Source organism: Streptomyces gottesmaniae, from assembly GCF_031845845.1.
In the GTDB taxonomy this organism is placed as follows: Bacteria; Actinomycetota; Actinomycetes; order Streptomycetales; family Streptomycetaceae; genus Streptomyces; species Streptomyces akebiae.
Map to the genome: position 1 here is coordinate 1 of NZ_JAVRFJ010000012.1, position 227,207 is coordinate 227,207.

At 71.4% G+C, this 227,207-nt stretch carries 212 protein-coding genes, 2 tRNA genes and 2 pseudogenes; 103 read left to right on the forward strand and 113 right to left on the reverse strand.

Features of this window, described 5'->3' with window-relative positions; translation table 11 throughout:
• The first annotated feature begins 56 nt into the window (after positions 1–56).
• Positions 57–1,232, forward strand: a complete 1,176-nt coding sequence (locus RM704_RS15280; protein WP_033524774.1) for a cytochrome P450 family protein — start codon at positions 57–59, stop codon at positions 1,230–1,232.
• Positions 1,233–1,310: 78 nt separating this feature from the next.
• Positions 1,311–1,721, forward strand: coding sequence for a hypothetical protein (locus RM704_RS15285; protein WP_311590653.1), 411 nt, complete (start codon positions 1,311–1,313; stop codon positions 1,719–1,721).
• Between the two features lie 153 nt (positions 1,722–1,874).
• Here the strand turns inward: RM704_RS15285 and RM704_RS15290 are convergent, their stop codons facing one another.
• Positions 1,875–2,435: a hypothetical protein gene (locus RM704_RS15290; protein ID WP_033524581.1), complete on the reverse strand. Its 561-nt coding sequence runs from the start codon at positions 2,433–2,435 to the stop codon at positions 1,875–1,877.
• A 212-nt stretch (positions 2,436–2,647) separates the two neighbouring features.
• On the opposite strand from RM704_RS15290, the gene RM704_RS15295 reads away from it, so the two are divergent.
• Positions 2,648–3,070, forward strand: a complete 423-nt coding sequence (locus RM704_RS15295) for a DUF6924 domain-containing protein (RefSeq protein WP_052145759.1) — start codon at positions 2,648–2,650, stop codon at positions 3,068–3,070.
• A 573-nt stretch (positions 3,071–3,643) separates the two neighbouring features.
• Here RM704_RS15295 and RM704_RS15305 read toward each other — a convergent pair.
• From RM704_RS15305 to RM704_RS15315, 3 genes are all read right to left on the reverse strand, one after another.
• Positions 3,644–3,717: transfer RNA gene (locus tag RM704_RS15305), tRNA-Pro, on the reverse strand.
• 29 nt (positions 3,718–3,746) lie between these two features.
• Positions 3,747–4,580 carry a Pr6Pr family membrane protein gene (locus RM704_RS15310; RefSeq protein WP_033524583.1) on the reverse strand — a complete coding sequence of 278 codons (834 nt, stop codon included), beginning with the start codon at positions 4,578–4,580 and terminating at the stop codon, positions 3,747–3,749.
• Positions 4,581–4,733: 153 nt separating this feature from the next.
• Positions 4,734–5,663, reverse strand: a complete 930-nt coding sequence (locus tag RM704_RS15315) for a metallophosphoesterase (RefSeq protein WP_033524584.1) — start codon at positions 5,661–5,663, stop codon at positions 4,734–4,736.
• A 187-nt stretch (positions 5,664–5,850) separates the two neighbouring features.
• Between RM704_RS15315 and RM704_RS15320 the strand changes: the two genes are divergently transcribed.
• A complete protein-coding gene (locus RM704_RS15320; protein ID WP_033524585.1) occupies positions 5,851–6,318 on the forward strand; it encodes a GatB/YqeY domain-containing protein in 468 nt (155 codons plus the stop codon).
• Positions 6,319–6,721: 403 nt separating this feature from the next.
• Here the strand turns inward: RM704_RS15320 and RM704_RS15325 are convergent, their stop codons facing one another.
• Positions 6,722–9,010 carry a transglycosylase domain-containing protein gene (locus RM704_RS15325; RefSeq protein WP_192829520.1) on the reverse strand — a complete coding sequence of 763 codons (2,289 nt, stop codon included), beginning with the start codon at positions 9,008–9,010 and terminating at the stop codon, positions 6,722–6,724.
• A 556-nt stretch (positions 9,011–9,566) separates the two neighbouring features.
• Here RM704_RS15325 and wblA point away from each other — a divergent pair.
• On the forward strand, positions 9,567–9,905 hold the full coding sequence (gene wblA, locus RM704_RS15330; protein ID WP_033524587.1) for a transcriptional regulator WblA: 339 nt from the start codon (positions 9,567–9,569) through the stop codon (positions 9,903–9,905).
• Positions 9,906–10,111: 206 nt separating this feature from the next.
• On the opposite strand, the gene bagB is transcribed toward wblA, so the two are convergent.
• Complete coding sequence (bagB, locus tag RM704_RS15335; protein ID WP_033524588.1) at positions 10,112–11,485, reverse strand: ATPase BagB; 1,374 nt, start codon at positions 11,483–11,485, stop codon at positions 10,112–10,114.
• On the reverse strand, positions 11,482–12,459 hold the full coding sequence (gene bagA / locus RM704_RS15340) for an ATPase BagA (protein ID WP_033524589.1): 978 nt from the start codon (positions 12,457–12,459) through the stop codon (positions 11,482–11,484). The genes bagB and bagA overlap by 4 nt, the downstream gene beginning before the upstream one ends.
• A gap of 230 nt (positions 12,460–12,689) precedes the next feature.
• Between bagA and sp36 the strand changes: the two genes are divergently transcribed.
• The 4 genes from sp36 to RM704_RS15360 all read left to right on the forward strand — a co-directional run bounded on the left by sp36 (position 12,690) and on the right by RM704_RS15360 (position 15,216).
• A complete protein-coding gene (gene sp36, locus RM704_RS15345; RefSeq protein WP_086785308.1) occupies positions 12,690–12,848 on the forward strand; it encodes a Sp36 family protein in 159 nt (52 codons plus the stop codon).
• The gene (locus RM704_RS15350; protein WP_033524591.1) at positions 12,845–13,312 is read left to right on the forward strand and encodes a RidA family protein; all 468 of its coding nucleotides are present in this window, start codon (positions 12,845–12,847) and stop codon (positions 13,310–13,312) included. Before sp36 ends, RM704_RS15350 begins: the two co-directional genes overlap by 4 nt.
• 61 nt (positions 13,313–13,373) lie before the next feature.
• Positions 13,374–14,243: an NUDIX hydrolase gene (locus tag RM704_RS15355; protein WP_033524592.1), complete on the forward strand. Its 870-nt coding sequence runs from the start codon at positions 13,374–13,376 to the stop codon at positions 14,241–14,243.
• 142 nt (positions 14,244–14,385) lie between these two features.
• On the forward strand, positions 14,386–15,216 hold the full coding sequence (locus RM704_RS15360) for an MBL fold metallo-hydrolase (RefSeq protein ID WP_033524593.1): 831 nt from the start codon (positions 14,386–14,388) through the stop codon (positions 15,214–15,216).
• A gap of 284 nt (positions 15,217–15,500) precedes the next feature.
• Here RM704_RS15360 and RM704_RS15365 read toward each other — a convergent pair whose 3' ends face one another.
• Positions 15,501–16,175 (reverse strand): Crp/Fnr family transcriptional regulator, encoded by a 675-nt coding sequence (locus tag RM704_RS15365; RefSeq protein WP_033524594.1) that lies wholly within the window; start codon positions 16,173–16,175, stop codon positions 15,501–15,503.
• 293 nt (positions 16,176–16,468) lie between these two features.
• Here RM704_RS15365 and nth point away from each other — a divergent pair, with 293 nt between their 5' ends.
• The 3 genes from nth (at position 16,469) to RM704_RS15380 (ending at position 19,747) form a co-directional block, all read left to right on the forward strand.
• A complete protein-coding gene (gene nth, locus RM704_RS15370) occupies positions 16,469–17,476 on the forward strand; it encodes an endonuclease III (RefSeq protein WP_033524595.1) in 1,008 nt (335 codons plus the stop codon).
• 205 nt (positions 17,477–17,681) lie between these two features.
• A complete protein-coding gene (locus RM704_RS15375; protein ID WP_033524596.1) occupies positions 17,682–18,428 on the forward strand; it encodes an NUDIX hydrolase in 747 nt (248 codons plus the stop codon).
• 119 nt (positions 18,429–18,547) lie between these two features.
• Positions 18,548–19,747, forward strand: a complete 1,200-nt coding sequence (locus tag RM704_RS15380; RefSeq protein WP_033524597.1) for a MarP family serine protease — start codon at positions 18,548–18,550, stop codon at positions 19,745–19,747.
• 51 nt (positions 19,748–19,798) lie between these two features.
• Here the strand turns inward: RM704_RS15380 and RM704_RS15385 are convergent, their stop codons facing one another.
• The 6 genes from RM704_RS15385 to RM704_RS15410 all read right to left on the reverse strand — a co-directional run bounded on the left by RM704_RS15385 (position 19,799) and on the right by RM704_RS15410 (position 27,638).
• Positions 19,799–19,978, reverse strand: coding sequence for a hypothetical protein (locus tag RM704_RS15385; protein WP_078853953.1), 180 nt, complete (start codon positions 19,976–19,978; stop codon positions 19,799–19,801).
• A gap of 127 nt (positions 19,979–20,105) precedes the next feature.
• Positions 20,106–21,068, reverse strand: a complete 963-nt coding sequence (locus RM704_RS15390; protein ID WP_033524598.1) for an alpha/beta fold hydrolase — start codon at positions 21,066–21,068, stop codon at positions 20,106–20,108.
• Entirely contained in the window at positions 21,065–21,544 is a 480-nt protein-coding gene (locus tag RM704_RS15395) for a phage holin family protein (protein ID WP_033524599.1), read from the reverse strand. The genes RM704_RS15390 and RM704_RS15395 overlap by 4 nt, the downstream gene beginning before the upstream one ends.
• 51 nt (positions 21,545–21,595) lie before the next feature.
• Positions 21,596–22,999: a Na+/H+ antiporter NhaA gene (gene nhaA / locus RM704_RS15400; RefSeq protein WP_033524600.1), complete on the reverse strand. Its 1,404-nt coding sequence runs from the start codon at positions 22,997–22,999 to the stop codon at positions 21,596–21,598.
• Between the two features lie 134 nt (positions 23,000–23,133).
• Entirely contained in the window at positions 23,134–25,092 is a 1,959-nt protein-coding gene (gene acs, locus RM704_RS15405) for an acetate--CoA ligase (protein WP_033524601.1), read from the reverse strand.
• A gap of 170 nt (positions 25,093–25,262) precedes the next feature.
• The gene (locus RM704_RS15410; RefSeq protein WP_033524602.1) at positions 25,263–27,638 is read right to left on the reverse strand and encodes a SulP family inorganic anion transporter; all 2,376 of its coding nucleotides are present in this window, start codon (positions 27,636–27,638) and stop codon (positions 25,263–25,265) included.
• Positions 27,639–27,899: 261 nt separating this feature from the next.
• On the opposite strand from RM704_RS15410, the gene RM704_RS15415 reads away from it, so the two are divergent.
• Positions 27,900–29,204 (forward strand): polysaccharide deacetylase family protein, encoded by a 1,305-nt coding sequence (locus tag RM704_RS15415; RefSeq protein ID WP_033524603.1) that lies wholly within the window; start codon positions 27,900–27,902, stop codon positions 29,202–29,204.
• A gap of 6 nt (positions 29,205–29,210) precedes the next feature.
• On the opposite strand, the gene RM704_RS15420 is transcribed toward RM704_RS15415, so the two are convergent.
• Entirely contained in the window at positions 29,211–30,191 is a 981-nt protein-coding gene (locus RM704_RS15420) for an ATP-binding protein (RefSeq protein WP_033524604.1), read from the reverse strand.
• A gap of 99 nt (positions 30,192–30,290) precedes the next feature.
• Here RM704_RS15420 and RM704_RS15425 point away from each other — a divergent pair, with 99 nt between their 5' ends.
• A complete protein-coding gene (locus tag RM704_RS15425) occupies positions 30,291–31,124 on the forward strand; it encodes a Fic family protein (protein WP_033524605.1) in 834 nt (277 codons plus the stop codon).
• Between the two features lie 369 nt (positions 31,125–31,493).
• On the opposite strand, the gene RM704_RS15430 is transcribed toward RM704_RS15425, so the two are convergent.
• Complete coding sequence (locus tag RM704_RS15430) at positions 31,494–32,330, reverse strand: HAD family hydrolase (RefSeq protein ID WP_078936882.1); 837 nt, start codon at positions 32,328–32,330, stop codon at positions 31,494–31,496.
• Between the two features lie 563 nt (positions 32,331–32,893).
• Between RM704_RS15430 and ssd the strand changes: the two genes are divergently transcribed.
• Complete coding sequence (ssd, locus tag RM704_RS15435) at positions 32,894–33,988, forward strand: septum site-determining protein Ssd (RefSeq protein ID WP_033524607.1); 1,095 nt, start codon at positions 32,894–32,896, stop codon at positions 33,986–33,988.
• A 73-nt stretch (positions 33,989–34,061) separates the two neighbouring features.
• A pseudogene (locus RM704_RS15440) lies at positions 34,062–34,664 on the forward strand (ATPase, T2SS/T4P/T4SS family); the annotation flags it as partial.
• A 556-nt stretch (positions 34,665–35,220) separates the two neighbouring features.
• Here RM704_RS15440 and RM704_RS15445 read toward each other — a convergent pair.
• The 4 genes from RM704_RS15445 to RM704_RS15460 all read right to left on the reverse strand — a co-directional run bounded on the left by RM704_RS15445 (position 35,221) and on the right by RM704_RS15460 (position 36,647).
• Positions 35,221–35,568, reverse strand: coding sequence for a hypothetical protein (locus tag RM704_RS15445; RefSeq protein ID WP_311590668.1), 348 nt, complete (start codon positions 35,566–35,568; stop codon positions 35,221–35,223).
• A gap of 206 nt (positions 35,569–35,774) precedes the next feature.
• A complete protein-coding gene (locus RM704_RS15450; RefSeq protein WP_192829521.1) occupies positions 35,775–35,924 on the reverse strand; it encodes a hypothetical protein in 150 nt (49 codons plus the stop codon).
• A 223-nt stretch (positions 35,925–36,147) separates the two neighbouring features.
• Positions 36,148–36,312, reverse strand: coding sequence for a hypothetical protein (locus RM704_RS15455; RefSeq protein ID WP_192829522.1), 165 nt, complete (start codon positions 36,310–36,312; stop codon positions 36,148–36,150).
• Positions 36,309–36,647 (reverse strand): hypothetical protein, encoded by a 339-nt coding sequence (locus RM704_RS15460; protein ID WP_033524609.1) that lies wholly within the window; start codon positions 36,645–36,647, stop codon positions 36,309–36,311. Before RM704_RS15460 ends, RM704_RS15455 begins: the two co-directional genes overlap by 4 nt.
• 143 nt (positions 36,648–36,790) lie before the next feature.
• On the opposite strand from RM704_RS15460, the gene RM704_RS15465 reads away from it, so the two are divergent.
• Positions 36,791–37,528, forward strand: a complete 738-nt coding sequence (locus RM704_RS15465; RefSeq protein ID WP_033524610.1) for a GntR family transcriptional regulator — start codon at positions 36,791–36,793, stop codon at positions 37,526–37,528.
• 66 nt (positions 37,529–37,594) lie between these two features.
• On the opposite strand, the gene RM704_RS15470 is transcribed toward RM704_RS15465, so the two are convergent.
• The 50 genes from RM704_RS15470 to RM704_RS15715 form a co-directional block, all read right to left on the reverse strand.
• Positions 37,595–38,218 carry a collagen-like domain-containing protein gene (locus tag RM704_RS15470; protein WP_052145761.1) on the reverse strand — a complete coding sequence of 208 codons (624 nt, stop codon included), beginning with the start codon at positions 38,216–38,218 and terminating at the stop codon, positions 37,595–37,597.
• 1 nt (position 38,219) lies between these two features.
• The gene (locus RM704_RS15475; protein WP_033524611.1) at positions 38,220–38,525 is read right to left on the reverse strand and encodes a hypothetical protein; all 306 of its coding nucleotides are present in this window, start codon (positions 38,523–38,525) and stop codon (positions 38,220–38,222) included.
• 16 nt (positions 38,526–38,541) lie between these two features.
• Positions 38,542–38,769: a hypothetical protein gene (locus RM704_RS15480; protein ID WP_033524612.1), complete on the reverse strand. Its 228-nt coding sequence runs from the start codon at positions 38,767–38,769 to the stop codon at positions 38,542–38,544.
• 2 nt (positions 38,770–38,771) lie between these two features.
• Entirely contained in the window at positions 38,772–39,602 is an 831-nt protein-coding gene (locus tag RM704_RS15485) for an N-acetylmuramoyl-L-alanine amidase (RefSeq protein WP_033524613.1), read from the reverse strand.
• Positions 39,603–39,670: 68 nt separating this feature from the next.
• Complete coding sequence (locus RM704_RS15490; protein ID WP_033524614.1) at positions 39,671–39,922, reverse strand: hypothetical protein; 252 nt, start codon at positions 39,920–39,922, stop codon at positions 39,671–39,673.
• A 10-nt stretch (positions 39,923–39,932) separates the two neighbouring features.
• Positions 39,933–41,549: a right-handed parallel beta-helix repeat-containing protein gene (locus tag RM704_RS15495; RefSeq protein ID WP_033524615.1), complete on the reverse strand. Its 1,617-nt coding sequence runs from the start codon at positions 41,547–41,549 to the stop codon at positions 39,933–39,935.
• Positions 41,550–41,562: 13 nt separating this feature from the next.
• Positions 41,563–44,700, reverse strand: a complete 3,138-nt coding sequence (locus RM704_RS15500; protein WP_052145763.1) for a hypothetical protein — start codon at positions 44,698–44,700, stop codon at positions 41,563–41,565.
• A gap of 16 nt (positions 44,701–44,716) precedes the next feature.
• A complete protein-coding gene (locus tag RM704_RS15505; RefSeq protein WP_052145764.1) occupies positions 44,717–46,837 on the reverse strand; it encodes a phage tail protein in 2,121 nt (706 codons plus the stop codon).
• 41 nt (positions 46,838–46,878) lie between these two features.
• Positions 46,879–47,154, reverse strand: a complete 276-nt coding sequence (locus RM704_RS15510) for a phage tail assembly protein T (RefSeq protein ID WP_052145765.1) — start codon at positions 47,152–47,154, stop codon at positions 46,879–46,881.
• 68 nt (positions 47,155–47,222) lie between these two features.
• Positions 47,223–47,591, reverse strand: coding sequence for a hypothetical protein (locus RM704_RS15515; protein ID WP_033524616.1), 369 nt, complete (start codon positions 47,589–47,591; stop codon positions 47,223–47,225).
• A 15-nt stretch (positions 47,592–47,606) separates the two neighbouring features.
• Complete coding sequence (locus RM704_RS15520; RefSeq protein ID WP_033524617.1) at positions 47,607–47,804, reverse strand: hypothetical protein; 198 nt, start codon at positions 47,802–47,804, stop codon at positions 47,607–47,609.
• On the reverse strand, positions 47,804–48,223 hold the full coding sequence (locus RM704_RS15525; protein ID WP_033524618.1) for a phage tail tube protein: 420 nt from the start codon (positions 48,221–48,223) through the stop codon (positions 47,804–47,806). Before RM704_RS15525 ends, RM704_RS15520 begins: the two co-directional genes overlap by 1 nt.
• Before the next feature lie 12 nt (positions 48,224–48,235).
• Complete coding sequence (locus RM704_RS15530) at positions 48,236–48,637, reverse strand: DUF3168 domain-containing protein (RefSeq protein ID WP_033524619.1); 402 nt, start codon at positions 48,635–48,637, stop codon at positions 48,236–48,238.
• On the reverse strand, positions 48,634–48,783 hold the full coding sequence (locus RM704_RS15535; protein WP_157856633.1) for a hypothetical protein: 150 nt from the start codon (positions 48,781–48,783) through the stop codon (positions 48,634–48,636). The genes RM704_RS15530 and RM704_RS15535 overlap by 4 nt, the downstream gene beginning before the upstream one ends.
• A 14-nt stretch (positions 48,784–48,797) precedes the next feature.
• A complete protein-coding gene (locus tag RM704_RS15540; RefSeq protein ID WP_033524620.1) occupies positions 48,798–49,160 on the reverse strand; it encodes an HK97-gp10 family putative phage morphogenesis protein in 363 nt (120 codons plus the stop codon).
• 3 nt (positions 49,161–49,163) lie between these two features.
• Entirely contained in the window at positions 49,164–49,490 is a 327-nt protein-coding gene (locus tag RM704_RS15545) for a hypothetical protein (RefSeq protein WP_033524621.1), read from the reverse strand.
• A 12-nt stretch (positions 49,491–49,502) separates the two neighbouring features.
• Positions 49,503–49,844, reverse strand: coding sequence for a head-tail adaptor protein (locus RM704_RS15550; RefSeq protein ID WP_033524622.1), 342 nt, complete (start codon positions 49,842–49,844; stop codon positions 49,503–49,505).
• Complete coding sequence (locus RM704_RS15555; RefSeq protein WP_033524623.1) at positions 49,841–50,437, reverse strand: head-tail connector protein; 597 nt, start codon at positions 50,435–50,437, stop codon at positions 49,841–49,843. Before RM704_RS15555 ends, RM704_RS15550 begins: the two co-directional genes overlap by 4 nt.
• 12 nt (positions 50,438–50,449) lie before the next feature.
• The gene (locus RM704_RS15560; RefSeq protein ID WP_052145766.1) at positions 50,450–51,049 is read right to left on the reverse strand and encodes a hypothetical protein; all 600 of its coding nucleotides are present in this window, start codon (positions 51,047–51,049) and stop codon (positions 50,450–50,452) included.
• On the reverse strand, positions 51,049–51,429 hold the full coding sequence (locus tag RM704_RS15565; protein WP_033524624.1) for a hypothetical protein: 381 nt from the start codon (positions 51,427–51,429) through the stop codon (positions 51,049–51,051). Before RM704_RS15565 ends, RM704_RS15560 begins: the two co-directional genes overlap by 1 nt.
• Positions 51,430–51,448: 19 nt before the next feature.
• Positions 51,449–52,300 carry a phage major capsid protein gene (locus RM704_RS15570; RefSeq protein ID WP_033524625.1) on the reverse strand — a complete coding sequence of 284 codons (852 nt, stop codon included), beginning with the start codon at positions 52,298–52,300 and terminating at the stop codon, positions 51,449–51,451.
• A 16-nt stretch (positions 52,301–52,316) separates the two neighbouring features.
• Positions 52,317–53,072: a hypothetical protein gene (locus tag RM704_RS15575; protein WP_033524626.1), complete on the reverse strand. Its 756-nt coding sequence runs from the start codon at positions 53,070–53,072 to the stop codon at positions 52,317–52,319.
• A gap of 46 nt (positions 53,073–53,118) precedes the next feature.
• Entirely contained in the window at positions 53,119–54,084 is a 966-nt protein-coding gene (locus RM704_RS15580; RefSeq protein ID WP_052145767.1) for a hypothetical protein, read from the reverse strand.
• Positions 54,081–55,601: a phage portal protein gene (locus tag RM704_RS15585; RefSeq protein WP_033524627.1), complete on the reverse strand. Its 1,521-nt coding sequence runs from the start codon at positions 55,599–55,601 to the stop codon at positions 54,081–54,083. The genes RM704_RS15580 and RM704_RS15585 overlap by 4 nt, the downstream gene beginning before the upstream one ends.
• A 12-nt stretch (positions 55,602–55,613) precedes the next feature.
• A complete protein-coding gene (locus RM704_RS15590; protein WP_033524628.1) occupies positions 55,614–57,254 on the reverse strand; it encodes a terminase large subunit domain-containing protein in 1,641 nt (546 codons plus the stop codon).
• Entirely contained in the window at positions 57,238–57,711 is a 474-nt protein-coding gene (locus RM704_RS15595; protein WP_311590672.1) for a phage terminase small subunit, read from the reverse strand. The genes RM704_RS15590 and RM704_RS15595 overlap by 17 nt, the downstream gene beginning before the upstream one ends.
• A 747-nt stretch (positions 57,712–58,458) precedes the next feature.
• Positions 58,459–58,884, reverse strand: a complete 426-nt coding sequence (locus tag RM704_RS15600; protein WP_052145768.1) for a PASTA domain-containing protein — start codon at positions 58,882–58,884, stop codon at positions 58,459–58,461.
• A gap of 192 nt (positions 58,885–59,076) precedes the next feature.
• Positions 59,077–59,277 carry a hypothetical protein gene (locus RM704_RS15605; protein WP_033524629.1) on the reverse strand — a complete coding sequence of 67 codons (201 nt, stop codon included), beginning with the start codon at positions 59,275–59,277 and terminating at the stop codon, positions 59,077–59,079.
• Between the two features lie 14 nt (positions 59,278–59,291).
• Positions 59,292–59,516, reverse strand: coding sequence for a hypothetical protein (locus RM704_RS15610; protein ID WP_033524630.1), 225 nt, complete (start codon positions 59,514–59,516; stop codon positions 59,292–59,294).
• A 151-nt stretch (positions 59,517–59,667) separates the two neighbouring features.
• Complete coding sequence (locus tag RM704_RS15615) at positions 59,668–61,758, reverse strand: FtsK/SpoIIIE domain-containing protein (protein WP_033524631.1); 2,091 nt, start codon at positions 61,756–61,758, stop codon at positions 59,668–59,670.
• An 87-nt stretch (positions 61,759–61,845) separates the two neighbouring features.
• Positions 61,846–62,025, reverse strand: a complete 180-nt coding sequence (locus RM704_RS15620; protein WP_033524632.1) for a DUF6257 family protein — start codon at positions 62,023–62,025, stop codon at positions 61,846–61,848.
• A 2-nt stretch (positions 62,026–62,027) separates the two neighbouring features.
• The gene (locus RM704_RS15625; protein ID WP_033524633.1) at positions 62,028–62,348 is read right to left on the reverse strand and encodes a hypothetical protein; all 321 of its coding nucleotides are present in this window, start codon (positions 62,346–62,348) and stop codon (positions 62,028–62,030) included.
• Positions 62,345–62,518, reverse strand: a complete 174-nt coding sequence (locus RM704_RS15630) for a hypothetical protein (protein WP_192829523.1) — start codon at positions 62,516–62,518, stop codon at positions 62,345–62,347. Before RM704_RS15630 ends, RM704_RS15625 begins: the two co-directional genes overlap by 4 nt.
• Positions 62,515–63,453 carry a DUF2637 domain-containing protein gene (locus tag RM704_RS15635; protein WP_078936886.1) on the reverse strand — a complete coding sequence of 313 codons (939 nt, stop codon included), beginning with the start codon at positions 63,451–63,453 and terminating at the stop codon, positions 62,515–62,517. Before RM704_RS15635 ends, RM704_RS15630 begins: the two co-directional genes overlap by 4 nt.
• Complete coding sequence (locus RM704_RS15640; protein WP_033524635.1) at positions 63,450–63,809, reverse strand: DUF6907 domain-containing protein; 360 nt, start codon at positions 63,807–63,809, stop codon at positions 63,450–63,452. The genes RM704_RS15635 and RM704_RS15640 overlap by 4 nt, the downstream gene beginning before the upstream one ends.
• Positions 63,806–64,198: a hypothetical protein gene (locus RM704_RS15645; RefSeq protein WP_033524636.1), complete on the reverse strand. Its 393-nt coding sequence runs from the start codon at positions 64,196–64,198 to the stop codon at positions 63,806–63,808. The genes RM704_RS15640 and RM704_RS15645 overlap by 4 nt, the downstream gene beginning before the upstream one ends.
• Entirely contained in the window at positions 64,195–64,668 is a 474-nt protein-coding gene (locus tag RM704_RS15650) for a sigma factor (protein WP_033524637.1), read from the reverse strand. Before RM704_RS15650 ends, RM704_RS15645 begins: the two co-directional genes overlap by 4 nt.
• 95 nt (positions 64,669–64,763) lie before the next feature.
• Complete coding sequence (locus RM704_RS15655; protein ID WP_033524638.1) at positions 64,764–64,979, reverse strand: hypothetical protein; 216 nt, start codon at positions 64,977–64,979, stop codon at positions 64,764–64,766.
• A gap of 80 nt (positions 64,980–65,059) precedes the next feature.
• Entirely contained in the window at positions 65,060–65,230 is a 171-nt protein-coding gene (locus RM704_RS15660) for a hypothetical protein (protein WP_157856634.1), read from the reverse strand.
• Positions 65,212–65,865, reverse strand: coding sequence for a hypothetical protein (locus tag RM704_RS15665; protein WP_033524639.1), 654 nt, complete (start codon positions 65,863–65,865; stop codon positions 65,212–65,214). Before RM704_RS15665 ends, RM704_RS15660 begins: the two co-directional genes overlap by 19 nt.
• Entirely contained in the window at positions 65,862–66,029 is a 168-nt protein-coding gene (locus RM704_RS15670; protein WP_192829524.1) for a hypothetical protein, read from the reverse strand. The genes RM704_RS15665 and RM704_RS15670 overlap by 4 nt, the downstream gene beginning before the upstream one ends.
• A 9-nt stretch (positions 66,030–66,038) precedes the next feature.
• Entirely contained in the window at positions 66,039–66,563 is a 525-nt protein-coding gene (locus tag RM704_RS15675) for a single-stranded DNA-binding protein (RefSeq protein ID WP_033524640.1), read from the reverse strand.
• 74 nt (positions 66,564–66,637) lie between these two features.
• Complete coding sequence (locus RM704_RS15680) at positions 66,638–66,883, reverse strand: hypothetical protein (RefSeq protein WP_033524641.1); 246 nt, start codon at positions 66,881–66,883, stop codon at positions 66,638–66,640.
• Between the two features lie 3 nt (positions 66,884–66,886).
• Positions 66,887–67,105 carry a hypothetical protein gene (locus tag RM704_RS15685; RefSeq protein WP_033524642.1) on the reverse strand — a complete coding sequence of 73 codons (219 nt, stop codon included), beginning with the start codon at positions 67,103–67,105 and terminating at the stop codon, positions 66,887–66,889.
• Positions 67,106–67,114: 9 nt separating this feature from the next.
• Positions 67,115–69,787, reverse strand: coding sequence for a helix-turn-helix domain-containing protein (locus tag RM704_RS15690; RefSeq protein WP_033524643.1), 2,673 nt, complete (start codon positions 69,785–69,787; stop codon positions 67,115–67,117).
• 79 nt (positions 69,788–69,866) lie between these two features.
• Positions 69,867–70,292: a hypothetical protein gene (locus tag RM704_RS15695; protein WP_033524644.1), complete on the reverse strand. Its 426-nt coding sequence runs from the start codon at positions 70,290–70,292 to the stop codon at positions 69,867–69,869.
• Complete coding sequence (locus RM704_RS15700; protein ID WP_033524645.1) at positions 70,289–70,495, reverse strand: hypothetical protein; 207 nt, start codon at positions 70,493–70,495, stop codon at positions 70,289–70,291. The genes RM704_RS15695 and RM704_RS15700 overlap by 4 nt, the downstream gene beginning before the upstream one ends.
• Positions 70,496–70,641: 146 nt before the next feature.
• A complete protein-coding gene (locus tag RM704_RS15705; protein ID WP_033524646.1) occupies positions 70,642–71,037 on the reverse strand; it encodes a hypothetical protein in 396 nt (131 codons plus the stop codon).
• The gene (locus RM704_RS15710; RefSeq protein ID WP_157856635.1) at positions 71,034–71,600 is read right to left on the reverse strand and encodes a hypothetical protein; all 567 of its coding nucleotides are present in this window, start codon (positions 71,598–71,600) and stop codon (positions 71,034–71,036) included. Before RM704_RS15710 ends, RM704_RS15705 begins: the two co-directional genes overlap by 4 nt.
• A gap of 147 nt (positions 71,601–71,747) precedes the next feature.
• Positions 71,748–72,002, reverse strand: a complete 255-nt coding sequence (locus RM704_RS15715; RefSeq protein ID WP_157856636.1) for a helix-turn-helix domain-containing protein — start codon at positions 72,000–72,002, stop codon at positions 71,748–71,750.
• Positions 72,003–72,117: 115 nt separating this feature from the next.
• On the opposite strand from RM704_RS15715, the gene RM704_RS15720 reads away from it, so the two are divergent.
• A complete protein-coding gene (locus RM704_RS15720; RefSeq protein ID WP_033524648.1) occupies positions 72,118–73,029 on the forward strand; it encodes a hypothetical protein in 912 nt (303 codons plus the stop codon).
• A gap of 1 nt (position 73,030) precedes the next feature.
• Here the strand turns inward: RM704_RS15720 and RM704_RS15725 are convergent, their stop codons facing one another.
• Positions 73,031–74,521, reverse strand: a complete 1,491-nt coding sequence (locus RM704_RS15725) for a recombinase family protein (protein ID WP_033524649.1) — start codon at positions 74,519–74,521, stop codon at positions 73,031–73,033.
• 42 nt (positions 74,522–74,563) lie between these two features.
• On the opposite strand from RM704_RS15725, the pseudogene RM704_RS15730 reads away from it, so the two are divergent.
• The 6 genes and pseudogenes from RM704_RS15730 to RM704_RS15755 form a co-directional block, all read left to right on the forward strand.
• Positions 74,564–75,349 (forward strand): annotated as a pseudogene (locus RM704_RS15730) (ATPase, T2SS/T4P/T4SS family); the annotation flags it as partial.
• A gap of 35 nt (positions 75,350–75,384) precedes the next feature.
• Positions 75,385–76,200, forward strand: a complete 816-nt coding sequence (locus tag RM704_RS15735; RefSeq protein WP_052145780.1) for a type II secretion system F family protein — start codon at positions 75,385–75,387, stop codon at positions 76,198–76,200.
• Positions 76,197–76,988 carry a type II secretion system F family protein gene (locus RM704_RS15740; protein WP_033524651.1) on the forward strand — a complete coding sequence of 264 codons (792 nt, stop codon included), beginning with the start codon at positions 76,197–76,199 and terminating at the stop codon, positions 76,986–76,988. The genes RM704_RS15735 and RM704_RS15740 overlap by 4 nt, the downstream gene beginning before the upstream one ends.
• 120 nt (positions 76,989–77,108) lie before the next feature.
• Positions 77,109–77,348, forward strand: a complete 240-nt coding sequence (locus RM704_RS15745; RefSeq protein WP_033524788.1) for a DUF4244 domain-containing protein — start codon at positions 77,109–77,111, stop codon at positions 77,346–77,348.
• Positions 77,335–77,724, forward strand: a complete 390-nt coding sequence (locus tag RM704_RS15750) for a TadE family type IV pilus minor pilin (protein ID WP_033524652.1) — start codon at positions 77,335–77,337, stop codon at positions 77,722–77,724. The genes RM704_RS15745 and RM704_RS15750 overlap by 14 nt, the downstream gene beginning before the upstream one ends.
• On the forward strand, positions 77,721–78,290 hold the full coding sequence (locus RM704_RS15755) for an Rv3654c family TadE-like protein (RefSeq protein WP_107072183.1): 570 nt from the start codon (positions 77,721–77,723) through the stop codon (positions 78,288–78,290). The genes RM704_RS15750 and RM704_RS15755 overlap by 4 nt, the downstream gene beginning before the upstream one ends.
• Here the strand turns inward: RM704_RS15755 and RM704_RS15760 are convergent.
• Positions 78,287–80,761, reverse strand: a complete 2,475-nt coding sequence (locus tag RM704_RS15760) for a DEAD/DEAH box helicase (protein ID WP_078936888.1) — start codon at positions 80,759–80,761, stop codon at positions 78,287–78,289. The two genes, RM704_RS15755 and RM704_RS15760, sit on opposite strands and share 4 nt — an antisense overlap.
• Positions 80,762–80,844: 83 nt before the next feature.
• On the opposite strand from RM704_RS15760, the gene bldG reads away from it, so the two are divergent.
• From bldG to RM704_RS15820, 12 genes are all read left to right on the forward strand, one after another.
• Complete coding sequence (gene bldG / locus RM704_RS15765) at positions 80,845–81,186, forward strand: anti-sigma factor antagonist BldG (protein WP_005475923.1); 342 nt, start codon at positions 80,845–80,847, stop codon at positions 81,184–81,186.
• 107 nt (positions 81,187–81,293) lie between these two features.
• Entirely contained in the window at positions 81,294–81,728 is a 435-nt protein-coding gene (locus RM704_RS15770; RefSeq protein ID WP_033524655.1) for an ATP-binding protein, read from the forward strand.
• 319 nt (positions 81,729–82,047) lie between these two features.
• The gene (locus RM704_RS15775; RefSeq protein ID WP_033524656.1) at positions 82,048–84,453 is read left to right on the forward strand and encodes a sodium-translocating pyrophosphatase; all 2,406 of its coding nucleotides are present in this window, start codon (positions 82,048–82,050) and stop codon (positions 84,451–84,453) included.
• A 207-nt stretch (positions 84,454–84,660) separates the two neighbouring features.
• Entirely contained in the window at positions 84,661–85,272 is a 612-nt protein-coding gene (locus RM704_RS15780; protein ID WP_033524657.1) for a small secreted protein, read from the forward strand.
• A gap of 290 nt (positions 85,273–85,562) precedes the next feature.
• Positions 85,563–87,095, forward strand: a complete 1,533-nt coding sequence (locus RM704_RS15785; RefSeq protein ID WP_033524658.1) for a DUF7059 domain-containing protein — start codon at positions 85,563–85,565, stop codon at positions 87,093–87,095.
• A gap of 324 nt (positions 87,096–87,419) precedes the next feature.
• Complete coding sequence (locus RM704_RS15790) at positions 87,420–89,690, forward strand: serine/threonine-protein kinase (protein ID WP_033524659.1); 2,271 nt, start codon at positions 87,420–87,422, stop codon at positions 89,688–89,690.
• A gap of 98 nt (positions 89,691–89,788) precedes the next feature.
• Positions 89,789–89,986, forward strand: coding sequence for a hypothetical protein (locus RM704_RS15795; RefSeq protein ID WP_033524660.1), 198 nt, complete (start codon positions 89,789–89,791; stop codon positions 89,984–89,986).
• Between the two features lie 309 nt (positions 89,987–90,295).
• A complete protein-coding gene (gene topA, locus RM704_RS15800) occupies positions 90,296–93,145 on the forward strand; it encodes a type I DNA topoisomerase (RefSeq protein WP_033524661.1) in 2,850 nt (949 codons plus the stop codon).
• 210 nt (positions 93,146–93,355) lie between these two features.
• Positions 93,356–96,664: a dTMP kinase gene (gene tmk / locus RM704_RS15805; protein WP_311590683.1), complete on the forward strand. Its 3,309-nt coding sequence runs from the start codon at positions 93,356–93,358 to the stop codon at positions 96,662–96,664.
• 412 nt (positions 96,665–97,076) lie between these two features.
• Entirely contained in the window at positions 97,077–98,282 is a 1,206-nt protein-coding gene (locus tag RM704_RS15810; protein ID WP_033524663.1) for a DNA polymerase III subunit delta', read from the forward strand.
• 251 nt (positions 98,283–98,533) lie between these two features.
• A complete protein-coding gene (locus RM704_RS15815; protein ID WP_052145769.1) occupies positions 98,534–100,123 on the forward strand; it encodes an alpha/beta hydrolase in 1,590 nt (529 codons plus the stop codon).
• Between the two features lie 123 nt (positions 100,124–100,246).
• Positions 100,247–100,320, forward strand: a tRNA-Thr gene (locus RM704_RS15820).
• A gap of 272 nt (positions 100,321–100,592) precedes the next feature.
• Here RM704_RS15820 and RM704_RS15825 read toward each other — a convergent pair.
• A complete protein-coding gene (locus tag RM704_RS15825; protein ID WP_052145770.1) occupies positions 100,593–101,801 on the reverse strand; it encodes an MFS transporter in 1,209 nt (402 codons plus the stop codon).
• Positions 101,802–101,864: 63 nt separating this feature from the next.
• Between RM704_RS15825 and RM704_RS15830 the strand changes: the two genes are divergently transcribed.
• The gene (locus RM704_RS15830) at positions 101,865–102,239 is read left to right on the forward strand and encodes a MerR family transcriptional regulator (protein WP_033524664.1); all 375 of its coding nucleotides are present in this window, start codon (positions 101,865–101,867) and stop codon (positions 102,237–102,239) included.
• A gap of 36 nt (positions 102,240–102,275) precedes the next feature.
• On the opposite strand, the gene RM704_RS15835 is transcribed toward RM704_RS15830, so the two are convergent.
• Positions 102,276–102,569 carry a trypco2 family protein gene (locus RM704_RS15835; protein ID WP_033524665.1) on the reverse strand — a complete coding sequence of 98 codons (294 nt, stop codon included), beginning with the start codon at positions 102,567–102,569 and terminating at the stop codon, positions 102,276–102,278.
• 105 nt (positions 102,570–102,674) lie between these two features.
• Here RM704_RS15835 and RM704_RS15840 point away from each other — a divergent pair, with 105 nt between their 5' ends.
• The 5 genes from RM704_RS15840 (at position 102,675) to RM704_RS15860 (ending at position 111,344) form a co-directional block, all read left to right on the forward strand.
• Complete coding sequence (locus tag RM704_RS15840; protein ID WP_052145771.1) at positions 102,675–104,216, forward strand: S1 family peptidase; 1,542 nt, start codon at positions 102,675–102,677, stop codon at positions 104,214–104,216.
• A gap of 488 nt (positions 104,217–104,704) precedes the next feature.
• A complete protein-coding gene (locus tag RM704_RS15845) occupies positions 104,705–106,786 on the forward strand; it encodes a serine/threonine-protein kinase (protein WP_033524794.1) in 2,082 nt (693 codons plus the stop codon).
• Between the two features lie 486 nt (positions 106,787–107,272).
• The gene (locus RM704_RS15850) at positions 107,273–108,628 is read left to right on the forward strand and encodes a vWA domain-containing protein (protein WP_033524666.1); all 1,356 of its coding nucleotides are present in this window, start codon (positions 107,273–107,275) and stop codon (positions 108,626–108,628) included.
• A gap of 296 nt (positions 108,629–108,924) precedes the next feature.
• Positions 108,925–110,097: a hypothetical protein gene (locus tag RM704_RS15855; RefSeq protein WP_311590685.1), complete on the forward strand. Its 1,173-nt coding sequence runs from the start codon at positions 108,925–108,927 to the stop codon at positions 110,095–110,097.
• A complete protein-coding gene (locus tag RM704_RS15860; protein ID WP_033524667.1) occupies positions 110,094–111,344 on the forward strand; it encodes an extracellular solute-binding protein in 1,251 nt (416 codons plus the stop codon). The genes RM704_RS15855 and RM704_RS15860 overlap by 4 nt, the downstream gene beginning before the upstream one ends.
• Here the strand turns inward: RM704_RS15860 and RM704_RS15865 are convergent, their stop codons facing one another.
• Entirely contained in the window at positions 111,345–112,313 is a 969-nt protein-coding gene (locus tag RM704_RS15865) for a helix-turn-helix domain-containing protein (protein ID WP_033524668.1), read from the reverse strand. It lies immediately after the preceding gene.
• Positions 112,314–112,499: 186 nt separating this feature from the next.
• Here RM704_RS15865 and RM704_RS15870 point away from each other — a divergent pair, with 186 nt between their 5' ends.
• The gene (locus RM704_RS15870) at positions 112,500–113,570 is read left to right on the forward strand and encodes a saccharopine dehydrogenase NADP-binding domain-containing protein (RefSeq protein ID WP_033524796.1); all 1,071 of its coding nucleotides are present in this window, start codon (positions 112,500–112,502) and stop codon (positions 113,568–113,570) included.
• 60 nt (positions 113,571–113,630) lie between these two features.
• On the opposite strand, the gene RM704_RS15875 is transcribed toward RM704_RS15870, so the two are convergent.
• On the reverse strand, positions 113,631–114,362 hold the full coding sequence (locus RM704_RS15875) for a response regulator (RefSeq protein ID WP_311590687.1): 732 nt from the start codon (positions 114,360–114,362) through the stop codon (positions 113,631–113,633).
• Positions 114,359–115,981, reverse strand: a complete 1,623-nt coding sequence (locus tag RM704_RS15880) for a sensor histidine kinase (protein ID WP_311590688.1) — start codon at positions 115,979–115,981, stop codon at positions 114,359–114,361. Before RM704_RS15880 ends, RM704_RS15875 begins: the two co-directional genes overlap by 4 nt.
• Positions 115,982–116,325: 344 nt before the next feature.
• Between RM704_RS15880 and RM704_RS15885 the strand changes: the two genes are divergently transcribed.
• The 3 genes from RM704_RS15885 (at position 116,326) to RM704_RS15895 (ending at position 121,487) form a co-directional block, all read left to right on the forward strand.
• The gene (locus tag RM704_RS15885; RefSeq protein ID WP_078936890.1) at positions 116,326–117,168 is read left to right on the forward strand and encodes an ABC transporter ATP-binding protein; all 843 of its coding nucleotides are present in this window, start codon (positions 116,326–116,328) and stop codon (positions 117,166–117,168) included.
• Positions 117,165–119,666: an ABC transporter permease gene (locus RM704_RS15890; protein WP_311590689.1), complete on the forward strand. Its 2,502-nt coding sequence runs from the start codon at positions 117,165–117,167 to the stop codon at positions 119,664–119,666. Before RM704_RS15885 ends, RM704_RS15890 begins: the two co-directional genes overlap by 4 nt.
• Before the next feature lie 327 nt (positions 119,667–119,993).
• Entirely contained in the window at positions 119,994–121,487 is a 1,494-nt protein-coding gene (locus RM704_RS15895) for a YyaL domain-containing protein (protein WP_033524670.1), read from the forward strand.
• 98 nt (positions 121,488–121,585) lie between these two features.
• On the opposite strand, the gene RM704_RS15900 is transcribed toward RM704_RS15895, so the two are convergent.
• Positions 121,586–122,203, reverse strand: coding sequence for a hypothetical protein (locus RM704_RS15900; protein ID WP_052145772.1), 618 nt, complete (start codon positions 122,201–122,203; stop codon positions 121,586–121,588).
• A 150-nt stretch (positions 122,204–122,353) separates the two neighbouring features.
• Complete coding sequence (locus tag RM704_RS15905; protein ID WP_311590692.1) at positions 122,354–123,046, reverse strand: DUF6000 family protein; 693 nt, start codon at positions 123,044–123,046, stop codon at positions 122,354–122,356.
• Positions 123,047–123,434: 388 nt separating this feature from the next.
• Here RM704_RS15905 and RM704_RS15910 point away from each other — a divergent pair, with 388 nt between their 5' ends.
• Both RM704_RS15910 and RM704_RS15915 read left to right on the forward strand, forming a co-directional pair.
• A complete protein-coding gene (locus tag RM704_RS15910) occupies positions 123,435–124,334 on the forward strand; it encodes a glycosyltransferase family 2 protein (protein ID WP_033524671.1) in 900 nt (299 codons plus the stop codon).
• 366 nt (positions 124,335–124,700) lie between these two features.
• A complete protein-coding gene (locus RM704_RS15915; RefSeq protein ID WP_033524672.1) occupies positions 124,701–127,919 on the forward strand; it encodes an AfsR/SARP family transcriptional regulator in 3,219 nt (1,072 codons plus the stop codon).
• A gap of 145 nt (positions 127,920–128,064) precedes the next feature.
• On the opposite strand, the gene RM704_RS15920 is transcribed toward RM704_RS15915, so the two are convergent.
• The 5 genes from RM704_RS15920 to RM704_RS15940 form a co-directional block, all read right to left on the reverse strand.
• Positions 128,065–129,771 (reverse strand): bifunctional 3'-5' exonuclease/DNA polymerase, encoded by a 1,707-nt coding sequence (locus RM704_RS15920; RefSeq protein WP_033524673.1) that lies wholly within the window; start codon positions 129,769–129,771, stop codon positions 128,065–128,067.
• Between the two features lie 109 nt (positions 129,772–129,880).
• Positions 129,881–130,624: a Clp protease N-terminal domain-containing protein gene (locus RM704_RS15925; RefSeq protein WP_033524674.1), complete on the reverse strand. Its 744-nt coding sequence runs from the start codon at positions 130,622–130,624 to the stop codon at positions 129,881–129,883.
• A gap of 56 nt (positions 130,625–130,680) precedes the next feature.
• Entirely contained in the window at positions 130,681–131,334 is a 654-nt protein-coding gene (locus RM704_RS15930) for a LysE family translocator (protein WP_033524675.1), read from the reverse strand.
• Between the two features lie 163 nt (positions 131,335–131,497).
• On the reverse strand, positions 131,498–133,684 hold the full coding sequence (locus RM704_RS15935; protein WP_033524676.1) for an ABC transporter permease: 2,187 nt from the start codon (positions 133,682–133,684) through the stop codon (positions 131,498–131,500).
• Positions 133,678–134,514, reverse strand: coding sequence for an ABC transporter ATP-binding protein (locus tag RM704_RS15940; protein WP_311590694.1), 837 nt, complete (start codon positions 134,512–134,514; stop codon positions 133,678–133,680). Before RM704_RS15940 ends, RM704_RS15935 begins: the two co-directional genes overlap by 7 nt.
• 130 nt (positions 134,515–134,644) lie before the next feature.
• Here RM704_RS15940 and RM704_RS15945 point away from each other — a divergent pair, with 130 nt between their 5' ends.
• Complete coding sequence (locus RM704_RS15945; RefSeq protein WP_033524677.1) at positions 134,645–135,853, forward strand: DUF2786 domain-containing protein; 1,209 nt, start codon at positions 134,645–134,647, stop codon at positions 135,851–135,853.
• Between the two features lie 46 nt (positions 135,854–135,899).
• On the opposite strand, the gene RM704_RS15950 is transcribed toward RM704_RS15945, so the two are convergent.
• From RM704_RS15950 to rpmB, 4 genes are all read right to left on the reverse strand, one after another.
• Positions 135,900–136,469 (reverse strand): DUF4232 domain-containing protein, encoded by a 570-nt coding sequence (locus RM704_RS15950; protein WP_033524678.1) that lies wholly within the window; start codon positions 136,467–136,469, stop codon positions 135,900–135,902.
• A gap of 169 nt (positions 136,470–136,638) precedes the next feature.
• On the reverse strand, positions 136,639–137,181 hold the full coding sequence (locus RM704_RS15955; protein ID WP_078936891.1) for a hypothetical protein: 543 nt from the start codon (positions 137,179–137,181) through the stop codon (positions 136,639–136,641).
• Positions 137,182–137,345: 164 nt separating this feature from the next.
• On the reverse strand, positions 137,346–137,651 hold the full coding sequence (gene rpsN / locus RM704_RS15960) for a 30S ribosomal protein S14 (RefSeq protein ID WP_033524679.1): 306 nt from the start codon (positions 137,649–137,651) through the stop codon (positions 137,346–137,348).
• The gene (gene rpmB, locus RM704_RS15965; RefSeq protein ID WP_033524680.1) at positions 137,651–137,887 is read right to left on the reverse strand and encodes a 50S ribosomal protein L28; all 237 of its coding nucleotides are present in this window, start codon (positions 137,885–137,887) and stop codon (positions 137,651–137,653) included. Before rpmB ends, rpsN begins: the two co-directional genes overlap by 1 nt.
• A 61-nt stretch (positions 137,888–137,948) precedes the next feature.
• On the opposite strand from rpmB, the gene rpmG reads away from it, so the two are divergent.
• The 5 genes from rpmG (at position 137,949) to RM704_RS15990 (ending at position 140,485) form a co-directional block, all read left to right on the forward strand.
• Positions 137,949–138,113, forward strand: coding sequence for a 50S ribosomal protein L33 (rpmG, locus tag RM704_RS15970; RefSeq protein WP_033524681.1), 165 nt, complete (start codon positions 137,949–137,951; stop codon positions 138,111–138,113).
• Between the two features lie 7 nt (positions 138,114–138,120).
• Positions 138,121–138,378, forward strand: coding sequence for a type B 50S ribosomal protein L31 (locus RM704_RS15975; RefSeq protein ID WP_033524682.1), 258 nt, complete (start codon positions 138,121–138,123; stop codon positions 138,376–138,378).
• 5 nt (positions 138,379–138,383) lie between these two features.
• Positions 138,384–139,622, forward strand: coding sequence for a CobW family GTP-binding protein (locus tag RM704_RS15980; RefSeq protein WP_033524683.1), 1,239 nt, complete (start codon positions 138,384–138,386; stop codon positions 139,620–139,622).
• A gap of 6 nt (positions 139,623–139,628) precedes the next feature.
• Positions 139,629–139,862, forward strand: a complete 234-nt coding sequence (gene rpsR / locus RM704_RS15985; protein WP_033524684.1) for a 30S ribosomal protein S18 — start codon at positions 139,629–139,631, stop codon at positions 139,860–139,862.
• A gap of 356 nt (positions 139,863–140,218) precedes the next feature.
• Positions 140,219–140,485 (forward strand): DUF397 domain-containing protein, encoded by a 267-nt coding sequence (locus RM704_RS15990; protein ID WP_033524685.1) that lies wholly within the window; start codon positions 140,219–140,221, stop codon positions 140,483–140,485.
• 79 nt (positions 140,486–140,564) lie between these two features.
• Here RM704_RS15990 and RM704_RS15995 read toward each other — a convergent pair whose 3' ends face one another.
• Positions 140,565–141,083 carry an ATP-binding protein gene (locus tag RM704_RS15995; protein WP_078936892.1) on the reverse strand — a complete coding sequence of 173 codons (519 nt, stop codon included), beginning with the start codon at positions 141,081–141,083 and terminating at the stop codon, positions 140,565–140,567.
• Positions 141,084–141,517: 434 nt separating this feature from the next.
• Here RM704_RS15995 and RM704_RS16000 point away from each other — a divergent pair, with 434 nt between their 5' ends.
• The 5 genes from RM704_RS16000 (at position 141,518) to RM704_RS16020 (ending at position 146,762) form a co-directional block, all read left to right on the forward strand.
• Positions 141,518–142,354, forward strand: coding sequence for a Sco1979 family transcriptional regulator (locus tag RM704_RS16000; RefSeq protein WP_033524687.1), 837 nt, complete (start codon positions 141,518–141,520; stop codon positions 142,352–142,354).
• A gap of 144 nt (positions 142,355–142,498) precedes the next feature.
• A complete protein-coding gene (locus tag RM704_RS16005) occupies positions 142,499–143,959 on the forward strand; it encodes an aldehyde dehydrogenase family protein (RefSeq protein WP_033524688.1) in 1,461 nt (486 codons plus the stop codon).
• 249 nt (positions 143,960–144,208) lie between these two features.
• Entirely contained in the window at positions 144,209–144,850 is a 642-nt protein-coding gene (locus tag RM704_RS16010) for a PadR family transcriptional regulator (protein WP_033524689.1), read from the forward strand.
• 98 nt (positions 144,851–144,948) lie between these two features.
• Positions 144,949–145,965, forward strand: coding sequence for a daunorubicin resistance protein DrrA family ABC transporter ATP-binding protein (locus RM704_RS16015; protein WP_033524690.1), 1,017 nt, complete (start codon positions 144,949–144,951; stop codon positions 145,963–145,965).
• Positions 145,962–146,762, forward strand: a complete 801-nt coding sequence (locus RM704_RS16020; protein WP_052145774.1) for an ABC transporter permease — start codon at positions 145,962–145,964, stop codon at positions 146,760–146,762. Before RM704_RS16015 ends, RM704_RS16020 begins: the two co-directional genes overlap by 4 nt.
• 155 nt (positions 146,763–146,917) lie before the next feature.
• Here RM704_RS16020 and gad read toward each other — a convergent pair whose 3' ends face one another.
• Positions 146,918–148,357, reverse strand: coding sequence for a glutamate decarboxylase (gene gad, locus RM704_RS16025; protein WP_033524691.1), 1,440 nt, complete (start codon positions 148,355–148,357; stop codon positions 146,918–146,920).
• Positions 148,358–148,561: 204 nt separating this feature from the next.
• On the opposite strand from gad, the gene RM704_RS16030 reads away from it, so the two are divergent.
• The 3 genes from RM704_RS16030 (at position 148,562) to RM704_RS16040 (ending at position 152,943) form a co-directional block, all read left to right on the forward strand.
• Positions 148,562–150,568 carry a helix-turn-helix domain-containing protein gene (locus RM704_RS16030; protein WP_033524804.1) on the forward strand — a complete coding sequence of 669 codons (2,007 nt, stop codon included), beginning with the start codon at positions 148,562–148,564 and terminating at the stop codon, positions 150,566–150,568.
• A 413-nt stretch (positions 150,569–150,981) separates the two neighbouring features.
• Positions 150,982–151,743, forward strand: a complete 762-nt coding sequence (locus RM704_RS16035) for a MerR family transcriptional regulator (RefSeq protein ID WP_033524692.1) — start codon at positions 150,982–150,984, stop codon at positions 151,741–151,743.
• Between the two features lie 216 nt (positions 151,744–151,959).
• Positions 151,960–152,943, forward strand: a complete 984-nt coding sequence (locus RM704_RS16040) for a DedA family protein (protein ID WP_033524693.1) — start codon at positions 151,960–151,962, stop codon at positions 152,941–152,943.
• A 138-nt stretch (positions 152,944–153,081) separates the two neighbouring features.
• Here the strand turns inward: RM704_RS16040 and RM704_RS16045 are convergent, their stop codons facing one another.
• Together RM704_RS16045 and RM704_RS16050 are read right to left on the reverse strand one after the other, a co-directional pair.
• On the reverse strand, positions 153,082–154,809 hold the full coding sequence (locus RM704_RS16045; protein WP_311590702.1) for a threonine/serine exporter family protein: 1,728 nt from the start codon (positions 154,807–154,809) through the stop codon (positions 153,082–153,084).
• A gap of 147 nt (positions 154,810–154,956) precedes the next feature.
• Positions 154,957–155,448, reverse strand: a complete 492-nt coding sequence (locus RM704_RS16050; RefSeq protein WP_033524694.1) for an inorganic diphosphatase — start codon at positions 155,446–155,448, stop codon at positions 154,957–154,959.
• 79 nt (positions 155,449–155,527) lie between these two features.
• Here RM704_RS16050 and dacB point away from each other — a divergent pair, with 79 nt between their 5' ends.
• The 11 genes from dacB to RM704_RS16105 all read left to right on the forward strand — a co-directional run bounded on the left by dacB (position 155,528) and on the right by RM704_RS16105 (position 166,771).
• On the forward strand, positions 155,528–157,216 hold the full coding sequence (gene dacB / locus RM704_RS16055) for a D-alanyl-D-alanine carboxypeptidase/D-alanyl-D-alanine endopeptidase (RefSeq protein WP_033524695.1): 1,689 nt from the start codon (positions 155,528–155,530) through the stop codon (positions 157,214–157,216).
• Positions 157,217–157,377: 161 nt separating this feature from the next.
• Positions 157,378–158,502: a zinc-dependent metalloprotease gene (locus RM704_RS16060; protein WP_033524696.1), complete on the forward strand. Its 1,125-nt coding sequence runs from the start codon at positions 157,378–157,380 to the stop codon at positions 158,500–158,502.
• A gap of 191 nt (positions 158,503–158,693) precedes the next feature.
• Positions 158,694–159,860, forward strand: coding sequence for a tRNA lysidine(34) synthetase TilS (tilS, locus tag RM704_RS16065; protein WP_033524697.1), 1,167 nt, complete (start codon positions 158,694–158,696; stop codon positions 159,858–159,860).
• A 90-nt stretch (positions 159,861–159,950) separates the two neighbouring features.
• Positions 159,951–160,511 carry a hypoxanthine phosphoribosyltransferase gene (hpt, locus tag RM704_RS16070; protein ID WP_033524698.1) on the forward strand — a complete coding sequence of 187 codons (561 nt, stop codon included), beginning with the start codon at positions 159,951–159,953 and terminating at the stop codon, positions 160,509–160,511.
• Positions 160,512–160,690: 179 nt separating this feature from the next.
• On the forward strand, positions 160,691–162,706 hold the full coding sequence (gene ftsH, locus RM704_RS16075) for an ATP-dependent zinc metalloprotease FtsH (RefSeq protein WP_033524699.1): 2,016 nt from the start codon (positions 160,691–160,693) through the stop codon (positions 162,704–162,706).
• A gap of 202 nt (positions 162,707–162,908) precedes the next feature.
• Entirely contained in the window at positions 162,909–163,514 is a 606-nt protein-coding gene (folE, locus tag RM704_RS16080; RefSeq protein WP_033524700.1) for a GTP cyclohydrolase I FolE, read from the forward strand.
• A 59-nt stretch (positions 163,515–163,573) separates the two neighbouring features.
• The gene (gene folP / locus RM704_RS16085; RefSeq protein WP_033524701.1) at positions 163,574–164,440 is read left to right on the forward strand and encodes a dihydropteroate synthase; all 867 of its coding nucleotides are present in this window, start codon (positions 163,574–163,576) and stop codon (positions 164,438–164,440) included.
• Complete coding sequence (locus RM704_RS16090) at positions 164,437–164,940, forward strand: nuclear transport factor 2 family protein (RefSeq protein ID WP_033524702.1); 504 nt, start codon at positions 164,437–164,439, stop codon at positions 164,938–164,940. The genes folP and RM704_RS16090 overlap by 4 nt, the downstream gene beginning before the upstream one ends.
• Before the next feature lie 257 nt (positions 164,941–165,197).
• Positions 165,198–165,557, forward strand: coding sequence for a dihydroneopterin aldolase (folB, locus tag RM704_RS16095; protein ID WP_033524703.1), 360 nt, complete (start codon positions 165,198–165,200; stop codon positions 165,555–165,557).
• Positions 165,554–166,165, forward strand: coding sequence for a 2-amino-4-hydroxy-6-hydroxymethyldihydropteridine diphosphokinase (gene folK / locus RM704_RS16100; RefSeq protein WP_033524704.1), 612 nt, complete (start codon positions 165,554–165,556; stop codon positions 166,163–166,165). The genes folB and folK overlap by 4 nt, the downstream gene beginning before the upstream one ends.
• Before the next feature lie 120 nt (positions 166,166–166,285).
• Positions 166,286–166,771, forward strand: a complete 486-nt coding sequence (locus RM704_RS16105; RefSeq protein WP_033524705.1) for a DUF3180 domain-containing protein — start codon at positions 166,286–166,288, stop codon at positions 166,769–166,771.
• 49 nt (positions 166,772–166,820) lie between these two features.
• On the opposite strand, the gene RM704_RS16110 is transcribed toward RM704_RS16105, so the two are convergent.
• Positions 166,821–168,695 carry a phosphatidylglycerol lysyltransferase domain-containing protein gene (locus RM704_RS16110; protein WP_078936893.1) on the reverse strand — a complete coding sequence of 625 codons (1,875 nt, stop codon included), beginning with the start codon at positions 168,693–168,695 and terminating at the stop codon, positions 166,821–166,823.
• Between the two features lie 193 nt (positions 168,696–168,888).
• On the opposite strand from RM704_RS16110, the gene RM704_RS16115 reads away from it, so the two are divergent.
• Positions 168,889–170,013, forward strand: coding sequence for an alpha/beta hydrolase (locus RM704_RS16115; RefSeq protein WP_033524706.1), 1,125 nt, complete (start codon positions 168,889–168,891; stop codon positions 170,011–170,013).
• 521 nt (positions 170,014–170,534) lie between these two features.
• The gene (locus RM704_RS16120) at positions 170,535–172,250 is read left to right on the forward strand and encodes an ICP22 family protein (RefSeq protein ID WP_033524707.1); all 1,716 of its coding nucleotides are present in this window, start codon (positions 170,535–170,537) and stop codon (positions 172,248–172,250) included.
• Positions 172,251–172,389: 139 nt separating this feature from the next.
• Here RM704_RS16120 and RM704_RS16125 read toward each other — a convergent pair whose 3' ends face one another.
• Positions 172,390–173,862 (reverse strand): PH domain-containing protein, encoded by a 1,473-nt coding sequence (locus RM704_RS16125; RefSeq protein WP_438828919.1) that lies wholly within the window; start codon positions 173,860–173,862, stop codon positions 172,390–172,392.
• On the reverse strand, positions 173,859–174,365 hold the full coding sequence (locus RM704_RS16130; RefSeq protein WP_033524708.1) for a PH domain-containing protein: 507 nt from the start codon (positions 174,363–174,365) through the stop codon (positions 173,859–173,861). Before RM704_RS16130 ends, RM704_RS16125 begins: the two co-directional genes overlap by 4 nt.
• A gap of 31 nt (positions 174,366–174,396) precedes the next feature.
• On the opposite strand from RM704_RS16130, the gene RM704_RS16135 reads away from it, so the two are divergent.
• Positions 174,397–175,557, forward strand: a complete 1,161-nt coding sequence (locus RM704_RS16135) for an NADH-quinone oxidoreductase subunit D (protein WP_033524709.1) — start codon at positions 174,397–174,399, stop codon at positions 175,555–175,557.
• Between the two features lie 20 nt (positions 175,558–175,577).
• Here the strand turns inward: RM704_RS16135 and RM704_RS16140 are convergent, their stop codons facing one another.
• Positions 175,578–176,558: an SAM-dependent methyltransferase gene (locus RM704_RS16140; RefSeq protein ID WP_033524710.1), complete on the reverse strand. Its 981-nt coding sequence runs from the start codon at positions 176,556–176,558 to the stop codon at positions 175,578–175,580.
• 118 nt (positions 176,559–176,676) lie between these two features.
• Between RM704_RS16140 and RM704_RS16145 the strand changes: the two genes are divergently transcribed.
• Entirely contained in the window at positions 176,677–177,879 is a 1,203-nt protein-coding gene (locus RM704_RS16145) for a sensor histidine kinase (RefSeq protein ID WP_033524711.1), read from the forward strand.
• Positions 177,880–178,022: 143 nt separating this feature from the next.
• The gene (locus RM704_RS16150) at positions 178,023–178,694 is read left to right on the forward strand and encodes a response regulator transcription factor (protein ID WP_033524712.1); all 672 of its coding nucleotides are present in this window, start codon (positions 178,023–178,025) and stop codon (positions 178,692–178,694) included.
• 72 nt (positions 178,695–178,766) lie between these two features.
• On the opposite strand, the gene RM704_RS16155 is transcribed toward RM704_RS16150, so the two are convergent.
• Together RM704_RS16155 and RM704_RS16160 are read right to left on the reverse strand one after the other, a co-directional pair.
• The gene (locus tag RM704_RS16155; protein ID WP_033524713.1) at positions 178,767–179,888 is read right to left on the reverse strand and encodes a DUF5937 family protein; all 1,122 of its coding nucleotides are present in this window, start codon (positions 179,886–179,888) and stop codon (positions 178,767–178,769) included.
• A 97-nt stretch (positions 179,889–179,985) separates the two neighbouring features.
• Positions 179,986–181,134: a threonine aldolase family protein gene (locus tag RM704_RS16160; RefSeq protein WP_033524714.1), complete on the reverse strand. Its 1,149-nt coding sequence runs from the start codon at positions 181,132–181,134 to the stop codon at positions 179,986–179,988.
• Positions 181,135–181,342: 208 nt separating this feature from the next.
• On the opposite strand from RM704_RS16160, the gene RM704_RS16165 reads away from it, so the two are divergent.
• From RM704_RS16165 to RM704_RS16210, 10 genes are all read left to right on the forward strand, one after another.
• Positions 181,343–182,299 carry a Rossmann-like and DUF2520 domain-containing protein gene (locus RM704_RS16165; RefSeq protein ID WP_033524715.1) on the forward strand — a complete coding sequence of 319 codons (957 nt, stop codon included), beginning with the start codon at positions 181,343–181,345 and terminating at the stop codon, positions 182,297–182,299.
• Entirely contained in the window at positions 182,296–183,288 is a 993-nt protein-coding gene (gene panC, locus RM704_RS16170; protein WP_033524716.1) for a pantoate--beta-alanine ligase, read from the forward strand. The genes RM704_RS16165 and panC overlap by 4 nt, the downstream gene beginning before the upstream one ends.
• The gene (locus RM704_RS16175; RefSeq protein WP_033524717.1) at positions 183,285–185,000 is read left to right on the forward strand and encodes an L-aspartate oxidase; all 1,716 of its coding nucleotides are present in this window, start codon (positions 183,285–183,287) and stop codon (positions 184,998–185,000) included. The genes panC and RM704_RS16175 overlap by 4 nt, the downstream gene beginning before the upstream one ends.
• A gap of 5 nt (positions 185,001–185,005) precedes the next feature.
• Positions 185,006–185,989: a carboxylating nicotinate-nucleotide diphosphorylase gene (nadC, locus tag RM704_RS16180; RefSeq protein WP_033524718.1), complete on the forward strand. Its 984-nt coding sequence runs from the start codon at positions 185,006–185,008 to the stop codon at positions 185,987–185,989.
• A gap of 15 nt (positions 185,990–186,004) precedes the next feature.
• On the forward strand, positions 186,005–186,802 hold the full coding sequence (locus tag RM704_RS16185; RefSeq protein ID WP_033524719.1) for a type III pantothenate kinase: 798 nt from the start codon (positions 186,005–186,007) through the stop codon (positions 186,800–186,802).
• Between the two features lie 181 nt (positions 186,803–186,983).
• Positions 186,984–187,667 (forward strand): hypothetical protein, encoded by a 684-nt coding sequence (locus tag RM704_RS16190; RefSeq protein WP_033524720.1) that lies wholly within the window; start codon positions 186,984–186,986, stop codon positions 187,665–187,667.
• 19 nt (positions 187,668–187,686) lie between these two features.
• Positions 187,687–187,878 (forward strand): hypothetical protein, encoded by a 192-nt coding sequence (locus tag RM704_RS16195; RefSeq protein WP_033524721.1) that lies wholly within the window; start codon positions 187,687–187,689, stop codon positions 187,876–187,878.
• A 128-nt stretch (positions 187,879–188,006) separates the two neighbouring features.
• Positions 188,007–188,468 (forward strand): BlaI/MecI/CopY family transcriptional regulator, encoded by a 462-nt coding sequence (locus RM704_RS16200; RefSeq protein ID WP_438828920.1) that lies wholly within the window; start codon positions 188,007–188,009, stop codon positions 188,466–188,468.
• A gap of 9 nt (positions 188,469–188,477) precedes the next feature.
• Positions 188,478–189,011 carry an amino-acid N-acetyltransferase gene (locus RM704_RS16205; RefSeq protein ID WP_033524723.1) on the forward strand — a complete coding sequence of 178 codons (534 nt, stop codon included), beginning with the start codon at positions 188,478–188,480 and terminating at the stop codon, positions 189,009–189,011.
• 292 nt (positions 189,012–189,303) lie between these two features.
• Complete coding sequence (locus RM704_RS16210) at positions 189,304–189,639, forward strand: histone-like nucleoid-structuring protein Lsr2 (RefSeq protein WP_033524724.1); 336 nt, start codon at positions 189,304–189,306, stop codon at positions 189,637–189,639.
• On the opposite strand, the gene RM704_RS16215 is transcribed toward RM704_RS16210, so the two are convergent.
• On the reverse strand, positions 189,618–190,274 hold the full coding sequence (locus RM704_RS16215; protein WP_033524725.1) for an SCO3374 family protein: 657 nt from the start codon (positions 190,272–190,274) through the stop codon (positions 189,618–189,620). The genes RM704_RS16210 and RM704_RS16215 overlap by 22 nt on opposite strands.
• Before the next feature lie 430 nt (positions 190,275–190,704).
• Between RM704_RS16215 and RM704_RS16220 the strand changes: the two genes are divergently transcribed.
• Both RM704_RS16220 and RM704_RS16225 read left to right on the forward strand, forming a co-directional pair.
• On the forward strand, positions 190,705–193,230 hold the full coding sequence (locus tag RM704_RS16220) for an ATP-dependent Clp protease ATP-binding subunit (protein WP_033524726.1): 2,526 nt from the start codon (positions 190,705–190,707) through the stop codon (positions 193,228–193,230).
• Between the two features lie 456 nt (positions 193,231–193,686).
• Entirely contained in the window at positions 193,687–194,289 is a 603-nt protein-coding gene (locus RM704_RS16225; RefSeq protein WP_192829526.1) for a M23 family metallopeptidase, read from the forward strand.
• Between the two features lie 47 nt (positions 194,290–194,336).
• Here RM704_RS16225 and RM704_RS16230 read toward each other — a convergent pair whose 3' ends face one another.
• Positions 194,337–194,963 carry a TetR/AcrR family transcriptional regulator gene (locus tag RM704_RS16230; protein WP_033524728.1) on the reverse strand — a complete coding sequence of 209 codons (627 nt, stop codon included), beginning with the start codon at positions 194,961–194,963 and terminating at the stop codon, positions 194,337–194,339.
• A gap of 166 nt (positions 194,964–195,129) precedes the next feature.
• Between RM704_RS16230 and RM704_RS16235 the strand changes: the two genes are divergently transcribed.
• On the forward strand, positions 195,130–196,761 hold the full coding sequence (locus RM704_RS16235; protein WP_033524729.1) for an MDR family MFS transporter: 1,632 nt from the start codon (positions 195,130–195,132) through the stop codon (positions 196,759–196,761).
• Between the two features lie 195 nt (positions 196,762–196,956).
• Here RM704_RS16235 and cseC read toward each other — a convergent pair whose 3' ends face one another.
• From cseC to RM704_RS16265, 6 genes are all read right to left on the reverse strand, one after another.
• Entirely contained in the window at positions 196,957–198,417 is a 1,461-nt protein-coding gene (cseC, locus tag RM704_RS16240) for a two-component system sensor histidine kinase CseC (protein WP_033524730.1), read from the reverse strand.
• 17 nt (positions 198,418–198,434) lie between these two features.
• Entirely contained in the window at positions 198,435–199,142 is a 708-nt protein-coding gene (cseB, locus tag RM704_RS16245; protein ID WP_033524731.1) for a two-component system response regulator CseB, read from the reverse strand.
• A gap of 140 nt (positions 199,143–199,282) precedes the next feature.
• Entirely contained in the window at positions 199,283–199,969 is a 687-nt protein-coding gene (locus RM704_RS16250; RefSeq protein ID WP_033524732.1) for a hypothetical protein, read from the reverse strand.
• Positions 199,957–200,508, reverse strand: coding sequence for a SigE family RNA polymerase sigma factor (locus RM704_RS16255; RefSeq protein WP_033524733.1), 552 nt, complete (start codon positions 200,506–200,508; stop codon positions 199,957–199,959). The genes RM704_RS16250 and RM704_RS16255 overlap by 13 nt, the downstream gene beginning before the upstream one ends.
• 316 nt (positions 200,509–200,824) lie before the next feature.
• Entirely contained in the window at positions 200,825–201,766 is a 942-nt protein-coding gene (locus RM704_RS16260) for an HhH-GPD family protein (RefSeq protein WP_033524734.1), read from the reverse strand.
• Positions 201,767–201,823: 57 nt separating this feature from the next.
• Positions 201,824–202,954 carry an LLM class flavin-dependent oxidoreductase gene (locus tag RM704_RS16265; RefSeq protein ID WP_033524735.1) on the reverse strand — a complete coding sequence of 377 codons (1,131 nt, stop codon included), beginning with the start codon at positions 202,952–202,954 and terminating at the stop codon, positions 201,824–201,826.
• Positions 202,955–203,275: 321 nt separating this feature from the next.
• On the opposite strand from RM704_RS16265, the gene RM704_RS16270 reads away from it, so the two are divergent.
• Entirely contained in the window at positions 203,276–204,115 is an 840-nt protein-coding gene (locus RM704_RS16270) for a hypothetical protein (RefSeq protein WP_033524736.1), read from the forward strand.
• A gap of 115 nt (positions 204,116–204,230) precedes the next feature.
• Here the strand turns inward: RM704_RS16270 and disA are convergent, their stop codons facing one another.
• The 3 genes from disA to RM704_RS16285 form a co-directional block, all read right to left on the reverse strand.
• Positions 204,231–205,355 carry a DNA integrity scanning diadenylate cyclase DisA gene (gene disA / locus RM704_RS16275; RefSeq protein WP_033524737.1) on the reverse strand — a complete coding sequence of 375 codons (1,125 nt, stop codon included), beginning with the start codon at positions 205,353–205,355 and terminating at the stop codon, positions 204,231–204,233.
• 81 nt (positions 205,356–205,436) lie between these two features.
• Positions 205,437–206,846, reverse strand: coding sequence for a DNA repair protein RadA (gene radA / locus RM704_RS16280; RefSeq protein ID WP_033524738.1), 1,410 nt, complete (start codon positions 206,844–206,846; stop codon positions 205,437–205,439).
• Between the two features lie 223 nt (positions 206,847–207,069).
• A complete protein-coding gene (locus RM704_RS16285; RefSeq protein WP_033524739.1) occupies positions 207,070–208,464 on the reverse strand; it encodes a hypothetical protein in 1,395 nt (464 codons plus the stop codon).
• A gap of 251 nt (positions 208,465–208,715) precedes the next feature.
• Here RM704_RS16285 and RM704_RS16290 point away from each other — a divergent pair, with 251 nt between their 5' ends.
• A complete protein-coding gene (locus RM704_RS16290; RefSeq protein ID WP_037657392.1) occupies positions 208,716–210,542 on the forward strand; it encodes a BACON domain-containing protein in 1,827 nt (608 codons plus the stop codon).
• 139 nt (positions 210,543–210,681) lie between these two features.
• On the opposite strand, the gene RM704_RS16295 is transcribed toward RM704_RS16290, so the two are convergent.
• Complete coding sequence (locus RM704_RS16295; RefSeq protein ID WP_052145775.1) at positions 210,682–211,611, reverse strand: DUF3109 family protein; 930 nt, start codon at positions 211,609–211,611, stop codon at positions 210,682–210,684.
• Positions 211,612–211,682: 71 nt separating this feature from the next.
• On the opposite strand from RM704_RS16295, the gene RM704_RS16300 reads away from it, so the two are divergent.
• From RM704_RS16300 to ilvD, 4 genes are all read left to right on the forward strand, one after another.
• Positions 211,683–212,615 carry a Ppx/GppA family phosphatase gene (locus tag RM704_RS16300; RefSeq protein WP_033524741.1) on the forward strand — a complete coding sequence of 311 codons (933 nt, stop codon included), beginning with the start codon at positions 211,683–211,685 and terminating at the stop codon, positions 212,613–212,615.
• Between the two features lie 236 nt (positions 212,616–212,851).
• Positions 212,852–213,673 (forward strand): sugar phosphate isomerase/epimerase family protein, encoded by an 822-nt coding sequence (locus RM704_RS16305; RefSeq protein ID WP_033524742.1) that lies wholly within the window; start codon positions 212,852–212,854, stop codon positions 213,671–213,673.
• On the forward strand, positions 213,670–214,287 hold the full coding sequence (locus RM704_RS16310) for a TetR/AcrR family transcriptional regulator (RefSeq protein ID WP_033524743.1): 618 nt from the start codon (positions 213,670–213,672) through the stop codon (positions 214,285–214,287). The genes RM704_RS16305 and RM704_RS16310 overlap by 4 nt, the downstream gene beginning before the upstream one ends.
• 154 nt (positions 214,288–214,441) lie before the next feature.
• A complete protein-coding gene (ilvD, locus tag RM704_RS16315; RefSeq protein ID WP_033524744.1) occupies positions 214,442–216,295 on the forward strand; it encodes a dihydroxy-acid dehydratase in 1,854 nt (617 codons plus the stop codon).
• Between the two features lie 181 nt (positions 216,296–216,476).
• Here the strand turns inward: ilvD and RM704_RS16320 are convergent, their stop codons facing one another.
• Complete coding sequence (locus RM704_RS16320) at positions 216,477–218,882, reverse strand: serine/threonine-protein kinase (protein ID WP_033524745.1); 2,406 nt, start codon at positions 218,880–218,882, stop codon at positions 216,477–216,479.
• Positions 218,883–219,088: 206 nt separating this feature from the next.
• Between RM704_RS16320 and RM704_RS16325 the strand changes: the two genes are divergently transcribed.
• From RM704_RS16325 to RM704_RS16335, 3 genes are all read left to right on the forward strand, one after another.
• Positions 219,089–219,424, forward strand: coding sequence for an SH3 domain-containing protein (locus RM704_RS16325; RefSeq protein ID WP_033524746.1), 336 nt, complete (start codon positions 219,089–219,091; stop codon positions 219,422–219,424).
• A gap of 140 nt (positions 219,425–219,564) precedes the next feature.
• The gene (locus RM704_RS16330; protein WP_033524747.1) at positions 219,565–220,137 is read left to right on the forward strand and encodes a hypothetical protein; all 573 of its coding nucleotides are present in this window, start codon (positions 219,565–219,567) and stop codon (positions 220,135–220,137) included.
• 97 nt (positions 220,138–220,234) lie between these two features.
• A complete protein-coding gene (locus RM704_RS16335; protein ID WP_033524748.1) occupies positions 220,235–221,035 on the forward strand; it encodes a class I SAM-dependent methyltransferase in 801 nt (266 codons plus the stop codon).
• A gap of 102 nt (positions 221,036–221,137) precedes the next feature.
• Here RM704_RS16335 and RM704_RS16340 read toward each other — a convergent pair whose 3' ends face one another.
• Positions 221,138–222,568 (reverse strand): SulP family inorganic anion transporter, encoded by a 1,431-nt coding sequence (locus RM704_RS16340; RefSeq protein WP_311590714.1) that lies wholly within the window; start codon positions 222,566–222,568, stop codon positions 221,138–221,140.
• A gap of 496 nt (positions 222,569–223,064) precedes the next feature.
• On the opposite strand from RM704_RS16340, the gene RM704_RS16345 reads away from it, so the two are divergent.
• The 3 genes from RM704_RS16345 (at position 223,065) to proC (ending at position 225,657) form a co-directional block, all read left to right on the forward strand.
• Entirely contained in the window at positions 223,065–223,919 is an 855-nt protein-coding gene (locus RM704_RS16345; RefSeq protein WP_438828921.1) for an ABC transporter ATP-binding protein, read from the forward strand.
• Complete coding sequence (locus RM704_RS16350; protein ID WP_033524751.1) at positions 223,916–224,707, forward strand: ABC transporter permease; 792 nt, start codon at positions 223,916–223,918, stop codon at positions 224,705–224,707. Before RM704_RS16345 ends, RM704_RS16350 begins: the two co-directional genes overlap by 4 nt.
• Positions 224,708–224,844: 137 nt before the next feature.
• Complete coding sequence (gene proC / locus RM704_RS16355) at positions 224,845–225,657, forward strand: pyrroline-5-carboxylate reductase (RefSeq protein ID WP_033524752.1); 813 nt, start codon at positions 224,845–224,847, stop codon at positions 225,655–225,657.
• A 13-nt stretch (positions 225,658–225,670) separates the two neighbouring features.
• On the opposite strand, the gene trpS is transcribed toward proC, so the two are convergent.
• Complete coding sequence (gene trpS, locus RM704_RS16360; RefSeq protein ID WP_033524753.1) at positions 225,671–226,666, reverse strand: tryptophan--tRNA ligase; 996 nt, start codon at positions 226,664–226,666, stop codon at positions 225,671–225,673.
• Between the last annotated feature and the right edge of the window lie 541 nt (positions 226,667–227,207).

Below are 227,207 nucleotides of genomic sequence, written 5' to 3' on the forward strand. Positions count from 1 at the left end.
ACCCCCGCCCGACCGAAGACCCCCGCCCGACCGAAGACCCCCGCCCCACCGGCGCAATCGACCCGTTGCAGGACCCCGCGTTCTTCGCCGACCCCTACCCCACGTACGCCCGCCTGCGCGAAGCGGCACCGGTACGAAAGGTGCCCACCGGTTCAGGAGGCCGCCACAGCTACCTGGTCACGGGCTACGCCGAGGCCCGGGAGGCGTTCACCGACCCCCGGCTCTCGAAGGACACCACGCAATTCTTCGCCGGCCGGCCGTCGCAACGCGATCTCCACCCGGCCGTCTCCCGGAACATGCTCGCCACCGACCCCCCACAACACGCCCGGCTACGGGCTCTGGTGACGAAGGCGTTCACCACCGGGGCGGTCGCACGGCTGCGCCCCTACATCTCGGGCCTGGTCGACGAGTTGCTCGACGCCTGGCCGGACCACGGAACGGTGGACCTCGTCGCCGACCTCGCTGTCCCGCTGCCCGTCACGGTCATCTGCGAGCTGCTCGGGGTGCCCGAGTCCGACCGCGCATCCGTACGCACCTGGTCGAGCGACCTGTTCGCCGCCGGAGACCCGCAACGGATCGACGCCGCCTCCCACGCCGTCGGCGACTACATGACCGCCCTGGTCGCCACCAAGCGCACCGCACCCGGCAACAGTCTGCTCGACGACCTCATCGCCGTACGCGACGGCCAGGACCGCCTGTCCGAGGACGAACTCGTATCGCTCGCCGTACTCCTGCTGGTGGCCGGCCACGAGACCACCACCAACTTCATCGGCAACGCGGCCCTCGCCCTCCTCCGGCACCCGGAGTCGCTCGCGCGCCTGAGGGCCGAGCCGCAGCTCCTCGGCAGCGCGCTGGACGAGCTGCTGCGCTACGACTCGCCCGTCGGGATCGCCACGTTCCGCTACAGCACCGAAGCCCTCACACTCGGCGGTACGGAGATCCCCGCAGGCGCCCCGGTCCTCATCGCACCAGGCGCCGCCAACCGCGACCCGGACCGATTCCCCGATCCCGACCGCCTGGACCTCACCCGCCCCGCCGCCGGTCACCTCGCCTTCGGCCACGGCATCCACCGATGCCTGGGGGCCCCTTTGGCCAGAGCCGAGGCCGAACTCGCCCTGCAAGCCGTCCTCACCCGCCACCCCCACGCCAGCCTGGCGGTCCCCGTCGAAACCCTCCCCTGGCGCCACACCCGCCTGACCCGAGGCCTGCAAACCCTCCCCCTAACCCTCTGACCTCTCACACCCCACACCCCACACCCCACACGCCCCACCTCGGAACCGAGGACGGCGCGTTCGCTGTCGTGTCATGTCGTGCACACATCCGAGCCGAGTTCCATCTCATGTCTTCCCTGGGCGGGCTCCGCCTTGCTCGGCGTCGCCATGGGCTGCGCCGCCTGGTCACTGACCGTTTGGGCGCGCGCGTACTGCGACGCGGGTTACGACGCCGGCGGACGCCTCGAACTCAACTTGCTGCTCCCTCTCGTCGTGGGAGCCGAGGCACTCGTCGGACTCGTGGCGCTGGCCATCGGCCGACGCCTGACGCTTCGCGCACCGAGGGCGCTCCGCGCCACACTGCCGACGCTGCTGGTCGTCGTAGCGACGGTCGGGCTGGCCTGGTGGCTCTTCGCAACCCGAGGCACCCTGGACGGCTACCCCGCCGACTCCGGCCTCTGCCCCATAAGCAACGTCCCACCCCAGTGGCCCACCTGGCTCCCCGCCTGACCACCGACCCACGCTCCCGCTCCCCGATGCCCGAGCCCCGTGTCACCCCATCGGCACCGGGTCCACCCCGTCACACACGTCGCAACGCCAGAGGGCCCTTACCGACTCGGCAAAGGCCCTCTGAACTGCTGTTCATCTGTCGGGGTCGTGGGACTATTCGGCGACGTTCGCACAGATGACGAAGAAGCGGCCCTGAACCGAGCTATCGCCCTCGTTGGTCACCCCGACCACCCATTCTCTCGGATCGATCTGGTGTGGGTAGGAGTAGTTCAGGCGGAGGTTGTCGCCCACTCCGCCGTCAACTTGCGCGCCGCCACTGAGGGGGCGCTTCCCCTCGGGACAGAAGCCGGCAGCGGAATCACTCTCGCCCGCGGCCAGATCAAATGTGCCGGCGTTGATCACCTCGTAGCCGGTGATGCCTCCCCCGCCATTACCGCCGCCGCTGTCCGTCTGGGTGGCGCTTTGGCTGCAGTGGACGTTCTGCGTGCCGTTGAAGTGGTTGTTCGTTCCTGTCTGCCCACTGGGGAAACAGGCCAGGACGACTGACGGGCTGTTGAGGAGCGGGAGGGCAGAGTTACCCAAGAGCTTGGTCGATGCGCCGTCGAGAAGAGAGACGAGCGAGCCGTCATTCTGAGCGTGAGCACTCTCGACACCCAAGCTCCCCAGAGCAACTGCCGCTACCAGCGCGAACGACAGGCGAAACCGGCTCCGCATACGCATCTCCTGACCCACTGTGCACTTCGACCGGACTGGCGATGAATGTACGGTCAAGGGGCCGGCCAGAGGTGATCAGACACTGCGGGATCATCCGTTCAGCCCAGGAGCCGGCAGCGTGCGAAGCGAACCGCCCTGAAGGTCGTTTGAGCGGTTCCGCAGGCGCAGTGGGTGTGACGGTTGATGTCAGCGTCGGCTGAGAGGATCACGGGATGCCTCTGCCTCAGCCTGATGATCTGACCTCGCTGGTGCTGCGTACCGACTTCGGTGACGACGGAGCCTGGGACGCGGTTCGAACTGTGCTCGACGCGGCCGGCGAGTACCCGCATGCCACATATGTCAGCGAACTTCGCTTCGCCGACGTGGGGGTCCAGGCATTGATGGATGAAGAGGACGCCGCGGATGAGGATGCCCGGATCATCCACGTCTTTCTGGCGGACGCGACCACGATGAAGGAACCGGGGCATCCGCTTCTGGCCGTGGATCTCTCGGACGAGCCCGGGCGAACGTTCAGGCTCCCTGCGCAGTGGTTCCCTGACGTCTCGGCCAACCTCAGCATCGCCAACATGGACTTCGCCGAGTTCGCCGACGCCGCTGACGGATCAGGAACCTTCCGCGGCTTCGACAAAGGCTGACACCTGACCGCCGAGGCCTGTCCGGGCGAGCCATGTGCCGCGCCGGTACAGCGTGACTTCGCGGGTGAGGCGACGCTCATCAAGCCGATCATCGCAAGGCGGGTGATGGTTCCGGAGAGGTGTGGGTGGCCGTGGTAGTCGCGGGCCAGGCGCCGGTGGTGCACGAGCCGACCGCAGGTCCGCTCGACGAACCAGCGCCACGGGACGACCCTGCTGGAGCAAGCGAAGGCCCCGCACGGCAGAGGCGCGGCCCCTCACCTGGGAAAAGGCTGGCCTGAATCCGGAGTGGACCCCAAGAAACTCCGGCACAGCTTCCTGCCCCTGCTGTCCGACCACGGCATCCCCCTGGAGAGGATCGCTCTGCTGGTCGCACACGGCAGTCACCTCCGGCCCGTGATCATGCTGAGGGCCGAAGGGATGAACGCGATCTTCCGCCAAGATCAGGAAGAGGAGGAGACGGGGAGCAAGGAGAGGGTGACGCAATGGCCTGATCAAATTCGTCTGGCCCTCTGTTTGGCCCCCGAACACGACAGAGGCCACATACGGAAATCCGTATGTGGCCTCTGACCAGCGTCGGGGTGGCGGGATTTGAACCCACGACCTCTTCGTCCCGAACGAAGCGCGCTGCCAAGCTGCGCTACACCCCGATTGTCGCTGCTTGTCGCGGCGACGTCGTTTACTTTAGCCCACCGGTGGCCGGAGACGAAATCCGGTTTTCGGGGTGGCGGTCACGGCGGTCGGGGCGCCCCCGGCGGGGGTGCACCGGGTCGGGGCGGAGGTGGTCGGCGACGACGAGGAGGAGGGCGATGGCGCAGAAAGCCAGGCCCAGGAGGAGGGCGTTGCCGAGGACATCTCTGTAGCCGTGGCGGTCGACGTCCAGGAATGGATAGAGGTACGGGGCCGGCCAGTCGGCGGTCACCAGGGCGGCACGGCCGAGCGTGGACGCCAGGTACACCAGGGGGTAGATCAGCCAGGCCACCGCGTGGATCAGGCGGGGTGGGGTCGGGCGGGTCAGCAGCAGCCAGTCCACCACCACCGCGAGGGGGATCACGGTGTGGAAGGCGAGGTCGGTCAGGGCGAGCCAGCCGGTCGGGGTGACCGGGGCGCCCGTCGACGTCACCGTCATGGAGAAGGTCGCCGGGGCGTTCGTGAGGAGCAGGTGGTACACCGACGCCGTGATCACGGCGTAGAAAACCGTGCCCCCCGTCACCGCGGACGGGAGCGGGCGGCGGGCCGACCAGGCGCGGCGTGCCGAGGCGGCGAGGACCAGTGCCACCAGGGCGGTGCTCTGGACCGAGAAGTGGCTGAACGCGCGCAGCGGGCTGCCCAGCACCATCTCGGTCACCACGGCCGCTGCCGCCGCCAGCGCGACCAGGGCACGGTACGTCCCCGCAAGCGGGCGCCGTGCCGGTGCCACCACAGCCGTCGCGGGGACGACGGACGTCACCGGCGCGGGCATGCCCGAGATCGCGGGCAGGTCGGGGATGTCCCTGGGTATCGGTGCGGTCATGCGCTCACGCTAAGGCGACCGGACGAAACGGGCGATCCGGGGCGATCCGTACGGGTGGGCGTCCGTGTCGGAGGCACCCTGCACGCCAGGGCACCGAACCCGCACGCCAGGCACCGGAGAGGGCCTCGCCGCGGCCCAGGCGCAGGCGCAGCCCTACACCTCCCGCCCCACCAACGTCAGCAGCGAAGCCTCCGGCGGACACGCGAACCGCACCGGGGTGTAGCGGTTCGTGCCGCAGCCGGCGGAGACGTGCATGTAGGCGGTGCGGCCGTCGGCCGTATGGGTGGAGAGGCCCTTGACGCGGTCCGTGTCGAGGTCGCAGTTGGTGACGAGGGCGCCGTAGAAGGGGACGCAGAGCTGTCCGCCGTGGGTGTGGCCGGCGAGGATCAGGGGATATCCGTCGGCGGTGAAGGCGTCGAGGGTGCGGAGGTAGGGGGCGTGGACGACGCCCAGGGAGAGGTCGGCGGAGTCCGACGGACCCCCGGCCACCCGCGCGTACCGGTCCCGCTTGATGTGCGGGTCGTCCAGGCCGGTCAGCTCGACCGACATGCCCTCGACCTTCAGCGTGCCGCGGGTGTTGGTGAGGTTGAGCCAGCCCGCCCCGTCGAAGCCGTCCCGCAGGTCCTCCCACGGGTTGTGGATGGCGCCGACCACCGGCTTGTTGCCGTTCAGACCGTGTCGTCCCTGGACCTTCTCCAGGAGGTAGCGCGCGGGGTTCCGCAGCTTCGGGCCGTAGTAGTCGTTGGAGCCGAAGACATAGGCGCCGGGGAACTCCATCAGCGGGCCCAACGCGTCCAGCACCTCGGGGACGCCCCCGGGGTCGGAGAGGTTGTCCCCGGTGTTGATCACGAAGTCGGGGCGCAGCCCGGCCAGGGACCGCAGCCAGCGCTGCTTCTTGCGCTGCCCGCTCACCATGTGGATGTCGGACACCTGGAGTATGCGCAGCGGCCGCATGCCCGGTGGCAGCACCGGCACCGTCACCCGCCGCAGCCGGAAGGAGCGGGCCTCGAAACCCGCCGCGTACACCACACCGGCGGCACCGACCGCCGCGATCCCCAGAGGTACTCCGTATCGCGCTCGCATGTGTCCATCGTGTCAGACCCCGCCGAGCCCGAGCGCCCGCCTGTGGACAACCGTCGGCCACCACCGCCGATCGTCACCGATCGTCAACTCTCCCTGTGGACAACCCACTCCGGCTTCCGTACCCGATCCGCACACACCAGCGAAATCAAGGCGCGCTTCTCACGCCACACCTGCGACAATCGACGCCATGACCACGCTCAAGTCGAAGCTGCAGGAAGACCTCAACGCCGCCATCAAGGAGCGCGACGAGCTCCGCTCCTCGACGCTCCGGCTGACGCTCACCGCGATCACGAAGGAAGAGGTCGCGGGCAAGGAGAAGCGTGAGCTCTCCGACGACGAGGTGCTCAAGGTGATCACCAAGGAGGCGAAGAAGCGCCGCGAGGCCGCGGAAGCCTTCGCCCAGGGCGGTCGTACCGAGTCGGCCGAGCGGGAGAAGGCGGAGGGCGAGCTCCTCGCCGAGTACCTGCCCAAGCAGCTGTCCGACGAGGAGCTGCGGCAGATCGTCGTCCAGGCCGTCGAGGAGGTGCGGGCCGCCGGTGCCGAGGGTCCGCGCGCGATGGGCCAGGTCATGAAGATCGTCAACCCGAAGGTGGCCGGGCTCGCCGAGGGCGGCCGTGTCGCCGCCATCGTCAAGCAGCAGCTCGCGGGCGGCTGAGCACCCTCCGGCCAGCGTCGGCCCTCCGGCCGGCGGCGGCCCTCCTGCCTCCGCAGGGTCCTCCGGCTGGCGTCGCCCCTTCGGCTCCCGCCGGGCCCTCCGGCCCGCGGCGCCCCTCCGGCTTCCTCCAGCCCTCCCGCACGACGGCGGTGGGGGCGCCCCTTCTCCCGGGGCGCCCCCACCGCCGTTTCTCTTGGCCGTATCTCTTGGTCCACCGCCATGGCCGTCAGCGGACCGCCGACCTGACCACGACCGTCACCGAACCGCCGGCACGACCAGGGCTCTCACCCGAAGCGGGTCACAGCCACGGCTCTCATCCGAACCGCGGCCGTATCCCGATCGGTCACCCGAACCGCGGCCGTATCCCGGTCGGTCACCCGAACCGCGGCCGTATCCCGGTCCGTCACCCGAACCCGCCGTTGCCGTTCCCGTTGTTCCCGCCGTTCGTCTGGCCCTGGAACCAGTTCTCCGGGATGGTGAAATCCGGGGTCGGGAAGGTGGTGCCGCCGTCGGAGCCGTTGTTGCCGCCGTCGTCACCGTTGCCGTTGTCGTCGCCGTTCCCGTTTCCGTTGCCGTTGTCGTCGTCCCCACGGCCGCGGTCCGGCCGCTCGTCGGGGATGTAGACGCGGTTGAAGTCGGGGTTCGGTTTGCCCTCCAGGGCGCCTGACATCATGTCGCGCCAGATCGGGCCGGGGACCCTGCCGCCGAAGACCTTGTCGTACCGTTCGCCGCCGATGGTGATGTTCACCATGCGGCGCTTGTGTGCGGGGTCGCCGACCCAGACGGCACCGGCCATGTTCGGGGTGTAGCCCACGAACCAGGCCGCGTAACGGAAGTCCGTCGTACCGGTCTTGCCGGCGCTGGGACGGCTGCTGCCGAGGCCGGCCTCCCTGCCCGTACCGTCCTCGACCACGCCCTCGAGGAGGGTGCTGATCGTGTCGGCGGTCTTCTCGGACATGGCACGCGAACACGTCGACTTCGGGACCTCCAGCGACTTCGACTTCTCGCCGACCCGCTGGGTGATGGAATCGATGGCGACCGGCGTGCAGTACATGCCGCGCGCGGCGAAGGTGGCGTACGCGTTCGCCATGGTCAGCGGGGACATCTCCTGCGTGCCGAGCGCGATCGACGGAGCCTGGTCGATCTTGCGGCCGTCGGCCCGCTCGACGCCCATCTTGCCGGCCATCTTCGTCACCGGGCAGATGCCGATGTCCGCGATCATCTGCACGAAGTAGGTGTTGACCGACAGCGCGGTCGCCTTCTCCATCGAGTACGGGCCGACCTCGCTCGCGCTCTCGTTCTCGAGCTTCGCGGCGTTGGTGCCGGTGCCGTTGCGCCAGGTGCCGCCGTCACAGGTGGAGATCGGGCTCGGATACGCCATCTCGTACGGCGCGGAGTAGATCTTCCCCGGGGACATGCCGTCCTCGATGGCCGCCGCGGCGACGATCGGCTTGAACGTCGAACCGGGCTGGTAGCCCGCTCCGCCACCCATCGACTCGTCGACCGAGAGGTTGATCGACGTCTCGTTCTTCTTGGTGTCCAGGCCGTACGGCCTGGACTGCCCCATGGCGAGGATCTTGCCGGTGCCCGGCTCCACGATGGTGGCGGCGGTGGCCACCTCGTCCTTCTGCCGGACGTGTTCCTTGACGGAGGCCTGGACCGACTTCTGGGCCTGCGGGTCCATCGTCGTCCGGATGGTCAGACCGCCCTGGTTCCAGATCTTGGCCCGGTCTTCCTTGGTCTTGCCGAAGATCGGGTCGTTCAGGAAGACCTCGCGGACGTAGTCGCAGAAGAAGCCCGCGCCCTTCACCGCTGTGATGCAGCCGTTCTTCGGCTTGCTGATGTCGAGGCCGAGTGGCTTCTTCTTGGCCTTGTCGGCGTCCGTCTGCGAGATGTCGCCGACATCGGCCATGCGCTGCAGCACGGTGTTGCGCCGCTTGGTGGCCTCCTGCGGGTCGTTCACCGGGTCGTACCGGCTGGGCGACTGCACGATGCCGGCGAGGAGTGCGGCCTCCTCGACGTCCAGGTCCTTGGCGGACTTGGAGAAGTAGCGCTGGGAGGCGGCCTCGACGCCGTAGGCCTGCTGACCGAAGAACGTGATGTTCAGGTAGTTCTCGAGGATCTTCTTCTTGCTGAGTTCCTCCTCGAGCTGGATCGCCTTCTTCAGCTCGTTGATCTTCCGGCCGAGGGTCTGCTGGGTGGCCTGGGCGACCAGCGTCGGGTCGTCACCGGCCTCCTCCACCGCCACGTTCTTCACCAGCTGCTGCGTCAGCGTGGACGCGCCCTGGGCGACACCGCCCTCCCGCGCGTTCCGGTTCAGCGCGCGCAGGACGCCCTTCAGGTCGACCGCGCCGTGCTGGTAGAACCGGGCGTCCTCGATGGCGATGATCGCCTGCTGCATGTACGGCGAGATCTCCTTGAGATCGACCACCGTACGGTCGCGGCTGTACACCGTGGCGATCGAGTCGCCCTTGCTGTCGAGGATCGTGGTGCGCTGGCTCAGCGGTGGCTGCTTGAGGTTGGCGGGGAGTTCGTCGAACCCCTCGACGGAACCCTTGGCCGCCAGCCCGAGGGCGCCGACCGCGGGCAGGGCGATGCCCGCCATCACGGCACCGGCGAGCACGCTGACACCTAGGAACTTGGCGGCCTGCTGTGTGGGGGACAGACCACCACCCGAGCGCTTGTTTGGCATGGAGGCAGCCTAATCCGTACCGATGACCGTTCCGAAGGAGCGGGTGCGTCCAGAGGGGTACGGGTGCCGGATCGTGACATCCGTTGCCCACGGCGCGACGGCACTGAGGCATGACGGCACCGAGGCGTGACGAGAAGAAGAGAACATGAGTGGTTGTCTACGTTCTCATTCGCCGGACACGCGCGCAGGCCTTGGCCTAAGCTGCTCTCAACTGTCACAGCCGTAGGCCCTTGTATCAAGTACGTCCAGCGAGCCCGAATCGTTCTGACGTTCTTCCGATTTTTTTCCGGTGCCGTGTCCGAATCCACCTCGTGTGTCATTCGGTGTCCGTTGTGACGCATGTCAACTGCCCCGTTCTGACGGGATAGTCACGTATGTCCTCAGGTCACTCCCGCGGGTGATCTGCCGCTTACGCATAGTCCGTTCGGGCCATTCAAGATTGGGCCCGAAGGGGGTGTTGCGCTGTGCCCACCTTCCGTAACGTCCTCAACTGGCGGCGGTGAATATGCCGCTGCCGCCGTGGGGGAGCCTCGATTCGGGAGAGGACGGCGCCGGTATGGGCTGGGTAACCGACTGGAGTGCGCAGGCTGCCTGCCGCACTACCGATCCGGATGAACTGTTCGTTCAAGGAGCAGCGCAGAACAGGGCCAAGGCGGTGTGCACCGGATGCCCGGTGCGGACGGAGTGCCTGGCGGACGCGTTGGACAACCGCGTCGAGTTCGGCGTGTGGGGAGGAATGACGGAGCGCGAGCGCCGCGCACTGCTGCGCAGGCGACCGACCGTCACGTCGTGGCGCAGGCTGCTGGAGACCGCGCGCACGGAGTACGAGCGTGGCGCGGGCATTCTGCCGCTCGACGATGACGAGATGTACGAGAACTACGCGGCGGTGAGCTGAGAGCGAGGCCCCTTCCGGGCCACGTCGGTCGAGGGCGCCCTTGAGGTGTCGGCGCGTCGGGCAGGTGTGCCGGCTCTCGGGTGCCCCGAGGCGTGGATCGGATTTCTGGCCACGGACGGCTCCTCAGCCTTCCGCCAGCCAGCCAGCCAGACATGCATGCCCTGAGTCAGCCAGACATGCCGTGAGTCGGGCAGGCAGCCAGTCAGTCAGTTGTCGGAGGTGGGCAACTCCGGCCTTATGGCCGCGAGCCGGGCCCCGATGTCCCGCAGACCCGCCAGGTCATGGACATCACCGGGCAGCGCGGCCACTTCGGCCACGGCCACCTCGGGATGAAGCGCGGTGAAGCGGTCACGCGTGCGCTGTTCCCGGGAGAGCAGGCGCATCCGCTCGGCATGCAGTCGGAGCAGGCCGGCTGTGAGTTGTTCCACCGTCAGGTCCGCGGCGGGGGAACCGTCCTGCGGACCGGTCGTTGCGGGCGGTTCTGGACTGGCTGAACTGTCGTACGTGTCGGGAGAGTTACGAACTGCTTTCCCGTCCATCTGATCCACAATGCGGGGCTCGTCAAGATTTTCAGCGGCGGCGAGCGCGCGCTCGGCGGACAACTGGGCCGCGCCGCTGCCATGGACACGGTTGAGCACGAGCCCCGCCAGTGGCATGTCCTCGGCCGCCAGCCGCTCCACGAAGTACGCCGCCTCGCGCAACGCGTCCCGCTCCGGCGCCGCCACCACCAGGAAGGCCGTGCCGGGCGCCTGGAGCAGCTTGTACGTGGCGTCGGCGCGGGTACGGAAGCCGCCGAACATGGAGTCCATGGCGGCCACGAACGTCTGCACGTCCCTGAGGAGTTGACCGCCGAGCAGCTTGCCCAGGACGCCCGTCATCATCGACATGCCGACGTTCAGGAACTTCATCCCGGCCCGCCCGCCGACCTTCGCGGGCGCCAGCAGCACCCGGATCAGCTTGCCGTCGAGGAACGAACCCAGCCGCTTCGGCGCGTCCAGGAAGTCCAGCGCCGAACGCGACGGCGGGGTGTCGACGACGATCAGGTCCCACTCGTCACGGGCCCGCAGCTGGCCCAGCTTCTCCATCGCCATGTACTCCTGCGTGCCCGCGAAGCCCGCCGAGAGCGACTGGTAGAAGGGATTGCTCAGGATGGCGGAGGCCCGGTCGGGGTCCGCGTGCGCCTCGACGATCTCGTCGAAGGTGCGCTTCATGTCGAGCATCATGGCGTGCAGTTCGCCGTCCCCGTCGATGCCCTTCACCCGGCGCGGGGTGTTGTCCAGCGAGTCGATGCCCATGGACTGGGCGAGCCGCCGGGCCGGGTCGATGGTGAGCACGACCACCTTGCGGCCGCGCTCGGCGGCCCGCAGTCCGAGGGCGGCCGCCGTGGTCGTCTTGCCCACACCGCCGGCGCCGCAGCACACCACGATGCGGGTCCGCGGGTCGTCCAGCAGGGGGTCGACGGCCAGCGGCCGGGTCGAGCTGATCACGCGATGTCCGTCGGGCGCATGGGACGGGGCGTGGTCGGGGTCCGAGGCGTGGGCGTGCGCCGCGTCGCGCGAGGCGGCCGGGTCCGGAGTCATGAGATCCCTTGCTGACGCAGTTCCGTGGCGAGTTCGTACAGGCCCGCGAGGTCCATGCCCTCGGCGAGCAGCGGCAGTTCGTGCAGTGGCAGGCCCAGCTCGCCCAGTACCGCCCGCTGTTCGTGCTCCAGGGTGTACCGCTCGGCGTACTCCTCGGCCTGCGCGAGCAGCGGCTCCACCAGCCGTTCGGCGTTGCCGCCGCGCCGCGCGCCGCCCAGGCCCGCCGTGGACAGGGACTTGGCGACGGCCGTACGCGGCACCGCGCGCGCGAACTCCAGCTCGTCGGCGTCCAGTGTCTCCGGCCGCACCATGTTGACGATGATCCGCCCCACCGGCAGCTTCGCGGCCCGCAGCTCGGCGATGCCGTCCGCCGTCTCCTGGACGGGCATCTCCTCCAGCAGGGTCACCAGGTGCACGGCCGTCTCGGGGGACTTCAGGACCCGCATGACGGCCTGGGCCTGATTGTGTATCGGGCCGATCTTCGCCAGGCCCGCCACCTCGTCGTTGACGTTCAGGAAGCGGGTGATGCGCCCGGTGGGCGGCGCGTCCATCACCACGTAGTCGTACGTGAACCGCCCGCTCTTCTCCTTGCGGCGCACCGCCTCGCAGGCCTTGCCCGTCAGCAGTACGTCCCGGAGACCGGGCGCGACGGTGGTGGCGAAGTCGATGGCACCGAGTTTCTTCAGGGCCCGGCCCGCCCCGCCGAGTTTGTAGAACATCTGGAGGTAGTCCAACAGGGCCAGTTCGGGGTCGATGGCCAGCGCGTACACCTCCCCGCCCCCGGGGGCCACCGCGATCTTCCGCTCCTCGTACGGCAGTGCCTCCGCCTCGAAGAGCTGTGCGATGCCCTGTCTGCCCTCGACCTCGACCAGGAGGGTGCGCTTCCCCTCGGTCGCGAGGGCGAGCGCGAGTGCGGCGGCGACCGTGGTCTTTCCGGTCCCGCCCTTGCCGCTGACGACCTGGAGCCTGCTCACGTATTCGAGCCTAACCAGTCCGCGCGCGGCATACGCGGGAGGCTGTGGACAACTTGTGCCCTCCTCGCCTGTCGGCCCCCCACCTGTCGGCCCACGCGCGGCCCACGCTGCTGGGTGCTCCTGCCCGCCCGCCCAGGTCGTCACGCCCACCGGGACGGCGACGGAAACCCGTGCCGGACGGCGAGGAACCGGTGCCGGACGGCGGCCGGGCAGCGGATAAAGTCGGCCACATGACCAAGTGGGAATACGCAACCGTGCCGCTGCTCGTCCATGCCACGAAGCAGATTCTGGACACCTGGGGCGAGGACGGCTGGGAGCTCGTCCAGGTCGTGCCCGGGCCGAACAACCCCGAGCAGCTGGTGGCCTATCTGAAGCGGCCCAAGCCGTGAGCGCCGTCGAAGCGAAGCTCGTGGAACTCGGGCTGAGGCTGCCCGAGGTCGTCCCGCCGCTCGCCGCGTACCAGCCGGCCGTCCAGTCCGGCGTGTATGTGTACACCGCCGGGCAGCTGCCCATGGTGGACGGCAAGCTGCCCGTCACCGGCAAGGTCGGCGCCGAGGTCACCCCCGAGGAGGCCAAGGAGCTCGCCCGCACCTGTGCGCTGAACGCGCTCGCCGCGGTCAAGTCCGTGGCGGGCGACCTGGACCGGGTCGCACGTGTGGTGAAGGTGGTCGGCTTCGTGGCCTCGGCCTCCGACTTCACCGGCCAGCCCGCCGTACTGAACGGCGCGAGCGAACTCCTCGGTGCCGTCTTCGGCGACAGGGGCGTCCACGCGCGCAGCGCGGTCGGTGTGGCGGTCCTGCCGCTGGACGCGCCGGTCGAGGTGGAACTCCAGGTGGAGCTGACCGAAGCCTGACGGCCACCAAGATCGCGGAGGCTCACTCGAACATCAGCCCGTTACGAGTTAGCCTCCGCCCATGGCAAACGGGCAGTGGTACCCAGCCGAGTGGCCGGACCGCATCCGCGCACTCGCGGCCGGCACGCTGACACCGGTGACCCCCAGGCGGGCCGCCACCGTCATGCTGCTCAAGGACACGGCCGACACGCCGGTCGTGCACATGCTGCGCAGACGCGCCTCCATGGCCTTCGCCGGGGGCGCGTACGCGTATCCGGGCGGCGGGGTGGACCCCCGCGACGACGACCACCAGATCCGCTGGGCGGGCCCCACGCGCGCGTGGTGGGCGTCCCGCCTCGGCGTCGACGAGACCGACGCCCAGGCCATCGTCTGCGCGGCGGTCCGGGAGACGTACGAGGAGGCGGGCGTCCTGCTCGCCGGGCAGAGCCCCGACACCGTGATCGGCGACACCACGGGCGACGACTGGGAGGCCGACCGCGCCGCGGTGGCCGCCCGGGAGCTGTCCTTCGCCGAGTTCCTGGAGCGCCGGGGACTGGTCCTGCGCTCCGATCTCCTCGGCGCCTGGGCGCGCTGGATCACCCCGGAGTTCGAGGCCCGCCGCTACGACACCTGGTTCTTCGTGGCCGCCCTCCCGCAGGGCCAGCGCACCCGCAACGCCTCCACGGAGGCCGACCGGACGGTGTGGATCCGCCCCCGGGACGCGGCGGACGGCTACGACAAGGGCGAGCTGATGATGATGCCGCCCACCATCGCCACCCTGCGCAGGCTCGCGGAATACGACTCGGCCGCCGCCGCGCTCGCCGCCGCACCCGCCCGCGACCTGACCCCCGTCCTCGCTCGGGCCCGTCTGGAGGACGACGACGTGATCCTCTCCTGGCCGGGCCACGACGAGTTCACCAAGCGCGTTCCGGCCGCCGGTGACCCCACATGACCGCGGCGACAGCCCTCCCGGACCGGTCGGGCGGCCGGCCCGGGGCTCCGCCCGCGGTCCCCGCACCGCCGCGCGCCCGCCGGGACGCCGCGCCCGCCCGCCACCGTGGCACTCCTCCCATCCCGCTGGAAGGCTCCTCCGCATGACCGACGCAGCAGCCCTTCCCGGCCAGCCCAGGGGCGGTGTTCTGTCCGGCCCCGCCACGGCGCGCGCCGTCAACGTGCTCGCGCCGAACGCCTCGGTGATGACGCTGGACGGCACCAACACCTGGATCGTCTCCGAACCGGACTCCGAACTGGCCGTCGTGATCGACCCCGGTCCGCTGGACGACGCTCATCTGCGCAACGTCGTCGACACGGCGGAGAAGGCCGGCCGGCGCATCGCGCTGACCCTCCTCACGCACGGCCACCCCGACCACGCCGAGGGCGCCGCCCGCTTCGCCGAGCTGACCGGGACGAACGTACGGGCCCTGGACCCGGCGCTGCGGCTCGGCGACGAGGGACTGGGCGCGGGTGACGTCGTCGCGCTCGACGGCCTGGAACTCCGTGTCGTTCCGACCCCGGGCCACACCGCCGACTCGCTCTGCTTCCACATTCCGGCCGACCGGGCTGTCCTGACCGGTGACACCGTCCTGGGTCGCGGCACGACCGTCGTGGCCCACCCCGACGGCCGTCTCGGCGACTATCTCGACTCCCTGCGCCGCCTGAGGTCCCTCACGGTCGACGACGGCGTCCACACCGTCCTCCCCGGCCACGGCCCCGTCCTGGAGGACGCCCAGGGCGCCGTCGAGTTCTATCTCGCCCACCGCGCCCACCGGCTGGCGCAGGTCGAGACAGCGGTCGAGAACGGTCACCGCGCCCCGGGCGAGGTGGTCGCCCACGTCTACGCGGACGTCGACCGCTCCCTCTGGCCCGCCGCGGAGCTCTCGGTACGGGCACAGCTGGAGTACCTGACCGAACACGGCCTGATCTGACCGCTCGCGAGCCTGAGCGCCCGCCTCCGGGCTTCAGGGCACCCGGGGTGTCACACCGGACCTCAGCACCCTCACGGGCCCCAGAGACCCCTCCCAGGCGCTTCCAGGGGGTCGAGAGCGCGTTCGGGCGCCACTGGACACCCTGGGCACAAGCTCCTGGACACCCTGGACACAACAAGACGGGGCCCGCCCCGAGAAACGGGCCGAACCCCATCGGCGTACGGGCGGCCGCAGCGACCACGGCCTGACGTACCTGGCGGAACCGGTGTACCGCCGGCCCCGCGTCAGCGAGACCGCTTGGCCAGTCGCTCCACGTCCAGCAGGATCACCGCGCGGGCCTCCAGGCGCAGCCACCCGCGCTGAGCGAAGTCCGCCAGCGCCTTGTTCACGGTCTCCCGGGACGCGCCCACGAGCTGCGCCAGCTCCTCCTGGGTGAGGTCGTGCACCACATGGATGCCTTCCTCCGACTGCACCCCGAACCGGCGGGACAGATCCAGCAGCGCACGAGCGACCCGCCCGGGCACGTCCGAGAACACCAGGTCGGACATCTGGTCGTTGGTCCTGCGCAGCCGCCGCGCGACCGCGCGCAGCAGCGCCGCCGCCACCTCGGGCCGCGCGTTCAGCCAGGGCTGGAGGTCGCCGTGGCCGAGGCCCAGCAGCTTGACCTCGGTCAGCGCCGAGGCCGTCGCCGTCCGCGGTCCGGGGTCGAACAGCGACAGCTCGCCGATCAGCTCACCGGGGCCGAGCACGGCCAGCATGTTCTCGCGGCCGTCGGGCGAGGCGCGGTGCAGCTTCACCTTGCCCTCGGTGACCACATAGAGGCGGTCTCCCGGGTCGCCCTCGTGGAACAGAGCGTCACCGCGCGCGAGGGTCACCTCACTCATGGAGGCGCGGAGCTCCGCGGCCTGCTCGTCATCGAGCGCCGCGAAGAGCGGGGCGCGCCGCAGAACGTCGTCCACGAGTTCTCTCCTTGTCGACCTGCTCAGGGGATCTTGCTCCCCGTACTACCAGGGGACCGTGTTCCCCATCTTGCCGGACGGTCCAAACAGTGTGATCTGTCACAAGGATGCCGCACACATGTCCCGGGGTAAGCGTCAGGGGTCCAATTGGGGGCCGATCTTCTGGGCCCGGGGCGGATGTCGGTGCCGGGCTTTAGGCTGGCCGGGTGTCCAAATCGCCGGTGAGAGCACAGGCCGAGGGGGCTGGGCGGGTGGTTGTACGGCGCGATTCCGCTGTGGGCGAACAGGGCCCCATGGGAGCGAACAAAACGGCAAAGGCGACGAAGGTGTCCGATCCATCAGCGGCGGAGAATCCCGCCCGGAAGACCACGGCCCCGGCGAAAGCGGCTCCGGTGAGGAAAGCGGCCCCGGCGAAAGCGGCCCCGGTGAAGAAGGCCGCTACCGCCCGGAAGACGGCAGAGGTGGCGGAGGCGGCCGCGACGCGAGGGGCTCCCTCGGCCCGGAGAAAGGCCCCGGCGGTCAAGCCAGAGTCCCGGACGGCCCTCGTCCGCCGTGCGCGCCGCATCAACCGCGAACTCGCCGAGGTGTATCCGTACGCGCACCCGGAGCTGGACTTCGAGAACTCCTTCCAGCTGATCGTGGCGACGGTCCTGTCCGCGCAGACGACCGACCTGCGGGTCAACCAGACGACACCGGCGCTCTTCGCGAAGTACCCCACCCCCGAGGACCTGGCCGCGGCCGACCCGCAGGAGGTCGAGGAGATCCTGCGGCCCTGCGGGTTCTTCCGTGCCAAGACGAAGTCGGTGATGGGGCTGTCGAAGGCCCTGGTGGACAACCACGGCGGCGAGGTGCCCGGTCGTCTGGAAGATCTCGTCAAGCTGCCCGGCGTGGGCCGCAAGACCGCCTTCGTCGTGCTGGGCAACGCCTTCGGCCGCCCCGGCATCACCGTGGACACCCACTTCCAACGGCTCGTACGGCGCTGGCGATGGACCGAGGCGACCGACCCGGACAAGATCGAGGCCGCCGTCGGCGCGCTCTTCCCGAAGAGCGAGTGGACGATGCTGTCGCACCACGTGATCTTCCACGGCCGCCGCATCTGCCACGCCCGCAAACCGGCCTGCGGCGCCTGCCCCATCGCCCCGCTCTGCCCGGCGTTCGGCGAGGGTGAGACGGACCCGGAGAAGGCCAGGAAGCTCCTGAAGTACGAGAAGGGCGGCTTCCCCGGCCAGCGCCTCAAGCCTCCGCAGTCCTACCTGGACGCGGGCGGCATCCCGGCCCCGCCCCTCGGAGCCGCCGGATGACGGACCGTACCGAGCGCCCGGACGCGCACACCACCGCACCCGTCCGCTTCGGCACGCACGCCGGCGCGCACATCCCCCTCGCTCCGTACGCCGCCTCGCGCCCTCCCCGCCCCGGTCTCCGCCACCCACAAGGGGGACGTGGGCGTCATGTGGAACGATCAGCGGTCCTCCGGGCGTTGGGACCGGAAGAACGACGGGGGTGGCTATGACACGCATGAGCCGGACGGACGGCGGCACGGACACCGGCAACGGGCACCACGCGGGGCGGAACCACGAGTGGGCCGACCACGTCGTCCTGGACAAGGCGGGCCTGCCCACCTGGCTGGACCCGGTGGTGCGCGCCGCCGAGACGGTCGAGCCGCTACAGCTGAGCCGGTTCCTGCCACCGGAGAACGGCTCGGGTCGGCAGTCGGCGGTCCTGATCCTGTTCGGCGACGGCCCGGACGGACCCGAGCTGCTGCTCATGGAGCGCGCCGGTTCGCTGCGATCGCACGCGGGCCAGCCGTCCTTCCCGGGCGGCGCGCTCGACCCCGAGGACGGCGATCCGCAGACCGACGGCCCGCTGCGCGCCGCCCTGCGCGAGGCCGAGGAGGAGACCGGCCTCGACCCGGCAGGCGTCCAGCTCTTCGGTGTGCTGCCCAAGCTCTACATCCCGGTCAGCGGCTTCGTCGTGACCCCCGTCCTGGGCTGGTGGCGCCGCCCCACCCCGGTCCGGGTCGTCGATCCGAACGAGACGGCCCGCGTCTTCACCGTCCCCGTGGCGGATCTCACGGATCCCGCCAACAGAGCCACCGCCGTGCACCCCCGCGGGTACGCAGGTCCGGCATTTCTGGTCGAATCAGCCCTGGTGTGGGGTTTCACGGCCGGAGTGATCGACCGTCTGCTGCACTACTCGGGCTGGGAGCGCCCCTGGGACCGGGAGAAGCAGGTCCCGCTCGACTGGCGCTCATGACAGGGTGTCTGCCGTGCTGCGTCTTCTGGGGCCTGCTGCGTCCCCCTGTCGCCGCGCGGCGGACCGGTCCCCCGGTCGGCCTGTAGTGATCGCGTAGTGACGAGGCGAGGCTTGAAGCGGTGAACGTGCTCGACATCCTGTTGCTGGTCGCCGCCGTCTGGTTCGCGATCGTGGGCTACCGACAGGGCTTCGTCGTCGGCATCCTCTCGGTGATCGGCTTCCTCGGCGGCGGTCTCGTCGCGGTGTACGCCATGCCCGTGATCTGGGACTGGATGACCGACAACTCCGAGGTCAGCACGGCCGCCGCGGTCGTGGCGGTAGTCATCGTGATCGTCTGCGCCTCCGTCGGCCAGGCCCTGACCACCCACCTCGGCAACAAACTGCGCCGCTACATCACCTGGTCCCCGGCCCGCGCCCTGGACGCCACCGGCGGCGCCCTCGTCAACGTCGTCGCGATGCTCCTGGTCGCCTGGCTGATCGGTTCCGCACTCGCCGGAACGACCCTGCCGACGCTCGGCAAGGAGGTCCGCAACTCCAGGGTGCTCCAGGGCGTGGCCGGTGCCCTGCCCACCCAGGCGGACACCTGGTTCGCGGACTTCTCCTCGGTCCTCACGCAGAACGGTTTCCCGCAGGTCTTCAGCCCGTTCTCGAACGAGCCGATCACCGAGGTCCAGCCCCCCGACCCCGCACTCGCCGGCAGCCCGGTCGCCCAGCGCGCCAAGCGATCCATCGTCAAGGTCATGGGCACCGCCCAGAGTTGCGGCAAGGTCCTCGAAGGCACCGGCTTCGTCTTCGGCGAGCGCCGGGTGATGACCAACGCACACGTGGTCGGCGGAGTCGACGAACCCACCGTCCAGATCGGCGGCGAGGGCCGCAAGTACGACGCCAAGGTCGTCCTCTACGACTGGGAGCGCGACATCGCCGTACTGGACGTGCCCAGCCTCAAGGCGCCCGCGCTGAAGTTCACCACCAAGGACGCCGTCAGCAGCGACGACGCGATCGTCGCGGGCTTCCCGGAGAACGGCGCGTACGACATCCGGCCCGCGCGCGTGCGCGGTCGCATCACGGCCAACGGCGCCGACATCTACAAGCGCGGCACCGTCCACCGTGATGTGTACTCGCTCTACGCGACCGTCCGCCAGGGCAACTCCGGCGGCCCGCTGCTCACGCCCGACGGCAAGGTCTACGGCGTGGTCTTCGCGAAGTCCCTCGACGACCCGGAGACGGGCTACGCCCTCACCGCGGACGAGGTCGAGGAGGACATCGCCAAGGGCCGTACGGCCAACCAGCAGGTGGACAGCGACAGCTGCGCGCTCTGAGGCCGGGCGGGGCCGGGGGTGCGAGATCCTGTGCGGGTCGCCCCGTACGGGTCAGGGACGAGGATGGCGCAGCCGGGCCGAGACCCAGCGGGCCCGGCGGCGCAGGATGCGCGGAATGCCCAGCCGGGGATCGGTGCCCTGCAGTTGCGGACCGCCCCTCTGGTGGGAGCTCAGGCCCGAGGCCGAGCGGCGGTTGCGTGCTGCGTCACTGTAGTCGTGCGTCCAGCCCATACCCCGACGTGTGCCCCCGCCCCAAGGTCGATAACCGCCCCCACGCCCCCCAATTGGCCTATGCGCCGGGCAAGTGGCTCTCCGTGGAACAGGTGTTCACGTCCGGATAGCGGGCGACCTGGCCGACTCACCGGTCGGGCTCGGGATCCTTCAGCCAGTTGATGAGTTCGGTCGAGAACGCCACCGGGTCCTCCTCGTGCGGGAAGTGTCCCAGACCGTCGAACAGCCGCCAACGGTACGGCGCTTCGACGTACTCCCCGGACCCGGCCGCACTGCGGGTGCGCATCACCGGGTCGAGCGAACCGTGCAGGTGGAGGGTGGGCACCCGGACCGGCCGCTTCATCCGGCGGTTGAACTGGATGCCGTCCGGGCGGGCCATGGACCGCACCATCCACCGGTACGGCTCGATCGAGCAGTGCGCGGTCGAGGGGATGCACATCGCCCTCTGGTACGCCTCCACGGCCTCGTCGTCGGGCAGCCGCGGCCCCGACCAGTCCCGGATCAGCCGGCCGACGAGGGCGCCGTCGTCGGCGGTGAGCTGCCGCTCGGGGATCCAGGGCCGCTGGAATCCCCAGATGTAGGAGCCCGCGGAGGTCTGCTTGACGTCCGAGAGCATCGCCGAGCGCCACCGCCGCGGGTGCGGCATGGACGACACGGCGAGCCGCCGGACGAGCTTGGGGCGCATCACGGCCGCCGTCCACGCCAGATAGCCGCCCAGGTCGTGGCCGACCAACGCGGCGTCGGGCTCGCCGAGGGACCGTACGACCCCGGTGATGTCGAGGGCGAGGTTCGCGGGGTCGTAACCCCGAGGGGTGCGGTCGCTGCCGCCGACCCCGCGCAGGTCCATGGCCACGGCCCGGAAGCCGGCCTCGGCGAGGGCGACCAGCTGGTGCCGCCAGGTCCACCAGAACTGTGGGAAGCCGTGCAGCAGCAGCACCAGCGGTCCGTCGCCGACTTCCGCGATGTGGAAGCGTGCGCCGTTGGCGGCCACGTCCCGGTGGATCAGCTCCTTGGCGCCGGGCACGTCGAGCCGTACGGGAGACGCGGGCTGATTCCAGGGGGCGGCCGGGGTGGTCGCGGGGTCCGTCATGACGTCGAGCGTGCCACAGCCTCGACGGCGCCGTCGGCCGGGGCGGGCCGACGGGGGTGCGGCTTGGCGTTCTGCAGCACACCCGCCGACTCCTTCATGGACGCGGCGACCTTCTGCGGGCCCTGGCCCTTCTTGGCCTTCTTGGAGAAGACGACGCCGATGAGTGTCAACACGAGGGCGACCACGACGTTCGCCGCGAACGACAGCAGGAAGCAGATCGCCAGGTTCCATTCGCTCCAGGTGCGGATGCCGTACGCCAGCGCGAAACTCAGCATCGGCAGGGAGAAGATCAGTACCGCGCCGGCCGCGGTGAACGCCCCGCCGCCGATCACTCCTCGCTTGACGTCCTGCCTGAGCTGGGCCTTGGCCAGCGCGATCTCGTCGTGCACCAGCGCGGACATCTCGGCCGTCGCCGAGGCGACCAACTGGCCGACGCTGCGTTCGGCTCCGACCGGGCTGCCGTCGGGTGCGCTCATCGGGGTCTCCCTCATATGCGTTTGTACGGTCCTGTCTACGGTCCTGTCAGATCATGCCGGACCGTCGTCGCCGACGCCTGCCCCGCCCGCCACTTCGGCAAGCCTGCGATGTTCTGCGGCCTTGCGTTCGTGGATCTCCGCCATGCGCAGGTGGTACGCCGGGTCACCCTGTTCGTAGATGTCGGGGATGCCGTCGAGGTCGTCGTCGCGCTCCTCCGCGGCCCACAGGGCCTGGTACTTGGCGTTCCGCAGCTTCAACAGGACGGTCGCCAGGACCGCCGCGACGAGGGAACCGGTGAGGACGGCGGCCTTGACGCCGTCGGTGAGCACCTGGTCACCCTCGAAGGCCAGTTCACCGATGAGCAGCGACACGGTGAAGCCGATCCCGGCGAGGGAGGAGACCGCGAAGACGTCCGGCCAGGCCAGGTCGTCGGAGAGCGAGGCCCGGGTGAAGCGGGCGGTCAACCAGGTTCCGCCGAAGATCCCGACCGCCTTGCCGACCACGAGGCCGAGCACCACCCCGAGCGTCTCCGGTTGGGTGAACACCTTCGCCAGCGTGCTGCCCGACACCGCGACACCCGCGCTGAACAGGGCGAACAGCGGCACCGCCAGACCGGCCGACAGCGGGCGCACCAGATGCTCGATGTGCTCGCCGGGGGAGCGCTCCTCGCCTTCGCGCCGGGTGCAGCGCAGCATCAGCCCCATCGCGACCCCGGCGATGGTGGCGTGCACGCCGCTGTTGTACATCAGCGCCCAGACGACGAGCGCGAGCGGCACGTAGACGTACCACCCGCGTACGCCCTTCCTCAGCAGCAGCCAGAAGACGGCGAGACCGGCCAACGCGCCGCCGAGCGCCGCGAAGTTCAGGTCGTCGGTGAAGAACACCGCGATGATCAGGATCGCGCACAGGTCGTCGACGACGGCGAGGGTGAGCAGGAAGGCCCGCAGCGCGTTCGGCAGGGAGGTGCCGATGACGGCGAGCACGGCCAGTGCGAAGGCGATGTCGGTGGCCGTGGGCACCGCCCAGCCGGCCAGGGAGCCGCCCCCGGTGAGGTTGGTGAGCATGTAGACGAGCGCCGGTACGGCCATGCCGCACAATGCCGCGATCACGGGCAGCGCGGCCGTCCGGGGGTCCTTGAGGTCACCGGCGACCAGTTCGCGCTTGAGTTCGATGCCGGCGACGAAGAAGAAGATGGCGAGAAGGCCGTCGGCCGCCCAGTGAGCCACGGACAGGTCGAGGCCGAGTGCTGCGGGTCCGAAGCGGAAGTGGCTGACGCTCTCGTAGCTGTCGTGCAGCGCGGGGACGTTGACCCAGACCAGCGCGGTGACGGCGGCCAGGAGCAGCAGCACACCGCCGACGGTCTCCGTGCGCAGCGCGTCCGCCACGAAGGTCCGCTCCGACAGGGAGAGTCGGTCGAGAACCCTGCGGGTGGGGGTGGTGCGGGACGCGGCCACGGTGGGGACCTCCGGTGGGTGGACAGCACGGAACACTCGCCGACCAGACTTCCCGGCACACCTGTTCTTTAGCTTACCTAAGGGGCACCCGGCATGCCGCTCGCCGGGTGCCCCTGGAGGCCGTACGGGGCGCGTCAGTCCTCGCTGGGCGCCGCCGGCAGCTTGGCCTGGATGAGGTCCATGACCGTGGAGTCGGTCAGCGTCGTGACGTCGCCGAGCTGACGGTTCTCCGCCACGTCACGCAGCAGCCGCCGCATGATCTTCCCGGAGCGGGTCTTCGGCAGCTCCTGAACCGGCAGGATCCGCTTCGGCTTGGCGATCGGGCCGAGGGTGGCGCCGACGTGGTTGCGGAGGTCGGAGACGAGGCTCTCGTCCTCGGCGTTCGCCGTGCCGCGCAGGATGACGAACGCCACGATCGCCTGCCCGGTGGTCTCGTCCGCCGCGCCGACCACGGCCGCCTCGGCCACGGACGGGTGCGAGACGAGCGCGGACTCCACCTCCGTCGTCGAGATGTTGTGGCCGGACACGAGCATCACGTCGTCGACGCGGCCGAGGAGCCAGATGTCCCCGTCGTCGTCCTTCTTCGCCCCGTCACCGGCGAAGTACTTGCCCTCGAACCGCGACCAGTAGGTGTCGAGGAAGCGCTGGTCGTCGCCCCAGATGGTGCGCAGCATCGACGGCCACGGCTCCGTGAGGACGAGATAGCCACCGCCGCCGTTCGGCACCTCGTTCGCCTCGTCGTCGACGACCGTGGCGGAGATGCCCGGCAGCGGCGTCTGCGCGGACCCCGGCTTGGTCGACGTCACACCCGGCAGCGGGGAGATCATCATCGCGCCGGTCTCGGTCTGCCACCAGGTGTCCACGATCGGCGTCGTGTCGGCCCCGATGTGCTTGCGGTACCAGATCCACGCCTCGGGGTTGATGGGCTCACCGACGGAGCCGAGCACGCGGAGCGAGGACAGGTCGAACTTCGCGGGGATGTCGTCGCCCCACTTCATGAACGTACGGATGGCCGTGGGCGCCGTGTAGAGGATCGTCACCCCGTACTTCTGCACGATCTCCCAGAACCGCCCCTGGTGCGGGGTGTCGGGCGTGCCCTCGTACATGACCTGCGTCGCGCCGTTCGCCAGCGGCCCGTAGACGATGTACGAGTGGCCGGTGACCCAGCCGACGTCGGCCGTGCACCAGTACACGTCCGTCTCCGGCTTGAGGTCGAAGACGGCGTGATGGGTGTACGACGTCTGCGTCAGGTAGCCGCCGGAGGTGTGCAGGATGCCCTTGGGCTTACCGGTGGTGCCGGACGTGTACAGGATGAACAGCGGATGCTCGGCCCCGAACGGCTGCGGCGTGTGCTCGCTGCTCTGCCGGTCGACGATCTCGTGCCACCACACGTCACGGGAGTCGTTCCACGCGACGTCCTGGCCGGTGCGGCGGACGACGAGGACGTGCTCGACATTGCCGGCCCGGTCGGCCGCGTCGTCCACGGCGGGCTTGAGCGCGGAGGGCTTGCCGCGCCGGTAGCCGCCGTCGGAGGTGATGACCACCTTGGCGTCCGCGTCCTGGATACGGGTCGCGAGCGCGTCCGCGGAGAAGCCGCCGAAGACGACGGAGTGCGCGGCGCCGATCCGGGCGCAGGCGAGCATCGCCACGGCCGTCTCCGGGATCATCGGCATGTAGACCGCGACCCGGTCGCCCGCCTGGACACCCAGCTCCAGCAGGGCGTTGGCGGCCTTGCTCACCTCGTCCTTGAGCTCGGCGTAGGTGATGGCCCGGCTGTCCCCGGGTTCGCCCTCGAAGTGGATGGCGACCCGGTCGCCGTTGCCGGCCTCCACATGCCGGTCGACGCAGTTGTACGCGACGTTGAGTTCGCCGTCCTCGAACCACTTGGCGAACGGCGGGTTCGACCAATTCAGCGTCTCGGTCGGCTCCTTGGCCCAGGTCAGCCGCCGGGCCTGAGCCGCCCAGAAGCCGAGCCTGTCAGCCCTGGCCTGCTCGTACGCCTCGGCCGTGACGTTGGCGCTCTCCGCCAGGTCAGCGGGCGGCGCGAAGCGTCGCTCCTCCTTCAAGAGGTTGGCCAGGCTTTCGTTGCTCACGACATCTCCCTTGCGGTGCTTTGCCGGGGCGTCCGTTGTGTCCCAGGCCACAGCTCATCAGACCCGGACCCCCGATGACAAGGGCCTTCTTCGGATTGGTTTAGACCTGTGGGCGGGTGGCCCTGCGGCCAGGACGCCACCCCTTCCCACGGACCCGGAGGGAAATCGGTTCACGCGCGCGTGTCGTGCAGGACCGTCCCGGCGGGATCGGACGGGTCGGTCGTGCCGGTGACCCGATCGAAAACGCCGCTCTCGGGTGCTTCCTCCGTGAGCAGGTACGCCTGTGCCTCGCCCACGTGGAAGTACATGCCGTGCAGTTCGAGCGCCCCCTCGCGCAGTGCGCGGGCGACGGAGTCGTGGGCTCTCAGGTGTTCCAGCTGCTGGATGATGTTGGTCAGGCACAGCTGTTCGACGGCGTCGGCGGGTTCGCGACCCGCGAGACGGGCCCAGGGGCGGTTCTTGTCGGTCGCGCGCTCCAGGCTGGGCCGGCCATGGCGCAGCCAGCGCTTGAGGGGGGTCTGGGCGCCGTGCGGATCGGCCTTGAGCAGGGCCTGCATCGCGCCGCAGCCGGAGTGCCCGCAGACCGTGATGGACCGTACCTTCAGCACGTCCACCGCGTACTCGATCGCCGCGGCCACCGAGTCGTCGCCGCTCTCCTCGCCGGGCAGCGGCACGAGGTTGCCGACATTGCGGACGACGAAGAGGTCGCCGGGACCACTGGAGGTGATCATCGACGTGACGAGCCGAGAGTCGGCGCAGGTCAGGAAGAGCTGCGAGGGCTGCTGCCCCTCGCGCGCCAGCCGAGCCAGCTCCCTGCGGACCAGGGGAGCCGTGTTGCGCTGGAACGCGCTGATGCCGCGGGCCAGTTGATGACCGCTCGGGCCTTCGGCCGCCTCCTCCTGCGGCGTGCCCGCGGTCGGGGTGGCCGGGGCCTCGCACTGGTGGTTGCGCCAGGGAGTCCAGGGCCGGCAACGGCAGCCGGCCGCCGAGGTGCTCGCGGGCTCGGCGATCCGGGTGCCGGCGCGGCCGGTGATCTCCACGGTGCCGCCCCGCGCGTGGTGCGCGTGCTGCCAGTCCTGCAGCGACTCGTACGCCGCGTGGTCCATGAACGACCCGTCCAGCTCCACCACGGTGGCGGCCCCCACGGGGACCTGGTGCAGGGCACGGCTGAGGCGGGGCACCGCCAGGAACGTCAACTGGCCGCGCACATGGACGTGATGGACTCCGTCCCTCTCGTCGCGGGTGATGCGGGTGCGGGTGAGGCGGTGCAGGGCGACGGCGACGGCCACGGCGATACCGAGCGCGACGCCCTCCAGGACACCGAAGACGACGACGCCGAGGGTGGTGACGGCATAGACCAGCACCTCGCGGTGGCGGGTGACCGTGCGGATGTGGTGCAGGGACACCATCTGGACCCCGACGGCCATCACCAGGGCGGCCAGTGAGGCGAGGGGGATCTGCTCCAGGACGGGCACCATCAGCAGGGTGGCCGCGACCACCCAGACGCCGTGCAGCATCGTGGAGTTTCGGCTGGTGGCGCCGGCACGGACATTGGCCGTGCTGCGGACGGCGACGCCGGCGATCGGCAGGCCGCCGAGGGCACCGGAGACGACGTTGGCCGCGCCTTGGCCGCGCAGCTCCCGGTCGAGGTCGGAGCGCCGTACGTCGGTCCGCCCGGCCGCCAGTTTGTCCATGGCGACGGCCCCGAGCAGCGACTGCACGCTGCATACGAGCGTGGTGGTGAGGACGGCCGCGACGAGGCCGAGCACCGGCCCGTCGGGCACGCCGGCCAGGGCGTGGCTCCGCCAGGACGGCAGCTCGACCTTGGGCAGGCTCAACGCGGCGACCGCGGCAGCCGCCGTGGCGCCGGCGACCGCGACCAGGGCGGCCGGGATCGTGCGCAGTTGCCGACCGACGGGGCCGGGGAGCCGGGGCCAGGCGAGCAGCAGGGCGAGGGTGAGGACGCTCACGGAGACCGCGGCGGGGTGCAGGTGCGCCAACTGGGCGGGCAGCGCCCCGAGGTTGGCGCTGACGGAGCTCTGCGGGGTGCCGCCGAGCACGATGTGCAGCTGGGCGACGGCGATGGTGACGCCGATGCCGGCGAGCATGCCGTGCACGATCGCGGGGCTGACGGCGAGCGCCGAGCGGGCCACGCGCAGGTGGGCCAGGCCCAGTTGGGACAGACCCGCGAGGACGGTGATGGCACAGGTGGTGCGCCATCCGTACTGGTGGATGAGGTCGGCGGTGACGACGGTGAGACCGGCCGCGGGGCCGCTCACCTGGAGGGGGGATCCGCCGAGGCGTCCGGCCACGATTCCGCCGACGGCGGCTGCGACGAGGCCGGCCTGGAGCGGTGCGTCGGTGGCGAGGGCGATGCCCAGGGACAGGGGGAGGGCGATCAGGAAGACCGCGATGGATGCGGACAGGTCGGCGGCCGAGACATGGAACCGACGGCGCGGCCCCTCCGGCGGGCTGTGCGGTCGGTGATCACGCTCCGTTCGGCTCGAGTCCGGGTCGGTGGTGTGGGTGGGTACGCAGGCGGACATGTTCTCCCGTCTCCTCCGGGGCTGCGCGGACGCGTCGGTTCGCGGCCGTGGGGCACGGCGTTCAACGGTGGGAATCCTCAACGCTCAGTAAACGAATCGTAATGCAGAGTAAAGGACACGCCAGGACATTAGCGGCAAATAGGTCATTAGATCACTCGCGGGGGTGAATGAAGCCTTTCATCGGCTTGTCGTATTAATCATGATCGGAACTCTGTGTGACCTTGGCTGCTCTGCCCCTGAGCGAAGGAAGGTGGGCGGGACATGGCCGTCACCCAGAGGATCGCCGCTGGAGTCACGCTCGCCGCGACCTGCGCCGCGACGCTCGCCGGATGCGGGATCGGTGAGCCGACGACGACCGTCGGCTCACCCGGCGCGAACACCACGGAGCAGGAGGGCCGGCAGGGCGGGCCCACGAAGGGAGGTGCCCCGGCGCCGCCCAAGACCGCGGTCCGGCTGATCGGCGACGGCTCCACCGCCTACACCGGGGTGCAGCCGCACCTGACCAGGCCGGAACGGCTGAAGCCCGGTCAGCGCCCCCCGCAGTTCGTGGTCTTCTCCTGGGACGGCGCGGGGGAGGACGGCCAACGGCTCTTCTCGCACTTCCGTGAGGTCGCCCGGGCCAACGACGCGACCATGACGTACTTCCTGAGCGGCGTGTACATGCTGCCGGAGGAGAAGCGGGACCTGTACCGGCCGCCCCAGCACTCACCGGGTCGCTCCGACATCGGGTTCAACGACGTCCGCGGAATCAAGGACACCGTGGACCAGCTGCGCGGTGCGTGGCTGGAGGGCAACGAGATCGGCACCCACTTCAACGGCCACTTCTGCGGCCCCGGCGGTGGGGTCGGCGAGTGGTCGGTCGAGGAGTGGAAGAGCGAGATCGCCCAGGCCAAGTCGTTCGTGAAGTCCTGGAAGACCAACACCGGCACGGAGAAGGCCGAGCCCCTGCCCTTCGACTACGACAAGGAGCTGATCGGCGCCCGCACACCCTGCCTGGAAGGGCAGGCGAACTTCACGCGGGCCGCCCGCGAACTGGGCTTCCGCTACGACACCAGCGGCGTCGGGACCCAGGTCTGGCCCGAGAAGAAGGACGGGCTGTGGGACCTGTCGATGCAACTGGTCCCCGTCCCGGGGCGGGACTTCGAGACGCTGACCATGGACTACAACTTCTACGTGAACCAGTCCGGCGCCCGGGCGGGGGCGCCCGACCGACGGGAACAGTGGGGCGACCAGTTCCGTGACGGGCTGCTCGCGGGCTTCGAGCGCGCCTACGAGGGCAACCGCGCGCCCCTGATCATCGGCAACCACTTCGAGTCCTGGAACGGCGGCGTCTACATGCGCGCCGTCGAGGAGGCCATCGAGGCGGTCTGCGGCAAGGCCGAGGTGCGCTGCGTCTCCTTCCGGCAGCTCGCCGACTGGCTCGACGCCCAGGACCCGAAGGTCCTGGACAGACTGCGCGGTCTGGGTGTCGGACAGTCCCCGAAGGAGGGCTGGAAGACCTTCCTGTCCGCCGGACCGGCACCGGCCCCGAAGGGTGTCCCGGGGGCACCCGCCGCCAGGCCGTAGCCACGCTCACACGGCGGCGGCGACCTCTTCGCCGAGCACGAACTCGGGGTCGATCTGCGCGGCCAGATCGGCCCCGGTCCTCTCGTTGCCCCAACCGAAGGCGTTCTTCAGGTGGAAGTGCGCCATCTGCCGGGTGTAGCGCTCCCAGTCGCGCAGCTCGTACGTGGCATCGGCCGCTTCGTGCAGGAGGCGCAGGGAACGGCGGTTGGCCTCCTCCAGCTGCTCGAAGCGGGGAGGGCGGCCCTTCTCCAGGGCGCGCACCCAGTCCGAGTGCCCGAGGGCGACCAGCAGGTCGTCCCCGACCTCGGTGCGGAGGAAGTCGAGGTCGTCCTGGCCGTGCACCTTGTTCCCGACGACCTTCAGGGCGACGCCGTAGTCGGCGGCGTACTCCTTGTACTGGCGGTAGACGGAGACTCCCCTCCGGGTCGGTTCGGCCACGAGGAACGTCATGTCGAAACGGGTGAACATGCCGGACGCGAAGGAGTCGGAACCGGCCGTCATGTCGACCACCACGTACTCGTCGCGGCCGTCCACCAGGTGGTTCAGGAAGAGCTCCACCGCTCCCGTCTTGGAGTGATAGCAGGCGACCCCCAGATCGGCGTCGGTGAAGCGGCCGGTGACCATCAAACGGACGGCCCCGCCGTCGAGTTCCACCGGGCGGGCGCAGGCGTCGTAGATCGCGTTCGGCTCGCAGATCCGCACCAGACGTGAGCCGTCGCCCGGCGGGGTGGTCTTGATCATCGTCTCGGCGGAGGCGATCCGCGGGTTGGCGCCCCGCAGATGGTTCTTGATCAGCGTCAGCCGCTCGCCCATCGCGGGCAGTTCGGCGGCCTCCGACTCGTCGAGGCCGAGAGCGACGCCCAGGTGCTGGTTGATGTCCGCGTCGACGGCGACGACGGGGGCCCCGGAGGCGGCGAGGTGGCGGATGAACAGGGAGGACAGCGTGGTCTTGCCACTCCCGCCCTTCCCGACGAAAGCAATTTTCATGTTCACTAACGGTAGTGGGATGGGCGCCAAGGGTGTTCGCGCCGCCGGGAAGACCACTCCTTCGAGGGGTCGGCAGCCCATGCGCGTAGGGTCGTACTCATGAGTACGACAGGTGCGGCCGCCGATCCGCTCGCGGCCCTGGGAGAGCTTCCCGGTGTGGCCGAATCCGTGGAGTCCGTGCGCAAGTCGGTGGACCGGGTCTACGGCCACCGCGTCATGCGCCGTCGCAGCAACGCGGTCACCTCCGAGGCGGCCCTGCGAGGCGCGCGCGGCTCGGCGGCGCTGTCCGGCGCCGACTGGGCCCTCGAAGAGGTACGGCGCCGTACGGACTTCAGCGGCCAGGACGGTGACGACGAGGCCCGCGCCGTGGGTGCGGCACTGCGGCTCACCGCCGAGGCGGGCCAGTTGCTGTCCATCTGGCGGCAGTCGCCCCTGCGGGTGCTGGCCCGCCTGCACCTCGTCGCGGCCGGAAGCGACGACGCGCGCGTGGGACGTCCGCGACAGGACGGCGAGACCGTCGACGAGCCGCTCGTCGAACTGCCCCTGCCGGGCGCGGCGGAGGTCGCCGGCCGGCTCGACGGCCTCTCCGATCTGATCATCAAGGGCAGTTCGGCCCCGGCCCTGGTGACTGCCGCCGTCGTCCACGGCGAACTGCTCGCCCTGCGGCCCTTCGGTTTCCACAACGGCCTTGTCGCCCGCGCGGCCGAGCGGATCGTCCTGATCGGCAGCGGCCTCGACCCCAAGTCGGTCTGCCCGGCGGAGGTCGGCCACGCGGAACTCGGCCGCGCCGCCTATCTGGCCGCCCTCGACGGCTATGCCTCCGGCACCCCGGAGGGCATGTCCGCCTGGATCACCCACTGCGGCAGGGCGATCGAGCTGGGCGCACGTGAGTCGACGGCCGTGTGCGAGGCGCTGCAGCGCGGGGCGGCGTAGAGACACGGGGCGGGCGGCGGGAAACCCCCGGAAAAGGGTTGCGGCGGTACGAGAATTCGTACCGCCGCTGGCATGTCCACCCGGTTACCAAGCGTCCTCGATATATGCCCATCAGGCCGGGAACTGTGGCCCGTGACCTGGTGCGGCTGGCCCGTAATCGACGGGTCGACGTCGCGTGGGTGCCCGGTGTTCATGCTGGGTCCGTGGGGCCAAAATGAGTTGTTAAAGGTGATCCTCTCGGATGTCCTTTGGTCTCGCGGGCCTTGAATCCTTTCTACTCCAGGGACCGGTCAAGCGGAACCCCTCGCTGCGCTTCTTTACTTTTAGGTTCAAAGAGGGTGAATCGGCTGCCGTCGTGCGGACCGCCGTTCAGGCGGTCGCCACACGGCGCCGACTCGCGTACCAGACGAGGCCGGCGGTGGCCGCCGCGGCGCCTATGGCGGCCGCCGCGAGCAGGGCGGGCCGCGGCCGCACGGCCAGGCGCTGCTTGAGGCGGACCGGGCGGTGGAAGTCGAGAATGGGCCACCCGCGCGCGAGGGCCTCCTTGCGCAACGTGCGGTCCGGGTTCACCGCGTGCGGGTGGCCCACGGCCTCCAGCATCGGCAGGTCCGTCGCCGAGTCGCTGTACGCGTAGCAGTGCGCGAGGTCGTACTCCTCGGACTGGGCCAGGTCCCGGATCGCCTCCGCCTTCGTCGGCCCGTAGGCGTAGTACTCCACCTCACCGGTGAAACAGCCGTCGTCACCGACGACCATCCGGGTCGCCACGACCCGGTCCGCGCCGAGGAGCTCGCCGATCGGCTCGACGACCTCGGCGCCGGAGGTGGAGACGATGACGACGTCCCGCCCCGCTATGTGGTGCTCCTCGATGAGGGAGGCGGCCTCGTCGTAGATGATCGGGTCGATCAGGTCGTGCAGGGTCTCGGCGACGATGTCCTTCACCTGTTGGACGTTCCAGCCCCGGCACAGCGCGGACAGATACTTCCGCATCCGTTCCATCTGGTCGTGGTCGGCGCCGCCCGCGAGGAACACGAACTGGGTGTACGCCGTTCGCAGGGCGGCCCTGCGGTTGATCAGGCCGCCTTGGTAGAAGGACTTGCTGAAGGTGAGCGTGCTCGACTTCGCAATGACCGTCTTGTCCAGGTCAAAGAAGGCCGCTGTGCGGGGCAAGGAGTGGTTTTCCACGGCCCGAGCATAGGCGCCCGCCATTCGGGCTAGTGTGGGGCGCGTGGGTTTGCCTGAGAGGCCTCTCGGGTACACCATGGAAGTCACGGATCGTTCGCGACCGTGCTAACCCGGTCCGGCTCCTCCCCCCCCGAGTCGGCCGTGGAGACGACCCCCACTCTCCCCCCCGGTGGGGGTCGTCGCATGTCCGGACGCGTTTCCTCTCTCCCCTCCTGCCCGCGAGGTGCTCTCGTGCCCTCGTGGGCTTTCCTCTGCCTTGGCACAGGATCCGTCACCGTGCGTAGCCGTGAGGCTGCGCTGTGGAAGTCGCACAAGCGTCGCCTGTTCGGGTGACGGCGATATCCCCAAGGGCCCAGTTGTCCACAGTTATCGACCAAGATCCACTTCATTTCGCAGACCGCTGCACCGTGATTCCAGCGCGTCCCGACGACGGCGAGTTCATGGCCGGTTCCGTTTCGCGGATGCGTAGCGCCGGATTCCGCCGACCGCCTCCGCGGCGGCCGATCTCCGGTGCGTCCCACAGGAGTTGAACGGGACGTCGGGAACACCGGGCGACCGCGTTCACACAGCGAGAGGGGCTGGAGATTATGGCGGGAGCCATCACCGACGACCGGCCGTCCGCCGCCGAGGGGCGGCAGGGCAGGCCGTTGATCGTCACCGAGGACGTGGAACTGCTGGACGACCTGCTGCGCCTGTGCGCGGCCGCGGGCGCCCGGCCGGAGGTCCACCACGGGGTGCCGGACGGGCGGGGCCGGTGGGAGACGGCGCCGCTCGTGCTCGTCGGAACCGACGCGGCGCGGCGGCTGCGCGGGGCCGCGCGCAGACGAGGAGTGGTGCTCGTCGGCAAGGACCAGGACGACTCAGGGGTCTGGCAGCGGGCGGTGGAGATCGGCGCCGACCACGTCCTGATGCTGCCGGACGGCGAGCAGTGGCTCGTCGACCGTATCGCGGACGTGGCGGAGGGCGTCGGCAGGCCGGCTCTCACCGTCGGCGTCGTCGGCGGCCGGGGCGGTGCCGGCGCGTCCACGCTGGCCTGCGCCCTCGCCGTCACCTCCGCACGACAGGGCACCCGCACCCTCCTCGTGGACGCCGATCCGCTCGGCGGTGGCCTGGACGTGCTCCTCGGCGGAGAGAGCGCCGACGGACTGCGCTGGCCGGCCTTCGCCGCGTCACGCGGCCGGGTCGGCGGCGGCGCGCTGGAGGAGTCACTGCCCGAGATGCACGCCCTGCGCGTCCTCAGCTGGGACCGGGGCGACGCCGTGGCCATTCCGCCCCAGGCCGTCCGCGCGGTGCTCGCGGCGGGCCGGCGGCGCGGCGGCGCGGTCGTCGTCGACCTGCCGCGCCGCGTCGACGAAGGCGTCGCCGAAGCCCTCGCCCAATTGGACATCGGGCTCCTGGTGGTCCCCGCCGAACTGCGCGCCGTCGCGGCCGCCTCCCGGGTCGCCTCCGCCTTCGGCATGGTCCTCCGTGACCTGCGCGTCGCGGTCCGCGGACCGTACGCCCCTGGCCTCGACGACCACGAGGTGGCCCGTCTCCTCGGGCTGCCGCTCGTGGGTGAGGTGCCCACCGAGGCCGAGTTGCCCGACGGCGGCAAACCACCCGGAGGCGTCCCCCGCGGACCGCTCGCGCGGTTCTGCGAGGGCTTCTGGGCGCGTGTGGCGGCTCGGGGTGAGGCGGCGTGAACCGGGTGCCGGGCAGCGGAGAGCCATGCGCGGCGGGGCCTCGCGGGCGCCGTGCGAGCGAGGGCGGGGCCCTGTGAACGGGATGGCCGACGACGGTCTGCTGGACGGTGTACGGCAGTGGCTCGTCGAGAGCGGGGCCGAGCCGACGCCCGCACGTGTGGCGCAGGCGCTGCGCGAGCGGGGCCGGGTGCTCGGGGACGCCGAGGTCCTCGGGGCGGCGGAGCGGCTGCGGTCGGAGCTGGTGGGGAGCGGGCCGTTGGAGCCGCTGCTCGCCGATCCCTCGGTCACCGATGTGCTGGTGTCCGCGCCGGACCGGGTGTGGGTGGACCGGGGCGGCGGCCTAGAGCTCACCGGGATCTCCTTCCCGGACGCGGCGGCCGTACGACGGCTCGCGCAGCGCCTGGCGGCCGTCGCCGGACGCCGACTGGACGACGCCCGACCGTGGGTGGATGCCCGGCTCCCGGACGGCACCCGGCTCCACGCGGTGCTCCCGCCGGTGGCCGTCGGTTCCACCTGCCTGTCCCTGAGGGTCGTCCGGCCCCGCGCCTTCACCCTCGCCGAACTCGTGGAGGCGGGCACGGTGCCGCCCGGCGGCGACCGCGTCCTGCGGGCGCTGATCCGCTCCCGGTTGTCGTACGTCATCAGCGGCGGGACCGGGACCGGGAACCCCAATCTTTTCCTATGACGCCTTTCAGTTGATCTTGTGCGGGCGCTGTTGTCGTGGCGGCATTCCGGCCTTCTGACCTGCGGTTATGCGGTCAATTTCCACAGCCTGTGGACCGGCCTTCGAATCCAAGGTTGCAGCGGAAATCGGCGCGTGGACGCGGCAGGGCCCGGACCTGCACCAAGGTCCGGGCCCTGCACCGAGCAGCCGCGCGCAGCCAGCAACGCGGATAGATACGGCCAGCCTACGAGCCCCCACTGACATGGAGCGGCCCCGACCGGATGATTCCTGGCCGGGGCCGCGGCGGCACTTCAGGTGATCAGGTCAGACGGCGGGCTGTCCGCTTCCGGGGCACATCTCTCGGCTGCCGACCGGCTGGTGTGGTGCGGTGGGCTGGCCGGGCTCCGCGCTGCCGTAGGCGCCGCATACGGGGCACGCGGCCGAGCACTGGCCGGGGTCGAAGCGATGGCTGCTCTGGTGGTCACACATGATCAGTTCTCCCTTGCTTGTCGGGATGGTGCTGATGTGTGGTGCACTCCCCGCGTCGCAGCTGTGCGGCGGGGAGGTCTCAGATGCGGCGGACGAACGCGCGCGACCCGTTGTGGAAGCTGACCGTCACGCCGACGTGGTCGGGTCGGCTGCGGTCCCTGGTGGACCATCGCTCAATGGAGGCGATGGCCGGGGACTCGGCTCGGCCGAGGACTGCCGCGAGCCACTCCTCGCCGCCGTCCGTCACGGTGGTGTCCGTCCAGGCCGCTGGCGTCCCTTCGACCTCGGCGGTAGGGGTGTCGTGCTTTTCGCCGTCCGCGAGTTGGCCGGTGACCTGCCACTGCACCTCGTTGGAGCCGACGGTCACTGCGAAGCCGAACGGGTACTTGTTGACCCCCGCTTCCGCGAGCGTCTGAACGCGGGCCACGCCCGGCGTGTTCTTAACGCAATCAATGACAAACGGAACAAAGCTATCGGGGCGCATCGTGGTCCTCTCCGGGCGAAGCGGCCAGTCTAGGCACTGGCGTGGCGACGGTTTCAAGGTTCTGGCGGCCCCGGCCGGGACACGCGTACCGGCCGGGGCCTGGTCCCGCCCGCCCCCAGGAACTCGCGGGGTGCAGGGACGGGCGGGTGTCATCGCCGTTCAGCCGGCGCGCTCTGGCGGGGCTTCGGCTTGCACCAGACCGTGCACACCTGGACGGTGCCCCCGGAGCCGCTCTCTCCCGGGTTTTCGATGGTGTCGAAGTTGCCCTTCAGGGGCTTGTCGCAGCGTGCGCAGAACATCAGGCGTCTCCTTGGATGTTGGTATCCGGTGTGGGGTCGTCGGTGCGGACGCAGTCCGAGCAGGCCCAGACCTCGACGCTGAGGTCATGGGCACCCATGCGCCCCGGCGCCCGGCCGAGGCTCACGGCCCCGCGCCATATGGCCTTGCCGCACAGGCAGCACGCCCACCCGGAGGACTGAGCCCACGTCAGGCCTGTGACGGGCGGCGGCTCGGGGAGATGGCTCACGGCTGGTCCGCCAGCGGGACGAGGCTGTGCGCGATGCGGCAGCGCTCGCACGCGAACAGCTTCCCTGCCTCGCCGACCTGTATGAGGCGCACGGTGTCGGACAGTCCGTCGTGCCAGGCGCACCATGCGATCGTGCGCGGGATCTCGGGCTGTTCGGTCATCGCCGTTCCCCTAACTGCGCCCAGAGTCCGCACTCGTCGGTCGTCATGCCGGACTGGCGGGCCAGGCCGGAGACGATCAGCCAGCCGGGGCCGTGGCTGTAGAGCAGGGGGATCTGGTCGGGGCCGCGCGCGGTGATGCGGATGCGGGGGCCGGCGGTCGAGAGGGTCATCTCGATGACGTCGGCTCCCGAGCCGAGCACGGCGACGAACAGTTCGTGTGCGATCTGCGGGGCGTCGGGGTGCTTGACGCGGCCAGCGGTCCACAGCCGGACGTGGGTGGCTTCGATGGGCAGCCCCTTGAAGGGCTTTTGCCACGTCTGGCCGGACTCGGGCATAGCTGACCCCCGGGAACCCTGGTTATCTGAGTACAGGTACTGCTTATCTGTACTCAGATTGTCGCCGAGATTGGCGCTGGTCAAGCGGGATGGGGATTATGTGTACTCAGATTGACTCGATCATTCGAAGTGGGGGTGTCTCGGTGGCACAGCCTGAGTACCTGCGAATCGCCGCCGACCTGCGGCGACGCATCTCCTCCGGCGAGTACGGGCCCGGCGACCAGATCCCCACGCTCCCCGCCCTGTGCAGGGAGTACGGCGTCTCCGACACCACCATTCGCAACGCGCTCCGCCTGCTCGCAGGCGAGGGACTCATCGAGACCCGGGCCCGCGCCGGAACCCGCGTGCGGCCCCGGCCGCCCGTCCACCGCATGGCCGCCGACCGCTACCGGGCCAAGCCCGGCGCCAAGTCCACGCCGTTCACTCGCGATCAGGGCATCGGCTGGTCCGAGTACCGGCTCGACAAGCGGTTCGAGGAGCTCGCGGCCCTCTTCGAGTGCGAGGTCGGCGAGCGGCTCCTCGCCCGGCACTTCGTGTTCCACGACAACGACCAGCCCACCCAGATGAGCACGTCCTACGTGCGGTGGTCCGACGTCGAGGGCACACCGGTGGCCGACCCCATCAGCGAGCCGTGGCCGGGCGGCACCAGGGCGCAGATGGCGAGCCTCGGTATCCGCGTCACCAGGATCACGGAGTCGTTCACCGCGGGCATGCCCACCGAGCTGGAGGCGGCGACGCTGCGGGTCGGCGCCGGGGTGCCGGTGCTGCGGTACACGCGGCGGCATATCGCTGACACGGGCCGGATCGTCGAGGTGGCGCACCCGATCGTGCGGCGCGGCGACACCACCGTCGTGGACTTCGCGATCGATCTCGACGACTGAGCCCCGGGCATGACGAAGCGCCCCCTGCACGGCCGCGTGGACCGTGCAGGGGGCGCTGTCGTGGGGCTACGGGTACTGGCGGCGGGTGGGATCGAGGGCGGCGAGCGGGTTTCCGTTGCCAGGCTCATCAGGCGGTGGGGCGCCGTCGCGGCGGCAGATGAGCGCGTCAGGGTCGTCGGCCGGCGCCTGGAGGCTGTAGCCGTCCGGGCAGGTCTGTCCGTCTTCGCCGTCGACCCCGTCGGACCCCGGCTCACCCCGGGGCCCGGCCGGTCCCGGCTCGCCCTGGGGTCCTGGCGGTCCGGCTGGCCCCGTCACGGACTCGCCGTCCCGGCCCGGGTGCCCCGGCTGCCCGGAGGCTCCGGGGGTTCCTGGGGTGCCGTCCTCGCCGTCTTCCCCGGGCTTGCCCGTGGCGCTCACCCCCGAAGGGCCTGGCGGTCCAGGCGGCCCGGCCGGTCCAGGCGGCCCGGTCACGGACGCACCCGGCTCACCCCGGGACCCCGGCGGCCCGGCCACGGGCTTCTCCCCGAGCTGCTGCACCTGCGACGCGAGGGCGTCCCGCGCCTCGTTCGCCGTGCGCAGATCCTGGGCTAGCTGCGAGGTCTGCCACCAGATGTACGCCACCAGCAAGGCCAGCAACCCGCCCAGCAGCAGGGCGACCGGGTCACGGCGGGGCAGTCTGTGCGCGCTCACGTCACGCCCCCTTGTTGGCGTTGTACAGCTGGATGGCGAGCAGCAGTACCGGTACGACGAGGCTGAAGAAGATCAGGCGGCGGTCGTTCTGCCGCTGCTTGTCCTTCTCCTCGGCCTGCTGTTCCAGCTTCGCGACGCGGGCGACGACTGCGGTGTGCCGCTCGTCCTGCGCCTGCTGCCCGAGGCGGAAGATCTCCGCGTCGACTTTCTGGTTGACGAGCCCGACGACTCCGTGAATGTCCTCCTTCAAATCCTGGCGGACGTCGTCCATGCGGCGGACTACTTCACCGGTCGTCGGGTCGGCCACGTGCGGCTCCGATCAGTCAGGCGTCCGAGCGCGGGGTGTGCGGCGCGGCCCACCCTGCGACCGCGGCGGACGCGGCCGGGATCAGCGAGAGCACGAACGGTTCCAGCGCGTCCGGCATGCTGCTGATGAGCGACGGGTCATCGGTGACTGCGCCGAGGATGGCCAGCGCGGCGAGGCTGACGAGGTACGTGACCGCGCTGGCGGCCTTGACCTTCTTCTCGATGGGGGCGGATGCAGAGGCCATGCCTACTCCTTGACGTCGAAGCCGCGGCGCTTGCCGAGCTTGGTGAGTGATGCGATGCCGGGGAGGCCGTCGGCGTCGTCGCCGGACCAGCCGCACCGGCGCTGCCAGAGGGCGTACGCGTCGACGGTGGCTGAGCCGAAGTGGCCGTCGGCGAGCGACCGGGCGAGGAGGCCCTCGGCGACGAGCGCGGCCTCGACGACCTTCGTCCCCGGGTACGAGACGGGGGTGCCCTTCTTCGGCGGGTCGGCCTTCGCCGCGGCGATGAGCTTCGAGAGGTCGACGACCGGCCGCTCCGTGGCCGGCGTCTCTGGCTCCGACCCACCGTCGTCGGGTCGGGGCGCGCCCTTCTTCGCCCAGGCGTAGACCGCGTCACCGGGGCACGTGGTGGCGTAGCCGTCGCGGTGCCCGCCGAGCCAGTCGCCGGCCGGACCGTTTGTGCGGCAGTGCTCGATGGCATCCCGCGCGCCGTGCAGCTGCTCGTCGGTCGGCTGGGTGCGGCCGGAGGAGCCGACGAGCAGGCACACCGCGTAGTCCTGCTCGTTGAGCGTGGTGTTGCCGTTCGCGCTGTTGCGGCGCTTGAGGCCGCGGCCCTCGTACACGTAGCCGTGGGTGCAGACCAGGAAGCTGTAGCCGATGTCGGACCAGCCGCGACCGTCCATGTGCTGGTCCTGGAGCAGCCGTATGTAGGCGCCGCAGCGGTCGTGCGTCCGGTCGGCGAATTCGGTGCCGAGGTAGTGGAGTTTCACGCCGCGGCGCGCCCGGCTGTACGGGGTCGCGCCGTTCGGCGTGCGGTAGTCGCGGGCACCCCACTGGGCGCGCGTGACGAGCTTCATGGGGTGCCTCCTGGGCATGAGAAAAGCCCCGGCCAGACGGCACGGGGCGAACAGAGAAGGCGAAGCGGTCAGTCCTCGGGGGTGCCGATTCGCACTGGCCGGACCACGACGGTCACGTTCCGGCTCGTGTCGTCGAAGTGGCCAGCCGCCTCCACGAGCGCCCCGTTCGGCGCCCCCGGGCCGGTCGGCCATGCCTCCAGCTCGGCCAGGACGAGCGTGCGGACGGCCTCGAACTGGGTGGTGTCGCCGTGGTTGTCGGCCGCCTCGATCTTGGCTACGACGTCCGCGACCAGGCCCTCGATCCGCAGGCTGAAGCTCATGTGCGTCCCTTCAGGAGATGTCGGTGGCCGTGGTGTTCGGCGTCGTCGACAGGTCGGAGAGGGCGCCGCCGGTGAACTCCGTGCCGCGCCAGTCGTTGCCGTTGCGGTGGATCAGCGTGCACGTGTTGGTGATGGACAGGCCGTTGATGGCCTCGTTGCCTGTGCCGTTGGGCCGCGTCTTGTTCCCGGACAGGCTGATCGAGGAGGCGGCCGTCGAGATGCGGACGCCGTAGTAGGTCGCGTTCGTCGCCCGGCCGGGACTCTTCACGTAGTTGTTCCGCAGGTGGATGTTGTTGCCGTCCTGTACCAAGATGCCGTTCTCGTCCGGGAACTTGACCTCGTTGCCGGTGAACGTCATGTGCTGGCAGGTCACCGCTGTGATGCCGTGGGAGCCGGGCGTGTAGACCTCGTTGCCGGTGATGCTGCCGTGGAGGCAGGTCTCCAGGCTGATGCCGGTGCCGTCGACGTTGGCGATCGCGTTGCCGCTGATCGCGAACCGCTGTACCTCCTGGCAGCGGATCCCGGCCTGCCCCGACGTCGAGCCGTCGATGGAGTTGCTGCCGATGGTGAGGTTGAGGATCTGCCCGGAGGTCTCGCCGAGCGCCACGATCGGCTCGTCATAGGCCAGGCCGCCCCTGAACGTGTTGCCGACCACCGATAGGTTCCGCATGGACTGTGAGGCGGACGTCTGGGTGCCGTCGGGGAGCTTGGTGTCCTCGGTGTCGGACAGGATGACCGTCCGCAGCCGCACCCCGGAGCCACAGCTGACGAAGGTGTTCGCCGCGATGGCCGCGTCCTCCCAGTTGTAGCCGGACACGGCGTACTGCAGGAGGCCCTCGAAGCTGTTGCCGATCACACGGATGCGGCGGTGATACTTCGTGATCGTCGCGCTGTGGGAGCCGACCCCGCGCGGCCACGCGGTCGTACCTGCCGTACCGGACGCGCCGAAGTGGCAGCCGGTCACGAGGATGTCCTCGCACGCCGTGTGGTCGTAGGGCCCGAACCCCCCGAACACGCCCACGCTCTTGGCGAGGTCGATCTGTACGGCCTCGCTGAAGTCCCTTGATCCGGGGTCGATGTAGCCGCGGAACTTGCAGTTGCGGATCACGCCGTGGGTGGTGCTGTTCATCTCGATGGCGTGGTAGCCGGGCAGGTCCCTGACTTCGAGGTCCTGGATGGTGATGTCGGTGGCGTGCCCGATCGAGATGCACATCGCGCTCGCGGTGAGCCCGGCGGTCGTGCCCCTCATGTTCCATAGGCCGCCCTCGATCGTGATCCGGGAGTGCCCGGTGTAGCCGCCGAACGACTGGCCCGCGTCCCCGTTGATGATCATCGTGGCGGCGACATTGCGGCGGAACTCGGCGCCGGCCATCAGGGTGAGCTTTGTGTTGTTGTAGATCCGCAGGGTCGCGCCGATCAGGTACACCCCGGGCGGGACGACGACCTGGGCGCCGCCGACGTCTCTCGCGGCGTTGAGGGCCAGCTGAATGCCGGGGTCGGCGTTCACGGTGCCGCTGCTGTCCGCGCCGTAGTTCGTGACCTGGAACGCGGAGCGCTGGTTCATGGACTCCAGGCGGCCGGCGGTGATGTCCATTCCGGCGAACCACTGCTCGACAGGCGTAGCCAACGGGTCCTCCTCTCTACAGGGACGCGATCGCCGGGTACGCCAGCGTCACGGGGGCGCCGGCGAGGTGGGCTTTGGTGACGCCGTTGTAGGAGCGGGCGCCGATGGTGAAGGTCTGCGGGTTGGACGTGCCGGAGATGGCGGTGACGAGCATCTGCTCGCCGTCGACGTCGATCAGGATCGGCATCTCGTTGGTGTCGGTGGTCCACCTCGGTCCGGCGGTGACGTTGACGCTGAGGGTGCCGTCGTCGGCGTCGACGCCGGCGGCCAGTTCGCTGCCGTCGGTGTTGGCCTTGGTCGGGGCGTGGCTGCCGACGATGATCCTGAGGTCGTCGATGTAGACGGCGTCCTCGCCGGACGTCGCGCTGTTGTCCTTGGCGTAGCGGAAGACGACCGCGGACTTGCCGGTGACGTCGACGGTGAACTTCGTCCAGGCGGTGGCTCCTTGGGCGCGCAGGACCTGGACGCCGTCGACGAGGACCAGGAGCCGGTCTCCCTCGAACCCGGGCCCCGAGGCTTCGCTGCTGGTGCGGTACCAGAACGACAGCGACGTGGCGGCCGCCGGCAGGGTGAGGGCGGCGTCGGAGGTCTGGTTGTTGCTGATGGCGCCGGAACGCAGGGAGTTCGAGCCGCTGTGCGCCTGCGCGGTCGTTCGCGTCCACGGCAGGTTGCCGCCGCCTGTGATCGTGACGTCGTAGACGCCGTCCTCGAACCCCTCCGCGACCACGTTGGTAGTGGCCAGGCGCCACGGCCCTGCCGGCGAACAGTTGAACGTGATCGTCCACTGCTGCAGCTCGGCCCGCTCGTGCCAGCCTTGGACGATCAGGTCGAGGTGCCCGAACTCGACGTAGCTCGGCAGGTTGATGATGCGGATCAGGTCGCCCTCGCGCATCCGCAGGATGTCGGGGATGAGCGCCTGGGCGCCGGGCTTGTGGAGCATGACGGTGACCGAGGGGTAGCGGGCGCCGTCGTGGGTGAGCAGGTGCAGCAGCCAGTACGCGATCGGCTCGGTCTGGGTGTCGGCGTCCAGCGATAGTTCGGGGGCGTGGTCGTAGGAGCCGATCCGGTCGGTGCCGTACTTCCCGCCGACGAGGACGGCCCGGCCCTCGCTCCCGCCGGAGCGTTTGACGGTGATGTCGTTGCGGACGAAGTCGGCCTCTTCCTTGGGCTTGAGGTTCTCGTCGTCGAGGCCGGGCTCGTTGCAGTCCAGGATCAGGGCGGGTTCCTGGGCGTACATGCTGGAGCGCTCGCGGTAGACCAGGCCGAGGCGGTCGCGGTCCTCGATGAGGATGCCGCCGTCGGCCTCGGCCGCCTGGTGCAGCAGTTCGAGGATCTCCTCGGGGCGCTGCGGGCCGACCCGTTCGGGGGTGAGGCGTCCGGGGACGCGGGCGATGGGGAGGCTCTCCTCGGTGGCGAGGCGGCTCAGGCGCTGCCACGCGGTCTCGCCGCTGTATGCGGAGTCGGAGCCGTTGTAGATGGTGTTCGCGGCGTCCGGCATGACCGACAGGTGCCCGAACGACCAGTTCTCGGTCAGGGCGCCCCAGTTCGCGGTGACGGCGGTGACATGGCCTGGCGAGCCGGTGACCGTTTCGTCGAACTGGAGGGTGTTTTCGTTGACGTGGGCCCAGCCGACGACCCATTCCATCTGGCCGCCGCCGACGTCCTGGACGTAGAAGCGGAGCCGGTGCCAGCCGTGGAAATGATCGCGGGTGAAGCTGATGCCCTGGTTGATGATGTCGGTGCCGGAGGCGTTGTACCCGGCGACGTGCGCGGACCCTGCCTTCATGCTGATGACCCAGCGGCGCACGGTGCCGGTGGTGGAGATGCTGAGGATCTCTGCCCGGGGCCCTGCGTCGGGCGGGGCGTTGTCGTCCGCGTTGTAGACGCATTCGACCTGCCACTGCCCATCGGTGGCGGTGGGGACGATCGCCGACAAGGTGGCGGCCGAGGACAGTTTCGGCAGCGCCTTGGAGCTGGGCAGGGTGTCGACAGCGGCCCACTCGATGCCGGTGACGGCGGCCGGCTGGACGCCGGTGATCGGCGAGGAGGCGCGGGAGGCCTCGCGGTCCTCCTCGAAGTGCCAGTACGCGATCGGGTTCCCGGACGGGATACGGCGGCGCAGCGTGGAGTTGAGGGCCTTGGTGCCCTGGTCGTAGCGGCGCAGGACGCCTGCGGCCTCCACCGAGCACCACACGTCCGCGCCGCCGGGCACCCACGCTTTGGGCCAGGTGGAGATCTCCCCGTGGAAGCGGTAGGCGCGGTTGCTGATGCGGGCGGTGCCGTTGTAGGTCCAGGCGCGGCCTGCGGAGTCGGTGAACCCGGCCGAGCCGACGGCCTGGGTGGTGAAGTCGGGGCTGGCGACCAGGACGCCGGCGCCGTAGACCTGGGCGGCGTAGACCTTGCCCTCATACGGGCGGCGCGGCGGGCTCACGTTCAGGTGCGTGGGGGAGATCGTCAGCGGGGCGGTGCTGGTGTGCACGGTGATCGGGCCGACGAGGGTGGAGGAGAACGTGTCCCCGATCTGTGTCCAGGGCCCGGCGATCGTGGGCGCCCAGTAGTGGCTGATCGAGAACCCGCCGCCCCCGTTGTCGGCGTCGAGGACGGTCCGCAGCGCGGCCCGGTCGGGCAGCACCGGCAGCGGCTGCGCGGCGAACACGAACGTCGTCGAGCTGTACTGCACCTGCATGTACAGCCAGCCGTCCTGCAGCCGCATGTGGTACGACCGCTCGCCCACTCCGCCCCACTTCCCGAGCAGCATGACCGCGCCGGGCCCGTACCAGTTGGCCTCGCCGTCCCACCGCAGCTCGATGTCGCCGGTGATGTCGAGGGAGGCGTGGTCGGGGGTGGAGGCGTAGGACGTCTCGGCGCCGGTGAGTTCGAGGTAGGAGGTGTCGCCGGGCACGGACACGCGCACGGCCGTGTTGGGGCCGAGCAGCCCCCACAGCGGCGATTCGGGGTTGCGGGTGGAGTACTTCCCGTCCCGGTTGTTCAGTGTGATCGTCAGGTTTCCCGGGTCGGTGCGGGAGCCGAAGTCCCGGCGGCCGTGGTCGATCTCCATGGCGTCGCGCTCGTAGACGTCGCTGGTGATGTCGGTCCAGACGCCGTCGAGCCGCAGCTCGGTGCGCCGGTCCAGCGGGGTGTGCGGGAACACCATGCGTAAGGCCCCCTTTCTAGTTCTGGCCGAAGGCCTTCTGCACGTTGCCGCCGCCGTCCTTGACGACGATGTAGCGGATGATCGCCTTGATGGCCTCGGGCCCGGCGACCTCGATGCGGACCGTGGAGGCCGCAGCCCCGGCCGCGCCGCCGCCGCGGCCGGCGCGGTTGGCGAGGGTGAGGCCGGGCATGGTGGCCATGCCGTCGAGGGCGGACTGCACCCCGGGGACGCCGTCGGTGATGCCCTGCCCGAACGCGTCGGCGAGCGCCTGGCCGGAGTAGAGGGTGTAGCCCTTGCCCGCGAACGGGCCGGTCTTGGCGGGGCTGAAGGGGAAGTAGTCCCGGGCCGCGCTCACGATCGAGCCGGCGGCGTTCTTGACCGAGCCGAGCATGCCCTTGATGCCGTTGATGAAGCCCTGGATCAGCGCCCGGCCCGCGCCCGACAGGACGTTTCCGAGGTTGCCCAGTCCCGACTTGACCCGGCCCGGGATGCCCTTCACCCAGTTGATCAGCTCGGTCGCCTTGCGGACCGTCGCGTTCTTCATCGACGTCCAGTGCTTGATCAACAATCCCAAGGCGGTCCAGTTCAAAAATGCCTGGTAGATCCAGCCGGGGATCTTCTTCACCCACGCGACGATCGCGTTCCAGATCGCCACCGTCTTGGACTGGATCGTCGACCAGTGCTTGATGACGAGCCCGATGATCGACCAGTTCAGGAAGAGATCCCAGACCTTCTGGGCGATGCCCTTGATCCACGTCCAGACCGCGTTCCAGGCCGCGATGGTGAACGCTTTGATCTCGTCCCAGTAGGCGATGATCAGCGCGACGAGGGCGATCACGGCCAGGATGATCCAGCCGACCGGCCCCATGGCGATCAGCCACTGCGCGGCCATCGTCGCGGCCCAGATGATCGCGCGGGCGGCCATCAGCACGAACTGGCGGACCGCGATCAGCGCCGTGCGGATCATCTGCGCGGCGAATGTCGCCATCGACCGCAGCGCGGCCCCGGCCCAAGCGGCGGCGGTGCGGGCCGCCGAGGCGACGGCGGCCGCCGCGATCCTTGCGTAGGCGCCGATGCCGACGGCCATCATCCGCGTCCACCCGGCGATCGCCCGGTAGGTCGAGGACGCCATCACCGTGTTGGCGACGGCGACGACCTTCGCTCCGGCCGCCCAGAGCTTCATCCCGATGGCGACCGCGACAATGCTGGTGGCCATCGCGGACAGCACGTCCGGCGGCAGTGCGTTGATGATCCGCGCGAGGACCAGGGCGACCTGGGTGGTGACCCCGATCAGCGGGCCGAGCGCGGCGAGCAGGTTCAGGGCCGCCTTGGCGACCTGGCCGAGGGTGGTGGCGCCCTCGCGGGCGAGGGCGATGAACTCCGCGAACCCCTCGCTGTTGTGCAGGCTCTGGCCCCAGCGGGCGAACGCGGCCGTGCCCGCTTCGAAGCCGCCGGACATCGTGGTCGACAGCGGCAGGAAGGCCTTGATGACGCCGCCGATCCCGACGGCGATGTTCTTCAGCCCGAACAGGAAGCTCTGCAGGTTCTTACCCGCGACCTTCGCCATGGAGTCGGCGAAGGCCTGCAGGCCCTTGCCGGAGGTGGCGCGGTCGATCTCGTCGACGAACGCCCCGAAGGCCTCGGCGCCGGCCTTGGCGAACGGTGTGAGCGCGGGCAGCAGACGGCGCATGAGCTGCAGGCCCTTGGTGAAGACCGGCATCGTCGTCGACGACAGCGAGTCCGACCAGGCGCTGTAGTCCTTCTTCAGCCCGATGAACTCCTTGGCCGTCGCGCGGGTGGCCGGGGGCAGCTGGGCGAGGGCGTCGTTGTAGGCCTTCTGTTTCTCGGCCGCGTCCTCGGCGCCGGCGGCCGCCGCCTTCTCCGCCTCCTCGGCGAGGGTGGCGACGTCGGCCACGGCCTGCATCTGCGGCCCGACGGCGAGCTGGAATGCCTTCGCCGCGATACCGGCGGAGACGAACGAGGCCGCCATCGCGCCGACACCGGCGGCCACGGCGGCCGCGACCGGCAGGCCGACACCGAGGCCGCCGACGGCCTTGCCGACGCCGGTCAGGACCTTCTTGGCCTTGTCGGCGCCCGCCTGCAGCTGGTCGGTGTCGATGCCCAGGCGCACCGTCATTGAGGCGAGGGTGGTCATGGGCGATCACCCCCTCGCGCTGTTCAGTTGTTGGTGATCACCCGCCCCTGCAGGGAGGCGTTCGCGACCATGGCCGCCTTGAAGAGTTCTTCCGGCGACTTGCGTACGGGTGTGCGGTCCCAGCGGGGCATGAAGTCGGCCAGCTTGGGCGCCCGTTGCCCCTTGCCGCGGTTCACCGCGACGATGGCGGACGCGATCGTCGCCGCGTTCACGTCCCCGCGGACTGCGCCCAGGGGGCCCGCGATCTGCTCGTACGCCCGCCACTCGGCGAGCTCCGCCGAGCCGATGTCGGCGAGCATGTGGCGCACGGAGCGGGCCTTGAGGTGCGCGGCCAGCCGGAAGTAGAACTGCCTGGCTGGCCGCGCCCTCAGTTTCCCGTCAGTTCCTTGACGTCCTCATCGCTCAGCCTCGACAGACGGACCGCGACGTCGCACACGCGCGTGAGCGCGGCCGCGGACTTCTCCCCCAGCCGCTTGGTCTCGGCCACCGACCGGAACAGCACCTTGCCGTCCGCGTCGACGATCGCCGCGGCGGCGAGCCGGGAGCGGAACCCTTCCAGGCCCTCGGCGCGGATCGAGGCGCCGTCCTTGCCGACGAACTGCGACTCGAACTTGTCCCGCTCGGTGCCCGGCAGCTCCCGCACACGGACGGTGCCGCCCCACTCGGGAACCTCGACGTCCTCATACGTGAGGTCGTCCGCGCCGAGGATCTGATCGGCGGACAGGTACTGGGTCATGGGCCGTTCACCTTCTCATTCGTCGTGCAGGGCGTCGGTCACTGTGACCTGGTCGGCCGTGAGGGTGACCGTGACGGTCGGTCGTTCGTCGGGGTTGACGGCCACCACCACGTGACTGTCGCGGGGTATGGCGGCCGGTAGTTCCACGCCGTCGACCAGGACGTGGCAGCCGGTGCCGCGCCGGATCACCTCGATCCGCTTGGCGCGCGGCATCAGGAGCCGGTGGTGATGGTGGGCTTGCCGGACACCTTGTAGGTCACGCTCGCGGCGAGCTTGTCGTCGTGCGGGGCCTCGGGTTCGAAATTGGTGATGATCGCCTTGAAGGCCCAGTTGCCCAGCGTTCCGGGCCAGACGACCTTGTAGCTGCGGGGCACCGCGTCGGCGAAGTCGGCGAGCAGCGAGTCGTGTTCGCGGGGGTCGTAGTTGAGGTCGAGCTCGACCTCGCCACCGTCCTTGAGGCCGCCGATGAACTCGCGCCAGGCGTCCTCGCTGTCGTGCGCGGTGACGTCGTAGGTCTCGCGCTCGATACCGGGCGGGGTGATGTCGGTGACGTTCGCGATGGGGGTGAAAATCTCGGGGGTGGCTCCGTCGCCGCGCTGCAGCTGGGTGCCGAAAGCGTCCAGACCAGCCATCGGTCTGCCTCCTTACGCTTTGGTCAGCCACACGCGATAGCTGACGTTGATGTGCCGGATGTCGGGGTCGGGGTCGCGCAGCTCGGTGTGCTGCTGGTGCGCGACCGACACGTCACGGAAGCCGCTGACGGTCAGAGGCTGGCGGTCCAGGACGGTGTCGAGGGCGGTGAGAATGTCGGCCGCCTCCTTGTAGCCGGGGTAGGACGACCAGATGTGGAGCTCCGCCTGGGCTTCGAGGCCGCGTTGGTTGTGGGCGTCGTCGACGGTCTCGGTGATCGAGCCGACGGTGACGTAGGGGTGCGGCTGGTTCTCGGGGACCTCGTCGAAGACGCCGGTAACCAGGGCTGTCAGCGGGGCGTTGGCGCGCAGCTGCTGCACGATGGCGAGCTGCAGCGGCCACAGGGCCGTTGTCACCCGCCCCTCCCTCGCTGCTTGTCGTTGGCGATCTTCTTCTCCAGCCGGGCGATCTTCTGCAGCGCATCGGCCCGCGCTGCCTCCGCATCGGCCAGGCGCCTGCGCTCGCGCGTCAGTTGCCGGAGCCAGGAGTCGGTCAGGCTCACCTGCTCACCCCCCTTCAGATGTGCCGACGGAACGCCGCCCGGTAGGTGCGGGTGACCTGCCTGCGGTGGTCGTTGAAAGCGGGCACTAGGTACGGCTGGGCGGCCATCTTCGAGGTGCCCTTCTCGACGTACAGGGCGTACTCCAGCTGGTCTTCCTCCCACACCCCCACCTCGGCCCGCCCGAAGTGGGCGTTGACGCGCTTGTCGAGGGCCTGGAAGAGGCCGCCCTCGTCACGCGGCGCCTTCTCCGTGGCGGTGCCCTTGACGTTGTCGGCCCACTCCTCCAGCGTCTCGGCGCGGGCCTGCCGCATCGCCTCGGGCACGCGCGCGACGGCGCGCAGCGCGTTCTGCAGGCCCTCCAGCCGCACCCGGGCCATGGCTCAGGGCAGCTGCAGGACGGCGACCGTGACGGAGGTGGCCGCGCTGTAGGTGACCGCGGCCCTGCCGGTGGCCGGGTCCCGGTAGGTGGACTTCAGCGGGATGAACGCGTCGCCGCCGGCGGGGATGACTTGTGCGGCGTCGGCGATCGCGAGGCCGCCGACGGTGCCCGGGGTGGCGACGGTGACGGTCTTCGCCGAGGCGTCGTCGTTGCGGACGTGCAGGACGAGCTTCTCGCCGATCGGGGCTTGGTCGCCGCCTCCGGCAGCGGCGGCGTAGGTGGGCTGCAGCCCGCCCAGGGGCATCGCTTGTGCGATCAGGACAGCCATAGCGGGGGCTCCTCACGTGGTGCTGTTCAGGGGTTGGACGAGCGTGCAGTCCGCCCGGAGGTAGGTGCCGTCCTCGGACGGCTCGAAGACGGCGACGACCTTGAGCACGCGCCCGGGCGGGCGCAGTTGGTCACGCCGCTGTACGTCGGTGCCGGGCGCGAAGTACCAGGTCTCGTTCAGCTCGGCGCCGGCCTGGTCGGCGGCCGTCCGCTCGCGTGCGGACGGCTGAGACCTGCGGGCGCGCGGGGTGGACTGGTGCACCCAGGTCGTCGCCTGGCCCCCGCCGCCGTCGTCGACGGACGCCTCGCGCCAGACCTCGATCCTGCGGTTCAGTAGGCGGCCGACGCGGCTCACCTCGACCTCACCACCGTGACGCCTCCGCCGAAGCGTGCGGCGAGCTGCTCGCGCAGGTAGTCGGGCAGCTCGATGTCGGTGATGCGGCCGCTGTCGCCGTAGGTCACGGCGTAGTCCCCGATGCGTTCGGAGCGAATGTCCCGCGCGGCCAGGCCCTCGCCGTCGGGCTGGGCCCGGTGGGCGACGAGGACGGCGGCCGCGATCCGGCACACCAGGCCGACGAGGTCCGCCGGCACCGTGGCCAGGCCGTGGGTGTAGGTGACGGTGACCTCGGACGGCTCGGGGCCGGGTGACCAGCCTGCCGCCCGCCACAGCTGCCCGGACCGCAGCTTCCAGTCCGTGACCGTCTCGCCGTCGATGGCGACGGAGGCGACGGAGAGGACGGGGGGCCCGGGCAGGCTCAGCCACTGAGAGTTGTCCGGGCCCTCCAGGGCGACGGTGGAGGTGGTCTGGCTGATCGGTACGCCGGCCGCCTCGCGAACGGAGGCCGAGGCCTCCGCCAGGAACGTGCCGACGATGGTCGTCTCGGAGACCTCGACAGTCAGCCCGCGAGCCTCCAGGTCCGCCACCGACGCCAGGGCTGCCAGTGCCACGGTGGCCTCCCGTCAGGTCGCAAGGTCGATCAGGTCGGCCTTGGTGTAGTTGGAGGCGTCCTCGGCGGAGAGCAGGCCCTTGGAGACGACGTGGGCGATCCACTCCGACTTCGGGGCGTCCTCGTCCGGGCGGGCGCCCGCAGGCGTAGGCACGGGCTCGTTGCCGGGGGTGGGGCCGGGGTGCTGGGCGTGGTCGGCCGGGAGGTCGATCAGCTCCTGGCGGGTCATGCCCTCGGCCCGCTCGGCGTCGAGGCCGAGCGCGGTCACCGCGTACAGCACCCAGTCCTTCTTCGGTGCCGACTTGGCCGGCCTCGGTACCGGCTCCTGGCCGAGCGGGCCCCCGGGCGCGGGCGCGGGGGTGTTCTCGCGCAGGGGCGAGCCGTCGGCGTTGACCTGCCGCAGGTAGCCCAGCCGCAGCCGCCGCTTGAGGTCCGAGCTCATCTTCGAGGGCGTCATCTCGAAGACGGAGCCGCCCTCGCCCCGGATGAAGACGGTGCCCTCATCCTTGACCGGCGGCCGAGCCTTGGACTGGGCCTGCCGACTGCGGAGGAGCTGCAGGGCGGCGGCCAGCTCCTCCTCGGTGAAGCCCTCAGCTGATGCGGAGCCGGCCATCACACGCTCCGCGGGATACGCAGGACGTCGATCGTCCCGGCGTAGCCGGTCTCGAAGTCGATGAGCAGGGTGCCGTCGTTCTGGAGGAACCTGCCGGACTCGAAAGGCCCGAAGTAGCGGACCCCGGACGTGGCGGCGACCTCGACGGTGAGGTCTCCCTGCCCGGCGGCCATCGCGGGCGGGTTGTCGCCGGCGCGCACGATGAGGTCGTGTGCGGCGCCGTCGGTGTGGGTGGTGCGGATCAGGGTGTACTCGGGCACGGCGTCGTTGATGACGACGCCGTTGGTGACGAGCGTGGCGTCCACGGTCGTCGGCCCGGTGGCTCCGTTGAGGGAGCTGTTGGCGACCAGGTTGCGGTACGCCACTGCGGTGCGGGGCATGGCCGGGTGTCCTTCCTGCTCAGGTCTGGGAGGCGGTGACGATGGCGATGCCGTCGGGGCGCACGAGCTTCGCCCCGTACAGGGCCAGGCCCTTGACGGCGTCGGAGAAGGAGGACTCCGGCCGGTAGGCCTCGGTCTTGTTGATCTGCTCCGCGAAGCTGATCGCCGCGTTGACCCCGGCCTGGATGACGTTGTCGTCGCCGGTGGGGTTCGGGGTGTTGTTGGACTGCGCGATGTTGAAGCCGGCCGCGCGTCCGACGAAGCCGTTGCGCAGGGCGTCGGTGGTTCCGGCCTTGTCGGCGGAGATGAACCGGTCGTCGCGCAGCAGGCGGCCGGTGAACCAGGGCGGGACCACGCAGTAGCGGCCCTCGGTGGGCACGTCGGCGTTGTCCAGGGCGACCTTCAGCGGCACGAGGACATCGTCGTAGGCGTCCGTGGGGGTGGCCGCGACGACGGAGATGGTGCCGAGGTTGTTGGCCGCGGCGACGCCGGTGTAGAGGCCGGCGATGTACCGGTCGGCGACGTCGCGCAGCCGGTAGGCCGCGCGGCTCATCGCCTCGGGCATGACGTTGCCCTTGGCCTGCCGCTTGTCGACGTCGTCGACCTTGAACGCCCAGTACTTGGACTGGTCGATGACGAGGTTGCGCTGAGCGTCGGTCAGCTCCTCCGGCGTGATGACCGTCGAGTTCGGCACGTAGTCCGAGATCGTCGGGTCACTGATGGAGGTGATCTTGACGACGTCGCCGGACTCGGCGATCTCGCCCTCGTAGTCCCGGTTGACCACCATGGGCCCGCCGTAGACGAGAGACCTGCGCCACGCGACCAGGAGCCGGGCGCTCCAGATCTGCGGCTTGAAGTTGTTGATGGACATCGGTGCCCTCCAGGGGTCATCCGGCGCCGAGCAGGTCGTCGAGTCGGCCGTCTTCCTGGGCCTTGACGATCTGTTCGGCGGACATGTTCTTGAGGTCGCGCTCGGTGAGCTGCTTCGGACGGCCCGCCTTGCGCGCTGCCCCTCCGTCGCCGGTGCCCTGGAACCTCTTCGCCGTTGCGGCGCCCAGGTAGGGCTTGTCCTTGATCAGGTCCTCGATCGCCTCGGCGATCTCCTCCGCGTCGACTTCGCCGTCGTCGCCGACCTCGAACTGTTCGAGGTCGATGAACCTCAGCGCGTCGCGGGGATCCGCGAGCTTCTTCGCCGCGGCCGCCCTGATCTCGGCCTTGAGGATGCGGGTGTTGGCGGCGGCCGTTGCGGCCGCGGTCGCCTTGGCCACGGCGTCATCGCCGCCGCCTTTGTCCTTGTCCGCCAGTCGGCGCTCAAGGTCGCGGCGCTTGTCCCGCTCGCTGCGCCACTTGCCTTTCATGGAGGCCAGGGCTCGCTTGCCCTTGTCGCCGAGCTGGTCGGCGCCCTCGGGGTCCGCGTCGTCCTCGCCTTCGCCGTCCTGGTCGTCGTCGCCGGCCTCGGCGTCGTCGTCCTGGCCGTCGTCGTCACCCTCGTCACCGTCGCCGTCCTGGCCGTCGTCCTCGTCGGGGGCGCCGCCGAGGATGGGCCAGACCGGGTGCAGCTCGTCGTCCTCGCCGGGGCGGGCCTTGCGCCAGCCGACGGCAGTGAGACCGGTGAGCGGGTGTACGGGCAGGGGTGCGTGCATGGTGGTGTCTCCCGTTGCGGGTGAAGGGGCCGGGCGTTGCGCCCGGTCAGACGATGTAGGCGTTCTTCTTCAGCAGCCGGATCGCGTGATCGCGGTCGCCGTCGGCCAGCCGGTAGATCTCCTCCGGCATCAGCCGCACGGCCTTGGTCCGGGTGCGGGCCTGGGTGCTCTCGCCGAAGCGGACACCGGCGGCCTTCTCGAACTTCGCCCGCCGCGAGGCGTAGAAGCCGCGCCGGGTGGTGCCCTCGGATGTGGCCTGGACGGAGCGCCTGTAGAGGGTCGCGGTCTTCATGCCCCGCCGAGCGTTGACGACCTGGGCGATGTCCGCGCCCTCGGCGATCGCCTGCATGCCCGCCTCGCCGAACGCACGCCGCTGCTGTGTCGGGTCCATCTGCGCGAACAGTTCGTCGGGGCCGAGCAGTTCCCACGTGTCGCCGGGACGGCGCGGCGCGAGCGTGCAGTCGCAGCGCGGGTGGCGCAGGAACCCGTCGGACAGGCTGTACTCGCTGCCCGCGAGGATGATGCAGCGCGCGCACGCGGGCAGGTGCACGACGCGCACGTAGGAGACCACGCGCGGGCGGGCGATCATCCCGGCCATGTCGGCGATCCGTCCGGCGTCCGCGACCAGGGAGCGGGTGACCATCTCCAGGAAGTACGCCCCGGACAGGATCGACATCGTCATCGAGAACCCGCGGCGCAGCCGGTTGAGGGCGATCAGCAGCGGATACAGCAGCGCCGGCGTCAGGTCCCCGGCGGCCGCCGCTGCGGTCTCCGGGTCCACCGTGCCTTCGCCGGGCCCGGCCTCCCGGTTCAGCCACGCGTCCGTTGTGGCGGCGGCCGCGACCTGTCCGGCGTGGATCAGCTCGGCGGCGAACATCGCGCCGGCCAGCCACGAGCCCTCCAGGTCTTCAGGGTCGGTGGCCATCCATACCGAGCGCACGGCGGCCGCCGTCACCGCGGCCTGGGCGGCACGCTCGGCCTGGTGTGCTTGCGCCTCGGGCGGGACCGTCATACCGGCGCCCCCTCCTCGGCCTCCGCCTCGTCCTCGACGAGGCCCTCCTCGACGGGGGCGGGACGCTGGGCGAGCATCTGGGTGGCAGCGGCGAGCGGGTCCATCTCGGCCTCCCGCTCGCGCATCGCGACGACATCCGCGACCTCGGTCGGGGTGAGGCCGTAGCGCAGGGCCAGCCACTCGAAGGGAAAGCCGATCGTCTGCAGCTTCACCAGGGCGTCGGCGAGCTGGGCGTGCGAGCGGGACTCCGAGTCGGCCCACAGCACCGCGCCCGCGCGCATCGCCCTGGCCTTCGCGTCTTCCCCGCGCGCGAGGTAGATGAGCCGGGCGACCTCGCGCAGGGCCTGACCGAACCACAGCTTCTTCTCGTCGACGCGCTTCACGAGGCCGGTCTCGGCGGCGAGCAGCGCGTCCCCGCTCAAGTTGGCCATCTTGCCGATGAGGTAGTGCTGCGGGGTGCGGGTCTGCGCGGCGAGGTGGCCGACAGCCGTCTCGATGATCCCGGTGTAGGCGGCGAGGTTCGCGGCCTGCCACTCGGCGATCTTGGCGTCCTTGCCGGTGATCCACGCGACGCGGTCGACGGCGAACTTCGCCAGGTCCACCGGCTGCTTGCCGACGATCTCCCCGGCAGAGTTCAGCTTGGGGATCATCGGCCGCTCGGCGCCTAGGACGACGCGCTGAGGGAAGGACGCGTAGTCGGAGGCGGTAAACAGCTGCGCCCAGATCAGGTTGATCGCGTCCTGCATCCCGACGACACCGGTGATGTCCGAGATCGGGTCGCCCACCAGCATCGGCTTATTCGGCAGCTCCACCAGCGGCACCAGCCCCATGGGGTTGAGCTGAGGGTTCGGCTCGCCGAGCCGGGCCTCGTCGCGAAGCTGCCACGACCTGAGCCGCCCCTCGGCCCCCGGCGGCACCCACAGCCGCATCGCCTCGTCGACATCGGCCATCTGCGGGGACTTGCTCTGCTTGAGCAGCGGCCGCTCGAACCGCCACAGCTCATCGGGGAGGTACAGCGTTGCGTAGTCGCAGTTGCCGTCCTGCCACCGCTTCAGGCCCGCCCGCCGCTTCACCCGCGAGCCGGGCACGTAGGCGACGATGCACTGCGCGGCGTCCTCGAAGGTGACGACCGGGGTGTCCTCATCGTCCGGGTCACCCCACACCAGCACGAACGACCGCGCGGAGTTGACCGCGCCGAGGAACCCCAACTGCGAGTCACCATCGAGGCCGTTGACCTGCCACACCTCCCACAGGTCCTTGTCCGCCTTCATCTCGCCGGAGGCCTGGAAGCCGGTCACGGTCAGCCGCTCGACCGGGCTGTCCGCAACGACCTGCACCCAGTTGTCGCTGAAGTCCTTGTAGCGGCCGCCGTGGTACTTCGCGAAGTCGTCGGATGCGAACTTCAGCGGCTGCTTGCCCCGGTAGTAGTCGTTGTTCTCGTCGATCTCCGACTGCCGGCGGACCAGCTCCGACTCCAGCAGGGACACCAGCTGCAGCGCCTCCCCCAGGGTGGCCATAGAACGCCCCCTTCACGAGCCGTAGTAGTAGGACACGTCCTGCTCAGCCAGGCCCGCCGCGATCACGTCACCGAGCGCCTCGTGCGCAAGCACCGACGACACCGCGATGTCGATCTTCTGGACGGGACTCGCCTTGCGCAGCACGTACAGCCCGCTCGGCCGCTCGGCCTGGCGGGCGTTCTCGATGTGCGACTGCGTCAGCTCACAGCCGTCGTGCGTGAACGCGGCAGCCCGCTGCCCGTCGGCGGTGTTCCGCTTCAGGACGTCGGTCTTCAGCCGCTCGGCCGCCGCGTGCATCTGCACCATGCGGCGCGTGTACCAGCGGATCACCCGCTCCTCGCCGTACAGATCCACCCACTCGTCGACCTCGGTGTCCCAGTACGGAGGGTCGGCGTAGAGCCGCACCACGTCGTAGCGGTTCATCAGCTGGTCCATCGCCGCGCGCACCTCCGCGCGCGGGACCTGGCCCCCGTAGTCGGCGGGGTTCCAGACGGTCGGCTCGTCGTTCGACCCGTACAGCGGGGTGAACTGGTAGCCGTCCATCGTCTCTGCCCGGATCGCCGTCCAGTCGTCCATGTCCGAGCCGTCGAAGCCGAGGACGATCCGCGCCATCGGGCGGACCCTGCGCGGCTTGGCCTTCGCGGCCCACTTCGTGCCGTCCAGCCAGCCCGCCGAACCGGCCACGCACCGGTTGCCGAAGAACCGCTCGGCCTGGGCGGGGTCCTTCTCCATGATCTCGGCGGCCTCGGCCTCGATGGCGTCGAGGTCGACGTGCGTACTGCCCGCGTACACCACCGCATGGATCTTCCGGCGGTCCCGCTTGTTGTTGTACGACAGCACCTTCGGGGCCTGGGGGTGGTACTTGAAGATGTCCCGTGCCTTGGCCTGAGACGTCGTCTGCGCCACCGACTCCTCGGACGGATCCCACCCGTTCGTCGTCTCCATCGACCGGCCGCCCATGCCGGCCGCGCCGCGGCGCTGGGTCTCCGCCGCCTTCCGCAGCTTGTTCGCCGTGGTGTACAGGCCGGACTCGTCCTGCATCGCGAAAATAATCGGGTTACCCAGACGGGACAGCGCCGACGACGTGACCGTTTCGATCTTGCCGTCCTCGCCGACCCGGGTGAACTCTTCGCCGACCCGCATGAGTTCCTTCAGCGGGCCCTTCTTCACCATCGACTGCAGCGGCCGGTAGACGTTGTCGACCTGGGACTCCGAGGTCGCCATCAGCTGGATCAGCGGGGTGGGCCACGGAGTGCCCATGGGGTCGCCCGGCTCGTACTGGTACCACCAGCCGCACGAGCAGCCGTGGTCCGCGCACCGGTACCTCTCGCCGCCGCGGGCCCACCCGTTGAAGACGACCGGGCCCGCGGCCTCGGCCAGGACGATGGTCGCCGACCACGGGCCCTTGCCGGTCTTCTGCGGCGCCACCACCTGCGAGCGCCGGTTGTGGAACGCGGGCGCCAGCTGGCCGAAGGTCGCCGTCGGCCTGACGCGGTAGTGGTTGACCGTGCACCACAGCTGCCACGGGTACAGCTCGAGGTCCTCGCCGGCCCGGAAGCCGTCGGGCACCGGGCAGTGCGCTTCGATCCAGTCCGGAACGATCCACAGGGTGGGGAAGTCGACGGCGAAGTCGAGGTCAAGCGCCTTCGCCACGAGGCACGACCCTCAGCCGGTCACGCGCGCTCGGGCGCCGGGGGACCTCCACCTGCGGCACCGGCTGCTCTTCCTCGACTGCCGGGGCGATCTTCCACCGGTTGCGCAGCATGCCCTGCACAGACAGGCCCAGCGAATCCAGGTACTGGCGCACCACCTTCTGCAGCTCGACCGACGCCTTCGGCAGCTCCGCCTCGGCCAGCTTCCGCACGAACATGGCGACCTCGTAGCGCTGGTCGAGGTCCTCCCACGCCACAGCCTGCGGGCGCGACCACAGGTCCTCCCACAGCACGATCTCCCGCTCGGTCTGCGTGACCAGCGGCCACTCCGGGGCGGGAGCAGTACGGCCTTCCGCAGGGAGCGTCGTCCAGCCGGCCGCGTTCGTCGGCCTCGACTGCCGCAGCGAGCGAGGGTCCGGCGGCGGGCCGGAGACAACGCGGGCTCCACCCTTGGGCATTGGTGATCACTCCTCCACGCTGCCTTGCGCAGCACTGGGCGTCGTCACCTTGCGTGACGATCTTGACCTTCTGAACCCGACGGACCTCCCGGAGCCCTCCCCGGCGTTCTGGGCCCCCTACTCGGTGGGGGTCCACCCCCACCCCCCGATAGGCCTCTGACCTGCGCTTTTGCATTCCTTTAGGCTTCTGACCTGCAACGATGCGATTTGGTCACTCTTCGCGGTCGTTCCAGCCTCCGGGCTGATGCTTCGCTGTCTCGCGAGAGTGGTGAGCCTTCGTCATCGCTTGCAGGTTGGTCCAGTCGTGACCCCTTGGCCCCAAGGGTCCGAGGCCATCACGGTGGTTGACCTCTGTAGCCCTGGGACGTAGCAGTGCGGACATGGCCTCGCACTCGTCGCACTCGCAGTACGGATGGGCTCTCAGGTACTCAGCGCGTGTACGTGTCCAGCGTGCGTCATAGCCCTTGGATGCTGCTGTGGGACGTGCGCGCTGTGCCCTGCCCTGGCATGCCTCGCAGCGTCCCCCAGGGGTGAGCGTGGGGCATCCAGGGGTGGGACAGACCTGCATCGCCCTGCGTGCCATGTCTGCCTCCGTGAGGGCCCGCTGCCCGGTCGCTGCGCGCACACCGCGACCGCGTTAGCGGCCGCGGGAGGATCTCCCCGGTCCCGTCGCCGGGCAGCGGACGGCTTGCACGACAGAGCCCCCGGGTTTGGTCACCAGGGGCTCAGTCGTGTGTCTGTGGATGGTCAGCAGGACTCGTCGAGCTTGACGGAGTAGATGGCGACGCGGAGGGCGTCCGTGGCGCCGGGCGCCGGGTCCTGGCGACAGACCTTCCAGTTGCTGTTGTCGAGGACCCAGCGGCCCTCGGACGACGCGTCCTCTTCGTTGACCATGAAGCCTTTGCTGCGCAGCAGGCTCTGCGCCTCGCCGTGGTTCATGCCGACGACGTCGGGCACCTCGCTGGTCCCCGGCTCGGCCTCGTCGGCGCCGGCCTCGGTGGCGGGCGCGTCCGTTTCAGTCTCGGTGGGGCTGGTGTCCTGTTTCGTCTGGCCGCTGGTGTCCTCGGCGGTGGTGTCCGGCTTGCTGGAGCTGCTGCCGCTGGCGCCCTCGCAGGCGGTGAGCGTGAGCAGGGCTGCAGCGGCGAGTGCTGCTGCGATGGTTCGGGTGTGCATGGTCCCCCCTGAGCGGTTTGTTGCTGAGGGGTCATCATGCGGCATGTGAGGACGGCGTGAAGCTGATGTGACTGTGCTGTGACACGACGAAGCCCCGACCGGGGGGACCGAGTCGGGGCTTCGTCGTGGGTCTGTGGTGCCGTTTCAGGGCACAGTTGTACACCCGGATCGTGACACGCGGCTGACCTGCGGTCAAGCGGCGTTGCGGGTGGGGCGCTTTGCTTGGAGGGAGGCGACGTCGGCGACGGCGTACCAGGGTTGCCGGTCGGTGCCGCCAGACCGGGCGAGTCGGCCTCGGCGGACGAGCTGGCGGACGCCGCCAAGGGTGATGCCGAGCTGCTGCGCGGTCTGGTGGGCGGTGAGGTGGCCGGGCCGGATCATCTGCGACTCCATGCCTCCAGTGTCCGTCAGCGGGCGCCGGCCTGGTGGGTGCGGCGCCAGTGGTTGTGGGCGCGGCGGCCGACGCGGAGCCGGAGCTTCTTGCCGAGGCAGCGCGGGCACAGCTTCGTCTTCCCGAACCGTTCGATCGCGCCCAGGCCGTCGCACCTGCGGCAGGGGGCGAACGGCTTGACGGCGCACTGGACGGCGTAGAAGCCGAGCCAGAGCACGAGGGCGGCCATAGCGAGCCACATGGGGTGTCTTCCTCTCCAGATGGGGGTGTTTCCGGGGTTCCAGCGGCGCCCCTGCTAGACGCTAGGCGCCTGCTCAGGGGGCGTATCCGGTGCTAGCGGGCCTGCTAGACCTAGCGTGGCGGGGTGCTAGGTCTAGCGACTGTTTCGGGGCCTACGCGGCCAGCCTGTCGGCCTCTCGGCGGGCGATCGCGGCGGCCACGTCGGCCCGTTCGATGCCGCGCCGGTTCTTGCCCTCGCCCTCGTCGGTCTGACCCCACACCTGCCCGGTGCGGACGCTCCAGGGCTTGAGCGCGACGGTGACGTTCTCGCCCTTCCACTCCCCGTAGGTGTCGGGGCGGAGTTCGGCGAGGCGGGCCGCGATCCGCTCGCACCACAGGGCCTTCTCCGTGGCCTTCATGACCTTCAGGACGTCGCCGAGGACATCCATGCCGATGGTGGCGGAGGGGCCCTCGCCGAGGGCGTGGCCGGTGACGTTGCCGTAGTCCTCGCGCAGCTGGCGGGCGCGGGCCACGACCACCTCGGCACCGGGGCCGTCGACGAACGCGGAGGCCGCGATGACCGGGTCGTCGCCCTCGCCGGACATCCAGCAGATGCCGCGGTCGGAGCGGGTGAACATGGTGGCGCGGATGCCGGCCTTGTAGGCGCCGGTCCCGAGGACCATGTCGTTGGCGGTGTGCCCCATGACCTTCAGGCAGAAGCGGAGCACGGCGTTCGCGCTGATGCCGGGCGGCAGGGACTTCGCGTCGGGCCGCTGGGTGGCGAACATGCCGACGATGCCGAGGGCCGGGCCGCGCTTGGCGAGGTCGGTGGCGATGGACTCCAGCTCGGCGCCGTACTTCTCGTGCTCGAACGGGACCTGGCACTCGTCGAAGCCGACGACGATGGGGTGCAGGCCAAGGCTCTTGTCGCTGGCCAGGGCCGGGGTGACCTTCGACTCGGGGCAGCGGGACTTGGGCAGGTTGCGGATCACCTTGGCGCGGCGCCGCAGCTCCTCCTTCAACTCCCGCATGGCGTGCACGACGTATTCGAGATCCTCGTCGTCCTCACCGGACCGGTAGCGGTGACAGACCGGCTCCAGCGGGCCGAGGTCGCCGGTGCCCTTGAAGTCGAACGCATACAGGGCGGCGCGCGGATCGAGGGCGGCGATGAGCATCAGCAGCCTGAGCAGGAACGTCTTCCCCATCCTGGGGATGGAGCCGATCACGACCGACGCGAACATGAGGGTGACCATGATGTCCCGCATGCGCTGGTCGTTGCCGAACACGACGGGCTTGAACAGGTCGACCTGGCCGTCCTTCAGCAGCGGCCACGGCGGCTTGCTGGTCTCGTTCATCGGCTTGTCGCCGACCCAAAGGATCAGCCGGCCCTCGTGCTCTGTCGGGTCGCCGGACGGCCACACGCAGCCCAGCTTGCGGCGCAGGCCGGACGCGAGGGCCTGGCGCTGCTCCATGACGTCCTCGGGCACGACGCCGTAGGGAAGGTCGAGGTCGGCGCGGTAGCCGGGTCCGTCGCGGGTGATTTCGCTGGTGAAGCGCATGCCGTTCATGTCGCCGCCCTTCTTCACAGCGGCGGAGATCTTCGCGTTGCCGATGGAGTCCAGGGCGCGCAACACGATGGTGCCGGTGAGCTTCTGCAGGTCGGTGCGCATGACGGCCGGGCCGATGACGGGGGCGTCGGGCTGCTGGCCGAAGTACCCCATGGTGAGGACGGCGCCGGCCGCGAACGCCCACAGGTAGGCGGGCGCCATGACGTACAGCCACAGCGCGAAGCCCGTACCGAACACGGCTGCGGTCATGACGACCAGGCCGCGGAGCCGTACCCGGTTGCCGCGGAGACGGGCGAGGTGCAGGTACTCGTCGACATCCTCGGTGCGGACGGCGTGCCCGCGGAGCGGGGCGGCCTCGCGGTCCCACAGCCAGCGGTTCGTCTCGGCGGCGAAGCGGCAGGCGCCGCGCGGGGACATCGCGGCGAGCTGTACTCCGTACCAGGGCAGGCGTACCCCGTGGTAGAGGCTGGCGTACCCGAGGCGTCCGCTGGCGTGTCGGGCCGTGGCCGCGAACTCGGTGCGGTCCTTCAACCAGGCGGGCAGGATCGGCCGGCGCTTCTCCTCGGTGACCCCCGGGGCGGGCAGCTTCGGGTTGTCGACGGGTACGGGCGTACTCGGTGTACCCGGCTCCTCGGGTACGGCGGGTGCGGGTGTACTCGGCGGGGCGGCGGTCGGGGCGATGGTGGTGTCCGTCATCCTGGCTTCTCCGGTCGTTCTTGAGGACGGTCGGGTGCACGGGGCGGCCGGGTGTACCTGGCCGGGTACGGCCGCCCCGTGGCGTACCTACTTCTTCTTCCGGCGCAGGGCCGCGTTCTCGATCCGCTCGACGCGACGCTTCAGGTCGGACAGGTCGACGCCGTCACCGGCCAGGCCGCGCTTGCCCATGCGGACGACCAGGCCAGCCAGGCGGACCTTCTCGCCGGTGGTGAAGTCGCTGAACTTGAGGTCGTCAGACTTGGGCATGGTCAGTTCCCCTTCTGGAAGTCGCGCCACATCGAGCGCAGGATGAGCAGGCAGGCAGTCGCGCAGGTCGCACCGATGGCGATGGCCACGGCGAACATCGCGCCAACCAGGCCGGCCGACACCACCACGCCGCCGATGACCAGCCACTTCTTCGCGCTGAAGTCCTGCTGCGGCTGGTGGTGTTGGCATGTCGGCTGCTGCATGGACTGCAGGCCGCGCGTGACCGCCTGGGCGATCAGGTCGTTGCGGATGGCGTCCAGCTGCTCGGAGTTCTTCGCGGCCTCGACCGCCTCCCTCACGGCCTTCTCCAGGGCGTCGCTCATCGCGTCCACCCCCGAGGCCGGTGCAGGTGCGGACGGGCGGCCAGGCCGAGGGCGAACGCCAGGACCACCGGCTGTGAGGCGATGGCGGCCACGCCGCCGATGACCAGCGACATCAGCGCCGGGTACACCAGGAGTACGCCGAGGAGTACACCGAACAGGAGCCACTTCATGACCGGCCCGCCGATCCGGCCAGCTGCCATGCGACCTGGGCCTGCTTGAAGCCGTCCTGGATCTCCTTGGCCCGGTTCTGGCCGACGCGCAGCCGGTCCTTGATGCCGCGGATGGACGGCATCTCGCCCGCCAGCAGCTCGGCCTTGAACTGCTCGGCAGCCCAGCCGAGACCCATCTGCGTGAGCGGGTCAGCCTGCGCCGGGTTGCCCTCCTCGTCGGCCTGGTCGCCGCCCGTCATGTACTCGTGATCGTCCTTCCACACCTCTTCGGGTACGTACTCGGCGTGTACCTCGGGGCGGGTACGCGTCGCCTCGGAGGCGAGTACGGCCGCCGGGATTTCGTGACGGGTTTCGTGTCCCAGCGCGCGGCGTAGTTCCCCGGGGCAGTCGAACGTCGGGAGCAGGCGGGCGCCTGCGGGTACTGCCTCGGGTACGTCGGGTACGGCCTCCTCGATCTCCGGGTACGCCTCGGGTACGGGGGGTACACGCTCGACCTCGACGGTCGGGGTGACCGGGACGGGCGCCTTGGCGCGCTTGGCGAGCGCCTGGTGGATCTGCCGCATCAGTGCGCCGAAGGCGAGCAGCGCCGCCGTGGGCGGCACGGCGGCCACCACGTAGTCGAGCAGCTGCGCGTCCGTGCCGACCCCGGCCACGTTCAACGCGATGGACGAGCCGGAGCCGACCACCGTCAGCCCGATCGCCCATTTGTCGACGGCGCCCGCGAGGGCGGCCCGGAGCATCAGCAGCTCCCCGGCGACGATGAACAGGTCGAGGGTCGCGGGCCACGCCCACGCCCGGATCTCCTTGTCCTCCATGCCGTGGGCCAGGGCGACCTCGGCCAGGTGCGCGTAGGACAGCCAGAACGCGGCGGCCGTGAGCGCGATGATGACGAGGCCGGCCGTGATGGCGAGCGCTCGGGACGGGTTGCTGATCATTCGCCGACCTCCAGCGCGGACAGCCGCGTGGCCAGGCGTCGCAGGTAGAGCGCGTGCCGGTGCATAGCGTCCGCCAGGTCGTCCAGGCTGGCGGCGTCGAGGGTGCCGGTGTAGCCGGTCTGCTCGACGTACACGCCGACCTGCGGGGCGCTGGAGAACGGGGACTGCGTGAGCATCGCCTTCCACAGCGTCTGGTCACGGAAGTCGAGGTCGTGCTCGGTGCCGTAGTGGGTGACGTCGGTCAGGAACTCGGCGCGGTCGCCGGAGTGTCCAGCGCACCAGTCGGGCTCGGCGATGGTGCGGCTCTGGGTGACGAGGATGTTGACGCTCGTGGTGTTGGGCTCGGCGCTGCTCACTGGCCTTCACCGGCCTCGGTGGCGAGGAAGGCGGCGACGGCGGGGAACGCGCGGTCGACGGAGGCGCGGGCGGCCTCCTCGGCGTCCTCGATCAGGTGTGCGTCGTCCCTGTGGTCCTGGACGCGGCGGTCGACGCTGCTCGCGTAGTCGTCGCGGCACAGGCGGTGCAGCTCGGCGACGGCCGGCGGCAGCGGCTTGGCAGCCGGCTCGGCGCCGAGGGCGCGGAGCAGGATGCGGATCGACTCGGAGAGTGCGCCGTGGGCCTGGGCGTAGCCGAATTCGCCGAAGTTCTTGGTGTCGCTGTAGGCGGCGAGCATCTTCTGGGCGACGCGGATGGCGACGGCCAGATCGGTGTCGGTTTCCAGCGCGCTGGAAAGAGTGCGGTTCATCGGGCGCCGCCCGTCTGGCGGGCGCGGCGCAGGGCCTCGTCCATGTCCGGGTCGGAGTCGCCGGGGCGGGGCGTGATCGCGGCGGTGCGGAAGCCGGTGCTGGCGGGGATGTAGTAGCCGGCGCCGGTGCCGCCCATCTCGCGGTCGGCGTACTGCCAGCTGCCGACGTCGACGGGCCGCTCGTGGGTGTGCCGCATGACGCGGAAGTGGTGGCTGATCGACTGGCGGGCCATGACGCGGAGCAGGCCGCCGAAGTCGCGGGTCGCGTCGAGTCGGCTGAGGTAGCTGTAGAACGCGAGGAACGTGTTCTGCGCGAGGTCGTCGACGAGGTGGGCGTCGCTGGCGGTCAGTCGGCCACGGATGGTGGCGCGCACCATCGGCAGGTACTGGCTGTAGGCGGCGGTGAAGCGCTCGCTCAGCTGCTCTGCCGGGGTGCCGCGGCGTGCCGCGGGCATGGCAAGATCGGCCATAGCCGGATCTCCTCCTGGTTAGGTCAGGTAGGCGGTGCGGTCAGGCCCTTGGCTGGGATTGCAGTCCCGGCCTTGGGCCGTCTTCAGTTGTGGGGCTACGTCTTCGGCTGTTTGTTCTTCAGCGCGTTGATGGCCCGGTTGATGCCGGCCCGGGTGACCCCGAGCTCTCGGGCTACTGCTGCTTGGCTTCCGAGTTCGGCCTCGCCGTCGAGGAGGGCCTGGGCCCGTTCGTCGGTGGCCTCTTGGTAGGCCTTCTGTGCGGCTTCCTGCTTGCGGACAGCTGCGTCATGGCGCTCTTTCCACGTAGTCACGTCCCTCCTAGTACCGGGACCGGTGGGCGCTCCGCAACTGTAACCAGGGGTGGCGACGCTCGTCAACACCCCTGGCGACATCATGCCTGTCCCGTGCGCTGCGCCCGCTGGAACGCCGCGTGGATGAGTCGCTGAGCCTCGCCGAGATGGCGGGCGCATATCTTCAAATCGGCGTCGGGGTCGACGGCCTCACCGGTGCACTGGTTGCCGCGGCCGGACAAGACACGGCAGGTCACGATGCGCTCGGGCACGACTCCTCCTTCGGCTGGAACTGCTGGAGCTGATGCCAGTCCTGCAGCGTCGAGTAGGCGTAGCCGCACCACCGGCACTGCACCCGGGTCTGCCCCGGCAGCCGCTTGATGACGGCCCCGCACACCACGCCCTGGTCGTCGACCGCCACGCACAGGCCGAGACGCTGCGGGCGCGGCACGGGATCGCCGACGACCGACCGCATGCCGGTCTCCAGCCCGCGCACCTCGCTCGCCAGGTCGCCGGCCGCCGGATACTCGACGGCGATCCAGTCGAGTTCCATCTCCAGCCACCGGGCAGCGACCGCTACCCGCCGGGCCATCCCGGACTCGACGGGCGGCCCCCCATGGCTGGGCCAGCGCACCCGCTGCACGTCTGCCCGCCACGACTCCAGCACCTCGGCGACGTGGCCGCCGTCGACCAGGTCGAGGACGTCCTCGTCGAGGGGGGACCGCGGCCCGGCCGAGGCCGCCGAGACGAACTCGGCGGGCCCCGACCGGCGCGGCACCAGGCACTCGGTCAGTTCCTCGAACAGCGCCGGCATCTCCTGGAGGCGGCGTGCGAGGGCGACCGCGTCCTTCGTGCAGAGGTAGCCGGCCTGGATCGGCTCCTCGCACAGGCCGCACGCCGCGGTCACGCCTTGACCTTGGCGCGTGCGGCTTCCAGCTGGGCCATCGCGGCGCGGGCGGCCTTGCGGTCGCGCCGGTCGTCACGGATCCCGAAGCCGACCTGGACGAGCACCATGAAGTAGGCGCCCAGCGTGAAGCCGGCACACAGGATCTGCAGTTCGTTCTCGGTCATGGCCGTCTCCTAGAAGGGGGGCTCGTCGGAGTAGCCGGCGCCCTGCGCGGCGGGCTGCTGCTGTTGCGCGCCACCCCATCCGCCACCCTGCTGCTGGCCGTTCGCGGGCTTGGCGTTCGCCCACGGGTCAGGTGACCCATTTGGGTCAGTAGCCGCGCGGCCGCCGCCCGCCGGGTTCTTCTCGACCTTCGCCGTGGCGCGGGCGAGGGTCGGCCCGACCTCGTCGACGTCCAACTCGTACACGGTGCGCTTCACTCCCTCGCGGTCCTCGTAAGAGCGCTGCTTCAACCGGCCCTGGACGATGACGCGCACGCCCTTGGCGAGGGACTCGGCGACGTTCTCGGCGGCCTTGCGCCAGACAGAGCAGGTGAGGAACAGGGCGTCGCCGTCCTTCCACTCGTTGGTCTGCCTGTCGAAGATGCGCGGGGTGGACGCGATGCGGAACTTGGCGACGGCGACCCCGGACGGGGTGAAACGCAGCTCGGGGTCGTCGACCAGGTTGCCGACGATGGTGATGACGGTCTCGCCTGCCATGGCGGGCTCCTTCTGTGGTGTGCTGGAGGGGAGGCCGGGCCCGATTACCGCGGGCCCGGCTGTTGTCGTGCGGGTCAGGCGTGGCCCTCGTACATCGCGCCGGTGAGGATGTCCTCCGCCATGGACTTGATGACGTGCCGACGGGTGAGAGATCCATCCGTGGCGGGTGCGGGGTAGTCGGAAGGCAGGTCTCGTTCGACGGCGTCGACGACGTCGGCGACCTTGAAGGTGATGCCGGTGTGCGCCGAGAGACCGGCGATCTGTTCCACCGCCGCCTCGGTGCGGGAGATCAGATCCGCTGCAAGCATCTGAAGATCCATGAGTCAGTCCTCCTCGGTGTTGTCGGTCACAGGGGCCCCGGTGGGGCCTCTGTCGTCTCCGTCCGTTGTGCGGGCGGAAGCCTGGTTGCGGAGGCGGGCGGCGTGCCGGATGGCGAGGCCTCGCTTTCGGGCGGCAGCGAACGCTGCACGACGTTGCTTGGCGGCCTCGGCGCGGGCGCGGGCGGCGGCGATCTTCTCGGCCACGACGTCGTCGACGTTCACGTGCGCTCCTCAGCTCGCTTCGGCCCAGTAGTCGTCGGGCTCTTCGAGCGGCGCGTCCCACAGCCCTGCGTCTTCGGACGCTGGGGGCGGCGTGGGCTGGGGCGTTGCTTGGCCCGAAGTGTGGGTAGCGCGCGTACCGGAACTCTCTGACGAGCGCTTCCCAAGATCGTTAAGGTCTCTTTCTTGGGGGGTTGGGGTTGGGTAACCAACACTTCGTGCCAAGGGAGAGCCTTCGGAATCGCTCGCTTGTTCGGTAGCGGTCTGTGCGGCCAGCACACGCGTCACCAGAGCCCGCTCCTCGCCCAACTGCCACGGGTTCGACGACGGGAATCCGGACTCCTCGGTGTCCTCGTCCTTCTCGTGACGCGGGCACGTCGTCAGCTCCAGCACCTCCATGTCCTCCAGGGCGCGCCGGGCGACGTGCCGGTTGAGGCCCGTGCGGCGCCGGACTTCCGAGACCGTCATGGCCTCGCCACCCGCGAGCTGCCGGAGACAGGCGAGACGGGCCTGCGGCACCGTGTCGAGGGCGCACTTGCCAGCGAGCGCCAGGGCCTGGCCGCGGGGGACGCCTAGGGCGAGGAGCGACTTGGCGAGCGCGACGATCTGCCCGGTTACCCGGGCAGGCTCCTCGATGACGGGGATGCCGTCGATCTCTCGGCGCCCGTAGGCGTTGCGGGGGACGGCGGCGCGGCCGAGGCAGGTGAGCATGGCCGCGTCCTCCAGCTGGTCGTACATCTCGTCGTCCAGCTCGACGTCACCGACGACTCGGCGGGCGACGCGCACGAGTTCGGACGCGCGACGTCGGGCCTCGGCCTGCTTCTCGGCGAGACCTTCGATCTTCCGGCGCTTCCGGACGGTCGCCTTCTTGTGGGCGTTGTCGGTCTCGGGCAGTCGGCAGTACAGCCACCGAGGGCCGAGCGCGTCGGTGTGCGAGGAGAAGTTGTCGATGGCTGGAGTGACCGCGGCGAGCAGGGTGAGGCGCCCTGTCCAGGTCAGTGGGCGCGGGGAGTTGCCGACCTCGCGGACGACGTGGCCGTCGTAGGCGCGGCGGAGAAGCGCGAACAGGGTGTCGCGGCCGCCGCGGTCGGACGTGGCGAGGACGGTGGAGAAGTCGGAGATGGTGACGAATGCGCGGCTGGGGATGCGGGTGAGGATGCCTGCGGGCTTGGGGTTCTTGCCCGGCATCCATGAGAGGAGTGCTGGCCCGGTGATGTCGTCGACGTGCTCGTCGGCCGAGTCGTCGAGGGCCTTGACGGCTTCGCTCTTGCCGCCGGAGGGCGGGCCGACGAGCATGCCCCAGAGCGGTTCGCCGTCGAGGTCGGAGGATACGGCGACTGCGAGGGAGAAGATGATGTGCCCGTAGTCGTCGAGGTGGATGTAGGTCTGCATCTGCGTGAGGAAGTCGGCGAGCAGCGCGGCTGGGGAGCCGGCGGGCGGCGCTTCCGGCTCGTCCTCGGCGACCTGTTCGGCGTCGTCCTGGTCCTCCTGCTTGTCTTCGTCGCGGGACGTGGCCGCGCGGACGTCGTCGAGGACGGTGACGGGCAGGGCCTTGGCGGCAGCGCTCGCGCCGTCGCGGCCGTGGGCGGCGCGGATGATGTCGCGTGAGGCTTCGGACTCGTCGCCTCCGTGGTGCAGTGCGGCGAACAGCTGGCCGGGGGAGAGGACGTGGCCGATCGCGGCGGCTGTGATGCCGGGGAAGTTGTCGGTGCGGATGGTGACGGCGGCGCCGTCTTTGTGGACAGCGATGCCGTCCTTGGAACAGGTGTCGTCCCAGCCGGGTCGGTTCCAGCGCTGGCACCCCGAGCCGCAGTACGAGCAGTTGCCCGGGAGCTGCTCGGCGTAGGTCGCGCCGACGTGCATGAGGATCTCGCCGCAGCACGCGTGATCGCCGAGAACCTCCATCGGTCCCCGGCCGCCGCGAGCCGGGCCGGGGCGTGACGCGTTGCCGCGCGGCGCGGATGGCTTCGGGGCCGCGCGCTTCTTCGGCTTGGGCTTGAGGTCGGCGGCCATCTGCCGGATGTCGTCTGCGGGGAAGCGGACGCCAGTGTCCTCGATGACCTGGCACAGAGTCGGCGTCCGTCCGGGCTTGCGGTTGACGGTGCCGGGCAGGCGCAGCACCCGCGCCAGATCCTTGACGCCGGTGCCGTAGCCGAAGCCCATCGTCTTCGCGCCGGCGAGGAGAATGTTCTGCCAGTCCCCGCCAAGCTCGGCGGCCGCGTCGAAGTCGATGTCCTCGCCGATGACGAGCGGCTTCTCGAACTCCCACCAGACGTAGAGGCCTGCGCCTGAGTGCTCGACGCGCGTGGGCTCGGGGAGCTTCGCGAAGCGCGGGATGTCGCGGGCTTCGTCGGCGGTGCCGGGCAGATCGGTTGCCTTGTGGAGGTCGTTGCCGAAGTCGATGTCGGACCACATGCCGAGGAGGGCGCGTGAGTCGCGCGCGCTGCCTCGGGTTCCGGCGGGGAACCGCGACGTGACGGTGGTGACGCGGCAGTAGATGCCTTCCGCCCCGGCGCGGTCTTCCTCCATGGCCCAGGTGACGGCGCGGTCCAGGTCGTCGGTCTGGATGCCGGTCCAGTTGTTCTTGGAGCAGAGCGAGACGAGGCCCGGCGCCTCGAAACGGGGGGCGAGCCAGGCCCGGGTGATGTCCGGGTCTGCGGCCAGCGGCTCGGTGTTGGTGTTCACGAACGTGTCTCTCGTTTCCCGTGATGCCGATGGTGTTCGTGAGGGCGCGGCGCTACCCCCTGGCGGCGCCGCGCTCGCGTCACCGGGCGGGCTGGAGCTTGGCCTTGTCGCGGGCGGCGTTGAGCTGCTGCATGGAGACGGTGTCGCCGCCGCGGTCGGGGTGGAGGACGGGGACGAGCGCCTTGTACGCCTTGTCTCCGAGGTCCTTGCCGAGCGCCTTGTACATGGAGTCGGCCCACGTGTCCGTGTGGCGCTCGGCGCGGGGCGGCGGGGCGCTGTACTCGTAGCTCGACCCGGCAGGTCGTGTGGTGCGCACGGTGAAGCCGGCGGCGGACAAGGCGGAGACGAGGGTGTCGACCGCGTACAGCTCGACGACCCAGCACTTCTCTGTCTTGTCCCAGTGGCGCCAAGTGCGGGGCAGGTCCTTGATGTAGTCCTTGGCCTCGAACGGGCTGTGGACCTTGGCGTCGAACCGGCCGACCTGGATGTGGACGGTGCCCTTCACGCAGCCCCCTGTGCTCGGGCGCCGTGAAAGGCTGTTCTGATCACGGCCCGCTGCTCGTCGGTCAGCGGTGGGGCGGCGTCGACGATGGCGTCGATGCGCGCCCAGTAGGCGGCGTTCCGCTTGGGGTCGGGGTCGCGGATGGGCCGGTTGGCCCGGCGCTGTTCCTCGGCCGCGGAGAGGGCCGGGCGGCGCTGAGGGGGCACAGAGTCCTCCTTCGACTCTTCAGGCCCCGCGCCTGTGGTCAAGGACAGCACAGGTTCCGAGGAGTGTTGCCCCGGCTCGGGATCGGCGGCTTGGGCCGCGCGGCCGCAGGCTCCCCCTGCGGCCGCCACGGTGTTCGTCGGGGCGGTCACGCGGTCGCTCCCGCAGCCTCGGCGCGGTCGGAGCCGAACTCGTCGAGGATCCTCCGGAACAACTCGCTGATCGTCGCCTCCGGGTTCTCCGCCACGGAGCCGAGGAGGATCACCGCGTTGATGAACTCCTCGGCCCGCTCGTCGAGGAGTCCGGCCTCCAGGAGCCGGGTGCGGAACGGCTCCATGATCCGGGTGGCCATGTCGGTGCGGTCCTGCGAGTCGCGGCAGTCGGCGCACAGGCCGTACCGGTTGCCGAGCTGGCCGGTACGGACGGCAACAGCGGGGCCGCCCTCGTAGACGCACCGGTCGGTGGGCTTCAGGACGGGCCGCATGTGAGGGTGCTCGCGGGCGATCCGCTCGTTGATCTTGCGGTCCTGGGCGGTGGTTGTCATGCCTGCACCTCGGCCTTCTCGGCGCGGGCCTGGGCCATCAGTTCCAGGATTCGATCGCCGACCTCGACCGGGTCGGCGCCGTCGCGCACGATGGCGTCCTCCATGATCGTGAGGATCTTGGCGAACGGGCCGTCGGTGGTCTCCTGGACCGTGCGCAGGTTGTGTAGGGCGCGGGCCACGTGCACCTGGTCGGCGAGGTGGTCCAGGTCGTCGGCGAAGCGCCGCAGTTCGGTCGCCTTGTCGTGCGCCTGCTCGGGGGTGAGGTCGAAGCCCATGAATCCGATGTGCGGCGGGTTGCCGGCGGAGACGTGGGTGAACTGGGCCCAGATCTCGGGGTCGCCCTCGACCTCCAGACCGGGAACGCCGATGGCGTCGCTGCCGTGGTCGAAGTGGAGGCCGTTGGCGTCGACCTGGTCGCCGTCCTCGTCGTCGGCCACGGTGCAGAGACCGGGGTAGACGGTGCAGGTGGCCGGTGTGGCGGCGAGGACCTCGAAGGCCTCGGCCGCGCCGACCTGGTCGGTCGGGGTCGCCAGCATGCTGGCCGTCATGTCAAGCTGTGACATAGAGCTGTTTCCGATCTCTTGCTGGAGTGCGGATTTGCTCGACTGGAGAGGCCGCCTCGCACGCGGCCTCTTCGTCGTTTCCGGCCGCCGATCCCGCCTCGCACGCGGGACCGGTGCCGTTTTGGGCAGCCCATGGCCTTGCCATGGTTACGCCGTTTCCCTCTCGTCGGCTGACGAGGATCGCTGGCGGAGCGATTCGAGGAGTGCGCCGTAGGCAAGCGCCGCATCCCCGCGCGGCCTGCGTACTCCCCGTTCCCAGCGCCAGACGGTGGATTGATCCACGCCGCAGGCCTGGGCGACTTCGCCGATTGAGAGCTGGGCTGCGACCCGCAGGCGCTCGGCTTCCCCGGTGATCAGGGCCGAGCGCACGCTAGCTAGGCGCAGTGCCTGTGCTTCTGCCATGGCCCACACCCTAGCCATACCCTTGCCATTCAGGCAATGGAGTGACAGGAGTGGCGAACCACTAAGGGCCCCCTTAGTCTTGCCAATGCCTTGCCGATGAGTGCAGGATGAGGACGTGGACGATTACCTGAACCCCCCACCGGGATGGCACTACTCGGTGCACCCGTGGTTCGCCCTCGACGACATCCCGGAGCTGCCGGAGCTCATGCAGGTCGGAACAGTCCTGCTGCCGGAGTTTTTCCATCTGGCAGTTGGAACTAAGGGCATGTGGGCCGAGGGATGGCCCGACGAGGACGACTTCGCGCTGTTCCTGCACTTCCACGTCTTTGACGGCGAGCTGACGCTGAACGAGGCGCGCAGTGCTGGGATGGATCTCCCAGTCGCCTACGAGAAGTTTCGAAAGATCGTCCCTACCAGGCGCTGGAAACCTATGGCGGTAGCGTTGATGACGCGCTACCTCGCCGACTTTATGGAAGAGGGTGGCAGGCCAGACGCAGACATGGAGCCCGCTCATGGTCCTCGGTCGGTGGCCGCGTATGAAAACCGACCCAGCGCCGCGATGCGGTGGATAGATAAACTTCAGACGCAGGCAGCCGAGGCCTACGCGGTTGCCCGTGATCAGCCGCCACCTGCGCAGACCAAGCGCAAGCGGAACAGGATCACGGACGAGTTCTTGTATGAAGTGGCACAGGTCTATCTCTCAGCCGATAAGTTTGGGTTGCCCCCGACGAGGGAGGTTGCCAACCGCTTCGACGCCCCGCATTCCACGGCGGCGAAGTGGGTGGCCAGTGCCAGGCGGAAAGGTTTCCTGCCGCCGCCTGGCGTTAGGCCTCTTTCCGATAGTGAAATTGAGAGCGCGCTTAATGAAAGGCGCCTAGAGCTGGAACATTTCATTAAGGACAGCTACGTCCAGTACAGCATTATTCAGGAGAAGGACCCCGAAAAGAAGGCGCAGCTTGAAGCAGAGCTCAAGGCCGCTAAGGAAGAGCTTGCTCAGCTTGGCGAGTTGCCTGGACGTGATGATTGAGTCAGGCGCCGCCCCGCTTCCACCTGAACACCACAGCGGAGTAATCGAAGTACCCGCCATCTGGCATCCGCCCGGGCCGCGGCGTCTTCAGCGTCACCTCGACGAGCGCCCGCAGCACGTTCCGCTGCCGGTCCAGCTCCAGCGCCCGCCACGCCTTCCGCACATCCGGCGCCCCCACCAGACCCACCAGCGGATCCACCGTTGCCGCGCGCGCCAGCTGCAACGTCACACCCTCCAGCTGGCCGCGCGCCGTATCCATCCCCGCGGTGAACGGCTCCAGCTCCAGCTGCCCCGCGCCGAACAACCCGCCCAGGTTCTTCATCCGCGCGCGGATCTCCTCGGCCTCCGCCTGGAGGCCGGCCACGTCCACGTCGTCCGGGCCGGGCAGCAGCAGCTCGTGCGCGTCGTCCCGCTCCAGCCGCTCGACGATCGTGTCCTCCACGTGCCGGTCGACGATCTCAGCGCGCCGGCCGCCGCCGTGCCCGGTCGGGCACCGGTACGACGGATACGACCGGCCGCCTGACTGCGTCACCGTCATGCCCTTGCCGCACTCCCCGCGCCCGCACCGGTACAGCAGTGAGCCGACCCACTTCGGCTGAGCCCCCCGGTTCACCGTGCGGCCCGGGTCGGACAGGATCGCCACGACGGCCCTGAACTTCGTCTCCTCGACGATGGGCTCCCACTGCCCGCGCCCGACCTCCTCGCCCTTGTAGACGGCGATCCCGGCGTTCCTCGGGCGCATCAGCATCTCGCGCAGGTCGGTGTGGGTGACCGGGTTCCCGCGGCTGGTGGTGATGCCCTTGTCGGCGCACCACTTCACCAGCGAGCGGACCGACCCGCCGGACAGGATCGTGTCCGTCCAGTGGCGCAGCGCCTCGGCCTCCTCGGGCACGACCTGGTTCATGTCGAGGACGTCCGCCTCGACCTCCTCGCCGGTCTTCCGGTCGAGCCTGGCGCGCTTCTCCCCGGTGGGGACACCCCACCCGAACGGGCGGATCCCGCCGCTCCACTCTCCGGCGAGCGCCCGCTGCTGCCGGGCGCGGGCGACACGGTGGCCCTTGTGCTCGGACTCCTGGCGGGCGACGGCGCCGAGGATCCGCGCGGTCATCCGTCCGGACGGGGTGGCGAGGTCGATCGTCCCGGCCTGCACGGTGTGGGTGGCGATGCCGCGGCGGTCGGAGAGCTCGATGTACTCCTCCAGCTCGACGATCGAGCGGGTGAGCCGGTCGGTGTGCCACACGATGACGACGGTCGCCTTGCCCTGGTCGAGGTCGTCCAACATGCGCCGGTAGTCCTTGCGGAGCTTGCCGGAGAAGGCGCTCACGTCGTTGTCGACGTACACCTCGACGACCTGCCAGCCGTTACGTTCCGCGAGGGCCTCGCAGTCCTGCCGCTGCCGGTCGACGCCGAGGCCAGCGCCGGTGCGGTCCTGCGAAATCCTGCAGTAGATGACGGCGCGGGTGGCCCCGTTCGCCGATGACGTGGGCTTCATGCCCCGAGTGTGCCGCAGCAGTGGTGTCCCTGTCCCCGGTTCGGGAAGACCACGTTGCTGAGCGCGCTGCTCGGACTGGTCGACCCCGGCGAACGGATCGTGTTGGCCGAGGACTCGGCCGAGCTGCGGCCCGACCATCCGCATGTGGTGCGGCTGGAGGGCAGACCGGCGAACCAGGAGGGCGTGGGCCTCGTCGAGCTGCAGGACCTGGTGCGGCAGGCGCTGCGCATGCGCCCGGACCGGCTGGTGGTCGGCGAGGTGCGCGGTCCCGAGGTGGTGTCCCTGCTGGCTGCCCTGAACACAGGCCACGAGGGCGGCTGCGGCACGCTCCACGCCAATGCCGCGGGCCAGGTGCCGGCCCGTCTGGAGGCCCTCGGAACGGCCGCCGGGCTGGACCGGGCCGCACTGCACAGCCAGTTGGCGGCCGCGCTGTCGGTGGTCCTGCACCTCGTACGGGACCGGGACGGCCGACGGCGGATCGCCGAGGTGCACGTGCTGGAACGGGACGGCTCGGGGTTGGTGGTGACCGTACCGGCCCTCCGCTGGGGCGAGGCGGCGTTCGTGTACGGGCGGGGCTGGGAGCGCCTGCGGGGGTTGCTTCGGGACGGGGCGCACGGCCAGGCCGAGGGGCTCTTGGACGGGCGGCACGATCGGGCCGAGGGGCTCCTGGACGGGCGGCACGGTCGGGATCACGGGGTGTGGGACGGCACGCGCTGTCGGGATGACGCGGCCTCGGACGTGGTGCGGGTGCGGGAGCGGGACGGCGGATCGCCGGGCGGGGCGAACGGCCGGACCGGTGACCATCGGGAAGGGAGTGAGCGGCGGTGACGGGGGTCGGGGAGATCTCGGGGGTGGTGGCCGTGATGTGTGCCGGGGCCGCGGCCTGGATGTCGGACGAGGGACGGGGCGCCGGGCTGCGGCGGGCGCGGTCGTTGCTGCCGGGTGGCGGAGCGGTGGGGCCGCCGATCTGGAAGCGGGGCGTTGACCGGGTGCGGAGCCTGGGGGCCGAGTGGTGGGCGCCAGTGGCCGGGTTGGTGATCGGGGTGCTCGGGGCGTCGGTGCTGCCGGTCGTCGCGGGAGCGGCCGGGGTGCCGCTGCTGAGGCGAGTGCGGCGGGCGGCGCGGGAGCGTCGGGCCCGGGAGGGGCGGGGCGATGCCGTGGTCGCCCTGTGCGCGTCGCTCGCGGGGGAGGTGCGGGCCGGGCGGCAGCCGGGCGAGGCGTTGACGCGGGCCGCGCGGGACTCCGGAGGGCTGGGCGAGGCCCACGCCGTGGTGTTGGCGGCGGCTCGCTTCGGCGGGGACGTGCCAGGTGCCCTGGCGGACGCGGCGCGGCAGCCGGGCGCCGAGGGGTTGCTGGGGCTCGCGGCGTGCTGGCGGGTGGCCGTCGACCGGGGCGCGGGCCTCGCCGCCGGGCTGGACCGGCTGGAGGGCGCCCTGCGCGCCGAGCGGGACCAGCGGGCGGACCTGCGCGCCCAGTTGGCCGGCGCGCGATCGACGGCCGTCATGCTCGCCGGGCTGCCGGTCCTGGGCCTCCTGCTGGGCACCGCGCTCGGCGCCGACCCCCTGCACGTGGTGCTGCACAGCACGGCGGGCATGGGCTGCCTGCTCGTCGGTGCCGTGCTGGAGGGCGCGGGCCTGTGGTGGGCGCTGCGGATCGTCCGGGGAGCTGAGGCGGTGTGAGCGGGGAGGTTGTCCACAGGCTGGGGGTGGCCGTCGTCGTGATCGTGAGCCTGTGGTGGCTGGTCCGGTCGTTCGACACCGCGCGACGCCGGCGCAGGCTGCGCGGTCGGCTGACCACGGTGCTCGCCCTCGTGGCCGAGCCACCCCGGCGCAGCGTTCTGCCCCAGGGGCTCGTACGGCGATGGCTGCCGGTCGTCGGTGCGGCCTGCGCCGGGTGGGTGCTCGTCGGTGGATTCGTGGGACTGCTGCTGGGGCTGGCCGCCGGATTCGGGGCCTGGCAGTGGCTGAGAAGGGCCCGGCACGCGAACGGCGACCCGGGCGAGGCGTACGACGCCGCTGTGGCCGCTCGCCAACTGCCTCTCGCCGCCGACCTGCTGGCCGCCTGCATCACGGCCGGAGCGAGCCCGGTGGTGGCCGCGCAGGCCGTGGGCGAGGCCCTCGGCGGACCGGTGGGCGGACGGCTGGCCAGAGGGGCGGCGGAAGCTCGGCTCGGGGGAGAACCGGCCGAGGCGTGGCGTTCGTTGGCGGCGCTTCCCGGTGCCGAAGCCCTGGCGCGGCTCCTGGAGCGCGCCGACGAGTCCGGCGTGCCGGCCGGCTCACCGGTCGCACGCCTGGCCGCCGAGGCCCGCGCCGCATGGGGCCGTTCGGCGACGGAACGGGCGCGCCGGGCCGCCGTGATGGTCACCGCACCGGTGGGGCTGTGCTTTCTGCCCGCCTTCATCGCGGTGGGTGTCCTGCCGGTGGTCATCGGGTTGGCGGACGGGCTGTTGGGAGGAGGCGGGCGATGACGGGGCGGACGCCGGTGGGCGGTGCGCGAGGGCCACCCGAAGGACCGGAAGCGGCCAGCGAACAGCGGTGATCAGCGGACAGACCAGTGGTCGACGGAACAGAGCCTCACGGGGGTTGAGATGAACAAGGCGGTACAGGCGTTGCAGGTAGTGGGAGCGGTGCGGGTCCGGGTGGTGCGGGCCGTGCTGTGCCGGGTGCGGGCGGCCCGGAGGGATGCGGGGATGGTGACCTCCGAGTACGCGGTGGGGATCATCGCGGCCGTGGCCTTCGCCGCGGTTCTGTACAAGGTGGTGACCAGCGGGCAGGTCCAGGCGGAGCTGCAGCAGATCGTCGGGCGGGCCCTCAATGGCGGGGCGTGAGCCGCGACGGCTGCGCGGGACGCTGGGCGGTGACGACGGGTTCGTGACGGCGGAGGCGGCCATGGCCCTGCCGGTGATGCTGCTGTTCGCGACAGCGCTCGTGTGGGCCCTGCTCGCCGCCTGCGCGCAGATCCAGGTCGTGGACGCCGCTCGGGCCGGTGCCCGGGCGGCGGCCCGGCAGGACCCTCCGGGTGCGGTCGTGGCGGCGGCGCGTAAGGCGGCGCCGGACGGGGCGGAGGTCCTCGTGGGCCGGGAGGGCGACTTCGTACGTGTCGTGGTCTCGGCCCGTGCGCCGGGTCCGGACGGTCTGGGCCTCGACCTCAGCCATGCGGCCGTGGCGCTGGCGGAGGAGACGGTGGGGGAGGTGGGCGGGTGACCGCGAGCTGGTGGCGCGGCCGGTGGCTCAGGGGCGCCCGCTCGGTCCCGGGGCAGGCGGCCGGTGCGGACAGGGGTTCCGCGACCGTCTGGGCGGTCGGCGCGATCGCGGTGCTGTGCGCGGTGTTCGGTGCCGTACTCGCCTTCGGCCAAGCGGTCGTGATCCGGCATGAGGCGCAGGCGGCGGCCGATCTCGCGGCCCTTGCGGCCGCCGACCACTGGATGAGAGGAGCCGAGGGGGCCTGCGCGACGGCGGAACGGGTGGCGAAGGCCCAGGGCAGCCGACTGGTGCGCTGCGAGGTCGAGGGAGAGATCTCGGACGTCACAGCCGCCTCCGGGACGGGACCGCTCACCGCCGAGTCCAGGGCACGTGCGGGGCCGCCGGGCCCGAGTTCCGGCTGGGAGACCCACCGGAGAGCCCCGTGGGAGCGCGCCTCAAGGGTGCGGGGAGCGGAGCGACCAGCCCCGCACGACGGCGCCCGCCAGACCCCGCGGCTCCCTAGCCCAGAGGCGCTCAGAATCCCCGGGTGCCAAGGCTCTCCCGCTCCGAGGCGCGCCGATCCCTAGGGCACCCGCCCCTCCGTCGGAGCATCCGGTGCGGTGCGCAGCAGTTCGGTCAGGAGGCGTACGGCGCCCCGTTTGTGCAGTGGATCGTTGCCGTTGCCGCACTTGGGGGACTGGATGCAGGACGGGCAGCCGGCGTCGCACTCGCAGGAGGCGATGGCCTGGCGGGTGGCGGTGAGCCAGGCACGGGCCGTGTGGAAGGCGCGCTCGGCGAAGCCCGCGCCGCCCGGGTGGCCGTCGTAGACGAAGACCGTCGGGAGCAGGGTGTCCGGGTGGAGCGGGACCGAGACGCCGCCGATGTCCCAGCGGTCGCAGGTCGCGAAGAGGGGCAGCATGCCGATCGAGGCGTGTTCGGCGGCGTGCAGGGCGCCGCCGAGGATCTCGGGGCCGATCCGGGCCGCGTCGAGCTGATCCTCGGTGACGGTCCACCAGACGGCGCGGGTGCGCAGCGTACGAGGAGGGAGGTCGAGTTTGGACTCGCCGAGCACCTCGCCGGTGATGAGGCGACGACGGAGGAAGGAGACGACCTGGTTGGTGACTTCGACGGAGCCGTAGCACAAGCGGCCGTCGCCCCAGGGGACTTCGGTGTCGGTCTCCAGGACGGAGATGGAGGTGGTGTCGCGGGCGACCGTCGAGTAGGGCGGCTCGGCCTGTTGGACGAGCGCGACGGAGTCATCCAGGTCCAGTTCGCGCACCAGGTAGGTGCGGCCCTGGTGCAGATGGACCGCGCCCTCGTGGACGGTGGTGTGGGCGGCGCCCGCGTCGACCGTGCCGAGGAGCCGGCCGGTGCCGGTCTCGACGACCTGGACGGGGCGACCGCCCTGGCCCCGGATGTCGGCCAGGTCGGCGGCCCGTTCGCGACGGGTCCAGTGCCAGGCTTTGCCCCGGCGGCGGAGCAGTTTCGCGGCCTCCAGCTGCGGCAGCAGGTCTTCGCAGGCGGGTCCGAACAGGCCGAGGTCCTCGTCCGTGAGAGGTAGCTCCGCGGCCGCGGCGCAGAGGTGGGGGGCGAGGACGTACGGGTTGTCGGGGTCGAGGACGGTCGATTCCACCGGTCGGTCGAACAGGGCCTCGGGGTGGTGGACCAGGAAGGTGTCCAGCGGGTCGTCGCGGGCGACGAGGACGGCGAGCGCGCCCTGGCCGGAGCGTCCGGCGCGGCCTGCCTGCTGCCACAGGGAGGCGCGTGTGCCGGGGTAACCGGCGATGAGGACGGCGTCGAGGCCGGAGATGTCGACGCCGAGTTCGAGGGCGGTGGTGGCGGCGAGGCCGAGGAGCTCGCCGGAGTGGAGGGCGCGTTCGAGGGCGCGGCGTTCCTCGGGGAGGTAGCCGCCGCGGTAGGCGGCGACTCGGCGGGAGAGGGAGCGATCCACTTCGGCGAGGCGTTCCTGGGCGATCACGGAGATCAGCTCAGCGCCGCGCCGGGAGCGGACGAAGGCGACCGAGCGGACGCCCTGGACGATGAGATCGGTGAGCAGGTCGGCGGTCTCGGCGGTGGCGGTACGGCGCACCGGCGCACCCTTCTCGCCGTGCAGTTCGGTGAGTGGGGGCTCCCAGAGGGCGAACACCAGTTCGCCGCGGGGCGAGGCGTCGTCCGCGACCTCGGTGACCGGGACGCCGGTGAGGCGGCCGGCGGCGACCGAGGGCTCGGCGGAGGTGGCGGAGGCGAGGAGGAAGACGGGTTCGGCGCCGTAGCGGGCGCACAGGCGGCGCAGACGCCGCAGCACCTGGGCGACGTGCGAGCCGAAGACGCCGCGGTAGGTGTGGCACTCGTCGATGACGACGTACTTCAGGGCGCGCAGGAAGGAGGACCAGCGGGGGTGGGAGGGCAGGATCCCCCGGTGCAGCATGTCGGGGTTGGTGAGGACGTAGTTGGCGTACTGGCGGACCCACTCGCGTTCCTCGACGGGGGTGTCGCCGTCGTACACGGCCGGGCGGACGGCGTTTCCGAGAGGTTGTGAAAGTTCCTTCACGGCTCGGCACTGGTCCGCCGCGAGGGCCTTGGTGGGAGCCAGGTAGAGGGTGGTCGCGCCACGGCCGTTGGGGGCCTCGGAGCCGTCCAGGAGGCGGGAGAGGACCGGGACCAGGTAGGCCAGCGACTTGCCGGAGGCGGTGCCGGTGGCGACGACGACCGATGTGCCGTCCAGCGCGTGCTCGGCGACGCGTGCCTGGTGGGCCCAGGGATGTTCGATTCCCGCGGCCTGAACGGCGGCGACCACTTCAGGTCGGATCCGGTCGGGCCAGACGGCATGGCGGCCCGCACGTGGGGGCACATGCTCCGTATGAGTGATGCGCGAAGCCCGGCTCGGCCCCGAGGCGAGCCGGTCCAGGACCGTGCCCGGCGAGGGGCTGGAGGCGGTGTCCGTCGGGGTTCGATCGGATCGGTGATTCTTGGCCATCGGCATCGAGTGTGTCACCGGCGTGACGGACAATGGAGCCAAGGCGTCGTGCACGCCTGCCGGTAAGTGATTGAATGCCATCGCGGCTGGCGAACCGTCCCGGGGGCTTTCAAGCCGAGGTGTCCCGAGGGGCGAACGCTCGATAGCAAGGTGCTGGAGGATCCGTGGACCTGTCCCTGTCGACCCGTACCGTCGGCGATCGTACGGTCGTCGAGGTCGGTGGCGAAATCGACGTTTATACCGCGCCCAAGCTGCGTGAGCAGCTGGTCGAGCTGGTCAACGACGGGAGTTTCCACCTCGTCGTCGACATGGAGGGCGTCGACTTCCTCGACTCCACCGGGCTCGGCGTACTGGTGGGCGGCCTGAAGCGAGTACGGGCCCATGAGGGCTCGCTGCGCCTGGTGTGCAACCAGGAGCGGATTTTGAAGATCTTCCGCATCACCGGTCTGACCAAGGTGTTCCCGATTCACACCTCGGTCGACGAAGCGGTGGCGGCCACTGACTGATCACGTCCGTCCGGGCCCCGTGCCCGGACGGCCACAGACAAGTGAGGAGGACCGGGCCCGTGCGGCCCGGCCTTCCGAGAGCACGCCCGTAGTTCCGAGGGGGATGCATGGCCACCGTTGAACTCCGCTTCAGCGCGCTGCCCGAGCACGTCAGGACCGCCCGGCTGGTGGCGGCAGCGGTGGCGCGCAGGGCCGGAGTGGACGAGGCCGTCCTCGACGAGGTCAGGTTGGCCGTCGGCGAGGCGTGCACCCGTGCCGTCGGACTGCATCAGAGCAGCGGTATCTCGGCGCCGGTGCAGGTGTCGCTGATCGAGGAGGAGAAGCAGTTCTCCATCGAGGTGGGCGACGAGGCGCCGCATGCCGTTCCCGGTGACCGGTCATCGGGTGCCGGCGGCGATGCGGACGTCGAGGTCGAGGAGGACGACATGGGCCTAGCGGTCATCAGCGGCCTCGTCGACGACGTGGAGGTCACCGCCGACGAGAACGGCGGGCTGATCCGCATGACCTGGCCGACGACTCCGTCGGTCGCGGTCGTGCCCTGATCGTCCGTCTCACATCTTCAAGTAGTACCGCGAAGGGCCCTGCTGAGCAGGGCCCTTCGTGTTTTGTTCGGCATTTATTCCGATCACCGTCCATCGGAACACCGGAATTCGTGAAGGAATTCACGATCATTCACGTGATAATTGATCAAGTGTCAACGCCTTTGAGGCGTTACTTCTTTCGAGTAGCGTGGTCGGGTGTGGATCATTTGCTGAAGAGCATGTGAAGGCCAATTCCGTTTCCCGTGCACTGTTTTGATCAGGTTCCCCTCCCTACAATCCGTCCACATCTTGAGCTCAGCCCAAGCGTCAAGGAGGACGAATGGCGGGGCTTTCTACCCCTCAAAGGTTTGACCACACCGCGAACTTCGCAGCCGCGGTGCTCACCGACGACAACCGGATCATCGTCATGGTGATCGGCGTCGTGGCCCTGGCAGCACTCGTCGTCGCCGGGGTCCTGGTGCGCCAGGTGCTCGCGGCGGGTGAGGGCACCGACAGCATGAAGAAGATCGCGACGGCCATCCAGGAAGGCGCGAACGCCTATCTGGCACGGCAGTTGCGTACGCTCGGCGTATTCGCCGTCGTCGTGTTCTTCCTGCTCATGCTGCTGCCCGCGGACGACTGGAATCAGCGTGCCGGGCGATCGGTGTTCTTCTTGATCGGCGCGGCGTTCTCGGCGGCCACCGGCTATATCGGTATGTGGCTCGCCGTGCGCAGCAATGTGCGCGTCGCCGCGGCGGCCCGGGAAGCGACACCGGCGGAAGGTGAGCCGGAAAAGGATCTCACCGCCGTCTCGCACAAGGCGATGAAGATCGCATTTCGCACCGGCGGCGTCGTCGGCATGTTCACGGTGGGGCTCGGCCTCCTCGGCGCGTCCTGCGTGGTCCTCGTCTACGCGGCCGACGCACCGAAGGTGCTGGAGGGCTTCGGACTCGGAGCCGCGCTCATCGCCATGTTCATGAGGGTCGGCGGCGGCATCTTCACCAAGGCCGCCGACGTCGGCGCCGACCTGGTCGGCAAGGTCGAGCAGGGCATTCCGGAGGACGATCCGCGCAATGCCGCGACCATCGCCGACAACGTGGGCGACAACGTCGGCGACTGCGCGGGCATGGCGGCCGACCTCTTCGAGTCGTACGCCGTGACGCTCGTCGCCGCGCTGATCCTCGGCAAGGCGGCGTTCGGCGACTCCGGTCTCGCGTTCCCGCTGATCGTGCCCGCGATCGGCGTGATCACCGCGATGATCGGCATCTTCGCGGTGGCACCCCGCAGCACCGACCGCAGCGGCATGTCCGCCATCAACCGCGGGTTCTTCATCTCCGCGGTGATCTCGCTGGTGCTCGTCGCCATCGCCGTCTACGCCTATCTGCCCTCGTCGTACGCCGACCTCGAAGGGGTCACGGACACGGCGATCGCGGGTCACGAGGGCGATCCGCGGGTCCTCGCGGTCGTCGCCGTGGCCATCGGCATCCTGCTGGCCGCGCTGATCCAGCAACTGACCGGCTACTTCACCGAGACCAGCCGGCGTCCCGTCAGGGACATCGGCAAGAGCTCGCTCACCGGCGCGGCCACCGTCGTCCTCGCCGGTATCTCCATCGGTCTCGAGTCGGCCGTCTACACCGCCCTGTTGATCGGCCTCGGCGTCTACGGGGCGTTCCTGCTCGGCGGTACGTCGATCATGCTCGCGCTGTTCGCGGTGGCGCTGGCCGGCACCGGCCTGCTCACCACGGTCGGCGTCATCGTCGCCATGGACACCTTCGGGCCGGTCTCCGACAACGCGCAGGGCATCGCCGAGATGTCCGGCGACGTCGAGGGCGCGGGCGCGCAGGTGCTCACCGACCTGGACGCCGTCGGCAACACCACCAAGGCCATCACCAAGGGCATCGCCATCGCCACGGCCGTCCTCGCCGCCGCCGCGCTCTTCGGGTCGTACCGGGACGCGATCCTCACGGCGGCCAACGACGTCGGGGAGAAGGTCTCCGGCGAAGGCGCGCCCATGAACCTGATGATGGACATCTCGCAGCCCAACAACCTCGTCGGGCTCATCGCGGGTGCCGCGGTCGTCTTCCTCTTCTCGGGGCTGGCGATCAACGCGGTCTCACGGTCGGCGGGCGCGGTGGTCTACGAGGTGCGGCGGCAGTTCCGCGAGCACCCCGGGATCATGGACTACAGCGAGAAGCCGGAGTACGGCCGGGTCGTCGACATCTGTACCAAGGACGCCCTGCGGGAGCTGGCCACGCCCGGTCTGCTCGCCGTCATGGCGCCGATCGCGATCGGGTTCTCGCTCGGGGTCGGCGCGCTCGGCGCGTATCTCGCCGGTGCGATCGGGACCGGGACGCTGATGGCGGTGTTCCTCGCCAACTCCGGTGGTGCGTGGGACAACGCCAAGAAACTCGTCGAGGACGGCCATCACGGTGGCAAGGGCAGCGAGGCCCATGCCGCGACCGTCATCGGCGACACGGTCGGGGACCCGTTCAAGGACACGGCGGGCCCGGCCATCAACCCGCTGCTGAAGGTGATGAACCTGGTCGCACTGCTCATCGCGCCCGCCGTCGTCCAGTTCAGCTACGGAGAGGACAAGAGCGTCGCGTTGCGGGTCGCCATCGCCGCGGCCTCGATCGCCGTCATCGTCGGCGCGGTGTACGTGTCCAAGCGACGCGGGATCGCCGTGGGTGACGAAGGCAACTCCGAGCGGGTGGCCAAGTCGGCGGATCCGGCGGTGGTTTCGTAGGCGGTCTTACGACCGGCTCTGCCAGGGGCCAGCTCAAGGGGCGGGCGGACGGCGCGTGTTGACGCGCCGGCCGTCCGCCCCTTGGCCGTGGCGGTGGTGTCCGTGAGCCTTCTCTCTCTTGGTGCAAACGGTTACAAAAGGGTGCACCGGGGGTGCTCGGCACACAGGTGTCGCCCATCCGGCGTGTATGTTCCGGGGCCGAGAGCCATGGAAGGGACCAATCCGGTGAACAAGAAGCTCGCGGCCGCACTGTCCGGCGGTGCGGTACTGGTACTGGCGCTGTCCGGCTGCGGCGGCGACGACGAGACGAACGACAAGCTGAACTCCTGGGCCAAGGAGGTCTGCGACTCGGTGCAGCCGCAGATCAAGAAGATCGCGGCGGCCAACGCCTCGATCCAGAAGGAGACCTCGGACGACAGCGCGCCGGCGGACGTGCAGAAGGCCGACTCCCAGGGCTTCCAGGACATCTCCGACGCCTACAAGGCGATGGCGACGGCCATTCAGAAGGCCGGGGCGCCGGACGTCGAGGACGGCGAGAAGAAGCAGAAGGCCGCGGTCGCCGAGCTGAACCAGCTGTCCACGGCCTACGGGGAGCTGAAGAAGAAGTCGGACGCCCTGAACACCAAGGACCAGGCGAAGTTCGCGGACGGGCTCGAAGGGGTCGCGACGGAGCTGGAGAAGCTCAGCAAGACCGGGAGCGACTCGCTGAAGGAGCTGGAGCAGGGGGAGGTCGGGCAGGCGATGGCCGAGCAGCAGAGCTGCAAGTCCGCGACCACGTCCGGCGCTGCCTCGGCACCGGCTGTGCCCACGAAGAGCTGATCCGGTCGCCCTTCGGCCGTGACGTGAGCCGGGCCGGGGCTTGAGCGTGCGCCCGAGGTCGCTGGTGGGCGAGGGCGGGGCCGACGCCCGATCGCCCGCCCGGCGGTCGGGTCGGGCTGGGGTGGGTTCCGCGGCTCGGCGGTGACGAGGTGCCGCTGCGCCCGTCCGGGTCGCCCCTGGGGGCCCTTCTGTCCGCGGTCGGGGGGCGTCGGGCGCGCTGCCCGTGCCAAGGGAGGACGCGGGGTGCCCGCGACCGGGTCGGGTCACGTCGCGCGGCTACGCTGGGCGGTGTGAGTGACTCCAGACTGTCTTCGTTGCCCTCTGTCGATCGGTCCGATGTCGCCGCGCGGTTGCGGGAGGCGTTGCTCGGTGCCGAGTTCACCGCCGACGGGTTGCTCGAACTGCTCGGTGCCCCCGCCTACGCGGCCCTCGCGCGGAGTGAGGTCGTGCCGGCACTCAGGGCGACGCGGGGCGACACGGCGCTGGAGGCGCTGGTGCGGCTGTTCCTGCTGCAGGAGCCGGTCGTACGCGCGCGCGTGGAGGGCGTGCTGCCTGTCGACGCGTGTGTCGAGAGCGGATGGCTCGTTCGCGTCGGTGACGACGGGGACGAGGTCGCCGCCACCGTCGACGTGCGGCCGTACGGCGGCCCCGACGGCGAGGACTGGTTCATCGTGTCCGACCTGGGCTGCGCCGTCGGCGGGGCCGGGGGGATCGGGAGCCGGGACGAGGGCGTCGTGCTGGGGGTCGGCGGGGCGTCGACGACGCTGGCCGGCATCACCGTACGGACGCCCGTCGCAGCCGCCCTCGACCTCGGGACCGGTTCCGGCATCCAGGCGCTGCACGCCGCGCAGCACGCCACGCGCGTGACGGCGACCGATCTCAACCCGCGCGCGCTGCACATCACGTCGCTCACACTGGCGCTCTCCGGAGCCCCCGCCGTCGAGCTGCGAGAGGGCTCGCTCTTCGAGCCGGTCGGGGAGGACGAGACGTACGACCTCATCGTGTCGAATCCACCGTTCGTGATCTCACCCGGCGCCCGGCTGACGTACCGCGACGGCGGGATGGGTGGGGACGACCTGTGCCGCACGCTCGTCTCGCAGGCGGGGGAGCGGCTGAACGAGGGCGGGTACGCGCAGTTCCTCGCCAACTGGCAGCACGTGGAGGGGGAGGACTGGCAGGAGCGGCTCAGGTCGTGGGTCCCGCGCGGCTGCGACGCGTGGATCGTCCAGCGCGAGGTCCAGGACGTCACGCAGTACGCCGAGTTGTGGCTGCGGGACGCGGGGGACCACCGCGGTGACGTCGCCGAGTACCAGGCGCGGTACGACGCGTGGCTCGACGAGTTCGAGGTGCGGAAGGTCAAGGGCGTCGGGTTCGGGTGGATCACGCTGCGGAAGTCGGCCGCCGCGGAGTCCGAGCCCTCGATCACCATGGAGGAATGGCCGCATCCGGTCGAACAGCCGCTCGGTGAAACGGTGCGGCAGCACTTCGCGCGCGTCGACTACCTGCGGGCGAACGACGACGCCGCCCTCCTCGCCGCGCACTTCCGGCTCACCGCCGAGGTCGTCCAGGAGCAGGTCGGGCTGCCCGGCGCCGAGGACCCCGAGCACGTGGTGCTGCGTCAGAACCGTGGGATGCGGCGGGCCACGAAGGTGGACACGGTCGGCGCCGGATTCGCCGGTGTGTGCGACGGCACGCTCAGCGCCGGACGCATTCTGGACGCCATCGCCCAACTCGTCGGCGAGGACCCGGTGGCCCTGCGCGACCGGACCCCGGTCCAGATCCGCCTCCTTGTCGAACAGGGGTTCCTCGAACCGGCCCGGTGACCCGGTCGCCGGTGACCCGGTAGGACCGCAGGGGTGGCCCCTGCCCGGACCGGCGCGGGACCTGCCCGGCCAGGGGCCGCGCCCCGGCGGCGCATCCGGTGACGATTTCCGGACCGTCCGGTGACCGAACCGGTGCCCCGCCCGGCGCCCGTTCTCGTGACGTGTGGGGCGCATTCGCACCACCGGGACCCGTGTGTCCCTTCTGGCTGGATTGGTCGGTAAAAGGCCTCCTGTCAGTGGTGCGTGCGAAGCTATTTTCAAGAGACGGATTCGACGTGTCCTCGGGGGAGGCACGCGCTGTCTCTGGGGGATCGGGGGGTCGCGATGGCGGGGGATACGCCGGAGCAGGGCCAGGGAAGGATCATCAACGACCGGTACCGACTGCTGCGCACCCTGGGCGCGGGCGGCATGGGCCGGGTCTGGCTCGCGTACGACGAGGAGTTGGCCTGCGAGGTCTCCATGAAGGAGATCTCCCTGCCCGACGTCCCGAGGGACACGACCGAGCCCGCCCAGCGCATCGCCCGGGCCCGCAGCGAGGCCCGGCACGCCGCGCGGCTGCGCGGTCATCCCCATGTGGCCACGGTCCACGACGTGGTGCTCCACGAGGGCCTGCCGTGGATCGTCATGGAGTACGTGCCGGACGCGATCGACCTCCAGGCGGTCGTACGGCAGCGGGGGCCGCTCTCGCCCGAGCAGGTCGCCCGCGTCGGGCTCGCCGTCCTCGACGCCCTCACCGCCGGGCACCGGATCGGCATACTCCACCGGGACGTGAAACCGGCCAACATCCTGCTCGCGGCCGACGCCTCGGGCGACCCCTACGCGCGCGTGCTGCTCACCGACTACGGCATCGCGCTCCAGCCGGAGTCCCGCGAACCCAGGCTCACCGCCACCGCCGGCATCCTCGGCACCCCCGGGTATCTGGCGCCCGAGCGGGCGCGGGGCGAGCCACCGACGCCCGCCGCCGACATGTTCTCGCTCGGCGCCACGCTGTACGCGGCGGTCGAGGGCCGCGGCCCCTTCGACCGGCACGGCGAGTACGCGACGCTCACGGCCCTGCTCGGTGAGGAACCGACACCTCCCGCCCGCGCCGGTGAACTGGCGCCCGTCCTGCACGGGTTGCTCATCAAGGACCCGGTGCGCCGACTCTCGCCGGAGGCCGTGGCGCGCGGTCTGGAGCGGGTGGCCGCCTCGGGCGGAGAGTCCACCCCGCCGGGCTGGGGTGCCACCCCCGCCTCGGCACCCGGCGCGTTCGGGCCGCCCCCCGGCACGCCCGGGGCTCCCGCCACACCCGGCACGCCCGGTGCGCCTCCGGGCTATGTGGCGAGCGCGCCGCCCGGGTACGTGGCCGCCGGGCAGCACGGCCTCGGGGGCACGCCGAACACTCCGGGCCAACCCCACACGCCCGGTCCACCCCACACGCCGTACACACCGCACACCCCGGGGGCCCCGCACACGCCGAACCCTCCCGCCGGTGGTCCGCCCACACCGGGCGGCGCGGCGGGTGCCCCTTCGCCGTACGACCCCTGGCGGCAGGGACAACAGCCGCGCAGTCCCTACGACAGCTACAACCCGTACGGGGGCGGCCCGTTCACGCCCTATGGGAGCCCGGCGGGCGGCGGGGCCACGCCCTACGGACCCACCCCCGGCGGCCGGCCGCCGGGGAACGCGGGGTTCCCGACCATCACGGCCGGGAGCCCGCCGCCGCCCGGCGGGCCGAAGCGGAAGACGCCCGCGGCGGCGGTCGTCGCGATCGTGGTCGCCGTGCTGCTCGTGGCGGGCGGCGGTACATGGGCCGCGGTGAACCTGACGGACGGCCCGGACCCCAAGCCCTCCGACACCCCGGACACGTTGGCGTCGCCGCCGCAGTCGGAGTACCCCTACGGCAAGCAGGCGGCCCTCAAGAAGGCCCTGGAGGTGGGGGACTGCGTCAAGGCGGTGTGGACGGGGACGGCGTTCGACTCCGTGCCCGACCTCGGCGTGGTGGACTGCGACGAGGACTGGCCGGACGGCCAGGTCGTGGCGATAGAGACGGCGTCGGACGCCTCCGACGCCAAGGCCAGCGGCGCGCAGCGCTGCGCCAGCCAGGCCGACCCGATGGCCGAGGCCCTGCCCGACGCGGACGTCTACGCGCTCGTCCCGACGAAGGAGGGCTTCACCGCGGCCAAGGGCGGTACGGCATGCCTCGTCCTCGGCAAGCACGTCCCGATCGGCGGCGAGGTGGGCCGACTCCGTGACGTGGGCTCGAACCTGTGGCCCACGCAGATGGCCGTCGGTGACTGCTGGGACTACACCACCAGGGAGGACGAGGGGTACGACGCCCCGCTGACCGACTGTGCCGAAGCGCACACCGACCAGGTCGTCGGATCGGTGCAGGCACCCGACAACATGACCTTCGCCGGCGCCCTCGCCGAAGGCGGAAAGCTGTGCACCAACAGGTTCGAGTCGAGTTGGGCGCCCGGAGCTGACCTGATCGTGTCGGGATGGGTCTCCGCCGAAGAGGAATGGAAAAAGGGCTTCAACAAGGTGGTGTGCACGGTGCGCAACGCCGACGTGTCGCAGACGACCGGGAAGATACCCACGCCCGGCTCGGTCTGAGCGTCCGGACGCCTCGCGTTCACCTCGGGTTCGCGCGCCCGCTTCCCGTCCGTGCCAGCCTCCCGTCCCGGGGCAGTCGAGGGGTGGGAGGACGGGACATGGAGAGCGGTCCGGCGATCTTCGTGGGAATGGTGTTCGCCCTGTTCGGGGGCGGGCTGCTGCTGTGGACCGCGAGGCGGCTGCGCCTGGGCGAGCCGGTCGCGCAGGGGGTGCGTCCCGTGATGTCCGCGACCCTCGCGAGCGTCACCGCGGTCACCGCGCTCGTGCTCGGCGCGTGGTGCCTGACGCGCATCTGAGAGGGCGGGGCCGGACGGGGCCGCTGTGCGAGTGGGGTAACCGAGATGTGACCCTCCGCATAGGCCCCGAACGGATCGCTGAAGACGCCGGGCGGCAGGAATGGCGGTAGTCGGGTTACCGTTCGAGTGGCCGTTGCGGGCTTTTCCCGTTTGACACGGGGGCGGGATGTACCGTCACACTCCGCAGCGTCAGCATGACCCGACCCCGGGCCGACCGCCGAGCCCCGTGCGAGGCAACGGCTTCCGGGGGCGCCCGCCCCGGGAAGCAAGCCTGGGGAAACCCAGCGTCGACCGGAGAGAAGAGCGAAGTTGTCCCCGACCAGCGAGACCGCGAAGGGCGGCCGCCGACTCGTGATCGTCGAGTCGCCTGCCAAGGCGAAGACGATCAAGGGCTATCTCGGCCCCGGCTACATCGTCGAGGCGAGCGTGGGGCACATCCGCGACCTTCCGAACGGCGCCGCGGAGGTGCCCGAGCAGTACACCGGCGAGGTGCGCCGCCTCGGCGTGGACGTCGAACACGACTTCGCGCCCATCTATGTCGTCAACGCGGACAAGAAGGCCCAGGTCAGGAAGCTCAAGGACCTGCTGAAGGAGTCCGACGAACTCTTCCTCGCCACCGATGAGGACCGCGAGGGCGAGGCCATCGCCTGGCACCTTCAGGAGGTGCTCAAGCCCAAGGTCCCGGTCAAGCGGATGGTCTTCCACGAGATCACCAAGGCCGCGATCCAGGCCGCCGTCGCCAACCCGCGCGAGCTGAACCAGCGCCTCGTCGACGCCCAGGAAACCCGCCGCATCCTCGACCGCCTCTACGGCTACGAGGTCTCGCCGGTCCTGTGGAAGAAGGTCATGCCGCGCCTGTCGGCGGGCCGCGTCCAGTCCGTCGCGACCCGGCTCGTCGTGGAGCGGGAGCGGGAGCGGATCGCCTTCCGCTCGGCCGAGTACTGGGACCTGACCGGCACCTTCGCGACCGGCCGCGCCGGTGACGCCTCCGACCCGTCGGCGCTGGTCGCGCGCCTGCAGTCGGTGGACGGCCGCCGCGTCGCCCAGGGCCGCGACTTCGACTCGCTGGGGCAGATCAAGGGCGCGAACGTCCTCCACCTCGACGAGGCGAACGCCCGAGCGCTCGCCGCCGCCCTGGAGAACACCCGGTTCGCGGTCCGGTCCGTCGAGTCCAAGCCGTACCGCCGCTCGCCGTACGCTCCCTTCCGTACGACGACGCTCCAGCAGGAGGCCTCGCGCAAGCTCGGCTTCGGGGCGAAGGCGACGATGCAGGTGGCGCAGAAGCTGTACGAGAACGGCTTCATCACCTATATGCGTACGGACTCCACGACGCTCAGCGACACCGCCGTGGCCGCCGCCCGCGCCCAGGTCACCCAGCTGTACGGCGCCGACTACCTGCCGGCGCAGCCGCGTACGTACGCCGGGAAGGTCAAGAACGCGCAGGAGGCGCACGAGGCGATCCGCCCCTCGGGTGATCGTTTCCGCACGCCCGCCGAGACGGGGCTGACCGGTGACCAGTTCAAGCTGTACGAGCTGATCTGGAAGCGGACCGTCGCCTCCCAGATGAAGGACGCGACCGGCAACAGCGTCACCGTCAAGATCGGTGGCACCGCCTCCGACGGCCGGGACGCCGAGTTCAGCGCCTCCGGCAAGACGATCACCTTCCACGGCTTCCTCAAGGCCTACGTCGAGGGTGCCGACGACCCGAACGCCGAACTCGACGACCGTGAGCGCCGGCTGCCGCAGGTCAACCAGGGTGACCCGCTCTCCGCCGAGGAGATCACGGTCGACGGGCACGCCACCAAGCCCCCGGCCCGCTACACCGAGGCGTCGCTGGTCAAGGAGCTCGAAGAGCGCGAGATCGGCCGCCCGTCGACGTACGCGTCGATCATCGGCACCATCCTCGACCGGGGCTATGTCTTCAAGAAGGGCACGGCGCTCGTGCCGTCCTTCCTGAGCTTCGCCGTGGTCAACCTCCTGGAGAAGCACTTCGGGCGGCTCGTCGACTACGACTTCACCGCCAAGATGGAGGACGACCTCGACCGCATCGCGCGCGGCGAGGCCCAGGCGGTGCCGTGGCTGAAGCGGTTCTACTTCGGCGAGGGCCCGGGCTCCGGCGGCACCGCGGCCGAAGCCGGCAACGGCGACGGCGACCACCTCGGTGGGCTCAAGGAACTGGTGACCGACCTGGGCGCGATCGACGCGCGCGAGGTGTCGTCGTTCCCCGTCGGCAGCGGCATCGTGCTGCGCGTCGGGCGCTACGGCCCGTACATCGAGCGTGGGGAGAAGGACGCCGAGGGGCACCAGCGCGCCGACATCCCCGAGGACCTGGCCCCGGACGAGCTGAGCGTCGAACTGGCGGAGGAACTGCTGGCCAAGCCCAGCGGCGACTTCGAACTGGGCGCGGACCCGGCGACCGGCCACCAGATCGTCGCCAAGGACGGGCGCTACGGGCCGTACGTCACGGAGATCCTGCCCGAGGGCACGCCGAAGACGGGCAAGAACGCCGTCAAGCCGCGTACGGCCTCGCTGTTCAAGTCGATGACCCTGGACACGGTCACCCTGGACGACGCGTTGAAGCTGATGTCGCTGCCGCGCGTGGTCGGCGCCGACGCGGAGGGCCAGGAGATCACCGCGCAGAACGGGCGGTACGGCCCATATCTGAAGAAGGGCACGGACTCGCGCTCGCTGCAGTCCGAGGAGCAGCTCTTCACGATCACCCTCGAAGAGGCGCTGCAGATCTACGCCCAGCCCAAGCAGCGGGGGCGAGCCGCCGCCAAGCCGCCGCTGAAGGAACTGGGCGAGGACCCCGTCAGCGGGAAGCCGGTCGTGGTGAAGGACGGCCGTTTCGGGCCGTACGTGACCGACGGCGAGACCAACGCGACCCTGCGGTCCGGGGACAGCGTGGAGGAGATCACGCCCGAGCGCGGCTTCGAACTCCTGGCGGAGAAGCGGGCGAAGACGCCCGCCAAGAAGACGGCCAAGAAGGCGCCGGCGAAGAAGACGGCGACCAAGGCTGCCGCCAAGAAGGCCGCGCCGGCGAAGAAGACCGCCGCCAAGAAGACCACCGCTTCGAAGACGGCCGCGGCCAAGAAGGCGGCTCCCGCGAAGAAGGCGGCTGCGAAGAAGGCCGCGACGAGCGGGGACGCCGCCCAGTAGCTCGGGGGCGCGGGTACGTTGCGGCTGCTGCTCGGTTGTGGCTGGTCGCGCGGTTCCCCGCGCCTCTGACGGGGCGCTCGTGGTGGGTGGTGGCCGGAATCGCCCGCCTTCGCCTCGTCGGATGTGTGCGTTTCGTGTGACTTGGTGATGCGGCGTGCGTGCGTTCGGGCGCTGCTTCTGGGTGTCGGTGGGTGCCGATAGGCTGAAAGCATGATGCGAGCCGAGCAGCCGACGGCCCACAACCCGGGCTCCGATGACGCCCTGGCAGCCGACTCCAGGGAGCGCGCCGTCCGGGCGCTGCTGCGCCGACCGCAACTGAAACGGTTGTGGAGCGCTCAGCTGGTGGGCGGTGTGGGCGATGTGCTCGCGCTGTTCGTGCTGGTGCTCCTCGCCTTCCAGGCCGCGATCGCCGAGGGCTCCTTCGGCGGCGGCTACCGGGGCGTCGCCCTGACGGTCGCGACCGTCTTCGGGACGCGCGTCCTCGCGACCCTGCTCTTCGGTGCCGTACTCCTCGGGCCGCTCACCTCTCTGACCTCGCATGACGGCCCGCTCGACCGCCGCTGGACCATGGTCGGCGCGGACGGGCTGCGGGTCCTGCTGCTGATCGTCGCGCCCCTGTGGATCGACTGGACGCCCGACAACGCGCTCGCGATCCTGCTCGTCACCGTGTTCGTCGGCGGTGTCGCCGAGCGGTTCTGGACGGTCTGCCGCGAGAGCGCGGCCCCCGCGCTGCTGCCCGCGCCGCCGCTGGAGGGCGCGACCGTACGGCCGCTGCCGGACCACATGGACGCGCTGCGGCGCCTGGCCCTGCGTACCGGATTCGTGGCCGTGCCCCTGGCGGCCGCCGTCCTCGTCGTCGCCTCGCTGCTCAACAATCTGCTGGGCGCGGGCCTGGACTGGTTCGGGCAGCACCAGGCCGCGCTCGCCTCGTACGTCGCCGCCGGGCTCTTCGCGGCCTCGCTGTCCGTCGTGACCTTCCTCGACCTGCCCAAGACACGTACCCCGCGCGCGCGGTCGCCGCTGGAGGGGCTGCGCCGGCCCAAGACCGGCACCGGTGTGGACAAGGGCCGCACGGGAGCGATCCCGCTGCTGGTGCCGGCCTGCGGGGCCGTCGCGGGTGCGGTCGCCGCCGCCGTCGCCGTCGCCGTGCTGCACGCCAAGGACCTGGGCGGCGGGCCGGTGATGTACGGGCTGTTCGTCACCGCGCTGACGGGCGGCGTGGTCGTCGGGATCCGCCGGGCGCCGTCCGTGCTGCCCGCGCTGTCCCGGCGTCGGCTGCTCGCCCTCGCGATCGCCTTCACCGGGATCGCGCTCCTCGCCGCCGGCCTGACGCCGGACGTCACGAGCGTCGTGCTCATCCTGGGGCTCGCCGGTGCCGGCGCGGGGATCGCCGCCAACACCGGGCACACGCTGCTCGACCAGGAGGCCGAGGACTTCCGGCGGGCCCGCACCACCGAGCATCTGCACGCCGTCGTACGGGTGTTCGTGGCGCTCGCGGTGCTCGTCGCTCCGCTGGTCGCCGCCGTCATCGGCCCGCACCGGCTGGAGAGCGGCAAGTTCGTGTTCGCGCACGGCGGTGCGGCGTTCACGTTGATGCTGGTGGGGGCGTTGCTGCTGCCGGTCGCCGCATTGGTGCTCGCCAAGGTCGACGACCGCTCCGGGGTGCCGCTGCGGCAGGACCTGAGGGACGCGCTGCTGAAGGGCGACGATCCGGTCCAGGCGCCCGCGGCTTCGGGCTTCTTCATCGCTCTGGAGGGCGGGGACGGCGCCGGGAAGTCCACTCAGGTCGAGGCGATCGCCGAGTGGATCCGGGCCAAGGGGCACGAGGTCGTGGTGACGCGTGAGCCGGGGGCGACCCCGGTGGGCAAGCGGCTGCGGTCGATTCTGCTGGACGTGTCGAGTACCGGGCTGTCGCACCGTGCCGAGGCGCTGCTGTACGCCGCGGATCGTGCCGAGCATGTGGACACCGTCGTGCGGCCCGCGTTGGAGCGGGGCGCGGTCGTCGTCTCGGACCGCTACATCGACTCGTCCGTGGCCTATCAGGGGGCCGGCCGGGACCTCTCCCCCACGGAGATCGCACGGATCTCGCGGTGGGCGACCGATGGGCTCGTGCCGCATCTGACGGTGCTGCTGGATGTGTCGCCGGAGGCCGCGCGCGAGCGGTTCACCGAGGCGCCGGACCGGTTGGAGTCGGAGCCGGCCGAGTTCCACGAGCGGGTGCGGGCGGGGTTCCTGACACTGGCCGCCGCGGATGCCGGGCGGTACCTGGTCGTGGACGCCGGGCAGGACCCGGAGGCCGTGACGACCGTGGTCCGTGCTCGGCTCGATGTGATGCTGCCGTTGTCCGAGGCCGAGGTGAAGGCGCAGGAGGAGGCGCGGCGCAAGGCCGAGGAGGAAGCGCGGCGCAAGGCCGAGGAAGAGGCCGCCCGGAAGGCCGAGGAGGAGCGCCTGGAGCGGGAGCGCCAGGAGGAGCTCGCCCGGCTGCGCGCCGAGGAGGAGGAGCGCAAGCGGCGCGAGCTGGAGGAGGCTCAGCGGCGCGAGGCGGAGCGGCAGGCGGAGGAGGCCCGGCAGCGGGCCGAGGAAGCGCGTCGTCGGGCCGAGGAGGAGCAGGCGCGGCTCCTGGCGGAGGAGAAGGCGCGGGCCGAGGCGGAGGAACGGCGCCGGGTCGAGGAGGAACGTCGTCGTCAGCAGGCCGCGGAGGAGCAGCGGCTGCGGGACGAGGCGGAGGCGCGGCGCCTGGAGAAGCAGCGCAAGGCCGAGGAGGCCTTGTTGCGGGCCGAGGAGGCTCGGAGGGTGGCCGCCGCCGCGGAGGCCGACCGGGCCGCGGCGGTCGCGGCCGAGGCGGAGCGGGCTGCGGCGGAGCGTGCCGAGGCCGACCGCAAGGCTGAGGCGGAGCGGGTCGCGGCTGCGGCCGAGGCCGCGCGGGTCGCGGCCGAGCGGGGGGCCGGGGCTGAATCCGGTGCCGATACCGGCGGTCGGGGCGATGACGCGGTGACCGTGGCCACGCCGTTGGTGACGCCGACGAATGCGTCGGGTGGGCCGGTGGACGAGACGGCTGTGTTGCCGCCGGTGCGGGGGGAGGCGTCGGGCGCCGACTCCGAGACGACGGCGAAGCTGCCGAAGCCGTCGGTGCCGTCTGCGGGGGCCGCCGCGGAGGACGAGACCGCGCTGTTGCCGCAGGTGCCTTCGGGTACGGCCGATGAGACGGCTGTCCTGCCGCCGGTGCGGGACGATCGGGTGCCGCCGGGATACTTCCGGGACGAGCGGCCCGCGACTGGCGGGGCGGACGGGTCGGACGGGTCGGACATGGCTGACGCGTCGGACGGCTCGGACGCCGTGGATCGGACGCGGGAGCTGCCGCAGGTCGACGAGCAGGGAGTGCCGCGGCGGCGGCCACGGTCGGACTGGGCCGAGGAGACGCCGTTGGACGATCTGCCGACGCTGGCGGACGAGTTGTTGGGGGCGCACGGCGAGGACGACACCGATGAGCGGCGGGGCTGGGGGCGGCGGCGCCGCTGAGGCGGGCTGAGACGCGGTGGTGGGGCGCGTGCGATGGGTCGTGGGTGACCGGTACGCGCCGCGGCCGGTACGTGTGACGCCGGTGGTGCGGGTCGGGGCGGGCGGGGCCGTGCCGGTGCGTCAGTCAGCCCGTCGCTCGGTGCCCGACCGGCTCGGGGTTGATTCCCTGGGTTCTCCGGGCCGCTGTGTGCGACGGGCTTGACGCACCGGACGGCCCCGTCCGTACGTGGGCCGCGGCCCACAGCGGTGGCGGTGCCTTTGCGGCCTTCTGTCCGTGCTCGCGGCCGGTTCTGGTTCCGCGTGGCGGCGGGGTCGTGGTTTCGCGCCCTCGGTCCGCGAGTGGGCCGGGGTGTCAGTGGGGTCGCGCACAATGGGGCGCGGTGAGGGATTCGCGGGACGGAGGCGGTGGGGCATGGCTGTGTGGGACGACCTGGTGGGGCAGGAGCGGCTGAGTGCGCAGCTGGACGCGGCCGCCCGGGACGCGGACCGGATCGTCACGGCGGCGGAGCAGAGGATCGCGCCTCCGGAGGCGTCCAAGATGACGCATGCGTGGCTGTTCACGGGACCGCCGGGGTCGGGGCGGGTGACGGCGGCGCGGGCGTTCGCCGCGGCGTTGCAGTGCGTGAGTCCGGACCGGGCGCTCGGCGGAAGTCCGGGATGCGGATTCTGCGACGGGTGTCATACGGCGCTGGTGGGGACGCACGCGGATGTGAGCACCGTGGCGGCGGTGGGCACGCAGATCCTCGCCGACGACATGCGGGACACGGTGCGGAAGTCGTTCACGTCGCCGGCGAACGGGCGCTGGCAGGTGATCCTGGTCGAGGACGCCGAGCGGCTGAACGAGAAGTCGGCGAACGCGGTCCTGAAGGCCGTGGAGGAACCCGCCCCGCGGACGGTGTGGATGCTGTGCGCGCCCTCGCTGGAGGACGTGCTGCCGACGATCCGGTCGCGGTGCCGGCATGTCGGGTTGCTCACACCGTCGGTGGACGCCGTGGCGGACATGCTCGTACGGCGGGAGGGCATCGAGCCGGAGGCCGCCGCGGTGGCCGCGCGGGCGACCCAGGGGCACATCGAGCGGGCCCGGCGGCTGGCCACCGATCCGCGTGCCCGGGAGCGGCGGGCCGCTGTGCTGAAGCTGCCGTTGCGGGTCGAGGACATCGGCGGGTGCCTGAAGGCGGCGCAGGAGCTGGTGGACGCCGCTTCGGAGGCGTCGAAGCAGTTGGCCGAAGAGGTCGACACCAAGGAGACCGAGGAGCTGAAGGCGGCGATGGGCGCGGTGCAGGGCGGGCGTATGCCGCGCGGCACGGCGGGCGTGATGAAGGACCTGGAGGACAAGCAGAAGCGGCGGCGTACGCGCGCGCAGCGGGACAGTCTCGACCTCGCGTTGACCGAGCTCACCGGGTTCTACCGGGACGTGCTGGCTCTGCAGCTGGGCTCCCGGGTGGCACTCTCCAATGTCGAGGTGCGGGACAGCCTGGAGCGGTTGGCGCGGGCAGGCACGCCCGAGGCGACGTTGCGGCGCATCGACGCGGTCGCGGCGTGCAGAGAGGCGTTGGATCGCAATGTGGCGCCCCTGCTGGCCGTTGAGGCGATGACGATGGCACTGCGCGCCGGATGACGTGACGGAGGGCGGGCCGGGTGCGGGGGCGGACGGTCTGCGCGACCGATCTCCGCGGTCTGCCTACCGCGGCTGGTCTGCACGGTCGGTCTGTGCGGTCGGTCTGTGCGGCTGGTCGGCACGATCTCTGCGGGGGCGGTCCGCGCTGTCTGTCTGCGGGGTGAAGGTGCGTTCGGTTGACCGCGTCACTCGTAAGAGGAGCGTTCGTTGCTGTTCGTGATGAATTGAGCGGTTCTGGTTACGCTCGCGAGATGCACACCAGGCGTACTTCCCGGCCGAACCGGTCCCTGCGGGCCGGCGGCGCGTTGCTCGCTGCCGCCGCGCTGCTCGTCGCGGGCTGCTCCTCCGGCGGCCACTCCAGTACGGCGGCCACGACCGTCGACGGGGGGCCCGCCCTCGGCCCGCTGCCCCGTGCGACTCCGTCGGCTCTGGCCCCGTACTACGAGCAGAAGCTGAGCTGGCGCGACTGCGAGACGACCGGTTTCCAGTGCGCCACGATGAAGGCGCCCCTCGACTACGCGAAGCCGGGCGAGGGCGACGTCAAACTGGCCGTCTCGCGACGGAAGGCGACCGGCCCGGGGGAGCGGCTGGGCTCGCTGCTGGTCAATCCGGGTGGTCCTGGCGGCTCGGCGGTCGGCTATGTGCAGAAGTACGCGGGCATCGGCTACCCCGCCAAGGTCCGGGCGCGGTACGACATGGTGGCCGTCGACCCGAGGGGCGTGGCCGGCAGCGAGCCGGTCGAATGTCTCACCGGGCGCCAGATGGACACGTACACGCAGACGGACCTCACCCCGGACGACACGGAGGAGACGGGCCGGCTGGTCGCCGCGTACAAGCGGTTCGCGCAGGGGTGCGGGGAGCGGGCGCCCAAGCTCCTGCGGCACGTCTCCACGGTCGAGGCCGCCCGGGACATGGACATCCTGCGGGCCCTCCTGGGCGACGAGAAGCTGACGTACGTAGGTGCCTCGTACGGGACGTTCCTCGGCGCGACGTACGCGGGGCTGTTCCCCGAGCGGGTCGGTCGGCTGGTGCTGGACGGCGCGCTGGACCCGTCGCTGCCCGCCCGCAAGCTCAACCAGGAGCAGACGGCGGGCTTCGAGACGGCCTTCCAGGCGTTCGCCCGGGATTGCGTGAGGCGGAAGGACTGCGTGCTGGGGCGTACGCCGGCACAGGTCGCCGAGAACCTGCGCGCGCTCTTCGAACGGCTCGACGCACGGCCGCTCGCGACCGGTGACGCCGACGGGCGGCGGCTCGGCGAGTCCCTCGCCACGACGGGCGTGATCGCCGCGATGTACGACGAGGGGGCCTGGCCCCAGCTGCGCCAGGCGCTCACCGAGGCGGTCGAGAAGGACGACGGCGCGGGCCTGCTGGCCCTCTCGGACAGCTACTTCGAACGGGCACCGGACGGCACCTACTCGAACCTGATGTACGCCAACGCCGCCGTGAACTGTCTCGACCTCCCGGCCGCCTACGACACCCCCGAGGCGGTCGAACGGGCCCTCCCCGAGTTCGAGAAGGCGTCCCCCGTCTTCGGCCGGGCCCTCGCGTGGGCCTCCCTGAACTGCGCGTACTGGCCGGTGGGGCCGACGGGTGGGCCGCACCGCATCGAAGCGAAGGGCGCCGCCCCGATCGTCGTCGTCGGCACCACGCGCGACCCCGCCACGCCGTACCGCTGGGCCGAGTCCCTCGCCTCCCAGCTCTCCTCCGCCCGCCTCCTCACCTACGACGGCGACGGACACACCGCCTACGGCCGCGGCAGCGCCTGCATCAACTCCGCGATCAACACCTACCTGCTCCGCGGCACACCCCCGACCGACGGAAAGCGCTGCTCAGCGTCCTGATCACCGACCTCTGCGACGGCTGGGCCGGGTCGTGCCCGGGGTGCTCCGACCCGTGGTTCGGAGCACCCCGGAAACTGTGTAGACTTACCGACGTTGCTGATCGCACCATAGTGCGGACAGCGCGCCGCCTTAGCTCAGATGGCCAGAGCAACGCACTCGTAATGCGTAGGTCTCGGGTTCGAATCCCGAAGGCGGCTCTTTCAAAGCCCAGGTCCCTCAGTGGTGACCTGGGCTTTTGTGTTGTTCGGGCATGGCGTGGCGGCCTCGGTGGTGGTGCGGTAGGCAGTGCGTCTCTGTCTTGACGTGGGAAGAACCCGTACCCGCCGTGGCTGGGTACGGGGTCTTCCTTCGGCGTCGCGCGTGGAGTGTTCCGGCGGGGGGATGGCGAGAACGGACTCCCGTGCGTGACGCGTTCCTGGGGGAGGCTCGGTCGGTAGTCGTGCGAACGAGGTGTCTGTCGAGCGAGGTGTCAGTCGGTTCCGGGGCGGGTCGTGGGGAACGCGTGCTGCCGGGCGGCCATCACCACGAGGAGGGCCGGGGCCATCAGCGCGAGGGCGCTCCATGCGAAGGACTTGGGGCCGAGGCCGTCCAGGAGGATGCCCCCGACCGCCCCGCCGCCGGCCATGAAGGTGTTCCACGTGGTGACCAGCAGGGCCTGTCCTCGGTCGCCTCCCGCGTCGGTGACGGCGGTCTGCAGGAGGGTGGTGACGCCACCCCAGCCGAGGCCCCACAGCACCATCGCCGTGTAGACCACGATCATGTTCCCGGCCATCGCCGCCAGCAGGACGGAGGCGACGAGGAACAAGGCACTGCTGACGATGGTCAGTTGACGCAGCTTGCGGTCGACCAGGGCGCCCGTGATCCAGATGCTCACCACGGACGCGATGCCGAAGACGAGCAGCACGATGTCGCGGGAGCCGCCCATGTCGTAGGCGTCGAGGAAGGTGGCGATGTAGGTGTAGAGGATGTTGTGGGCCAGGACGTAGGCCGCGACCACGAACAGGACCGCCGCGACCCCCGGAAGGGACAGGGCCTTCAGAATGGGCTCGCGGGTCTCCGGCCGTCGGCCCGGGGCGTCCGGGACCGAGACCATGATCCAACCCAGCAGCGCCACGGAGATCACCGTCACGAGGCCGAAGGTCATGCGCCAGCCGAAGAGCCCGCCGAGGAAGGTGCCGAGCGGGATGCCCAGGGACAGGGCCAGCGGGACGCCGGCCATGGTGATGGCGATGGCCCTGCCCTGGAGGTGCGGGGGTGCCAGGCGCCGTGCGTAGCCGACGAGTTCGGCCCAGACCGCGGCCGCGGCGACACCGGCGAGGAGCCGGAACACCATCGTCAGGGGGTAGTTGGACGACAGGGCGGTGACCAGGTTGGCGACCGCGAACACCGTCACCGCCAGCAACAGCAGGTGCTTGCGTCGCCAGGCCGCCGTGGTGACCGACAGGGGGATGGCGGCGACGCCGGTGGCGATGGCGTAGACCGTCAGGGCCTGGCCCATCGCGGACTCGCTCACCGACAGGTCACGGGCCATCTCGGGAAGCACACCCGCCGGGAGCGCCTCGGTCAGGATCCCCATGAAGGCTGCTGTGGCCAGGGCCAGAAGCGGTGAGAGGGGCAGCTTTCGGTTGTCTGCTGCTGGAGCGGATGTGTTCAGCAGCTCCGTCTGGGAGGTTGACATGGCTGTATCGTCAAACCCTCACATCTGTGTGAAGGTCAAGCTCGTACGAACGAGAGAGGTGACATGCGGATCGGGGAGCTGTCCGAGCGGACCGGAACCTCTCGTCGGCTGCTGCGCTACTACGAGGAGCAGGGCCTGCTGGTCGCCGACCGCGCGCCCAACGGCTACCGGGACTATCCCGAGGGCTGTGTGAACCGGGTCCTGCAGATCAGAGGACTCCTCGACTCCGGACTGCCGACGCGGATCATCAAGCAGATCCTGCCGTGCATCAACGACCCCCGGACCATCCACGTCTCCGACGCGACACCGGAGACGATCGCCACCCTGGAGGGCGAGCGTCGGCGCATGACCGACCGCATCGAGTGCCTGATGCGCAGCAGGGAGGCCATCTCCGGCTACCTCGACGCCGTCCGCCGCGGGTCTGCCGGGGCTGCCTGACGGGCCGGGGCGGGATGGGAGGGGTCGGGTCTCGGCTCAGCGGCCCACCTCGTGGTGATGGCCCGTCGGGCCCGGGAGGGGTTTGAGGTCCACCTGGATGCGGTGGGTGGAGTCGTGGCTGACCGTGCCGCCCAGGCGGGCCTCGACGACGCCGAGGCGGAGGCCCGCGCCGCCCTCGCCGGAGCGGTGGAACTGGACCGAGAACTCCAGGCTGACCTGCTCCACGCTGAACCGCCAGTCGCTCGCCGCGCCCTCGGCCTGGGCGCGGGCCAGTTCCGCGCGGACCGTGCCGATGGCCTCGGAGAGGCCGACCGGTTCGGTATCGCTCATGTCAACACCCCGTCGGATTCCGTTGATTGACCGAATCGATTGACCGATCCAAGTTGGTTCACAAGTCTAGGGACGCACCATGCCCTGCGCGTAGTGTGAGGTGGCATGGGGGAATTGCGTGCGGACTGGAGACTCCGGCTGCGGCGCGGGAGTGCGCGGGGCCCCATCTGCGGCGCCGGGGTCCTCGTCGATCAGAACACCGCGTTGACCTGCGCCCATGTGGTGCGGGATCCGGGTGCTGTGATGTGGGTGGAGTTCGCGGAGAACAGCGAGATCGAAGGGGTGGCCGCGCGGGTGCTGCCCGGCGGTTGGCTCGCGGGGAGCGACGTCGGCGGGGGGCGCGTCGGCGAGGCGGTCGGTGAGGATATCGCCGTACTGCGGCTGGACAGCCCCCGCCCTCAGGCGCGGCCCGCCCGGCTGGAGACCCGGCTGTGGGGCGGGATGGAGGTGTCCGCCACGGGGTACGCGGAGGGCTTCGACGACGGGATGAGCCTGTGGGGGCGTATCGGCGGGGTCAGCGGTGAGCGGGTGCAGCTCGATGCCGTGACCAAGGCCGAGGTGGTGCGCCGGGGGTTCAGCGGGGCCGCCGTGTGCACCCGGCCGGGGGAGGGGCGGCCCGCCCGGGTCGTCGGGCTCGTCGTCAGTTGGCGGGGAGACATGGGCGAGCTGTTGCCCGAGAACAACCGGCTCGCCTTCTCGTATCTGATCCCCGTCGCGCGCATCGCCGAACTGTCGCCCGTGATCGCCGAGTTGTGCGGTCGCCAGGCCTGGGACCACGACTTCGAGGAGCGGCTGACACGGTGGTTCGGCGACGAGCACGCCGACGAGGAGCCGGTGAAGGTCACCGTGGTGCCTCCGGGGAGCGGGAAGGAACGGTCCCTGCGGCATCTCGTGCACCGGGCCGATCTCGTCTACCGGGGTGGCGAGTCCAGTCGGCCCGACCTCGCCGATCACGCGCTGGGGCACATCGCCTTTCCGCCCGGACAGTATCTGGCGTACTGGGACTGGCTTCTCGGCACCCGGCCGCCGCCGGGGCGACCGCCCGCCCTCGTGGGTGGGCGGCGGGTCACCGTGGTGGTCGACGGGCTCGACGAGGAGCCCGAGCCGGGGGCGTTGATCGCGCTCCTCGCCCGATTACGGTCGCTCGGCTTCCGGTTGCTGCTGGTCTTCCGGCAAGAGGGCGGCACCGGCTGGGCGGCCGCCCGCGACGACCTCCTCGCGCCCGCGCTCCTCGACCACGCGGACGCGCTCCTCGCCCGGCTGGAACGGGCGGAGTTCAGCCGCGCGGTCCGGCACGGTGTCGTCGACAGCGCCTCCCTCGGTTCCCTGACCGAGACGGCCGAACGGCGCCGGGGCGAGCGGCGGGCGATCGACGCGGTCGGGGGGAGTGGGAGTAGGGCGACTGGGCTGAGTGGTGGGTTTGGTGAGGGTGGAGGGTTTGGTGGGAGGGGTGGAAGTGGTGGGAGCGGTGAGGCCCGTAGGGATCGTGGGGGCAACGGGGCTCATGGGTTCGGCGGTGCCGGTGGGGGCGTGGATCCGCAGCAGCGGCTAGCTCGGCTGCGGGAGTTGGTCAGCACCCTCCGCGCGGATCTGCGGCGCATCGGGGACCGGGCGTCCGGTGACTGGCCTTCCGGAGGCCTGACATGAGGTTCACCGCCCGCTTCGCGCAGGGGACGGGAGGCCGAGGGAGGAGTGGCCCGGGGGTGGTTGGCCCGGGAACGCACGGCCAAGGCGCCGGCGCCCCGGCTGCTGCCCGAGGTGCAGCCGGCCGCCCGGAGGCAGGTGACCCCGGGACGGCCGGTGTGGACGGCTCGTGTGCGGGCGGCCGGGGTGAGGGTGGGCCGGGAGCGGGTGGCCCGGGTTCAGGCGCCCCGGATTCGGGCGGCCCGCGAGCGGAAGGGCGAGGGGCGCGCAGTTGTCCGCATCGGCGGTTCACCGGTGCGCCCTGTGGCGGGGTCCTGTTGCCCACCGGGTACTGCGCCGTGTGCGGGCGGGCGGAGGATGGGCCCCGGTTGCCCGAACTGCCTGCGGAGTCGCGGGAGTTCGGGCCCCCCGAGCTGCTCGCGTTGCCCGAGCGGGCGTCGCGGCCCGCCCAGGAACGGCTCATCCATCCCGAGGCGCCGTTGCGTGTCCGTATGGTCTGCTCGTCCGCCGAGTGCGGCATCACCTTCGCGCCGCCCTACACGGTGGGCCCGGTGCCGGTCGAGGGGTACTGCCCGGCCTGCGGCGAGCCCTACTCGTACCGGCCCGAACTCGCCGAGGGCGACGTGCTGCGCGACCAGTACCGGATCATGGGGCCCATCGCGCACGGCGGCCAGGGCTGGGTGTACCTCGCCGAGGACACGCACCTCGGCGACGTGGTCGCCGTGAAAGGGCTGCTCAACCGGTACGAGCAGGACGGGGCCAGGCTCGCCGACCTCGAACGCCGCAATCTCGTCGCCATCCGCCACCCCCGTATCGTCCAGATCCGCGACTTCGTCGCCCGGCGCGACGACTCCGGGCGGGTCACCGGCGGGTACATCGTCATGGACGACGTCGGCGACGGCACCCTCGACAAGGTCGTCAAGGAGACCCGGCGCGGGGAGTCCGTCCTCGACATCGAGCACGTGGCCGCGTACGGCTGCCAGATCCTCGAAGCCCTCGTGCATCTGCACGCCGGTGGTGAGAAGGGCTTCGTGTACGGGGACATGAAGCCCTCGAACGTCGTGCACCACGGCGACGGCGTCAAGGTCATCGACCTCGGCGGTATGCGCGAACAGGGCCAGGAGCAGCCGCCCGCCCATGTCACGCCCGACTACATGGCACCCGAGACGGCGTCCTCGCCCATGCCCACCACCGCCCACGACCTGCACACGGTCGGTGTCACCCTGCGGGAACTCGCCGGCTGGGCCGTCGACGAGGTGCCCGGCCTCGGCACCGCCTCCTTCCGCGAGGTCATCGACCGCGCCACACGCACCGATCCGGGTCTGCGCTTCGCCGATGCCCGCGAGATGGCCGGTCAACTGCGCGGTGCCCTGCGGGAGATCCGCGCCCTGCGCGGCAAGAGCGACCCGCCCGAACCCTCCGACTACTTCTGGCCGTCCCCCCAACTGCTCGGCGCCAGGCTCGGCACGGTGCCCGGCATCGAGCACTGGCTCGACCGCCCCCGGCGCGACCGGTACGACCCGCCCCTCGCCCCCGCCCTCGACCTCGGCGCGCCCACCCTCACCGAGATCGCCCGCCGGCTGCCGGTGCCCAGGCGCTACCCGGGCGACCCGCAGACCACGCGGTTCGAGGTCAGCAGCGGCTACGACCCCGGCCGGCTCCTCGACCAGGAGGAGGGCAAGCCGCCCTCGGTGGAGATCCGCCTGCACAACGTACGGGTCCTGCTGGGCCGGAACAGCCGGGACGACCTGGAGCGGGCCCAGGAGGAGCTGGACACCGCCGACTCCATCCCCGGGCCGTCCGCCGTCCGCCGGTGGCGGCTGGAGTGGCACCGCGCGCTGGTCGCGCTGCGCCGCGCCGACCTCGACGCCGACCCCCGCCAGGTCGCCGAGGCCAAGCGCCACTTCGCCGCCGTCCGCCTCGAACTGCCCGGCGAGTACGCGCCGAAACTGGCCCTCGCCTACTGCGGGGAACGGCTCGGCGACGACACGGCGGGGCCCACGGCCAAGGAACTCTACGAGGCCGTGTTCGCCCGTAACCCCGCGCACGGGGGAGCGGCCCTGGGCCTCGCCCGGCTCGCGCTCCGCGCGGGCGACCGCCGGGCCGCCCTCGACGTCCTCGGCCGGGTCCGTCCCGGCACCCTGGACCACACCGTCACCCGGATCGCCTCCCTGCGCATCCGCGCGGCCAGGCTGCCCCGTGACAGTGATCCGCTCCCCGCGCCCACCGAGGTCGACGCGGCCCTGGCCGAACTGAGCGACCTCGTCCGCCGGGAACCGGGCGCCGGCGGGCCGAGCCTGTCCGAGGACGAGGCGCTGCGCCTCAGCACCGAACTGCACGAATGGAAGCTGGACGCGCTCCACAGCCGCGGCGACCGGCCCGGCACCGGCGGAGCGGGAGCAGGGCGGCTCGATCCCGGCAGCCTGCGGCGGCTGAGCGCGCAGGAGCGGGAGCTGCGCGCACGGATCGAGTCGCTCTATCGCCAACTGGCCGCCCGGCACGCGGAGTCGTCCGCCGCGCACGAACACCTCGTGGATCTCCTCCAGGCGGTACGGCCGCAGACCGTGGTCTGACCGCGTGGACGGGGCCCGGGGCAGGCGTCCGTGGCCGTTGGGGGTCTGTGGCACGGGGGAGACGAGCGAGCCGAGTGGCCTGGGGAGGTTGCGGGACTGGCGGGGCTGGCAGGACTTGGGGGACTGGCAGGTCTTGGGGGGATCGGGAGGCTCGGAGGGTCTGAGGAGAGCAGTGGCGGCGTCCATGTGGTCCGTACGGCGACGAACGGGGAAGGAACGGTGACGTACGACATGAGCGGGCGCGTGAGCGGGCACATGAGCCGGGGCGTGAGCGGGCAGACGGGCTGCGGGCGTGGGGGCGGGCGTATGGAGCGTCGTAGGGGCGGGCAGGAGCGTCCTGTGGGTGGGCCGGATGGGCCGGGTGGGCCCGGTGGGCCGGGTGGGTTGGGAGAAGGGCGCACGAGCGGGCGTACGCGCGATGGGGCCGATGCGCGTGAGGGCGGACGAACAAGCGGCCACGCGCGGTCGGCACGGCCGGAGATCCAGGTGCGGGTCGACCTCGACGGTGATGTGCGCCCGCACCGCAGCGCGAAGATCGAGGCGCATCTGCGGGTGGACGTGACCGCCGGGGGCGCGCCCGCCGAGCTGCCCGCGATCGAGCTCGCCGTGATCATCGCGGTCGATGTCGCCGAACCTCTCCGCGGGGTCGTCCGACACGCACTGCAGGCCGCGCTGCGCAGCCTGCCCGACGGCATCTCGTTCGCCGTGCTCGGCGCCGGCCCCGAGCCGGTCCCGTGCCATCCGCGGGGTGACGCCGAGTGGGCCGTCGCCGACCAGCGCGAGAAGCGCCGGGCCGCCTTCGCCGCCGGCGCGATACCGCTGCACCGGGACGGCCCGCGCCCCGCCGGATACGCCGTCTGGGCGGCCAGGGCGCGCGCCCTGCTCGCGGCCCGCCCGCTGTCCGTACGCCATCTGCTGCTGATCACCGACGGCAGCAGCGGACCGGGCGAGACCCGGCTGGACGAGGAACTGGACGCCTGCGCCGGGCAGTTCACCTGCGATGTGCTCGCCGTGGGCGCGGACTGGGCGCCCGAGCCGCTGCTCGCGCTCGCCGAACGGCTGCACGGCACCGCCGAGTTCGTGGACGACGGGCTCGGCCGGGCGATCACCGGCGCCGTTCGGCGGCTGCGCCGGGTGCACGCCCCGCAGTTACCGATCGAGGTGACCGTACGGCCTACGGTGCGGCAGGTCGCCCTGAACGAGAAGGCGCCCCGGCCGCATCGTCTCGGCGGGCTCCCCCAGCCCGGTCGGCCCCACCGCTGGAGCTTTCCGACGTACCAGTGGGAGCAGGGCGGGCGCGACTATCTGCTCACGCTCGTCGCCGACGCCGACGGTGATCCGTTGGAGACATGGCTGCAGTTCGCCATGGTCTCCGTCGGGGATGTCCACGCGCCCGTCACCGCGCGCTGGCACCGGCCCGAGCAGCCGCCGCCCGAGGTCGCGGCCCGGGGTGACAGCGTGCGCGACCAGAAGTCGACCACCGTGATGCGGGACGCGTTGCGCCGGGGGCTCGTCGCGCTCAAGGAGCGGCGCCGGGACGCCGCCGAGGGGCACCTCGGGCGGGCGGCGCGGTTGGCGGCCCGGTTCGGCACGGACTGGGTGCTGGACGAGATCGGCGCGGTCGCCGACATCGAGGACGCGTCGGCGGGGCGGGTCCGGCTGCGGCCGGCCGCCGCCGTCGACGCGTCCACGCTCGGCCCGATGATCCTGCGTGCCGGATCCCGGCCCGTGCCCCTGCTCGACACTGCCGTTCCACAGCCGGGCGCGCGCTGCACCCGGTGCGCCGCCCCGGCCGGGGGCGAGGCCCGCTACTGCATAGCGTGCGGGGAGAAACTGCTGTGACGGCCGGACAGGGGGTTTCCTGGGACGGGCGCTGGGAGCGGGCCCTTCGTGGCGGGCCCTCCGGGTGGGCGCTCCTCGGCGGCTGGTCTGCCCGGGCCCTTCGCGGCGGCTGGCCTGTGTCGGCCCTCCGTGGCGGCTGGTCTGCCAGGGCCCTTGGTGAGGGACCGTCGGCCGGGCCGTCGGCCGGGGCTTCGCGGGGCGGTCGGCCTATCGGCGCGGCTCGGCGAGGACGAGCCGCGGTCGGCGGCGACCCGAGCCGATGCCTCTCCTCCGTCGCCCCGAGCGGGAGCCCGGCGGTGGCTCTACGGGAAGGGACCGCGTCGTCCGCACGGCTGTCCGCACGGCGGTCCGCAGGGAGGCGGGGGATCGCGTTCTTCGGCTTCTCCGCGTCCGCACGCCAGGGCGGACCCGCGGTTTTCGCCTCCCGGCGTGCCTCCTCCCGGCGTGCCTCCCGCCGGCGAGGGACGCCGTCGTACTCCCTCGGTGGTTTCTGGCGGAGCCGGCTGGGGCGGTGGCGGACGCGGCGGCTGCTGGAGGTGCATCTGGTCGTGCTGGCCGTCTGCACGCTCGTGGCGGCCGGGGCCCTGTTCGCGTCCTGCCGGCAGATCCAGAGCGGCGCCGGGGCCCTCGCCGACGAGGAGGCGCCGGCCGTCCAGGGGCTCGCCGCCACCCGCCTCGCGGTGCTGCGCGCCGACCGCGAGGCCCGCGCCCTGGGCGAGCGGGAGTTCGTCGACGTGGCGGGCCGCGGCGAGACCTACCGGGCCCAGCTCTCCGCCGCCGACCAGGGACTGTCCAGGATCGCGGACCGCACGGACCAGGACCTCGGCACCGTCAACGGTCTGCTCGCCACCTACAGCAACTCCCTCACCCTCGGCACGGTCATGTACCGGGACCAGCCGCTCATGCGGCACCAGAAGCTCACCGAGGCGCGCTCGCTGCTCATCCGCCGGGGCGTGGGACTCGTCCCCCGTCTGGACGACATGCAGCAGGTCCAGATGAAGCACGCCGAGGCCACCGTCACCGAGGGGTGGCTGCAGCGCGGCGGCTGGTGGACCGCCGAAATCGCTCTGGTGGCGCTGGCGTTCACCCTCCTCTCCGCGCTGTTCGTGCTGCGCGACCGCTGCGGCAGGGACTGGAACCCGTATCTGCTCGCGGCCTTCGCCCTCACCGTGCTGCTCGCCGTCGTCCCGCTGCTGACGATGCGGTCCGCCCAGGACGACCTCGACAGCGTCGTCGGGGACCTGCGGGAGATCACCGAGGTCTCCAGGGACTCCTGCTGCGGCCTGGAACTGGAGCGCGCGCAGCGGACCGTCACGGCCAAGTCGGAGGAGGTGCGGAGCGTCCTGGCCGACGACGCCTGGACCGACCGGGTGTACCAGGGCACCCTGACCGGCGGTCTGCTGATCGTCGTCCTGCCGCTGGTCGGCCTCGGCCTCCGGCTCGACAGCGACTACTGGAGGCGGCGGTGACCCGGCGGTTCAAGGTGCTGGTGCTGCTCGCGGCGCTGCTGCTGGTCTGCGCCGGCGGCATGGTGGCGGTCTGGTCGGAGCGGGACGACGAACCGGTGACCATTCTCGGGCCGTGGACCGACAAACAGGGCGAGCAGTTCGAGGACGTGCTGCGGAGCTTCGGCATCCCCTTCGAGTACCAGGGCACCGCGGCCCAGCGCGAGGTGCTGCTGTCCAAGGTGCAGTCGGGGGAACCCCCGGACATCGCGATCATGCCGGGTGTCGGTGAACTCGCCGAGTACGCCGACCAGGACCTCCTGAAGTCGCTGAACGGTCTCTATGCCGCGGAGGAGTACGGCGCCCCCTGGAAGCCGGTGAGCACACCCGGGGAGGACGCGTACTGGGTGCCGGTCAAGGCGGACCTGAAGAGCATCGTCTGGTACCGCGAGGGGGAGCGCCCCGCGAACTCGCCTGCCCTGCTGAAGAGTTGGTGCATCGGCATGGGCGACGACGGAGCGTCCGGCTGGCCCGGCAGCGACTGGATCGAGGACCTCGTGCTGCAACGCGACGGCCCGGAGGTCTACGGCAAGTGGGCGCTGGGCGACCCCGCGGTGCCCTGGACCGGGCCTGCGGTGCGTGGGGCGTGGGAGGCGTGGGCCGGTCTGCTCCGGCAGGACGAGGCGGCTGCCGGGCGCGCCCTGCTCACCGATCACCGCGGCGCCCCCGGCGAGTACGGGCTGCTCTTCGACGGTCAGGACGGGTGCGCGCTGGAGCACCAGGGTTCCTTCGCCCGCTCCTTCTACGGGGACAAGGGGCGGCGGGCGGGTCTGATGGACTCCGCTCCCCTGCTGCCCGGCGGCGGCTACCGGGTCCGGGGCCACGAGGTGACCGGTGACTTCGCCGCGCTGTTCAGCGACCGCCCGCGGGCCGGTGACCTGATCGAGCGGCTGGCCTCGCGGGAGGGCCAGCGGAAGTGGGCCGAGGCCGCGGACGTCTTCTCGGCGAACCGGCGGGTGCGACCGGAGGGCGGCTCCGTCGAACGTGAGATCGCCGAACGTCTCACCGGCTCCGGCCCCCGTTGCCTCGACGCCTCCGACGTCATGCCCCCCGCCGTCCGCGACGCCTTCTACGAGGCCGTCCTCCTGACGATCGCCCGCGCCGCCGCCGGGGAGGACCTCGACGTGCCGGGACTGCTGACCGACGTACAGAACGTGGCGGAGACGCAGCCCGACCGGCGGGCGCCGTTGAGGACGGTGTGCAGTACGTAGTCAGCGGGTGTCGGGCTGGGAGGCGTGGAAGGTGCGGCGGTAGGCGTCCGGGGGGACGCCGAGGGTGCGGTTGAAGTGGCGGCGGAGGGTGGCGGCGGTCCCCATGCCCGTGGTGGTCGCGATGGCGTCGATGCTGTCGGTGGTGGTCTCCAGCAGTTCCTGGGCGCGGCCGATGCGCTGGGTGAGGAGCCACTGGAGCGGGGTGGTGCCGGTGGCCGCGCGGAAGTGCCGGGTCAGGGTGCGGGAACTCATGCTCGCGTGGCGGGCGAGGTCCTCGACGGTCAGGGTCCGGTCGAGGCGTGCCAGGGCCCAGGGGAGCAGGTCGGTCAGCGGGTGGTCGCTCCGGGTGGGAACCGGGGCGGGGACGAACTGGGCCTGGCCGCCCGAACGGTGTGGGGGGACGACCAGCCGACGGGCCACCGCGTTGGCGGCCGCCGAGCCGTGGTCGAGGCGGACCAGGTGCAGACAGAGGTCCATCGCGGCGGCCTTGCCCGCCGAGGTGAGCACGCTGCCGTTGTCGACGTAGAGGACGTCCGGGTCGACCTCCACCTTCGGGAATCGGGTGGCCAGGATGTCCGTGTGCGCCCAGTGCGTGGTCGCCCGGCGGCCGTCCAGCAGGCCCGCGGCGGCCAGCACGAACGCGCCGGTGCACAGCGAGGCGATCCGCGCGCCCGCCTCGTGCGCCGCGCGGACCGCGTCGACCAGGTCGGCGGGCGGGGCCACGTCCAGATCGGCCCAGCCGGGGACGATCACCGTGTCGGCGTGCGGTAGCCGGTCCAGGCCGTGGTCCGGCTCCAGGCGGAAGCGGCCCACGGAGACGGGGCCCGGGCCGCAGAGGGCGAACTCGTACCAGGGGTCCACGAGGTGCGAGAGGTCGGAGCCGAACACCTCGTAGGCCAGGGACAGTTCGAAATGGAGCATGCCGTCGGTCACGGCCAGCGCGATGGTGGGCGGTCCCGGTGGGGGCATGTCGGAAAGTGTACGGGGCTCGTCGTTTCAGACACTCGTGGTGGATGGCCGTGGCCGGAAGGATGGTCGTCGGGCGGGGCGGTCGACGCTCTGTCGACGGTGACCGTGACCGTAACCGTGAGCGTGACGGTGATGGTGCCGGTGATCGGCATGGTGACGGTGGCGAATGACGGATGGGGAGAGCTGATGAGGGCGGGGCGTACGGTCGCGGTGTTCGGGGCTTCCGGGCACACCGGGCGGTTCGTGGTGGCGGAGTTGCGGGCGCGGGGGTTCGTGCCGCTGCTCGTCGGGCGGAACGCGGAGAAGCTGCTGGCGCTCGTGGCGGGGGAGGCGGGCCCGGAGCCGGAGCCAGAGCCGGGGCAGGGACCGGAAGGATGGGTGCGGGTCGCCTCGGTCGAGGAACCAGCCTCGCTGGACCGGGCGTTCGCCGGTGCGGACGCCGTGGTGAACTGCGCCGGGCCCTTCGCGGAGACGGCCGCGCCGGTGATCGAGGCGGCCTTGCGCGCCGGGATCCCGTATGTGGATGTGGCGGCCGAGATCGAGGCCAATCTCGACACGTTCGCGGAGTTCGGGGCGAAGGCGCGGGCGGCGGGGGTCGTCGTGGTGCCCGCCATGGCCTTCTTCGGCGGACTGGGCGACCTGCTGGTCACCGCCGCGACCGAGGCGGCCGGCTGGTCGGCGGCGGACGAGGCGCACATCGCGTACGGGCTGAGCGGATGGCACCCCACGGCGGGGACACGGGACGCGGGCGCGGTCTCGCGGCAACGCAGGGGCGGGCGACGGGTCCGGTACGCCGACGGACGGCTGGAGTACCGGGACGACGCGGCGCCGGCCACGAAGTGGGACTTCCCCGAGCCGATGGGGACCCGCGCCGTGATCGGGGAGTTCAGCATGGCCGACATCGTCACCGTGCCCAGCCATCTCACCGTCACCGAGGTGCGGACGTACATGACGGTCGAGGCCGCGCGTGATCTGGCCGCCCCCGAAACCCCCGCACCGGCCGCCGTCGACGCCCACGGGCGGTCCGCGCAGACCTTCGTCGTCGACGTCGTCGTCCGGTCCGGGGACGTGGAACGGCGGGCCACGGCGCGCGGACAGGACATCTACGCCGTCAGCGCGCCGCTCGCGGTGGAGGCCGTACGGCGGGTGATCGAGGGGCGGGTGAAGGGGACCGGGGTGCTCTCGGCCGGGGCGGCGTTCGACGCGGCCGACTTCCTCCGTGCGCTGTCCGGGCACGTCTCGGTGGAGGTGGAGTAGGTATGGGGGCCGGGGCCGGGGCCGGGGCCGGGACGGTAGACGGGGGACTCGGGGACGGGGCTACTCCTCGGCGGTCGGCGTCCCGGCTGCCACGCCCGGCACGATCAGGCCCGTCTCGTACGCCACCACCACGGCCTGGGCGCGGTCGCGGAGGCGGAGCTTGGCGAGGATGCGGGCGACATGGGTCTTGACGGTGGCCTCGCTGAGGCGGAAGTGGGCGGCCAGTTCGGTGTTGCTGAGGCCGGTGGCGAGGGACCGGAGGACCTGCAGTTCGCGGGGGGTGAGGGGGGCGAGGTCGCGGTGGAGGGCGGGGGTCTCGGGGGTCGGGGAGACGAAGCGTTCGATCAGGCGGCGGGTGATGGCGGGGGACAGGAGCGCGTCGCCGGTGCGGGCCAGGCGGACGGCGGCGACCAGGTGCTCGGGGGTGACGTCCTTGAGCAGGAAGCCGCTGGCGCCGGCGGTGAGGGCGGCGTAGACGTAACGGTCCAGGTCGAAGGTGGTCAGCATGAGGACGCGCGGCGGGTCGGGGACCGTGCCGGAGAGGATGCGCCGGGTCGCCTCCAGGCCGTCGGTGCCGGGCATGCGGATGTCCATCAGGACGAGGTCGGGACGGGTGCGACGGACCGCCTCGACGGCCTGGTCCCCGTCGGCCGCCTCCGCGACCACGTCGATCCCGTCGGCGGAGAGGATCATGCCGAAGCCGGTGCGGACCAGGGCCTGGTCGTCGGCGATCACCACCCGGGGGCGGTCCGCCTCTGCCGGGGACGTGGCAGAGGGGTGACCGGCCGTCACGGGTGCTCCTCAAGGGGCGGGGCGCTTCTGGGCGCCCTTTCGGCAGGTGGGTCAGGGTCAGGTGGGTCAGGTGTCTCGGGTGGGCCCAGTGGGTCGAGTGGTATGACCGCCTGGACGCGGTAGCCGCCGGTCGGGCGGGGGCCCGTGCGGAGGGTGCCGCCGTGGACGGTGAGGCGTTCGCGCAGGCCCAGGAGGCCGCGGCCCGTGCCGGAGGCGGCCGCGGGGGTGGGGAGGCCGCCGGTGTCCGTGATCTCCAGGCGGAGCGCGGTGGGCGTGTGGTCGACGGTGATCCGCACCCGGGCGCCCGCGGCGTGCTTGACGGTGTTCGTCAGGGCCTCCTGGACGACGCGGTACGCGGCCAGGTCGGCGCCCGGTGGCAGCGGGGACGGGGTGCCGGTGACGATCAGCTCCACGGGGACGCCGGAGGCGCGGACGCGCGAGGTGAGGGCCGGGAGCTGGCCCAGGCCCGGTTGCGGAGCCAACTCGGTGTCGTCGGCCGGCCCTTTCCAGGAGCCGGAGCCCGATCCGGAGCCGGAGCTGGAACCGGGGCCAGACTCGGTGCCGGTGCCGGATCCCGCACCGGAGTCCCACCCCGAGCCCGTGCCGGAGCCCGCACCGGAGTCCCACCCCGAGCCGGTGCCGGAGCCGGCACCGTTGGAGCCCGGCCAGGAGCCCGAGTCGGTCGGGCCTCTCCACGCTCCGGTCGGGCCCGTCTCGGCGGTAGGCGGCCGATCCTCCTCGGTCATCGTCAACAGGCCCATCACATGGCGCAGTTCGGTCATCGCCGTACGGCCGCCCGTCTCGACGGCGAGGAGGGCCTCGCGGGCCCGGTCGGGGGCGACGTCCATCACCTTGCGGGCCGCGCCCGCCTGGATCACCATCACGCTCACATTGTGGGTGACGACGTCGTGCAACTCCCGGGCGATACGGGCGCGTTCGTGCTCGACCGCCAGACGCGTAGCCGCCTCCTGCTGCTCCTGCAGAGCGTGCACGCGCTGTTTCCAGGTATGGATGGCGTTGGCGCCGAGCCCCACGCCGAGCAGGACGAGGAAGGGGATCACGCCCGGCGTGACGTACGGGAAGTTCTCCTCGGCGAACGTCGCGATCAAGGCGGCGCCCGCCACCAGACTGACGAGCGCGCGCAGCCGGTACGGGCTGTGGACGGCCGCGCTGTGCGCGGCGACCACGCAGGTCAGGAACGTGTACCCGGTCGCCTCGGCCGAGCCCACCCGCTGGTTGAACAGCATCGTCGTGACGATCACCGCCCAGAACGCGGTCAGCGGGTAGCGGCGCCGGACCAGCAGGGGCAGCGCGGTCAGGGCGGCGAGGAGCAACTGCCAGGCGTGGGGGGCACCGAAGTCCTGCGTCAGGTACGGGGGCGTCGGCACGGGCGGGGCCTCGGGCGGCACCGGCCCGGCCCCCGGGTCCGGCGTGAGCGCCCTGCCCGGCAACCGCGGGTCCCCGCTCACGTCCTGTGCCGTCGTCGCCACCACCGTGCAGGCCGCGAGGAGGAAGGCGAGGCACGCGTCGGCGGTCCAGGCCCAGCGGGTCGGGCGGGGTGGCGGGGTCGTGGCACGGAGCAGGGAGGGCAGACCGTCCCACCACCGTCGTCCGAGCACCGACCACGACAGAAGCCGCGACAGAAGCCCCGACAGACGCAACGACAGAAGCCGAGACAGAACTCCCCACAGACGCGCCGCACCACCCGCCGAGGCGCTCTGCGCCCCCGGCCCGTCTCCCCGCGTCTCCCCGCCACCCATGCGATCAGTGTGGCAAGCGGGCGTGGGCGTCACATCCGTCGTGGTGGGGACGGACGGTACATCGTCCGCGTACATCTCGGGGATGACGTGCGCGCGGGGTCCGTCCGGTACGGCAGAAGGGCTCGCCGCTGTGGGGGACGACCGGGCGCGGGGCCGTCCCTAGCGTCGGTTCCACACACCGACCACCCTCCTGAGGAGGCCCCATGACCATGCCCCCGCCGTCGCCCCCGCCCACCGTCACCGGCGACCACGGCACGCCCGTCATCGACATCCGTGAGGTGCGCAGGGCGTACGGCGGTGAGGGACCGCCGGCGCTCGACGGGGTCTCGCTGCGCGTGCGGGCCGGGGAGGCGGTGAGCGTCATCGGCCCGTCGGGGAGCGGCAAGTCGACGTTGCTCAACCTGATCGCGGGGCTGGACCGGCCGAGTTCGGGGAGTGTCACGGTCGACGGTGTACGGGTGGACCGGCTGGGCGAGGCCGGGTCGGCGCGGTACCGGCGGGCCAAGGTCGGTATGGTCTTCCAGTTCTTCCATCTGCTGGACGACCTGACCGTCATCGACAACGTGCTGCTGCCCGCCCAGTTGGCGGGCCTGGGCAGGGCCGAGGCCCGCCGACGGGCGACGGGCCTGCTGGAGTACCTCCGCATCGACCGGCACACCCACGCGTACCCCGGGCGGTTGTCCGGTGGTGAACGGCAACGGGTCGCCGTGGCACGGGCGTTGATGAACCGTCCGGCCCTGCTGCTCGCCGACGAGCCCACCGGTGCGCTCGACTCCGCGTCCGGCGACGACGTCCGCGCCCTCCTCACCGAACTCAACGCGGACGGCCAGACGATCCTCCTCGTCACCCACGACCCACGCCTGGCCCGGTCCTGCGCGCACCGGACGGTCGAACTCGTCGACGGCCGGATCGTGCGCGACGCGGTGCGGGACGACGGGCGGAGCGAGGGGCGGAGCGACCGGGGAATCGACGCGGCAGAAGGCCCGCGCAACGGCCCCGGCGGCGTCGTGGGCGGCGGCTCGGGCGCGGCGGCGGTGGCTCGGTGAGCGCGCTCGGGCGGGTGGTGCGGGCCGGCGTCGGGCGGCGGCGGGTGCGGACCGTCGTGATGGTGCTGACGACGCTGATGGCCGTGACCGCGTCCGTGCTCGCGGTCGGGCTGCTCGTCGCCGCACGGGCGCCCTTCGAGCGGGCCTTCGCGGAGCAGCGGGGCGCGCATCTGACGGGGCAGTTCGACGGGACGAAGGTGACGGCGGCGCGGCTCGCGGCGACCGCCGACGCGCCCGGCGTGACCGCCGCGGCCGGGCCCTTCCCGGTCGTCCCGGTACGGCCCCGCACCGTCACGGGGTCCGAGTTTCTGCCGGCCGGAGTCGACCTGCCACCGATGACCGTCGTCGGCCGGCCGGAACCGGGCGGACCCGTCGACGTGATCGACCTGATCGAGGGTGAGTGGGCCACCCGGCCGGGCCAGATCGTCCTGGCCGGCGACGCCGGGCCTCTCCGGCCGGGCGACCGGCTGGCCTTCCCCGACGCGCCGGGCGGCCCGACGCTGACCGTGGTCGGCATCGCCCGCTCGGTGACCGGCACGGGCGAGGCCTGGGTGACGCCGGGTCAGGCGGAGGCGCTGGCGGGGGAGGCCCGCGACGCGGGGGGCGTCGGCAGCGCTGCCGAGGGCGGCGACGCGTCGGGTGCCCAGGACGGTCCGACCGCGTACGAGATGCTCTACCGCTTCCGGCAGGCCGCCACCGAGGCCGACATGACCGCCGCCCGCGCCGCGATCGTCGCGGACGTGCCGGAGGGGGCGATGAGCGGGGCGCTGTCGTATCTGACCGTGAAGCAGGACGAGACGGCGAACGCGATGGCGTTCGTGCCGTTCCTGGCGGCGTTCGGGGTGCTCGGGCTGTGTCTGTCGGTGCTGGTGATCGGGATCGTGGTCGGTGGGGCCGTGGGGGCGGCCACCCGGCGGATCGGGGTGCTCAAGGCGCTCGGGTTCACGCCCGCGCAGGTCGTACGGGCGTATGTGGCACAGGCTTTGGTACCGGCGACGGTCGGCTCTGTCCTCGGGGTGGTGCTCGGCAACGTGCTGGCGCTGCCGGTGCTGAACGAGGTGGGGGAGGCGTTCGGCGCACCGGCCGGAGGGATCCCGGTCTGGGTGGACGTCGTGGTGCCCGGCGCCGCGCTCCTGATGGTCGCGGTCGCCGCCGTGGTCCCGGCGCTGCGGGCCGGACGCCTGCGGACGGTGGAGGCGATCGCGGTGGGGGGAGGGGCCGGAGGGGCAGGGCGCGGTGGGCCCGAGCGCAGGCGGGTGGCCCGGCCGTTCGGAGCCCGACCGCTGTCACTGCTGCCGCCGGCGATCAGGCTCGGCCTGGCGCATCCCTTCGCCCGGCCCGCGCGGTCGGCCACGGTGGCCGCGGCGGTCGCCTTCGGCGCCTTGTCCGTCACTTTCGCCGTCGGGCTCGCCCTGACGCTGGGCGCGGTCCAGGAGAGCCGCATGCTCGACCCGGCCGGCTCGGTCGTGGTGGAGGCGGGCGGCGGTCAGGGGCCGCCCGGCGCCCAGGTCGTGCCGGCCGAAGGGGCGGGGGGCCCGGGCGGGCCGGACGACCGGCCGGAGAGGGCCGATCCGGAGGCCGTCGCCACCGTGCTCCGCGACCAGCAGGGCACCCGACGGTTCTACGGCACGGCCCAGGCCCAGCTCGCCGTCTCCGGGGTCACCGGGGCGACGACCGTGGTGGCGTACGAGGGCGACTCGGCGTGGGGCGCGCCCGAAATGGTCTCGGGGCACTGGCTCGACGGACCCGGCCAGGCGGTGGTGACCGCGCGGTTCCTGACGGCCGCCGGGATCGGGGTCGGGGACACGGTGACCCTCGAGGAGAAGGGCCGACGGGCCACCGTACGGATCGTCGGCGAGGCCTTCTTCACCCAGGACGAGGGCATGGCACTCCTCACCTCGACCGCCACCCTCACCGAACTCGGGCTCGGGGACGAGGCGTTGCCCGGCCGGTTCCACGTGCGGACCGCGTCGGGCACCGATCCGGGGCAGTACTTGGACACGCTGAACCGCGGGCTCGACGGCGCGGGCCTCGCCGCCTTCGCCCACGCCGACAGCGGCAACTCCTCCAGCGTGATCGTGGCCATGGACGCGCTGATCGGGATGCTCACGCTCATGCTGGTCGTGGTCGCCGGGCTCGGTGTCCTCCACACGGTCGTTCTCGACACCCGCGAGCGGGTCCGCGACCTCGCGGTCCTCAAGGCCCTCGGTATGACACCCCGTCAGACCGTGGCCATGGTCGTCGTCTCCGTCGCCGGGGTCGGCCTGCTCGCCGGGCTGGTCGCGGTCCCCGCCGGGATCGCCCTGCACGGGATCGTCACGCCGTTCATGGGAGACGCCGTCGGCATGAACCTGCCGGAGACCGTCCTCGCCGTGTACGACGGGCCCGTGCTCGCCCCCCTCGCGCTGGGCGGGCTGGTCATCGCGGTGGCGGGCGCGCTGCTGCCGGCGGGGTGGGCGGCGGGGACGCGTACGGCCAGGGGGCTGCGCACGGAGTAGGAGGCGACCGGATCGCACAGTGGTGTCGGGCAGTGGTGTCGGGCTGTGGTGTCAGGCTGTCAGGCTGTGGTGTCGGGCAGCTGTTGGAGAAGGTGGCCCGCGTACAAGGAGCCGTTCCCGGCGGCCGGGGTGCGCGTGGCGGAGCCCGCCCGCGCCCCCACCCGCCTTGCCCCGCAGGGGCGTTGACCCGCGTCGTGCGCACCAGCAGAATGAGCCCCCATCCGCTTGAGAGCGCTCTCAGAACACGGCTCCGGGCGTGCCTCGCACCGTTGCGGCCCGCATCCCCGCGAACCCGCACCTCTTACCTCGTACCGGCAAGGGAGACCCATGACCGGCAGTACCGGCAGTACCGGAAGCAACGGCAGTCCCGGAAGCACCGGAAGCACCGGAAGCACCGGTAGATCCGGCGGACGAGCCCACGCGTTCAGTCGCCGCAGGCTCCTCGGCACCGGCCTCGGCGCGGCGGCGGCCCTCACCGTCGTCGGCCCGGGCCCGGCCCACGCCGCGTCCGGGGTGTCCGAGGCGTCCGGGGTGCCCAGGGCGTCCGGCGGCTCGGCCCCCCGGCGCGGGCACGCCTTCCTCGCCGCCGCCATGGACGCCTACCTCGACCACGGCGACGTGCGGCTGACCCAGAGCTACACCGACCAGGCCGGCCTGTTCAGCACGGCCTTCACCTACGACAACGCCCTCGCGATCCTCGCCCACCTCGCCGTGCGCACCGAGGACGGACGGGCCAGGGCGTTGGCGCTCGGGGACGCGCTGATCTACGCCCAGGAGCACGACCCGGCGTACGACGACGGCCGGCTGCGCCAGGCGTACAACGTCGGGCCGTACGTCTACTACGACGGCGTACCGCAGCCGGACGGATTCGTCCGGGCGGACGGGACGGCCAACGTCGGCACCCAGTTCGGCTTCACGGGGACGGCCGTGGGGGACATGGCCTGGGCGGGGATCGCGCTGAGCGCGCTGGCCCGGCGGACCGGCGCCCGACGGTTCCTGGCCGCCGCCGTGCGGATCGGGGAGTGGATCGAGCGGACCGGTCGTACCGACGAGCCCCTCGGCGGCTACAAGTTCGGAGTGAACGGGGCGAACGAGAAACTGCCGTTCACCTCGACCGAGCACAACACCGACCTGATCTGTCTGTTCGGACGGCTCGCACGGCTCACCGGCGACCGGGTGTGGTGGCAGCGGCGGGCCCGGGCGGAGGCCTTCGTGAAGGGCATGTGGGAGCCCGGCAGGGGCGCGTCCGGCGGCTTCTTCTACACCGGCACCAACGACGGCGTCACCGTCAACAGGTCACCGATCCCCGAGGACACCCAGACCTGGACCCACCTCGCTCTCGACTCCGGCCGGTACGCGCGCTCCCTCGACTGGGCGGCCCGGGAACTCGCCGTCCTCGACCACGCCGAGCGCCGCAACAGCACGGTCCCGGCCGGGCAGTCGTACGAGGGCGTGACCTTCAGCTCGGCCAGTCTCCTCGCGAACGAGGACACGCCCATCGCCGAGTTCCAGCCCAAGCCCAACCGCAACGGTGTCTGGTTCGAGGGCACCGCCCATCTCGCGCTCGCCCTGCGCGACCGGGGCGCGCGCGGCGATGAGACGCGCGCCCGGCGCCTCCTCGCCTCTCTCGAACGCGCCCAGGACCTGCTCGGCACCGCCCAGACCGTCGGCGGCCGCGCCCTCCCCGACCGCTCCGGCATCGTCTCGGCCAGCAGCCCCCTCGACACCGGCTTCGGCTTCGGCTACTACCCGTACCGCCACACGGGCGCCACGGCCTGGTACCTGATGGCAGCGGTCCGCTCGAACCCGCTGCGGGCCTGACACCTGCGTCCGCACCGCGACCTGGAGCGCCGACTGGCGCTCCAGGCAAGGGAGTGGTCAGGTCCTGTCACGGCGGGAGAGGCGTGTGACACCGACGGTCAGCCCTCTCCGCGCCTCGCCGTGCGCTCCCGGTGCCCCGCCCGGTCGGGCCGTCCCGCGTACGACGGCGGCTGCGCCACCACGCCGAACCACAGCTCCGGCGCCCACTGGCGCAGGGCCTTCTCGTAGGGCTTGGGGGAGTGGGGGAGGCGGATGCGGTACCGCAGGCGGGGCAGTCCTGGCCGGAGCGGTTCCGTGTCACGGACGAACTGCCACAGCAGCGGGTCGTCGCGGTCGATCTCGTCCCGGGGGCAGAGTTCGACGGTGAAGACCTGGTGCGTCCAGTAGACGCCCACTCCGGCGAGCGAGTCCCAGCGGATCAGCGCGATCTCCTTGCCCCGCATCCACCAGAATCCCGTCGCGTCGAAGGCTGTCACCCATCGCCGCCGACGCCAGGCGGAGACGACCGGAACGGCGAACACCAGCGCCATCAGGATGAACACCACGGGGCCCCAGATGGCGAACAGGCCGTCGCTGTCGCGGCCGTACACCGCCTCCGCCACGCCGAGCCCACCCGAGACGAGCGTCACCGGCACGAACAACAGGCTCCAGAGAAAGCGCCGCAGACCGTACCGCACGACCGTCGCGTCGACGGCCGGCTCCGCCCCAGAGATCATGGGGCGGGACCCTAGCCGAGGAACCACACCCTCACCAGGGCCGCGACTGCCCCGGGCCCCGGTCCGCTCGCACCTGTCCACCGGAGTCGTCCTCGGCCGCCCGTCACCTCGGCCAGGTGACGCGGTCCCGCCGTCGAGGAACTCGTCACCTCAGTCGGGCGTGGTCCAGCCGTCGGCGAAGTCGCAGAGGCGGGTCATGCCCGTGAGCTCCCGGTCGGGGGCGTACGCGGGGCGGTCCGACTCGTGGACGACGGTGTCCACCCAGCGGTGGTAGGGGCCGCCGGGCGCGGCAAAGGGTGCCGCGTGGGCCGTGCCCAGACGGCTGTCGACGTACAGGAGGGCACCCATGGCCACGGGCTGGTCGTAGCGGAGGTCGGTGCGGGGCAGATAACGGTTCAGGTAGGCGGCGAGGATCTCCGCGTCCTCGTGGGTGCCGAAACGGGCCAGGGCGAAGCAGTAGCCCAGGCCCGCGTACACCGTCTCGCTGGCCAGCAGCAGTTCACCGAGGCAGGGGCGGTAGGAGGTCCGCCGGGATATGCCGATCAGCCACGCGGCGGTGAGACGGGGCCGCCAGCCCTCGAAGAGCAGGGCGTCCAGGTCGGCGTCCGTGATGGAGGCGGCGTCGGCGAGCAGAGGGTGCAGGAACCGCCGCCGGGTGGCCCCCTCGAACCGCAGGAACCGGCCGCTCAGCAGTTCCCCGTACCGGCCGATGCTCCGCCGGTCGGCGCGCGGCTGGACGTACCGCTTGACAGCGTTCCACCGGGCCGCCTCCTCCGGCGTCATGACCGGCACGCGCCACACCCGCGACCCGCGCAGCTCTCTGCGCCATCTCCGCTCCACCATGCCGGAAGCGTAGATCCAGGCCGCCGGCCCCCGGGAGGGCGTGAACGCGGTCAGGGCCGCGAAGAGGGCCGTGAAGAGGGCCGTGAAGACCGTCGCAGGGCGGAAACGGTCGTGCGGGGCGGAAACGGCCGAGAATGACCGGCGGCGGCGAGGGGTCTGATCCGTAATCAAGTGCGCGGGGGACAGCCGGGGTCGGTGGAGTGGCGGGGGCCGCGCGGCGGGACGGCGAAGGGCCTGAGCAGCGAAGTCGAGGAGTCGATGCGAAGTCTCCGGCGTGAACGACTAGCATCCCGGCCGTAAACAGTCGGTGGAGGACGGGAACGGGGTCGACGGTCGTCGGCCGCGCCGGTCGTCGTCGGCGGTCCGTGGACGGAATGGGGTTGGTGTCGTGGTGGAGGCCGGGCCTCGGGTCGCTGTCGCCGTGGTGACGATGGGCAATCGGCCCGCGGAGGTGGACGCGCTGCTCGCCTCCGTGGCCAAGCAGGACGTCGCGCCCGAGCGGATCGTGATCGTGGGGAACGGCTGCCCCCTCCCCGAGTTCGCCGAACGGCTGGACCTGCCCGGCGAGGTCACCCTCATCGAGGTGGACGAGAACCTCGGCTGCCCCGGCGGCCGGAACGTCGCCCTGGAGCGGCTGCGCGCCTTCGGTGACGTCGACGTCGTCGTCGAACTGGACGACGACGGGCTGCTCGTCGACGCCGATGTGCTGCGCCGCGTACGGGACTTGTACGCCGCCGACCCGCGCCTCGGCATCGTCGGGTTCCGGATCGCCGACGAGCACGGCGAGACCCAGCGGCGGCACGTACCGAGGGTCGGCGCGAAGGACCCGATGCGCGGCGGCCCGGTCACCGGGTTCCTCGGCGGTGGGCACGCCCTGTCCATGGCCATGCTGGGCGAGACGGGCGACTGGGCCGCCGAGTTCTTCTTCGCGCACGAGGAGACCGACCTGGCGTGGCGGGCGCTCGACGCCGGCTGGACCGTGCTGTACGCCCCCGAACTGCTTCTCCAGCACCCGAAGACCTCACCGGCCCGGCACGCCATCTACTACCGCGTCAACGCCCGCAACCGCGTCTGGCTCGCCCGCCGCCGCCTGCCGCTCGCCCTCGTCCCCGTCCACCTGGGGGTGTGGGTCCTCATCACCCTGCTGCGGATGCGCTCGGCGGGCGGTCTGAAGGCCTGGTTCAGCGGCTTCGTGGAGGGCTGGCGCGAGTCGGGCGGCGAGCGCCGGCCCATGAGCTGGCGGACGGTCTGGCGCCTGACGCGACTCGGCCGCTCACCGATTCTGTAGGGCCCCGCCGATTCGGTAGGGCGGAGCCGCCCGTCGATTCCGTGGCGCACAGCCGCCCGTCGATTTCGTAGGGCCGCCCCACCCCGCATCCCGCACACACGAGTGCCCCGGTCGTTCACCCCCGCCGACCGGGGCACAGCGCTTTGTGCGGTTCCCGGATCCGGCAGCGGCGGCGGCACTCCCCCGAGCTACGCGTCTCACGCGTGCGCCGTCGTCGCCGGATCCGATGAAGTGATCACATCAGGTCCCGCCAACGGATCGCTAACATGAGCCCAACGGTTCCACGAGGAGCCGTACGGGAGGCGGCGGCAGGTCGCCGCGGGGTGGGCCCGGAACGACGGTGCGGAAAGGCAGCGGACGGGTTCTATGCGGGACGGGCTGCGGTTCGGACTGCTCGGTCCGCCGGTTCTGTACGGGGCCGGGGGCGGCGCGAAGGGCACCGAAGTCGCCGGGGACGCCGCGGGTTCCGGTGGCGGCGTACGGTCCGTCGGCAGCGGCAAGATGCGAGCCCTGTTCGTCGCACTGCTGCTCGAACCCGGGCGGGTCGTCTCCGTCGACACCCTGAAGGACGTGCTGTGGGACGCGGCACCACCGCCCTCCGCGCAGGCCTCCCTGCAGAACCATGTGACCCGGCTGCGCAGGCTGTTGGACGACCCCGAGCGGTTGCGCGCGGTCCCGCCCGGTTATCTGCTGCGGGTGGACGAGGGCGAGTTGGACGTCCGCGTCTTCGAGAGCCACGCCCGTGCCGCCCGCACCGCCCACGCCGAACGCGACTGGGCCCGGACCGTACGCGAGTCCACCGCCGCGCTCGCCCTCTGGCGGGGGAAGCCGCTCGGCGGTCTGCCGGTCGAGGAGTTCCGCGCCCAGGCCTTCGTCCAACGCCTGGAGGAGGCACGGCTGTTGCTCCTGGAGCGACGGTACGACGCCGAACTCCACCTCGCGGCCGACAGGGCGGGACCCGGCGGGGCGGAACCCGGCGGGGCGGAGACGGAAACCGCCGGGGCGCACGCGCTCGGCGCGCTCGCCCCCGAACTCGCCGCCCTCGTGGCCGAGCACCCCCTGCGCGAGGCCTTCCACCGGCTCCTCATGCTCGTCCTGCACCGCACGGGCCGCCAGGCCGAGGCCCTCGCCGTGCACCGCGACCTCCGGGCCCGCCTCCTCGACGAACTCGGCGTGGAGCCGGGCCCGGCCGTGCGCGAGGCCCACGTGGAGATCCTGCGAGAGCCCGACGCACACGCACCGGGGCCCTCCCCGGACGCCACCTCCGCCGACCCCCCACCGCGCCCGGCCCAACTCCCGCCGCCACCGGCTCATTTCACGGGCAGGGTGGAGGCGCTGGCAGAGCTGCGGAGGACCTTGGGTACGGGGGCGTACGAAGCGACCCGCGCCCCCACCCCCCTCGGGGCGCGGGGAACCGCGCGACAAGCCGCGACGCATCCGCACCCGCCGACCCACGGGTCCCCCCGAGTCGGTCGGCGCCCCGCGCTGCCGACGGCGGTCATCAGCGGCATGGCCGGCGTGGGCAAGAGCGCCCTCGCCCTCCACCTCGCCCATGAACTCGCCGAACACTTCCCCGACGGCCAGCTGTACATCAACCTCCACGGCGCCACCCCGGGCATGACCCCCCTCACCCCCGCCCAGGCCCTCGCCGCCCTCCTGCGGGACCTCGGCACCGCCCCCCGCCGGATCCCCGAACACCCGGACGCGGCGGCCGCGTTGCTCCGCTCGACCCTCGCCCCCACCCGGACCCTGATGGTCCTGGACGACGCCGCGAACGCCGCCCAGGTGCGCCCCCTGCTCCCGGCGGGCCCCGGCTGCGCGGTCATCGTGACGAGCCGTTCGCCGCTCACCGCGCTGGACGGCGCCCAACGCTTCCCGCTCGCCCCGCTGTCGGACGACGAGAGCGCGGCCCTGCTGCGGGCCGCCTCGGGTCGCGCGGCGGGTCTGGACGCCGCGCACCCCCTCGTCGAACTCACCGGCCGCCTCCCGCTCGCCCTCCGCGTCGTCGCGGCCCGCCTCGCCGCCCGGCGCGCCCTCACCCCGGACGCGCTGGCCGGTCAACTGGCCGCCACCGAGGGGCGGTTGCAGCACCTCGAATACGACGACCTGAGCGTCCGCCGCTCCCTCGCCGTCGCCCACGAGGCCCTGCGCGCCTCCGACCGCGAGGCCGACCGCGACGCCGCCCACGCCCTCCGCCGCATCGGCGCCCTCGACCTGCCCGCCTACGGCGCACCCCTCCTCGCCCGCCTCACCGGCACCGACGAGTCCCGCGCCGAGGCCGCCCTCGACCGCCTCGTCGACGTGGCCCTCCTGGAGGAGACGACGTACGGCCGGTACGTCCCCCACGACCTCGTGCGTCACTTCGCCCGTGAACTCGCCGACTCGGCCACCACCACCGAGACCGCCGCGGCCGTGGAGCAGGCCCTGCGCTGGTACACCGGTCGCGCCCGGCAGAGCCTGCTGGTGATGCTGCCACCGGGGTACGAGCGCGACGAACGCCTCCGCACGAGGACGGCGCCGGCGCCGGCGACGGCCGCGGAACCCTCAGGGGAGTGGCCGTCCACGGAACCGCCCTTCACCTCCGCCGAGGAGGCCTTCGCCTGGGGCGACCGCGAACTCCCCACCATCGTCGCCCTGGTGGAACGCTGCGCCCGCGACCACGGCGACGGCCGCACCGCGGGCACGGCCGGGACGGGCGCGGCGGCACTCGTCCCCACCCTGGTCCGCCACCTCTTCCCCTATCTGCACCGGGGCGGCCGGCTCGCCGAGCTGGACGTGCTCGGACGGCACGCGCTGAACGTGGCGCGGTCCCTCGGCGACGACGAGGCGGAGGCGTTCGCCCTCACCGACCGCGCGGGGCTGCACTTCATGTCCGGCCGGGCCTCGGAGGCGCTCGCCCTCAACGACGAGGGCCTGAAGCTGTGGCGCCGCCTCGGAGTGGTGTCGTGCGTACGGCGCTGCCTGAACAACCGGGGGCTCGTACTGGAGAGCCTCGGCCGGTACGAGGAGAGCGAGGAGACGCTCCGGGAGAGCCTGGAGCTCTCCCGGCAACTCGGCGACCCCTACGGCGAGGCGGTGACCTTCAGCCACCTCGGCAACCTGTACAAGCACACCGACGCACGCGCCGCCATCGCCCACCACGAACGCAGCCTGGCGCTGGGCGAGATCGCCGACAGTCTCGTCGTACGGCACACCGCGCACTGCAACATCGGCTACGCCCACCTCCGCCTCGGCGAACCGGCCGCCGCCGTACGCCACTTCGAGCAGAGCCTGCGCATCCTCGGTGACGACGAGGACTGGCAGGGCGAGTCCAAGTCCCGGCTCGGCCTGGTCCGGGCCCTGCGCGAACTCGGCCACGCGGACCGCGCGGCCGAGGAGTGCGCCGTCCTCCTCGACCTCGCCGAGCGCCGCGCCGACCAGTACGCCGTGGCCCTGGCCCGGCACCAGCGGGGGCTGCTGCTCCGGGCCGGGGGCCGTACGGCGGAGGCGTACCGCGATTGGGAGCGCGCACAGTCGATCCTGGACGGCACGGACTCGACGGTGGCGGTGGAGCTGAGGGAACTACTGAAGGACCGCGCTGTGTAGGGGCCGCGGGAGGTGGTCGACCAGCCCGGGCGCGGCGGATCGCCAGGGCACGGGCCGGCCTACCGACCACGCCATGTGGTTCTGTTCTCCATCCCTGGACTGCGGCGGTTGTGAGCCGGCACCGCTGTGCCTCGGTCGATCGTGCTCACTTCGCGTCCGCATAACACTCGACCACCGCCGTGGTGAACGGAAACCGCACCGGCGTCTCCCCGAACGCCAGCCGCCCCGACAGCTCCGACGCCTCGCGGATCGCCGCCACCACGGCCTCCGCCTCCCGCTCGGGACAGTGCACGATCACCTCGTCGTGCTGGAAGAAGACCAGCTCGGCCGCCATGCCGTCGAGGGCCCGGCGGAGGGCCGCGAGGAGGAGCAGGGTCCAGTCGGCGGCGCTGCCCTGGACGACGAAGTTGCGGGCGAAGCGGCCCCGGGCCCGGGAGTTGGTGGACGCGTACCCGGGCACCCACTCGTCGCCCTGCCCGCGCTCCCGGACGTCCCGGTCACCGTCGTCCTGCGGGAGACCTGCCTCCTCGCCGGCGTCGTCGGAGGCACCGGCCGCCGGTGGGCACGTACGCCCGAGCCAGGTGCGTACGAGCCGGCCCTCCTCGCCTGCGCGGGCCGCGTCGTCGACGTACCGCACGGCGCGCGGGAACCGTCGGCGCAGCGCGGCGAGATTCTTGAGCCCGTCCCCGGACGTCTGCCCGTACACCGCACCGAGCACGGCGAGTTTGGCGTGCTCGCGGTTTCCGGAGAAGGCGCGGTCGGAGACGGACTGGTAGAGATCGGTGGGGCGGCCCGCGACCTCCATCAGCCCGGGGTCACGGGAGATGGCGGCCAGCACCCGGGGTTCCATCTGGTCGGCGTCGGCGACGACGAGCCGCCAGCCCGGGTCGGCGACGCAGGCGCGGCGGATCACCTTGGGGATCTGGAGGGCGCCCCCGCCGTTGGTGACCCACCGCCCGGTGACCGTGCCGTGCGCGAGGAACTCGGGCCGGAAGCGGCCGTCCCGGACCCAGTCCTGGAGCCAGGACCACCCATGGGCGACCCAGATGCGGTACAGCCGCTTGTACTCCAGGAGGGGCTTCACGGCGGGGTGGTCGAGGCTCTCGATCTCCCAGCGCCGGGTGGAGCGGATCCGGATGCCGGCCTGGGCGAAGGCCTTGACGACGTCCGCGGGCAGATCGGGCCGCACCCGCCGCCCGAACGCGTGCGACACCTCCTCGGCGAGTTCGGCGAGCCGACGCGGCTCGCCCCCGCCCGCGTACCGCTCGCCGAGCATCTCGTGCAGCACGTCGCGATGGACATCGGCCCGCCACGGCAGCCCCGCCCGGTTCAGCTCGGCGGCGACGAGCATCCCGGCCGACTCGGCGGCAGTCAGCAGCCGCATCCGGTCCGGGTGGGCGGTGGCGTCGTGCCGTCGCTGCTGGTCCGCGTAGACCTCGACGAGGTCGGTGAGGGGGACGTGGACGGGGCGGGGTTCGAAGAGGGAGGGCTGCGCGCCGGGGTCGGCGGAGCGGAGGGGCGGGTCCGGGGGCACGGGCGCGCGACGGAGCCGGGCGAGGGCGGCGGCAGCGGAGTGGGGCTCACCGAGGCGCCCCTCGTGCCCCAGGAGCAGGCTCTCGGCGTCCTCGATGTCATAGCACCGCTCGACTCGCACCCCCGTGGCGAGCAGCCGCGGATACACCTCCCCGGTGGCCCGCCACACCCACCGCCCCACCTGCGGCCCGCGCCGCCGCACCGCCTCGGCGAGATCGGGCTCCCGGGTCACGGCCCCCGCGAGCAGCCCGTCGGGCCCGAGCGGGGCGACCTCCACACCCCCGTCCTCGGCCGTCGCGAGCACCCACCGGTCGGTCATGGGTGCGAGTGTGACAGGGGGGTCTGACAACGGCCGTGCGACGCGGGAACCGGACGAAGGGACGGACAGCCGACAGCCGCCACCCCGCCCTTCTGCCTACCTCCTGCTCCTACTCCTGCTCCTCCCCCTGCCCCTGCCCCTGCACGATCGCCTGGAGGGCTCGGGCCACGTCCGCCTCGGTGGCCTCCTTGGTCACACCCAGCCCGCTCAGCACTCCCACGCCGTTCTCGAACTCCAGGAGGGCGAGCAGGATGTGCTCGGTGCCGATGTAGTTGTGGCCGAGGCGGAGGGCCTCGCGGAAGGTGAGTTCGAGGACCTTCTTGGCGTCGGCGCCGTAGGGGATGAGCTCGGGCACCTCGGGCGAGGCCGGTGGCAGGACGGCGGTGGCGGCTTCCCGCACGGCCTCGAGGGAGAGGCCCTGGGCGACGAGCGCCTTGGCCCCGAGCCCGTCCGGTTCGGCGAGGAGCCCGAGGACGAGGTGGGCGGGCAGACCCTCGACGGCGCCGGCGGCCTTGCCCTCGCTGTGCGCGGCCGCGACCACGTTCCGGGCGCGGGGGGTGAAGCGGCTGAACCCCTGGCTGGCGTCGAGGTCGTTCTCGGCCTTCGGGACGAACCGCTTCTGCGCGGCCTGCCGGGTGACGCCCATGCTCCGCCCGATGTCCGTCCAGGAGGCGCCCGAACGCCGGGCCTGGTCCACGAAGTGGCCGATCAGATGGTCGGCCACGTCGCCGAGGTGGTCCGCGGCGATCACCGCGTCCTGGAGCTGGTCGAGCGGTTCCGGGTGCACCTTCTTGATGGCTTCGATGAGCTCGTCGAGACGGATGGAGGCGGTGACTCGCGGATTCGTCGTCATGCGTCAACCCTAGGTTGACGGCATGGGAGTGTCAACCCGAAGTTGACACCCCGGTCTCACTTCGGCGCCGTCGCCAACCGCACCGCCAGCCCCGCGAAGACCGTCCCGGTGAAGATGTTGAGCCCCCGCGCCACCCGCTGACTGCGTCGCAGAACCTGGGTGAGGCGGCCGGCGACGAGCCCGATCGCGCCGTCCCAGAGGAAGCCCATGAGGACGATCGTGCAGCCGAGCACCAGGAGCTGGCCGGGTACGTGGCCTAGGGAGGGGTCGACGAACTGGGGCAGGAAGGCGACGTTGAAGAGGATCACCTTGGGGTTGAGCAGGTTGGTGACGGCGCCCTGCCAGAAGGCCCGCCGCAGCCCGGCGCCCGCACGGCCGTACGCCGCCGGGCCCGACTCCGCGCCTTCGTCGTCTCCGGGTACGGACCGGTCGCGGAACGCCTTCACCGCGAGGTACAGCAAGTAGGCGGCGCCCAGCCACCGCAGGACGTAGTAGAGCACCGGCAGCGTCTCGAAGAGGGCGGAGAGTCCCAACGTCGCGGCCACGGTGTGCACCAGCATCGCGCAGGCCACCCCCGCCGCCGCCATCACTCCGACCGCCGGGCCGCCCCGCCCTCCGACAGCCACGATGAACATCATGTCGGGTCCGGGAGTCACGCAGAGCGCGAACGCCGCCACCAGGAACGCCAGGTAGAGAGATCCATCAACCATGGCTCCAGCCTTGACAGTTCGCCGGCCACAGGGCGACCGAATTCCACCACCTGAGACCCCGACGCCCACCCTGCCCCTGCAGGGGCGCGGGGAACGGCGCGCTCAGCCACACCCGCCCCGCGCACGCCCTCCAGCCGCGCCCCCGCCCCCTGCTGCGCCCGTCCTATCTCCCCCCGGCCCCGCGGACGCCGACGCCCACCATCGCCACCACCCCGCCCACCCCGACGCACGCGCCCACACACGCCCCGAGGACCTCCCACGGCACCGCCACCCCCACCGGCGCCGACAACACCCCCAACGCCCCGGCCACCCCGGCGAGATTCACCACGGTGACCACGGCCCCCAGCAGCACGCCCACCACCACCGCGACCAGGGCCTCGCCGACCACGACCACCCGTACCTGCCCCCGCGTCGCCCCGGCCAGCCGCAGTGACCGCAGCTCCGTGCCCCGCGCCGACGTGGCCATCGACAACGTCCCGGCCAGCGAGATCCCCGCGTACACGAGCGCGATCCCCAGCACCACGAGAAACCCGAGCCGGGTGTGCGCCTTGGTGCCGGGACGGTTCGCCGTGAGCCACTCCTCGGCCGTCCGCACCGTCCAGCCGGCCCGCTCCGACCGCGCCGCTCCCAGCGCCGCCGCCACCCCCGCCCGGTCCACCCCGTTGCCGACCCGCACGTCGACCCGGTCCACCACGGCACCACCCGCGTTCGCGGCCGTCACATACGCCCCGTTGTCCCCGGTCCCCTCCGCGAGCACCGCCGCGATCCGCAGCCGTACCTTCCGCCCGTCCCCGAGCCACACGCGCACGCTCTGCCCGACCTCGTGCCGCTCCCACTCCTCGTTCACGACGATCGACCGGTCGTCGAGATCCCGTACGTCCCCGGCGACCACCGGCAACCGCGCCACCGTCGCGAGGCCCGCCGCGTCCGTCACCGCCCGCGCCTCGGACCGCACCAACGCGGTCCCCTCCTCCACGACGTACACAGCGGTTCCGGCGGACCCGACCACCGTCGCCCCACCCCCGACGGCACCCCGCACCGCCTCCTCGCGCAGCCCCGCGCCCTCCTCGGCGGTGACCACGAAGTCCGCCCCGGTCCGCGCCGCCGCCTCCGCGCCCTTCGCCCCGGCCACCGTCCCGGCGGCCCCCAGCAGCGACCCGGCCAGCGCGACGGTCACCAGCACCGGCGCCGCGACGGCCGCGGTGCGGCGTACGGAGGTGGCCGCGTTCTCCCGGATCAGCAGTCCGGCGGCCCCGGGCAGCGCCGCGCCCACCAGCCGTACGACCGGCCGCACGAGCAGCGGTGCGAGCGCGGCCACCGCCGTGATCAGCAGCATCGGCTGGGTGGTGTACGTCTTCCGCTTGAGCAGCTCGGCGGGATCGGTCCCCAACTTCCAGGCCAGCGCCCCCAGTCCACCCACCAGCAGCAGGGAGCCGAGCACCCGGCGGGACAGCGGCAGCACCCCCGTGTCCACCGACGCCTCGCGCAGCGCCTCCACGGGCCCGACCCGCCCGGCCCGTCGCGCCGCCACCCACGCCCCCGCGAGGGCCACCGACACCCCCGTCCAGAAGGCCACGTGATACGGCCACACCACCGCCTCCGGCACCGTGAACCACGTCGGCGCGACCCCGCCGTCCACCAACACCCGTACCAGCGGCGGCGCTCCCCACGTCCCCAGCGCACATCCGGCGCCGGACGCCACGACCCCCACCGCCACGGCCTCGCCGAGCAACAGCCGCCGTACCTGTCCCGGGGTCGCGCCCGCCATCCGCAGCAGTCCGAACTCCCGTCTGCGCAGCGCCACCACGAAGGCGAACGTGGACGCCGTCACGAACACCGACACGAACGCGGCGACCCCGCCGGCCGTCCCCAGCAGCGAGTTCACGGCGACCAGCGCCTCCGCGTCCCGCTCGTACGACGGATCCACCTGCCGCCGGGCGTCACCGGTCAGCACCCGCGCCCGCTCCCCGACCAGGGCCCGCACCTCGGCCACGGGCGCGTCCACGCCGATCGCGTCCACGCCGATCGCGTCAGCCCCGCCCGTGCCCGCCGTCACCGGCCCCAGCTCCCGCAACTCCGCCAGCAGTCCTTTGTCCACAGGGTGTGGACGGGCCAGCTTCTGCGACACCCGGACCGTGCCCGGCCCCCGCCGCACCTCCACCGTCAGCCTGTCCAGGCCCGCCACCACGACGGGGGAGGAGCCGAAACGCTCCGGCGCACGCGCGGGCGGGTCGAGTGACGCCGCGAGCCCCAGCCCCATGGCCGTCATCACCCCGACCCCCACCATCACGGCGACGAACGACCCGAGCAACGCGGCCCACCGCGTACGCAACGACGACAGGGTCAGCACGTCACACCCCCGATGACGCCGTCGCCGATCGCCCGTTCCGTCCCCGCCGCCGGCTCCAACCCCGCCATACGCGCCGCCACCGCCTCGACCGACGGCCGGACCAACTCCCCGTTCACCCGTCCGTCGACCAGGAAAACCACCCGGTCCGCGTACGACGCGGCCACCGGATCGTGGGTCACCATGACCGTGGTCTGACCCTCCCTGTCGACCAACTCCCGCAACAGGCGCAGCACTTCACGGCTGGTGCTGGTGTCCAGCGCCCCGGTGGGCTCGTCCCCGAAGAGAACGGCGGGGCGGATGATCAGCGCGCGGGCCAGAGCGACCCGCTGCTGCTGTCCACCGGACAGCTGCGTGGGCCGGTGCCCGGCCCGCTCGGCCAGCCCCACCCGGTCCAGGGCCTCGCGCACCGCACCCCGCGAGGGGCGCCGCCCGGCGAGCCGCAGCGGCAGGGCGACGTTCTGCGCGGCGGTCAGGGAGGGGAGCAGGTTGAAGGCCTGGAAGACGAAACCGATCCGCTCCCGGCGCAGCAGCGTCAGCCGCCGCTCGCTCAGCCCGGCCAGTTCCACGCCGTCGACCCGCACGGTCCCGCCCGACGGCCGGTCCAGCCCCGCCGCACACTGCAACAGCGTCGACTTCCCCGACCCCGACGGCCCCATCACCGCCGTAAAGGTCCCGACCTCGAAGTCCAGGTCCACCCCGTCGAGGGCGACGACCTCCCCGTATGCCCGCCGCAGCCCCCGTACGCGCACGGCCGCGCCCCCCGTGGCCCCGTCCCCTGCCGACACCCTGCCCGCCTTCGCGGCGGCCCTGTCTCTCTCTACCGTGGTCATGCCCCAAGCGAACCGTCCCCGCCCCGCCCGCACACGACCCCTGAAGGGCGTCCTGGGGGGTAGGGCCAGCCCTACCCCCCAGTCCCCACCCCCGGAACAGGGCCCCCCACCCCATGACACGATCGAACACGTGAGTACGACCAGCACGGTGGACCGCGCCTTCGAGGCGGCGCTCTACGCCGACACCGACGCCGCCCTCGACACCGGCGCCTCCCTGCTCGCCGCCGACCCGGAAGCCGACGCCGAACTGGCCCGGCGCGGACGGGAGTTCGTCGCCGGGGCCTGGCGGCGGGGCTGGCAGCCGGCCGACGTCGTCCGGTTCACGCGGCGCGAGCTGGAGGACGAGCACGTACGGCTCCTCGCGCGGCTGGTCGTCGAGGAGCACCAGGACGCGCGCGCGGGCGCACGCCCCCAGCCGCCCGGCCCCCGCTGGTCCGCCCAGCTCGACGAGATCAGGGAAGTCGCCGCACACCCCACCCGGGCGGACCGCTTCTCGCACGCCACCGTGGCCCTGGAGCTGTACCGCCTCCTCCTGCGCCTGCCCACCCTCGAACCCCTGGACCGCCCGCGGGAGGCCGGCGCCGCGAAGAACTCGCCCCACCCCGAGTCCCGCATGCTCAGCAGGATCCGCGCGCTCCTCGCCAAGGCGGAGGCGACCGGATTCCCGGAGGAGGCGGAGGCGCTCAGCGCGAAGGCGCAGGAGCTGATGGCACGGCACAGCATCGACGAGGCGCTGATAGCGGCCCGCGCGCACAGCAAGGACGCGCCCGGCGCGTGCCGGATCGGCGTCGACCCGCCCTATGAGACGGCCAAGGCGGTCCTGCTCGACGCGGTCGCCCGCGCCAACCGCTGCGAGGCCGTGTGGAACGAGGCCTTCGGCTTCTCCACGGTGGTCGGGTTCGAGGCCGACCTGGAGGCGGTCGAGCTGCTCCACACCTCGCTCCTCGTGCAGGCCACCACCGCCATGACCAAGGCGGAGGCGGCCCAGCGCAGGGGCGGGCGCAAGCGGACCAAGACCTTCCGGCAGTCCTTCCTGGCCGCCTACGCCCACCGCATCGGAGACCGGCTGGCGGCGGTCGCCGAGGCCCAGGTCGCCGAGGCGCGGGCCGCCGAGGCGGAGGCCGGGAGCACCGGCGCGCGCGGAGCGGGCGCCCCGGAACCGGACCTGCTGCCCGTCCTCGCCGCCCGTGACGTCGCCGTCCACGACGAGTTCAGCCGGATGTTCCCGGACACGGTCACCACCCGCGTCCGAGGCGTCAGCGACCTCGCCGGCTGGCAGCAGGGCGCGGAGGCGGCCGACCGCGCCCAGGTCAGGGCACGGCCCCGGCTGCCGTCATGACAGGGGGCCCGGCCCCGACCGTCACCGGGACCGGGCCCCCGGTGACTCACTCGCCCGTCGGCAGGAACGGCCCCACCGTCGCCTCCAACGTGCTCTCGGACTTCACCGCGACCTCGGGGTCCGGCCACTTGAAGCTGCTGACCTTGCTGTCTCCGGGCAGGGTCAGCTTCAGCTGGTCCACGGCGGCACTCTTCTCCGGGTCACCGGCGACCCCGCGCACGTAGGAGATGGAGAAGATCATCGACTGACCGCCCTCCAGCGTCACCTCGGTCTCCTCGGGCGCGCCCTCCTGCGGCTGAAGCGCCCACGACTTGTCGCCGGCGAACAGATCGACCCCGGCGAGACCCTTCAGCGTGCAGGCGGCGTCGCCCTTGTTGGTGACGGTGACCGGGACGGCACCCTCGTCCCCGGCGGCCGGGGCCGCACTGCTGGGACCGACCTCGAAACCGACCCGCGCTGCCGTGCACGCGCCTCCCGGCGCGCTCTCGGTGGTGGCGGTCCCGGTCTTGCCGTCGTCCCCGCCGCCACCTCCCTCACCCCCGTCACTCCCGCTACAGGCGGTCAGCGTGAGGGCCGCGAGAAGGGCGGCGGCGATGGCGGTCGGAGCGGTGCGCATGGGGTTCCCGGTGGAGTTCGTGGCTGTCACAGCACAGCCGGCGGCGGTGTGAAAGTGCGAACGGGCCACGGAACCCGGAGGTTCCGCGGCCCGTCCCCACATGATCTACGACCCGAGCGCCGAGCGAGGCACATTCCCCGGGCTCACCGCCCGAAGGCGACCCGCGGCCCTACGACCCCGCGCTCGCCGTGGGCAGATCCGTCGGCAGCCCGGACGGCATCGACCCCTCCGCCTTCCGGAACGTCTCCTCGCCGACGCCGCCCTCCCAGGTGATCGTGAGGGACTTGGCGCTCACCTTGTCCACCATGCCCTCGGTGCGGTCGTCGCTGCCGTCCTGGCACTTGAGGCCGATCATCTGCATGTCGTCCGTGTCGGAGACCTTGCCGCTGCACACCGAGGTGCCCACGAAGACGGCGACCTCGGCACCGTTGACGAACAGGGCGACCGGCTTGCCGCCGGTCGTGGCCAGCCAGTTGCCCTGGAGTTCGGTCTCGGCGCCGGAGGAGTCGCCAGAGCCGCCGCTGTCCGAACCCTTCGTCGCCGAGGGGGCGGCCGACGACTCCTCGGCTCCGGAGTCACCGTCATCGCCGCCGCCGCTGCACGCCGTCAGCACGAGCGCGGCCGCGAGCCCGGCCACCCCGGCCGCGACACGCAGCCGTCGACGGGCGGAGGAGCCCCCGGAACCCTCGACAGCCCCTGAAGTGCCGCTCACAGGCCTAGCCGCCGTTGTCGTGGTGGTCGCCCTAGTCGCCGTGGTCACTGGAGTTCTCCCGAGAGTGTGGCCGGATCAGGTCGCCGCCGGCGACAGCGGCAAGCTACCAGCAGCGGCTTTGCGACAGACGGCCGGGAACCGGGAACGGTGAGAACTCCGACGCCCTACCAGGACGACTTGCGCACCCCGGGCAGGTACCCCGCGTGCGCCTGCTCCCGCAGACTCACCCGGGACAGCCCGAACGTCCGGAAGTACCCCCGGGGCCGCCCGTCCACCTGGTCCCGGTTGCGGACGCGGGTGGCGCTGGCGTCGCGCGGCTGGGCGCGCAACTCCCGCCGGGCGGCCTCGCGCTCGGCGTCCGAGGCGGACGGCCGCCGGATGATCTCTTTCAGCTCGGCCCGCCGCTCGGCGTACCGGGCGACGATCTCCCGGCGCTTCTCGTTCTTCGCGATCTTGCTCTTCTTCGCCATCAGACCCGCACCCCCCGCGCGCGGATCCGGGCGACCGCGGCCTCGACGCCGATGACGTCCACGGTCTTGATCCCCTTCGCGCTCAGCCGGAGCCGCACATGGCGGTTCTCGCTGGGCAGCCAGTACCGCTTGGACTGGATGTTGGGGTCGAAGCGACGGGACGTACGCCGGTGGGAGTGCGAGATGCGGTTGCCGAAGCCGGGCCGGGCTCCGGTCAGCATGCAGTGGGCGGACAAGGTGACGCACCTCTCTCGATCAGGTGATGCAAATGGAATTCATTTTCAGTAACATACCAGCATGGCACGCAACGAACTCCGCCCGGTCATCAAACTCCGGTCCACGGCCGGCACCGGATACACCTACGTCACCCGCAAGAACCGCCGGAACGACCCGGACCGGCTGACGCTGCGCAAGTTCGACCCGATGGCGGGCCGTCACGTCGACTTCCGAGAGGAGCGCTGAGGCGCCGATGAAGAAGGACATCCACCCGTCGTACGGGCCCGTCGTCTTCCGGGACCGTGCCGCGAACCACACCTTCCTGACCCGCTCGACGATGACGAGCGAGAAGACGATCGAGTGGGAGGACGGCAACACCTACCCGGTGGTCGACGTCGAGATCTCGAACGTCAGCCACCCCTTCTACACGGGCACCGCGCGCGTGCTGGACACGGCCGGGCGCGTGGAGAAGTTCGAGAAGCGGTACGGCGCCGGGAAGAAGCGAGGCTGACCGACGTGACCCAGCTGTCTGTCGCGATCGTCGGCGGGCTGCACGCCGACGCCCGGCGGGCCGCCGTCGAGGCGCTGCTCGCCGGGGTCCCGGGCAGCGTCGCGCTGCACCACGACCTCTCCACCGCCGCCGACGGTCCGGACGCCAGGGTCGTCCGGACCGTCCGGGACGCGGCGGGCCTCATCTCCACCGGTGAGACCCCGCTCGTCAACGACTGCGCCTGCTGCGCGCTGCGCGAGGACCTCGTCCCCGAGCTGGAGCGCTTCGCCGACGCGGGTCTCACCCGCCTCGCGGTCGTCGAGCTCTGGGACTCGGTCGAGCCGAAGGCCATGGCCGAGGTGGTCGCGGCGAGCGGCCTCCGCCTCACCTCCGTGATCACGGCCGTCGACCCCGCCCTCCTCCTGCCCTACCTCGGCAACGGCGACGACCTCGCCGACCGAGGCCTCGCCGCGGCCGGCACCGACCAGCGCACGGTCGCCGACACCTTCGCCCGCCAACTGGAGTACGCCCCGATCCTGGCCGTACTCGACTCGGCGGAGGCGGACGACGAGGACAGGGCCCTCCTGGCGCAACTGCACCCGACCGCACAGAGGGTCCCCATCGAGAGCCAGGGGGCGCCCCCTGCTCCTGAGGGGCGCGCGGAACCGCGCGACCAGCCACGACGCACCCGCACCCCGCAGCGCACCACCACCCCCATGGCGCCCCCCGGTTCCCTGCTCGCCGCGGCGTTCGCGGGCTTCGACGTGGACGCCGCCGCAGCCGCCCAACACCCGGCGAGCGCCCTCCTGCCCACCGACGCCGACGAACACGGCGTCACCACCCTCGTCTGGCACCGCCACCGCCCCTTCCACCCGGAGCGGCTGTACGCGGCGCTGGAGGACCTCTGCTGCGCGGCGGCCCGCAGCCGCGGCAGGTTCTGGCTGGCCGAGCGCCCCGACACCCTGCTGCACTGGGACGCGGCCGGCGGCGCCCTCTGCGTGGAGTCGGTCGGCCCCTGGCTCGCCTCGCTCCCGGACGCCGCCTGGGACATGGTGCCCCCGGTGCGCCGTGCCGCCGCCGCCCTCGACTGGCACCCGGAACACGGCGACCGCTGCCAGCACCTCGTCTTCACCTCCCCGGGCCTGGACCGCGACGGACTCGAACGGCTGCTGGAGTCCTGCCTGCTCACCGACGCCGAGTACGCCGCCGGCCGCGCCGCCTGGGAACGGCTGCCGCGCCCCTTCGACACCTTCCTGGAGGTCTGAACCGCCATGCCCCGCAAGCCGGAGCGCAAGCCCGCCAAGTCCCGCCCGAACCCGCTGGACCAGGCGAAGATCACGTACGTCGACTACAAGGACACGGACCTCCTGCGTCGCTTCATCTCCGACCGGGGCAAGATCCGCAGCCGCCGCGTGACCCGTGTCACCGCACAGCAGCAGCGACAGCTCGCGCGGGCCATCAAGAACGCCCGCGAGATGGCTCTTCTGCCGTACGTCACGCGCTGACGCACCACCCCCCACCCGGCCCCGGGGAGGCTCCACGACCTCCCCGGGGCCGTCCGTTTTCCGCCATTCCGCGGACACCGCTCCCGCCGCCCTGAACCTCCCGGATCCCCACCCCGTACGGAGAGATGTAGGCCCGGATGGAACAGGATCGCCATGTCTTACGTCTCTCTGGTGCTGTAACCGAGGAGACACCCCGCGTGCACGTGCATCCGCTCATGCATCAGCACGTGAACAAAGCTATGATCCGGGGCAGTTGACCACTGCATCACTGGCAACACGGACATCACTGGCAACACCGGTCACACCAGAGCCAACGCGCGTCGAGCGCACTACTGCACCACCCCGGGGAGCGACCTGTGGACCACGACGTGTACGGCGTGGATGACGTGTACAACGGCATGGCCGCGACGGAGCTGACCGAGCTCCACGCGGTGGCCTGGCAGAAGAGCCGGCACAGCAACTCGCAGGGCAACTGCGTGGAGTTCGCCCGGCTGCCCGGCGGCGAGGTGGCGGTACGCAACTCGCGCTTCCCCGACGGCCCGGCGCTCGTCTACACCCGCGCCGAGATCGAGGCGATGCTTCTGGGCATCAAGGACGGGGAGTTCGACCACCTGGTCGGGTGAGGCCCGCCCGGCGGCGGGAGGCCGACGGGACCCGACGGTGTGACACGCGTAGAACCGCGGCGCCGAAAAGCGCCGCGGTTCATCGACAGGCGGACGGGCGGCCCGGCGCCGACTCCACCTGGAACAGCGCCCACACCACCTTGCCGCTGAGGGCGCCCCCCAGCGGATGCCAGCCCCAGCTGTCCGCGAACGAGTCGACCAGGAACAGCCCCCGCCCCGACTCCGCCGAGAAGTCCTCGGAGTCGCCCGCGACCGGGCTGTCGTGACTGGGGTCGCGCACCGCGCACACCAGCCGCTCGCTCCAGCGCATCAAGTGCAGCCGTACGGGCGGGTCCTGGGCCGGGCACCCGCCGTTGCCGACGGGCAGGCCGTGCCGCAGGGCGTTGGTGACGAGCTCCGAGACCACGAGGCAGACGTCGTCGAAACGTTCGTCCAACCGCCACTGGTCGAGCGTCCCCCGGGTGAACTGCCGTGCCTCGCGCACCGCTTCGTAGCGGGGCGGCAGCGCGCAGGACGCGGCGTCGGACACGGTCGCCGGATCAAGTGGCGGAAGTCCCTGCCGTAAGGGTTCGAGCATGGTCGATCCATTCGTCCCCATGCGAGGCACTCCCGGGTGTTCGCGGTCGATGCGATGCAGCGGTGGCGCGGGACCATGGTTTCTGATGCGTACAGCAGATGCAAGGGCAGATGCACGTGCACGCGCCCGAATTGGACCTTCACATACCGCTTGCTGAACATTTCTTCTGTCACTTCATCCCCTCGCAACAGGCTCCGGCCGACGGTTTCCTGGCAACTGTCTGGCGACCGCCTGGCGGCTTCCTGACGATTTCCTGTGTCCGCGGGGTGTTCTTCGCGACGCGTCTCGGCCACACTCCCTTCTTTCCTCCCCCGCCTCATCCGTCCCAGCTGTTGAAGGCTTTCCATTTCTGTAACCGGACGAGTGCGGATCGGAGTGGTTTAGTGGCAGACTGCGGCCCTTGAAGAAGTTGGGGAGGCTGGACGAACGTGGGCGCCGGTGAATCGAGCGGGTCGGTGGTGAGGCGGATGCTGCTGGGCTCGCATCTCAGGCGGCTCCGCGAGTCGCAGGGGATCACACGGGAGAAGGCCGGGTACTCGATCCGCTCCTCCGAGTCGAAGATCAGTCGGATGGAACTCGGCCGGGTCAGCTTCAAGACCCGTGACGTGGAGGACCTGTTGACCCTCTACGGCGTCACCGACGAGACCGAGCGCACCTCGCTGCTCTCCCTGGCGAAGGAAGCCAACGTCGCCGGCTGGTGGCACAGCTACTCGGACGTCCTGCCCAGCTGGTTCCCCACCTACGTCGGCCTCGAAGCGGCGGCCCACCTCATCCGCAGCTACGAAGTGCAGTTCGTGCACGGCCTGTTGCAGACCGAGGCGTACGCCCACGCGGTCGTCGCCCGGGGCATGAGGGGCGCGAGCGAGGCGGAGATCGACAAGCGGGTCGCCCTGCGCATGGAGCGCCAGAAGTACCTGGTGGCCGAGAGGGCCCCGCAGTTCCAGTGCGTCCTCGACGAGGCCGCGCTGCGCCGGCCGTACGGCGACCGGGAAGTGATGCGGGGGCAGCTCCAGCATCTGATCGAGATCTCGGAGCGCCCGAACGTGACGATCCAGGTCATGCCGTTCAGCTTCGGCGGCCACTCCGGCGAGAGCGGCGCCTTCACCGTGCTGAGCTTCCCCGAGTCCGACCTCACCGACGTCGTCTATCTCGAACAGCTCACCAGCGCCCTCTATCTGGACAAGGGCGAGGACATCGCCCAGTACGAGCGGGCGATCAAGCGGCTCCAGGACGACAGCCCGTCCCCGGCCGAGAGCCGGGACCTGCTGCGGGGGCTGCTCCAGCTCTCCTGAGCCCCGCCCGGGCGGCCCACCGGGGACACACGGGCGTTCCGGCGAGTCTTCACAGAGTCTCCCGAGTAGCTCTCCAACTCCCTTTACCCACAAGTACGATGACGAGTGATCAATCTTGATCGATGCCGACTGATTGAGGATCACATGTCGTCCTACTTCACCGACCTGGCCCAGCAGTACATCGGCGGCGAGTGGCGCCCGGGCTCCGGCTCCTGGGACATCATCGACTTCAACCCGTACGACGACGCGAAGCTCGCGTCGATCACCATCGCCACGGTCGACGAAGTGGACGAGGCCTACCGGGCCGCCCAGGCGGCCCAGAAGGAATGGGCCGAGGTCAACGCCTATGCGCGTCGCGCTGTCTTCGAGAAGGCCCTGAAGGTCATCGAGGAGCGTGAGCAGGAGATCACCGAGGTGATCATCGCCGAGCTCGGCGGCACGTACCTGAAGGCCGGGTTCGAACTGCACCTCGCCAAGGAGTTCCTGCGCGAATCGATTCAGCTGGCGCTGCGTCCCGAGGGCAGAATCCTTCCGTCGCCGATCGACGGCAAGGAGAACCGCCTCTACCGCGTGCCGGTCGGTGTCGTGGGCGTCATCAGCCCCTTCAACTTCCCCTTCCTGCTCTCCCTCAAGTCGGTCGCCCCCGCCCTCGCCCTCGGCAACGGCGTCGTGCTGAAGCCGCACCAGAACACCCCCATCACCGGTGGCACCCTGGTCGCGAAGATCTTCGAGGAGGCAGGCCTGCCCGGCGGGCTGCTCAACGTCGTCGTCACCGACATCGCCGAGATAGGCGACGCCTTCATCGAGCACCCCATTCCGAAGCTGATCTCCTTCACCGGCTCCGACAAGGTCGGCCGCCACGTCGCCACCGTGGCCGCCCAGAACTTCAAGCGCACCATCCTCGAACTGGGCGGCAACAGCGCCCTGGTGGTCCTGGACGACGCGGACATCGACTACGCCGTCGACGCGGCCGTCTTCTCGCGCTACGTCCACCAGGGCCAGGTCTGCATGGCCGCCAACCGCGTCCTGGTCGACCGCTCGGTGCAGGCCGAGTTCACCGAGAAGTTCGTGGCCAAGGTGAAGTCCCTGAAGGTCGGCGACCCGAGCGACCCGAGCACGGTCATCGGCCCGGTCATCAACTCCTCCCAGGCGGACTCCCTCAAGTCCGTCGTCGAGCAGGCCCTCGCCGAGGGCGCCACCGCGCTCGTCCACGGCTCCACGACCGACAACCTGGTCGAGCCGTCCGTCCTCACCGACGTCCCCGCCGGCTCCGCCCTCCTCCAGCAGGAGGTCTTCGGCCCGGTCGTCTTCCTCATCCCCTTCGACGGGGAGGAGGAGGCCGTCCGCATCGTCAACGACACCCCGTACGGCCTCAGCGGCGCCGTCCACACCGGGGACATCGAGCGGGGCGTGCACTTCGCCAAGCAGATCGACACCGGCATGTTCCACGTCAACGACGGCACCGTCCACGACGAACCCCTCGTCCCGTTCGGCGGGGAGAAGCACTCCGGGATCGGCCGCCTCAACGGTGAGACCACGGTGGACGCGTTCACCACCCAGAAGTGGATCTCGGTCCAGCACAAGCGGAGCTTCTTCCCGTTCTGAGGACGCCCCGTCGGGCGCGGAGGATCACGCCGTGGCAGACATGCGTCTGGTGCACGGAAGGTGCATGTCTGCCACGTACCCCATGGCGGAGGCGCGGGGCAAGCTCGGGGAACTCGTCCGCCGGGCCGCCCGGCACGAGCGCATCACCTCGACGTCTGCACGGCGGCGGCCGGTGGGCCGGTGGGCCTGGGTGGGGCCGAGAAGCCGGGTGCGAGCCGGGGTGATCCCGCCTGGTTCTACGCTGGGCCCATGTCAGCGATCCGTCTTCTCGTGCTCGGCGCCGTGCGCCAGCACGGGCGGGCCCACGGCTACCAGGTGCGCAACGACCTGGAGTACTGGGGCGCGCACGAGTGGTCCAACGCCAAGCCCGGCTCGATCTACCACGCCCTGAAGCAGATGGCGAAACAGGGACTGCTGGTCGCGCACGAGATCGCTCCCTCCACGGCCGGCGGGCCGCCCCGCACGGAGTACACGATCACCGAGGCCGGCACCGAGGAGTTCTTCGAGCTGCTGCGGGAGTCCCTCGCCACCTACCACCAGAAGCCGGACGTGCTCTCGGCCGGGCTCGGCTTCATGGTCGACCTCGGCCGCGCGGAGGTGCTCGGCCTCCTGGAGGAGCGGGTGAAGGCCATCAGCGCCTGGCGCGAGGGCATCACCGAGTACTACGCACCCGAAAAGGGCCCGGGCCAGTTCGGGCACATCGGCGAGATCATGAACTTCTGGCTCCACTCCTCCGACAGCGGCGCCGACTGGACCCGCAGCCTCATCGAACGCATCCGGGGCGGCGCCTACACGTTCGCGGGGGAGGGCGAGCCGTTCGTCGGTGTCCTCGGTGAAGGCCAGGAAAACCCGTACGCGACGGGGGAGCGGCATCCCGGGGACGCTCGTTAATCAAGTTTGACTACTGGGCTCCGAAGGCTTACCTTCGATTGTGTAGTCAAGTTTGACTAATGTGGTGGAAGTGAACATCGATCGAGGGGGAGGTCCCGATGGCGGACGCTGCGATCACTGTCGAAGGGGTGCGCAAGACATACGGCGGGAAGGGCGGGAAGGGCGGGAACAGTGCCAAGGTCGCCCTCGACGGACTCGATCTCCAGGTGGCGCGCGGCACCGTGCACGGCGTGCTCGGTCCCAACGGTGCCGGCAAGACGACCCTGGTCAGGATCCTGGCGACCCTGCTGCGGCCCGACGCGGGCCGGGTCGAGGTCGCGGGGCACGACGCGGTGACGCAGGCGCGTGAGGTGCGCTTCCGCATCGGACTGCTCGGCCAGCACGCCGCGCTCGACGAGGAACTCGGCGGTCGGCAGAACCTGGAGATGTTCGGCCGCCTCTACCACCTGGGCGCCCGCCACGCGCGCGTGCGGGCCGACGAACTCCTGGAGCGGTTCGGCCTCGGCGACACCGGCCGCAAGGCCGTCAAGCAGTTCAGCGGAGGTATGCGACGCCGCCTCGACCTCGCCGCGTCCCTCATCACCGAACCGGAGGTGCTCTTCCTGGACGAGCCGACGACCGGCCTCGACCCCCGCGGCCGCACCGAGGTCTGGGACTCCGTCCGCTCGCTGGTCGGCGGCGGTACGACGGTCCTGCTCACCACCCAGTACCTGGAGGAGGCCGACCAGCTCGCCGACCGGATCTCCGTGGTCGACGGCGGCCGGGTCGTCGCCGACGGCACCGCGGACGAGCTGAAGCGCCTGACCGGCGGCGACCGCATCGACGTCGTCCTGCGTGACGCCGACCGACTGGGCGCCGCCGTCGCCCTGTTGCCCGTCCCCGCAGGCGACGTCTCGGTCGACACCGACCGCCGCCGCCTCAGCGCCCCGGTCACCGACCGCATGACGGCCCTCACCTCGGTCGTACGCGCCCTCGCGGACGCCGGCATCGAGGCCGAGGACATCGCCCTGCGCCGCCCGACCCTGGACGAGGTGTTCCTGCACCTCACCGGGGACGACCGGGCGTACGAGAACGACCGGGCCACCGGCGACCACCGAGTGAGGGAGGCCGTATGAGCACGCACACGACGCACACGATCCGGCACGGCGGTCTCGGCGCGTACGCGCTGACCGACTCCTGGACCATGACCCGCCGCGAACTCGCCCACTGGGCACGGCAGCCCGTGCAGCTGCTCGTCGGGCTGGTCTTCCCCGTGATGCTGCTGCTGATGTTCGGCTATCTCATCGGCGGCGGCCGTGGGGTGAGCGGCAGCTACCTCGACTATCTGGTCCCCGGCATGCTCGCGCTCACCATGGCCTTCGGTCTGGAGGGCACGATGCTCGCCGTCACCCAGGCCCTCAACAAGGGGGTGATCGACCGCTTCCGCTCGATGCCGATGGCCAACGGGGCGGTTCTGGTGGGCCGTTCGGTCGCGGACATGCTCCAGTCGGCGGTGGGCCTGGCCGTCCTCATGGCCGTCGCGTTCGCGCTGGGCTGGCGCGCGCACGGCGGCCCCGCGGCCTTCCTCGGCGCGGTGGGTCTCCTCCTGCTCTTCCGCTTCGCCATGCTGTGGATCGGCATCCACCTCGCGATGCTGGCCGGCAGACCCGAACTTCTCACCGCCGTACAGATCCTCGTCTGGCCGGTCGGCTTCCTCTCCAACGCCCTCGCCACCCCCGCGTCCATGCCCGGCTGGCTCGGCACGGTCGTCGACTGGAACCCGATGTCCCACACGGCGACGGCCGTGCGCGACCTTTTCGGCACCCCGGGCGCCGAAGCGGACCACCTGTGGACGGCGATCGCCTGGCCCCTGGCCCTGCTGGCGGTCTTCTTCCCCTTGGCGGTACGCAGGTTCGCCCGCCTGAGCAAGTGAGGAAGGCAGGGGCGCAGCCCCGTACCTTCAGGGGCGCGGGGAACTGCGCGAGAAGCCCCACCGGACGGACGCCTGGGGGTCGAAGGGGCGCAGCCCCTTGAGGAGGGGACGGGTAGGGGCGGCGGGGGCGAAATCCGCTCCGCCCCACCCACCCCCTAGTGATGGAACCCGGTGGCCGCCCCCTTGTCCCGAACCGCCGGCCCCGACTGCCGCCGAAGCTCGGGCAGCAGGCGCCCCAGATCCTCCAGGAACAGCCCCGCGAGATCGGTCGTGAAGCCGTTGCGGCACACGACCCGGAGCACGGACAGGTCCTCCCGGTTCTCCGGGAAGGTGTACGCGGGCACCAGCCAGCCCCTCTCCCGCATCCGCCGGGCCACGTCGAAGACGTCGTAGGCGGTGATCTCCTCCTGCGTCGTGAAGGCGAACACCGGCAACTGGTCACCCCGCGTGAGCAGCCGGAAGTCCCCGAGCTTCGCCACCTCCTCCGCGAGCCCCGTCGCCACGTCCCGCGTCGACCGCTGCACGGCCCGGTACCCCTCCCGCCCGAGCCGCAGGAACGTGTAGTACTGCGCCACGACCTGCGCGCCCGGCCGGGAGAAGTTCAGCGCGAACGTGGGCATGTCCCCGCCCAGGTAGTTCACCCGGAACACCAGTTCCTCCGGCAGCTCGGCGGCGGACCGCCACAGCGCCCAGCCCACCCCCGGGTACACCAGCCCGTACTTGTGCCCGGAGGTGTTGATGGACGCCACCCGGGGCAGCCGGAAGTCCCAGGCCAGCTCCTCGTCGAGGAAGGGCGCGACCATCGCCCCGGACGCCCCGTCGACATGGACGGGCACATCCAGGCCCGTACGCTCCTGGAGGTCGTCGAGAGCCGCGCACAGCTCGGCGATCGGCTCGTACGACCCGTCGAAGGTGGAGCCGAGGACGCCCACCACCCCGATCGTGTTCTCGTCGCACAGTGCCGCTGCCGCCGCCGGATCGAGATGGAACCGGTCGCCCTCCATGGGCACCTGCCGGGCCTCCACCTCCCAGAAGTTGCAGAACTTGTCCCAGCAGACCTGGACGTTGATCCCCATGACCAGGTTGGGCCGGGCGCCCGCCGACGGGTAGCGGTCCGCGTTCCGCTTCGCCCACCGCCGTTTGAGGGCCATCCCGGCGAGCATGCAGGCCTCGCTGGACCCGGTGGTCGAGCAGCCGACGGCGGCTCCCGGGTCGGGCGCGTTCCACAGATCGGCGAGCATCGACACACACCGCCGCTCCAGCTCGGCCGTACGCGGGTACTCGTCCTTGTCGATCATGTTCTTGTCCCGGCACTCACCCATCAGCACGCCCGCCTCGGGCTCCATCCAGGTGGTGACGAAGGTGGCGAGGTTCAGCCGTGAGTTGCCGTCCAGCATGAGTTCGTCGTGGACGAGCTGGTACGCCGTCGAGGGGGCCAGCGGTGCCTCGGGCAGCCGGTGCTTGGGCGGGGCCTCGGTCATGCCGCCCACCGGGTTGGCCTGGCCGTAGAAGGCGTTCACGGCGAGCCGGTGCCCGTCGTGCCGCTCGCGCCCGGTGTCCTGCGGGGCGTCGCTGTCCCATCGGTGCAGTGGCATGACTTCGACGGTAGGTCCGCCACCGGGGAGACGCACCTCACACGCGTGCGGAGGGGGCGCGGGTGGGCCGTGAGGATGATGTGTCGGTCATATCGTCCGTCCATTACGCTGCCGAATGCACACCACGTATGACAAGAGCGAACACAGCAGGTGGAGTTGAGCATCCCGCGGACCCACGTGCACGACCGGGGAGGGACGGCGGAGTTGCCCACCCTTGACTATCTGATCAACGAGCGCCGGCAGCTGCGGCTGAGGTTCCTCCAGCCCGGCCACGCGCCCCGCCACGGCGCGACCCGGGTCGCCGAGGTCGTCGCCCGGCCGCTGACCGAGGCGCCGCACACGCTCGCCGACCTCTCCGCCGACACCCCGTTCGAGAACGGGACGCTGTTCCTGGTCACCCTGGACACTCCCCGGCCTACCCCGGCCCACGTCCGGACGCTCGACCACCTGATCCGCCTCCTGGACCGGCGCAAGGCGGCCGGCCTGGTGATCGGCACCCCCGGCCACGACCTGGGCACCCTCCCCGACGCCACCCTCGCCGCCGCGAACCGCCTGGAGCTGCCCCTGCTCGCGACCTCCGCCGAGGCCACCGCCTGGGACCACGTCAACGAGGATCTGCGGCTGCGGCGCGCCCAGTTCGCGGAGCGCCAGGTCGCACACCTCGACGGCCTCCTCAACCGGCTTCCGGCCCGCCTCGCCGACCCCACGGCCGTACGGCGCATCGCCGACTGGCTCTCGGTGGCCCTGGACGCCGAGGTCCTCGTCACCTCGGCCCGGCGCGGCGTCCTCGCGGCGGCACCCGACAGCGCGCCCGCCACCCTGGCCCACGCCGTCATCACCGGAGCGCACGGCGCACAGGGCGCGCCCAGCGGCGCCATGCACACCCGCATCGTGTCGATCTCCCCGGGTGCCCCCGGGACCCCGGGATTCCCGGACGGCGAGGACGAGGCCCGGCTGGCCATCGCCTCCCACACACCCTTCGACGGCGCGGCCACGGCCCTGATCCAGCACGCGGCGAAACTCCTCGGACTGTGCGACCAGGCCAGGCGCGAGCACCAGGCCAGGACCCAGACCCCGCGGGCGGTGCGGCACGCCGCGTTCCAGCTGCTCATGCGCGGAGAAACGGTTCTGGCGCAGGTGGTCTACACGGGCGCCGCACAGGCCCTGCTGGACACCGACACCGCCCGCGTCTTCGTCGTCGACACCGGGCCGCAGGAGCGCGAGGCCACCCTCAGCTGGTGCGAGCGGGCCCTGGCCGAGCAGGCCATCGTGTCGCCGTGTCCGGGCAAGCCGAAGCACATCCTCATCCTCGATCCCGTCCGGGAGAGCGGCCGGGTCGAGACGGTCCTCAAGGAGATGATCGCGGCCCGCGACGGCCATCTGATGGGTCAGAGCCGACCGCACCCGCTCGCCGAGACCGCGGTCGGCTACCTGGAGGCCCTGACGGCGGTGGGCGACGCGGCCGGGACCCCGCACCGCATCCGGCTGGGCGGTTCCAAGGCCAAGTTCGCCCCCCTCCTGCCCAGGAGGGCGGCGAAGGCCTGGGCGGCGGCCCTGATGTCCCCGCTCCTGGACGACTTCCCGGGCCGGGGCGACGAGCGCAAACTGCTGCTGGAGACCCTCCCGACCGCCCTCAGCTTCAAGCACACCGAAGCCGCGGGAGGCCTCGGCGTCCACCGCAACACGGTCACCCAGCGCCTCAACCGGGCCGGGAAGATCCTCTCCCTCGACCTCCGGGGCTCCGCCAACGACCGCATCCTGACGCTGCTCGCCCTCGACATCCTCGCCCTGCCGCAGCCGGACACGACCCCGGAGACCGACACCCCCGCCCTGCCGCACCCGGACACCGCCGCCCCCTCCCGGCCACCCACCTTCGCGGCGCTGATGGCGGCCGCAGCCGAGGACGGCGGACCGACGGCCTGGGCCGAGGAACGCCTGCGCCCGGTACGGGAGGATCAGCGCGACCTCGTCGAGACCCTCTGCGTCTGGCTGGAGAAGAACCTCAGCACCAGGGAGACCGCCCGCGCCCTCGGCCTCTCCGAGGCCACCGTCCGCAATCACACCCGGGACGCGGCCGGCCTCCTCGGCATGGACTTCTCCACGAAGATGGTCGGCATCACCGACACCGACGTGGTGACCGTTGCCGACATCGCGCTCGCCCTGCACGTGCTGCTGGGCCGCCCGGCCCTGGTCCAGCCGCCCCGGCCCTGACGCCGGGCCCGCGTCACCCGGCCGCCACGGACCGAACCCGCGCACGTGCCCCAACACGTGCACGGGCAGCTCGGATGCCCCCGAGGCAGAGGCGGCCTGGTCCGGCCCGCCGACGGCACGCCCGGCCCGCACCCCCGTGCCGGGCCCAGCGTCTCTTCGACGGACCCACCGTAGGAAAACCGTCGGGAGCGGGCCATTGCACAAGTGCACGGTCCGCGCGCCAGGGCTTCGTGTTGTGCACAGTGAGACGCGTGTGACCCGTCGCCAGTGCGTTTCACGAGCCCCGAGCCTTGCGGAAGTGCACAGTCCGCTACGGCCCGCCGCCCGCCGCCTGCCGCCCGGCACAAAGGGCTTGCACCTCACGTCACGTGAGGCCCCAGCCTGGAGCACGTACCGACAAGGGAGCGGAAGTCATGAGTCACACCGTGGGACAGGTCGCGGGCTATGCCGGGATCACGGTGCGCACGCTGCATCACTACGACGAGATCGGACTCCTCGTACCGAGCGAGCGCACCCACGCGGGTCACCGCCGCTACAGCGACGGCGACCTCGACCGGCTGCAGCAGATCCTGTTCTACCGGGAGCTCGGCTTCCCCCTCGACGAGGTCGCGACCCTGCTCGACGATCCGGCGGCGGACCCGCGGTCCCACCTGCGCCGCCAGCACGAACTGCTGACCGCCCGGATCGAGAGACTGCAGAAGATGGCCGCGGCCGTGGAGCACGCCATGGAGGCACGCACGATGGGCATCAACCTGACCCCCGAGGAGCGGTTCGAGGTGTTCGGCGACAAGGACCCCGAGCAGTACGCCGAGGAGGCGGAACAGCGCTGGGGCGGCACGGAGGCGTACGCGGAGTCGCAGCGCCGCGCGGCCACCTACACCAAGGAGGACTGGAAGCGCATGCAGGACGAGGTGGCCGACTGGGGCGCGCGCTACGACGCCCTGATGGCCGCCGGCGAGGAGCCGACCGGCGAGGCGGCCATGAACATGGCCGAGGAGCACCGGCAGCACATCGGCTCCTGGTTCTACGACTGCCCGTACGAGATGCACCAGTGCCTCGGCGAGATGTACGTCTCCGACGAGCGCTTCAAGGCCTTCTACGACTCCACCCGCCCCGGCCTCGCCGAACACCTGCGGGACGCGATCAACGCGAACGCGGCCCGGCGGCGCCCCTGATCCATCCCTGATCCCGCCTCTGACCGCACCTGTGACCACACGGCTTGGTCTCAGTGCGGCCACAGGGCACTCTGGGGGAACCCGTGGAACCTAGTGGGGTGACCGTGCGTTGATAGCTTTGGTCACCCCTATGGGTCCCACCCCTGTGCGACCCGCCCTCGTGGGTCCTCACCCACAGGCGTTCACTCTTTCCTCACCCCCCAGGAGCCCGGAACCGTGCAGACGATCGCCCTCGGACCGAGCTGGCTGGATCCGGACTACCTGCTCAACTCGTTCGGCATCTGGGGCCTGCTGCTGATCGTGTTCGCCGAGTCCGGCCTGTTCTTCGGGTTCTTCCTGCCCGGCGACTCGCTGCTGTTCACGGCCGGCATGCTGATCACCTCCGACACGCTGGACTTCCCGCTGTGGCTGGCGATCGTGCTGATCTGCGTCTCGGCGATCCTGGGCGACCAGGTGGGGTACATGTTCGGCAAGAAGGTCGGCCCCTCGCTCTTCAGCCGCCCCGACTCCCGCTTCTTCAAGCAGGAGAACGTCACCAAGGCCCACGAGTTCTTCGAGAAGCACGGCCCGAAGTCCCTGATCCTGGCCCGCTTCGTGCCCATCGTGCGGACGTTCACGCCGATCATCGCGGGCGTCAGCGGCATGCGCTACCGCACGTTCCTCGTCTTCAACGTCGTCGGTGCCATCCTCTGGGGCGCGGGCGTCACCCTGCTCGGCTCCTGGCTCGGTCAGATCGAGTTCGTGCACAAGAACATCGAGGCGATGCTCCTCCTCATCGTCTTCATCTCGGTGCTCCCGATCATCTTCGAGCTCCTCAAGGCGAGGAAGGTGAAGAAGAACCAGCCCGCGCAGCCCCAGCAGCAGTCCGCCCCCGCCCCGGTCATGGACGACGCGACGACCCAGCTCCGCCGCATCCCGCCGACCGACCAGCCCCAGCAGCAGCCGTACGACCCGAACCAGGGCTACGGCAACGAGGGCTACGGCAACCAGGGTTACGGCGACCAGGGCTACCAGCAGCAGGGCTACCAGGAGAACTACGGCCACCAGCAGCCCCAACAGCAGCCCTACGCCCAGCAGTACCCGCAGGGCGGCCAGTACCCCCAGGGCGGCCAGTACCCGCAGAACCAGGACCAGAACCAGAACCAGAACCAGAACCAGAACCAGCAGGGCTACCAGGGCCAGGACTACCCGAGGTACTGACCCCCAGAGCTCACCACCCGCGCCTCCGTCATCCGGGGGCGCGGGTTCCTCTGTTTCCGGCGGGGTGAACCGCCCGCCGAAGCCCCACCGAACCCCCGGCCGCCAACGCCCGGCGCCCCGGAGCCGGCTGTCAGGCGCTCAGAACCCACGCGTCCTCTTCGCCGCCTTCCGCCCGGCCCGCGCCGCCCCCGGCAGGAACAGCCGGAACACCTCGGACCCCAGGTTCACCCCGATCGCGATGGCCATCGCCAACGCCGCCGCCTTCGTCAGCGACACCAGCCCCGCGTCCACGTCGTTCTGTGCGAGGCCCAACAACCCGAAGTAGGTCGCCGAACCCGGCAGCAGCGGCCCGATCGCCGCGGTCGTGTAGGGCAGCGCGGAAGCGAACCGGTACCGCGACAACAACTGTCCGAACAGGCCCACCAGCCCCGCCGCCACCGCCGTGGACGCCACCGGCGAGATCCCGCCCGCGTCGTGCATGGCCCCGTACACCGCCCAGGCCACACCGCCGTTGAGGGTCACGGCCAGCACGGTGGATCGTTCCTGCTGGAGCAGCAGCGCGAACGTCAACGACAGCAGCATCGAGGCCCCGAGCTGCAACAGCGGCCGTTCCGCGCTGCCGAGCGCCGCGTCCGGATGCAACTCGGCGCCCAGTTTCACACCGAAGTACAGGACGAGCAGCACCCCCACCACGATGCCCACGAAGAGGTACATGACCTCCAGGAGCCGCGCGGAGGCGGTGATGTAGAAGCCGGTCAGGCCGTCCTGCACGCCCGCCACCAGCGCCCGCCCGGGCAGCAGCGCGAAAAGCCCACCGGTGATGACGGCGGACGCCTCCACGTCCACGTGCGCCACGGTCAGCATCACCCCGATGGCCGCCGGGGGCATCGCCGCCACCAGGAACTGGTAGAACTCCGGCAGCCCGCGCCCCGAGCACAGCCACGCCAGCCGGTCGCCGAGCATCGCGCCGAGCGCCGCCGCGACGAACACGACCACGCCACCGCCGACCAGCACGGACGCGGCCCCCGCCAGCAGCCCGCTCGCCAGGGTCAGCGTCCAGCCGGGATACGGATGCCGGTTGCGCCGTATCTCCGCGAGCCGCCGGTACGCCTCCTCCAGCGAGATCGCGCTCTCCGGATCGCTGAGGTCGTCCACCAGCCGGAAGACCGCCGCGAGCCGGGTGTAGTCGGTGGCCCGGCGCCGGACGATCCGGGACGCCGTGACCGGGTCGTCCACCAGCGACGGCTGGTAGGTGACCGACAGCTGGGTGAAGGTCACCGTCGGCTCGCAGCGGTCGAGGCCGTAGGACCGGCACACGGCGAACATCGCCGCCTCCACGTCCTCCGCGCCCTCACCGCCCGCCAGCAGCAGTTCACCGATCCTCAGCGTGAGGTCGAGCACACGCGGGACGGCGGGCCCCGTGTCGCCCTCGGCGCGCGCCGGCGGCTCCGGCGCGGGCCGCTCCGCCACCGGCATCCGCAGCATCGTGCGCATCCGGTCCTGCCACGGCACGTCCTTGGTCAGACTGACGGCCGGAATCCCGCCGGCCGGCGTGAACGCGACCGGCGCGTGCCGCGCGTTGTAGGTCCGCGGCAGGCTGAACGCGGACCCCTCATGCTCATCGGCGAGCCCCTCGGGCGGCGCCAGCCCCTCCGGAAGGGCGAACTCGGAGGTCGTGTGCGCCTCGGCCTCCACCCCCGAGGCCGGCACGTCCAGCCCCGCCGGGATCGCGAACTCCGAGGTCACCGACGCGTCACCGTCGATCCCCAGAGCGAATCCCACCGGCGCGAAGGCACTGCCCGCCTCGTCCGACACCGGCTTGCGGTCCTCCTGCGGCCCGCCGTCACCGGGCTCCGTCACTCCCACTCAGCAGCGCTCCCTGTACGTCACCTCAGGTACGCCTCAGTATGCGCACCGACACCCACGCATACCCGAACGGGCCACGCGCCCCTCCTGGGGACACGCGGCCCGTTCGTGGAATCGGTCGGCAAGACGGCCGAGGAACTCAGGGGGTCAGTGACCGCCCTGCTCCTTGAAACGCTTGTACGACTTCTCGACCTCGGCCTCGGCCTCGGAGCGGCCGACCCAGTCGGCGCCCTCGACGGACTTGCCGGGCTCCAGGTCCTTGTAGACCTCGAAGAAGTGCTGGATCTCCAGGCGGTCGAACTCCGAGACGTGGTGGATGTCACGCAGGTGCTCCACCCGGGGGTCGGTCGCCGGGACACACAGCAGCTTGTCGTCGCCGCCGGCCTCGTCCGTCATCCGGAACATGCCGATCGCGCGGCACTTGATGAGGCAGCCCGGGAAGGTCGGCTCGTCCAGGATGACCAGCGCGTCCAACGGGTCGCCGTCCTCGCCGAGGGTGTTCTCGACGAAGCCGTAGTCGGTCGGGTAGGCGGTCGAGGTGAAGAGTCGACGGTCCAGGCGGATCCGACCGGTCTCGTGGTCCACCTCGTACTTGTTCCGCGAACCCTTCGGAATCTCGATCGTGACGTCGAACTCCACCGGTGACTCCTCCATGATCAACACATAGTTCTGGTGGTTAAGTGTCCCTCACGCAGGTGTGTGATCGCGAAAGGGGCTGGTGGTCGTGCGGGAGCCGAAGGTCTGGCGGGCCGCGAGACCGCGTGTGGTGCGGGTGGTGCACGGCGTGAAACCGGGGATCGTGCGCGTCACGCGCGCCGTGAAGCCCGGTGCCGCGCGCGTCGCACAGGTGGTGAAACCCGGCGTCGTACGCGTCACGAGCGCCGTCACGGCACGCTCTTCGCAGCTCGCGGGGAGCACGAAGAAGCTCACGACCCTCCAGTTCACCGCCGGCGCGGCCACCCTGGGGCTGGTGTTCTCGGCCGGGGCGGTGGCCGCCGCCGGACCCTGGGACTCCTCCGGTCAGCGTAAGGCCGAGCACGACTGGGCGGCATCGCGCGAAGGCCAGGGTGGCGCAGATCACGGACGCGGTTCCGGGACGTCGTCCGGTACGGCGGCGGGGGCGCCCAAGCCCGCGCCGAGCGCCCCCTCCGTCCTGGCCGGCCTCGGCGGCGTCTCCGGCGCGGGCTCCGCGCCCGATTCCGCCGCCCTGGCCGCCCGCCTGGACCCGCTGCTGAACTCCTCCGTCCTGGGCCCACGCCGCGCGGCCTCCGTCGTGGACGTCGCGACCGGCGAGCAGCTGTACTCCCGGAACGCGGACGAGGCCCTGACACCGGCCTCCACCACCAAGATCGCCACAGCCGCCGCGGCCCTGTCGGCGGTCGGCCCCGACCATCGCATCGAGACCCGCACGGTGCTGGACCCCGACTCCGCCGAGGTCGTCCTCGTCGGCGGCGGCGACCCCACCCTGACCGCCCACGAGGACACTGGGGGCACCTCCCGCCCGAGCGAAGCCGAGGGTGGGGGAGGGTACGCGAGCCTGCGCTCCCTCGCCGACGAGACGGCCGCCGCCCTCGACAAGCGTCACCTGAACGAGATCACCCTCGCCTACGACACCTCCCTCTACGAGGGCCCCGAGCAGCACACCATCGGCGTGAACGGCAACCTCGCCCTGGTCGTCCCGCTGATGGTCGACGAGGCCCGCCTCGACGGCTCCTCCAGCGGCAGCGCGGACCGTGCCCCGGACCCGGCGGCCGACGCCGCCGCCGAGTTCGCGGACCTCCTGCAGGACCGGGGCGTCAAGGTGAGGACCGAGGGCTCCACCACGACCGGGAAGAACGCGAAGGAACTCGCCGCGGTCTCCTCCCCGCCCCTCTCCACCCTGGTCGAACGCATGCTCACCCACAGCGACAACGACATCGCCGAGGCCCTCGCCCGCCAGGTCGCGCTCGCGACGGGCGAGCAGCCGAGTTTCGAAGGCGGCGCGGCGGCCATCAAGAAGGAACTGAAGAAGCTCGAAGTGCCTCTGCGGGGCGTCGAGTTCGCGGACGGCAGCGGCCTCAGCCGGGGCAACGCACTGACCCCCGCCCTCCTCACCGCCCTGCTCGCCGAGTCCGCGTCCCCGGCCCACCCCGAACTCCGCCCCGTCCTCACCGGCCTCCCGGTCGCCGGCTTCACGGGCACCCTGCGTGGCCGCTACCCCAGCGACGCCACCGGCACCGGCATCGTCCGCGCCAAGACCGGCACGCTCAGCAACGTGAACACCCTCGCCGGCACCGTCGTCGACGCCGACGGCCGCCTGCTCGCCTTCGCCTTCCTCGCCACGGAGACTCCCCTGGAGAACACCGACCCGGCCAAGAGACTCCTGACCGACGCGACCTCGTCCCTGGCGACCTGCGGCTGCCGCTGAGGCGGGAGGGGCAGGGAAGAAGCACGGGGCGTAGCCCCTGCTTCTCAGGGGCGCGGGGAACTGCGCGAGGCCCCCCGCCCACCCGCACCCAAGTCACAACCGAACCCGCCCGTGTCCCCACGGCCTGCCCCAAGCGGCAGTGCTCACGTACGGTTGACAACATGACTCGCATCGGTGGTGCCGAGATGGTCGACTGGAATCTCGCGGTGGCGACCGCGACCCGGCTCGTACGGCCGGGCCCCGAGGTGAGCCGGGACGAGGCCAGGGCCATCGTCGCCGAGCTCCGCCGACACGCGAAGGCCTCGGAGGAACACGTCCGCGCCTTCACCCGGATGCTCCCCGACACGGGCGACGACACCCCTGTCCTCGTCGTCGACCGCCCCGGCTGGGTCCGGGCCAATGTCGCCGGCTTCCGGGAACTGCTGAAGCCGCTGCTCGACAAGATGCAGGAACGTCGCGGCAACACCCCCGGCGGAGCCGTCCTCGGCGCCGTCGGCGGCAAGGTCACCGGCGTGGAACTGGGCATGCTCCTGTCCTTCCTGGCCTCCCGGGTCCTCGGCCAGTACGAGACCTTCGCCCCCGCGACCCGCGAACTCCCGGCGGGCGAGAACGGCGGCGGCCGACTCCTGCTCGTCGCGCCGAACATCGTGCACGTGGAGCGCGAACTCGACGTGCAGCCCCACGACTTCCGCCTCTGGGTCTGTCTGCACGAGGAGACGCACCGCACGCAGTTCACGGCCGTTCCCTGGCTGCGTGACCACCTGGAGGGTGAAATCCAGTCGTTCCTGGGGGAGACCGAGGTCGACCCCACGACCTTCCTGGAGCGCATCAGGGAGGCCGCCCAGTCACTCGCGGGGGGCCGCCCCGAGGGAGAGGTCGGCGACGACGGTCACTCGATCGTGGAGTTGGTGCAGACCCCCGCCCAGCGCGAGATCCTCGGCCGGCTCACCGCCGTCATGTCCCTCCTGGAGGGCCACGCCGACTTCGTGATGGACGGCGTCGGCCCGGCCGTGGTGCCCTCGGTCGCCGAGATCCGCGAGAAGTTCCAGCAGCGCCGCGCCAAGGGGGCCTCCCGTCTGGACCAGGCCCTGCGCAAGCTGCTCGGTCTGGACGCCAAACTCCGGCAGTACCGGGACGGCGAGCGGTTCGTACGGGCGGTCGTCGAACAGGTCGGTATGGACGGTTTCAACCGGGTGTGGACCTCCCCGAACACCCTGCCGACCAAGGCGGAGATCGCCAAACCGGCGGACTGGGTCGCGCGGGTGCACCGCAAGGCGGAGTCGTGAGCCGTGCGTGAGCGTGGTGAACGAATCCGGCCGACGGCAGGCAAACGCCCCTCCAATCACCCGTCCGAGGGACCGTGAGCAAGGGGTAGGCGTGCAATGCTCGGGGAAGGGCCCGGTTCTGTCACCATCTACACACTCTGAGTGACCGAACTCGGGCTCACCTCCCGACAATTTCATGAAGGGAACCGGACATGGGTCCCCACCCCGCGGTCGCGGCGATACGCCTGGCGGTCCGCCGCGTACTCCACGACCTCCTCACCGAACACCACACGAACACCACCCTCCACGCGCCCGCCCACGCGCTCCCGGGCGCGCCCTCCGACACGGGCGCACCACCGGTGCACACGCCCCCCACGGCCGTACCCCCCGCGGCCGTGCCCGTCGAGGTCAGGCGCGGCAGTTCCGCGCGCCCGGGCGCCGTACGCACGAGGGCCGCCGCGGACGAGCACCCGCTCGTGCTCGTGGCCTGCTCCGGCGGCGCCGACTCCATGGCGCTCGCCTCCGCCCTCGCCTTCGAGGCGCCCAAGCTCGGCGTCCGCGCCGGCGGCATCACCGTCGACCACGGTCTGCAGCCCGGCTCCGACCTGCGCGCCGAGGAAGTCGCCCTGCGCCTGCGGGAACTGGGCCTCGACCCGGTCGAGTCCGTCGCCGTCACCGTCGGCCGCGGCGGGGGCCCCGAAGCCGCCGCCCGCGACGCCCGCTACGCCGCCCTGGACGCCGCGCTGGAACGCCACGGCGCCACCGCCGTCCTCCTCGGCCACACCCGCGACGACCAGGCCGAGACCGTCCTCCTCGGGCTCGCGCGGGGCTCCGGCATCCGCTCCCTGTCCGGGATGGCCGCGGTCTCGGGGGCCGACGGCCGCTACCGGCGCCCCTTCCTCCAACTCGACCGGCAGACCGCCCGCAAGGCCTGCATGGTCCAGTCGCTGCCCGTCTGGGACGACCCGCACAACGCCGACCCCGCCTACACCCGCTCCCGGCTCCGGCACGAGGGCCTGCCCGCCCTGGAGAAGGCGCTGGGCAAGGGAGTCGTCGAGGCCCTCGCCCGTACGGCCCGGCTCTCCCGGGACGACGCCGACGCCCTCGACACCTGGGCCCGTCAGGCCGAGGCCTCCGTCCGCGACGCCGCGGGCCTCCTGGAGTGCGCCAAGCTCTACGCCCTGCCGCCCGCCGTACGCCGTCGGATCCTGCGCCGGGCGGCCATCGAGGCCGGCGCCCCGGCGGGTTCCCTCTTCGCCCGGCACATCGAGGAGATCGACCGTCTCATCACCGGCTGGCGCGGTCAGGGGGCCATCAATCTCCCCGGCCGGGTCGTCGCCCAGCGGCAGGGTGGCAGACTGGTGATTCGGCAAGGCTGAAACCGGACGCCGAGGGGGCCCGCGGGGCGGGCCCCGAGCCCCCGCACAGGAGGCGGGCGTCCGGGAGCGGCCCTGGGACGACCGAAAGTGATGCGGGTGGACGCGAAAGACATGGGCACCGACCTCAAAGAGGTGCTCATCACCAAAGAAGAGATCGACGCGAAGCTGGTCGAACTGGCCGCGAAGATCGACACGGAGTACGCGGGCAAGGACCTGCTGATCGTCGGTGTCCTCAAGGGCGCGGTGATGGTCATGGCGGACCTGGCCCGGGCCCTGTCCACCCCGGTCACCATGGACTGGATGGCTGTGTCCTCCTACGGCGCGGGCACCCAGTCCTCGGGTGTGGTGCGGATCCTCAAGGACCTCGACACCGACATCAAGGGCAAGCACGTCCTGATCGTCGAGGACATCATCGACTCGGGGCTCACGCTGTCCTGGCTGATCTCCAACCTCGGCTCCCGCGAGCCCGAGTCCCTGAAGATCTGCACCCTGCTGCGCAAGCCCGACGCCGCCAAGGTCGCCATCGACGTGGAGTGGGTCGGCTTCGACATCCCCAACGAGTTCGTCGTGGGATACGGCCTCGACTACGCCGAGAAGTACCGCAATCTCCCGTTCGTCGGTACGCTCGCGCCCCACGTCTACGGCGGTTGAGCCAACCCCCGTAAGACGCTCGGGAACCCCAGCGGGTTTCGCGCCGTTGGACCATGCGAGGACGGTATTGCCGACAGTCCCCTGCGGCTTCGGGTGACAATGCTGGGGTACCGTCCGAAGAACAGTCTTTTATCAAACTCACTATGGCAGGAGGGACGGGGCGGCACCGCTCCGTATGGATGGACGTGAAGCGATACTTCCGTGGGCCAGTCATGTGGATCGTGCTGGCCGTCCTTGCCGTGGTCGTGTTGATGCAGGTCGTCGGCTCGTCCGGCGGCTACAAGACGGTGGACACCGGTCAGGTGGTCCAGGCGATCAATGACAACAAGGTCAAAGAAGCCAAGCTGACCACCGGCGAAGAGTCGACCATCAAGGTCCAGCTCAAGGACGGCCAGAAGATCGAGGGCAGCTCGAAGATCCAAGCGAGCTACATCGGCGACCAGGGCGTCACCCTCGCCAACACCCTGCAGGACAAGTTCCAGAACAAGCAGATTCCCGAGGGCTACACGGTCTCCCCGACCAAGCAGAACGCTTTCGTCGGAATCCTGCTGTCCCTGCTCCCCTTCGTCCTCATCGTGGTCGTCTTCCTGTTCCTGATGAACCAGATGCAGGGCGGCGGCTCCCGAGTCATGAACTTCGGGAAGTCCAAGGCCAAGCTCATCACCAAGGACACCCCGAAGACGACGTTCTCGGACGTCGCCGGCGCGGACGAGGCCGTCGAGGAGCTCCACGAGATCAAGGAGTTCCTCCAGGAGCCGGCCAAGTTCCAGGCCGTCGGCGCCAAGATCCCCAAGGGTGTGCTGCTGTACGGCCCGCCCGGCACGGGCAAGACGCTCCTCGCGCGCGCCGTCGCCGGCGAGGCGGGCGTCCCCTTCTACTCGATCTCCGGTTCCGACTTCGTCGAGATGTTCGTCGGTGTCGGTGCCTCCCGAGTCCGTGACCTCTTCGAGCAGGCCAAGGCGAACGCCCCGGCGATCGTCTTCGTCGACGAGATCGACGCGGTCGGCCGCCATCGCGGCGCCGGCCTCGGCGGCGGTCACGACGAGCGTGAGCAGACGCTCAACCAGCTGCTCGTCGAGATGGACGGCTTCGACGTGAAGGGCGGCGTCATCCTGATCGCCGCCACCAACCGCCCGGACATCCTGGACCCGGCTCTCCTGCGCCCCGGCCGCTTCGACCGCCAGATCGCGGTCGACCGCCCGGACATGCAGGGCCGTCTGGAGATCCTGAAGGTCCACCAGAAGGGCAAGCCGGTCGCGCCCGACGTCGACCTCGGCGCCGTCGCCCGCCGCACCCCCGGTATGACGGGTGCCGATCTCTCCAACGTCCTGAACGAGGCCGCGCTCCTCACGGCCCGCAGCGACAAGAAGCTGATCGACAACCACATGCTGGACGAGGCGATCGACCGCGTGGTCGCGGGCCCGCAGAAGCGGACCCGGATCATGTCGGACAAGGAGAAGAAGATCACCGCGTACCACGAGGGCGGACACGCCCTGGTCGCGGCGGCCTCACCGAACTCCGACCCGGTCCACAAGATCACGATCCTGTCGAGAGGCCGTGCCCTCGGCTACACGATGGTCCTGCCGGACGAGGACAAGTACTCGACCACCCGCAACGAGATGCTCGACCAGCTCGGGTACATGATGGGTGGCCGGGCCGCCGAGGAACTGGTCTTCCACGACCCGACCACCGGCGCCGCGAACGACATCGAGAAGGCCACCAACCTGGCCCGCGCGATGGTCACGCAGTACGGCATGACCGAGCGCCTCGGCGCCATCAAGTTCGGCGGCGACAACACGGAGCCGTTCCTCGGACGTGAGATGGCTCACCAGCGCGACTACTCGGAAGAGGTCGCCGCGCTCGTGGACGAGGAAGTCAAGAAGCTCATCGAGAACGCGCACAACGAGGCCTGGGAGATCCTGGTCGAGAACCGCGACGTCCTCGACAACCTGGTGCTTCAGCTGCTGGAGAAGGAGACGCTGGGCAAGCAGGAGATCGCCGAGATCTTCGCCCCCATCGTCAAGCGTCCGCCCCGGCCCGCCTGGACCGGTTCCTCCCGCCGCACCCCGTCCACCCGTCCGCCGGTGCTCTCCCCGAAGGAGCTCGCACTGACGAACGGCGCCAACGGAGCGGCACCGGCGATCACCACCAAGGCGCCCGCCGAGGCGACCCCGGAGGAGAGCACGGAGAGCTGACGCCCCACCGACGAGAACCGGCCACCGGGAGCCTGCCCGCTCCCGGCCCAGGCCGACTCGTCAGGCCCGGAATGATTGCCGCGCCCCCCAGGTTCTAGCCTGGGGGGCGCGGCATTTTCGTATGGCCGAAAAAGGGCCGCAAGAAGGCCGAGGACGAGACGCGTCATCCGTACGTGTCACAGGCGCAGGAGCGAGGCACGACATGACCGACCCCGTGACGCTGGACGGCGAGGGCACCATCGGCGAGTTCGACGAGAAGCGCGCCGAGAACGCCGTACGGGAACTGCTGATCGCCGTCGGCGAGGACCCCGACCGAGAGGGGCTCCGGGAGACGCCGGGGCGGGTGGCGCGGGCGTACAAGGAGATCTTCGCGGGGCTGTGGCAGCAGCCGGAGGATGTGCTGACCACCACGTTCGACCTCGGTCACGACGAGATGGTGCTGGTGAAGGACATCGAGGTGTACAGCACCTGTGAACACCACCTGGTCCCGTTCCGGGGCGTCGCCCATGTCGGATACATCCCGTCCACCAGCGGAAAGATCACCGGGCTGTCGAAGCTGGCGCGGCTCGTGGACGTCTACGCCAGGCGCCCGCAGGTGCAGGAGCGGATGACCACGCAGATCGCCGATTCGCTGATGGAGATCCTGGAGCCGCGCGGTGTGATCGTGGTCGTGGAGTGCGAGCACATGTGCATGTCGATGCGGGGCATCCGCAAGCCCGGAGCGAAGACCATAACGTCGGCGGTGCGGGGCCAGCTCAGGGACGCGGCGACCCGCAACGAGGCGATGAGCCTCATCATGGCGCACTGACCTCCTCCGGTGTCGGGAGCGGCGGACCACGGCCGGTGCCGGGGGCCTAGGCTTGACGCATGAGCAAGCAGAACCGGCGTGGGTGGGTGGCCGGATTGCCCCGGTGGGACCGTTGTGCGGTCATGGGCGTCGTCAATGTCACCCCGGACTCCTTCTCCGACGGCGGCCGTTTCTTCGACACCACGGCGGCGGTCAAGCACGGGCTGGACATGGTCGGGGAGGGCGCGGACCTGGTGGACGTCGGCGGTGAGTCGACCCGTCCCGGTGCCGCCCGTGTCGACGAGTCGGAGGAACTGCGCAGAGTCGTCCCGGTCGTCCGGGGGCTGGCCTCCGAGGGTGTGACCGTCTCCGTGGACACCATGCGCGCGTCCGTGGCCGAACAGGCCCTCGCCGCCGGAGCCGCCCTCGTCAACGACGTCAGCGGCGGACTGGCCGATCCCGCGATGATCCCGGTGGTCGCCGACGCCGGCGCCCCGTTCGTGGTGATGCACTGGCGCGGCTTCCTGGAGGGCGGCAACGTCCGGGGCGTCTACGACGACGTCGTCACCGAGGTGCTGGAGGAGCTCCACGCGCGCGTGGCGGCCGTCCTGGAGGGCGGTGTCGCGGCGGACCGGATCGTCGTCGACCCGGGTCTGGGCTTCTCCAAGGACGCCGAGCACGACCTCGCCCTCCTCGCGCACCTCGACCGGCTGCACGGCCTCGGCCACCCCCTGCTGGTCGCCGCCTCCCGCAAGCGGTTCCTCGGCCGGGTGCTGGCGGGCTCCGAGGGCGCCCCGCCGCCCGCACGGGAACGGGACGCCGCCACGGCCGCCGTGTCGGCCCTGGCCGCACAGCAGGGCGCCTGGGCGGTCCGTGTGCACGAGGTCCGCGCCACCGCCGACGCGGTCCGTGTGACCCGCGCCATCGAAGGGGCCCGGGAGCGGTGAGCGCTCCCCACACCGACGTCGAACAGGTCGAACTCGCCAACCGGGCCTTCTACGAGGCCATGGAACAGGGCGACTTCGAGACGCTCTCCTCGCTCTGGCTGGCCCCGGCCGACGTGGGCGTGGACGAGGAGTACCACGACCCCGCCGAGACCGGCGTGATCTCCTGCGTCCACCCCGGCTGGCCGGTGCTCACCGGGCGCGGCGAGGTGCTGCGGTCGTACGCGCTGATCATGGCGAACACGGAGTACATCCAGTTCTTCCTCACCGATGTGCATGTGTCGGTCACCGGCGACACCGCGCTCGTCAGCTGCACCGAGAACATCCTCAGCGGGGGCCCGGCGCCGGACGGCAGTGACGAGCTGGGGCCGCTCGTGGGGCAGCTGGTGGTCGCCACGAATGTGTTCCGTCGCACATCCGACGGCTGGAAGCTCTGGTCGCACCACGGTTCCCCGGTCCTGACGGAATCCGATGACGACGAGGGCGAGGAGTCACCTTCCTGAGTGGGCGGGCGATCCGCGAGGCCCAAGGGGTGATTGGGAACACGGGGGCGCGGGTAGGGGCGGTTTCCGACCCGTGAGCCGTCGCGTTGCCTGGGGAAACGCTCGATGAACCCTGTCCGTACGGGAGTGGAATCGGGGCTTCCGCAGGTGAGCGCTGTCAGTGCCCGCAGGTAGATTCGAAGGTGGCCGGTGTGCCGACCGTGCTCGGACGGCACGGAGGACATCGGCCGTTCCCGACGACTGCAGGAGTGATTCGCGTGGATCGTGTCGCGCTGCGCGGCCTCAGGGCCCGTGGGTACCACGGGGTGTTCCCGCACGAGCGTGAGGAGGGCCAGACCTTCGTCGTGGACCTCACGCTCGGCCTGGACACCAGGCCGGCCGCGGCCGACGACGACCTGGCGAAGACCGTGCACTACGGGATCGTGGCGGAGGAGGTCGTCGCCCTCGTGGAGGGCGAGCCGGTGAATCTCATCGAGACCCTCGCCGAGCGCATCGCGCAGGCGTGCCTGAGGCACGAGGGAGTGCGGGAGGCCGAGGTCAGCGTGCACAAACCGAACGCGCCGATCACGGTCCCCTTCGACGACGTGACCGTCACCATCACCCGGAGCCGAGTATGACCGCGTTCTTCACCGCGGGTCAGAGCGACCCGACCGTTCAGCCGGTGCCGGCCTCCGTCGTGCAGAAGGTGGACGAGGCCGACACGACCCTGCACAACCCCCGCCGAGCCGTGATCTCCATCGGCTCCAACCTGGGCAACCGGCTGGAGAACCTCCAGGGTGCCGTCGACGCCCTGGAGGACACTCCGGGCGTCCGCGTCAAGGCCGTGTCCCCGGTGTACGAGACCGAGCCGTGGGGGGTGGCCCCGGGCAGCCAGCCCTCGTACTTCAACGCCGTGGTGGTCCTGAAGACCACCCTCCCGCCCTCCTCGCTGCTGGAGCGGGCCCAGGCGGTGGAGGAGGCCTTCCACCGGGTGCGGGACGAGCGTTGGGGCCCGCGCACGCTGGACGTCGACATCGTGTCGTACGCGGATGTCGTCTCCGACGACCCGGTACTGACCCTGCCGCACCCACGGGCGCACGAGAGGGCCTTCGTCCTCGCGCCGTGGCACGACGTGGAGCCGGAGGCTCAGCTCGTCGGCCGCGGTCCGGTCGCCCTGCTCCTCGACGGCATCACCCGTGAGGGTGTGTCGCCCCGCGCCGACCTGGAACTCCACCTGCCCGAGTAGTCGTTAAGGTCTACCGGGTCGGGACCATCCCCGACGCACCGTCGGCACCACCGGCCGGGCCGACCACCCGGCGCCGTGGGGCCGGCCTCCGTGGACCATCGGGCTCGTCGAAGGGGCATCGTGAAAGAGCTGCGCATCAGGACGCTGGCCGCGGTGTTCGTGGTGGCGGGGGTGCTGTCCTGGGCGGGCGCCCGGCTGTGGAACTCGGTGGACACCCTGCCGAGCGTCCCGCTGGCCGCCCCCATCGTGCTCGCCCTGATCGCCGCCGTCCTGACGGCCACCGCGCTGTCCCTGCGCAGCCGGCTCAAGGCCCAGCGGGAGCGGCGGCCCGAGGCCAAGGGCGTCGACCCCCTGATGGCGGCCCGCGCGGTCGTCTTCGGCCAGGCCAGCGCCCTCGTCGCGGCTCTCGTCGCCGGGATGTACGGCGGCGTGGGCGTCTTCCTCCTGGAGTACCTGGAGGTCCCGGCCCGTCGTGACCAGGCCATCTACGCCGGCTTCTCCGTCCTCGCGGGCGTCGGCGTCATAGTGGCCGCCTTCTTCCTGGAGCGCGTCTGCAAACTCCCGGAGGACGACGACACCAATGGCGGGGCCGCGCGGGCGGTGTAGCGCCGCGCGGGTGCGGGTGGTGCGACCCGCCGTGGGCGGGCCGCACCCTTCACGCGGCGGTGCGCGCCGGCTGTTCCGCGGAGCGCACCGCGTGGGCGCAGGGGGCCGGAGCCTTCGTGCGGCGGAGCGGCAGGCGGGGCAGGGCGAGATTCACGAAGCCCTCGGCCTGCATGGCGGCCAGGCCGATGCGGGGGAGGTCGCGGGAGGCGGCGTAGACGACGAAACGGGGTTCCCAGCGGGGGCGGAACTTGGCGTTGAACTTGTAGAGCGACTCGATCTGGAACCAGCGCGAGAGGAAGACCAGCAGGCCGCGCCATGCCCGCAGGACCGGGCCCGCGCCGATCTTCTCGCCGCGGGCCAGGGCCGAGCGGAACATCGCGAAGTTCAGGGAGACCTGCCGGACGCCCAGACGGGGGGCCGCCTGGAGGGTCGCCACGATGAGGAGTTCGTTCATGCCGGGATCGGCGGAGCGGTCGCGGCGCATCAGGTCCAGGGAGGCGCCGTCCGGACCCCAGGGCACGAAGTGCAGTACGGCCTTGAGATCGCCGTACGGGCCGGGGAGTTCGTCGGCCTTGTGCGCGGTGGCGATGAGGCAGTCCCCGTCGGCCGGGTCGCCGACGCGGCCGAGCGCCATCGAGAAGCCGCGCTCGGTGTCGGTGCCGCGCCAGTCCTCGGCGGCCCGGCGGATCCGGTCCAGCTCGGCCTCACCGAGGTCACGGACGCGCCGTACCCGGGTCTCGTAACCGAGGCGCTCGATGCGCTTCACCATTTGACGTACGTTGCGCATCGCACGTCCGGTGAGGGAGAAATCCGCGACGTCCACCACCGCCTCGTCGCCCAGTTCGAGGGCGTCCAGGCCGGTCTCCCGGGTCCAGACCTCCGCGCCGGTCTCCGAGCAGCCCATGACGGCCGGGGTCCAGGAGTGCGCCTTCGCCTCGTCCATGAAGCGTTCGATCGCGCCGGGCCAGGCCTCGACGTCGCCGATCGGGTCGCCGCTGGCGAGCATCACCCCGGAGACGACGCGGTACGTCACCGCCGCCTTGCCGCTCGGGGAGAAGACGACCGCCTTGTCGCGGCGGAGCGCGAAGTGGCCGAGCGAGTCGCGGCCGCCGTGTTTGTCGAGCAGGGCGCGCAGTTGTGTCTCGTCGTCGTCGGTGAGGCGGGCCGCCGGGTGTTCGGGGCGGAAGGCCAGGTAGATGGTGGTGATGGCGGTCAGCAGACCGAGGGCGCCGAGGGAGAAGGCCACCGTCCAGGACGTGGTGCCGGCGTAGTCGACCGGGCCCTCGAAGCCGAACAGGCCGTAGATGACGTGTTCGAGCCGGTCGGCGAGGCTCGGGTCGCCGACCATGCGTCCGGGGTGGGCGCTCACGACGACCAGCCCGAGGACGATCGAACCGGCGCCCATCAGCACGAAGTTGGCCAGTGCCCGCCAGCGGCTGGTGGGGTCGGGCAGGGCGCGGAACTCGTCGCGGTGCCGCAGCAGCGGGATCAGCAGCGCGAGCGAGACGAGCACGCCGACGAGCGAGTGACGGTAGGTGAACTGGGCGATCGCCCCGGCCGGGAGCAGGACCACGGCCGCCCGCCAGGCCCGCCGCTTGCGCCGGCGCAACCCGTGGGCGAGGAGCAGCAGCAGGACGCCGGCGCTCAGGGAGAGGGCCGCCGCGAACGGGCCGAGCGCACCGGGGAGCACCTCGGCCAGCGTGTGCATCCGGCTGTTGCGGAAGCGGGGGAACACCCCCGCGGCGATGTCCACGAGCCCGACGAGTGTGCAGGCCCTGGCGACCAGGGCGGGTACGGCCTCGGGGCGCGGGCCGCGCAGCACGCCGCGCAGTGCGCCATGCACCGCGCCCCGGCGTGCGCCTTTCGGCCGCCGGTCGGCGCTCGGCGCGAGTCGGTCCGACCGGATCGGAACCCCACCCGACATTTCCCCATCTGTCCTGACAGACATCGCATCCCGTAGTTCCGCGAGAGAGCTTGGATCCGGTGCCTTTTCCGGCATCCGGCGACATTGCGCCCTCTAGGACGGTGCCTTGGCGGGGGAGGTTCACTCTCCATCGGAAAGCTGAACCAAAGGGCAGGGAAAGACAAGGAAAGAAAGGTCGGCGGGGGACAACCCGATGGGTCTTACGAGCAACAAGGTGCTGGCCTTGGCGGTACTGTCCGCCGTTCTGCTGTTCATCGGCACGGTGTGGCTGTGGCCGCGGTTGGCCCGACGCGGATGGAGAGCGGTCGGCGGTCGGATCGTCGTACTGCTGGCCACGCAGGTCGCCGTCTTCGTGTCGGTCGGCCTCGCCGCCAACCAGGCCTTCGGTTTCTACGCCAGCTGGGCCGACCTTCTCGGCAGGGAGACCGGGCAGGGTGTGGTCGTCGACCACGACGGGGTCGAGACGGGGGGCCCGTTGCGGGTCGTCGACACCCAGCAGGTGAACGTGGCGGGCGGCGGCCGTCCCACGGTCGGCGGCCAGATCCAGAAGGTCGAGATCGTCGGCCGTACGAGCCGGATCGCGAGCCCGGCGTACGTGTATCTGCCGCCGGAGTACTTCCAGCCCCGGTACCGCACCCGCAGCTTCCCCGCCGCGGTCGTCCTCACCGGCTACCCGGGCACCGCCGAGGCGCTCATCAAGGGTCTCCATTTTCCGCAGACGGCCCACGCGTTGGCCAGGGACGGGAAGGCGCAGCCCATGATCCTGGTCATGATGCGGCCGACCGTGGCGCCACCGCGTGACACCGAGTGCGTGGACGTCCCGGGCGGGCCGCAGACGGAGACGTTCTTCGCCAGGGATCTGCCGGACGCCGTGGGCCATCACTACAGGGTCGGGAAGAAGCCCGGCAGTTGGGGTGTCATCGGCGACTCGACCGGTGGCTACTGCGCGCTGAAACTCGCCATGCACCACCCTCGGGTGTTCGCCGCAGGCGCGGGCCTGTCGCCGTACTACAAGGCGCCGATCGACCCGACGACCGGTGATCTCTTCCAAGGGAACAAGACGCTGCGGAACGAGGCTGACCTGTTCTGGTATCTGAGGCACCGTCCGGCGCCGGACACCTCTCTGCTGGTCACCAGCAGCAAACAGGGGGAGACCAACTACAAGGCCACCCTGAAGTTCATCGAACAGGTGAAGGAGATGCGGCCGACGCGGATCTCGTCGATCATCCTCGACAGCGGTGGGCACAACTTCAACACGTGGCGCCGGGAGATCCCGGCGACGTTGCAGTGGATCAGCGGGCGGTTGAGCGACCGGTGAAGTCGGCCGGTGAAGCCATCGATGAAGCGGTCGGTGAAGCGGTCGGTGGAGCGGTCGGTGGAGCGGTCGGTGAAGCGGTCGGTGAAGCGGTCGGTGAAGCGGTCGGTGGGGGTGGCCGATAGCGGGCGGTGCGGCGTCGTGAGGAGCGGGCGATCACGGTCCGGCGACGGGGCGGTGGCGACTTCGGTAACGGTTCGGCGGCGGGTTCGGCAATTCGTCGAATTCACCGGTGGGGAAAGGGGCGGATGCGGCCAAGGTGTATCCGGATTCAATGGGGTTGATCCAGTGCAGGAGCCGCCGGTGGGCGCATTGGCGCACCGGCGGGGAGGAAGCTGGTGAAGGCTTGTGAGAGGTGAGAGGGGCGGCTGAGTTTTTGCGGCCCGGGGCACCATCATTCGCCTACGCGCGGTAAGTTTCTGGCCATGCCACGTGGACGTCACCGCCATTCACCGCCTCTGCACAGGCTGCTGCCCCCCACGGCGATCGCAGGCGTCTCGCTCGTCTGCGCCCTTGGGCCATGGATGTTCTCCGAGCCGGCGGTGCTCCGGGTCACCGCCGCCGTCGCGGCGGCGACCGCGGCCGTGGGCGCGGCGGTCATGCGCCGTTGGGACGTCGAGGCGGGCAAACGCGTCGCCGATCTCACGCGCGCGCGGGCGAGCGACGAGTGGCGTCACGAGGAGAAGGTCGCCGAACTGGAGACCGACCTCGACGAGTCCCGTGAGCTGCGCACCAAGCTGGAGCACAAGCTCCGCGCCAAGCGCACCGAACTGGCCAACCTCCGCAACGAGCACGCGGCGCTGCTGCGGCGTTATGCCACCGCCGAGACCGAGCGGGCGAGCGCCCTGGAGGGCCGCCGCCTGCTGGAGATCGAGGCGACCGTACCCGAGGACGCACGGGCGTTGCCGGCGTCCGGTGCGGACGCGGGCAACGGCGACGCCGAGGGCGACGGTGACAAGACCACGGCGGTGTCCCGGACCTCGACGGTGCCGCCGCAGGGGGTTCCCTCGCCGGGGGCGCCCTGGGCCTCGTGGGAGACGGCGTCCAAGGCCGCGGCGGCGAGGGTGGCGGAGCAGGGGACGACGGGCGAGGCGGGTGCCGGTGGCGGTGCCGGCTCGGGTGCGGAGGCGGACGCGGAGGCGGAGAAGTCGGTCCCCTCGGTGTTCTCGCCGGCCGGTTCGTCGCTCTTCCTGCGTGCGAACTCGGCGTTGGACCGGATCATCACCCAGCGGGGCTCGGTGCCGAGTGAGAAGGCCGGGGCTGTTGGCGAGGCGGACGACGAGGGTGACGCCGAGCCCGTGGCGGCCGAGGCCGTGGAGGAGAGCGCGTCCGAGGACTTCGAGCCCGAGGGCTCCGAGTTCGAGGGCACCGAGTCCGAAGGCGCCGAGCCTGCTGGTGAGGGTGCTGATGAGTCCCTCGGTGGCTCCGCGGACCAGCAGGTCGATGAGTCCGTCGATGAGTCGGCGGACGGGTCGGCGGATGAGTCGGTGGATGAGTCGGTCGAGACGCCCGTCGACGGTCCGACGTCGTCCGAGTCCACCGAGCACACTCAGTCCGCCGAATCCGCCGAATCCGCCGAGTTCGCCGATGTGACGGCCAAGGGCGAGGAAGCGAAGGGTGGTTCCCCGAAGGGCCCTTCTCCCAAGGGTGACCCGGACGGGCCGACGGACGGGGGCACTCGGCAGGGACGTTCCGCCGAGGCGGAGGAGGAGCCGGTTCCGGTGCTCACCGCCGAGGAGGGCGACGCGGTGGGGAGGTCGGTGGCGGACCGGGGGCATGAGCGCGCGGCCGGCGGCCCCGTCCCCGTCGTGACCGCACCGGTCAGGTCCACGGACGTGGGGGAGTTGACCCGCGTGGAGCCCGCGGGGCGTGCGGGACAGGGACAGCAGACGGAGCCGGTGGCTCCGGCGCCGCTGGCCGCCCTTCCGCCGGCCGGTCACTTCACGGTGCCCACCGCCGTGGCGGTCGTTCCGGCGGCGCCGCAGCGGCGGACGGCCGTGGAGGGAGGGTTCGACTTCTTCGGTACGCAGAAGGCGGCGGACGCCCTGGAGGCCGTGCAGAACGAGGACCTCGCCGACGTGGTCGGTCAGGAGGCCCTCGCGCTTCACAAGGCCGAGTCCGAGTCCCAGTTCAAGCGCGTCGACGAGGCCTCCCGAGGGATCGGCCAGGTCATCGACCTCACAGCGCACGACGAAACGGAACAGATCGACGTACAGGGTTTGCGCACGGCGGCGTCCTAGTGCCGCACCAGTCACCGGCCCGCGCCGACCGCGGGCCTGGTGCCGTCCCTTCGGCCGCCTGACCTCTCCCGGCGGGCGGCCCGGGCGACCGTGTCGCCACCCGGCGGGCCCTGGTGGCGAGACGGACCCCTGACGCGCCCTACGCCATCCACCGGTCCGGCAGCGCCTCCCGCCGTCCCGTCCGTGACCGTTCCGCCTGGGCCCGCAGCAGGGCCGCCGCCTCGCCCGCGTCGCGCAGTCGCGCCGTCACCGTCTTGTTGGCGCCGGTGTCGACGTGGACATCGGCGAGCCCCTTGTACCGCTTCCAGGGCCCCTGTGACAGCCGTACGCTCTGCACCTTCGCATGCGGGACGAGGTCGAGCCGGCGCCGCAGCAGCCCGTGCCGCGCCGCGAACACCGCGTCGCTGACGGCCAGGCCGTACCCCCGCCACCACCACGGCACGCACCACCGCGCCCGCCCCGGCGGCCGTACGAGGGCCGTCGCGTCCGGCACGCTCACCCCCGGCAGCACCCGCGCGATGACCGACCCGGCCACCTCACGCGGCGCGACGGGCAGGAGAACGGAGTTGGTCGAGCCCGCCACGTCCAGCTCGACCCGGACCCACCCGCGGCGCCGCCACAGCAGCGGTTCGACGACGCGCACGGTCTGCACGCGGCCGGGCGGGACCGTCTCGTGGGACCGGTCGAGGAGCCCGTGGTCGATGCGGAGCCCGTCGGGGGAGTCGCCGACCGTCCAGTCGTACTCCCCGACGAACCGCCCCACGCTGCTCGCCCCGGCCGCGCCGAGCAGCGGCAGCGCGGTCGCGAGCACGGTCCACACGCTCTCCGTGGCGAACCACAGCACGGACGGCACGACGACCGCGGCCACGAGGGTCCACCAGGTCGCGCCGGTCAGGACGAGGGACATGGCCAGCACGCCCGCCGGCACCCTCAGCAACTGCCGTACGGGCGCCTCGCCGACCTCGTGCGCGGTGTCCGGCGCGAAACCGGCCGCGCGGGCCAGGAGTTCGGCCCGCAGAGCGCCGGCGTGCGCCTCGCCGAGATAGGCCAGCTCGTCCTTCTTGTCGGTGCCGACGACGTCGAGTTTGAGTTTGGCGACGCCCGCGATCCGGGCCAGCAGCGGGCGGGTGACGTCGATGGCCTGAATGCGTTCGAGACGGATGTGGGCGGTGCGGCGGAACACCAGTCCGGTACGGATGCGCAGTTCGCTGTCGGTCACCGCGAAGTGGGTGAACCACCAGGTCAGGAAGCCATAGAGGGCGGCGGCCGGAACGAACACCGCGAGCCCGATCCACAGGGTCGTCGTGTCGAGCCGCATCAGCTGCCGCTGCGCGCCGTCCGGATCGTGCACCCCCCACCCGATCAGCACCGCCACCGGTGCCCAGGCGCGCCGCAACGGCGTCACCGGGTGCAGCCGATGCTCGACGACCGGTTTCTCCGCCCCCGCGGCGCCGTCCACCGGTACGGCCTCCGCTCCTGCCGGGCCGTCCACCGGTATGGCCTCCGCCCCCGCCACGGCGTCCGCCCGTCCGGTCTCGTCCCTCACCGCGCCGTCCGCCGGTGCCGAGCCGTCCCCCAGCGCGCCGTCCGCGTCCTGTGCCGTCACCGTCACAGCCCTGCCGATCGGGCTTCGCCCAGCTGGGTGAGGTGGTCGCGCAGCCGTTCGGCCTCGGCCGGGTCGAGGCCCGGGATGCGGGCGTCCGTGGCTGCCGCGGCCGTGTGCAGCTGCACGCTCGCCAGGTTGAAGTGCCGCTCGACGGGACCGGAGGTCACCTCGACCAGCTGCATGCGCCCGTACGGCACGACGGTCTCCTCGCGCCAGAGCACACCCCGGCTGATCAACAGGTCGTCGGCCCGTTCGGCGTACCGCCACGACCGCCAGTTGCGGCCCAGCATCGGCCACCCCCAGAGCAGCAGTCCCAGGGGCAGGAGCGCGAACGCCGCCCAGGGCGGCCCCGCCAGCCAGCCCGGCAGGACGGCCGTACCGACGGTGATCGGCACCAGCCACACCGCCAGCAACAGCCGCCTCATCCGCAGCAGCCCGGGCGGCAGTCCCGTCCAGACCGGCTCGTCCCCCGCGCGCTCGGCGCCGTCCTCCAAGGTCCCCGTCTCCATTCCGCCAGCGTACGTACGACAGACTGTGTCCATGACTCCCCCGACGGAGACCCGAGAGACGACGGTCGGTATCGGCGGTGCCGCCGAGAGCACGGACATGGTGCTGAACATCGGTCCGCAGCATCCGTCCACGCACGGTGTGCTGCGGCTGCGGCTGGTCCTCGACGGTGAGCGCATCCAGCACGCCGAGCCGGTCATCGGCTATATGCACCGGGGTGCGGAGAAACTCTTCGAGGCGCGTGACTACCGCCAGATCATCATGCTCGCCAATCGCCACGACTGGCTCTCCGCCTTCTCCAACGAACTCGGCGTCGTCCTCGGCGTCGAACGCATGCTCGGTATGGAGGTCCCCGAGCGGGCGGTCTGGATGCGCACGCTCCTCGCCGAGCTGAACCGGGTCCTGAACCACTTGATGTTCCTCGGCTCGTATCCGTTGGAGCTCGGCGGCATCACCCCGGTGTTCTACGCCTTCCGGGAGCGCGAGGAGCTCCAGAACGTCATGGAGGAGATCTCCGGCGGGCGGATGCACTACATGTTCAACCGGGTGGGCGGTCTGAAGGAGGACCTGCCGGCGGGGTGGACCGCACGCGCGCGTGCGGCCGTCGCCGACGTCCGCTCCCGTATGGACGTCTTCGACGACCTGGTGCTCGGCAACGAGATCTTCCGGGGCCGCACCCGGGACGTGGGCGTCCTCTCCCCTCAGGCCGTGCACGCGTACGGGGTCAGCGGCCCCATCGCCCGCGCCTCCGGCGTCGACTTCGACCTGCGGCGCGACGAGCCGTATCTGGCGTACGGCGAGCTCCAGGACGTCCTTCGGGTCGTCACCCGGGACGAGGGCGACTGCCTCGCCCGCTTCGAGTGCCTGCTGGAGCAGACCCACAACTCCCTCGCCCTCGCCGACGCCTGTCTGGACCGTCTGGCCGACCTCCCGCCCGGTCCCGTCAACCAGCGCCTGCCGAAGGTCCTCAAGGCCCCCGAGGGGCACACCTACGCCTGGACCGAGAACCCCCTCGGCATCAACGGCTACTACCTCGTCAGCAAGGGCGAGAAGACCCCCTACCGCCTCAAGCTCCGCTCCGCCTCGTACAACAACATCCAGGCCCTCACGGAACTGCTGCCGGGGACGCTGGTGGCCGACATGGTGGCGATCCTGGGCTCGCTGTTCTTCGTGGTGGGCGACATCGACAAGTAGGGCGGGCCCTGGGCGGGTCCCTAGGGGGCCTCGCGGGCGAGCGGGTCCGGGATCCCGACCGGCTGCAGCAGCCAGCCGAAGTCGCCCAGGCCCCCCGGAGCGGTCAGCTCGGCGGCCTCGCCCGCGCCCGCGAGGGCCCGTACGTACGCCGCCGGGTCGGTGGTCGCCAGGGAGAGCGGTGGACGGCCGCCGGTGACCCCGAGGGCGCGCAGGGCCTCCCGCTGGGTGAGCAGCCGGGCGCCCGGCAGCGCGCACGCGTCCAGGGCCACATGCGCGGTGATGTCGCACGACCCGTCCGGGACCGGCGTGGTCTCCCGTCCGTCCCGGAATCCGGTGAGCGTCCCGAAGGGGGGCCGGGAGCCGGCGAGGTGCGCGTAGTCGACGGCGACGGCGAGGCCCCGCCCGACGCCCGCGACGGCGGCGGCCCACGCCCGGTCCCGGGGCAGCCCGACCTCGGCCCGCAGCCCCTCCTCCGGGGCGAGTGGCCACCACCGGTCCAGCCACTCGGCCTCGGCCCCGCCGACGGGCGCCCCCAGCGTCTCGGCGCCGTCCTCCCGTACGAGCACCAGCCGTGCCACGCCCGCCGCGTCCACCTCGACGACCTCCACGGGCACGTTGTCCAGCCATTCGTTGGCGAACAGCAGCCCCGAGACCCCCTTCGGCGGCTCGGCGGCCCACTCGATGCGGTGATCCAGACCAGGGGGCCGGTCGGCCAGTTCGACGGCGTACGCGCGCGTGCGGGACGACACCTCGGCGGGGAGCGCGTCCACGACCCCGCTCACCAGCTCGCCGCGCCCGGCCCCCAGGTCCACGAAGGCCAGCTCGCCGGGCCGCCCCAACGCCTCGTCCACCCGGCACAGCAGCCGCGCCACGGCGGCCGCGTAGAGGGGCGAGGCGTGCACGGAGGTCCGGAAGTGTCCGGCGGGCCCTTCCGGCCGCAGATAGAAGCCGTGGGGCCCGTAGAGGGCCTCCTGGGCCGCGGTCAGCCAGGAGCGCGTCATCACGCCAGGCTAAGCGGAACGGCTAACGCCGCCTCCACCTTGGGGAGTACATGCCCCAGTCATGGATCGGCCCTCCGGTTGACCCGGGCACACCGCCCGCTTCCCTACGCTGGGTTACGTGCAGCGCCTCTATGACTTCCTCCGCCGACACCCGACATGGGTCGACAGCTTCTGGGCCGTCGTCCTGCTCGCGGTGACGCTGGTCGGCGGAGCGATCGATCCGGACTACGAGACCGACACGAACGAGACCGCGTTCGTGGTGATCTCGCTGGTGCTCTGTCTGTCGATCGCCCTGCGCCGCCGTATGCCCGAGAAGATGCTGATGCTGGCCGCCGCGGCGGGCATCGCGCAGCTGATCCTCGACGTGCCGAGAATCCCGGCCGACTTCGCGATGCTCGTGGTCATCTACACGGTCGCGGCGAACGGCGCCCGCTGGGCCTCCTGGTTCGCCCTGGGCGGCGGCCTGTGCGCGGCGTCGCTGGGACAGCTGCGCTGGACCGTGGAGGACACGAGCACGATGGGCAACGCGGTGCTCGCGCTGTTCCTGACCGTGCCCTTCGCCCTGGCCTGGGTGCTCGGCGACTCGCTGCGCACCCGCCGCGCGTACTTCGCGCAGCTGGAGGAGCGCGCCGCCCGCCTGGAGAAGGAGCGTGAGGCGCAGGCCAAGGTCGCGGTCGCCGCCGAGCGCGCCCGGATCGCCCGTGAACTGCACGACGTGGTCGCGCACAACGTGTCCGTGATGGTCGTCCAGGCCGACGGTGCCGCGTACGTCCTCGACGCGGCCCCCGACCAGGCGAAGAAGGCCCTGGAGACGATCTCCTCCACCGGCCGCCAGGCACTCGCCGAGATGCGCCGGCTGCTGGGCGTGCTGCGCACCGGTGAGCACAAGGAGGTCGGCGAGTACGTACCGCAGCCCGACGTCGACCAGATCGACGACCTGGTCGAGCAGTGCCGGGTGGCCGGGCTGCCCGTCGACTTCAAGATCGAGGGCACCCCGCGCCCGCTGCCCAGCGGGGTGGAGCTGACGGCGTACCGCATCGTGCAGGAGGCCCTCACCAACACCCGCAAGCACGGCGGACCGAACGCCGGTGCGAGTGTCCGGCTGGTCTACTTCGACGACGGCCTCGGTCTGCTCGTCGAGGACGACGGCAAGGGCGCGCCCCACGAGCTGTACGAGGAGGGCGGCGCCGACGGCCAGGGGCACGGCCTCATCGGGATGCGGGAGCGCGTCGGTATGGTCGGCGGCACGCTGGACGCGGGCCCCCGCCCCGGCGGCGGCTTCCGGATCAGCGCCCTGCTGCCCCTGAAACCCGCGCTCTGACACGGTGACACGGTCGTGCCGGCGGCTGACACCTGTGGACGCCGACATCCGACCCGTGGCATCCGACCTGTGACACCTGGCTTGTGTATCCGACCTGTGTATCTGACATACGACATCTGAATCTGTGGACGGAAGAGGACCCGATGGCGATCCGCGTAATGCTCGTCGACGACCAGGTGCTGCTGCGCACCGGGTTCCGGATGGTGCTGGCGGCCCAGCCGGACATGGAGGTCGTGGCGGAGGCGGGCGACGGCGTCGAGGCCCTCCAGGTCGTACGGTCGACCGAGGTGGACGTGGTCCTCATGGACGTCCGGATGCCGAAGCTGGACGGCGTCGAGGCCACCCGGCGTATCTGCGCGGAGCCCGACCCGCCCAAGGTGCTCATCCTGACGACCTTCGATCTCGACGAGTACGCCTTCTCCGGGCTGAAGGCGGGCGCGTCCGGCTTCATGCTCAAGGACGTGCCGCCCGGTGAACTGCTCGCCGCGATCCGTGCCGTGCACAGCGGCGACGCCGTCGTCGCGCCGTCCACCACGCGGCGCCTGCTCGACCGGTTCGCCCCGATGCTCCCGAGCACCGGCACGGAACCCAAGCACAAGGAGCTGGAGCGCCTCACGGAACGCGAGCGCGAGGTCATGATCCTCGTCGCCCAGGGCCTCTCCAACGGCGAGATCGCCGCCCGCCTCGTCCTCTCCGAGGCCACGGTGAAGACCCACGTCGGCCGCATCCTCACCAAGCTGGGCCTACGGGACCGCGTCCAGGTGGTCGTCCTGGCGTACGAGACCGGGCTGGTGCGGGCGGGCGGCCACGGCTGAGGCGGGCGGCCACGGCTGGGGTGGGCCGCGTGCGCCGAGGCGGTCGGCGTACGGCACGACCGGCTCGGCCGGTCACCTGAGCAGTCCCTCCAGGAAGTCGCTCCCCAGCCGGGCCACCACCGCCACGTCCAGCTGGTGGAGCACGTACCGGCCCCGGCGGCGCGTCGTCAGGAGGCCTGCCTTCTTGAGCACGGCCAGGTGCCGGGATATCTCCGGCGGGGTCATGCCGAGCATCTGGGCCAGCTCTCCCGTGGTGTTCGCGCTGCGGGCCAGATTGCGGCACAGGCGCATACGGACGGGGTGGGCCAGCGCCGTCATGCGCAGCGCGAGCTGCTCGACCGTGAGCGGGGCGGCGGGCTCGGCGGCGCTCACGGGGTACTGGATCACCGGCTGCCACCCGAACCGGTGCAGGACGGTGAGATGGGGCCGGCCCAGACTGGTCGGCACGAGCAGCAGGCCGCCGTCACCCGTGTGCGTACGGCCCTCGATCAGCTTGTCCACCACGATCCGCCCCGCCGCCCCGCCCACGCCGTCCAGGGTCAGGGAGGGCGACACGGCACCCAACGCCTCGGCGAGCCCCTTGTGCCGCAGCAGCTCGCTCTTGTGGCGGGCGTCCGCCGCGAGCGGGTGGCACAGCCGCGACCAGGTCTCCGCGAAGAAGGCCGCGTCGCAGTCCTCCAGGAACTGCCGCAGCCAGGCCCGCACCCCGGGCGGGTCCGCCAGCAGCCGCCGGGCGAACCGCAGTTGCAGCGGGCCGCGCGCGGCCGCCAGCTCCAGGGCGCGGCGCCGCATCTCCGCGTCCGCCAGCGGGCCGGGGCGCCGCGAGTCGTACGCGTACCCGGGGGAGCAGACGAACTCCAGCCCCGCGTCGACGAACTGGTCGTCCGTCAGTTTGTCCAGCAGATCGAGGTCGTCGGCGAGCGTCGTGCCGGGGAGGGTGTCCCGGCCGGGGATCCCGGCGCAGGGCATGAACAGGTCCGAGAACGACGTACGCCACAGGAAGTCCGCCTCGGACATCCGGTCGGCGAGATGCGCGTCGAGCCGAGCGGTCACCCCCGTCACCCAGCCCTGGAGGCCCGGGTGGTGGCCGGGCTCCGACAGCACGTGCAGCGCCATGCCGAGCTCGGCCAGCGGCGAGGGCACGACGGCCACCTTCTCCCGCCGCAGCCCGGTGATGTCGATGCGCACACTCATGCCCCCATGGTCCCCCCGACCACTGACACCGCCCCTGCCACCACCTACGTCACCCGGCCGACGTCCCGTCCGGCGGGCCCGTCGGGCCTGTTCGGACCTATTCGCGGGCCACCTTCTCCACCAGAGACACGAAGTCCGCCACGGCCCCGCGGACGTCGTCCGCCGTCCACTCCAGCGCCGCGGCCCGCACCTCGATCTCCGTGACGGCCAGCCCCGGCCCGCCCCGGTCCCACGCGCGGGCGAAGAGCAGCGCGTCGGTCTGCTCGCCCTGCCGGACCGCGGCCTCCGCGGCCACGTCGACCTCGTACGGCAGCCAGACCTGGAACTCGTGGGTGTGGGGCTCCTCGGGATGCACCCGGGCCCAAGGCACCCCCGCCGCGGCGAACCCCTCGCGCAGCGCGGCGGCGACCACGCGCGCGTGGCGGACGTACTCCGGCAGCCGGGGCAACTCGCGCTCCAGGCCGACGAGGGCCGACAGGGCGGTGGGGAACTGCTGGAAGAGCTGCCCGCCGTACCGGTGCCGCCAGGCCTTCGCCTCCTCGATCAGCGCGGCGGGGCCGGCGATCGCGGCACCGCCGTAGGCCCCGAGCGACTTGTAGTACGACACGTAGACGCTGTCGGCGAGGGCCGCGATCTCGTCGACGGTGCGGCCGAAGTGAGCGGTGGACTCCCACAGCCGGGCCCCGTCGAAGTGGACCACCGCCTCCCGCGTGCGTGCCGCCCCGGTGACCTCCTCCAGCTCCTCCCAGGAGGGGAGCAGGAACCCGGCCTCCCGGAGGGGCAGTTCGAGCATCAGCGTCCCGAAGGGCTCTTCGAGACCGCGTACCTCCTCGGCGGTCGGCTGTCTCGGCTCGCTGGTCAGCCGCACCGGACGCAACCCGCTGACCTGGCTGAACGCATGTCGCTCGTGCATCTCGGGGTGGGAGAGGGCGTGCAGGGCGACGGCCGGGTTCCCGGTGCGGGCCGCCCAGCAGCGCAGCGCCACCTGCTGGGCCATCGTGCCGGTCGGGAAGAACGCGGCCGCCTCCGTGCCGAGCAGCGCGGCGGTCCGCTCCTCCAGCGTCTCGACGACCCCGTTGCCGTACATGTCGGCGGTCCGGTCCAGGTCGTACACGTCTCCGGCCGCGTCCAGCAGCGCCAGGCGCTCCCGCACCGTCGCCAGCGCACTCGTCCGGGCCAGCACCCGCTCGGCCGCCCGATGGGCGACCTGCCGCCGCTCGTACCGCTTCACCGCCGCTTCGCTCATCCTGGGATCATCTCCCCGGACCGTCCGGCCCGGCACCCGATTTCGCGCCGGGCGGCCCACGACCCCGGACGGTCGACGCGACCTGCGCGAACGAGCCGCGACCGCCCACAGCCTGTGGACAACCGGACGCCGCTCGAACCAATCGCGTTAACATGACGAGAAATCGTCCGGTACCCAGAGCGGACTGGAACGGGAAGGCCACCACCGAGTGAGTACATTCCAGCAGCCAGAGCCGAAGGACCGCCCCGCGCGGCTCACCGTCGGTGTCGTCGGCGCCGGCCGGGTCGGCCCCGCGCTGGCGGCGTCGCTCCAGCTGGCGGGTCATCGGCCGGTGGCCGTGTCCGGCGTCTCCGACGCCTCCCGGCGGCGGGCGGCCGAGCTGCTGCCCGACGTCCCGCTGATGTCCCCCGCCGATGTGCTGGGCCACGCCGACCTGGTCCTGCTGACCGTCCCCGACGACGCCCTGCCGGGGCTGGTCGAGGGCCTCGCGGAGACCGGTTCCGTACGGCCGGGGCAACTCCTCGTGCACACCTCCGGGCGGTACGGCGCGAAGGTGCTGGACCCGGCGCTGCGGGCCGGGGCGCTGCCACTGGCGCTGCACCCCGCGATGACGTTCACGGGGACCGCGGTCGACGTGCAGCGGCTCGCCGGGTGCTCCTTCGGGGTCACCGCCCCGGACGAGCTGCGGATGGCCGCCGAGGCGCTGGTGATCGAGATGGGCGGCGAGCCCGAGTGGATCGCCGAGGAGAACCGCCCGCTCTACCACGCGGCCCTCGCCCTGGGTGCCAACCACCTGGTGACCCTGGTCGCCCAGTCCATGGAGCTGCTGCGCACGGCCGGGGTCACCGCCCCCGACCGCATGCTCGGCCCGCTGCTCGGCGCCGCCCTGGACAACGCCCTCAGGTCGGGCGACGCGGCCCTCACCGGCCCCGTCGCGCGCGGGGACGCGGGCACGGTCGCCGCCCACGTCGCCGAGCTGCGCGCGCACGCCCCGGCCACCGTCGCCGGATATCTGGCGATGGCCCGCGCGACCGCCGACCGGGCCCTCGCCCACGGCCTGCTCAAGCCGGAGCTGGCCGAGGACCTGCTCGGGGTGCTCGCGGGCGGCCTGGACCGCACCGCCGGAGCGGGCGGGACCGACGGGACCGAAGGGGACGCCCGATGACGATCACCGTGCTGCGCACCGCCGACGAACTGCACGCACGCGCGCGTGCGGGACGCCGCGCCGTCGTGATGACCATGGGCGCCCTGCACGAGGGGCACGCCACCCTGATCCGCACCGCGCGCGAGATCGCCGGCGGCACGGGCGAGGTCGTCGTGACCGTCTTCGTCAACCCCCTCCAGTTCGGCGCCGGCGAGGACCTCGACCGCTATCCGCGCACCCTGGACGCCGACGTCAAGCTCGCCGAACAGTCGGGCGCCGACGTGGTGTTCGCCCCGTCCGTGGAGGAGGTCTACCCGGGCGGCGAACCCCAGGTCCGGATCACCGCCGGCCCCATGGGGGAACGCCTGGAGGGCGCCTCCCGCCCCGGGCACTTCGACGGCATGCTCACCGTCGTCGCCAAGCTCCTCCACCTCACCCGCCCCGACGTGGCGCTCTACGGCCAGAAGGACGCCCAGCAGCTCGCCCTGATCCGCCGCATGGTCCGGGACCTGAACTTCGGCATGGAGATCGTGGGCGTCCCGACGGTCCGCGAGGCCGACGGCCTGGCCCTGTCCAGCCGCAACCGGTACCTGTCCACCGAGGAGCGCCGCACCGCCCTGGCGCTCTCCCAGGCACTGTTCGCCGGCCGCGACCGGCACGCCGCGCAGGAGGCGCTGCGCGCACGTGCCCGCGAGGTGCCCGCCACCCGCGCGCGTGCCGAGGCCCTGAGCGCGATCGGCGAGTCCCGCGCGGCCGCCGACGCGCACGCCATGGCCAAGTCGGCCCCCGGCGGCCCGGCCGCCGTCCGCGCCGCCGCCCGGCTGGTCCTCGACGAGGCCCTGCGCATGAAGCCGCCGATCGTCCTGGACTACCTGGCCCTGGTCGACCCGTCCGACTTCACCGACATCCCCGACGACTTCACCGGTGAAGCCGTCCTCGCCGTCGCGGCCCGGGTGGGGACGACCCGGCTGATCGACAACATCCCCCTGACCTTCGGAGCCGCCTCGTGACCAGCACAGGCATACGACTGCACGCGCCCGCACCGGGCTGGTCCATCGACGCCGACGTCGTGGTCGTCGGTTCGGGCGTGGCCGGCCTCACCGCCGCGCTGCGCTGCGAGGCCGCCGGCCTGCGCACGGTCGTCGTCACCAAGGCCCGCCTCGACGACGGCTCCACCCGCTGGGCCCAGGGCGGCATCGCCGCGGCCCTCGGCGAGGGTGACACCCCCGAGCAGCACCAGGACGACACCCTGGTGGCAGGCGCGGGCCTGTGCGACGAGGAGGCCGTACGGCTCCTCGTCACCGAGGGACCCGACGCCGTACGCCGGCTGATTGCGACCGGCGCCCACTTCGACGAGTCGGAGGAGGGTGGCCTGGAGCTGACCCGCGAGGGCGGCCACCACCGCCGTCGCATCGCCCACGCGGGCGGCGACGCCACCGGCGCGGAGATCTCCCGGGCCCTCGTCGAGGCCGTACGCGCGCGTGGCGTGCGGACCGTGGAGAACGCGCTCGTCCTGGACCTGCTGACGGACGCCGACGGCCGCACCGCCGGAGTCACCCTGCACGTCATGGGCGAGGGCCAGCACGACGGCGTGGGAGCCGTGCACGCCCCCGCGGTCGTCCTCGCGACGGGCGGCATGGGCCAGGTCTTCTCGGCGACCACCAACCCGTCGGTGTCGACGGGCGACGGCGTGGCCCTCGCCCTGCGCGCGGGCGCGGAGGTCTCCGACCTCGAATTCGTGCAGTTCCACCCGACCGTGCTGTTCCTCGGCGCGGACGCGGAGGGCCAGCAGCCCCTGGTCTCCGAGGCCGTGCGCGGCGAGGGCGCCCACCTGGTCGACGCCGACGGCACCCGCTTCATGCTCGGCCAGCACGAACTGGCCGAGCTGGCGCCCCGGGACATCGTCGCCAAGGGCATCATGCGCCGCATGCAGGAACAGGGCGCCGAACACATGTACCTGGATGCCCGGCACTTCGGCGCGCACATGTGGGAGCACCGCTTCCCGACGATCCTCGCCGCCTGCCGCGCCCACGGCCTCGACCCGGTCACCGAGCCCATCCCGGTCGCCCCGGCCGCCCACTACGCCTCCGGCGGCGTCCGCACCGACTCCCACGGCCGCACCACCGTGCCCGGCCTGTACGCCTGCGGAGAGGTCGCCTGCACCGGCGTCCACGGCGCCAACCGGCTCGCCTCCAACTCCCTCCTGGAGGGCCTGGTCTACGCCGAGCGCATCGTCGCCGACATCGCCTCGGCCCACGCCGAGAACGGCCTCCACGCGCGCGTGCCCCAGCCCGTCCCGCACGCGGAGCAGCCCGCGCACCCGCTGCTCGCCCCGGAGATACGGTTCGCGATCCAGCGGACCATGACCGAGGGCGCCGGCGTACTGCGCTCCGAGGCGTCCCTGGCCACCGCCGCGGCGGCCCTGGACCGACTGCACGCCCAGGCCCGCGACGCCCTCGCCGAGAACGGCAAGACGGCCGAGCCCGGCGTCGACACCTGGGAGACCACCAACCTCCTGTGCGTGGCCCGTGTCCTGGTCGCCGCCGCCCGGCTGCGCGAGGAGACCCGCGGCTGCCACTGGCGCGAGGACCGCGCCGAGCGCGACGACACGGCTTGGCGCCGCCACATCGTCGTACGGCTGAATCCGGACCGGACACTCGCCGTACACACCACGGATACCGCAGACTTCCCCCCGACCCGGCAGCACCAGCAGGAGCAGTGACAGACGTGAGCACTCCCGACCTTCCCCTCGCCCAGAGCGGCGGCTGCGGCGACGGCTGCGCCTGCGGCGCGGACGACGGCCTCAGCGAGGAATACCTGGAGTGCGGGCTCGATCCCGCGCTCGCCCAGCTCCTGGCCGACGCCGGACTCGACCCCGTGGAGGTCGAGGACATCGCCAACGTCGCCATCCAGGAGGACCTCGACCACGGCGTGGACGTGACCACGGTCGCCACGATCCCCGAGGACGCGCGTGCCACCGCCGACTTCACCGCCCGCGAGGGCGGCGTCGTGGCGGGTCTGAGAGTCGCCGAGGCGGTCCTCTCGGTGGCCTGCTCCGACGAGTTCGAGGTCGAGCGGCACGTCGACGACGGCGACCGCGTCGAGGCCGGCCAGAAACTCCTCAGCGTCACCGGCGCCACCCGCGACCTGCTCACCGCCGAGCGCAGCGCCCTGAACCTGCTGTGCCGTCTCTCCGGCATCGCGACCGCCACGCGCGCGTGGGCGGACGCCCTGGAGGGCACGAAGGCGAAGGTGCGCGACACCCGCAAGACGACGCCGGGGCTGCGTGCCCTGGAGAAGTTCGCGGTCCGCTGCGGCGGCGGGATCAACCACCGTATGTCCCTGTCGGACGCGGCCCTCGTCAAGGACAACCACGTCGTCGCCGCGGGCGGGGTCGCCCAGGCCTTCGAGGCCGTGCGCCAGATGTTCCCCGAGGTGCCCATCGAGGTCGAGGTCGACACCCTGCACCAGCTGCGCGAGGTCGTCGACGCGGGCGCCGATCTGATCCTCCTGGACAACTTCACCCCGCTCGAGTGCGAGGAGGCCGTCTCGATCGTCGACGGCCGCGCCCTCCTGGAGGCCTCGGGCCGGCTCACCCTCACCAACGCGAAGGCGTACGCGGACACGGGCGTCGACTTCCTGGCCGTCGGGGCCCTGACCCACTCGTCCCCGATCCTGGACGTCGGCCTCGATCTGCGCGCGGCCGAGTAGGGACGGGGACGGGCCATGCTGCTGACGATCGACGTGGGCAACACCCACACCGTCCTCGGTCTGTTCGACGGCGAGGACATCGTCGAACACTGGCGCATCTCCACGGACGCGCGCCGCACCGCCGACGAACTGGCGGTCCTCCTCCAGGGCCTCATGGGCATGCACCCGCTGCTCGGCGAGGAACTGGGCGACGGCATCGACGGCATCGCGATCTGCGCCACCGTCCCGTCGGTGCTGCACGAGCTGCGCGAGGTGACCCGCCGCTACTACGGCGACGTCCCCGCGGTCCTCGTCGAGCCGGGGGTGAAGACGGGCGTCCCGATCCTCACCGACAACCCGAAGGAGGTCGGCGCCGACCGCATCATCAACGCCGTCGCCGCCGTCGAGCTGTACGGCGGGCCGGCCGTGGTGGTGGACTTCGGTACGGCGACCACGTTCGACGCGGTCAGCGCCCGCGGCGAGTACGTCGGCGGTGTCATCGCGCCCGGTATCGAGATCTCCGTCGAGGCGCTCGGCGTCAAGGGCGCCCAGCTCCGCAAGATCGAGGTCGCCCGGCCGCGCAGCGTCATCGGCAAGAACACGGTCGAGGCCATGCAGTCCGGGATCGTGTACGGGTTCGCCGGGCAGGTCGACGGTGTGGTCGGCCGGATGGTCCGCGAACTCGCCGACGACCCCGCCGAGGTGACGGTCATCGCGACGGGCGGGCTGGCGCCCATGGTGCTGGGGGAGTCCTCGGTGATCGACGAGCACGAGCCGTGGCTCACGCTGATCGGGCTGCGCCTGGTCTACGAACGGAACGTGTCCCGCCTCTGAGACCCTTCCTGTCCCCCGGGGGGCCGGGAAGGGCCGGGCCGCCGGGGCGGCGGGCGCCAAGAAACGGGGAAAGGCCGCCACGTGGGTGGTCCCGTCGCGCCACGCCCCCTCATCACATCTGTTTTGTCTGATTAGCGCGTATCGTCGCCGCATGCCCACGCCCCACGGAACCCGCGGCGGCATGGCGTTCGGCGCTGAGGAGCTGCGTGTGCTCCGTCGTGCCCTCGCCCTCGCCCTCAACCCCAGCCCCGTCTCGGCGGAGGAGGTGCAGGACTGCCTCCGGCTCGCCGAGTCCGTCGACGAGGCGACCCGCGAGGACGCCCGTCTGAGAGCGTTCCTGCTGGCCGACCTCGCTCGGTACCGGGCCGCGCTCCCCGGCACGGTCACGGGCTACGCGGCGCTCCTGACGGAGGCCCTGGACGCCGGGTACCACCCCCACCCGGACGACCTCGCCGCGCTGCGCGCCCTGCGCGGCAACCCCACCGCCGCGTCGCTCCTGGAGCGCTGCCGCCCGCTGGTCGCACAGGACGTGCGCGCCCGTTTCGCGGGGCGCGCGGCCACCTCGGCCGTCGTCGTCCCCGCCTCCCGTTCCGCCTCGGGCCGCTCGTGGCTCCGGCTCACCGCGCTCCCCGGGGGTCTGGCGGAGGAGGACACCCACGCGCGCGCCGCCGGAGAGCCCGCCCGGCCCAAGCCCGCCCGGCCGTCCCGGCCCGCCGAGCCCGCCGACAAGCCCGGTCCGGTGCCCCGCCCCGACGCCCCGCGCCCGGCCCGCCGGCCCATTCCCACCCCCGGCGAGGTCTTCCCGCCCAAGCGGAAACCGGCCGCCCCGCCCGCGAACCCGCCCCAGCAGCTGGCCGCCGTCTAGCCCTGGCTACCCTGGACGCATGGACTACGTCTCCGCGCTGCTGCCCCCCTTCGTGATGGCCGTGCTGTTCATCAGCGTCATCCGGGTGATCGTGAAGACCCAGGGCGGCCCCAACAAGGCCAAGGAGGACGCGGTGGTCGACGCGGCCCTCGCCCGCGCGGAGAACGCCCGCCAGGCCGGCGACCGCGACTCCCGGGGCCCCGGCGCCTGACCCGCACCGCTCCGCCCCATCGGCGTACGACTCGTGTGTTTTTCGAGTCGTACGCCCTTTTTGTTCCATCTCTCCGGATAGTGTGCGGAACTGTGCCTCGCCCATTGGGAGAACTCGAAGACGCGGTCATGACGCGGGTGTGGAAGTGGAACCGCCCGGTGACAGTTCGGGAAGTCCTGGAAGACCTCCAGCGGGAACGGTCCATCGCGTACACCACCGTGATGACCGTTCTGGACAATCTCCATCAGAAGGGCTGGGTGCGCCGGGAGGCGGAGGGTCGGGCCTATCGATATGAGGCGGTCTCCACTCGTGCCGCCTACGCGGCCGCCCTCATGAACGAAGCCTGGTCGCAGAGCGACAACCCCGCCGCCGCGCTCGTGGCCTTCTTCGGGATGATGAGCGAGGAACAGCGACAGGCGCTCACCGACGCCGTACGCATCGTGCAGGGCCCGGCCCCCGCCAAACCCGAACCCGCCGAGCCCGCCGCGCCCGTGCTCGAAACCCCTGTTGAAACCGCCGGCGAATCCGCCGAATCGTCCGGCGAAACACAGGGCACCCCCGGCGAATCACCGGATGTACCCGGGCGATAGCGTCCGCTCATGCCAGCAACGCCTCCCGAAGCCACCTCAAAAGCCATCACCGTCAGGCGGGCTCGGACCAGCGATGTCCCACACGTGCGCGACCTCCTCGACTCCTACGTCCAGCGCCGCATCCTGCTCGACAAAGCGACCGTCACGCTTTACGAGGACATCCAGGAGTTCTGGGTCGCGGAACGGGACGACAACGCCCAGGTCGTCGGCTGCGGTGCGCTGCACGTCATGTGGGAAGACCTCGCGGAAGTCCGCACTCTCGCGGTGAACCCGGACGCCAAGGGTCTCGGTGTCGGTCACCAGTTGCTGGAGAAGTTGCTGCACACCGCTCGCTGGCTGGGTGTTCGACGGGTTTTCTGTCTCACCTTCGAAGTCGAGTTCTTCGCGAAGCACGGCTTCGTGGAGATCGGCGAGACTCCCGTGGACACCGATGTCTACGCGGAGCTGCTGCGTTCCTATGACGAGGGCGTCGCGGAGTTCCTCGGTCTCGAACGAGTGAAACCGAACACCTTGGGCAACAGCCGGATGCTTCTGCATCTGTGATCGCCGACGAGACCAATTTCGTCGAGGCGTTCCCATGAGACGTTCCGGGGTGAGCTTCCGGTGAGGGTCGCCTTGCCCACGGGGCCTATGTCCGAAACGCACATGTTTCCGGTCTTCCCCGGGCTCTCGTCCTCTCCGGGGTCTCTCCCCGGTCTCTCCCAGGGGTTTGTGTTTTTCCTGGAAAAGCGGTTTGCTTTCCGACGTACTGCAGTACTGCATATAACAGGGGACGTGAAACAGCGGCGCTCGCCGCAGGCCCTCGGCCCTGAAGTTATCGATGAAAGGAAATCCGGTGGCACAGAAGGTTCAGGTCCTTCTTGTCGACGACCTCGACGGCGGCGAGGCGGACGAGACCGTGACGTTCGCGCTGGACGGCAAGACGTACGAGATCGACCTCACGACCGCCAACGCGGACAAGCTTCGTGGCCTTCTCGACCCCTACGTCAAGGGTGGTCGGCGTACCGGAGGCCGTGCTGCGGGAGGGCGTGGCAAGGCCCGTGCCGCTTCCGGCGGCAGCCAGGACACCGCGGCCATCCGCGCCTGGGCGAAGGAGAACGGCTACGAGGTCAACGACCGCGGTCGCGTCCCCGCCTCCATCCGCGAGGCCTACGAGAAGGCCAACGGCTGAGATTCCGACGGCCCGGTGCTCGCGCGCCGCAGCCGGACGCGGTGGCAGTGCGTCGCCACCGTGTCCACCACTCGCACGAGGTCGGGGGCGCCCCCACCGCCCCCCAACGCCGACATGCTCGGCAGCGAGGGTTCGACCTCGCACTCCGGCTCGGGGGGCCGCAGCCACTCGGCGGCCCCCTGTGAACCCGCCTCCCGGCGCATGCCCCCACGCTTTCCGGCCCCGTCCGGTGGCGCCGGCGCCACCACGTGACCGCCCGTTCCGACGGCAGTGAGGTCCAGGTCGAGGCCGCCCCAGTCCAGCCACCGCAACAGCCCCGGCAACTCCTCCGCACTCCCGGCCGCGACCAGCAGCAGCATCCGCCCGCCCCACAGCGCCACCGGTGAACCCGGACCGGGCACCGGCCCCAGGTGCCGCAGCGCCGCGGCCCCCGCTTCCACCGGTACGTCGAGCACATCGAACCGCAGGCCCGTAATGAGATGTACGGGCGTCCCGGGCACGGTCGCCCAGCCGAGATCGTTCTCGTACCACCACCGCACCGCGTCGGACGGGGTCTCACCCGGGACATCGCGCGAGGCGGCGGCCGAGGAAGAGCTCGGGTCGAGCGGTCGGCGGGGAAGGGGGACGATGGCCATGTCAGGAGCAACCGGGCGAAGAGGCCCAGAGTTACGCTGGGTTTCCGTGCGGATGCGGAGAGTTCCGGGAAAGGGGGCGTTCCCCAGTGTGCGGTGACGCAAGGATGTTCGCCCTTAGCGGAGGGAACCGGTGCATCCGGCATGGAGTGTCAGTGCCTACGGGTAAGACATCCCTAGTGGGAGGGGGCGACACGCAGGAAAGGCCGTCTCACGTTCGCCATCGGCGTACTGATGGTGGGGGTAACTGCCTGGCCTGCGGGAACATCGTCTCGCACCATCGGGTTGGAGCAGATGTCGGCGTTCGGGGTCAGGAGGCCAAGGACGGTGTCGGCAGTTGGAATGAGCGGTCCCCGCTTGCGGGACTAAGCTGCGGAAGGACAGCGAGGGGAGCGTCCCCTCACTGCCTGACCGCTCTGAGGAGCGATTAACGATGTTCGAGAGGTTCACCGACCGCGCGCGGCGGGTTGTCGTCCTGGCTCAGGAAGAAGCCCGGATGCTCAACCACAACTACATCGGCACCGAGCACATCCTCCTGGGCCTGATCCATGAGGGTGAGGGTGTCGCCGCTAAGGCCCTGGAGAGCCTCGGGATTTCGCTCGAGGCGGTCCGCCAGCAGGTGGAGGAGATCATCGGGCAGGGGCAGCAGGCCCCGTCCGGCCACATCCCCTTCACCCCCCGTGCCAAGAAGGTCCTGGAGCTGTCGCTCCGCGAGGCCCTTCAGCTGGGCCACAACTACATCGGCACGGAGCACATCCTGCTCGGCCTGATCCGTGAGGGCGAGGGCGTCGCCGCCCAGGTCCTGGTCAAGCTGGGCGCAGATCTCAACCGGGTGCGGCAGCAGGTCATCCAGCTGCTCTCCGGTTACCAGGGCAAGGAGACCGCCACGGCCGGCGGCCCCGCCGAGGGCACGCCCTCCACGTCCCTGGTCCTCGACCAGTTCGGACGGAACCTCACCCAGGCCGCTCGTGAGTCCAAGCTCGACCCGGTCATCGGGCGCGAGAAGGAGATCGAGCGGGTCATGCAGGTGCTGTCCCGCCGTACCAAGAACAACCCGGTCCTGATCGGTGAGCCCGGCGTCGGCAAGACCGCCGTCGTGGAGGGCCTCGCCCAGGCCATCGTCAAGGGCGAGGTGCCCGAGACCCTCAAGGACAAGCACCTCTACACCCTCGACCTCGGCGCGCTGGTCGCCGGCTCCCGCTACCGCGGTGACTTCGAGGAGCGCCTGAAGAAGGTGCTCAAGGAGATCCGCACCCGCGGCGACATCATCCTGTTCATCGACGAGCTGCACACGCTGGTCGGTGCGGGTGCCGCCGAGGGCGCCATCGACGCGGCTTCCATCCTGAAGCCCATGCTGGCCCGCGGTGAGCTGCAGACCATCGGCGCCACCACGCTGGACGAGTACCGCAAGCACCTGGAGAAGGACGCGGCCCTGGAGCGCCGTTTCCAGCCCATCCAGGTCGCCGAGCCCTCGCTCCCGCACACCATCGAGATCCTCAAGGGTCTCCGCGACCGGTACGAGGCGCACCACCGTGTCTCGATCACGGACGAGGCCCTGGTGCAGGCGGCGACGCTCGCCGACCGGTACATCTCGGACCGCTTCCTGCCGGACAAGGCGATCGACCTGATCGACGAGGCCGGTTCCCGGATGCGCATCCGCCGGATGACCGCGCCGCCGGACCTCCGCGAGTTCGACGAGAAGATCGCCGGTGTCCGCCGGGACAAGGAGTCCGCGATCGACTCGCAGGACTTCGAGAAGGCCGCCTCCCTCCGCGACAAGGAGAAGCAGCTCCTGGCCGCCAAGGCCAAGCGGGAGAAGGAGTGGAAGGCCGGCGACATGGACGTCGTCGCCGAGGTCGACGGCGAGCTGATCGCCGAGGTCCTCGCGACCGCCACCGGCATCCCGGTCTTCAAGCTGACCGAGGAGGAGTCCTCGCGTCTGCTGCGCATGGAGGACGAGCTCCACAAGCGGGTCATCGGCCAGGTCGACGCCGTCAAGGCGCTGTCGAAGGCGATCCGTCGTACGCGTGCGGGCCTCAAGGACCCGAAGCGTCCCGGTGGTTCGTTCATCTTCGCCGGCCCGTCCGGTGTCGGTAAGACCGAGCTGTCCAAGGCGCTCGCCGAGTTCCTCTTCGGCGACGAGGACGCGCTGATCTCCCTCGACATGTCGGAGTTCAGCGAGAAGCACACGGTCTCCCGGCTCTTCGGCTCGCCCCCCGGCTACGTGGGCTACGAAGAGGGCGGCCAGCTGACCGAGAAGGTCCGCCGCAAGCCGTTCTCCGTCGTCCTCTTCGACGAGGTCGAGAAGGCCCACCCGGACATCTTCAACTCGCTGCTGCAGATCCTGGAGGACGGTCGTCTGACCGACTCCCAGGGCCGGGTCGTGGACTTCAAGAACACGGTCATCATCATGACGACCAACCTCGGCACCCGGGACATCTCCAAGGGCTTCAACCTGGGCTTCGCGGCCTCGGGCGACAAGAAGACCAACTACGAGCGCATGAAGAACAAGGTCTCGGACGAGCTCAAGCAGCACTTCCGGCCCGAGTTCCTCAACCGTGTCGACGACGTCGTCGTCTTCCCGCAGCTCACGCAGGACGACATCCTCGCGATCGTCGACCTGATGATCGGCAAGGTCGACGAGCGCCTGAAGGACCGGGACATGGGCATCGAGCTCTCCCAGTCCGCCAAGGAACTGCTGTCCAAGAAGGGGTACGACCCCGTGCTGGGCGCCCGGCCGCTGCGCCGGACCATCCAGCGCGAGATCGAGGACACCCTCTCCGAGAAGATCCTCTTCGGCGAGCTGCGCCCCGGCCACATCGTGGTCGTGGACACCGAGGGCGAGGGCGAGACCCAGATCTTCACCTTCCGGGGTGAGGAGAAGGCGGCCCTGCCGGACGTGCCGCCGATCGAGCAGGCGGCCGGCGGTGCGGGACCGAACCTGAGCAAGGACGCGTAACCGCCGCGCTCGGCCTGAGCGAGCAGAAGGGGCTGCCCCGGGACTTCGGTCCCGGGGCAGCCTCTTTTTCGCGTCGGAAATGAGTGATGCGGGCCTCGTAGTCGGCGTCACATTCCCGAGTTCTTTCCGGCCGATACCGGTGACGTGCCGCACAGGTCATTTGTCCGGTACTAGATGGAATAGTGGCGAACGATTGGCGGGCAAAACGGACATTAAGGCCTAGTGGTCACGGATTCGGGTCGTGCTGTGCAGGTGAGGGGCGGTTTGGGGGTGGGTGTCAATGAGAGGGGGGATTTCTGTAGAGCTACGACGTTCGGTCGTAGGTCACACGTTTGGGGGGTTTCGGGGGGTCGGGGTACCAATGTGTCGTCCCGTTCGGCGGCCGCAGATGTGCGCCGGGTGGGATGCGTGTCCACCGAGGCACGTTCCCTGTCTCCGTCCCCCGTGAGGTACTCCATGTCGCAGCGTGTTCGCACTCCCCGTTCCCGTACGTCCCAGCTCCGTGTCCGTGCCGCCGTGGCGGCCGTGGGTGTGGGTGTCTCGGGTGTGCTGGGGGCCGGGGTCGCGGCCGCCGCCGGTGGTGCCCAGGCCACGAGCGCCGGCACCGCCACCGTCCAGACCGCCGCCGCCAAGAAGGCGGCCTCCTGGGTCAGCCCCGTCAAGGGCTACAAGCTGAGCGCGCGGTTCGCGCAGGCCGGCAACATGTGGTCCGCGAAGCACAGCGGCCAGGACTTCGCCGTCAAGAGCGGTACGGCCGTCGCCGCGGCGCACGGCGGCACCGTCGTGAAGGCCGGCGGCAACGGTGCCGGTGACGGCCCGGCGTACGGCAACGCCGTCGTCATCAAGCACGGCAACGGAACGTTCTCGCAGTACGCCCACCTGTCGAAGGTGAACGTGAAGGCCGGGCAGGTCGTCAAGACCGGGCAGCGCATCGCCCTCTCCGGCAACACCGGTAACTCCAGCGGGCCGCACCTGCACTTCGAGATCCGTACGACCGCCACCTACGGCTCGGCCATCGACCCGGTCGCCTTCCTGCGCACCAAGGGCGTCAGCATCTGAGCCGAGTTCCCGAGAGCTTTCGAGGGCCTGCCCGGATCCGGCGGGCCTCAGGAGCCAGAGCTCTGGGTGCCGGCGTGCGCCTGAGTCACCAGATCGATCGCGACCTCCAGGACGGCCTTGCGCTTCTCCTCGGGGTCGCCTTCGACGTCCCGGAGGACGAACATGCCGGCGTGCATCGTGAACAGGGCGCTCGTGCAGCGGACCTGGTCGGTCAGGGCGGCGTCCGGTTCCTTGATGGTGTCGATCAGCCGGATCATGCGGTCCTTGAACGTCTCTCCGACGCTCAGCTCGCGCACCGCCGCCTGGTTCTCCTGCATGAAGCGGAAGAGGGGGGCGACGTCGGCCAGGGCCACGCTGTAGCGGCGCAGGATCTCCCGCTTGGTGTCGAGGGTGCGCGGCTGGGTGCCCGCCCACTCGATCAGTTCGTCGATCGGGCGCTGCAGATCCTGGAAGAGGCCGATGAGGATGTCTTCCTTGGTCTTGAAGTGGTAGTACAGCGCAGCCTTCGTCACGTCGAGACGTTCGGCGATCTCCCGCAGCGAGGTCTTCTCGTAGCCCTGCTCGGCGAAGAGCTCGAGGGCGACGTCCTGGATGCGCTGGCGGGTGTCACCGCGACGCTGCCGCTTCGGCGCCGCGTTCGTCGCGCCCGTCGCGTCCTGTGTCGTGCCGCTCATCCTCGTACTCCTCGCCGCTCGGACGGCCCTGGTCGGTCAAGCCTCGGCCAAGCCCATCACGCTTACTTGACGCCCGGCTAGTTAGGGGCCTAGTTTCCCTCAGTGTAAACAACTAGCCGGTCGGCAAGTAAGTGCTCGGAAGCTCCGGGGGGAGTGGAGGACCGCGATGGGTGCGGAGAAGGAGAACGAAGTGAGTGGTGGGGCCGAGGCGGACGGGCCGCAGCCGCGCAGTGTGCGGGTGGTGCTGCTCGCGCTCATGATCGCCATGCTGCTCGCGATGCTCGACAACATGATCATCGGGACCGCGATGCCGACCATCGTGGGAGAGCTGGGCGGGCTCGAACATCTGGCGTGGGTCGTCACCGCCTACACGCTCGCGACCGCCGCCTCCACGCCCATCTGGGGCAAGCTCGGCGACCTCTACGGCCGCAAGCGGGTCTTCATGGCCTCGATCGTGATCTTCCTGATCGGGTCCGCGCTGAGCGGAATGGCCCAGGGCATGGGCCAGCTCATCGGGTTCCGCGCGGTGCAGGGACTCGGCGCCGGCGGGCTGATGGTCGGCGTCATGGCGATCATCGGTGACCTGATACCGCCGCGGGAGCGCGGCAAGTACCAGGGCATGATGGCCGGGGTGATGGCCCTCGCCATGATCGGCGGCCCGCTGGTGGGCGGGTTCATCACGGACCACTGGAGCTGGCGCTGGTCCTTCTACATCAACCTGCCGCTCGGGATCGTGGCGCTGATCGCCATCAGTGCCGTGCTGCACCTGCCGAAGCCGTCGCGCGAGGGGCGCTCGGCGCGGGACATCGACTATCTGGGCGCGGCCCTGCTGACCGTGGGCATCACGGCGATCGTGCTGGTGACCACGTGGGGCGGCACCGAGTACGCCTGGGGGTCGGCCGTCATCATGGAGCTGATCGCGCTCGGGGTGACCTCGCTGGTCGGGTTCGTGATCGTGCAGAAGCGGGCGACCGAGCCGGTGATCCCGCTGCACATCTTCCGCAGCCGGAACTTCACGCTCATGTCCGTGATCGGGTTCTTCACCGGGTTCGTGATGTTCGGCGCCGTGCTGTTCCTGCCGCTCTACCAGCAGTCCGTACAGGGCGCGTCCGCGACCAACTCCGGGCTGTTGCTGCTGCCGCTGCTGGGGGCGATGCTCGCGGTGTCGATGGTGGCCGGACGGGTGACCACGAACAGCGGCCGCTACAAGGTCTTCCCGATCGTCGGGAGTGTCCTGATGATCGTGGGGCTGTTCCTGCTGGCGCAGATGGACACCGGGACGAGCCGGGTGACGTCCGGGCTGTTCATGGCCGTGCTGGGTGCCGGTATGGGATGCCTGATGCAGATCACCATGCTGGTCGCGCAGAACAGCGTCGAGATGAAGGACATGGGCGTCGCGTCGTCCACGACCACGCTCTCCCGGACCCTCGGGTCGTCCTTCGGCGTCGCGATCATGGGCGCGTTGTTCAACAGCCGGGTGCAGGACGTGATGACCGAGCGGGCCGGGGCGCTGGGGTCCAGCGTGACCGAGCAGTCGGCGCAGCTGGACGCGGCGAGTATGGCGAAGCTGCCGGAGGCCGCGCGGGAGGCCTACCAGTACGCGGTGTCCTCCGGGACGCACTCGGCGTTTCTGCTGGGGGCGGTGGTCTCCGTGGTGGCGTTGGTGGCGGCGGTGTTCGTGACGGAGGTGCCGTTGCGGGGGGCCGGGGGGTCTTCCGCGGCGGATGCGTCCGATGAGGGCGGAACGACCGGGAAGACTGGGGAGGCTGGGGCGAAGGAGGCCGCGGCAGCTGTCTGATGGTGTGAGTGGGCCCCCTGAGTTCGCGGTCGAGCTCGGGGGGTCGGTGCGTTGGCGGGCGCAGGCGCAGGCGCAGGTGCGGGTGCGGGTGCGGGTGCGGGTGCTTGGTGCGTGGGGCTTCTCGCGCAGTTCCCCGCGCCCCTGAAAAGCAGGGGCTGCGCCCCGTGCTTTTCAGGCCCGCACCGGCTGGTCTCTCTACCCCGTCGCGTCGTTCGGCATCGGCAGCATCGGGTAGCTTCCCGTGTTCGTCGGGGCGTGTTCCGGGAGCCAGAGGACGGCGACGGCGCCCTCCGCCGGGACCACGTCGGGGGACCCGGGCGGGCGGACGTTGCGGAAGGTGAGGCGGGCACCGAGGACGCGTGCCTGGCCGGCGGCGATGGTGAGGCCGAGGCCGTGACCCTGGCCGGCCCGGTCGGAGGCGCCGGTGCGGAAACGACGGGGCCCGTCGGCGAGGAGTTCCTCGGGGAAGCCGGGGCCGTGGTCGCGGACCCGGATGACGCGGCCCTCGACGGACACCTCGATCGGCGGTCTGCCGTGCTTCGCCGCGTTGGCCAGCAGGTTCAGCAGGACCCGCTCGAGACGGCGGGGGTCGGTCGTCACCTCCGACTCGTGCACCACCCGCACGCGTACGTCCGCGTTCTTCGCCGCCACCCGCCGGGCCACGAACTCACCCAGCATGATGTCCTGCAACTCGGCCCGCTCGGAGGCCCCGTCGAGGCGGGCCACCTCCAGCACGTCCTCCACGAGCGTGCGCATCGCCTGGGCCCGGTCGCGGACCAGCTCGGAGGGGCGGCCCGGGGGCAGCAGTTCCGCGGCCGTCAGGAGTCCGGTCACCGGCGTACGCAGCTCGTGGGCGATGTCCGCCGTCACCCGGCGCTCCGCCTCGATGCGCTGCCGCAGGGTGTCTGCCATGGCGTCCACGGCCCGCGCCAGCTCCGCGGTCTCGTCGCGTACGACACCGCCGATCGCGTCCTGCACCCGTACGTCCGACTCGCCCTTGGCCACCTCGTGGGCGGCGGCCGCCGCCTTGCGCAGCCGACGGGACATCTGGCCGCCGATGAGGACTCCGAGGGCCGAGCCGCCGAAGACGACCGCGATCGAGCCGATGAGCAGGGCCTGGTCGAGGTCCCGCATCACCGCCGAGCTGTGGTCGGTGAAGTCGGTGTGCAGGGACAGGACCCGCTTGTCCTTCAGCGGGACCGCCGCCCAGATGTCGGGCACCCCGTTCTCGCCCTCGGACACGTAGGTGGCCCGGCGACCCTCGCTCACCTTGGCCAGCAGGTCCTTCGGGATGTCGGGGTCGTCGAGCTTGACCCCGAAGGCGCCGGACTTCAGCGGGCGGCCCGACTCGTACATGCGCTGGGCGACCTGGATGCGCTCGTTGGCGAGGTCGCGTGAGTTGTCGAGCATCGAGACGCGCGCCGCGTTGTGCACGACCAGGCTCAGCGCGACCGCCACCAGCGCTCCGACCAGGGCGATCGCCGCGCTCAACTGCCAGCGCAGCCCCGTCCGGATGCCCGCGGCGGGCCCCGTGCCCGACGCGGACCTCGCGTCCGATGCCGGCGCCCCCGACGCGCGCCCGCCGAACGGCCGCCCGGCGGCGGCGTGTGTCGCCTCCGGCGCCCGCCGCCCTCCTCGTATCCCCCTCGACTCCATGTCGGTCCCGTCCCCGCTCAGGCCTTGAGCTTGTAGCCGAAGCCGCGGACCGTCTCGATCCGGTCCTGGCCGATCTTCGCGCGCAGCCGCTGGACGTGGACGTCGACGACCCGGGTGTCACCGCCCCAGCCGTAGTCCCACACGCGTTCGAGCAGCTTGTCACGGGAGAGAACCGTGCCGGGGGCGGACGAGAACTCCAGCAGCAGCCGCATCTCGGTCGGTGTCAGCGCCACCGGCACCCCCGACTTCCGTACCTCCATGCCCTCGGTGTCGATCACCAGCTCGCCGAAGGTGAGCACTCCGCCGCTGCCCGCGGCCCCGGCCTCCTCCGCCTTGGCGTCACCGCCGCTCGCGTGGCCGAAGCGGCGCAGCACCGCGCGGATCCGGGCGACCAGGACCGCGCCGTCGAACGGCTTGGTCACGTAGTCGTCGGCGCCCGCCTCCAGGCCCAGCACCACGTCGATCGAGTCGGCACGCGCGGAGAGCATGATCACCGGGACGGTCGACTCGTCACGGATGCGGCGGCACAGGGAGACCCCGTCCAGGCCCGGGACCATGACGTCGAGGAGGGCGATGTCGGGCCGGTTCGCGCGGAACGCCTCCAGCCCCGACAGCCCGTCGGGCATGGCCGTGACCGCGAATCCGTCCCGCTCCAGGGCGAGCTGGGTGGCCTCGCGGATGACGTCGTCGTCCTCGACGAACAGGACATGGGTCTGCTCTGCCATCCGGTGATCTCGCTCGCTCTCGGTCGAAGGGTGTCGGGTGGGGCGGGAAGGTCGGGAGGACGAGACGCGTCATCCGTACGTGTCACAGTAGGTCGGGTAGGTCGGGAAGATCGAGTGGGTCGGGGGCGGCCGGACTCGGCTCAGCTCGACCCGGGAGTCGCCGACTCCGCGCCGCCCACCGCGGTGCTGTACTCGGTGCGTGTGCTGGAGCGCTGGACGAAGTCGTCCTTGATCCAGCGGTAGGTGGTCACTTCCTCGCTGGTCGGATACGAGGAGGGGTCGCCATTCTCGTACAGCTGCCGGGTGACCAGGAGGTCGCCCCGGTCGATCTCCGCGTAGACGGGGGGCTGTTCGGACAGGAAGACGCTCCGGTACGCCCCCTTCTTCTCCGCGCGGTACACGTACGACGCCACACCGACGGCGTCCGCACAGGTCATCACATTGACCACGAGGTCGTCGGACGAACCTCCGGTCAGGTCCCCGTACGTCACGTCCACCGGGTACTCGTCGGCCACGCACGGCCTCAGGTCGCTCTTGACCGTCTTGCTGACCTCCGGGTCCGCGCGGACCATCCGGACGACCTCGGCGACACTCGGGTGGTCGCCCTCCCCGTCGGCGTCCGCCGAACCGGACACGGACGGTGTGGCCCCGCCCGCCGCGAGGGAGTCGCTGTCGGCCGGCCCCTCGTCCCGGGCGCCGGTGCCGCCGGTGCCGCAGGCGGACACGGAAAGGGCGAGGGCGGCGAGCACGGCCACCGCCGTGATCACCGCCTTCGTGGCCCGCCTGACCCCCGGACGGGGGTCGGCCGCTGTGCTCAGGCCGCGCAACGCTCCTGCTCCTCGCTCGCTTCGAGCGCACGGGCGGCGCGCTCTTCGTGGTCCCGCGACTCCAACTCCTCGCGGAGTCGGGCCAGCGCACGGTGCAGCGTGCTCTTGACCGTGCCGGCCGACATGCCGAGGGCGGCGGCCGTCTCCTCCGTGGACATCTGCTCCCAGTGTCGCAGGACCACGACACTGCGCTGCTTGGGTGCCAGCACCTTCATGATGTCCATCAGGAGGGCGCGGTCCGCGTGCTGCTCGGTGGCGTCGTCGATGCAGGCGTCCGGCAGCTGCTCGGTCGGGACCTCCTCCAGCTTGCGGGCCCGCCACCACTCCGTACGCGTGTTGATCATGACCCTGCGCAGGTAGGCGTCCGCCAGCCGCTTGTCCGCGATGCCGTCCCAGCGGCCGTACGTCCGTGCCAGTGCCGTCTGCAGCAGATCCTGGGCGTCCACCGGGTCCGGCACGAGCCGGCGGGCGCTGCGCAGCAGCGCGTCCTGCCGGGTACGGACGTACTCCTCGAATTCGAGCACCTCGCCGTGCGCCATGATCAACCGCCTCCGTTCCCCGTTTCCGACGTCCGCGCTGTGGCGCGGTGCCGGTTGTCCGCCGCTTCTGTGCTGGTGCGTGCCGCATGCGATCCGCAGTGCGTGCCGCTCGTTCCGCCGGTTCCGCCGGTTCGTTTCGCGGGTTCCTGCGGTACGCCAATGAAGCTACGGAGGGGTTGTCACGGAGACGTCCGAGGCAGCCTGCGGAGAACGCTCGGCTGTCCGTCGGTTGTGTAACAGAAGTAGGAACGGGGTAAAGCGGAGTGGGCTTTCGGGCGGAGATGGGCCGGTTTACCCCGTCGGTGACACCGGTGGGTCAGGTGAGGGGGAGGCGGTAGAGGCCCCCCGGGAGAGGTTCCACGAGTCCGTCGGAGACCAGCCCGTCCAGGGCGCGCGCCCGCTGCACCGGCTCGTCCCACACCCGGTCGAGCACGGCCTGCGGCACCGGCCCGATCGCCTCCCGCAGGACGGCGAGCAGCTTGCCGCGCACCTGCCGGTCGGTACCGGCGTACGTCTGACCGCGCCGCGCCGGGCCCTCGTGCGCGGGCTTCCCCGCCAGCCGCCAGGCGCATTGCCCGGCGATCGGACAACGCCCGCACGTCTCGTTCTTCGCCGTGCACACCAGCGCGCCCAGCTCCATCGACGCGGCCGCCCACCGGGACGCCGTCCCGTCGTCCTCGGGCAGCAGGGCCCGGGCCAGCTTCCGCTCGGCGGCCGTGGTCGCGTTCGGCGGGTACTGCGTGCCGCTCACCGCGCGGGCGAGGACCCGCCGCACGTTCGTGTCGAGCACGGCGTGCCGCTGCCCGTACGCGAACGACGCCACCGCCGCGGCCGTGTACTCGCCGATCCCCGGCAGGGCGAGCAGCTGCGCGTGATCGCGCGGTACGTCGCCGCCGTGCCGTTCCGTTATGGCCACCGCCGCGCCGTGGAGCCGCAGTGCGCGACGGGGGTAACCGAGCCGGCCCCACGCGCGCACCGCCTCACCCGGTGGTTCCTTCGCGAGGTCCGCCGGACGGGGCCAGCGCGCCAACCACTGCTCGTAGACGGGCAGCACACGGTTGACCGGAGTCTGCTGGAGCATGAACTCGCTGACCATCACCCCCCATGGCCCGGCCTCCGGTCGCCGCCAGGGCAGATCACGGGCGTGCGTCTCGAACCAGGCGATCACCGGGGTGTGCAGGTCGGTGGCCGTGGGGGTGGGGGTGGAATTGGGGGTTACGTCGACAGGGCTGCTCTGAGGTTTCGTGGGTGCAGTCATGGCACGGTCGATCCTGCCATGCGGGATGTGGTGGGGGCGGGATGCGGGGCCTGGTCTTCAGTCGGCCGGGTGCCAGCCCAACGCCGGCCCCAGCGTCGTCGCGATGTCCGTGAGGATCTGGACGTAGTCCTCGTGCTCGAAGGTGAACGGCAGTGCGAAGGCCACCTCGTCGATCTCGCGGAACGCGACGTGCGCCCGCAGCCGCTCGGCGATCTCCGCGGATGTGCCCACCAGGTCCGGCGCGAACAGGAGCCGCCCCGGCCCCTGCGGCGCGGTGGTCCGGGGCAACCGCTGCGCCGCGTACGCCTCGTACTTGGCGCGCTGCTCCGAGCTCGCCGAGTCGGTGGGGATGACGACGAGGCCCTGCGAGACCCGGGCCCGCTCGCCGTCGGGGTGGTGCGCGCGGAACTCCCGAATGTGCGAGCGCTGGATCTCGGCGAAGTCCACCGTCCCGGAGGCGGCCGCGGTCCCCGGCTCCGCGGTCCCCGGCTCCGCGGTCCCCGGCTCCGCCGCCACCCCCTCCACCGGCTCCTCCACCTTCACCACGCTGCTGGTCAGGAAGTTCATCCCGTGCTCGCCGGCCCACCGCGCCGACCGGAGGCTGCCGCCGCCGTACCACAGCCGGGCGCCCAGCCCGGGGGAGTGCGGCTGGACCCGGTCGGAGAAGACCTCGAACCCCTCGATGCCGCTGAAGTCCGTGGCCGCCTCGCCGCGTACGAAGCCCAGGAGCCGCCGGACCCGTTCGAAGCCGAAGTCCTCCGCGTCGGCCGTGTCCGGGTAGAGCGCCGCCTTGACGGTGTCGTAGTGCATCGGCGGTCCGACGCTGACCCCCGGGTTGAGCCGGCCGCCGGAGAGGAGGTCGACCGTGGCCAGGTCCTCGGCGAGCCGCAGCGGGTTCTCCCACCCCAACGGGATGACGGCGGTGCCCAGTTCGATACGGCTCGTGCGCTGCGAGGCGGCCGCGAGGACCGCGACGGGGGAGGAGATGCCGTACTGCAGATGACGGTGGCGCAGCCACGCGCTGTCGAATCCGAGCCGCTCACCCAGCTCGATGATCTCCAGCGTGGACTCGTGGCCCCGGCGCGGGTCGGCCTCGTCGAACAGCCCGATGGTCAGGAACCCCAGCTTGCGCAACGGCCTCGACGCCGGTGCGCCGGCGCCGTTCTCCACGGTCTCGGATCCGGCCATGGTCTTCTCCAAGTCCTGCGACGTGCTGCGGTGGTGGGGACGATTGTGGCAGGTGAGTCGAGACAGGCGCCGAGTGGACTCGGTGTCGGCGGCGCGTGTGTTCCGTGAACGGACGTGGGGGGACGGAGAGTTGGTGCTGATCGCGCTACCCGTGGGCGGTCACGGATCGTGCTCGTACGGGCTCTGTGATCACACACCGCGATCACGGGACGGTCGGTCGCGGCGATCACAAGAACGACCGGGATGATGATCCGGAAAAGTTGAGGTTTCGGGCGGCGGGTGGGGCCAGCGAAGTGCCGGATCTCTCGTACAGTTTGCGCCGTGGGATCTCTGCGCAATCCGATCGGGCCGCTTCCCTCCACCATCTACTGGCGCCGGAGGGCCGTTCTGCTGACCGTCGTCGGTCTGCTCGCGATCCTCGTCGTGTGGGTCGTCACCGGAGGTGGCGGAGACGGTGACAACAACGCGGGTGAGCCGGACGGTAAGAATCCCGTGACCTCGATCACTCCCGGGCCGTCCGGTTCCGGTCCCGCGATCAGTGAAGCGCCGGGCGGACGCGACGAGTCGGGTGACGAGTCGGGCTCCGGGGGCGACAGTTCCGGCACCGGGTCGGGCGAGGGTTCGGGGTCCGGCTCCGGATCGGGTTCCGGTGGTGCGGACACGACTGCCGGCGCCGGTGCGGCGGGTGGGGGCACGTCCGACGACGGCGGCAAGAACGGGAGCAGCTCCGGCGAGCAGGTTCCGGCGGGGTCCAGCCTGCCCAACTGCACCGCCGGTGCGGTGAAGTTGACCGTGCGCAGCGTGCGTAACGCCTACGAACCCGGGGTGAACCCCACGTTCGAACTCATCGCCCGCAACTCCTCCGGCGGGGACTGCAAGCTCGATCTCGGGCCGGACAACACGGTGGTGACGATCACCCCGGCCGACGCCGACGACACGTTCTGGGCGTCCGACGACTGCCATGAGACGGCGGGCAGCCTGATGTTCAAGGTGCCGGCCGGTGACCGGGTCACCTACACCGTCGAGTGGAACCGCGACCCCAGCGCCCCCAACTGCGCCACTCCCTCTGCCGGTTCGGCCACCGCCGGGACGTACCTCGTCGAGGCGAAGGCGCCGGGGCTGGCCACGGCCCGGACGTCCTTCGTGCTGGAGAAGGACTGAGGGACGTGGGCGGGCGGGCCTGGGGGCCGCGTCCCCGGACCCCCTGTTGGCCTTCGGTCTCGTCCTCGTCCTTGTCCTCGACCTCGTCCGGTGTGGGCTGCCGCGGGGCGGTCGGTCAGACGTAGCGTTCCAGGATCGACGACTCCGCCAGGCGGGACAGGCCCTCGCGCACGCTGCGGGCGCGGGCCTCGCCGACGCCGTCGACCGTCTGGAGGTCGTCGACGCTGGCGGCGAGGAGTTTCTGGAGGCCGCCGAAGTGCTCCACGAGGCGGTCGATGATGGCGCCCGGGAGACGCGGGACCTTGGCGAGGAGGCGGAAACCGCGCGGGGAGACGGCTGAGTCCATGCCCTCGGGAGAGCCGGTGTAGCCGAGGGCGCGGGCGACCGTGGAGAGTTCGAGGAGCTCGGCGTGGGTGAGGGCGTCGAGTTCGTGGAGGGCCTGGTCGACCGTGCGGGAGCGTTTGGCGGTGGGCTCGGGGACGTAGTCCCTCACCACCAGCTCGCGTTCCGGTTCGACGCCCGCGATCAGTTCGTCGAGCTGGAGGGCCAGGAGGCGGCCGTCCGTGCCCAGTTCGACCACGTATTCGGCGATTTCGGTGGCGATGCGCCGGACCATCTCCAGTCGCTGGGCGACCGCCGAGACGTCCCGGACCGTCACCAGGTCCTCGATCTCCAGGGCGGAGAGGGTACCCGCCACCTCGTCCAGGCGGAGCTTGTAGCGCTCGAGGGTGGCGAGGGCCTGGTTCGCGCGGGAGAGGATCGCGGCCGAGTCCTCCAGGACGCGGCGCTGTCCGTCGACGTACAGCGCGATGAGGCGCATCGACTGGGAGACCGAGACGACGGGGAAGCCCACCTGCTTGCTCACGCGGTCGGCCGTGCGGTGCCGGGTGCCCGTCTCCTCTGTGGGGATCGTCGGGTCGGGGACCAGTTGCACGCCCGCCCGGAGGATCTTGGAGAGGTCCGAGGCGAGGACGATGCCGCCGTCCAGTTTGCACAGCTCACGCAGGCGCGTGGCCGTGAACTCGACATCCAGGACGAAACCGCCCGTGCACATGGCTTCGACGGTCTTGTCGGAGCCCAGCACGATGAGTCCGCCGGTGTTGCCGCGGAGAATCCGTTCTAGCCCGTCGCGCAGGGCCGTGCCTGGGGCCACGGCGCTCAGTGAGGCGCGCATCAGGCCATCGGCACCGGAGCTCCCACCGGACTTTCCGGGAGCTGCTGCCCGGTCGTTGGCTGCCACTGCACTCCTCCGGTCGCAGGTTCTGGGGCGCTCCCGTTTCGCACACGTGGTTCGTACGGACGGGCGAGACCTGGGCAAAGTCTACCGGCGGTCCTCCTCGTCCCGTGGGGCCTCTCGCCGACGGGATCGGGGCAGTACCCGCAGGGCGTCTCCCATGTCGGCCACTTCCAGGACCTTCATACCGGGAGGAACCTTGCCGGGATCGGACGGAACGAGCGCGTGGGTGAAGCCGAGGCGGTGTGCCTCGGAGAGCCGACGCTGGACGCCGGTGACTCTTCTGACCTCGCCCGCGAGGCCCACTTCGCCGATCGCCACGAGGTTCTTGGGCAGGGGGGTGTCGGTCGCCGCGGAGGCCAGGGCCAGCGCGATCGCGAGGTCCGCCGCGGGCTCCGACAGCTTCACGCCGCCGACCGTCGCCGAGTAGATGTCCCGCTTGCCGAGGGCGCTGATCCGGCCGCGCTGTTCCAGGACCGCGAGCATCATCGAGACCCGGGAGGTCTCCAGGCCGGACGTGGTCCGGCGGGGGGAGGGGAGCTGCGAGTCCACTGTGAGCGACTGCACTTCCGCGACCAGGGGGCGGCGGCCCTCCAGCGTGACGGTCAGGCAGGTGCCGGGGACGGGTTCGTCGCGGCGGGTGAGGAACAGCCCGCTGGGGTCGGTCAGGCCGGTGATGCCCTCGTCGTGCAACTCGAAGCAGCCGACCTCGTCCGTGGCGCCGTAGCGGTTCTTGACGCCGCGGACCAGGCGGAGGCGGGCGTGCCGGTCGCCCTCGAAGTGCAGGACCACGTCGACGAGGTGCTCCAGGAGGCGGGGGCCCGCGATGGCGCCGTCCTTGGTGACGTGTCCCACGAGGAGTGTGGACATGCCGCGTTCCTTGGAGGCGCGGATCAGGGCGCCGGCGACCTCGCGGACCTGGGCCATGCCGCCGGGGGCGCCGTCGATCTCGGGGGAGGCGACGGTCTGGACCGAGTCGAGGATCAGCAGGCCCGGTTTGACCGCGTCCAAGTGACCGAGCACGGCGGCGAGGTCGGTCTCGGCGGCGAGGTAGAGGTGGTCGTGGAGGGCGCCGATGCGGTCGGCGCGCAGGCGGACCTGGCTGGCGGACTCCTCGCCCGTGACGTACAGGGTGGGGTGTTCGGCGCTCGCGGACTTGGCGGCGGCGTCGAGGAGGAGGGTGGACTTGCCGACGCCGGGCTCTCCCGCGAGGAGGACGACGGCGCCGGGGACGAGGCCTCCCCCGAGGACTCGGTCGAGCTCGGCGACGCCGGTGGAGCGGGCGGTGGCCTGGCGGCCGTCCACCTGGCCGATGGGGACCGCGGAGGTGGTGACGCGGCCCGGGGTCGTCGTACGGACGGCGGGGGTGCCGTACTCCTCGACCGTGCCCCAGGCCTGGCATTCGGGGCAGCGGCCCAGCCACTTGGCCGTCTGCCAGCCGCATTCGGTGCAGCGGTAGGACGGGCGGTCCTTCGTGGTCTTCGTACGGGCAGCCATGGACGAACCGTAACGGAGGGCACTGACAGTCTCCGACCGTCGGCCGAATGGGTTGCGTGGAGAGGGGCGCTCCGGGGGGCGTCCGGCGGTGGAGGGGGCAGGGCCTGGCCGGTGCGTGGAGCCCGTCGCCCGTCGGACCATGGGCTTCCACGCACCGGCCGTCGGCCCGGCGGTTCCTCTGCTCGGTTGCCGTCCGTCCCGTGAGGGGCGCCGGGGCCGGTTCCTACGGGCGACGGCCGATGGTCAGTTCGGCCGGGCGGTACGGGACGTAGGCCGCGCCGTCGAGGTCGAGGGCCGTGGCGGCGGACTGGAGGGCGGCCGGGGTGGCGGACGTGCCCCAGCGGCCGGTGTCGAGACGGGACTCCAGGGCGTGGAGGGCGGCCACCGTCTCGGCGGTGGTGAAGGCGCAGTGGCCCTGGCGTTCGACGTAGGCCTGGCGGAGCTGCGCGGCGTCGCCGGAGGCGCGGACCCGGGTGGCGAAGCGGGACTCCTGTTCGACCGGGACGAGGTCGTCGGCGGTGGTGTGGATGTTGAGGAGGGGGACGGCGAGGCCCTGGCCCGCGGAGGACGTGCGCAGGCCGGCGGCGACGGCGGCCGGGTCGGCGGTGATGGTGGCGTTGGCGGTCAGGTCGCGCAGATCGGCTCGCAGGTCGAGGCCGGCCTTCTTGTAGAGGGCCTTGACCAGGGGTGCGTGCTGGGAGCCCGAGAGCACGCGCGCGTAGTCGACGCCCTTGTTGCCGGAGTTGTTGCCGCCGAGGGCCTTCTCCACGTGGAAGCGGGCCGGCTCGACGCGGTTGAGGACGCCTCGGGCCAGCCACTCGTACTGCTGGGCCTGCTGCTCCTCCCGGTCACCGGCGGCGGGGCGGTCCTTGCCGGGTGCCCAGGTGGGCAGGTTGAGGTAGGCGGCCGCGAGGGCGATCCGGGCCCGGCCCTCAGGGGTCTTCTGGGCGGTGACGACGGCGTCGGTGAGTTGTCGGCCCGTGGTGGCGCCCTCGGCCTCGGAGGCGAAGTCCACCAGCTTCACGGGAGTGTCGGGGAGCAGGAGCCGGGCGATCGTGTACTCGGCGTCGAGCTGGTAGGAGTGCAGGTCGTTGGCGCCGGCCACGAGACCGCACAGGCCCAGGGCGCCGTCGATGCCGCCGGCGCCCGAGCGGGCGAGCCGGGCGTTGACCAGGCCGCCCATGGACTGGCCGATGGACAGGGTGCGGGTGGGTTCGCCGATCCTCTCGGTGACCGCGGCGACGGTGGCGACCTGGTCGCGCTCCGCGCTCTCCAGGGCCCACAGGGTCTCGCTGGTGTCGTAGGAGGAGCCGGTGAGGGCGTAGCCCTCTTCGAGGAGGCGGAGGCGTACAGCCTCGCGGGGGGCGTTCTGGGGCACGGTCGAGCCGAAGCCGTGACTGAAGACGATCAAGGTGCCGTTCCAGTTCTCCGGGACGTCCGCTATCCAGGTGGCGCCGTCGGGGAGGGTGCCGTTGAGGCGTTCGACGGCGGGCGCGGCGGTCAGGGGCGCGGCGGCCGAGACGGAGGCGCCGGTCAGCGAGAGGACGACGGCCGCGGCCAGGGCGGCGAGGGCTCGGCGGGTGGAGCGGCGGGTGGAGCGTCGGGTGCGTGCGGCCATGGGGGTGGGGCTCCTGTCGACGCGGAGGAGGGGGGACGTTGCCCGCTCGTACTTGGGAGTAGCTCGGACCACCAAGGAAGGTAGGGCTATTTTCTGGTGGCAGTCAATAAAGTGCACAACATTCGGTCAAGCTTCCCGCGCGCCGCGGAATGCGGGATTCCTGTCCCCTTATGAGGGATCGTTTCACCCGTACGGAGTAAATGTGCTCAAGGGGCGAGAAGGTGCTGGTTCCGGGCGCCTACCGTCCATGAATGATGAGCATCAGTCCGGAAACCTCGACCCGCACCACCGGCGCACACCGGGCGCACCGTGAGGCGCGCGATCGGGCGGCGGCGCGCGCGGTGGCGCAGCGCCCGTCGGCGCGCTACGAGCCGTACCTGGACGGCCTGTTCACCTACTGCATGTCCGTGCTGTGCGACCGCGACGCGGCCACCGCGGCGCTCGCCGACGCGCTCGCGCTCGCCGGGCGGCGCCGAGGACCGGACACCGCCGACGACCGTCGGGCCTGGCTGTACGCACTGGCCCGCTGGGCCTGCCTGCGCAGGCTCGCCGAGGTCAGGCAGAAGCGTCCGGGCGCCCACGTCTCCACGCGCCAACCGGTGCACGGCGGTGGGGCCGACAAGGTGCACGCCGAGAAGACGCGCTCGGAAATGACGCGCCCGGAAGCGGCGCGCTCGGAGACAGGGTTCTCGGAGAAAGGGCGCTCGGAGCAGGGGCGCTCGGAGAAGTCGCGCGCCGCCAAGAGCGCCGTGAGGGCCGTTGCCCTCTCCGAGGACGAGGAACGGCAGCGGCGGCGTGAACTCGCCCTGCTCGCCTGGCCGGAGGCGGCCGGCACCACACCCGAGCAGCGCGAGGCACTGGAGCTGGCCGTACGGCATCAGCTCACCGCCCACGAGGTCGCCGCCGTGCTGGGCATGGACGCGACGGCCGCGCGGGAGCTGCTCGCCTCCGCCGCCTGTGAGGTGGAGCGCACCCGGGCCGCCCTCGCCGTCGTCGAGACCGGCGCCTGCGCGAGCGTCGCCCTGCTGACCGGTGACCGTCAGTTCGTCCTGAGCGCCACCCTGCGCCGCGAGCTCGTCCGGCACGTCGACGACTGCCCCGTCTGCCGGCGCGCCGCCGAGCGCGCCGTCCCCGGCCGCTGGCCCGGCACCACCGTCACGCCCGCCGCGCTGCCGGTGCTCGAAGCACCGCGCGCCGCCCTGGGTCCCGCGATGGCCCACCTCACGCGCGCGCGTGGCGGCGCCCCGCGCTTCGACCGGCGTGGCTTCCCCATGGACCCGCGGGACCGCGCGGCCCGCCGGGACCGGCTGCGCGCGCGGGCCGTGACCACCACCGTGGTCGCCACCGTCGTCGCCGCGCCGGTCTTCGCCCTCTGGGCCGCCTACCGGGGCGCTCCCCTCATCGGCGAGGGGAGCGACGGCCGCTCGGTCAGCGCGGGCGAGGAGCAGGGTGACGGCGACGGCACCGTCGGCGACGGCAGCGACGCCTACGAGAACGCCGGCAGCGCCCGGACCAGGCCCGACGCCCGCCACAGCCGGGGGAAGCACGCGGCGGACGACGTGTCCGTGGAGGTCAGCCAGGGCAAAGGGCGGGGCGCACTCGCCGTCGCCGCCGCGAACGACGGCGACACCACCCTCATCACCCTCAGGGCGACCGGTGACTCGTCCGTCCGCTGGTCCGCCCGCACCGGCGCCGACTGGCTCTACCTCAGCCAGTACTCGGGCACACTGAAGCCCGGCGAGTCAGTGACGATCAAGGTGTACGTCGACCAGCTGAGCGAACCCACCGGGTACTGGACCGCGCGGGTGACGCTGGCCCCGTCGGACGCCGTGGTGACGATCGAGGGCTACGGTCCGGCGCCGACGCCGCCGGTCGACCCCCGGCCGACCCCACCGGTCCCGGACCCGGGCGCCCCGAGGCCCACCGCGCCACCGCCCACCCCTGACCCGGACCCCACGCCCACCGGCCCGGCCCAGCCGGACCCCACCCCGACCCCCACCGACCCGGCACCGACGGACCCGGGCGGCCCCACGACACCACCGGGCGACGGAGGCGGCGACCCCCCACCGGCGTCGTAGACCGGCGGGGAGGGAGCCAGGCAGTCAGGGGTCAGGGAGGGGGCGAGGGGGAGCCGAGAAGGGCCCGACGGTCCTTTCTTCACTCCCAGGCCGGGAAGCGGTCCGCCGCCCGCCGCCCGCTGGCCGATAGGCCCATCGGCTATCGGCCTGCGGCAGTTGCCGGCCCCGACGGCCCCGACGCCTCCGTCGGATCCGCAGGGTGCGGTGCCACCAGGGGCAGTCGGGAGGCCAGTCGCTGTTCGCACAGCTCGACCAGGCGGTCGTACCCCTCCTTGCCCATCAGTTCGATCAACTCCGGGCGGTACGAGACGTACACCGGGTCGCCCGCGCCGTGCGCCGAGGTCGCCGAGGTGCACCACCAGTGCAGGTCGTGACCGCCGGGGCCCCAGCCGCGACGGTCGTACTCGCCGATCGACACCTGGAGCACCCGGGTGTCGTCGGGCCGGTCGATCCAGTCGTACGTGCGGCGGATCGGCAGCTGCCAGCAGACGTCCGGCTTGGTCTCCAGCGGCTCGCGCCCCTCCTGGAGCGCCAGGATGTGCAGCGAGCAGCCCGCGCCCCCGGCGAAGCCCGGGCGGTTCTGGAAGATGCACGACCCCTTGTACGGGCGGGTCTGCCGGTCGCCGTCCTCGTCCTTCGAGACCCAGCCGGTCTCCGTGCCCACATCGTGGAACTGCCAGATCTCCGGAGTGAGCCTCGCCACATGCTCGGCGACGCGCTTCTCGTCGTCCTCGTCCGAGAAGTGGGCGCCCAGGGTGCAGCACCCGTCGGCCGCCCGGCCCGCCTGGATGCCCTGGCAGCCGCTGCCGAAGACGCAGTTCCAGCGGGAGGTCAGCCAGGTCAGATCGCAACGGAAGACCTGCTCCTCGTCCGCCGGATCAGGGAACTCCACCCACGCGCGCGCGAAATCGAGCCCCTTCTCGTCCGGCACCGCGGACTCCACCGAGGCCTTCGCCGACTTCGGTGGCCTGGTCGCCGCCTTCGCCCGCGAAGAGCCGCCGGCCGCAGCCGCTCCGGACGCCGCTCCCGCTGCCGACTTGTCGGCCTTTGCCTTTTTCGTCTTTGGCACCTGTCCAGGGTACGGCGCCCGAAGCCGCATCGAGGACGGTCCACGCCTTCGCTGGCAGTAGCGTTCCGCCCATGAGACTCGGTGTCCTCGACGTGGGATCGAACACGGTGCATCTGCTGGTGGTGGACGCACACCCGGGCGCGCGCCCCCTGCCCGCGCACTCGCACAAGGTGGAACTGCGCCTTGCCCAACTCCTCGACGAGGCCGGGGCCATCGACCCCGAAGGGGTCGACAAACTCATAGCCGTCGTCCACGAGGCGCTCCAGGCCGCCGAGGACAAGGGAGTCGAGGAGCTGCTCCCGTTCGCCACGTCGGCGGTGCGCGAGGCCAGCAACGCCGACGACGTCCTCGCCCGTGTCAAGGACGAGACCGGCGTGGAGCTCCAGGTCCTCACCGGCTCCGAGGAGGCCCGGCTGACCTTCCTCGCCGTCCGCCGGTGGTTCGGCTGGTCGGCCGGCAAGCTCCTCGTCCTCGACATCGGCGGCGGCTCCCTGGAGATCGCCTACGGCATAGACGAGGAGCCCGACGCCGCAGCCTCGCTGCCGCTCGGCGCCGGCCGCCTCACCGCCGGCTGGCTCCCCGGTGATCCGCCCACCCCCGACGACATCCGGGCCCTGCGCCGCCATGTACGCGCCCAGATAGCCCGTACGGTCGGGGAGTTCAGCCGCTTCGGGGCCCCCGACCACGTCGTCGCCACCTCCAAGACCTTCAAGCAGCTCGCCCGTATCGGCGGCGCCGCCCGCTCCGCCGAGGGGCTCTACGTCCAGCGCGACCTCAAGCGCGGCGCGTTGGAGTCCTGGGTCCCCAAACTCGCCGGCATGACCACCGCCCAGCGAGCGGCCCTGCCCGGCGTGTCCGAGGGGCGCGCCAACCAGCTCCTCGCCGGCGCGCTGGTCGCGGAGGCCGCGATGGATCTGTTCCAGGTGGGGACGTTGGAGATCTGTCCCTGGGCGCTTCGGGAGGGTGTGATTCTGCGGCGGCTGGATCACATGGGGACGGCGTAGGGCCCACGTGGGACGTGTGGTCGGGTGAGTTGTCGGGTGCGGGTGCGTGGGGTTTCTCGCGCGGTTCCCCGCGCCCCTGAGAAGCAGTTCTCCGCAGCCCCTGGGAAGCAGGGGCTGCGCCCCGTGCTGCTCACCCCGCGGCCCCGTGGTCTTCCGGGTTCGCGGGGCCTGGCCATTCACGCGTGCGCGCCCCCCGACGGCGCACGGGCGAGGCCCCACCCCGTAGGCTGTGCCGCGTGGCAGAACCCGTACGGATCCCGGACGCGAAGGTCGCCCTGTCCACGGCCTCCGTGTACCCGGAGTCGACGGCCACGGCCTTCGAGATCGCCGCACGCCTCGGGTACGACGGCGTGGAGGTCATGGTCTGGACCGACCCGGTCAGCCAGGACCTGGAGGCCCTGCGCCGCCTCTCCGACTACCACCAGATCCCCATCCTCGCCGTTCACGCGCCCTGTCTGCTGATCACCCAACGCGTGTGGTCCACCGACCCGTGGGTCAAGCTCCAGCGCGCCCAGGCCGCCGCCGAGAAGCTCGGCGCGAGCACGGTCGTCGTACACCCGCCGTTCCGTTGGCAGCGCCAGTACGCGCGTGACTTCGTCACCGGGATCTGGCGGATGGCGAACGAGACGGACGTCCGGTTCGCCGTCGAGAACATGTACCCCTGGCGCTACCGCGACCGCGAGATGCTCGCCTACGCCCCCGACTGGGACGTGACGAAGGACGACTACCGGCACTTCACGATCGACCTCAGCCACTCCGCGACGTCCCGCACCGACGCCCTGGACATGGTCGACCGCATGGGCGACCGCCTCGGCCATGTGCACATGGCCGACGGCAGGGGGTCGGCCAAGGACGAGCACCTCGTCCCGGGCCGCGGCAGCCAGCCCTGCGCCGAACTGCTGGAACGTCTCGCCCTGAGCGGTTTCGACGGCCACGTCGTGATCGAGGTCAACACCCGCCGCGCCATGTCCGCCGCCGAGCGCGAGGCCGACCTGGCGGAGGCGCTCGCCTTCACCCGGCTGCACCTCGCCTCCGCCGCGCGGGTTCCCCGACGGTGACGCCGGCCACCCCCCGCCGCAGGGGCAGGCCCTCCCGTACGGAATCGGCCGACACGCCCGCCGCCCGCGACCGCATCCTGGCGGCGGCCCGCGAGGAGTTCTCCGAGCGCGGCTACGACAAGGCGTCCGTACGCGGCATCGCCAAGGCCGCCGGGGTGGACTCGGCGCTGGTGCACCACTACTTCGGTACGAAGGAGCAGGTGTTCGAGGCCGCCGTCACCCTCTCCTTCGGCCCGGCCATGCAGGCGCCCCAGGCCGTCGAGGAGGGTCCGCTCGACGGTGTGGGCGAGCGGCTCACCCGGTTCGTCTTCGGCGTCTGGGAGAACCCCGCGACGCGTACGCCCCTGCTCGCGGTCGTCCGTTCCGCCGTGAACAACGAGGCCGCCGCCGCCGTCTTCCGCCGCATCATCGCCACACAGGTGCTCCGCCGTATCGCCGACCGCCTGGAAGTACCGGACGCCGAGCTGAGGGCCGAGCTGGCCGCCGCGCAGCTGGTGGGCATCGCGATGCTGCGGTACGTGATCAAGGTCGAGCCGGTGGCGTCGGCGGACCCGGAGCAGATCATCAAGAGGGTGGCCCCCGTGGTGCAGGCCCACCTCACGGCGCCCTCGTAGCGCCCGGAAACCCGCGAGCGGCCACCACGCGCCGCGGCCGAGAACCGAGACAGTCATCCCGTATTCCGGACAAGCTGTCCGACCCGTGGCGCAACGGGCGTACGCTCGACTCAGTCAGAAGTCTCTGATCGCAGTCTCTGAAGGAGCGAGCGCGATGCCCGAGCTGAGGTCCCGCACAGTCACCCACGGCCGCAACATGGCGGGCGCCCGCGCCCTTATGCGCGCCTCCGGTGTACCGGGCGCGGACATCGGCCGCAAGCCGATCATCGCGGTCGCGAACTCCTTCACCGAGTTCGTGCCGGGCCACACCCACCTCCAGCCGGTGGGCCGGATCGTCAGCGAGGCGATCCGCGAGGCGGGCGGCATCCCGCGCGAGTTCAACACGATCGCCGTGGACGACGGCATCGCGATGGGGCACGGGGGGATGCTGTACTCGCTGCCCTCCCGCGACCTGATCGCGGACTCGGTCGAATACATGGTCGAGGCCCACTGTGCCGACGCCCTGATCTGCATCTCCAACTGCGACAAGATCACCCCGGGCATGCTGAACGCCGCCCTGCGGCTCAACATCCCGACCGTGTTCGTCTCCGGCGGCCCCATGGAGTCCGGCCGGGCGACCCTCGTCGACGGCACGGTCCGCACGCTCGACCTGGTCGACGCGATCTCCGACGCCGTGAACGACAAGATCTCGGACGAGGACATCCTCCGCATCGAGGAGAACGCCTGTCCGACCTGCGGCTCCTGCTCCGGCATGTTCACCGCCAACTCGATGAACTGCCTGACCGAGGCCATCGGCCTCTCCCTCCCGGGCAACGGCTCGGTCCTGGCCACCCACACGGCCCGCAAACAGCTGTACATCGACGCGGCCCACACGGTCATGGACATCACCCGCCGCTACTACGACCAGGACGACGAGACGGTCCTGCCGCGCTCGATCGCGAACTTCGCGGCCTTCGAGAACGCCATGGCCCTCGACATCGCCATGGGCGGCTCCACCAACACGATCCTGCACCTGCTGGCCGCCGCCCAGGAGGCGGGCGTCCCCTTCGGCCTCAACGAGATCGACGCCGTCTCGCGCCGCGTGCCCTGCCTGGCCAAGGTCGCGCCGAACGTCGCCAAGGACCGCACGTACTACATGGAGGACGTGCACCGCGCCGGCGGCATCCCCGCCCTGCTGGGCGAGCTGCACCGCGCGGGCCTGCTCAACGAGGACGTGAACTCCGTCCACAGCCCCTCCCTCGCCGACTGGCTCAAGACCTGGGACGTGCGCGGCGGCTCCCCGTCCCCCAAGGCCGTCGAGCTGTGGCACGCGGCCCCCGGCTGCGTCCGCACCGCCGAGGCGTTCTCCACCTCAGAGCGCTGGGACACCCTGGACGAGGACGCCGAGGGCGGCTGCATCCGCTCCGCCGAGCACGCCTACTCCAAGGACGGCGGCCTGGCGGTGCTGAAGGGCAACCTCGCCGTCGACGGCTGTGTCGTGAAGACGGCCGGCGTCGACGAGTCCATCTGGACCTTCGAGGGCCCGGCGGTCGTCTGCGAGTCGCAGGAGGAGGCCGTCCAGAAGATCCTGCTGAAGGAGATCAAGGAGGGCGACGTCGTCGTCATCCGCTACGAGGGCCCCAAGGGCGGCCCCGGCATGCAGGAGATGCTCTACCCGACCTCGTACCTCAAGGGCCGCGGCCTGGGGAAGTCCTGCGCCCTGATCACCGACGGCCGTTTCTCCGGCGGCACCTCGGGCCTCTCCATCGGCCACGCCTCGCCCGAGGCGGCCGGTGGCGGCACGATCGCCCTCGTCGAGGACGGCGACCGCATCCGCATCGACATCCCGAACCGTTCGATCGAGCTGCTGGTCGACGACGCCGAACTGGCCCGTCGTGAGAAGGCGCTGAACGGCGTCTACGCCCCGAAGAACCGGGAGCGCAAGGTGTCGGCCGCGCTGCGGGCGTACGCCGCGATGGCCACCAGCGCCGACAAGGGCGCGGTGCGGGACGTCAGCAAGCTGGGCTGAGGACCGCCGAGGGGCCGCCGAGGTCCGCTCGCTGGTTGTACGACCGAGGGCCGTTCCCCGCTGGGGGACGGCCCTCGGTCGCGCAGGTGGGGGAGGAGGTGGTCCACGTCCTCAGGTGGGGGAGAAGACGGTCCGCGTCGTACATGAGGTCGGTCGTCGTGCAAAGGGTCGGTCGACTGTCTCACCAGCTCGCCGGATCGTTCCCGTCCAGCCCGAGCACGGTTCCGTCGGGTGCGCCCGCGCAGACGCGGCCTTCGATGACCACCGGTTCGGGCCGCGCACTGGTGATCCGGTCCGAGTCGCCGAGCCGGGACGCGGTCTCCCCGCTGAGCCGGCCCTTCCGTGCGTCCACCGCGAGCAGGCGCCCGTCGGACGAGGTGAAGTACACGTACCGTTCGCCGACGACCGGCGTCGAACCCCGGGCGACTCCCGTCTCGGTCCGCCACAACTGCTTGCGCGCCTTCATGTCGACGGCCACGAGCGCGCCGCTCGCGCCGCTCAGCAGATACACGACGTCACCCCGCACCACCGCATGGGCCTGTTCGAGCCGTACGGGCAGCTCGACCCGGACGGTCTTCCCGGTGCCGGTGTCGTACCGGAGCACGGCGACCGTGTCGGGGTACGCGCCACCGATCGAGGCGAAGAAGAGCGAGCCGTTCCGGGCCCCCACCGGTTCCAGCTGACCGTCCAGCCGGGTGTCCCACCGCACGTCACCCGTCTCCGGGTCCACCGCGGTGACCCGCGTCCGGGCCCCCGCCCCCTCACCGGTGACGCTCGCCACGTAGGCCGACCGGTCACCGTCGAACGCCGTGAAGTACGCCTCCGGCTGCCCCGGGATCCGGCGGCTCCACGCGGTGTCGCCGGTGGCGCTGTCCACCCCGGTGACCGTCCCGTCGGCGGCCGTCAGCAGCAGCGTTCCGCCCGCGTATCGCTGGGCGCCGTACGAGGAGACGTCCCGCTCCCACCGCACCCTGCCGGTGTCCGGATCGAGTGCCTGCACCCGTCGGCTCTGGCCCGTGAGCACGTGCACGAGCCCGCCCGACTCGACGGGCGGGGCACCCGCGCCCAGCGCACCCGCGTCGTCGACGGTGTGCCGCCACAGCACGCTGCCGTCCGCCGGGTCCAGCGCGGAGACCAGCCCCCGCTGCGAGCACAGCAGCTTCCCGGCCCCGTACGAGCACTGCGGCGCGCTTCCGTTCTTCGCCGCGGGCTTGGTGGCCCAGGCTTCGAGTGCGGGCGCGGCGGCCGCGGCGCGACTGGCCCGCGGCGTGGCCGTGGCCCCGTCCGCCCGCCCACCGTCGCCGCCCCACACCCGCGCCGAGACGAACCCCCCGCCCGCGACGAGCACCAGTGAGGCGGCGACCAGAACGGCCCGCCTGCGCAACCGCCCCCGGGCCCGACCGGCCCCGCTTCCCCGCCCGCCGTCGGAGGACTCTCCGGACCCGCCGCGACCACCGCCCACACCCGTGCCGGTGTCTGTACCGGCGCGCCTGTCCGTGCTGGTGCCGGTGGTGCTGGTGGTGTCGGTGGTGCCTGTGCCGGTGTCGGAGGCCGGGCCCGCTCCCGTGTCCTCCACCGCCCCGGCGTTCTCGCCCTTGCCTCGCCCTGTGTTCGTGTCGCCGTACGCGTCGCCGTCTCGGCCGGCGGTCCGGCCAGGACCTGGGACGCCTGTCCAGCCCGCCCCTTGTCTCTCTTTCTCCCGCTCCCTTTCCCGATCCCTCTCCCGCTGGCTCGGTATGAAGGTCTGTGTGTCGTACGAGGCGGCCACGGACCGGAGTTCGCGCATCAACTCGTCCGCCGTGGGCCGGTCCTCGGGCTCCTTCGCGAGGCAGGCGCGGACGAGGGGCGCGAGGTTCCCGGGTACGCCGGTGAGGTCCGGCTCGTCGTGGACGACCTGATAGGCGACGACGTAGGGGCTGTCGGAGTCGAAGGGCCCGCGCCCCGTGGCCGCGTGCACGGTCACCGAACCGAGGGCGAAGATGTCGGCGGCGGGCCCGACCTCCCTGGGGCGCCGGAACTGCTCGGGGGCCATGAACGGCGGTGTGCCGATCAACTTCCCTGTCTCCGTGCGCAGTTCACTGTCCTTCGGCCGGGAGATGCCGAAGTCGATGACCTTGGGGCCGTCCTCGGCGAGCAGGACGTTGCTGGGCTTGAGATCCCGGTGCACCACGCCCGCGCGATGGATGTCGCGCAGGGCCTCCGCGAGCCCGGCCATCAGCCGCCGCAACTGTCCAGGCGGCATGGGCCCGTTCCGTTTGACGTGCTCGGCGAGCGTCGGGCCGGGAATGAAGAGGGTGGCCATCCAGGGCCGGGGACTGTCGGTGTCGGCGTCGACGACAGGCGCGGTGAAGGCACCGCTGACCCGGCGGGCGGCGGCCACCTCCTGCCGGAAACGCCCTCTGAACTCGGGGTCCTTGGCGAACTCGGCATGCACCACCTTCACCGCGAGCCGCAGTCCCGAGGTCGAGCTGGCCAGATGGACGACCCCCATACCGCCGGACCCCAGACACGACTCCAGGCGGTACTGACCGGAGTACTCAGGAAGTTCCGCTTCCGCTCCCGACCCGGTGCCCCGCTGCGGTGCCATGGGTCCACCCCCGTGCTGTTTCGGCCGCCCCCGCGACGCTCGGAGCCTAGTCGATGACATCTACGGGACAGAGGCGGCTTGCTAGCCTGCGCATGCGAAAAACGCACAGGTGTGTGTGTCCTGATTCAGGGGTATCAAAGGGTCCCCATGGCTTGCATGGGGATCAAACGGGGTTCGAACGGGTTTCAAACGGGGGGAGTTCAGCCATGTCGGTCGAGCATGTCGAAGAGGTCACCGGCGACGGCGAGGGGGAGCAGGCCGCCATGGTGACGGTCGGCGCGGTCACGGCAGCCGTCCGGTACTACTCGGTCGCGCCGGGCGTCCGCGTCAACGTCCGCAGCGGCCCGAGCACCAGCTACGGCATCGTCCGAGTCCTCTCCGAGGGCGCCAGGGTGCCGATCTACTGCCAGACGCCGGGCCAGACCATCACCGGCCCGTACGGCACCACCAACGTCTGGGACAACATCGACGACGGCCAGTACATCTCGGACGCCTACGTCTACACCGGCAGCGACGGCTACGTGGCCGGCCGCTGCGGCTGACCCGGCGCCGGGCGTCCGGCGCGCACGCCGCACGGAACTCGCCGCGGTACCACCACATTCGGTACCGCGGCGTCCTGTGCCCGGGGTCCGGTGCCCGAGGCCCCGCCCAGTCCTCTCCGCCCCGGGGCGATAATCGACGTGTGAGCGATGAACCGAAGAACATCCGGGCGGAGCGGCGGGAGCGGCGGGAGCAGCAACAGGAGTCCACAGCGCCCCAGGGGCGCCAGGCGCCTTCGCCCGCCGGGGTGACCCCGGCGGGCCCCCGTCCCGAACCCATCCGTTTCTTCGGGACGACCTGGCTGAATCACGACGGCAACTATCCGGCCCGCCGCGCGGGCGTCACCGCGGGCTCGCTCGCCGCCGTGGTCGCCTCCGGTCTGGTGCTGCGCCTGGCCTACGAGGGCCTGCAGCTGGCGGCGGTCGGCGGCTTCGTCAGCATCCTGATCGTCATCATGTTCGCCACCTGCAGCGCCCTGGCCTTCGGCCACACCTGGGGCTCCTACACCGCACGCCCCGACCCGGCCCGCCAGTCCTCCCTGCGCGGCCTGCTCACCATCGGCTTCCTCGGCTCCCTGGCCGCCTACTTCCTCCGCTCCCTGAAGGAGGCCCCGGGCGAGTCCCTCCACCGCGAGGAATACACCACGGCTCGCGAGCAGTACGACCGCCGCACAGCCAAGCGCACCGGCAACCCGTCGAAGCGCGGCCGCCCCTGACGCAGCCCGGTGAGTGGCGCGGGGAACTGGGCGAGGGCCCTCACCCATCGACGACGAACCCTCCCCAACGCCCCTCACCCCGAGTGAGGATGCCCCCATGACGACCTCCCGCCCTCACCCTCACGCCCACTCCTTCCACACCGCCCGAGCCCACTCCTTCAACAACGCCGCAGCCCAGTACGCCGCAAACCGCCCTTCCTACCCGCCCACGCTCTTCGACACCATCGAAGCCCTGTCCCCCCACCCCCTCCACGGCTCCCGCACCGTCGACGTAGGCGCCGGGACCGGCATCTCCACCACCCTGCTCCACACGCGAGGCGCCCACGTACTCGCCGTCGAACCCGGCGCGGGCATGGCCGCCCAGTTCCGCCGCACGCACCCCCACCTCCCCCTCGTCCGAGGCGACGGCAACGCCCTCCCCATCGCCACGGCCTCCACCGACTTCCTGACCTACGCCCAGTCCTGGCACTGGACCGACCCCTCGCGCTCGGTCCCGGAAGCCCTCCGAGTGCTCCGCCCCGGCGGCGTACTCGCCCTCTGGTGGAACACCGACGCCGTCGACATCCCCTGGATCGCCGACGCCACCACCCGTATCCACCGCTTCCTCGGCGTGGACCACGACACCCCGATCGAGAAAAGCGGTTCCGGCGCACCCGCCGCCCTCGCCGACACCGCGGGACACCTCGACTTCACGCGCCGCCCCATTCGCTGGAGCCGCACGGTCTCCCTCGACACCCATCTGGCCAACATCGCCAGCCACTCGGGGTTCCTGGTCCTGGGCGAAGACGCCACCGCCGAGTTCCTCACCGAGGAACGAGCCCATCTCCGCAGGCTCTTCCCCACCGAAACCATCGAGGAGACCTACGACGTGGACCTGCTCGTGGCCATCCGCCCCTGAACCAGCCCCGCTCGAATCAGCTCCTGCTCCTCTCTTGAATCAGCCCGTTCCGAAGGGCATCCCCGGCCGTCCCAGCCCCTCCTGAAGCCCGCCGCGGCCGTCTCACCGCACCACCCCCACATCTCCTTCCCCTCCCTCTCGCACTCCGCGATCCACGGCCAATCCCGCCCCCCATGCATCCAAAGCCGCCGCACACGCGTGGTCCACATGCCACAATCCGCTCAACTCCAGCCGCACCCCACGCTCCCGAGGCACCCCTTCCAACGCGTCCAGCAACTTCGGCAGCCGCAGGAACGTCGCGTTCCCGACCACCCGCACCACCACCTCCGTGTCCCCCCGGTCCTCGATCTCCACATGTACCTGGCTGATGTCCCACGCGGTCTTGGCCACCGCCAACGCGAGCCCCACCAGCACTCCCTCGAAGAGGTTCCAGGCCACGATCGCCAAGGCGGTCACCCCCAGCACCACCACCTCCCCGCGATCCCGCGACCGCCACAGCACCCCCAACTCCCGTACGGGAACGAGCCGACACCCCGCATACACCAACAGCCCGGCCAGTGCCGCCACGGGGATCCCACCGAGCACCCCGGGCAGCAGAGCGGCGAAGACCAGCAGCCACACCCCGTGCAGCACCCGTGAGGCCTTGGTCCGCGCTCCCGCCCGCACGTTCGCCGCACTCCGTACGATCACCGCCGTCATGGGCAGTGCCCCGAGCGCCCCGCACAGCACGTTCCCCGCGCCCTGGGCGACCAACTCCCGGTCGTAGTCGGTTCTCGGGCCGTCGTGCGACTGATCCACGGCCGCCGCGCTGAACAACGACTCGGCGGAGGCGATCAGCGCGAGGGCGAGGACGGTCCCGACGACCCCGGCCTCCGTGAGCAACCCCAGGTCATCGACCGTCGGCGCCCGCACGGCCTCCAGCAACCCCCGCACCTCGACCCGTCGCACCCCCAGGTCGAACACCCCGGTCACCAGGGCCGCACCCCCGACGGCCACCAACGGCGCCGGCACGAAACGGGCCCCGCGCCGCCACCTAGGCCACACCACCAGGACGCCGACCGTGGCGCCCCCGAGGGCGAGCGCCACCGGGTCCACGGCACCGGGCAACGACCCCAACCCCGCGAACTTCTCGATCCCCCCACCCCCGGGTGCTGCCGCATCACCCATCGCGTACACCTGCCCCGCCACCAGCACCAGCCCGATCCCGGCGAGCATCCCCTGCACCACGGCCGCGGACACGGCCCGGAACCACCGCCCCCACCGCAACACCCCCAACCCGATCTGCACCACCCCCGCCCCGAGCACCAGCACACCGAGCGCCGACAGCCCGTACGCCCGCACCGCCTCGTACACCAATACGGTCAGCCCGGCCGCCGGCCCACTCACCTGCAGACTGCTCCCCGGCAGCACACCGACGACCAGTCCTCCGACGATCCCCGTGACCAGCCCCAACTCCGCAGGCACCCCCGAAGCCACCGCGACGCCCACACACAGCGGCAGCGCCACGAGAAACACGACGACCGAGGCGGCCAACTCCCCTCGCCACGGCACAGCCCCCGCGCCGCGAAGCCAAGGCCGGAGCCGTAACCGTGCCTGAAACGGCCCCAAGGCATTACGCACGAGCACACACCTCCGGTGGCCGACGTTCGATCAGGAGTGCCCGACAGGAGATACGCGGTCCCTAGCCGGGGGAGAGAACCCGAGGGCGATCACCAGGACGCACGACGGGAGACCGCCGCACGGATCACCCGGGCGGACACGGCGTGGCCAAGAACCCTCCGGACGGCCACGCTCCGCAATCAATTGTCACCCAAAGCGAGCATCCTCCGCACCCCCTCCCCGTGATCACCGCTTCGCAGCGGAAGCGCACACCCCCGGAATCCCGCCCTCCGATCACCCCGCCGAGCGCCCGCGCCCCTCCTCGCTCCCGCCGCGCCGCCTCCCTGCCACGCGCGCCCCGCGCTCGGCGCGCTTCCTGCGACGCCGTTCCTTGACGGCGCACCCGCCCCTGCGCAATATTCATCATGTGATGAATTACTCTCCGAAGGAGACGCCACCCCAGCCCCCCGCCCCCGTCGGCGCCCCTCCACGCCCCGCCATCCAGGCCCAGGGCCTCACCGTCGCCCGAGGCCCCCGCACAGTCCTCCGCAACCTCGACTTCGCCGTCCCCCCGGGCCAGATCACCGGCCTGCTCGGCCCTTCCGGCTGCGGCAAATCGACCCTGATGCGAGCGATCGTCGGAACCCAGGCCAAGGTCACCGGCACCCTCGACGTCCTCGGCCACCCCGCAGGCGACGCCATCCTCCGCTCCCGCATCGGCTACGTCACCCAGGCCCCCTCGGTCTACGACGACCTGACCGTCCGCCAGAACCTCGCCTACTTCGCCGCGATCCTCGACCCCGGCCGCGCCGCCGCCGACCGCCGCGACGAGAACGTCACCCGGGCCATCACCGACGTGGCCCTCACCACCCACGCCGACGCCCTCGCCGGCAACCTCTCCGGCGGCCAGCGCAGCCGCGTCTCCCTGGCAGTTGCTCTCCTCGGCACGCCCGAACTCCTGGTCCTCGACGAGCCCACCGTCGGCCTGGACCCCGTCCTGCGCCGCGAACTCTGGAACCTCTTCGACACCATCGCCACCGAGCGCCGGGCCACCCTCCTGATCTCCTCCCACGTCATGGACGAGGCCGAGCGCTGCCACCGCCTCCTCCTCATGCGCGAGGGCGAGATCCTCGCCGACGACACACCCGAGGCCCTCCGCACCCGCACCCGCACGGAAACCGTCGAAGCCGCCTTCCTCCACCTCGTCGACGAGGCCACCGCGACCACGACCGAACCCACGACCACGGCCGCGACCGGCACACACCAGAAGGAGCAGGCGCGATGAGGACGACACCGAACGACTCCGCCACACCCACGGCCCCGCGTCCCAGGACCCTCAGCTACTCCCGCACGACCGCCACCGCGGCCCGAGTCCTCCGCCAGCTAGGCCATGACACCCGCACGATCGCCCTACTGATGCTCATCCCGTGCGTGATGCTCTTCCTGCTCCGCTACGTCTTCGACGGCAACCCACGCGTCTTCGACTCCATCGGCGCCTCGCTCCTCGGCATCTTCCCGCTGATCACGATGTTCCTGGTGACCTCGATCGCGACCCTGCGCGAACGCACCTCCGGGACCCTGGAACGCCTCCTCTCCATGCCCCTCCGCAAGGGAGACCTCATCGCCGGCTACGCCCTGGCCTTCGGCACCCTGGCGATCATCCAGTCCGCCCTCGCCACCGGTCTGGCCGTCTGGTTCCTCGACCTGGACGTCATCGGCTCACCCTGGCTGCTCCTGATCGTCGCCCTCCTCGACGCGCTTCTGGGCACCGCCCTCGGCCTCTTCGTCTCGGCCTTCGCCTCCTCCGAGTACCAGGCCGTCCAGTTCATGCCGGCCGTGATCTTCCCCCAGCTCCTCCTCTGCGGCCTGTTCACCCCGCGCCCCGAGATGCATCCCGCCCTGGAAGCCCTCTCCAACGTCCTCCCCATGTCGTACGCCGTCGACGGCATGAACGAAGTCCTGCTGCACCACGACATGACCGCCACCTTCGTCCGCGACATCACGATCGTCGCCGGCTGCGCCCTGCTGGTCCTGACCCTGGGTGCCGCCACCCTGAGGCGCCGGACGACATAGCGCCCACCCAGCACCCCCCGACGTGGCCTGCCCCGTATGCGGCACCGACGTCCCGCCCACCGGACACCGCAGCCGAAGCCCCCTCCCCGGTGCGAGGATGGCCCCAGGACGACGCACCTCCGGAGGGCACCCGCACCATGAGCCAGAAAGTCGCAGTCCTCGGCACCGGCAAGATCGGCGAGGCCCTGCTCAGCGGCATGATCCGAGCCGGCTGGGCACCCGCAGACCTCCTGGTCACCGCCCGCCGCCCCGAGCGCGCCGAGGAACTCCGCACCCGCTACGGCGTCACCCCGGTCACCAACGCCGAGGCGGCGAAGACCGCGGACACGCTCATCCTCACGGTCAAGCCCCAGGACATGGCCACCCTCCTCGACGAACTGGCCCCGCACACCCCCGCCGACCGCCTGGTCGTCAGCGGCGCGGCGGGCATCCCCACCTCCTTCTTCGAGGAGCGCCTGGCCGCAGGCACCCCTGTCGTCCGTGTCATGACGAACACCCCTGCCCTCGTCGACGAGGCCATGTCCGTGATCTCCGCAGGCAGCCACGCGAGCGAGGCCGATCTCGCGCACGCCGAGGAGATCTTCGGCGCCGTCGGCAAGACGCTCCGCGTCCCCGAGTCCCAGCAGGACGCCTGTACCGCTCTCTCCGGCTCCGGCCCGGCGTACTTCTTCTACCTGGTCGAAGCCATGACCGACGCGGGCATCCTCCTGGGCCTGCCCCGCGACAAGGCCCACGACCTGATCGTCCAGTCCGCCATCGGCGCGGCCACGATGCTCCGAGACAGCGGCGAACACCCCGTCAAGCTCCGCGAGAACGTCACCTCTCCCGCGGGCACGACGATCAGCGCCATCCGCGAACTCGAGAACCACGGAGTACGCGCCGCACTGATCGCCGCGCTGGAGGCCGCCCGCGACCGCAGCCGCGCACTGGCCTCCGGCAACAACAGCTGACGCCGCCCCGCGGTCAACCGGCCAGAAGACCGATCGCCCGATACGCCTGATCCACCCTCGGTCGAGCCATCTCTCTGGCCTTCGCCGCACCCATCCGCAGCACCCCCTCCACATACGCAGGATCCGCGCACAACTCCTTGTGCCTCTCCTGTACGGGCCTGAGGAGCTCGACCACGGCCTCTGCGGTGTCCTTCTTCAGTGCTCCGTACGATTCATATACACCGCTCAGGTCCTCGGGGTTCCCACCCTCACAGGCCGCGAGGATCTCCAGCAGATTCGCGAGCCCCGGCCGCTCCTCCCGGTCGTACACGACGTCCCGCCCGCTGTCGGTCACGGCCCGCATGACCTTCTTGCGCACCACATCCGGTTCGTCCAGCAGATAGACGATCCCCGGCCCGACGTCGTCCGTCTTCCCCATCTTCGACGTCGGATCCTGCAGATTCATCACGCGCGCACCGACCTTCGGCGGTGTGGCCCGAGGCACGACGAACGTCTGCCCGTACCGCTGGTTGAACCGCACGGCCAGATCCCGCGTCAGCTCGACATGCTGTGTCTGGTCGTCCCCGACCGGCACTTCGTCCGTCCCGTACGCCAGGATGTCCGCCGCCATCAGTACCGGATACGTCAGCAGTGACAGCCGGACACTCCCGCCCCGCTCCCGCTCCCGCGCCGCCTTCTCCTTGTACTGGATCATCCGCCGCATCTCGCCGTCCGTGGCCACGCACTCCAGCAGATACGAGAGCCGCGCGTGCTCATCCACATGACTCTGTACGAAGACGGTGCACAGCTCGGGATCGAGCCCCGACGCCAGCAGCAGCGTCGCCGCCTGCCGACTGAGTCTGCGCACCCGGGCCGGATCGTGGTCCACGGTCAGCGCGTGCAGGTCAACGACGCAGAACAGCGCGTCCGTCCGGTGCTGGTCGACCTCGGCCCACCGCCGCACGGCTCCCAGGTAGTTCCCCAGCGTCAGATGCCCCGTCGGCTTGACCCCGCTGAAGACCCGTGTCATCTCTCCACCTCCTGATCAGGGCCGCCGCCACCGGGTGGCCGACCCTCAGGAGGGAGAAACGAGAACGGCCGCCAGGGCGGCGGCCGTTGAGTACATACGTGAGTACGGCCGCCGTCAGGCGGCCCACCACTGCTGGCGACACGTACGCGTAGTCATGGGAGCAAGGCTACGCCTGCGAGTGGCCGGCCGACAGCGAGTTGACACACCCCGAGCCGGTACGTAGTGTTCTCCGGGTTGTCCGACGTGAGCGCCGACCTCGGTCGGTCCCCGGACAGCCACTTCGCAGGTAACCACCAACAAGCGATGATCCGTCATCGTGCCCTTGGTATGCGTATTTGCGAAAAGAGGAATCCGCGTTCGAAAGGGCGCAGCCCCCGATTAGCTCGGGAGCCGGGAATCCGCTAAAGTCTCACTCGTCGGAACGGCCCAACAGCCGCGAAGACAACACCCGCTGACTGGGAATCAGGCCCGAAAGGATCTGATAGAGTCGGAACCGCCGGAAAGGGAAACGCGGAAGCGGAAACCTGGAAAGCACCGAGGA

Coding starts and splice junctions, on each gene's coding strand:
- RM704_RS15950 (WP_033524678.1), bottom strand. CDS start 136,469: ATGCGCACCGCTCCGACCGCCATCGCCGCCGCCCTTCTCGCGGCCCTC.
- RM704_RS16350 (WP_033524751.1), top strand. CDS start 223,916: ATGAGGACGACACCGAACGACTCCGCCACACCCACGGCCCCGCGTCCC.
- RM704_RS16200 (WP_438828920.1), top strand. CDS start 188,007: ATGACGCGGGTGTGGAAGTGGAACCGCCCGGTGACAGTTCGGGAAGTC.
- RM704_RS15735 (WP_052145780.1), top strand. CDS start 75,385: ATGTGTGCCGGGGCCGCGGCCTGGATGTCGGACGAGGGACGGGGCGCC.
- RM704_RS15650 (WP_033524637.1), bottom strand. CDS start 64,668: ATGGCCGATCTTGCCATGCCCGCGGCACGCCGCGGCACCCCGGCAGAG.
- RM704_RS15320 (WP_033524585.1), top strand. CDS start 5,851: ATGACCACGCTCAAGTCGAAGCTGCAGGAAGACCTCAACGCCGCCATC.
- RM704_RS15840 (WP_052145771.1), top strand. CDS start 102,675: ATGGGGGAATTGCGTGCGGACTGGAGACTCCGGCTGCGGCGCGGGAGT.
- RM704_RS15780 (WP_033524657.1), top strand. CDS start 84,661: ATGGAAGGGACCAATCCGGTGAACAAGAAGCTCGCGGCCGCACTGTCC.
- RM704_RS15545 (WP_033524621.1), bottom strand. CDS start 49,490: ATGGCTGTCCTGATCGCACAAGCGATGCCCCTGGGCGGGCTGCAGCCC.
- RM704_RS16130 (WP_033524708.1), bottom strand. CDS start 174,365: ATGGAGACGGGGACCTTGGAGGACGGCGCCGAGCGCGCGGGGGACGAG.
- RM704_RS16230 (WP_033524728.1), bottom strand. CDS start 194,963: ATGAGCGGCACGACACAGGACGCGACGGGCGCGACGAACGCGGCGCCG.
- tilS (WP_033524697.1), top strand. CDS start 158,694: ATGGGTCCCCACCCCGCGGTCGCGGCGATACGCCTGGCGGTCCGCCGC.
- RM704_RS15360 (WP_033524593.1), top strand. CDS start 14,386: ATGACCGACGCAGCAGCCCTTCCCGGCCAGCCCAGGGGCGGTGTTCTG.
- RM704_RS15385 (WP_078853953.1), bottom strand. CDS start 19,978: ATGGGCTGGACGCACGACTACAGTGACGCAGCACGCAACCGCCGCTCG.
- RM704_RS15295 (WP_052145759.1), top strand. CDS start 2,648: ATGCCTCTGCCTCAGCCTGATGATCTGACCTCGCTGGTGCTGCGTACC.
- RM704_RS16060 (WP_033524696.1), top strand. CDS start 157,378: ATGACTCGCATCGGTGGTGCCGAGATGGTCGACTGGAATCTCGCGGTG.
- RM704_RS15815 (WP_052145769.1), top strand. CDS start 98,534: ATGCACACCAGGCGTACTTCCCGGCCGAACCGGTCCCTGCGGGCCGGC.
- RM704_RS16015 (WP_033524690.1), top strand. CDS start 144,949: ATGGCGGACGCTGCGATCACTGTCGAAGGGGTGCGCAAGACATACGGC.
- RM704_RS15525 (WP_033524618.1), bottom strand. CDS start 48,223: ATGGCTGGTCTGGACGCTTTCGGCACCCAGCTGCAGCGCGGCGACGGA.
- RM704_RS15510 (WP_052145765.1), bottom strand. CDS start 47,154: ATGCTCGCCGACATCGGCTCGGCGGAGCTCGCCGAGTGGCGGGCGTAC.
- ftsH (WP_033524699.1), top strand. CDS start 160,691: ATGGACGTGAAGCGATACTTCCGTGGGCCAGTCATGTGGATCGTGCTG.
- RM704_RS16345 (WP_438828921.1), top strand. CDS start 223,065: ATGAATTACTCTCCGAAGGAGACGCCACCCCAGCCCCCCGCCCCCGTC.
- folP (WP_033524701.1), top strand. CDS start 163,574: ATGAGCAAGCAGAACCGGCGTGGGTGGGTGGCCGGATTGCCCCGGTGG.
- proC (WP_033524752.1), top strand. CDS start 224,845: ATGAGCCAGAAAGTCGCAGTCCTCGGCACCGGCAAGATCGGCGAGGCC.
- RM704_RS16225 (WP_192829526.1), top strand. CDS start 193,687: ATGTCGCAGCGTGTTCGCACTCCCCGTTCCCGTACGTCCCAGCTCCGT.
- RM704_RS16260 (WP_033524734.1), bottom strand. CDS start 201,766: ATGACTGCACCCACGAAACCTCAGAGCAGCCCTGTCGACGTAACCCCC.
- RM704_RS15630 (WP_192829523.1), bottom strand. CDS start 62,518: ATGAAGTGGCTCCTGTTCGGTGTACTCCTCGGCGTACTCCTGGTGTAC.
- RM704_RS15930 (WP_033524675.1), bottom strand. CDS start 131,334: ATGGTTGATGGATCTCTCTACCTGGCGTTCCTGGTGGCGGCGTTCGCG.
- RM704_RS15490 (WP_033524614.1), bottom strand. CDS start 39,922: ATGAGCTTCAGCCTGCGGATCGAGGGCCTGGTCGCGGACGTCGTAGCC.
- RM704_RS16140 (WP_033524710.1), bottom strand. CDS start 176,558: ATGACGCGCTCCTGGCTGACCGCGGCCCAGGAGGCCCTCTACGGGCCC.
- RM704_RS15575 (WP_033524626.1), bottom strand. CDS start 53,072: ATGCACGCACCCCTGCCCGTACACCCGCTCACCGGTCTCACTGCCGTC.
- RM704_RS15505 (WP_052145764.1), bottom strand. CDS start 46,837: ATGACGGTGCGCCTGGGCATCGACACCGACCAGCTGCAGGCGGGCGCC.
- RM704_RS16255 (WP_033524733.1), bottom strand. CDS start 200,508: ATGGCGCACGGCGAGGTGCTCGAATTCGAGGAGTACGTCCGTACCCGG.
- RM704_RS15865 (WP_033524668.1), bottom strand. CDS start 112,313: ATGCCCCCACCGGGACCGCCCACCATCGCGCTGGCCGTGACCGACGGC.
- RM704_RS15835 (WP_033524665.1), bottom strand. CDS start 102,569: ATGAGCGATACCGAACCGGTCGGCCTCTCCGAGGCCATCGGCACGGTC.
- RM704_RS15775 (WP_033524656.1), top strand. CDS start 82,048: ATGGCGGGGCTTTCTACCCCTCAAAGGTTTGACCACACCGCGAACTTC.
- RM704_RS16195 (WP_033524721.1), top strand. CDS start 187,687: ATGGACTACGTCTCCGCGCTGCTGCCCCCCTTCGTGATGGCCGTGCTG.
- RM704_RS15710 (WP_157856635.1), bottom strand. CDS start 71,600: ATGTCACAGCTTGACATGACGGCCAGCATGCTGGCGACCCCGACCGAC.
- RM704_RS16290 (WP_037657392.1), top strand. CDS start 208,716: ATGATGAGCATCAGTCCGGAAACCTCGACCCGCACCACCGGCGCACAC.
- RM704_RS15795 (WP_033524660.1), top strand. CDS start 89,789: ATGGAGAGCGGTCCGGCGATCTTCGTGGGAATGGTGTTCGCCCTGTTC.
- nth (WP_033524595.1), top strand. CDS start 16,469: ATGGGAGCGAACAAAACGGCAAAGGCGACGAAGGTGTCCGATCCATCA.
- RM704_RS16215 (WP_033524725.1), bottom strand. CDS start 190,274: ATGGCCATCGTCCCCCTTCCCCGCCGACCGCTCGACCCGAGCTCTTCC.
- RM704_RS15585 (WP_033524627.1), bottom strand. CDS start 55,601: ATGGCCACCCTGGGGGAGGCGCTGCAGCTGGTGTCCCTGCTGGAGTCG.
- rpsR (WP_033524684.1), top strand. CDS start 139,629: ATGCCCCGCAAGCCGGAGCGCAAGCCCGCCAAGTCCCGCCCGAACCCG.
- RM704_RS15565 (WP_033524624.1), bottom strand. CDS start 51,429: ATGCCCCGCACCGCAGTGGCGTACCGCAACCTGGTCGCCAACAGCTCC.
- RM704_RS15580 (WP_052145767.1), bottom strand. CDS start 54,084: ATGACGGTCCCGCCCGAGGCGCAAGCACACCAGGCCGAGCGTGCCGCC.
- RM704_RS15410 (WP_033524602.1), bottom strand. CDS start 27,638: ATGTCCGCCTGCGTACCCACCCACACCACCGACCCGGACTCGAGCCGA.
- trpS (WP_033524753.1), bottom strand. CDS start 226,666: ATGACACGGGTCTTCAGCGGGGTCAAGCCGACGGGGCATCTGACGCTG.
- RM704_RS15715 (WP_157856636.1), bottom strand. CDS start 72,002: ATGGCAGAAGCACAGGCACTGCGCCTAGCTAGCGTGCGCTCGGCCCTG.
- bagB (WP_033524588.1), bottom strand. CDS start 11,485: ATGACTCCGGACCCGGCCGCCTCGCGCGACGCGGCGCACGCCCACGCC.
- RM704_RS15460 (WP_033524609.1), bottom strand. CDS start 36,647: ATGCCCGAGTCCGGCCAGACGTGGCAAAAGCCCTTCAAGGGGCTGCCC.
- sp36 (WP_086785308.1), top strand. CDS start 12,690: ATGACCAAGTGGGAATACGCAACCGTGCCGCTGCTCGTCCATGCCACG.
- RM704_RS15895 (WP_033524670.1), top strand. CDS start 119,994: ATGACCGGCAGTACCGGCAGTACCGGAAGCAACGGCAGTCCCGGAAGC.
- RM704_RS15915 (WP_033524672.1), top strand. CDS start 124,701: ATGCGGGACGGGCTGCGGTTCGGACTGCTCGGTCCGCCGGTTCTGTAC.
- RM704_RS16035 (WP_033524692.1), top strand. CDS start 150,982: ATGAGTCACACCGTGGGACAGGTCGCGGGCTATGCCGGGATCACGGTG.
- RM704_RS15925 (WP_033524674.1), bottom strand. CDS start 130,624: ATGACGACGAATCCGCGAGTCACCGCCTCCATCCGTCTCGACGAGCTC.
- RM704_RS15420 (WP_033524604.1), bottom strand. CDS start 30,191: ATGAAAATTGCTTTCGTCGGGAAGGGCGGGAGTGGCAAGACCACGCTG.
- RM704_RS15995 (WP_078936892.1), bottom strand. CDS start 141,083: ATGGGGACGAATGGATCGACCATGCTCGAACCCTTACGGCAGGGACTT.
- folE (WP_033524700.1), top strand. CDS start 162,909: ATGACCGACCCCGTGACGCTGGACGGCGAGGGCACCATCGGCGAGTTC.
- RM704_RS15725 (WP_033524649.1), bottom strand. CDS start 74,521: ATGAAGCCCACGTCATCGGCGAACGGGGCCACCCGCGCCGTCATCTAC.
- hpt (WP_033524698.1), top strand. CDS start 159,951: ATGCGGGTGGACGCGAAAGACATGGGCACCGACCTCAAAGAGGTGCTC.
- RM704_RS15600 (WP_052145768.1), bottom strand. CDS start 58,884: ATGCACACCCGAACCATCGCAGCAGCACTCGCCGCTGCAGCCCTGCTC.
- RM704_RS16265 (WP_033524735.1), bottom strand. CDS start 202,954: ATGGCCGGATCCGAGACCGTGGAGAACGGCGCCGGCGCACCGGCGTCG.
- RM704_RS15810 (WP_033524663.1), top strand. CDS start 97,077: ATGGCTGTGTGGGACGACCTGGTGGGGCAGGAGCGGCTGAGTGCGCAG.
- RM704_RS15455 (WP_192829522.1), bottom strand. CDS start 36,312: ATGACCGAACAGCCCGAGATCCCGCGCACGATCGCATGGTGCGCCTGG.
- RM704_RS15745 (WP_033524788.1), top strand. CDS start 77,109: ATGAACAAGGCGGTACAGGCGTTGCAGGTAGTGGGAGCGGTGCGGGTC.
- RM704_RS16325 (WP_033524746.1), top strand. CDS start 219,089: ATGTCGGTCGAGCATGTCGAAGAGGTCACCGGCGACGGCGAGGGGGAG.
- RM704_RS15605 (WP_033524629.1), bottom strand. CDS start 59,277: ATGGAGTCGCAGATGATCCGGCCCGGCCACCTCACCGCCCACCAGACC.
- RM704_RS15395 (WP_033524599.1), bottom strand. CDS start 21,544: ATGAGCGCACCCGACGGCAGCCCGGTCGGAGCCGAACGCAGCGTCGGC.
- RM704_RS15540 (WP_033524620.1), bottom strand. CDS start 49,160: ATGGCCCGGGTGCGGCTGGAGGGCCTGCAGAACGCGCTGCGCGCCGTC.
- RM704_RS15975 (WP_033524682.1), top strand. CDS start 138,121: ATGAAGAAGGACATCCACCCGTCGTACGGGCCCGTCGTCTTCCGGGAC.
- RM704_RS16205 (WP_033524723.1), top strand. CDS start 188,478: ATGCCAGCAACGCCTCCCGAAGCCACCTCAAAAGCCATCACCGTCAGG.
- RM704_RS15355 (WP_033524592.1), top strand. CDS start 13,374: ATGGCAAACGGGCAGTGGTACCCAGCCGAGTGGCCGGACCGCATCCGC.
- RM704_RS15290 (WP_033524581.1), bottom strand. CDS start 2,435: ATGCGGAGCCGGTTTCGCCTGTCGTTCGCGCTGGTAGCGGCAGTTGCT.
- RM704_RS16335 (WP_033524748.1), top strand. CDS start 220,235: ATGACGACCTCCCGCCCTCACCCTCACGCCCACTCCTTCCACACCGCC.
- RM704_RS16155 (WP_033524713.1), bottom strand. CDS start 179,888: ATGAGTGTGCGCATCGACATCACCGGGCTGCGGCGGGAGAAGGTGGCC.
- cseC (WP_033524730.1), bottom strand. CDS start 198,417: ATGGAGTCGAGGGGGATACGAGGAGGGCGGCGGGCGCCGGAGGCGACA.
- ssd (WP_033524607.1), top strand. CDS start 32,894: ATGGCGGGAGCCATCACCGACGACCGGCCGTCCGCCGCCGAGGGGCGG.
- RM704_RS15620 (WP_033524632.1), bottom strand. CDS start 62,025: ATGCCCAAGTCTGACGACCTCAAGTTCAGCGACTTCACCACCGGCGAG.
- RM704_RS16135 (WP_033524709.1), top strand. CDS start 174,397: ATGACTCCCCCGACGGAGACCCGAGAGACGACGGTCGGTATCGGCGGT.
- RM704_RS16160 (WP_033524714.1), bottom strand. CDS start 181,134: ATGAGCGAAGCGGCGGTGAAGCGGTACGAGCGGCGGCAGGTCGCCCAT.
- RM704_RS15920 (WP_033524673.1), bottom strand. CDS start 129,771: ATGACCGACCGGTGGGTGCTCGCGACGGCCGAGGACGGGGGTGTGGAG.
- RM704_RS16110 (WP_078936893.1), bottom strand. CDS start 168,695: ATGTCGGGTGGGGTTCCGATCCGGTCGGACCGACTCGCGCCGAGCGCC.
- RM704_RS16320 (WP_033524745.1), bottom strand. CDS start 218,882: ATGGCACCGCAGCGGGGCACCGGGTCGGGAGCGGAAGCGGAACTTCCT.
- RM704_RS15310 (WP_033524583.1), bottom strand. CDS start 4,580: ATGACCGCACCGATACCCAGGGACATCCCCGACCTGCCCGCGATCTCG.
- RM704_RS16300 (WP_033524741.1), top strand. CDS start 211,683: ATGAGACTCGGTGTCCTCGACGTGGGATCGAACACGGTGCATCTGCTG.
- RM704_RS15485 (WP_033524613.1), bottom strand. CDS start 39,602: ATGAAGCTCGTCACGCGCGCCCAGTGGGGTGCCCGCGACTACCGCACG.
- folK (WP_033524704.1), top strand. CDS start 165,554: ATGACCGCGTTCTTCACCGCGGGTCAGAGCGACCCGACCGTTCAGCCG.
- RM704_RS15670 (WP_192829524.1), bottom strand. CDS start 66,029: ATGACCGAGAACGAACTGCAGATCCTGTGTGCCGGCTTCACGCTGGGC.
- RM704_RS15770 (WP_033524655.1), top strand. CDS start 81,294: ATGGCCACCGTTGAACTCCGCTTCAGCGCGCTGCCCGAGCACGTCAGG.
- panC (WP_033524716.1), top strand. CDS start 182,296: ATGACGATCACCGTGCTGCGCACCGCCGACGAACTGCACGCACGCGCG.
- RM704_RS15750 (WP_033524652.1), top strand. CDS start 77,335: ATGGCGGGGCGTGAGCCGCGACGGCTGCGCGGGACGCTGGGCGGTGAC.
- RM704_RS15325 (WP_192829520.1), bottom strand. CDS start 9,010: ATGCCAAACAAGCGCTCGGGTGGTGGTCTGTCCCCCACACAGCAGGCC.
- RM704_RS15375 (WP_033524596.1), top strand. CDS start 17,682: ATGACACGCATGAGCCGGACGGACGGCGGCACGGACACCGGCAACGGG.
- RM704_RS15680 (WP_033524641.1), bottom strand. CDS start 66,883: ATGGATCTTCAGATGCTTGCAGCGGATCTGATCTCCCGCACCGAGGCG.
- RM704_RS16115 (WP_033524706.1), top strand. CDS start 168,889: ATGGGTCTTACGAGCAACAAGGTGCTGGCCTTGGCGGTACTGTCCGCC.
- RM704_RS15390 (WP_033524598.1), bottom strand. CDS start 21,068: ATGACGGACCCCGCGACCACCCCGGCCGCCCCCTGGAATCAGCCCGCG.
- RM704_RS15615 (WP_033524631.1), bottom strand. CDS start 61,758: ATGACGGACACCACCATCGCCCCGACCGCCGCCCCGCCGAGTACACCC.
- RM704_RS15900 (WP_052145772.1), bottom strand. CDS start 122,203: ATGATCTCTGGGGCGGAGCCGGCCGTCGACGCGACGGTCGTGCGGTAC.
- RM704_RS16190 (WP_033524720.1), top strand. CDS start 186,984: ATGGCGTTCGGCGCTGAGGAGCTGCGTGTGCTCCGTCGTGCCCTCGCC.
- radA (WP_033524738.1), bottom strand. CDS start 206,846: ATGGCTGCCCGTACGAAGACCACGAAGGACCGCCCGTCCTACCGCTGC.
- RM704_RS15450 (WP_192829521.1), bottom strand. CDS start 35,924: ATGTTCTGCGCACGCTGCGACAAGCCCCTGAAGGGCAACTTCGACACC.
- tmk (WP_311590683.1), top strand. CDS start 93,356: ATGATGCGAGCCGAGCAGCCGACGGCCCACAACCCGGGCTCCGATGAC.
- RM704_RS15830 (WP_033524664.1), top strand. CDS start 101,865: ATGCGGATCGGGGAGCTGTCCGAGCGGACCGGAACCTCTCGTCGGCTG.
- rpsN (WP_033524679.1), bottom strand. CDS start 137,651: ATGGCGAAGAAGAGCAAGATCGCGAAGAACGAGAAGCGCCGGGAGATC.
- RM704_RS16285 (WP_033524739.1), bottom strand. CDS start 208,464: ATGGCCGCACGCACCCGACGCTCCACCCGCCGCTCCACCCGCCGAGCC.
- RM704_RS15790 (WP_033524659.1), top strand. CDS start 87,420: ATGGCGGGGGATACGCCGGAGCAGGGCCAGGGAAGGATCATCAACGAC.
- RM704_RS15940 (WP_311590694.1), bottom strand. CDS start 134,514: ATGACCACGGTAGAGAGAGACAGGGCCGCCGCGAAGGCGGGCAGGGTG.
- RM704_RS16005 (WP_033524688.1), top strand. CDS start 142,499: ATGTCGTCCTACTTCACCGACCTGGCCCAGCAGTACATCGGCGGCGAG.
- RM704_RS15560 (WP_052145766.1), bottom strand. CDS start 51,049: ATGGCCGGCTCCGCATCAGCTGAGGGCTTCACCGAGGAGGAGCTGGCC.
- gad (WP_033524691.1), bottom strand. CDS start 148,357: ATGCCACTGCACCGATGGGACAGCGACGCCCCGCAGGACACCGGGCGC.
- RM704_RS16235 (WP_033524729.1), top strand. CDS start 195,130: ATGGGTGCGGAGAAGGAGAACGAAGTGAGTGGTGGGGCCGAGGCGGAC.
- rpmG (WP_033524681.1), top strand. CDS start 137,949: ATGGCACGCAACGAACTCCGCCCGGTCATCAAACTCCGGTCCACGGCC.
- RM704_RS15635 (WP_078936886.1), bottom strand. CDS start 63,453: ATGATCAGCAACCCGTCCCGAGCGCTCGCCATCACGGCCGGCCTCGTC.
- RM704_RS15870 (WP_033524796.1), top strand. CDS start 112,500: ATGAGGGCGGGGCGTACGGTCGCGGTGTTCGGGGCTTCCGGGCACACC.
- RM704_RS15520 (WP_033524617.1), bottom strand. CDS start 47,804: ATGCCGCGCGCCAAGCGGATCGAGGTGATCCGGCGCGGCACCGGCTGC.
- RM704_RS15625 (WP_033524633.1), bottom strand. CDS start 62,348: ATGAGCGACGCCCTGGAGAAGGCCGTGAGGGAGGCGGTCGAGGCCGCG.
- wblA (WP_033524587.1), top strand. CDS start 9,567: ATGGGCTGGGTAACCGACTGGAGTGCGCAGGCTGCCTGCCGCACTACC.
- RM704_RS16010 (WP_033524689.1), top strand. CDS start 144,209: ATGTCAGCGATCCGTCTTCTCGTGCTCGGCGCCGTGCGCCAGCACGGG.
- RM704_RS15415 (WP_033524603.1), top strand. CDS start 27,900: ATGGCCGTCACCCAGAGGATCGCCGCTGGAGTCACGCTCGCCGCGACC.
- RM704_RS16220 (WP_033524726.1), top strand. CDS start 190,705: ATGTTCGAGAGGTTCACCGACCGCGCGCGGCGGGTTGTCGTCCTGGCT.
- RM704_RS15845 (WP_033524794.1), top strand. CDS start 104,705: ATGGTCTGCTCGTCCGCCGAGTGCGGCATCACCTTCGCGCCGCCCTAC.
- RM704_RS15570 (WP_033524625.1), bottom strand. CDS start 52,300: ATGTCCATCAACAACTTCAAGCCGCAGATCTGGAGCGCCCGGCTCCTG.
- cseB (WP_033524731.1), bottom strand. CDS start 199,142: ATGGCAGAGCAGACCCATGTCCTGTTCGTCGAGGACGACGACGTCATC.
- ilvD (WP_033524744.1), top strand. CDS start 214,442: ATGCCCGAGCTGAGGTCCCGCACAGTCACCCACGGCCGCAACATGGCG.
- RM704_RS16020 (WP_052145774.1), top strand. CDS start 145,962: ATGAGCACGCACACGACGCACACGATCCGGCACGGCGGTCTCGGCGCG.
- RM704_RS15425 (WP_033524605.1), top strand. CDS start 30,291: ATGAGTACGACAGGTGCGGCCGCCGATCCGCTCGCGGCCCTGGGAGAG.
- RM704_RS15760 (WP_078936888.1), bottom strand. CDS start 80,761: ATGGCATTCAATCACTTACCGGCAGGCGTGCACGACGCCTTGGCTCCA.
- RM704_RS15645 (WP_033524636.1), bottom strand. CDS start 64,198: ATGAACCGCACTCTTTCCAGCGCGCTGGAAACCGACACCGATCTGGCC.
- RM704_RS16185 (WP_033524719.1), top strand. CDS start 186,005: ATGCTGCTGACGATCGACGTGGGCAACACCCACACCGTCCTCGGTCTG.
- RM704_RS15515 (WP_033524616.1), bottom strand. CDS start 47,591: ATGACCCAGTACCTGTCCGCCGATCAGATCCTCGGCGCGGACGACCTC.
- RM704_RS16150 (WP_033524712.1), top strand. CDS start 178,023: ATGGCGATCCGCGTAATGCTCGTCGACGACCAGGTGCTGCTGCGCACC.
- RM704_RS15595 (WP_311590672.1), bottom strand. CDS start 57,711: ATGCCCAAGGGTGGAGCCCGCGTTGTCTCCGGCCCGCCGCCGGACCCT.
- RM704_RS15430 (WP_078936882.1), bottom strand. CDS start 32,330: ATGGCGGGCGCCTATGCTCGGGCCGTGGAAAACCACTCCTTGCCCCGC.
- RM704_RS15825 (WP_052145770.1), bottom strand. CDS start 101,801: ATGTCAACCTCCCAGACGGAGCTGCTGAACACATCCGCTCCAGCAGCA.
- RM704_RS16120 (WP_033524707.1), top strand. CDS start 170,535: ATGTTCTCCGAGCCGGCGGTGCTCCGGGTCACCGCCGCCGTCGCGGCG.
- RM704_RS15885 (WP_078936890.1), top strand. CDS start 116,326: ATGACCATGCCCCCGCCGTCGCCCCCGCCCACCGTCACCGGCGACCAC.
- RM704_RS15315 (WP_033524584.1), bottom strand. CDS start 5,663: ATGCGAGCGCGATACGGAGTACCTCTGGGGATCGCGGCGGTCGGTGCC.
- RM704_RS15905 (WP_311590692.1), bottom strand. CDS start 123,046: ATGGTGGAGCGGAGATGGCGCAGAGAGCTGCGCGGGTCGCGGGTGTGG.
- RM704_RS15480 (WP_033524612.1), bottom strand. CDS start 38,769: ATGGCCTCTGCATCCGCCCCCATCGAGAAGAAGGTCAAGGCCGCCAGC.
- RM704_RS15610 (WP_033524630.1), bottom strand. CDS start 59,516: ATGTGGCTCGCTATGGCCGCCCTCGTGCTCTGGCTCGGCTTCTACGCC.
- RM704_RS15675 (WP_033524640.1), bottom strand. CDS start 66,563: ATGGCAGGCGAGACCGTCATCACCATCGTCGGCAACCTGGTCGACGAC.
- RM704_RS15500 (WP_052145763.1), bottom strand. CDS start 44,700: ATGGTGTTCCCGCACACCCCGCTGGACCGGCGCACCGAGCTGCGGCTC.
- RM704_RS15705 (WP_033524646.1), bottom strand. CDS start 71,037: ATGACAACCACCGCCCAGGACCGCAAGATCAACGAGCGGATCGCCCGC.